Source organism: Leucobacter chromiiresistens (assembly GCF_900102345.1).
GTDB lineage: Bacteria > Actinomycetota > Actinomycetes > Actinomycetales > Microbacteriaceae > Leucobacter > Leucobacter chromiiresistens.
In genome coordinates this window covers 2,324,385-2,554,182 of sequence record NZ_FNKB01000001.1, presented here as the reverse complement: position 1 = coordinate 2,554,182, position 229,798 = coordinate 2,324,385, and the positions used below count along the sequence as shown (strand labels likewise).

Below are 229,798 nucleotides of genomic sequence, written 5' to 3'. Positions count from 1 at the left end.
CAGATGCATCGCGTGACGCGATCCGCGCTGGACGAGGCCGCAGCGGAGGCGGTGCGGCTCGAAGCCCTCATCCCGGAGGCCGAACTCGCGTGGCAGCGGGCCGGCGAGACGACGCGGGCGGCGCAGCGGGAGCTCGACGCGATCGACGACCACATCGCGGCGCAGAGCGCGCTCGTCTCGAAGCACGACCTGCAGCTCTCGCAGTTGCGCGGGCGCGCCGAGGCGGCGGAGCAGAAGCGCGCCACCGTAGCGCAGGAGGTGGATCGGCGCGAGCAGGCCGTTGCGCAGGCGGAATCGCGCGCCGAGGAGGCGCGTCTGGCGCTCGATGCGTTCACCGAGCGCGAGGAGCTCGGCGATGCGGGCGACGGCGAGGCCGGAGTGTCGGGCGAGGATCAGGATCAGGCGTACCGCGCCGCGCGCGAGCGGCAGGCCGCCGCCGAGCAGCGCCGCGACGAGGTGCGCGAGCGGGTGCACGAGCTCGCCCAGGAGCTGGCGGGCCTCGAAGCGCATGTCAGTGCGCTGACGCGGTCGCTGGATCAGCGGGACGCGTCGGCCGCGCTGCTCGCCGAGGCGCCTCCGGGCATCGACGGCCGGGTGGCCGACCACGTGCGCGTCGCAGAAGGATCGGAGGCCGCGATCGCGGCCGCACTCGGGGCGTTCGCCGATGCCCTGCTCGCGCAGGACGCCGGCGCTGCGGGCGCCACCGTCGAGCGGGCGCGCGCGGAGGATCTGGGCCGGCTGCGGGCGGTGATCGCCGGAGCCGCGGAGCGGGCGGCTGTCGCGGGCGCGCAGGCGGCTCCGCCGACGGCCGCCGGGGCGACCCGAGCGCTCGACGTCGTGCTCGAGGCCCCGCCCGGGGTGCGGGCGCTGCTCGAGCGCAGCTACATCGCGCCCGATCTCGACGCCGCCATCGCCGCCGCAGCCGAATTGGGCGAGCACTGGCCGAGCGAGAGCTTCACCGTGGTGACGCACGACGGCGACGTCGCGACGGCGCACACCCTCAGCGGCGGGTCGAGCCTCGCGCCCTCCCGCATCGAGCTGACGGCGGAGCTCGAGCAGGCCGAGCAGCGCCGCACCGAGGTCGCCGCCGCCGTCGCGGAGCACGAGGCGGAGCTCGCCGACCTGCGCACGGCGTCGGCCTCGGCGAAGGCGGAGGCCGAGCGCGCTCTCGCCGAGCTGCGCGCAGGGGACGCCCGGCTCGCCGAGGTCGCTCAAGAGCGCAACCGCCTGTCGACGCGCGCGGAGGCGGCGACGGCCGAGGCCGAGCGCGCGCGGCAGGCGTTGACCGCCGTCGCCGCATCGGCGGCGGAAGCGACGAGCGACGCGGAGCGCGCAGCCCAGGCGCTCGAGGAGGCGTCATCGCAGCCGCGCCCCATCCTCGACGCGAGCCAGCGCGACGGCCTCGCGAGCGAGGTGGAGCAGGCCCGGGCGGCCGAACTGGAGGCCCGCCTCGCGCTCGAGACCGCGCGCGAGCGCGCGCGAGCCGCGGCGGCCCACCGCACGATGCTCGGCGAGCAGTTCGAGGCCGAGCGCCGCGCCGCCGAGGAGGCGGCCCGGCGTGCCGTGCTGCGCGCGCGCCAGGTGGCGCAGGCAGAGCGCGTGGGGGGAATGCTCCCCGCGATCCTCGACGCCTGCGACCGTTCGCTCGTCGAGGCCCGACTCGCCCAGCAGCAGGCCGAGCGCGAGCGCGCCAAGCACAGTCAGGAGCTCACGCTGCTGCGCTCCGAGGAGTCGGCCCTGCGGCAGCAGCTGCAGACGCTCGCCGAGCGGGTGCACGGCGCCGAGCTCAAGAGCTACGAGCGCAAACTGCAGCTCTCGGCGCTGCTCGAGCGCTCGGGCAACGAGCTGGGGCTCGTCGAAGACGTGCTGATCGCCGAGTACGGGCCGCACGTGCCGATTCCCGAGGCCGGTACCGACGGCGCCGCAGCAGCACCGCGGGGGCGCCGGGTGCCCAGCGCGGCAGATGACTCGGCTGCCGAAGTCGGCGAGCCCGAGGCGCCGCAGTACGCGAACGACCTCGAAGCGCAGCTCGCGGCCGAGCTCGGGCTCGATGCGCGCGCGTCGGGTGCCGCCGGCGGCGCGGAGGCACCCGACGCCGATGCCGGCGCCCGCACCGAGGCCGCGGAGGCCACCGCCGCAGACGCCCCGGGGCGCCCCTTCGTGCGCGCCGAGCAGGAGCGTCGACTCGCGAAGGCCGAGCGGCGGCTCGCCGAGCTCGGGCGCATCAACCCGCTCGCCCTCGAGGAGTTCGCCGCACTCGAGCAGCGGCACGCCTTCCTCAGCGAGCAGCTGCAAGACCTCACCCGCACCCGAGCCGATCTCCTCTCGATCATCGAGGAGCTCGACCAGAAGATGCAGGGCATCTTCGCGGCCGCCTTCGCCGACACGCGGGCGGCGTTCGCCGAGGTCTTCCCGATCCTCTTCCCGGGCGGCTCGGGCGAGATCGCGCTGAGCGACCCCGACGACCTGCTGCGCACCGGCATCGACATCGCGGTGCGGCCCGCCGGCAAGAAGGTGGAGCGCATGTCGCTCCTCTCCGGCGGCGAGCGCTCGCTCGCGGCGGTCGCGTGGCTCATGGCGATCTTCCAGGCGCGCCCGAGCCCGTTCTACATCGTCGACGAGGTGGAGGCCGCCCTCGACGACGCCAACCTGGGGCGGCTGCTGCAGGTGTTCGAGCGTCTGCGCGAGAACTCGCAGCTCATCATCATCACCCACCAGAAGCGCACGATGGAGATCGCCGACGCGCTCTACGGCGTGTCGATGCGCCACGACGGCATCTCGGCGGTCGTCGGGCAGCGCGTCGGCCGAGAGGTGGCCTGAGCGCACCGCATCGCGGCATGATGGAGCGATGACGCCGGGAGAATTGCTGGAGGGGCCGCGCGGGCGGCGCCTGTGCCTCGAACTCGCACGCGCATCGATCGCGGCGCTCCCGGAGGGCCACCCCGACGGCGAGCGCTGGCAGTACGGCCTGTTCATGGCGCCGATGCGGCTCGCGGACGAAGCGAGCTCCTCGCGCGTCGTCTGGTACTCCTCGAATGCGGACGCGGCCTCGACCGCCCCGCCGCAACCGTACGGGCCGGGTCGACCCGGAGCCGTGTCCTCAGCGATCGACGCGTTCGAGCGGGTGCCCCTACCCGACCTCACTGCTGCGCTGCTGCTGGAGGCCCTCGTCGCCACCGTCGACGGCGCGCGGTACTGGCAGCCGCCCGAAGGCTACGATGCGCTCGCCTCGCTTCCGGAGGCCCGGCGGGGGATGCTGCGCTTCGCCGAAGTCGTCATTCGGTCGCCGCACGCGGCATGGTGGTCGCGCGACGATCCCGCCGCGGCGCAGTACGCGGTGATTCCGGATGTCGACCCCGAGGTCGACCCGAACGCGACGCGCGGCGACGCGGGCGCCGGCCCGCCCGAGTTGCAGCTGGAAGACGTGAGCTCGCGGTACGCGGGCGCCACGTTGGGGGCGTGGAGGGCCGATCGACGCATCATCGAACAGCGCAGCCTCCGCGATCTCGAGGAGTACCCGGAGGGCGGCTCGGGCGAATGGTGGTCGTTTCCGCCCCACGGCGTGCTCGCGACGACGGGCGCGATTCCGGGGTTCGGGCCCGTCGCACTGCACCTGGAGGAGGACGGGCGCGGCCCGGAGGGGGCGACCGTCGTGCCGATCGGAGCCGCAGCGCACGCGCGCACCTGCACCATCAGGGAAGCGTCGGACTGGGCGGCGCTCTGCGCAGCGCACCCGCTCGACGTCTCCGCGCAGATGCTGCACGACTGGGGCGAGACGACCGGGCGGTCGGGCGCGTGGGTGATGCCCGACTGGTCGCGGGTCGCGGAGCACTGGGACGGGGTGCACCTCGGTACGAGCGCGTACCTGCGGCTCGCAGGGCGGGCGATCGACTGCGGCCGCGATCGGGCCGGCGTGATCGCCGGGTGGTCTCCCGACACGACCTTCTGGCTCCGCGATGTGGTCGGACCCGTGGGCGCCGCCGAGCGCTGGGTCCGCTCCGAACCGAACACCCACGTCAACGTCCACGCGTGGAGCCGCGGTGTTACGAGTTGATGACGCCTCGGCGGCCCCCGTTCTCGCCCGGCGCACCGGCAGACTATGCTCGGAGCAACGCCCCAGCGTCGGGGCGTCATTTCTGCTTCAGAAAGGTGCACCAATGAAGGTTCACTCCAAGACATCAGTGGGCGTGCTCGCGCTGGTCGCCAGCGCCGCGCTCGTGCTCTCGGGCTGCTCGTCGAGCGGCGAGAGCGAGCCGACGGAGTCGGGCGGCGACGGCGGAGGGGGCAGCAGCGAGGCGCTGCAGATCGCGACGCTCCTCCCGCAGACCGGGTCGCTCGGCTTCCTCATGCCTCCCGTGCAGGCCGGCATCGCGCAGGCGCTCGCCGACATCAACGGGGCGGGAGGCGTGCTCGGGCAGGATGTCGAGGTCGTCGCCGAGGCGAACGAGGGCGACGCGAGCGATCTCACCGTCGTGGAATCCGGAGCCGACGACGTGATCGCGAGCGGTGCGTCGTTCGTGCTCGGCGCGATGGGCTCGGGCCGCAGCCAGCACGTGGTGGACCGGATCGCGGAGGCGGGCATCCTGATGGGATCCCCGTCGAACACGTCGGCCGACCTGAGCGGCATCAGCCCCAACTACTTCCGCACCGCGCCGCCCGACACGGTGCAGGGCGACGCGCTCGGCAACCAGATCGTCTCCGACGGCGTCACGAGCGTCGCGTTCCTCACGTTCAACGACCCGTACGGTCTCGGCCTCCGCGACGTGATCCAGGAGACCGTCGAGGCGGCGGGCGCCGAGGTGGTCTACGGCGGCAAGGGCGACGGCAACGAGTTCCCGGTCGAGCAGACCTCGTTCGCATCCGAGATCACGGCCGCGAAGGATTCGGGCGCCGAGGCGATCGTCGTCGTGACGTACGACCAGTTCAAGCAGATCGTGCCCGAGGCCGTGAACCAGGGCCTCGACCTCTCCACGTTCTACCTGGTCGACGGCAACGCCAACGGCTACGAGAGCGACTTCGAGGCCGGCACGCTGGAGGGCGCGCAGGCGTCCATCCCGGGCGCCCAGTCGAACGAGGAGTTCCAGCAGCAGCTGCAGGACATCTACGCGACCGAGTACGACGGCGAGCTGGAGAGCTTCACGTACGCCCCCGAGGCGTACGATCTCGTGACGCTGGTGGCGCTCGCCGCCGAGAAGGCCGAATCGACCGACTCCGCGGCGATCCAGGAGAACCTGGCGGCGGTCTCGGGAGCCGACGGCGGCGAGGAGTGCTCGACGTTCGAGGAGTGCGCGAAGCTCATCCAGGACGGCTCCGACATCCAGTACGTCGGCAAGGCCGGCACCGGGCCGTTGAACGAGAACAACGACCCCTCGTCGGCGTTCATCGGCATCTACCAGTACGACGACTCGAACAACCCGGTCTTCCAGAAGGCCGTGGAGGGGGAGACCGAGTAATCCCACCGGGGCGGATCGCACGACAGAGCCCCCGGCGCACGTTTCGGCGCCGGGGGCTCTGTCGTGCCTCGACTACTCGCGGCGGGCGGATTTCTGCTCCACATCGGCCGCGAGCGTGCCGAGGTAGAGCTCGATAACCTTGGGATCGTTCGCGAGCTCCCTGCCCGGGCCCTCGTAGGAGTTGCGCCCCTGGTCGAGCACGTAGGCGCGGTCGCAGATCTGGAGGCACCGGCGGGCGTTCTGCTCCACCATGATGATGGTGACGCCGGTCTTGTTGATCTGGCGCGTGCGGATGAACGTCTCGTCCTGGCGCACGGGGGAGAGCCCGGCGCTCGGCTCGTCGAGCAGCAGCACCTTCGGCTGCATCATGAGCGCCCGTGCCATGGCCACGGACTGCCGCTCGCCGCCCGACAGGGACCCCGCGCGCTGCTTGCGGCGATCCGCCAGCATCGGGAAGAGCTCCCACATCTCCGCGGCCCTCGCGGTGAACTCCCGGGGCTTGAGGAAGAGGCCCATCTGCAGGTTCTCCTCGATGCTCAGCGACGGGAAGACGTTGTTCGTCTGCGGTACGAAGCCGATGCCCTTGCGCACGAGGTGGTTCGTCGACGTCGTCGTGATGTCCTCTCCTTCGAGGGTGACGGCGCCCTCGCGGATGTTGACGAGGCCGAACAGGGCTTTGAGCAGCGTCGACTTGCCGGCGCCGTTCGGGCCGATGATGCCGATGAGTTCGCCGGCGTACGCCTCGAGCGTGCACCCGTTCAGGATGTTGATGCCGGGGAGGTACCCGGCGGTGAGGTTGTCGGCCTTGATCACCAGTGGAGGCTGCGCGTTCATCGGGTCTCCTTCTCGACCTCGGTGGCGATGGCCCGGATCACTCCGGTGGTGAGCACGTCGTCGTCGCCGAGGTCGCGATCGTGGTGCGCTCCGAGGTAGGCGTCGACGACGGCCTCGCTCGCCATGACGCGCTCGGGTTCCCCCTCGGCGATGATGGTGCCCTGCGCCATCACGACGACCCAGTCGGAGATGTGGCGCACCATGTGCATATCGTGCTCGACGAACAGCACGGTGGTGCCCTCATCGCGCAGGGCCTGGATGTGGTCGAGGAGGCTCTGGGTGAGCGCGGGATTGACGCCCGCCATCGGCTCGTCGAGCATGATCATCGCGGGGTTCGACATGAGCGCCCGCGCCATCTCGAGCAGCTTCTTCTGCCCGCCCGAGAGGTCGCCCGCCATGTCGTCGCGCTTGGCGTCGAGCTTGAACCGGGCGAGCAGCTCGTCGGCGCGGGCGATGTTCTCCCGCTCCCGCTTCGCCCACAGCGGGCCGATGAGCCCGACGAACAGGTTCTCGCCCGGCTGGTCGTTGGCGCCGATGAGCATGTTCTCGAGCACGGTCATGCGCGAGAGGGCCTTGGTGAGCTGGAAGGTGCGCACCATTCCGGATCGCGCCACCTGCGAGGCGCCGGTGCGGTTCAGCGCCTTCCCGTCGAACGTCCACCGCGCGTCGCCGCCGCCGAGGAGCCGCTTGCCGTTCGACGGGCGGTCGAAGCCGGTGATGAGGTTGAAGAACGTGGTCTTGCCGGCGCCGTTCGGGCCGATGAGCGCGGTGATGGCGCCGCGCTGCACTTCGAGGTGCTCGACGTTCACCGCCTGCAGCCCGCCGAACTGCCGTTCGATGCGGTCGACCGTCAGAATCGGGTCGGGCTTCGGCACGCCGGGGGTCTGGTCGAGGCCGGCGAGCGTCGCACGGAGCGCGGCGCGGTCGGTGGGGTAGCTCTGCGCGTCAGACATTGAACGACAGCTCCTTCTTGTTGCCGAGTATGCCCTGCGGTCGGAAGACCACCAGCAGGATGAGCGAGATGCCGATGAGGATCCAGGCGAGCTGCTCGGTCTGCTGGGCGCTGAGCACCGATGCGGGCACGAACTCGCCGGCGAGGCTGGTGAGCACGAGTCGGATGACGAAGAACAGGATGCTGCCGAGCAGCGGCCCGAAGATGGTGGCGGCCCCGCCGAGCAGCATGATCATCCAGAGGTTGAAGGTGGTGGGGCGGCCCATCGAGTCGGGCTGCATGGCGGCGGGGAGCGCCATCACGATGCCGCCGAACGCGCCCATGACGCCGCCGAGGATCAGGGCCTGCAGCTTGTACGAGAACGAGCTCTTGCCGAGGCTCCGCACCGCGTCCTCGTCCTCGCGGATCCCCTTGAGCACGCGGCCCCACGGGCTCCGCACCAGCGCCCAGGTGATGAGGATGAACACGGCGACGAGGCCCCAGGCGACGAGGCGCGTCCACCAGTCGTCGACGCCGGTGTTCGCGTAGGTCAAACCGAGGATCGTGGTCTTGCCCTCGGGGAGCGGGGAGAGCTCCGTGAAGACGTGGCGGTACTTCTGGCCGGGGATGCCGGTCGGTCCGCCGGTCACGTCTTGCAGCGCGGCGAGCTTCACGACCATTCGGATGATCTCGGCCGCGCTGATGGTGACGATCGCGAGATAGTCGCCGCGCAGTTTGAGGGTGGGGATGCCGAGGATCAGGGCGAAGAGCACCGCGGCGAGGATCGCGATCAGCATCGCCGTCCAGAAGCCCGCCCCGAGCACCACCGACACGCCGAAGCCGTAGGCGCCGACGAGCATGAAGCCCGCCTGCCCCATGTTCATGAGGCCGGTGAAGCCGAAGTGCACGTTCAGGCCGATCGCGGCGAGCACGAAGGCGGCGGTGGTGGGGGAGAGCGCGGTCTGCAGGATGCTCTGCAGGAGTCCAGTCCAGAATTCCATGATTGTTCCTAGCCGATCCGCTCTTTGCGTCCGAATATGCCCTGCGGTCGCACCAGCAGGATCAGGATGAGGAGGAGCAATGCGCTCGCATACTTGAGGTCGCCGGGGAGCCAGATGTTCGTGAGCTCGACGATCATGCCGATGATCATCGAGCCGACGAAGGCCCCGAAGGCGGTGCCGAGACCGCCGAGCGTGACCGCGGCGAAGAACATGAGCAGCATCGTGCCGCCCGTGAACCAGTTGAGGCCGTTGAAGATCAGCCCGAAGAACACTCCCGCGAGGCCCGCGAGCCCGCCGCCGACGATCCACACGATGTTGATGACGCGATCCACGTCGATGCCGGAGGCCCGGGCGAGGGCGGGGTTGTCGGAGATGGCCCGGGTCGCCCGGCCGAAGCGGGTGTACATGAGCCCGAGGCCCACCGCGATGATCGCGAGCAGCGAGACTCCCATGGCAATGTACGACTGCACCGTGAGCGTGACGCCCGCGATCGTGAGCGTCGCGGCGGTGCTCGTGTCGATGCGCACCACGCCGGAGCCGAAGAAGAACTGGAAGGTGTACTGCAGGGTGATCGACAGGCCGATCGAGACGATCATGAGCTGCATGAGGCTCAGCCGGCGTTTGCGCAGCGGCTTCCAGAGCACCTTGTCCTGCACCCATCCGAACCCGGCGCACGCGATCACGGCGCAGAGTCCCGCGAGCCACAGGTTGCCCGTCACCCCCATGAACGCCGCCGCGAGCAGCCCGCCCATCGTGACCATCTCGCCCTGCGCGAAGTTGCTGAGGCCGGTCGTGCCGAAGACGAGCGAGAGCCCGAGCGACGCCAGAGCGATGAGAAGGCCCATGCGGATGCCCGAGACGAACTGCTGCCAGAACCGCGGCCACGAGAACGAATCGCCGGAGGAGGCCGACGACGCCGGCTTCGTCTCGGTCGTGTCGCCGCCGGTCTCGGGGGTAGTGGTCGCCGCTTCGGGATCGTCGGTCAGCGGGAACAGCGCGCTCGCCGTGCTGTGCAGCTCGACGTCGACCTCGCGCTCGCCGGCGGACTTGAAGAACTGCCCGTCGGGCAGCGTCTCCTCGTCGACGGCCACGGTGTAGGCGCCGGCCTCCGTCGCGCTGAACACCCAGCGCCCGGCCTCGTCCGTCTCAGTCGTGCTCTCGGCCCCCGCGCCGCTGAGCGTCACGGCGATGCCCGGCGCGGGCTCCCCGCTGCTCAGCTTGATCACGCCCTGCACGCAGCCGGTCGACGGATCGGGCTCGCAGGCTTCCGCCGCGTGGGCCGGTGCTGCGGAGAACGCCGCGGCGAAGATCGCGAGCAGGGCGACGATCACCAGCATCAGGATCCCCCTGATGGGCACTCGTCTGCGGTGCAGAGTCGGGTTCACCGGACCTCCATTGGTCGTTGAACAGTCGAGACGTCGGGTGCGCCCAGACAACAGTGTCGCCCAAATATATACCGACAATCCGTCTTCGCGTGCGCATGGGGCGGCCGGAATGCGAATTCGCGCGAGCACCGCGCTCCGAGGAGGGGCCGCGGGCGGCGGTAGTCTGGGGGCATGGCAGAGCGATCCTGGTCTTTCTCGAAAGCATTCCGCAATCTCTTCAGCGGGCCCGAGCTCATCACCGAGGAGACCTGGGACGATCTCGAGACCGCGCTCATCACGGCCGATTTCGGCCCCGATGTGACCGAGTCGATCCTCGACGGGCTGCGCGCCGACGTCGAGCGCCACCGCGTCACGGAGGTCGCGGAGATGCGCCGCATGCTCCGCGACGCCATCGAGGAGCGACTCGCTGCGTACGATCCGACGCTCCGCCTCTCGGAGCGGCCGGCGGTCATCCTCGTGGTGGGGGTGAACGGCGTCGGCAAGACGACGACGATCGGCAAGTTCGCGAAGTACCTGACCGCGTTCGACAAGCGCGTGCTCGTCGGTGCGGCCGACACGTTCCGCGCGGCCGCGGTCGAGCAGCTCGCGACGTGGGCCGAGCGCGCGGGCGTCGACATCGTGAAGCCCCAGCAGGCCGGGCAGGACCCGGCATCCGTGGCGTTCCAGACGGTGCAGCGCGCCATCGACGCCGAGTACGAGATCGCCATCATCGACACCGCCGGCCGCCTGCAGACGAAGGGCGGCCTCATGGACGAGCTCGGCAAGGTGCGGCGCGTCATCGAGAAGCAGGCGCCGGTCTCCGAGGTGCTCCTCGTGCTCGACGCGACGACCGGCCAGAACGGGCTCGCGCAAGCCGAGGCGTTCATCCAGCACGCCGGCGTGACCGGGCTCGTGCTCACGAAGCTCGACGGATCGGCGAAGGGCGGGTTCGTGCTCTCCGTGCAGGAGAAGACCGGCCTTCCCGTCAAGCTCGTCGGGCAGGGCGAGGGCATCGGCGACCTCACCGGCTTCACGCCGCACGTGTTCGCCCAGCAGCTCATCGGCTGATCGCCGTGCGCGTAATCCGCAGCGGGATCGCGCGAGGAGGAGTAGACCGGTGATGGAGCGGACCTCACCCGGGCCCGCACATCGAGAAAGGGTCATCATGCAGCGTCTCACCGTACTCGGCACCGGAGTACTCGGCTCCCAGATCGCCTTCCAGGCGGCCTACTTCGGCAAGGACGTCGTCGCCTACGACATCGACGACGCGGCGATCGGCAAGCTCGCCGAGCGCTGGGCGTACCTGAAGCCGCTCTACCTGCGCGACCTGCCCGACGCGACCCCCGAGAAGCTCGACGCGGCGGTCGGCCGGATCCGCGCCACCACCGACCTGGGCGAGGCGCTCGCGCAGGCCGAGCTCGTGATCGAGGCCGTGCCCGAGAATCTCGAGATCAAGCGCGACACGTGGCGCCGCGTCGGCGAGCTCGCGCCCGCCGAGACGATCTTCGCCACGAACTCCTCCACGCTGCTGCCGAGCGACATCGCGCCCGCGTCGGGCCACCCCGAGCGGTTCCTCGCGCTGCACTTCGCGAACGAGGTGTGGAAGAACAACACCGGAGAAGTGATGGGGCACGCGGGCACCGACCCCCAGGCCTTCGAGGCCGTGGCCCGGTTCGCCGAGGAGATCGGGATGGTGCCGATCCGCGTGCTCAAGGAGCAGCCGGGCTACGTGCTGAACTCGCTCCTCGTGCCTCTGCTCGACGCGGCGAGCGGGCTGCTCATGGGCGGCGTCGCGACCCCCGAGGACATCGACCGCACGTGGCGCATCGGCACCGGGGCTCCGCTCGGCCCGTTCCAGATCTTCGACGTGATCGGCATGATGACTCCCTACATGCTGAACAAGGACAGCGAGAAGCCGGGCGCACGCGCCTTCGCCGAGTACCTGAAGCGCGAGTACATCGACAAGGGGTACCTCGGCAAGGGGAGCGGCCGCGGGTTCTACACCTACGAGTAGGCGGCTCCGGCCCCGCACGTCGCTCGGGTCGGCATGCGGCCCCGTGAGCCCCCTCCCGGAGGATCCGCTCACGAGGGCCGAGCCCCGGCCCGATGCGGGCTAGAATGAACCCGCTATGGCTACTTTCGGAAACCTCTCGGCGCGACTGACCGACACCCTCAAGAACCTCCGGTCGAAGGGCAAGCTCTCCGCGTCCGACGTCGACAGCACGGTCCGCGAGATCCGTCGCGCCCTGCTCGAGGCCGACGTCGCGCTCGACGTCGTCAAGGAGTTCACCGCGAAGGTGCGGGAGCGCGCGCTCGGCGACGAGGTGAATCAGGCGCTCAACCCGGCGCAGCAGGTCGTGCAGATCGTCAACGAGGAGCTCGTCGCCATTCTCGGCGGCGAGCAGCGGCGGCTGCAGTTCGCGAAGAACCCTCCCACCGTCATTATGCTGGCGGGCCTGCAGGGCGCCGGCAAGACGACGCTCGCCGGCAAGCTCGCGAAGTGGCTCCGCGACCAAGGGCACACCCCGCTGCTCGTCGCCTGCGACCTGCAGCGCCCGAATGCGGTGACGCAGCTCGGCGTCGTCGCCGAGCAGGCCGGAGCCGAGATCTTCGCGCCCGAGCCGGGCAACGGCGTCGGCGATCCGGTGCAGGTCGCGAAGCGCGGCGTCGCAGAGGCGCGCTCCAAGCACTACGACTTCGTCATCATCGACACCGCGGGCCGCCTCGGCGTCGACGCCGAGCTCATGCGTCAGGCATCCGACATCCGCAAGGCGACCGACCCCGACGAGGTGCTCTTCGTCATCGACGCGATGATCGGCCAGGACGCCGTCGCCACGGCCCAGGCCTTCCAGGAGGGCGTCGACTTCACCGGCGTCGTGCTCACGAAGCTCGACGGCGATGCGCGCGGCGGCGCCGCGCTCTCCATCCGCAGCGTCACCGGCCGGCCGATCCTCTTCGCCTCCACCGGCGAAGGGCTGAAGGACTTCGAGCCGTTCCACCCCGACCGCATGGCGAGCCGCATCCTCGACCTCGGCGACATCCTCACCCTCATCGAGCAGGCGCAGTCCGCGTTCGACGAGGAGGAGGCGCGCAAGGTCGCCGAGAAGATCGCGAAGGACGCGTTCACCCTCGACGACTTCCTCGGGCAGATGCAGCAGCTGCGCAAGGCTGGATCGCTGAAGAAGATGATGGGCATGCTGCCCGGCATGGGCAAGATGCAGTCGCAGCTCGACAACTTCGACGAGCGCGAGATCGTGCGCACCGAGGCGATCATCCAGTCGATGACGAAGGCCGAGCGCGAGAACCCGAAGCTGCTCAACGGTTCGCGACGGCTGCGCATCGCCAAGGGCTCGGGCATGACCGTCACCGACGTGAACCAGCTCGTGCAGCGCTTCGAGCAGGCGGCGAAGATGATGAAGACCGTGGCTCGCGGCGGCGTGCCGCAGATCCCCGGCATGGGCCCGGTGCCCGGAATGGGCGGCGGCCGCAAGAAGCAGCAGCCGGCGAAGGGCAAGGGCAAGCGGCAGTCGGGCAACCCGGCGAAGCGCGCGCAGGAGGCCGCGGGCATCGCCGCGAAGCCGGCCGGCGGCGGTCAGAGCGGCACCGGCTTCGGGCTCGGTGCGGGCGGCGCGGGGCAGCCGAGCGAAGAGGATCTCGCGAAGCTGCAGCAGATGCTCGGCAAGGGCATGCGATAAAAAGCCCGGTCGCAGCAAAAATTGCAATGCTGCCCCAGGTGTGGCAGTATTGACGGGTTCGCGCAATTCGCGCGCCCACGCTTCCGCGATCCGGCCAATCGGCACGAGACGCGGCGTCGTTCATCGATTCAAGGAGTCATCATGGCTGTCAAGATCCGTCTCAAGCGCCTCGGCAAGATCCGCGCGCCCTACTACCGCATCGTCGTCGCCGACTCGCGCACCAAGCGCGACGGCCGCGTCATCGAGGAGATCGGCAAGTACCACCCGACCGAGAACCCCTCGTTCATCGAGGTCGACTCCGACCGCGCGCAGTACTGGCTGAGCGTCGGCGCGCAGCCGACCGAGCAGGTCGCCGCCATCCTCAAGCTCTCGGGCGACTGGGGCAAGTTCACCGGCACCGGCGAGACCGAGTCGAAGATCCTCGCCCCCGAGGCGAAGGTTCCGTTCGAGGCCGACGCCGCGAAGAAGCCCGTGCTGCGCCCCAAGGCCGAGAAGGCCGCCCCTGCAGCAGATGAGGCCCCGGCCGCGGAATCCGCTGACGAGTCGACCGAGGCCTGACGCCTGTGACTCAGCAGGCTCTCGCGGAGGCGCTCGCGCACCTCGTTCGCGGCATCGTCGATCACCCTGAGCGGGTGCGCGTCGATGCCCGCGACGGGAGCCGCGGCGACGTGCTCGAGGTGCGCGTGCATCCGAGCGACCTCGGCCGCGTCATCGGTCGCGGCGGTCGCACGGCGTCGTCACTGCGCACGCTCGTGCTGTCGCTCGCCGACGGCGCGCGCGTCCGCGTCGACGTCGTCGACACGGACGGCGCCGAGGGTGCGGAGCCTGAAGCCTGATGGCAGAGCCGAATGGGCGCGTGCACGCTCCCCGTCCCGCGAGCGGGGCGGGGAGTTTGCGCGTCGGGCGCCTCACGAAACCGCACGGGCTGAAGGGCGGCCTCAAGGTCGAGCTCTTCACCGACAATCCCGAGCTCCGGTTCGTTCCCGGGGCCGAGTTCCACCTGCAGGTGCCAGAGGGCTCGCCCTGGTTCGGTCGCACGATCACGATGCGCGAACTCCGGTGGTTCAACGAGTCGCCCGTCGCGTTCTTCGCCGAGGTCGCCGATCGCACGGCTGCCGAGAGCATCGTGCGCGCGATCCTCTGGATCGACGAGCAGGCCGTCGCCGAGGGCGAGGAGGAGGACGCGTGGTACCACCACCAGCTCGTGGGGCTGGACGTGGTGCGCGACGCCGACGAACCCGGAGGGGCGCCCGTGAAGCTCGGGGTCGTCGCCGAGGTGCAGCACCTCCCGGCGCAGGATCTGCTGGTGGTCACGACCGACGCCGGCCCGGTGCTCGTGCCGTTCGTCACCGCCATCGTGCCGAGCGTCGATATCGAGGCGGGCGTCGTGCGCGTCACGCCGCCGGCGGGTCTCTTCGACGCGTCGGAGGCCGAATCCGACGGCACGGACGGCTCCGCGCGCGCTGATGGGGATCGCGGTTCGGAGCACGACGACACGGCCGAACCGGAGCCGGGCGGCGCGACGGGGCCGTCGGCATGAGGATCGACGTCGTCTCGATCTTCCCCGGCTACTTCGACGCACTCGAGCTCTCGCTGCTCGGCAAGGCGCGCCAGCGCCGACTCATCGACGTGCACGTGCACGACCTGCGCGACTCGGCGCACGACAAGCACCGCACCGTCGACGACACGCCCGCGGGCGGCGGAGCCGGCATGGTGATGAAGCCGGAGCCGTGGGGCGAGGCGCTCGACGGCATCCTGGGCGACGCCGAGGCGGGCGCCGAGCCGCTCATCATCTTCCCGTCGCCGGCCGGCGAGGTCTTCACGCAGGCGATGGCCCGCGAGCTCGCAGACGAGCGCCACCTCGTGTTCGGCTGCGGCCGTTACGAGGGCATCGACCAGCGCGTGTTCGACGAGTACGCGAGCCGGGGGCGCGTGCGGCTCGTCAGCATCGGCGACTACGTGCTCAACGGGGGAGAGGTCGCCGCGATCGCGATGATCGAGGCGATCGGAAGGCTCGTGCCCGGCGTGGTGGGCAACCCGGAGAGCCTCGTCGAGGAGTCTCACGAAGCGGATGGGCTGCTCGAGTACCCGAGCTTCACGAAGCCCGCCAACTGGCGCGAGCGCGCGATCCCCGACGTGCTGCTGAGCGGCAACCACGCGGCGATCGACGCGTGGCGCCGCGAGCAGCGCATCGAGCGGACGGGCCGCGTACGGCCAGAGCTGCTCACCCGGGAGCTCCGGGGCCGGCCTCCGGGGCGGCACGCCGCCGAGTGACGGGAGGCGGCTGCCCCGGCGTGCGCGTTCGGCGGCGCCGGGCGCTGCCTCTAGGCTGGACGCATGCGTGATGTGCTTTCGGCCGTCGTCGGCAAGACGGTGCGCCAGGTCGCCCGGCTCCGCGGCGGCGGCTCAGCCCTGCCCGGTCTCGTCATCGAGAAGCTCGACCCCGGGTTCCTCGGGCGCGTGCTGGGGCGGTTGCCCTACGGCGTGGTCGCCGTCAGCGGAACGAACGGCAAGACGACCACCACGAAGATGGTCGTCGAGCTGCTCGAGGCTCGGGGCCTGCGGGTCTTCACCAACCGCACCGGATCCAACTTCTCCCGCGGAGTCGTCGCCGCGGCGATCCAGGAGAGCGACGTGCGCGGCCGCCTCGACGCCGATATCGCCGTGCTCGAACTCGACGAGGCGCACGCGATGTACTTCATCGACCGCGTGCCGCCGCGCTTCACGCTGCTGCTGAACGTGCTCCGCGACCAGCTCGACCGCTTCGGCGAGATCGACACCACGGCGAAGCTGCTGCAGCGCATCGCCGACGCGACGACCGAGGGGCTCGTCGTGAACCGGGAGGACCGGCTGATCGCCGCGATCGGCGAGCTGACGCGCGCCCGCGCCGGCGACCGGGTCGACGTGCGGGAGTTCGGTCTGTCGAACGCCCTGCTCGCGACGTTCCCGAGCGACGACGACTTCCATCTCTCAGCCGAACCCGGCGTGACGGTGGAGGCCGGGGAGGAGCCGCGCGACGTGCGGCCCGCCGCCGATGTGATGCTGCTCGAGATCGGCGACCACGAGGCGCGGTTCGGCATCGACGGCGAGGAGCACCGCACCTCGTTGAAGCTCGAGGGGCTCTACAACACGTTCAACGCCGCCGCGGCGCTCGCGCTCGTGCGCCAGATCCTCGAGGCCGGTCCGCTCGCGGCGGACGGCGGCGCGGCGCGCGCGGCCGCGACGAACGCCGAGCTCATCGAGGCGCTCGCCGGCATCCGCCCAGCGTTCGGGCGGGGGGAGCAACTGGTGCTCGACGGCGAGCCGCTCGAACTCGTGCTGGTGAAGAACCCGGCCGGCTTCCGGCTCGGGCTCGCCTCGTTCACGGCCGACGGCGTCGCAGCCATGATCGCCATCAACGACCAGTACGCCGACGGGCGCGACATGTCGTGGCTCTGGGACGTCGATTTCACGTCGCTCTCCGCGGCGGGCGTCGACACCGTCGCGGGCACGCGCGCCTGGGACATGGCGCTCCGCCTCGAGCACGACGACGTCGCCGTCGGGCACGTCGAGGAGGACCTGCGGCGCGCGCTCACCGCGTTCCGCGAGCGGACCGTCGGCCGCCCGCGGCGCATCTACTGCACCTACACCGCGATGCTCGAGCTGAGGCGGGCGCTCGCGGACCTGACCGATGTGGAGGACGTCTGGTGAACGACATCGAGCGCGAACTCGTCATCGTCTCGCTCTACCCGCGAGACATGAACATCTACGGCGACCGCGGCAACGTGCTCTCCCTGGCCCGCCGTACGGCGGCGCACGGCTTCACGCCGCGCATCGTCGACGTGAACCCCGGCGACGCGCTGCCCGAGACCGTCGACATCGTGATCGGCGGCGGCGGGCAGGATTCGGGTCAGGGCCGCGTCGCGCTCGACCTCGCGCAGCGGGCCGACGGCATCCGCGCGCTCGCCGTGGACGGCGTGCCCATGCTGATGATCTGCGGGCTCTACCAGCTGTTCGGCCACCGCTTCGTCACGCACGCGGGCGACGAGCTCACCGGCATCGGGGTGCTCGACGTCGAGACGCTCGGCGGCACGGAGCGGATGATCGGCAATGTGGTGCTCGACACCGACGCGTTCGGCGAGGTGATCGGGTACGAGAACCACAGCGGCAGCACGCGCCTCGGGCCGGGGTCGGCGCCGCTCGGGCGGGTGGTGCAGGGCGCGGGCAACGCCCCCGACGCGGGAGTCGAGGGCGCGCGCACGGCGAACGTCATCGGCAGCTATCTGCACGGGTCGCTGCTTCCGAAGAATCCGGCGATCAGCGATTTCCTCATCGGGGAGGCGGCTCGGCGCCGATACGGCTCGTTCGATCCGGTCGCCGAGACGCATGAGGCGGTGCACCGCGCCCGCGAGAGTGCGAAGCGACGACCGCGCTAGGGGCGCCGAAAGTTTTTTCGCGGCCCGGGAATATTCGTTTGCATGTAATAGTTGTGCTCAGCAGACCCAGCACCGCTACACGAAAGGCACGATATGTCCATCACTGCAGAGCAGATCCCCGGGTACCGCGTCGGAACCTGGACCATCGACCCCACGCACTCCGAGGTCGGCTTCTCGGTTCGCCACCTGGCCATCAGCAAGGTCAAGGGCAAGTTCGAGAGCTTCGAAGCGACCTTCACGACGGCTGAGAACCCGCTCGAGTCGAGCGTCACGGCGAGCGCCGACGTCGCCTCGGTGAACACGAACGAGAAGAACCGCGACGGCCACCTCGCCACGGGCGACTTCTTCGCCGCCGACGAGTTCCCGAAGCTCACCTTCGTGTCGACCGGCGTGCGCGAGGAGAACGGCTCCTTCTTCGTCGACGGCGACCTCACGCTCCGCGGTGTCACGAAGCCCGTCACGTTCGACTTCGAGTTCGGCGGATTCGGCGAGGACGCCTACGGCAACTACAAGGCCGGCTTCACCGCGACGACGCAGGTCAAGCGCGAGGACTTCGGCCTGACGTGGAACGCTCCGCTCGAGAAGGGCGGCCTGCTGCTCGGCTCCGACGTGACGATCACGCTCGACGTGCAGGCAGCGCTGCAGCAGTAGCCCGCGCGCCGATCATGCGAAACCGCCGTCCCGCGTCCGCGGGGCGGCGGTTCGCCGTATCAGTCGAGCTCACCGGTGATGCGGCCGCGCACGCGGCGCAGATCCTCCATGAGCGACCCGATGAGCACCCAGTGCCGCTCGTTCGGCCGGGGAATGGTGAGGGGCGTGGTCAGCGCGAGCGGCTCCGGCGCCGCCTCGGCACCGGGATCGGCCGGCACGAGGAGTTCGAGATCGTGCGCCGCACGGCGCATCTCCTCGGCCATGCCGATCACGAACGGATCCTCGGTCAGCTCGGGGTCGTAGAGGTCCGCGAGCGCCCGCGCCATGCCGATGATCTGCGTGACGATGCGCTGCAGGCGCTGGAACTGCGCGTCGTCGTCGGCGAGCCCCTCGCGGTAGCGCCGGCTGCGCGGGTTGAAGCGGAGGCTCTCGCGGGCCTCGCGCAGCAGCGCATGCACCCGGGTGCGCTCGTCTTGCAGCCCCCGGGCGTCGGCGAGCATCTCCGCGAGCCACGGCCGATCGCGGGGCTCGTCGAGGGCGTCGGCGATGCGGCGCAGCACCTCCGCCGAGTGCTCGGTGAGGTCGACGATCGCGAGGTGCACCGAGGAGGTGCGCACCGGCGCCACGATCAGAGCATTCAGCAGCACACCGATGGCCGCGCCGATCGCGGTCTCGATGAGTCGCTCGGCCCCGTAGTGCAGTTGCAGACCTCCGAGCGCGATCATCAGGAGCGCGCTGATCGCGACCTGGTTCGCGGCCGACGGGGTCATGCGCAGCAGCCACCCCACGCCCATCGCGACGATGATGGCCGCGATGAAGAGCCAGGACTGCGGGCCGAAGAGCGCCCCGGCCCCGATCGCGACGCCCACGCCCACGAGCACGCCCACGACCCGCTCGATGCCGCGGGTGAGCGACTGGTCGACATTGTCCTGCATCACGATCAGCGCCGCGATCGCGCCGAAGATGGGCAGCTGCGCGGGGAAGATCGCGAGGCAGATGAACCACGTCAGGATCGCCGCGGCCGCTCCCTTGGCGAGCTGCCACCAGGCGGGGCGCACCGACACGGTGAAGCGGCCCGTGAGGTCGCGCTCGAACCGGCGCCACGGCCGGGTGACCGGACCGGTCACAGCAGTCCCAGCTTGCGCAGCTCCTCGCGCAGCGTGGCGCCGTCGGGGCCGTACACCCAGGGCACGCCGCTCGTGCTCCGGTGCAGGCGCGCCTTCGAGCGGCCGCCGGCCAGCACCGCCTCTCCGATGGAGAGCTGGCGGATGAGCACGGCGGCGACGTTCTCGGGGTGGACCGTCGCGAACTCGTGGTACAGCGCCTCGTCGTGCTGGCCGTCGTCGCCGATGAGGATCCAGCGGACCCCCGGGAACTCCTGCACGATGCGGCGCAGCTCGCGTCGCTTGTGATCCCGCCCGCTCCGGAACCACCGATCGTGGGTCGGGCCCCAGTCGGTGAGCAGCAGCGGCCCCATCGGGTAGAGGTTGCGGGCGAGGAAGCGGCTGAGGGCGGGGGCGGCGTTCCAGGCCCCCGTCGAGAGGTAGATCACGGGGGAGCCGGGGTGCTCCGCCATGAGGTGGTCGAGCATCACGGCCATGCCCGGGGTGGCGGAGCGCGCGTGCTCGTCGAGCACGAAGCTGTTCCAGGCCGCGACGAACGGCCGGGGGAGGGCGGTGAGCAGGATCGTGTCGTCGATGTCGGAGATGACGCCGAACTCCACCTCGGGGTCGACGATGTTCACGGGGGCGTCCGCCGCTTCGCTGTCGCCGGCCTGCAGCGTGACGGTGTGCCACCCCGGCTCGAGCTGCACGGGCACCATGGCGTCGATCACGCCGCCGCGATCCGCGGTCACCTCGGTGACCGGCTCGCCGTCGATGAGCACGCGCACGGTCTGATGGGGAACGGAGAGGCTGGTGAAGGTGCGCCACCCGCGCACGCGGGACACCTCGGCCACGTCGGGCCGGAACCGCGTGTGCTCGCGACTCTCGGGGCGCAGGTAGAGCACGCGGCCCAGCACCCGCATCCACTCGGTCGTGCCGTACCCGATGTAGGGGATGACGGAGGGCTTCTTGCCGTGCGCGATCGCCCGCCGCGCTCGGCGGCTGTGCAGCCAATCCTCCAGTCGAGCCGCGAAGCGGGGTCGGGGGTCTGGCTGAGGCGGCGAAGTCACCCGCCCAGTCTAGGGCGTCGGCGGGTGCGGATCCTCAGGCGATGCACTGGTTGCCGCCAGGTCGAGATGGCGCTGCTCGCGGCGCAGGAACCACTTCTTCGCCCCCCAGATCGAGAGCGCGACGAGCGCCGCGAACCCGGCGAACACGAACCCGGCGCCCTTCACGCGATCGGCCAGTCGATCGAACCCGGCGGCGGCGCCGAACCCGAGGGTGACGACGATCAGCGCCCACACCACGCTCGCCGATGCCGTCCAGCCGAGGAATCGCAGGTACCGCATGCCCGCCATCCCCGCGGTGAGCGGAACCAGCGAGTGCAGCACCGGCAGGAATCGGGAGAGGAACACCGCGATCCCGCCGCGCTCCCCGAGGTAGTGCTCGGCGATCCGCCAGTTGCGCTCTCCGAGCCGTCTCCCGGCGCGGCTCGCGCGGATGCGCGGGCCGGCCCAGCGGCCGAGGAGGAAGCCGAGGCTCTCGCCCGCGATGGCCCCGAGCACCAGGGCGATCACGAGCCAGACGAACTCGGTGGACGAGGTCACTCCGATCGCGGAGACGAGGGCGATGGTGTCGCCGGGCACGACGAGCCCGACGAAGATGGAGGTCTCGAGCATCATGCCGACGCCCGCGAGCAGGGTGCGCAGCACCGGGTCCAGGTCGCGGAGCCACTCGATCACTGCGCTCAGGAAGTCGGTCACGCTCCCGAGTGTAACGACGGCGGCGGGGCCGACCCTCAGCCGGGCCCGCCGGTCGACCGCTCGACGTCGAGAGATATTCCGTTCGGCGTCGAGTGAAATATGGCTCGAAGCCGAAGCGCATTCGCAGGAGATTCACAGAAACGCTAAAATTGAGCCAGTCGGCATCCAGCCGATGGCTCCGGCGAGAATGACATCTCGTGGCGGATCTCACTAAGGGAGTGCACCCTCGGTGGGGCGCGCGACCTTCGTTCGGGAGCAGTACATGAACGAGTTCTTCGATCCTCTGACGTTATCGCGGTGGCAGTTCGGCCTGACGACGCTGTACCACTTCATCTTCGTCCCGCTGACGATCGGCATGTGCCTGCTCGTCGCCATTCTGCAGACCGCATGGGTGAAGACCGGCAAGGTCAAGTACCTGCGGCTCACGCGCCTCTTCGGCAAGATCTTCCTCATCAACTTCGCCATGGGCGTCGTCACCGGCATCGTGCAGGAGTTCCAGTTCGGCATGAACTGGTCGAATTACTCCCGCTTCGTCGGCGACATCTTCGGCGCGCCGCTCGCGATGGAGGGCCTCATCGCGTTCTTCTTCGAGGCGACCTTCATCGGCCTGTGGATCTTCGGGTGGGACAAGCTGCCGAAGAAGATCCACCTGATGACCATCTGGTCCGTGTGGCTCGGCACCGTGGCCTCCGCCTACTTCATCCTCGCGGCGAACGCCTTCATGCAGAACCCCGACGGCTTCACCATCAACGAGGAGCGCGGTCGCGCCGAGCTCGAGAGCATCGGCGCGGTGCTCACGAACCCGGTCGCGGTGACGCAGTTCCCGCACACCATCTTCGCCGCGGTGATGTTCGCCGGGGTCGTCGTCGTCTCGACGGCCGCCTGGCACCTGCGCCGCGGTCAGTACCTCGACGAGATGCGCACGGGGCTGCGCTTCGGCGCATGGACCAATCTCATCGCCTTCATGGGCGTCGGCCTCACCGGGCACTCGCTCGGCATGGTGATGACCCAGACCCAGCCGATGAAGATGGCCGCCGCCGAGGCGCACTACGAGACGTCCTCCGGAGCCGACGCCTCCTTCTCCCTGTTCAGCCTCGGCACCCCCGACGGAGCGCACGAGATCTTCTCGATCCGCATCCCCTACCTCCTCTCGTTCCTCTCTAACGGCACGTTCGACGGGTCGGTCGAGGGCATCCGCGACCTGCAGGCGGAGTACACCGCGCAGTACTGCGGCGCCGACTCGCTGCTGACGTGCCCGACCGACGGGCAGTTCGCGCCCATCATCTGGGTCACCTACTGGGCCTTCCGCTGGATGATCGGGCTCGGCGCACTCGCGGCCCTCGTCTCCGCGGTCGGGCTCTGGATCACCCGCAAGAACATGGACCTGCCCGACTGGGCGTGGAAGGTCGCCATCTGGACCGCCCCGCTCCCGATGCTCGCGTCGCTCGTCGGCTGGGTCTTCACCGAGATGGGCCGGCAGCCCTGGATCGTGTTCGGGGTGATGACGACCGAGCAGGGCGTATCGCCGGGAGTGCCGGGCTGGGCGGTGCTGATCTCGATGCTCGTCTTCACCATCGTGTACGGGGCGCTTGCGGTCGTCGAGTTCAAGCTCATCACGAAAGCCGCGAAGGAGGGCCCGCCCGAGATCGCCCTTAGCACGGACGCCGACGGCAAGCCGGGCGATGCCGACCACCAGCAGCTCGCCACGGTCTACTAGGAGACGGACATGGAACTCACCACACTCTGGTTCTTCATCGTCGGGGCCATGCTCATCGGGTACTTCGTGCTCGACGGATTCGACTTCGGCGTCGGCATGTCACTGCCGTTCCTGGGCCGCGACAACACCGACCGCCGCCTCATCATCAACACCATCGGACCCGTCTGGGACTTGAACGAGACCTGGCTGATCGTCGCGGGCGCCTCGCTCTTCGCCGCCTTCCCCGAGTGGTACGCGACGATGTTCTCGGGCTTCTACCTCGCGCTCCTCGTGATCCTCGTCGCGCTCATCCTGCGCGGCGTCTCCTTCGAGTACCGGCACCAGGGCAAGGGGCGCGCCTGGACCCGCTGGTTCGACCAGTTCATCTTCTGGGGATCGGTCGTGCCGCCGCTGCTCTGGGGCGTCGCATTCGCGAACCTCGCCCAGGGGCTGCCGATCGAGCCCATGGAGAACGGCGGCTGGATCTACCAGGGCACGCTCCTCACCCTGCTCAACCCGTACGGACTGCTGGGCGGGATCACGATGCTGCTCATCACCTTCACGCACGGCCTCGTGTTCATCTCGCTGAAGACCGCAGGCGACATGCGCGATCGAGCTCGCGACCTCGCCAAGAAGGTCGGCGCTGCAGCCATCCTCGCGGGCGCCGTCTTTCTCGGATGGACGATCATGCAGCACACCAGCAGCCCCACGCTGTGGGTCGTGGTGCTCTGCTCCGCGGTGGCCGCCGTCGCTCTCATCGTCGCATGGGTGGCGAACGTGCTCGGGCGCGAGGGCTGGGCCTTCACCGGCAACGCGATCGCGATCGCGTTCGCACTGCTGGCGATCTTCATGTCGATGTTCCCGAACCTCATGGCGTCGAGCATCGACCCCGCCTACTCCATGTCGGTGGAGGGGGCTGCGAGCTCCGAGAAGACGCTCGAGCTCATGACGTGGGTCGCCGTCTTCACGCTGCCGCTCGTGCTCGCCTACCAGGCCTGGACGTACTGGGTGTTCCGGAGGCGACTCACGCGGGAGGCGATTCCGGCGGACGCGCACTAGGCCCGCACGCGGCCCGCTCCGCGAGGCCCGGGGTTTCATCTGATGTGAAGCCCCGGGCTCCCGTAGACTGCCTCGGGCGCAGGAGACGCCCGCCGCCCACCGACCCTCAGGAACCTCGTGAAACCCTTCGACCCGAGACTGCTCCGATACGCGCGCGCCGCGCGGGGAGTGCTGCTGATCGGCGCCGGTCTCGGACTGCTGCGCACCTGCGCGGTGCTCGCTTGGTCCTGGTGCCTCGCGAACGCCATCACGGCGCTCGCGCTCCCCGTGATGGACGGCATCCCCGGCGTGCGCGGACGCATCGACGAGGGCGCGTACGGCACGGCGCAGCTCACCTGGCTCCTGCTGGGCGCCCTCGCCGCCGTGCTCGTGCGCTCGCTCGCCGGCTGGGGAATGGACGTCGTCGCCGCCCGCGGCGCGGTGCGGGTGAAGGCGCAGCTGCGATCCGCCGCGCTCGACGCGCTCGACGCGCGCTCGCCGCAGCGCGACTCCGGCCCCGGAGACGCCGAGCTGGCCACGTCGCTCGGTCGCGGGCTCGACGCGCTCGACGGGTACTTCTCCGGCTACATCCCGCAGCTGCTGCTCACGGGCGTCGCGACGCCCATCCTCGTCCTCGCGGTGCTGCTCGCCGACCCCCTGAGCGGGCTCATCGTGATCGTGGTGTTCCCGATCATCCCCGTCTTCATGATCCTCATCGGTCTCGCCACGCAGGCGGTGCAGGATCGGCAGTGGAGCCAGCTGCAGCGCCTCTCGTCGTCGTTCCTCGACGTCGTGGCCGGACTCGCGACGCTCCGCATCTTCGGGCGGCAGGATCGGCAGATCGCCCGCATCTCGCGGGAGACCGAGGAATACCGCTCGCGCACGATGAGCGTGCTGCGCGTCACCTTCCTCTCGGGGTTCGTGCTCGATCTCGCCGGAACGTTCTCGATCGCGCTCGTCGCGGTCACCGTCGGCACGCGTCTCGTGAGCGGCGAGTTCCCCCTCGGGCTCGGCCTCTTCGTGCTGCTGCTGCTCCCCGAGACCTTCGTGCCGATCCGCCAGGTCGGCGCCGCGTTCCACGCGTCCACGGAGGGTCTCGCGGCGGCGGGCCGCGTCTTCGAGATCATCGAGTCGGCGGATGCGCCGCGCGGCGCCGCGGGCCACTCGCGGCGGACGGCATCGACGGACGGCGGGCCCGGAGTCGCGGAGGGTGCGGCGGTGGGTGCGGCGGCCGATGCGGCGCAGCCGGCTCTCGTCTTCGACGAGGTGAGCGTCGCCCGGAGCGGCCGCCGCGTCGTGGGCCCCACGTCGTTCGCGGTGGGGCGGGGCGAACTCGTCGCCATGGCCGGCCCGTCCGGGGCCGGGAAGTCCACGCTCGTCGCGGCGCTGCTCGGCTTCGTCGAGCCCATCCGCGGCCGCATCGTCGCGCCCGAACGCATCGCTTGGGCCGGCCAGCGTCCGGGGCTGCTGCACGGCAGCATCGCCGCGAACGTCGCACTCGGAGACCGGGCACCCGACGACGGGCTCGTGCGGCGCGCGCTCGACTCCGTCGGCCTCCAGCACCTCGACGGCGGCGCCGAACTGGGCGTCGCCGGCGCCGGAGTCTCGGGCGGGCAGGCGCAGCGCATCGCGGTGGCGCGCGCGCTCTACCGGGCGTGGAACCGCGACTGCGCAGTCCTGGTGCTCGACGAGCCGACCTCCGCGCTCGACCCCGAGAGCGAGGCCGTCGTCTGCGCAGCGCTCCGCCGAGAGGCCGATGGCGGGCGCGCGGTGCTCGTGGTGAGTCACCGCGAAGCCGTGCACCGCGCCGCCGACCGCGTGGTGCGCGTCGCCGCGGCGCGCCCCGAACCGCAGATCGCCGAGGTGGACGCATGACCCGCACGGAGACCGCTCTCGAGCAGCGGGCACGGCACCGGAGCTCGGTGCTCGCACGGGCCCTCCCGAGCCGGGCCCGCCGCTTCCCGGGCATCGCGCTCGGCGTGCTCGCCGATGCCAGCATCGTGGGCCTGCTCGGGTTGAGCATGTGGCTCATCGTTCGGGCCGGAGAGCAGCCGCCGATCCTGCACCTCACCTTCGCGATCGTGGGCGTGCGCGCCCTCGCGATCGGGCGCGCGGCCTTCCGCTACGCGGAGCGGCTCGCGAGCCACGACGCGGCGCTCGCCCAGCTCGCGGTGCTCCGCTCGCGCACCTTCGCCGCACTCGTGCCGCGCGTGCCCGGCGGGCTCGAATCGCATCGCCGCGGCGAGGTGCTCGCCGCATTCGTCGACGACGTCGACCAGCTGCAGGATGAGGCGCTCCGCGTGCGGCAGCCGCTGCTCGTGAGCGGCATCGTGACCGCCCTGAGCCTCGTCGTCGTCGCGCTGATCTCAGTGCCCGCCGCGCTCGTGCTGCTCGGTGCGCTGGCGCTCGGCGGCGGGGCGGCGATCGTGCTCTCCCGCCGCATCTCGGGCGCGCAGGACCGCGAGGTGAGCGCGGCGCGGGCGGCCGTGGTCGACGCGCTGCTCGAGCGGTTCGCCGCGGGCGAGGTGCTGACGGCCTTCGGCGCGATCGAGATGCAGCGCGAACGGATCGCCGCCGCCGAACGCCGACTCTCGGCACTGCAGCTGCGACGCGCGCGCTCGGCGGGTCTCACCGCCGCGGTGCTGGGCTGCGCCGCCGGAGCCGCCTCGCTGCTCGCGATCCTCGTCATGCTCCCGAGTCTCGGCGACGGGCTGTCGGCGCCGCTCTTCGCCGCGGCGGCGGTGGTGCCCGCGGCGGTCTTCGAGGTCTTCGCGCAGGTGCCCGCCGCGCTCGCGGCGAGGCGCGCGGTGGAGGCGAGCGCCGACCGCGTCGCCGAACTGACCGAGGGCGACCTGCCGGCCGAGCTGGTCGGGGAGGCGGGCCGCGACGGCGCACCGGCCCCCGCCATCGCCGCCGCCAGCGGCGGCGCCTCCGATCCCGTTCCAGGGGCGCCGCTGCTCGAGGTGCGCGGTCTCGCCGCCCGGTATCCCGGCGCGTCGCGCGACGCCATCAGCGGCGTCGACTTCGCCCTGGCTCCCGGCGACACCCTCGTCGTGCGGGGCGCGAGCGGGGCGGGCAAGAGCACCCTCGCGCTCGCCCTCGTCCGATTCCTCGAATCGCGCGGCGAGTACCGTTTGCGCGGTCTCGATGCGCGCGCGATGGACCCCGACGCCGTGCGCGAGATCGTGGGGCTGTGCGAGCAGCGGCCGTACCTCTTCGACTCCGACCTGCGCCAGAACCTGAGATTCGCCCGCGACAGCGAAGAGCGCGGCACGGCGAGCGACGACGACCTCTGGCAGGTGCTCGACCGCGTCGGCCTCGCCGATTGGGCGCTCGAACGCGGCGGACTCGACGCGCGCCTGGGGGCGGACGGCGCCTGGATCTCGGGCGGCCAGGCGCAGCGCATCGCGCTCGCCCGCGCGATCCTCGCCGACTTCCCGGTCGTCGTGCTCGACGAGCCGACCGCCGGAGTCGACCGCGAACTCGCCGATCGCCTCGTCCTCGACCTGCTCGGGGCGGTGCCCGACGACCGCGCCGTCGTGCTCATCACGCACACCGAGCTGCCCGAGGGGATCAGCGCACGGCTCGTGGAGCTGTGACCGTCTCCCAGCGGCGGTCGAGCATCTCGCGGAACCGGGCGAGCCGCTGAGCGTCGGGCGGCGCGCAGGGCATGTCGTCGATGCGGCTGACCCATCGGATGCCGTGCAGCGCGTTCACGGCCCACACCTCGCACTCCGCCAGCCGCTCGGCAGTCGCGAATCGGGGGTCGAGCTGGGCGCCCTCGCGCAGCAGCGCCTCCGTCACCGATGGCACGCGGTGGTGCAGCGCCGATACCGCGCCGCGGTGGGATGCCGGATCCCACCAGATCAGGCTCGTGGTCGCTCCCTCGAGAACGCGGCCCGAGGCGTCGAGCAGCAGCGGCTCCGCCGCGAGCTCCCGGCTCAACGCGCGATAGGCCTCGATGTTCGGCCCCTTCCGATGCGCCAGAGGCCGGTCGCCGCGGGGCGCCGAGCGCAGCTCGACCGACTCGCGGAGGGCGGGGAGCGGGCGAAGCGCGAGCTCGAGCTGCGGAGCCGGGGCGGCGCTCGGCTGATCCGTCGCCCACAGTTCGAGGCGGGGGAAGCCCTCGCCGCCCGATGCGAGGCGCTCGGGCACCTGTTCGAGGAACGCCGCGATGCGCCGGCCCGCGCTCACGGCGTGCGCGCCGACCTCGACGCCCTGCTGCAGGAGCCGTTCGTGCCAGGCCTCGCGGGCGGCTCGCGAGAACCGCTCGAGGTGCCGTGCGAAACCCCGCACGGCGATGCGGCCCGAATGCGCGCGCACTCGGAACGAGTCCGCCGCGAGCAGCGTGCGCGGCGCGCGGCCCGTCAACGCCTCAGCAACCGCCTGCGCCGTCTCCGCCTGCGCCGTCTCCGGCTCCGGGGTGAGCGCCCCGGCTGCCGCGTCGGCGTCGCCCGTCGCGTCGGCGTCACCCGTCGCGTCGGCGTCGCCCGTCGCGTTGGCCGCCCGCCCCGCGTCCGCCTGATGCATGCCGCGAGCGTATCACCGGCAGTACGCTGAGACGATGCCCGACCCGATGCCCGCGCAGGTGACGCGCCCCGTGCCGCCGCTCGGCCCCGGAGCCGAGGTGGTCGCAGCCGAACTCGCCCGCCGCTTCTCCGCTGACGGCGCCCCCTGGTTCTGGTGGGATGGCGGCGGGGCCGCAGCGGGGGAGGAACGGGTCTCGATCCTCGGAATCGCGAGCGAGGTGCGACGGGCCGCTCCCGGGGAGGAGCACGAGTTCCTGGAGCGCATGCGGCGCGAGTCGGGTGCGGTCGCTGCGGACGAGGCGCACGGCGGTGCGAGCGGCGCATTCCCGCAGCGGCGCGGCTTCGGTGGCGGATGGGCGATCGCGCTCGCCTACGAATTCGGGGCGGCCCTCCTCGGCATCGCGCCCGATCCCGCGCCCGGCTTCGCGCCCGGCCCCGTGCTCGGCGTCGCGCGCGACCCCGCGCCCGGCGTCGCGCCCGATCCCGAGCCGCATCCCGGCTTCGCGCCCGATGTCGCCTCGCCCGTCGCCGTTGCGCTGCGGTGCGAGGTGGTGGTCGCCGTCGATCATGACGCGAACGCGGTCGAGCTGCGCGGGCCGAGCCGCGAGGCGATCGACGCGTGGCTCGATCGGCACGGTCGGCACCTGCGCCCCGTCGCGGCCGAGGGAGTCGCCGAGCCGGAGTCGGCTCCGGCGCGCCGCCACGACCCCGGCGACGCGCCCCGCTGGCGCCGCAGCGACGCGGAGTACGCCGAAGCGGTCGAGCAGTGCCGGGCGGCGATCCGCGCGGGCGAGGCGTACGTGCTGTGTCTCACCGACACCGCCGAGGTGCCGGGCGCGTGCGATCCGGTCGAGATCTACGAGCGCCTGCGGGCGGCCGGGCCGCCGATGCGGGGCGGCATCCTCGACGCCGGTTCCCATGCGCTCGTGAGCGCGAGCCCCGAGCGCTTCCTCTCCGTGCGCGGCCGTCGCGTCGCGACGCATCCGATCAAGGGCACCCGCAGGCGGGGCGGCTCCGGCCGGGCGGACCGGGAGCTCGCCGCGCGGCTCGCCGCCGATCCGAAGGAGCGGGCGGAGAACCTCATGATCGTCGATCTGATGCGCAACGATCTCAGCCGGGTGTGCGAGCCCGGGTCGGTGCGCGTCGATCGTTTCCTCGATGTCGAGACGCACCCGCACGTGCTGCAGCTCGTCAGCACCGTCTCGGGCGCGCTCGCGCGCGGTGCAGGGGTCTGGGATGCGATCGCGGCGGCGTTCCCCGGGGGGTCGATGACTGGCGCGCCCAAGCGTCGTGCCGTGGAGCTGCTGCAGCGGATCGAGGGCGGGCCCCGCGGGTTCTACTCGGGGTGCTTCGGTTGGATCGATCGCGGGGGAGACGCCGAGCTGGCCATGACGATCCGCACGGTCGAGCTGCACCGCGGCGATCGCCCGGTGGCCCGGGCTGCGGCCGGCGGCGGCATCACGATCGACTCGGTCGCCGCGTCCGAGGTCTCGGAGAAGCACGTGAAGGCCGCGGCGCTGCTCGAAGCGCTGTGCTGCTCCGCGCGCTGAGCGGTCATCATCCTCCGCCCGCGAACCCGGTATTCTGGTCGGAAGTGTGCGCTCGCGAACGCGGGCGATTCGAACCGAGATCGAGGTATGTGTGACCGAGCAGCAGGGGCGCGACGCCGAGGGCTACGACTTCCAGGCGATTCAGGATCGCTGGCTCCCCGTCTGGGATGAGCTGAAGCCGTTCGAGGTCGACACCGAGGGGGCGGCCGCGCAGTCGGGCGAGCGCCCCAAGAAGTACGTGCTCGACATGTTCCCCTACCCGTCGGGCGACCTGCACATGGGCCACGCGGAGGCGTTCTGCTTCGGCGACGTGCTCGCTCGGTACTGGCGAGGCCAGGGGTACGACGTGCTGCACCCGATCGGGTGGGACTCGTTCGGGCTGCCCGCGGAGAACGCCGCGATCAAGCGCGGCGTCGACCCCCGCGAGTGGACGTATGCGAACATTGCGCAGCAGAAGGCGTCGTTCCGCATCTACGCGCCCTCGTTCGACTGGAGCCGTGTGCTCCACACGAGCGATCCCGAGTACTACCGGTGGAATCAGTGGCTGTTCCTCAAGATGTACGAGAAGGGCCTCGCTTACCGCAAGGCCAGCTGGGTCAACTGGGACCCGGTGGATCAGACGGTGCTCGCCAACGAGCAGGTGCTCGCCGACGGCACGTCCGAGCGATCGGGCGCCATGGTCGTCAAGAAGAAGCTGACGCAGTGGTACTTCCGCATTACCGACTACGCGGATCGCCTGCTCGACGACCTCGACGCCCTCGAAGGGCAGTGGCCAGCCAAGGTGCTCAACATGCAGCGCAACTGGATCGGGCGATCCCGCGGGGCCGAGGTCGAGTTCGAGATCGAGGGGCGCGAGCAGAAGGTGCCCGTCTTCACCACGCGACCCGACACGCTGCACGGTGCGACGTTTATGGTCGTCGCTCCCGATTCCGATCTCGCGGCCGAGCTCGCGGAGGGGGCTTCCGAGGAGTCGCGCGCCGCCTTCCGCGACTACCTGGCCGCCGCGCAGAAGCAGACCGAGATCGAGCGCCAGAGCGCCGATCGCGAGAAGACCGGCGTCTTCCTCGACCACTTCGCGGTGAACCCCGTGAACGGCGAGCGGATTCCGGTATGGGCCTCCGACTACGTGCTCGCCGACTACGGCCATGGCGCGATCATGGCCGTCCCGGCGCACGATCAGCGCGACCTCGACTTCGCGCTGAAGTTCGAGCTGCCGGTGCGCGTCGTCGTCGACGTGCGCGACGCCGACGGCGCCCCCCTGCCCGACCCCGCGGAGAGCGGCGTCGCGACGGCGGGCGAGGGCGTGCTCGTCAACTCGGGCGAGCTCGACGGATTGCCGAAGGCCGAGGCGATCGCCCGCGCCGTCGAAGTGCTCGAGGAGCGCGGCACCGGTCGGTCCGCCACCACCTACCGGCTGCGCGACTGGCTGATCTCGCGCCAGCGCTACTGGGGTACGCCGATCCCGATCCTGCACCACGAGAACGGGGAGATGCGGCCGGTCGACGCCGACGCGCTGCCCGTCGAGCTGCCGGCCTCCGAGGGCCTCGACCTCAAGCCGAAGGGCGCCTCGCCGCTGGGCGCAGCGACGGAGTGGGCGACCGTGGTCGACCCCGAGACGGGCGACACCTGGACGCGCGACCCCGACACGATGGACACGTTCGTCGACAGCTCCTGGTACTACCTGCGATTCCTGTCGTCGAACGATGCGACGCAGGCGTTCGATCCCGCGGCCGTCAACGCGTGGGGCCCGATCGACCAGTACGCGGGCGGCGTCGAGCACGCCATTCTGCACCTCCTCTACTCGCGGTTCATCACGAAGGTGCTGCACGACCTCGGCTACCTCGAGTTCGACGAGCCGTTCACCGCGCTCCTCAACCAGGGCATGGTGCTGCAGGACGGCGCGAAGATGTCGAAGTCGAAGGGCAATCTCGTCGAGTTCGCGAGCGAGCTGAAGGCGCACGGCGCCGATGCCCTGCGCGTGACCCTCGCGTTCGCCGGCCCGCCCGAGGACGACATCGACTGGGCCGACGTGTCGGTGCAGGGTTCCGCGAAGTTCCTCGCGCGGGCGTGGCGGATCGCCGACGACGTGCAGGGGTCGGGCGCCGCCCGCGGCGTCTCGTTCGCCGATGGCGACACCGCGCTGCGCCGCGCCACCCATCGCCTCCTCGCCGACGCGCCGGGGCTCGTCGAGGCGTACAAGTTCAACGTCGTCGTCGCGCGGCTCATGGAGCAGGTGAACGTGACCCGCAAGGCGATCGACTCGGGCGCCGGTGTCGCCGACCCCGCCGTGCGCGAGTCGGCGGAGGCGATCGCGGTCATCCTGTCGCTGTTCGCGCCGTACGCCGCGGAGGACATGTGGGCGAAGCTCGGGTACGAGCCCAGCGTCGCCCTCGTGGAGTGGCCGAAGGCCGATGAGTCGCTGCTGGTCGAGGACGAGGTGACGATGGTCGTGCAGGTCGACGGCAAGGTGCGGGATCGCCTCACCCTCCCGGCGTCCGTGTCGGAGGCGGATGCCGAGGCGGCCGCCCGCACGTCGGCCGCGGTGCAGCGGGCGATCGGCGATCGGCAGATCGTGAACGTGATCGTGCGCGTGCCGAAGATCGTCAGCATCGCCACGAAGCCCGCCGCCTAGCCCGGCGGCTGCGGCCGCCGGGCGTCGGCTGCGTCGCCGCCTCCTGCGCCTCCTGCGCGAGCGGGGTCACTTTCGGAGCGTGTCGCATGCCCGACACGCTCCGAAAACGACCCCGCTCGCTCGAGCGGCGGCGGGCGCCTCCGTGGTCCGCGCTCGCCGCTCACATCGGAGCGGCGAGCGCCGAGGATCTTCGGTTCTCCACAGTCGGTTCGAGACCGGCCGTGCGCGCCGATCAGCGCTCTACCGTGGGCGCATGCGCAAGCACGAAGCACCAGAGAGCGCCGCCGCGGGAGCCGTGAGCCCCGCGGGCGAAGAGACCCGCGCGGGCGTCGAGAGCCGCGCGGGTGAGGGCGACGGCGCGACCCGCACGCGGCCCATCCTCACCAGCGAGTCCGTTCTCTCGAGTGGGCACTGGCGCACGAGCGACCCTCCTGGTGGGCGCGGCGCCCCGTCGCTGGAGTGGGCGCCGCGCACGGGCATCGGGGAATGGCTTCGCCGCGGCATCGCGGCACCCGCGATGGCGGGGCTGCTCGTGTTCGCCGTGGCTGTTGCGATCGCGATCGGCATCACCCTGGCGCGCGGGCACGGCGTCGACGCAGCGGCAGCAGCCGACCCGGCGTCGGCGGCAGGGTCGGCTGTCGAACCCGGAGCAGACGCCGACGCGGCGGGGGAGACTGCTGCGACCGGCGCCGGGGCGACCGGCGGAGGGGCCTCGGCGGCCGCGGACCAGTCGGGCGCCGGCTCAGGCGACACCGGAGCTCTGGACTCGACGGTGCAAGTGCACGTCGTCGGGGAGGTGCGCGCCCCGGGCGTCGTGGAGCTCGAGGCGGGGGCGCGGGTCGCCGATGCGATCAAGGCCGCGGGAGGCGCGACCGAAGCCGCGGTGCTCGACGCCGTGAACCTGGCGCGAACGGCGACGGACGGCGAACAGGTGGTGGTGCCCGACGCGGCCCTCGCCGAAACCTGGCGGGCCGACCCCTCGCTCGCCGCGAACGGCGAGCACGCGGAGAATCGGTCGGGTGCGGCCAGCGCCGGTGGCGCTGCAGGCGCAGGCGCAGGTGCAGGTGGCAAGGTCGCACTGAACGCCGCGACGGTCGACGAACTCGACACGCTGCCGCGCATCGGGCCGGCGCTCGCGCAGCGGATCATCGACTGGCGCGACGCGAACGGCGGTTTCACGTCGGTGGATCAGCTGCTCGACGTTCCCGGTATCGGCGCCAAGACGCTCGACGGGCTCAGAGAACTCGTGACTCCGTGACCCGCGCATCGACATCTGCGCCCGGCAGCGGCCGTCTGCTCGCACCCGCGCTCCTCGCCTGGGGCCTCGTCGCTGCCGCCGTGGTGCACCCGGGAGCCGGGCGATGGCTCGGAATCACGGCTTTCGTCCTGGGAATCGTCGCCGTCGTCGCACGGCACTCCCGCTGCGGCGCGGTGCTGCTGCCGTACGCGGCGATCGCGTGCGCGATGATCGTACTGCTCGGGGCTCGAATCGACGGGCTCGAGGCGGTGCGAGCCGACGCCGGGTTCGCGGAGGTCGCATCGAGCGGGCAGCATACTGCGCTCGACGTCGAGCTGCGCGGCTTCCCGAAAGCGGCAGCGGCGAGCTCCGATGGCGGACCGTCGGCGTGGGTGCCCGCCGCGGCGCGCTCGGCGCGCGGCTCCCTGCCCGTCGTGCTCTGGTTCGACGATGACGCGCTGCCCGGCGACGAATCAGCACCCGGCCGTCAAGCGGGCCCACTTGAGACATGGGGCCCCGGCACCGCGCTCCGCGTGGAAGGCGCGCTCGCCGAACTCGATCACGGGTCGTCGGCGCAGTACGGCGTTCGGGTCACCGCATTCGCGGCGGGCGAGGAGCCGGAGTCGCCGGGACCGTGGCGCACGCTCCGGGCGGCGCTCACGGGGGTCGCTGCGCACATGCGCGCCGACCTGCGAGCGGCCGCGCAGTCGGTGCCGGGAGCAGAGCTCGTGCCGGGCCTCGCCGTGGGAGACACGTCGCTGCTGCCGGAGCGCCTCGAACAGCAGATGCAGGTCAGCTCGCTCACGCACCTCACCGCCGTCTCCGGGGCGAACTGCGCGCTCGTGATCGCCGCGATCACGACGCTCGCCGGGTGGCTGCGCATTCCTCGTCGAGCCCGACTGAGTGCCGCTGCGCTCGGACTGGCCGGCTTCGTGATCGTCGTGGGCCCCGATCCGAGCCTGCAGCGCGCCGCCGTAATGGCCGCGGTCGTGCTCGCCTCATCGTTCGGAGGGAAGCGGGCAGTCGCACTTCCCGGCCTCGGCATCGCGACCTTCGCGCTGCTCATGAGCGATCCGTGGCAGGCGCTGCAACCCGGTTTCGCGCTCTCCGTCGCCGCCACCGCCGGCATACTGCTCTGGACCCCGGGCATCGCCGCGGCCCTGGGGCGGATCGCACCGGGCCCTGCCTGGCTGAGAACACCGATCGCAGTCGCCATCGCAGCGCAATGCGCCTGCGGGCCGCTGCTGCTGCTCGTGCAGCCCGGGTTTCCCGCCGCCGGGCTCATCGCGAACGTGCTCGCGGCGCCGGCCGCACCCTGGGGCACGGGGCTGGGGCTGCTCGCCATGCTCGCGGCCCAGCTCGTTCCATCGGCAGGCACGGTGCTCGTCCATCTGTCCGGTCTTCCCGCCGGGTGGATCGCCGCCACCGCAGAGGTCACGTCATCCCTGCCCGGCGCGCGCTGGCAGTGGCCCGGCGGCTGGGGCGGGGCGCTGCTGCTCGCTCTCGTGGAGGGGGCGGTGCTCATCGCGTGGGGGCTGCTCGACCGGCGCTTCGGCGAGGGGCGTGATCGGGCCGAGGTGGATTGCCGGGGGCGGGTCGCAGGCGAGCACGACACGATTCCCCCCATCACGAGCGGGCGCGTGCCGTGGGGTCGCACGCGCCCCCGTCCGCGACCAGTGACGGTGTGGGTGGCGGCGCTGCTGTGCGGATCGGTCGGGGTCTTCCTCGGCCCGACGCTGATCGTGCCGACCACCATCCGTCTCACCGCCCCGCGCGACTGGAACGTCGTCGCGTGCGACGTCGGCCAGGGCGACGCGCTGCTGCTGCGCGATGCGAACGCCCCCGAGCGGGTCATGCTCGTCGACACCGGAGATGACCCCGAGCGGCTGACGTCGTGCCTCGAGCGTTTCGGCGTGCAGCGCATCGCGCTTCTCGTGCTCACCCATGACGACCGGGACCACGTGGGAGCACTGGGAGCAGTCGTGGACCGGGCGGAGCGCGCAATCGTCGCCCCGAGCAACCGCGAAGACGGCGACGCCCGACCGGTGCTCGAGCAACTCAGTGCAGCGGGCGTGCCCACTCGCATCGGTGCGTCGGGCACGCGCGAAGCGCTCGGCGATCTCGTCTGGGAAGTACTCGCCCCCGCGCCGGGCGCCGTGCCTGCAGATACCAACAGTGCGAGCCTCGTGCTGCGCGTGCAGGCCGGCGAGACTTCGGTGCTCATGCTCGCCGACACGGGCGAGGACGAGCAGCGGGCGCTGCAGCGCTCCGGCGCAGACCTCGACGTCGACGTGCTCAAGGTCGCGCACCACGGGTCCGCGGATCACGACCCGCTCCTGTTCACCCGCGCATCGGCCGAGGTCGCGCTCATCTCGGTCGGTGCCGAGAACTCGTACGGGCACCCCGCGCCGATGGTGACGAATGAGCTCGCGCGCCTCCAGACCACGGTGCTGCGCACGGACCTGATGGGGTCGGTCGCGGTCGGCGGCGCTCCCGGCGCACTCGACCTGTGGGTCGAACGCGACGCACCGGGTATGGCGCGCGGTATGGGGCGCCGCATGCCGGGCGCGCCCGAACCCCCGGCACCCCGCACGCAGCGCGCGTCGAGTGTCGCGACGCACGACGGGTAGTCTGGGGGAGTGGCACAGGCACGGAAGGCAGCTCCCCGCGCGGCGTCTGCGAAGACGAAGATTCCCCAGGTCGATTGGAGCGAGGCCCGCCCCGCCCCGGTCGTGCTCGTCTCGGGCCCCGAGAGCTTCCTCGCCGACCGAGCGGGCCAGGCGATCCGCACCGCGCTGAGCGAGACGAATGCCGACCTCGAGGTCCACGATGTCGATGCCGCCGCATACACGGCGGGCGAGCTGTTCACCATCGCGAGCCCATCGCTGTTCGCCGAGCCCCGGCTGATCCGCGTCGACGGGGTCGAGAAGTGCTCCGATGCGTTCCTCGAAGACACGAAGCGCTACGTCGCCGAGCCCGCCGACGGCACGACGCTCGTGCTGCGACACGCCGGCGGGCAGCGCGGCAAGGTACTGCTCGACCTCGTCCGCGGCGGAGCCGGCGGCGGCATCGAGGTCGTCTGCGCCGAAGTGAAGAAAGACCAGGATCGACTTGCGTTCGTGCAGGCCGAGTTCCGACGCCTGGGCGCTCAAGCGACGCCCGGAGCCGCGCGCCAGCTCGCCGCGGCCTACTCGGGCGGCATCGGCGAGCTCGCCGGGGCCATCGGTCAGCTCGTCTCCGATGTCGGCACCCGCATCTCCGAGGATCAGGTGTCGCGCGCGACCGAGGGTCGGGTCGAGACGAACGCGTTCCGGGTTGCAGACGCCGCGACGGCGGGGCGCGCGGCCGACGCGCTCGTGCTGCTGCGCCAGGCCTTCGCGACGGGCACCGACCCGATTCCGATGCTCGCGGCGCTCAACATGAAGGTGCGCGCGATGGCGCGCGTCTACGGCGCCGGCGGATCGGGCGGTCAGCTCGCGAAGGAGCTCGGCATGGCCCCCTGGCAGGTCGATCGGGCACTGCGAGAGGTGCGCGGGTGGCGGGAGGAGGATCTCGCGCGCGCGATCGACCTCGCAGCGGACACCGAGTGGATGCTGAAGGGCGGCAGCCGCGACCCCGAGTACGCGCTCGAGAAGTACCTGCTGTTCGTCGCCAAGCGCGGGCGGATCGCCTAACCCGTCGCGGCACCGGCGATCGGGCGCGACGCCCGACCCGCGGTCTGCAGCGAGGGCTCCGGGCGAGCGCACGCCGTCCCCGGGGAAACGAAAGAGGCCCCGCCGAAGCGGGGCCTCTTTCGTACGCGAGCGCGAGTTAGAGCGCTGCCGCCTGTGCGGCGAGCTTCGACTTGCGGTTCGCAGCCTGGTTCTTGTGGATGACGCCCTTCGAGGCGGCCTTGTCGAGCTTGCGGCCGGCGACCTTCAGCTTCGCCTCGGCAGCCGACTTGTCGCCCGAAGCGATCGCCTCGCGTGCCGCGCGCACCACGGTGCGGAGCTCGCTCTTGTACGCCTTGTTGCGCTCAGTCGCCTTGCGGTTGGTCTTGATGCGCTTGATCTGCGACTTGATGTTTGCCACGTTGAGATGTGTCCTTTAGATCCGGTTGACGGTTTGTTTCCGCACGGTGAGAGAGGGCACCTTACGGGTGGTGTGGTGAAAAACCACACGCAAGCCAAGACCCGAGTCTAGCAGAACCGACGTGCGGTTCCCAGTGCCCCCGCCTTGCGTGTGCGCCGGCGGGAGGGGGAGCGACGCTCACGTCGCCGCGTCCAGCAGCTCGACCGTGTCGCCGACGCCGATGTCGCCCCACGGCGCGCTTCCCTGCTCGGTGCCCGCGCGCACCGGCGCCGGCAGAGCGGCGGGCAGCAGCAGGGTGCCGAGGGTCGGCTCCGACTGTCCGACGCGCTGGGTGAGCGTGGTGAGCACCCGGGCATCGCGTTCGCCGGTCTCGGGGTTCGCATGCGTCGCGAGGCAGCGCACGATCGGCTCGGCGACGCGGAACTCGAGCTCGCCGATGCGCACACGTCCGCTCCAGTCGAGCTCCTCCCAGGCGTCGACGCCGTCGATCACGATGTTCGAGCGGAAGCGACGGTCGTCGAGCAGGGCCCCCGGGGCGAGGCCGTGGGTGGAGTCGGACGCGACCGCATCGACGCCGGCGGGCCGCTCGTCGCCGGCCGGCCGCTCGATGACTGCGCTGAGCGCGAGTACGCTCGCTCGGCCGTGCAGCGACACGTATCCCTGTTCGCGATCCTGGAAGCGCGCGTGCGCGCCGTCCCCGACGAGTTCGAGGGGGAGTCGCCCGGGGCGCTGCAGACGCCTGCCCTCGGGGGTGCCGAGCACGAACTCGGCGACGGCGTCGGCGAGGTGCCTCCGGCCCGCGTCGTCGAGCGCTTCCGACGCCCAGACGGCGCCGTCGCGGAAGATGGTGACGCGGTGCTCGGCCGCGTCGTATGCGAGGCGCAGCGCGGCGAGCGCCGGGAAATCCTGCAGCGCGAGGCCGCGCGCCTTCGGCCAGTAGTCGAGGCCGTCCCGCTGCTCGGGGAGCGCCGCATCGGCGAACCGGAATGCGAGCACGCGGTCGCCGACGATGCGGCCGTCGCGCTGCACCGTGATCCGGTCGCAGGGCTCGGGGGTGAATCCCTTGACGGGGTGGCGATACAGGGCGACGACGCGGGGCATCTGCTCATTCTCGCAGGAGCGCCGGCGCACGGGAACGGGTTTGCGTCGCCGTGCTGCTCGCAGGGGCGCGGCGGCGTGCGATAATTGCGGACAATGTCTCCACGCAGCCTGAACCCTCCAGTCCCGGCGTCGACCGACCCCGCGAAGATCCGCAACTTCTGCATCATCGCGCACATCGACCACGGCAAGTCGACCCTCGCCGACCGCATGCTTCAGGTGACGGGCACCGTGCCCGACCGCGAGATGCGCGCCCAGTACCTCGACCGCATGGACATCGAGCGCGAGCGCGGCATCACGATCAAGTCGCAGGCGGTGCGCATGCACTGGCAGGTCGCTGGTGGCGACTTCGCCCTCAACATGATCGACACCCCGGGCCACGTGGACTTCAGCTACGAGGTCTCCCGCTCCCTCGCGGCGTGCGAGGGAGCGATCCTGCTCGTCGACGCGGCGCAGGGCATCGAAGCCCAGACGCTCGCGAACCTCTACCTCGCGATGGAGAACGATCTCGAGATCATTCCCGTGCTCAACAAGATCGACCTGCCCGCGGCCGATCCCGAGCGCGTCTCGCGGGAGATCGCCGACCTGATCGGCGGCGATCCCGAGGACATCCTCAAGGTGTCGGGCAAGACGGGCGCGGGGGTCGAGGAGCTGCTCGATCGCGTGGTCGAGCGCATCCCGGCGCCGGTCGGCCTCGCCGACGCGCCGCCGCGGGCGATGATCTTCGACTCGGTCTACGACCCGTACCGCGGCGTGGTCACGTACGTACGCATGATCGACGGCAGGCTGTCGCCGCGCGAGAAGATCCAGATGATGTCGACCGGATCCGACCACGAGGCGCTCGAGGTCGGCGTGTCGGCGCCGGAGCCGCAGCCGACGCAGGGGCTCGCCGTGGGCGAGGTGGGCTACCTCATCACGGGCGTGAAGGACGTGCGCCTGTCGAAGGTCGGCGACACGGTGACCGCGAAGCGCAATCCGGCGACGGAGGCGCTGCCGGGCTACACCGATCCGAAGCCGATGGTGTTCTCCGGCCTGTACCCGCTCGACGGCTCCGACTACCCGGTGCTGCGCGAGGCGCTCGACAAGCTCAAGCTCGAGGACGCGGCGCTGCAGTACGAGCCCGAGACCTCGGTCGCGCTCGGATTCGGCTTCCGCTGCGGGTTCCTCGGGCTGCTGCACCTCGAGATCATCTCGGAGCGTCTGCGCCGCGAGTTCGACCTCGACCTCATCGCCACGGCGCCGAGCGTCGTCTACCAGGTCACCGCCGAGGACGGCCGCGAGATCACGGTCACGAACCCGTCGGAGTACCCCGACGGCAAGATCGCTTCGGTGCGCGAGCCGGTCGTCAAGACCGCGATTCTGGCGCCGAAGGACTACGTCGGCGCGATCATGGAGCTCTGCCAGAGCCGTCGCGGCAGGCTGCTGGGCATGGAGTACCTCGGCGAGCGCGTCGAGCTGCGGTACAGCATTCCGCTCGGCGAGATCGTCTTCGACTTCTTCGACCACCTGAAGAGCCGCACGCAGGGCTACGCGAGCCTCGACTACGAGCCGATGGGCGAGCAGGAGGCGGACCTCGTGAAGGTCGACATCCTGCTGCAGGGCGAGGCGGTCGACGCGTTCAGCGCGATCGTGCACCGCGACAACGCCTACTCGTACGGCACGATGATGACGGAGCGCCTGCGCAAGCTCATCCCGCGCCAGCAGTTCGAGGTGCCCATCCAGGCGGCGATCGGCGCCCGCGTGATCGCTCGCGAGAACATCCGCGCGATCCGCAAGGACGTGCTGGCGAAGTGCTACGGCGGAGACATCAGCCGCAAGCGCAAGCTGCTCGAGAAGCAGAAAGAGGGCAAGAAGCGCATGAAGATGGTCGGCCGCGTCGAAGTGCCGCAGGAGGCGTTCATCGCCGCACTCTCGGGTGATGTGGAGGGCAAGGAGGGCGGCAAGCGATGAGTCAGGATCAGCCGCCCCGGCGCAGCAGCCACGTCGAGATGCCGGTCGCGTACGCCGCGGTCGGCGCCTCGAAGGATCCCGACGTCGTGAAGTATCCGCCGGAGGGCACGACGCCCTATGAAGAGGAGCTGCGTCTCGGCAGCGGCCAGGACCGGTTCCTGATCGCGTCGAGCCTGCTCATGACCTGGGGCGCGCAGCGCGGTTCGGGTGTGCGCGTCACCGACATCGTGCGCGGCACCGGATCCGAGTACGTGGGCCCGAGCTTCGACGGCGACGGGAAGCCGGAGGCGGCGGGCGACGTCGAGGAGCAGTTCGGGCCCGACGGGGAGCCGTACATCGTGGCCGGCACCACCGCGGTGCTGCATGCGGAGGGCCAGGATCCCCGGAGCGTGCTCGTCGTCTACACGGTCGACGAGGAGCGGCGCGTGGGCTTCGCCTGGGGCACCGGTGACGAGGCGGGCGCCGTGGGGGAGCAGCTCTTCGTCATCGAGCACCGGGCCGACGACACCGTCTGGGCGGTCGCGCGCGGCTTCGTCGCGGCACCGAAGAACGGTCTGCTCGGCCTGCGCGGCCGGGCCGACGTGCGCACGGCACTCGATGCGGTGAAGCGCGGGATCGCGGCACTCGCACCGGGTGCGCAGCCCGCCCCCGACCTCGGGCCGAGCGCCGGCGAGCAACCGGTGGCGGTCGAGCCCGCGGCCGAGCCGGAGCCGGACCCCGCGGCAGCGCCGGCGCCGCAGCGCGAGCCAGCGCCCGACGAGGCCCCGGCTCCCGAGGCGGCGCCCGCAGGCGAGCCAGAGGCCGATTCCGGTGACGCGGCGACCGGCCCCACCCACCAGCGGCGGCCGAGCAAGCGCACGTGATCGTGCGACGACTCGCGACTCGCCGCGCTGCATCCGAGGGGGAGCTCCGTGCCGAGCGCGCTGCCTGACGGCGATCCCGCTCCCGAAGACGGCTCGCTGCCGGGCGGGGTGGAGATCGGGGCCGAGGGGCGCCGATTCGGCGTCTACGTGCACGTGCCCTACTGCCGCGTGCGCTGCGGGTACTGCGATTTCAACACGTACACCGCGAGCGAGCTCGGCGGCACCTCGCGCGGCGACTACGCGGCGCAGGTCGGGCGCGAGCTGGCGCTGGGCGGCCGGGTGCTGCGCGACGCGGGGCTCCCCGAGCGCCCTGCCTCGACGGTCTTCTTCGGCGGCGGCACCCCGACGCTGCTCCCGGCCTCCGACCTCGCCGCCATGCTCGGCCGCATCCGCGACGAGTGGGGGCTCGCGGGCGGCGCCGAGGTGACGACGGAGGCGAACCCCGACTCGGTCGACGCGGCGTACCTGCAGACGCTGGCCGATGCGGGGTTCACCCGGGTGAGCTTCGGCATGCAGTCGGCGGTGCCGCACGTGCTCGCGACGCTCGACCGCACGCACTCGCCCGAGCGCGTGCCGCTGGTCACGCGGTGGGCTCGCGATGCGGGCCTGCAGGTGAGCGTCGATCTCATCTACGGAACGCCGGGGGAGAGCCTGGGCGACTGGGAGCGGTCGATCGACGCGGCCCTGGCGTGCGAGCCCGACCACATCTCCGCGTATGCGCTCATCATCGAGCGCGGCACGAAGCTGGCCGCGCAGATCCGACGCGGCGAGGTCGCCGCGCCCGACGAGGATCTGCACGCGGAGATGTACGAGCTCGCCGATGCGCGCTTCGCGGAGGCGGGGTTCTCCTGGTACGAGATCAGCAACTGGTCGCGCTCGCCGGAGACGCGTTCGCGGCACAACCTGGCCTACTGGACGGGTGAGGACTGGTGGGCGGCGGGCCCCGGTGCGCACAGCCACGTGGGCGGCGTGCGCTGGTGGAACGTGAAGCATCCGGGCGCGTACGCGCAGCGCATCGAGCGGGGCGTGTCGCCGGCGCATTCGCGGGAGTCGCTCACCGACGAGTCGCGGCGCGAGGAGCGCATTCTGCTGGAGACGAGGATCGTCGACGGTCTGCCCGCCGACGTGCTGAGCGCCGGTGAGCGCCGCGCGATCCCGCAGTTGATCGCCGACGGGCTCATCGAGGGGCGGGCGGCGATCGCGGGCCGCGTCGTGCCGACCCTGCGGGGGCGCCTGCTCGCCGATACCGTCGTGCACCGGCTGCTCGGCGCCTGATGCGGGCGGGCGTCCGCGCCCTGCGGGCACGGGATGCCCGCGGCGTGTTCGCTGCGAGCGGGAACCGCCGGAGAGCGCGCGCCCTGCGCTAGACTTGGCACTCGGAGCAAGTGAGTGCCAGGGTCAGGAGGGGCGATGGTTTCGGAGCGCAGCCTCGCGGTGCTGCACGCGATCGTCGGCGATTACGTGTCGTCGAACGAACCCGTCGGGTCGAAGGCGATCGTCGAGCGCCACAGCTTCGGCGTCTCCGCCGCGACGATCCGCAACGACATGGCGCTGCTCGAGGAGGACGAGCTGATCGCGCAGCCGCACACCTCGTCGGGCCGGGTGCCGACCGACAAGGGCTATCGCCTGTACGTCGACACGCTCGCGCGCATCCGCCCGCTGACCTCGGCGCAGCGCTCCGCCATCGAGCGGTTCCTGGGCGAGTCCTCCGACCTCGACGACGTGATGGCGCGCACCGTGCGCCTGCTCTCTCAGCTCACCAATCAGGTCGCGGTCGCGCAGTATCCCTCGCTGCGCCGCACCGTCGTGCGCCACATCGATCTCGTGGCGCTCGGCGAGGATCGGGTGCTCAGCGTGCTCATTCTGGGAAGCGGCGTAGTCGAGCAGCAGGTGGCCCTGCTGCCGGCGTCGCGCGTGACGGAGGCGTGGGTGCACGGGCTGCGCCAGCGGATCGCCGAGGCGGCGGTCGGCAGCGACGTCGAGTCTGCGGCGCGGGCGGTGGCCCGGCTCGACGAGGATCTGCTGCAGTGGTCGCAGCCCGACGAGGCCGAACTCGTGAAGCGCGTGCTCGCGGTCGTGCTCGGGCAGCTGCAGGCGAACCGCAACGACCGGATCGCGGTGGCGGGTGCGGCGAACCTGTCGCGGCCGGGCGGCGAGTTCGCCGGTTCGCTCCCCGTCGTGCTCGAGGCGATCGAGGAGCAGGTGACGCTGCTCCGGCTCTTCGGCGAGCTGGCGCACGACGACCGCGAGGTCTCGGCGTCGATCGGACGCGAGAACGAGGCGTACGGCCTCTCCGAGACCTCGATCATCGCGTCGAAGTACGAGGACGGCGTTGCGATCTCGAAGCTCGGCGTGCTCGGCCCGCTGCGCATGGACTACGCGGGCAACATCGCCACGGTGCGTGCCGTCGCACGCTATCTCAATAGATTCCTGGGGGAGGAGCGGTAGCGTCCGCCCACCCCGCCCATCATTTTCATCCCCGACCCTGAGGAGCAGAACAGCGTGGCCGATCATTACGAGACTCTCGGTGTCTCCCGCGAAGCGAGCCCCGAAGAGATCAAGAAGGCCTACCGGCGACTCGCCCGGCAGCTGCACCCGGATGTGAATCCGAGCGAGGAGGCGGCTGATCAGTTCAAGAACGTGACGCACGCCTACGACGTGCTCAGCGATCCCGAGCAGCGCCAGCGGTACGACATGGGCGGCTCGCAGGGCGGCGCCGCCGGCTTCGGCGACATCTTCGAGACGTTCTTCGGCGGCGGGGGCTTCGGCGGCGCCGGCCAGCGCGGGCCGCGATCCCGCTCGGAGCGCGGGGACGACGCGATGATCCGCGTCGACGTCTCGCTCGAGGACGTCATCTTCGGCACGCAGCGTGAGATATCGGTGAACACTGCAGTGCTGTGCGAGGTGTGCCAGGGGAGCTGCACGCAGCCGGGCACGCACCCGGTCACGTGCGACGTGTGCGGCGGCCAGGGGCAGGTGCAGCGTCAGGTGCGCTCGCTGTTCGGCAACGTCGTCACGATGCATCCGTGCGGCAGCTGCCAGGGGTACGGCACGATCATCGAGCACCCCTGCGTGGAGTGCGCGGGCAAGGGCCGGGTGCGCGAGCGTCGCACCTTCCCGATCGAGGTGCCCTCGGGCATCGATACGGGCACGCGCCTGCAGATGCGCGGCGGCGGCGAGGTCGGGCCGGGCGGCGGGCCGAACGGCGACCTGTTCATCGAGTTCCGGGTGATGCACCACGACACCTTCAGCCGCGACGGCAACGATCTGCTCTGCACGATGCAGCTCTCCATGACCGACGCGATCCTCGGGGCGCAGGCGAAGCTCGCCGGTCTCGACGGCGAGGTCGAGGTGGCGGTCGAGCCCGGTGTGCAGTCGGGCGACATGCTCACGATCCGCGGCCGCGGCATCCAGGGGCTGCGCAGCACGACGCGCGGCGATCTGAAGATCGCGGTGCAGGTCACGACGCCCACGAAGCTGTCGAACCGCGAGAAGGATCTGGTGCGGCAGCTCGCCTCGCTGCGGAAGGACGACGCCCCGCATCTCGGCGAGTTCCATCAGGGGTTCTTCGGCAAGATCCGCGATCGCTTCTTCCGTCAGGGCTGAGGGTGGCGAACCTCTACTACCGCGAGGATCTCGACGACGCGGGCCTCGCTCCGGGGTCGCTCGTGGAGATCGGCGGTGAGGAGGGCCGCCACGCCGTGCGCGTGAGTCGGCTGCGCGTGGGGGAGCGCATCCTGATCGGCAACGGGGCGGGAGCGCTCGGCGAGGGAGTCGTCGATGCGGTCGAGAAGGATCGCTGCACGGTGCGCATCGATCGGGAGGTCTCCCGGCCCGCACCACCCGGCCCCCGAGTCGTGCTCGTGCAGGCCCTCGCGAAGGGGGATCGCGACGAGCGCGCCGTCGAGCAGGCCACGGAGTTCGGCGCCGACGCGATCGTGCCGTGGCAGGCCGCCCGCTCGGTCTCGCGTTGGGATGGCGCCGGGGGCGAGGAGAAGACCGCAAAGGGTCTCGCGAAGTGGCGGCGCATCGCCCGCGAGGCGTCGAAGCAGTCGCTCCGAGCCGCTGTTCCCGAGATTCGGGAGCCCACGACGCTCGATGCGCTGTGCGGCATCGCGGCGTGCGAGGATCGCGCGGTGATCGTGCTGCACCCGCGGGGTGCCGCCCGTCTGTCGGAGTGGGCGCGCACCGCGGCCGCGTCAACTGACGAGCTGCAGGAGGCGGTGCTCGTCGTCGGGCCGGAGGGCGGGTTCGCGGATGCGGAGCTCGACGCGTTGGAGGCGGCGGGGGCCGCGGTGCTGCTGCTGGGGGACACGGTGCTCCGCACCTCCTCCGCGGGCCCCGCGGCGATCGCGGTGCTCAATGCGGCGTTCGCCCGGTGGTGAGCTCGTTCGCCGCGTTCCCGTGAGCGTCGCCGCTCAGGGTCGATTCGTCGAACGGCACCTCGCCGCGCAGCACCCGTCGCACGCGTGCGATGTCGATCTGGCGCGTCCATGTACCGAGCAGGAGCGTCGCGACCGCGTTGCCGGTGAAGTTGGTGAGCGCGCGCCCCTCCGACATGAAGCGGTCGATCCCCACGATCACGCCGACCCCGTCGACGAGCTCCGGGCGGTAGGCCTGCAGTCCGCCGGCGAGAGTCGCGAGCCCGGCGCCTGTGACTCCGGCGGCCCCCTTCGAGGCGATGATCATGAAGACGAGCAGCCCGATCTGCTCGCCGATGCTCATCGGGTCGCCCATGCCGGCGGCGATGAAGAGCGAGGCCATCGTAAGGTAGATGGCGGTGCCGTCGAGGTTGAACGAGTACCCCGTGGGTACGGTGATGCCGACGACGGGTGTCGAGACGCCCGCGTGCTCCATCTTGGCGATCAGCCGCGGCAGTGCCGATTCGGAGGAGGAGGTGCCGACGATCAGCAGGTACTCGCGCCCGAGGTACTTCATGAGCGCGAAGATGTTGAGGCGGGTGACCGCGTAGAGCAGCGTGCCGAGCACGCCGACGATGAAGACGATGCAGGTGAGGTAGAACCCCGCCATGAGCACCCCGAGGCTCCAGATGGCTGAGGCTCCCGTCTTGCCGACGACCGCGGCGATCGCCCCGAATGCCCCGATCGGGGCGAGCCAGAGGATCATGCCGAGCACCCGGAAGACGAGCGTCTGCAGGTGCCGCACCGCGTGCATGACGGGGGCGGCGCGATCGCCGAGGCCCTGGAGCGCGAATCCGGTGAGCAGCGCGATGAAGAGCACCTGGAGCACGCTCTCGCCGGTGAGGGCCGAGAAGAACGTCGTCGGGATGATGCCGAGCACGAACTCCTGTGTACTGCTGCTCTCGCCCTCGACCGCGTACTCCGCTCCCTGCATGTCGAGCCCGGTGCCCGGGTGGAGCAGATTTCCCACCACGAGTCCGATCGCGAGGGCGAACGTCGACATGAGCATGAAGTACGCGAGGGCGAGCCCGCCGATCTTGCCGACGGTCGCGGCCTTCGCGATGGAGCCGACCCCGAGCACGATGGTGCAGAAGATGATGGGCGCGATCATCATCTTGATGAGCGCGACGAACGCCTTGCCGAGCGGTTCGAGCCGGACGGCGAGGTCGGGCAGCACGAGCCCGATGATCGCGCCGAGCGCGACGGCGGCGATGACCGCGACGTAGAGCCAGGTGTGCTTGTCCCAGGTCGTCCGGCGCCGTTTCCGCGTCGACGATCCGGTGTCGTGGGTGGTTGCCGTCGCCATGCTGCTCCTCCTGAGAACGCCGTTGTCGAGATGTCGCGCGGGCGCTGCGAGGCAGGGCCGCGGTGCGCTGATCACGTTAAGGCGCTCGCGCGCTCCGGGCGCTTTTCGGGCTTATCGGACCTCGAACGATGGGGATCGGTCGTCGCCGCGCGAGGCGACATGGCATGATATGACTCATGCGTCACCAGCGACGACGGAGCGCGACCTCCCGGGTATTCGTGGTGCTAATGTGCGGGGTGCTCGCCGTCAGCGTGATCGTCACCGCGCTCCTCCTGTGGGACAGTCGGCGCGCAGAGTACCGGCACTCCGAGCGCACGACGCGCGCTCTCGCCATCGCCCTGGCCTCGGCGCCGCATACCGCCCGCGCGTTGACCGAGCCGCCCGGATCCGCCGCCGCGATGGACGCGCAGGAGCGCGTCTCCCGACTCAGGCGGGATATCGGCGTCAGCTACATCACCGTGATGGATGCCTTCGGAACGCGCCTCACCCACCCCGACCCGACGCAGATCGGGAGGCACTACCGCGGTACGATCCCCGACGAAGCCGAGCCCTTCACGGAGCGGTGGACCGGTACGCTCGGCCCCTCCATCCGCACGATCGCTCCCGTCGCGGATGCCTCCGGTCGCACCATCGGGTGGGTCTCCGTCGGCATCACCGTCAGCTCGATCGCCCAGGAGATCTCGCGCGAGATCCCGCTCGTACTCGCGGTGAGCGGCGCGTTCGCGGCCGTGGGAGCGGTCGCCGCGCTCGCCGGGCGGAGGATCACACGGCGGATCACCGGCGATCTCTCAGCCGAAGCCGTGCGAGAGGCGCTGGTCTCGCACGACTCGTTGCGCACGCTCAGCGAGTCGCTGCGGGCGCAGACCCACGAGCACGCGAACCGTCTGCACGCGGCGATCGCCCTCCTCGAACTCGGCAGGCCGGACGAGGCAATCGAGATGCTCGCTGCCACCGCCTCTCGAAGCCAGGCGCTCGCCGATCTGGTCGACGCTCCCGAGGAGCTCGATCCCGTCGTTCGCGCCGTGATCGTGGGGAAGACCGCGCAGGCGTCCGAGCGCGGCGTCTCCGTAGCCGTCGACATCGCCCCGGCGCTCCCGCAGCTTCCGCTCGGCACGATGGAGCTCGTCTCCGTCGTCGGCAACCTCATGGACAACGCGATCGACGCCGCGGCTGCGAGCAGCGTCACGCCCCGCGCGGTCGATCTGCGCATGGCGGGTGGAGCGCCGGGCGAGGTGCTCATCGAAGTGTCGGATTCCGGCGACGGATTCGGCGCCGAAGCCCGGAGGTCGATGTTCGACTGGGGCGTCTCGACGAAGCGGGTCGCCCCGCACCGAGCGGGCGAGGGGCGGGGAGTCGGCCTCGCGCTCGTCGACCGCATCGTGCGCGAGGGCGGCGGATCGATCGCAGTCGGCGAAGCCCCGACGACCTTCTCGGTCCGGCTGCCGCTCCGCAGGCCCCGGGGCGGCGTTCCGACGGAGCCGTCGGCCGTCGAGCGTGCAGTGCCGTCGACGCGGTCGACGTCGGGGGCGCGGTGATCAGGCTTGCGCGCGCGGCGGACGATCCGATCCGCGTCATCACCGTCGACGACGATGCGCTCGCGCTCGAACTGCATCGCGCCCACCTGGCACGGATCGGAGGGTTCCGGGTGGTCGCCGAGTGCACCGGTGCGCATGCCGCGGTCGCCGCGCTCACCCGAACGGCGCACCGGGCCGATCTGGTGCTGCTCGACGTGACGATGCCGGACGGGACGGGCATCGACGTGCTGCGTCACGTGCGCGCTCGAGGGGTGTGCGCCGGCGTCATCGCAGTCAGCGGGGTGCGCGACATCGAGGTGGTGCGCGAGATGGTAACGCTCGGTGCCGTGCAGTATCTGATCAAGCCCTACACGTTCGCGACGTTCCGGGACCGCATCGAGGCGTTCAGGGAGTATCACCTCCGATCTCTCGCGGCCGCCGGAGCGGCGACGCAGCACGACGTCGACCGGATGTTCGCGTCGCTGCGCGCCATCCGCACCGCGGCGCTGCCGAAAGGGCTCGCCGCGCTCACCCTGGAGCGCGTCACGGCGATCCTGCGCGAGCGCGGGCCGAGCACCGCGAACGAGATCGCCCCGCGTCTCGGTATCTCGCGGGAGGTCAGTCGCCGCTACCTGGAGTACCTCGCCGACACCCGCCGTGCGGATCGGCGCGCCCGATACGGAGCACGGGGTCGTCCGCAGACCGAGTACGCCTGGAACGCGCGCAGCGGTCCGCTCTGACCGGCTCGCGCGCCACCGTCTAGACTGGACGCATGGCAGCAGACACCGTATTCGCGAAGATCGTGTCCGGCGAGATCCCCGTCGAGATCCTCGCGGAGACCGACCGGGTGCTCGCGTTCCCCGACATCAGCCCGCAGGCGCCGGTGCACATCCTCGTCATCCCGAAGTCGACGGCGTACGAGAACGTCGCGGAGCTCGCCGCCGCCGAGCCCGAGACCCTCGCCGAGATGGTCGCCGTCGCGAAGCGTCTCGCGGAGACCCACGCGAACGGCGATTACCGTCTCATCTTCAACAGCGGTGCCACGGCGGGGCAGACCGTGTTCCACGTGCACGCCCACGTGCTGGCGGGCGACCTCGAGGAGCGATCGCTCGGTGCCTCCTGAAGATTCGGCGAACGGCCCTCAGCTGCAGCGCACCATTCTGCTCTCGGGCGTCGACCTCGCCTCGTTCCTCGGGCATCGCGACCAGCTGCTCGCCGACCTCGAGGCGCAGCACCCGAGCGTAGCCTTCCACGCGCGCGACCAGGTGCTCACGCTCCGCGGGCCAGCGACGAGCGTGCGCGCGGCGGAGGAAGTGGTCAATGAGATCCTCGAACTCGCGAGGCGCAGCGGTGCGGTATCGCGACGAGATGTCCAGGAGGTGACGCGCATGGTGCACGACGGCCAGGGCCCGACGGCGGCGCAGATGCTGAGCGAACCGATCGTGAGCGTGCGCGGCCACGCGGTGCGCGCGCAGACGAGAGGGCAGCGCGCGTACGTCGACGCCATCGACGCGCACACGATCGTGTTCGGCATCGGCCCCGCCGGTACGGGCAAGACGTATCTCGCGATGGCCAAGGCGGTGCAGGCGCTGCAGCGCCGCGAGGTGGCGAAGATCATCCTCACGCGCCCCGCCGTCGAAGCGGGCGAGCGTCTCGGCTACCTTCCGGGCACGCTCGAAGACAAGATCGACCCCTACCTCCGGCCGCTCTTCGACGCCATCGGCTCCATGATGGATGCGGACGTCGTGCCGAAGCTGCTGGCGAGCGGCACGATCGAGGTGGCGCCGCTCGCGTACATGCGCGGGCGCACGCTCAACGAGTCGTTCGTCGTGCTCGACGAGGCGCAGAACACCACGCCCGAGCAGATGAAGATGTTCCTCACTCGTCTGGGCTACGGGTCGAAGATGGTCGTCACCGGCGACATCACGCAGGTCGACCTCCCGATCGCGACCAGCGGTCTCCGCGTGGTCAACCGGATTCTGCGCGACGTCGACGACATCCACTTCGCCGAGCTCGGGTCCGACGACATCGTGCGGCACAACCTGGTGAGCCGCATCGTCGACGCCTACAGCGCCTTCGACCAGACCGCGCAGCGGCAGAAGGGAGACGCCTCGTGAGCGTCGAGATCAACAACGAGTCGGGCATCGACGTCGAGGTGGGCCGCGTGCAGCGACTCGCCGCTTTCGTGCTCGAATCGCTCTTCGTGCACCCCGACACCGAGGTGGGCGTGATGTTCGTCGACGAGACGACCATCGAACGGCTCCACGTCCAGTGGATGGACGAGCCGGGGCCGACCGACGTGCTGAGCTTCCCCATGGACGAGCTGCGCCCGGGTCGCGTCGACGCCCAGACGCCCGCCGGCCTGCTCGGCGACATCGTGATCTGCCCGCAGGTCGCGGAGGTGCAGGCGGAGGCCGCCGGCCACGATCTGCAGCAGGAGATCTCCGTGCTGCTGACGCACGGCATGCTGCACGTGCTCGGGTACGACCACGCGACGCCGGAGGAGGAGGCCGAGATGTTCGGCCTGCAGCGCGACCTGCTGCTCTCCTTCGCCATGCGCGAGCGCTCTCGATGAGCCTGCCCCTCGCACTGCTCTTCCTCGCCGCAGCCGCGGTGCTGCTCGCCGTCGGCGGGCTGCTCGCCGCGGCCGATGCGGCGCTCGGCGTCCGGTCCCGAGCCGAACTCATGGCGCTCGCCGACGAGTCGCCGCGTTCCGGCCGCGCAATCCGGGCGATCGCCGAAGACGAGGGGCGGCATGCGAACGCGCTGGGCTTCGCGCGCGTGTTCGCCGAGACGCTCTCGGCCGTGCTCATCACGCTGGTGCTCGCCTACTCGCTCGAGACGCTCTGGCTCGAACTCGTGCTCGCGACGCTCGTGATGACGGCAGTGACGTTCGTGCTCGTCGGGTCGAGCCCGCGCACCGTCGGCTCGCACCACCCCGACGCCGTGATCCGGTTCGCCGCGCCGCTCCTGCGCGGGCTGCGCCTGCTGCTCGGGCCGCTCGCGTCGGGCCTGATGCGGTTCGGGGATCGCGTGACGCCGGGCCGCGGCGCGAACCGCCGCATCCGCGACGAGCAGCAGTTGCTGTCGATGGTCGATCAGGCCGCCGAGCAGGCGGTGCTCGAGAGCGACGACCGCGACTACATCCACTCGCTCGTGGAGTTCGGCGAGACGCTCGTGCGGGAGATCATGGTTCCGCGCATCGACATGGTGACGGTCGACGCCGAGCGCAGCGTGCGCGAGGCACTCGAGCAGCTGCTCGCGTCGCGCCACTCGCGGGTCCCCGTGGTGGGCGGCGACGTCGACGACGTCGTCGGCATCGCCTATCTGCGCGACGCGAGCGGATTCGCGCTGCGCCGGCCGGAGGAATCGGAGCAGGCTCCCGTCACGCGCATCGCGAAGCCCGCGATGTTCGTACCGGAGGTGCAGCGCGCCGACGATCTGCTGCGGCAGATGCAGCGGGAGTCGAACCATCTCGCGCTCGTGGTCGACGAGTACGGCGGCATCTCGGGCCTCGTCACCCTCGAGGATCTGATCGAGGAGCTGCTCGGAGACATCTCCGACGAGCACGATCGCGACGTGCCCGAGATGACCCTGCGCGAGGACGGCTCGTTCGTCGTCGGCGCTCGGCTCTCCGTGGGCGAGCTGGGCGAGCTCTTCGGCTTGGAGCTCGAGGACGAGGACGTGGATACGGTGGGAGGGCTCGTCGCGAAGTCGCTCGGGCGCCTGCCGGAGCCGGGCGACGCGGTGGTCGTGGCCGGCATCGAATTGACCGCGATCGACACCGAGCGCCGGCGTCAGCGCCTGCTCACGGTGGAGGCGCGCTGGATCGGGGAGACCGAGGGAGAGGACGGCGCATGAGCCAGGAGCAGCAGCGAGGGCCGGAGACGGGCGACGGGGGAGCGGAGCGCGACTATCGCGCGGGATTCGTCTCGTTCGTCGGGCGGCCGAACGTGGGCAAGTCGACGCTCACGAACGCGCTCGTGGGCGAGAAGATCGCCATCACCAGCCCGAAGCCGCAGACCACGCGCCGGGCGATACGCGGCATCGCCCATCGCGAGAGCGGTCAGCTGATCATCGTCGACACGCCGGGCCTGCACCGCCCGCGCACGCTGCTCGGCGAGCGGCTCAACGCGCTCGTGGAGGCGACGCTCGGCGACGTCGACGTGATCGGCTTCTGCATTCCCGCGAACGAGAAGCTCGGGCCGGGCGACCGCTTCATCAACGAGCGGCTGAACGACTTTCCGCGCGCCAAGAAGGTGGCGGTGCTCACGAAGGTCGACGAGGCCTCGAAGAGCGAGATCATCGATCAGTTGACGCGCCTCGGCGAGCTGCGGGAGTGGGACGCGGTGGTGCCGATCTCGTCGGTCACCCGCGAGCAGCTCGACGTGCTCGCCGACGTGCTGCTGGAGCTCATGCCGGTGTCGCCTCCGCTGTACGAGGCAGAGCAGACGACCGACGAGGGCGAGGACGATCGCATCGCCGAGCTCATCCGCGAGGCGGCCCTCGACGGTGTGCGCGACGAGCTGCCGCACTCGCTCGCGGCGACGGTCGAGGATCGCGAGGAGCGCGAAGACGGCCTGCTCGAGATCTACGCGAATCTGTACGTGGAGCGCGACAGCCAGAAGGGCATCGTCATCGGGCACCGCGGTTCGCGGCTCCGCGACGTGGGGGAGCGGGCCCGCAAGGAGATCGAGGCGCTCCTCGGGCGTCGCGTCTACCTCTCCCTGCGCGTCAAGGTGCTGAAGGAGTGGCAGCGCGACCCGAAGGCGCTCGGCAAGCTCGGCTTCAACTGACGCGGGCGCTCGACGCGGGCGCTCACCTGCCGCCCGAGAATCCGCCGCCCCCGCCGCCTCCGGCGAAGCCGCCGCCGGTCGATCCGCCCGAGCTGCTGGACGTGTAGCTCACCGACGAGCTCAGGGAGTCGGTGAACTGCGAGATGGTGTCGCCGAACGACGACATGCTCGAAGCCCCGAGGCCGGCGTACCAGAGCGGCACGTACCCGCCGTGCTGCTCGTAGGCGACCTGCAGCACGCGGGTCCACTCCTTCTCGAGCCCGAAGATCATCGCGTACGGCAGCAGGCTCTCGTACAGGTGCACGACGTCGACGCCGCCCGCGTCGCGGCGCTCGGCGCCGCTGCGCGACTGCAGCGCGCGCAGGCGATCCGCCTCGGCGACCTCGATGAACTCGCGCACGCCGAGGAGGTACTCGCGCGTCTCGGCGCCGAGCGGCGTGTACACCCGCTGCTTCACCACCGACGCGAACGCGGCGACCAGGGCCACGACGCCCATCACGAGGAAGATCGCGGGGAGCGCGTTCGCGCGCTGCGCCAGCGCCAGCCCGGTGAGTACCCCGAGCACCACGACGAGTCCGATCGCGATCCAGCCCCACAGGCGGGCGCGCGGGCTGTGCACTCGTTCGAGGTAGCCCCGCTCCGTCGCGGCAGCGGTGCCCGCCGCCTCGAGCTTCTGCATCCGCTCGGCGAACTCCTCGTCGCTCTCGGGAAGCTCGACGGCCGCGCCGGGCTCCGCGCCTGCGAACAGCGCGTGCAGGGCGCGCTCGTCGAGCGGGTCCGCGGCGCGGGTCGGATCGACGAGGCGCAGCATCGGTCGGGCGCTCTTCGGTCCGAACCACCCCTGCTCGGGCTCGCCGTCCTCGATGCGGATCGCACCGCGCACCGCGAGGTGCACGAGCTGCGCCGGCACCGTCTTCGCGGAGACCCCGGCGACCGGGCCGGCCACGAGCGGCGGCAGCGAATCGGGGACGTCGTACTGGGCGACCACCGTGCCGCGCGCGGTCTTGCGCCGGCTGCGGAGCCGGATCGCCGACCCGGCGGCGATGCCGGCCGCCCCGAGCGCGCCTCCGCCGACGATGAGCGGCAGCGTGTCGAGCGCGAAGTTCGGCAGCCGGCTGGGCGGCTGCACCACCGATCCCGCGTCCATCCCGATGGCGACGGTCACCCCCTGCTGCGGTCCGAGCGGGAGCCCCGCGACCGAGAACGTCGCGCCGTTCTCCGCCGCCGTGATCTCGCACTCGTCGGTCGACCCGGCGCCGCCGACGTAGCAGCGCGCGTTGCCGTTCACGCGATCCTCGAGGCCGGGGCCGAACGACACGGTGGCCCCGAAGCGGTCGATCGGCTGCTCGTGCTCGAAATCGACGAGATCCCAGTTGAACTCGTCGGCGGAGCCGTCATCCCGTGCGAGCACGACGTCCCGCAGCGTGTACGAGATCACGTAGGTCTGCACGCCGCGCACGTACCGGTCGTCGCCGGTGAGCACCGCGACGAAGCCGTCCTCCTCCTCGATCTCGAACGGAACGGCCGCCCCAGACTCGTCGGTCACCGAGAAGTTCGACGGCTCCGTCGAGCTCCCCTCGTACTCCTCCGGCAGGCCGCGCACGATGCCGCGGTTCTGGTCGAAGTCGGGGAACTCGGCGACGAGCGTCTCGGTCACCTCCGCGACCGCGCGGCCGTCGGCGTCGGTGCCGACCTCGTACGCCACGTCCCAGCTGCGATACGAGAAATCGGAGACGTCCGCGGCCGCGGGCGCGGGCGCCTGCAGGCCGGCCCATGCGGTCGCCGCGGCGATGATCGACAGCGCGACGGCGACGCCGCGGGTGCTGCGCATGCGTGTGGTCATATTCTCCAGGCTATGGCACGTGGGGCACTCAGGTGGGGAACGGTCGGAATCGGCGCGGGGCGACCGGTGCGGATGCTAGAGTGAGCGACATGCTGTTCGGCTCGCTTCTCCTTAGCCGCCGCGACGAGTCCTCGACTTCGAACTGAATCAGTCTCTGGCCTCCCTCGTCGCGGTGTTCGTGTTTGGCTGAGCAAGACCACGACGAGAAAGACGAGTCCATGCAGAACCTGCAGCAGCCTTCCGGGATGCCGACCCACCGGTACCGCCCCTTCCACGAGATCATCGACGTCGACCTCCCCGATCGCACCTGGCCCTCGCGGCGCATCACCGAGGCGCCGCGCTGGTGCGCGGTCGATCTGCGCGACGGCAACCAGGCGCTCATCGATCCGATGAGCCCCGAGCGCAAGCGGATCATGTTCGATCTGCTCGTCAAGATGGGGTACAAGGAGATCGAAGTCGGCTTCCCCTCGGCCAGCCAGACCGATTTCGACTTCGTGCGGCACCTCATCGAAGACGGCGCGATTCCCGACGACGTGACGATCCAGGTGCTGACGCAGGCGCGCGAGCACCTCATCACGCGCACCTACGAGTCGCTCATCGGCGCGAAGCGCGCGATCGTGCACCTCTACAACTCGACGAGCATTCTGCAGCGCGACGTGGTGTTCCGGTCGGATCGCGAGGGCATCAAGCAGATCGCGGTCTCGGGCGCGAAGCTGTGCCGGGCGAGCGAGCACATCTGCCCCGATACGGAGATCTTCTACGAGTACTCGCCGGAGTCGTTCACCGGAACCGAGCTCGAGTACGCGGTCGAGGTCTGCAACGACGTGCTCGAGGTGCTCGAGCCGACGCCCGAGCGCAAGGTGATCATCAACCTGCCGGCCACCGTCGAGATGGCGACGCCCAATGTCTACGCCGATTCGATCGAGTGGATGAGCCGCCATCTCGACCACCGCGAGAACGTGATCCTGTCGCTCCACCCGCACAACGACCGCGGAACCGCGGTCGCGGCGGCCGAGCTCGGCTACCAGGCGGGGGCGGATCGCATCGAGGGATGCCTCTTCGGCAACGGCGAGCGCACCGGCAACGTCGACCTCGTCGCGCTCGGCATCAACCTCTTCACCCAGGGCATCGACCCGCAGATCGACTTCTCGCGCCTCGACGAGGTGCGCCGCACGGCCGAGTACTGCAACCAGCTGCGCGTGCCCGAGCGCAGCCCGTGGGCGGGCGACCTGGTGTACACCGCGTTCTCGGGGTCGCATCAGGACGCCATCAAGAAGGGCTTCGAGCGGATGGCGCAGGACGCCGAGGCCGCGGGCACGAGCGTCGACGAGATCGAGTGGGCCGTGCCGTACCTGCCGGTCGACCCGAAGGACCTCGGCCGCTCCTACGAGGCCGTGATCCGCGTGAACTCGCAGTCGGGCAAGGGGGGCGTCGCCTACCTGCTGAAGACCGATCACCACCTCGATCTGCCGCGCCGCCTGCAGATCGAGTTCAGCTCGGTCGTGCAGGGCGTCACCGACTCGGAGGGCGGCGAGATGTCGAGCGACGAGATCTGGCGCATCTTCCAGGACGAGTACCTGCCCGCCCAGGTGGAGGACGCCGAGACGTGGGGCCGGTACAAGCTGTTCCGCACGTCGGCGACGAGCGCCGGCGACGGGATCACCGAACTGGCGGTCGACTGCCGCGTCGGCGCCGAGGATCAGCGGCTCACGGCGCGCGGCAACGGCCCGGTCGACGCCTTCCTCAACGCCCTCAACGAGACGGGCCACTCGGTGACGCTGTTCGACTACGTCGAGCACGCCATGAGCTCGGGCGGCGACGCCGTGGCGGCCGCCTACGTCGATCTCGAGGTCGACGGGCAGCGGCTCTGGGGCGTGGGCATCGACGCGGACACGAGCCGCGCGACGCTCGAGGCGATCGTGAGCTCCGTCAACCGGGCGGTGCGCAATCGCAGCCGCGAGGACGTCGCGGAGGCGGCCAACGCCTGACGCGCCTGCCGCCGCGCCGCGCGCGGGCCGGGCCGGCGCCCGGGGCTTTCGTAGATATGTTCGAGAACGCGGTGTGGCGGCGGGTGCGATCGCCGCGCTTCTTCTAGGGTGAACGTGTGATTGCTTCGATTCGCGGGCCCGTGCTCGCCGCCGGTGCCGGATGGGTCGTCGTCGAGCTGGGCGGACTCGGCATGCGCGTCGAGGTGCCGAGCGGGCGCGTCTCCGCCGCGCAGCCGGGCGAAGAGCTGCGCCTGCACACCTCGCTCGTGGTGCGCGAGGACTCGTTGACGCTGTTCGGCTTCGCCTCGGAGGCGGAGCTCGACGTCTTCGGCCACCTCATCGCCGTCTCGGGCGTGGGGCCGCGGAGTGCGCTGGGCGTGCTCTCGGCGCTGACGCCCGGCGAGATCGCGGCGGCAGTGGCGCTCGACGACGAGAAGCCGTTCCGCAAGGTCTCGGGGATCGGCCCGAAGACGGCGAAGCTCATCACCCTCTCGCTCGCGGGGAAGCTCGCGCATCTGTCGCTCGGCGCCGACGCCGAGCGCGAAGCCACCGCCGCTCCGCAGGATGCAGTGGCCGCCGGCGTGCGCGAGGGGCTCGTCGGGCTGGGCTGGAGCGAGGCCGAGGCGGGCCAGGCCGTGCAGGATGCGCGCGATGCGGGCGCCCCCGACGAGAGCGCCGGGCTGCTGCGCGCCGCGTTGGCGCTGCTGCAGGCGGGCCGCGGGGGAGCACGCGGATCGCGAGGCGCCCGGTGAGCGGTGAGCTCTCGGCCCAGGCGTCGGCCTCGGAGCAGGGCTACGAGGGGGCGCTCCGGCCGTCGAGCCTCGCGGAGTTCGTCGGCCAGTCGAAGGTGCGGCGGCAGCTCGGGCTGCTGCTCGACGCCGCCACGATGCGCCGCCACACCCCGGACCACATCCTGCTCGCCGGCCCTCCGGGGCTCGGCAAGACGACGCTGTCGATGATCGTCGCATCCGAACTCGACAAGCCGCTCCACCAGACGTCGGGCCCCGCCATCCAGCACGCGGGCGACCTCGCCGCCGTGCTGTCGGCGCTCACGCCCGGCGAGGTGCTCTTCATCGACGAGATCCACCGCATGGCGCGCAGCGCCGAGGAGATGCTGTATCTCGCGATGGAGGATTTCAAGGTCGACATCATGGTGGGCAAGGGCGCCGGCGCGACGTCGGTGCCGCTCGAGCTCTCGCCGTTCACGCTCGTGGGCGCGACTACGCGCGCGGGTCTGCTGCCCAATCCGCTGCGCGACCGCTTCGGCTTCACGGCGCACCTGGAGTTCTACTCCGACGACGAGCTCTCGCAGGTGGTGAGCCGCGCTTCGGGCCTCATCGAGTTCGCACTCTCGGAGAACGGCGTCGACGAGATCGCGCGTCGCTCGCGGGGCACGCCCCGAATCGCCAACCGGTTGCTGAGGCGGGTGCGCGACTACGGGCTGGTGCACGATCTCCCGGGCGATGCGTCGACCGTGCAGGCGGCGCTCGCGCTTTACGACGTCGACGACCACGGGCTGGATCGGCTCGACCGCGAGGTGCTGCGCGCCGTGGTCGAGCGCTTCAACGGCGGCCCGGTCGGGCTCTCGACGCTCGCGGTGTCGGTGGGAGAGGAATCGGAGACGATCGAGGCGGTCGTGGAGCCCTTCCTCGTGCGCACCGGTCTGCTCTCGCGCACGCCGCGCGGCCGCGTGGCGACCCGGCTCGGGTGGGAGCACGTGGGGCTGGAGCCGCCGACCGCTCCGTGAGAAGAGTAGGGGCGTTCACAGCGGCGACCGGCTAAACTGATGCAATCTGTGCCTCAGGAGAGGCATGGGTTCGTCTGCCGAAAGGACCGTTGTGCCTCTGGATCCGATCACCCTGGTGATGTTCGCGCTGATCGCGCTGTTGATCTTCTTCATGTTCCGGAACGGGAAGAAGCGCCAGGCCGCGCAGCTCGAACTGCAGAACAACCTCCGTCCGGGTGCAGAGGTCATGCTCCAGTCCGGCATCTTCGGCACGATCGACGCCGTCGATGAGGAGGAGAACAAGGTCACGCTGCACAGCGGCACCTCGACCTTCGTCGTGCACCGCAACGCGGTCGCCCAGGTCGTGGCGCCGGTCGACGCGGTCGTGGAGGAGGAGGGCTCCGCGCTCGCTCCCGACGACGATCCGGCGTTCGGCGAGCGGTTCGGCGCCACCGACGCGACGCCCGCAGGGGCGGCTCCGGTCGCGGATGACGCGCCGATCGCCCCCGAGACCGAGCCCCGTCGCGATCGCGACAACGACACCGACGTCGATGAGCAGGGGAACGGTTCGGCGCCGAAGGCCTGAACCGGTGGCCGCGGATTCTCCGCGGCCACCCCTGTCCACGTTTAGAGAAAGCAGTCTGCCTTGGCGTCATCACCCGCCGTTCGGAGGGCGCGTCGCTCCCTCGTTCTTCTCCTGGTATTCATCGTCGGCCTCACCGGCTTGATCGCATACGGCGTGTTCAACAGCAACGCCACCTGGACCCCGAAGCTCGCGCTCGACCTGCAGGGCGGCACCCAGGTGCTGCTCGCCGCGGAGCAGACGGGCGGCGAGGCGGTCGCCGGCGACCAGCTGCAGCAGGCCGTCTCGATCATCCGCCAGCGCGTCGACGCCGCGGGCGTCTCCGAGGCGGAGATCACGACCCAGGGCAACCAGCACATCTCCGTGTCCATCCCGGGCAAGGCGGATGAGGCGACGATGCAGCGCATCGAGGCGTCGGCGAACCTCGACTTCCGCCCGGTGCTGACGTACGGCATCGGAGCGGGCTCCGAGCAGGCCGGCGCGGAGGAGAGCGCCGAGGCCGGCGCCGCGACGGGCGAGGCGGAGACCGCCGATCCGGCGGCCGACGACACCGCCGCCGCGGAGGACGGCTCAGCCGAGGGCGAGGGCGCCGAGGGTGAGGAGGCCGAGGCCTACGACGAGACCCTCGATCCCGAGACGATTCCCGAGAGCGCCGGCGACACCGCCTGGATCACCCCGGCCCTGCAGGAGAAGTTCGACGCCTTCACCTGCGACTCCGACGCCGCGCTCGACGCGGGCAACGCTCCGGCCGACCGGCCGCTCATCACGTGCGACGACACCGGCGCCGTCAAGTACATCCTCGGCCCAGTCGAGCTCGACGGTTCGGTCATCACCGACGCGGTCGCGCAGGTCGGCACGACCTCCACGGGCGCCTCCACCGGCGAGTGGGTCGTGCAGATCACGATGGACAAGAAGGGCACCGAGGCCTTCGGCAAGATCAGCACGCGACTCTTCGGAGCTGCGGAGCCGCAGAACCAGTTCGCGTTCGTGCTCGACGGGCGCGTGCTCTCGGCTCCGACGATGCAGGCGCAGATCCTCGACGGCCGCCCCTCCATCAGCGGGCAGTTCACGCAGGAGTCCGCAGCCGCTCTGGCGGACCAGCTGAAGTTCGGCGCGCTCCCGATCGACTTCTCGGTGCAGAGCCAGGAGGACATCTCGGCGACGCTCGGCACGAGCCAGCTCGCCGCGGGTCTGCTCGCGGGGCTTATCGGCCTGCTGCTGGTCGTCGTCTACTCGGCGTTCCAGTACCGCGCGCTCGGGTCGCTCACCATCGCGTCGCTCGTCGTCGCCGGCATTCTGACCTACCTGCTGCTCACGTTCTTCTCGTGGCGGCAGGGGTACCGGTTGTCGCTCGCCGGCGTCGCGGGCATCATCGTCGCGGTCGGCTTCACCGCGGACTCCTTCATCGTGTACTTCGAACGCATCCGAGACGCGCTGCGCGACGGGTTCTCGATCGAGAGCGCTGTGGAGCACGGGTGGAAGCGGGCGTTCCGCACGGTGCTCGCCTCCGACGGCGTGAACTTCCTCGCCGCGGTCATCCTGTTCATCCTCGCCGTCGGCAATGTGAAGGGCTTCGCGTTCACGCTCGGCCTCACGACGCTCGTCGACGTGATCGTGATCGCATTCTTCACGCACCCGATCATGACGCTGCTCGCGCGCACGCGGTTCTACCAGGGCGGTCACCCGTTCTCGGGCCTCGATCCGCAGAAGCTGGGCGCGGTCTACCGGGGGCGCATGCAGTTCCGCGAACCCGTGGTCGTCTCGCAGGGCGGCAAGAAGAACGCCCGCAGTCAGGCGGAGGCCGCTCGACGACAGACCATCGCCGAACGCAAGGCCCTCATGGCCGATGCGTCAGCCGGAAAGGAGAGCTGACCATGGCTCGCTCATTCGCCGAGTTCGGCAACGCGCTCTACACGGGCGAGAAGTCGATCGACTTCGTCGGCCGTCGCAAGACGTGGTACGTGATCTCCATCGTGCTGATCATCATCTCCATCGCCGGTCCGCTGCTGCGCGGCGGCTTCACCTTCGGCATCGAGTTCACGGGCGGCAGCCAGTTCCAGGTGCACCTCTCGGAGTCGCAGGATCGCGATCCCGCGATCGCGGAGTCGGCGGTGCAGGAGGCGCTCCCGGGGAGCGCGCCCCGCGTGTCGCAGGTCGGCCCGACCGACATCCGCGTGCAGACCGAGGCGCTCTCCGACGCCGAGAACCGCGAAGTCGCGGAGGCGATCGCCGAGAGCTACGACGTGCCCGTCGCCGAGGTGACGACGTCGTACATCGGGCCGGCCTGGGGGCAGGACATCACGCGTCAGGCGATCATCGCGCTGATCGTGTTCATCCTCTTCGCCGCGCTCGTGATGGCGATCTACTTCAGAACCTGGAAGATGTCGCTGGCGGCGATCATCGCGCTGCTGCACGACCTCGTGATCACCGCGGGCATCTACGGCATCTCGGGCTTCGAGATCACCCCGGCGGCCATGATCGGCTTCCTGACCATCCTCGGCTACTCCCTCTACGACACCGTCGTGGTGTTCGACAAGATCCGCGAGAACACGGCGCCGGGCGAGCTGAACGACCGGCGCACCTTCGCGGAGTCCGTGAATCTGGGCGTCAACCAGACGCTGGTTCGGTCGATCAACACCTCGGTCGTGGCGCTGCTGCCGGTCGCGTCGATCCTCTTCATCGGAGCATTCGTGCTCGGCGCAGGCACGCTGCGTGACATCTCGCTGGCGCTCTTCATCGGCATCTTCGTCGGGGCGTACTCGACGATCTTCATCGCGTCGCCCGCGTACGCGCACCTGCGCGAGCGCGAGCCCGGCATCCGCAAGCACGACGCCAAGGTGCTCCGCACGCGTGAGCGCGGCGACGCTTCGGCGGCGGTATCGGAAGACGACGCGGCGGTCGACGGGGCCGACGCGGCGCGGCTCCGCTAGGGATCGAGAGCGCTGGTGAGCGGGCCGGGGGATGCAGTGGGCGGCGCAGTGCGCACGCCCGGGCGGCCTCCGGCCCGCTTCGCCGTTGCCGCCGGTGCCGCTCGCTTTGCTCCGAGCATCGCCGCGGGTGTAGCGTTCAATCATTCGAGGAGGTGATCCGTGGCAAGTCAAGATACGACGACCGGCGGAACGACTGCGCTTCGGCGCCTGGTGCCGCGTATCTTCTCCCGCGGAAGCGCCCCCGGCGCCGTTGATCAGCTGATCCGCACGGTGCGCGGCAACCACCCGCGCGCGGACCTCACGGTCATCGAGCGCGCGTACGCGGTGGCGGAGCGCGCGCACCGCGGCCAGAAGCGCCGCAGCGGTGAGCCGTACATCACCCACCCCATCGCGGTGGCGCAGATCCTCGCCGACCTCGGCATCGCTCCGGGCGTCATCGCGGCGGCGCTGCTGCACGACACGGTGGAGGACACGGAGTACACCCTCGATCAGCTGACGCAGGAGTTCGGCGAAGAGATCGCGATGCTCGTCGACGGGGTCACGAAGCTCGACAAGGTCAAGTACGGCGATTCGGCCCAGGCCGAGACCGTGCGCAAGATGGTCGTCGCGATGGCGAAAGACATCAGGGTGCTGGTGATCAAGCTCGCCGACCGGCTGCACAATGCGCGCACCTGGGGGTTCGTCTCGGGCGACTCCGCGAAGCGCAAGGCGCAGGAGACGATCGAGATCTACGCCCCGCTCGCGCATCGCCTGGGCATCCAGTCGATGAAGACGGAGCTCGAGGATCTCTCGTTCGCAGTGCTCAAGCCGAAGCTCTACGCCGAGATTCAGAACCTCGTCGAGCAGCGCAATCCGCAGCGCGACGAGCTCGTCGGCCGGGTGATCGGAGCGATCGAGGGCGACCTTCGGGAGTCGAAGATCCGCGGCGAGGTGACCGGCCGTCCGAAGGAGCTCTACTCGATCTATCAGAAGATGATCGTGCGCGGCCGGGAGTTCGACGACATCTACGATCTCGTCGGCATCCGCGTGCTCGTGAACTCGATCCGCGACTGCTACGCGGTTCTCGGCGCGGTGCACGCGCGATGGACGCCGATCCCGGGCCGCTTCAAGGACTACATCGCGACGCCGAAGTTCAACCTCTACCAGTCGCTCCACACCACGGTGATCGGGCCCGACGGCCGCGCCGTCGAGATCCAGATCCGCACGGTCGAGATGCACCAGCGCGCGGAGTACGGCGTCGCAGCGCACTGGAAGTACAAGCAGCGCCAGCAGAATCAGAGCCAGGCGTCGAACGACATGGCCTGGCTCGCGCACATCTCGGACTGGCAGGCGGAGACCGAGGATCCGAGCGAGTTCCTCGACGCGCTCCGATACGAGATCGGTGCGAAGGAGGTGTACGTCTTCACGCCGAAGGGTCGGGTGATCGGACTGCCCGACGGCGGCACAACGGTCGACTTCGCCTACGCCGTGCACACCGAGGTCGGCCACCGCACGATGGGCGCGCGCGTCAACGGCCGTCTGGTGCCGCTCGAAACCGCGCTGCAGAACGGCGACGTCGTCGAGGTGTTCACCTCGAAGGATCCGAACGCCGGCCCGAACCAGGACTGGCTCGGCTTCGTGCAGAGCAAGCGCGCCCAGAACAAGATCAAGCAGTGGTTCACGAAGGAGCGGCGCGAGGAGGCCGCCGAGACCGGCAAGATCGAGATCACGAAGGCGCTGCGCAAGCAGGGCCTGCCGCTGCACCGCGTCATGAACTCCTCGGCGCTGCAGCAGATCGCCCTCCAGCTCAGGTACCTGGATGTCACGACGCTCTACGCGGCGGTCGGCGAGGGGCACGTCTCCGCGCAGTCGGTCGTGGAGAAGGTGACGGCGCTCGTCTTCGACGAGCAGACGTCCACCGAGCCGGCGCTCGCGACGCTCCCGATCATCGAGGCGCCGCGCGCGCCGAAGACGACCGACTCGAGCGGCGTGGTGGTGGCCGGCGCCTCCGATGTCCTCGCCAAGCTCGCGAAGTGCTGCACCCCGGTGCCGGGCGACGAGATTCTCGGGTACGTGACGAAGGGGCAGGGCGTCTCCGTGCACCGCGTCGACTGCCACAACTTCATGACGCTGCGCGCTCAGGAGGATCGCGTGGTGGGCGTGGAATGGGCGCCCACGTCGAAGAGCGTCTTCCTCGTGCAGATCCAGGTGGAGGCGTTGGATCGAGCCGGCCTGCTCTCGGATGTGACGCGCACGCTCTCGGAGCACCACGTGAACATCCTCTCCGCGTCGGTGAACACGTCGAGCTCCCGTCTCGCGATCAGCAAGTTCGTGTTCGAGATGGCGAATGCGACGCACCTCGAGCATGTGCTGAACGCCGTGCGTCGCATCGACGGCGTCTACGACGTGTACCGCATCACCAACTAACCGCCTCGCGCCGCCACCCGCATCCCCGCCGCTGCCGGTCAGAGTGAGGCGAGGCGGGCCGTCGCGATGCGCCGGTGGCGAGACGAGCCGGCGTCGAGCGCGGCCTGCACCGTCCGTCTGCCGCCGGGCTCGCGCGCGAGCAGGATGCGGCAGGCGACGCGCGACTCGACGCCGAACGTGCCCGCCGAGCGGAGCAGGTCGCACAGCGTGCGCATCTGCGTGGTGACGGACTCCCGGCCGATGCGCACGAAGTCGGCTGCCGCGAGCGCGTGCTCGTGCACGGCGACGCCGGGCGCGCGCCGCGCGGGCGGCCGCTTCCGCCCGACGGTCGAGCACTGGAGGGGGTCGCCCGGGCTCCGCGCCGCCCCCCAGACCCACGCGGCGGTCAGGCCGATCGCGACGTACCGCTCCTCCAGCCACGGGGCGAGCGCCGAGAGGCGCACGCGGGGCGTCTCGGGCCAGGCCACGGGCCGCATTCCGGGTCCGCACGGAACGAGCGTGCCGCGCAGCCGCTCCGCAGAGCGCACGGCCGGCGGCCACTCGTGGATGCGCGGCACCTCGAGTCGCGGTCGGCGTCGCGTCGCCATCGGCAGCGAGTCGTGGACCGCGAAGGAACGCGACTCCGGCGCGCGTGCGTCGTGCGCCGGTTCTGCGGTATCGGCCGAGCGGGGGGCGTGCACGTGAGGAAGCGTCATCCCCTCATGGTGCAGCACCGGGCGGCTCGCACGCGGACTCCGAACCGAGGGCTGTGGAGAACTCGCGCGATCCGTGACGGCACCGAGGGGTGGGCGGAAGTCAGTCGCCGATGGCGGCGAGCCACGACTGCTGCGTGGCGAGCTTCTCCTCTGCGTCCTTCACCTTCCCCGCGTCGCCCGCTGCGCGGGCCGCTTCGAGTTCGGCGGTGAGATCGGCGATCGACGCCTCGAGCTGGCCTCGGAGGCCCTCGCTGCGCGCCTTCGTCTCGGGGTTCGTCTTGCTCCAGTGCTCGTCTTCCAGCTGCTTGACGTGATCCTCGATCTTCCGCAGACGGCCCTCGATGTCGCGCAGAGCTTCGCGCGGCACCCGGCCGAGCTCGTCCCAGCGCAGCTGGATCGCGGTGAGCTGCTTGCGCGCGGCCGCGTGATCGCGCACCTCCAGAATCGGCGACGCCTCGTCGAGGAGCGCCTGCTTCGCCGTCAGGTTCTCGGCGTACTCCTCGTTCGTCTGCGCGGCCTCCGCGGCCTTCGCCTCGTACAGCACGTCTCCCGCCGCCTTGAACCGGGCCCAGAGCTGATCGTCGAGCTTGCGGCTCGCCCGCCCGGCGGCCTTCCAGTCGTCGAGGAGGGCCCGGTACGCGGGAATGCCGTCGACGCCGCGAGGCGCCAGCGCTTCCGCTGCGGCGATGATGCGCTCCTTGCGCTGCTTCACGTCCTTGTTGGTCGCGTCCATCTGCGCGAAGTGCGCGCGCCGCGCCGAGTCGAACGACTGCCGGGCGGAGCGGAACCGCTTCCAGAGCGCATCCGCCTGCGACTTCGGAATCTGGGGGCCGCTGCGCTGGGCGGTCTGCCAGTCGGTGAAGAGTTGCTCGAAGGCCTGGCTCGTGTCCTTCCAGCGGATCGACGCCGCGGGCTGCCCTGCGAGGCGCTCGGCCTCGGCGGCGATGGCCTCGCGCTTCGCGACGGCCTCCGCGCGAGCGGCTTCGCGCTCGGCGTTCTGCTTCTCGCTCAGCTCGGCCGTCTTCGATGCGAGCTTCTCGACGCGCGCGCGCAGGCCGGCGATGTCGCCGACGGCGGCCGGCTCGACGAGCTGCTCGCGGAGCTTGGCGACGGTGTCGGCGGCCGAGGCGTCGGCGGTGCCGCGGGCAATGCGCGCCTCGAGCAGGGTCACCTGCCCCTCGAGGTCGGCGAACTTGCGGGTGAAGTACGAGAGCGCCTCCTCCGGGGTGCCGTCGGGGAATGAGCCGACGACGCGTTCGGCGTCGCCCTCGCGCACGTAGACGGTACGGTCTTCGTCGACTCGTCCCCAGGACGTCTCGTTGCTCGCTTCGCTCACGATTGTGCTCACCTGTCGTGTGTGGGGCCGGGCTACCGACCGGACGGAATAGTCACCACCACTATGCCACAGTGCCGGGCTGAGGTCTCGGGGTGCGCGGTCGATACGATGGAGGCGTGGATTCGAGACCTGTGCCCGCGCAGACGGCGCCGCTCGCGGTGCGGATGCGTCCGCGATCGCTCGACGAGGTCGTCGGCCAGCAGCACCTGCTGAAGCCGGGATCGCCGCTGCGCACGCTCGCGTCGGACGCGGCGGGCGGCGGGGGAGCCGTCTCCGTGATCCTCTGGGGCCCGCCCGGCACCGGGAAGACGACGCTCGCCCAGGCGATCGCGCACTCGAGCGGGCGGCGCTTCGTGGAGCTGTCGGCGGTGACGGCGGGGATCAAGGACGTGCGCACGGTGATGGAGCGGGCGCTCAACGATCGCGACCTCTACGACATCGCGACCGTGCTCTTCCTCGACGAGATCCACCGGTTCACGAAGGCGCAGCAGGATGCGCTCCTGCCGGGTGTCGAGAACGGCTGGGTGACCCTCGTGGCCGCGACGACCGAGAACCCGTCGTTCTCGGTGATCAGCCCGCTGCTCTCGCGCTCGCTGCTGCTCACGCTGGAGCCGCTGGCGGATCCCGACCTCAGAAACCTGCTGGAGCGCGCGGTCACCGATCCGCGCGGGCTGGCAGGCGCGGTCGAGGTGACCGACGAGGCGTTCGAGGCGCTCGTGCAGGTGGCCTCGGGCGACGCCCGTCGCGCGCTCACGGGCCTCGAGGCCGCCGGAGCGTCGGCGGTCGCGAGCGCCGAGGGCGACGGGACTCCGGTGGTCACGGGCGAGACCGTCGCCATCTCGATCGATCGCGCGCTGCTGCGCTACGACAAGAACGGCGATCAGCACTACGACGTCATCAGCGCCTTCATCAAGTCGCTGCGCGGATCGGATCCCGACGCGGCGATCCACTATCTCGCGCGCATGATCGAGGCGGGGGAGGATCCGCGGTTCATCGCCCGCAGGCTCATGGTGCACGCCGCCGAGGATGTCGGCATGGCGGATCCCCAGGCGCTCCCGATCGCCGTCGCCGCCGCGGAGGCGACGCAGTTGATCGGGCTCCCGGAGGCGCGCATCCCGCTCGCCGAGGCGACGATCTACATCGCGACCGCGCCCAAGTCGAATGCGGTCATCACCGCGATCGACGCCGCGATCGCCGACGTCAAAGCCGGTCGGTTCGGCCTGGTGCCGAAGCATCTGCGCGACGCCCACTACCCGGGAGCGAAGCGGATGGGGCACGGCAAGGGCTACCGCTACCCCCACAGCGACCCGCGCGGGGTGTCGCAGCAGCAGTATCTGCCCGACGAGCTGCGGGGCCGCGTGTACTACGAGCCGACGCAGCACGGCAACGAGCGCGGGGTGGGGGAGCGGCTCGAGAAGATCCGTCGGATCACCCGGGGGTCGAGCGACTCCTCCCCGTGAGGTCCGGGCGCGCGGAACCGGCAATCGCGGCGAGAAGGTGATAAGCTGGTCGACGGCCAACACCGCTCCCGTTGCAGGCTGCACTCGGGAAGCGGTCGGCAGTCGCCCTGTAGCCGGGTTTCTGCACTGGTCGTTCCCTCACCGAACAACGGTTCGCTGCGTCGCGTGCATCACCTGCTGATGCGGGCGCAGCCTGGCCGAGAGAACCTGAGCGATCCGCATCCGGATCGCCTGCATTCATCAGAAACCCGAAAGGATCCACGTGTCGACTACGTCGCGTACCCGTTCCCAGACCCGCCTGTCGCGCTCGCTCGGCATCGCGCTGACCCCGAAGGCCGCGCGCTACCTCGAGAAGCGCCCCTACGGCCCCGGCCAGCACGGCCGCACCAAGCGCAAGAGCGACAGCGACTACGCCGTCCGACTGCGCGAGAAGCAGCGTCTCCGCGCCCAGTACGGCATCCGCGAGAAGCAGCTCACCATCGCCTTCAAGGAGGCGCGTCGTCAGGACGGCCTGACCGGTGAGAACCTCGTCGAGCTGCTCGAGATGCGTCTCGACGCCCTCGTGCTGCGCGCGGGCTTCGCGCGCACCACGGCGCAGGCTCGCCAGATGGTCGTGCACCGTCACATCCTCGTCGACGGCAAGATCGTCGACCGCCCCTCGTTCCGCGTGAAGCCGGGTCAGCTCATCCACGTGAAGGCCCGCTCCGAGGCGATGGAGCCCTTCCAGGTCGCCGCTGCCGGCGGCCACGCCGAGGTGCTCCCGAACGTTCCGGGCTACCTCGAGGTCGAGCTCGACAAGCTCCAGGCCCGCCTGGTGCGCCGCCCCAAGCGCGTCGAGGTCCCCGTGACCTGCGAAGTGCAGCTCGTCGTCGAGTACTACTCGGGCCGCTAAGCACTCGCACCCGCGAATGGAACGGGGCGCCGGATCGAATCCGGCGCCCCGTTCGTCGTATCCGCCCCGCTCCGCCTGCTCGGGGCCACCCGCTAAGCTTGTCGAGTGCTCGAGCACGCGCGGCCGCGCGGTCGCGCACCGACGCCGACGGGAGGACCGAAACATGGGCAAGCTGTTCTGGCTGATCACCGGAGTCGCGCTGGGATTCGTGGGGGCGCACTTCGTGAACCAGACGACCGAGGGCCGGAGATTCTTCGCCCGCGTCAACCGCGGCATGGACGAGCTGGGACGTGCGTTCGCGTCGGGCTACCGCGAGGGCGACGCCGACGACGAGGATGCGGATGCCGAGGCGCTGAGCGCCGCCATCCGCGAGCGCGGCTGATCCGCAGACCTCCCGCTTCGCACGCAACCGACCGACTTCCACAGAAAGACCCCCGATGCAGACCGCCGAAATCCATCGCCGCTGGCTCGACTTCTTCGAGAAGAAGGGGCACACCGTGGTCCCGTCCGCGTCGCTCGTCAGCGACGACCCGAGCCTCATGTTCACGGTCGCCGGCATGGTGCCCTTCGTGCCCTACCTGAGCGGTCTCGTGCCGGCTCCCTTCGACCGCGCGACGAGCGTGCAGAAGTGCATCCGCACGAACGACATCGAGGAGGTCGGCAAGACCCCGCGTCATGGCACCTTCTTCCAGATGTGCGGCAACTTCTCGTTCGGCGACTACTTCAAAGAGGGCGCGATCCGCTTCGCCTGGGAGCTGCTGACGACGAGCGAGGCCGACGGCGGCCTCGGCTTCGCGCCGGAGGACCTCTGGGTGACGGTGTACGAGGAGGACGAGGAGGCGATCGCGCTGTGGCGCGAGCACTCGACCCTCCCCGACGAGCGCATCCAGCGGCTCGGCAAGGACACGAACTACTGGTCGACGGGCCAGCCGGGCCCCGCGGGCCCCTGCTCCGAGATCTTCTACGACCTCGGCCCGGAGTACGGCGTCGACGGCGGTCCGGCGACCGACGACGACCGCTACGTCGAGATCTGGAACCTGGTCTTCATGCAGTACGAGGTCGCCGACGTGCGGTCGAAGACCGACTTCACCATTCTGGGCGAGCTGCCCCGCAAGAACATCGACACGGGCATGGGCCTGGAGCGCGTCGCGTTCATCAAGCAGGGCGTGCAGAACATGTACGAGATCGATCAGGTGCGCCCGGTGCTCGATCGCGCGGCCGAGATCGCGGGCAAGACGTACGGCGCGGATCACGCCGACGACGTGCGGCTGAGAGTCATCGCCGATCACGTGCGCAGCGGCCTCATGCTCATCGCCGACGGCGTGACCCCGTCGAACGAGGGGCGCGGCTACATTCTGCGGCGCCTGCTTCGCCGCGTCACGCTGTCGATGCGCCTGCTCGGCGTGGAGGGGCCCTGCTTCGCCGAGCTCTTCCCCGTCTCGCGCGACGCCATGCGGGCGGCGTACCCGGCCGTCGCCGAGGACTTCGCATTCATCGAGCGCGCCGCGTACGCGGAGGAGAAGACCTTCCTGCGCACCCTCGCCTCCGGCATTCAGATCCTCGACTCGGCGGTCGACGCCGCGAAGTCGGCGAATGCTGCGGTGCCGGGCGACACCGCCTTCCTGCTGCACGACACCCACGGATTCCCGATCGAGCTCACGCTCGAGATCGCGGAGGAGGCCGGCGTGCCCGTCGACGCCGAGGTCTTCACATCGCTGATGCAGGAGCAGCGCGATCGTGCGAAGGCCGACGCGAAGGCGAAGAAGGGCCAGCGCGCCGATCTGTCGATCTACAAGGAGCTGCGCGGGCTGGGCGAGACCCTCTTCACCGGGTACGACGAGCTCGTGCACGAGGGCCGGGTGCTCGGGATCGTGGTCGACGGCGCCCCGGTTCGCGAGGCGCACGAGGGCGATATCGCCGAACTCGTGCTCTCCGAGACCTCGCTGTTCGCCGAGTCCGGGGGACAGGACGCCGATCAGGGGCGGATCATCGGCGACGGCTTCGAAGCCGAGGTGCTCGATGTGCAGAAGCCCGTCGCCGGGCTGATCGTGCACACCGTCCGCGTGGTCATCGGCACGATCGGCATCGATGCGCGGGCGGAGACCCGAGTCGATGCCGATTACCGGCGCGGTGCGACGCAGGCGCACTCGGGCACCCACATCGTGCACGCGGCGCTGCGCGACGTCATCGGCCAGAGCGCGCACCAGACCGGTTCGTACAACAAGGCCGGGTACCTGCGCCTCGACTTCGCGCACACCGAGGCCCTGTCGGCGGAGACGAAGAGCGAGATCGAGGAGATCTCGAACCTCGCGATCCGCTCCGATTACGATGTGGTGACCCGCGAGATGCCCCTCGACGAAGCCAAGGCGCTCGGGGCGATGGCGCTCTTCGGCGAGAAGTACGGCGACCGCGTGCGCGTGGTCGACATCGGAGGCCCCTGGTCGCGCGAGCTCTGCGCCGGAACGCACGTGACGAGTTCGGCCGAGATCGGCATGATCAACCTCATCTCCGAGAGTTCGGTCGGTTCCACCAACCGGCGCGTGGAGTCGCTGGTCGGCATCGAGGCGTTCCGCAACTTCGCCGCGGAGCGCGCGATCGTGCAGCAGCTCACCGGGGGCCTCAAGGTGCCCCGCGGAGAGCTCGTCACCAAGGTGCAGGATCTGGGCGCGCAGCTGCGCGCCGCCGAGAAGAAGATCGCGGCGCTCGAGGCGGAGAAGCTGCGCGAGCGAGTTCCGCAGCTGCTCGCGGGAGCGGAGCAGCTCGGCGGGGTGCGCGCGGTGCTCGCGTCGCTCGGCGCGGTGGGCTCGGCGGACGACATCCGCTCCCTCGCGCTCACCGTTCGCGAGCAGCTCGGCTCGCAGCCCGGCGTCGTGGTGCTCGCGGGTGAGGCGGGCGGCAAGCCCGTGGTCATCGCTGCGACCACGCCCGCGGGCCGCGAGGCCGGTGCCCGGGCCGGCGCCCTGGTGCGCACCGGGGCGCAGATCCTCGGCGGAGGCGGCGGCGGCAAGGACGACCTCGCGCAGGGCGGCGGAACCGACGCCGCGCAGATCGACGCGGCGCTCGCCGAGATCCGCCGTTCCCTGGGCGGCTGAGCGTGCGCACCGGTGTACGCATCGGCGTCGACGTGGGCAAGGCCCGAATCGGCGTGGCGCAGAGCGACCCGCACGGCATGCTCGCGACGCCCGTGGAGACGGTTCCCCGCGCCGCGAGCGGCGATGCCGACCTCGTGCGGATCGCCGCGATCGCAGCCGAGCTCGGCGCGTTCGAAGCGGTGGTCGGGCTGCCGCTCAACCTGCGCGGTGAGCGCACCCCGTCGACGGAGGATGCGGAGCGGTTCGCGCACGCGCTCGCCGCGCATCCCGCTGCAGCCGACATCGCGGTGCGCCTCGTCGACGAGCGGCTCTCGACCGTGTCGGCGCAGGGTCAGCTGCGGGCTGCGGGCAAGCGCACGAAGCAGAGCAGATCCATCATCGATCAGGCCGCGGCGGTCGTGATCCTGCAGCACGCCCTCGATATCGAGCGATCGACCGGTGCGGTGCCGGGTCACGCGGTAGAGGCGACAACGACGGTGACCGAGGAGGCCACGGAGTGAACGCACGCACGCGCGAGGATCGGCGACGGACGGGCAGGCGGATCCTCATCTCGCTGCTCGTCGCGGTACTGCTGCTCGGGGGTCTCGCCGGCGCCGGCGCCTATCTCTGGTCGCACTACGGCGACGGCATCTCGCAGGCGCTCGGCTGGACGTCGAACGACTACGAGGGCGAGGGCACGGGCGAGGTCGTCGTGGTCATCACCGAGGGCGAGATCGGCGAGGACATCGCCGCGTCGCTCGAAGAGGCCGGCGTGGTGAAGACCGCGGAGGCGTTCTACAGCCTGCTGCTCGAACAGCCCGAGGAGGTCGCCTTCCTGCCCGGCTCCTACCGCGTCAAGTCGCAGATGAGCGCCCAGGCGGCGCTCGACGCGCTGGAGAACCCCGAGAACCGCATGGCGTTCACCGCGATCATCCCGGAGGGCAACACCGTCGAGAAGACGCTCGAACTCGTCTCCGCCGGTGCGAGCATTCCGCTGGAGGAGCTCCAGGCGGCCGCAGCGGACGTGAGCGCCTACGGCCTGCCCGCCGGAGTCGACTCCCTCGAGGGGTGGCTGTTCCCCGCCACCTACGAATTCGAGGAGGACACGACGGGGGCCGAGGCGATCGCCAAGATGGTCGACACGCAGATCCAAGTGCTCGACGAGATGGGCGTCGCACCGGAGTCGCGCGAGGAGGTGCTCACGAAGGCGTCCATCGTGCAGCGCGAGGGCGGCCGCATCGAGGACTTCCCGAAGGTCGCGCGCGTGATCGAGAACCGGCTGGCGGAGGGAATGCTGCTGCAGATGGACTCGACGGCGCAGTACGGCTACGGTCAGCACGCCGACGGCAGCGTGTGGTCGACGGACGAGGCCCTCGCCGATGACAACCCCTGGAACACGTACGTCAACAAGGGGCTGCCGAAGGGTCCGATCGCGAACCCGGGCCGGGACGCCATCTCGGCGGTGCTGAACCCTCCGGCGGGCGACTGGGTCTACTTCGTCGCCGTGAACCTCGAGACGGGGGAGTCGGTCTTCTCGACGACGCAGGAGGAGCACGAGGCCGCTATCGGGCAGTTCCGCGAGTGGTGCGCCGCGAATCCCGATCAGGGCTGCTGAGTGACCGCGAGACTCGCGGTGCTCGGGTTCCCGATCGCCCACTCACGATCGCCGCGCATCCACGCGGCGGCCTACCGCGAGCTCGGGCTCGACTGGCACTACTCCGCGGTGCGATGCGGCGAGGAGGGTCTCGCCCCGTTCCTGCAGGGCCGCGGCGCCGAGTGGCGCGGCTTCTCGGTCACGATGCCGCTCAAGGTCGAGGCGCACCGGATCGCCGGCGAGCTCGACGCGGTCGCCGCTGAGAGCGGCGTCGTGAACACGCTGCTGCGCCGGGGCGACGGCGGTTGGTTCGGGGCGAACACCGACGTGCCCGGATTGTCCGCGGCGATCGCACGCGCCCGCCTCGACGTGCGGTGCACCGTGGTGCTCGGCTCCGGCGCCACGGCGGTGTCGGCGATCCTCGCGGCGCGCCGGCTCGGCGCGGAGCGCATCACCCTGCTCGCTCGCAACGCGGATGCCGGGCGGACGCTCGTCGATCGCTTCACGGGGACGCGAGCCGCGCCCGACGCCGCGCCGATGGAGCTCGTGTACGGCGGCGACGGGACGGAGCCCCCGAGCGAGCCCGACGCGCGCACGCTGGTGATCTCCGCCCTGCCCGGACCCGCGGCCGCCCGCGTCCCGCTCCCGCAGGGCCTCACCGGCACCCCGCTCTTCGACGTCGCCTACGATCCGTGGCCCTCGCCCCTCGCGGCGCGATGGCGCGAAGCCGGCGGTGAGGCGCACCCGGGCACGGAGATGCTCGTGGAGCAGGCCCTCGTGCAGGTGCGCATCTTCGTGCACGGCGATCCGACCCGACCGCTCGACGACGACGAGGCGGCGGTGCGCAGCGCAATGCGCCGCGCTGTCTGACGCAGGCGGCCGGGTGTGGGAGGATAGCGGGTATGCTGCGTTGGCTGACCGCCGGAGAATCTCACGGCCCCGAACTGATCGCTGTTCTCGAGGGGCTGCCTGCCGGCGTCCCGGTATCGCTCGACGGGATCCGCGCGGATCTCGCGCGCCGCAAGCTGGGGTACGGCCGCGGCTCGCGCATGAAGTTCGAGCAGGATGAGCTGAACCTCTCGGGGGGAGTGGTGCAGGGCGTGTCCATCGGCGGCCCCGTCGCGATCCGCATCGGCAACACGGAGTGGCCGAAGTGGACCGAGGTGATGTCGGCCGAGGCGACCGAACTCTCGGAGAAGTCCCGCGGACGCGGGGCGCCGCTCACCCGCCCGCGGCCCGGGCACGCCGATCTCGCCGGAATGCAGAAGTACGGCTTCGACGAGGCCCGCCCCGTGCTCGAACGGGCGAGCGCGCGCGAGACCGCCGCGCGCGTCGCGCTCGGCGCCGTCGCCCGCGCCTTCCTCGCAGAGCTCGGCATCAGGCTCGTCAGCCACACCATCTCGATGGGCGACGTGCAGGTTCCCGCAGGTTACGCCCTGCCCCGGCCCGACGACGTCGATGCGCTCGACGCGGACCCGCTGCGCTGCTTCGACGCCGAGACCAGCGCCCGCATGGTCGCCGAGGTCGACGACACGAAGAAGTCGGGCGACACGCTCGGCGGCATCGTCGAGGTGCTCGCGTACGGCCTCCCGCCCGGGCTCGGCTCCTACGTGCACTGGGATCGACGACTGGATTCGCGGCTCGCCGGAGCGCTCATGGGCATTCAGGCGATCAAGGGGGTCGAGGTCGGCGATGGATTCGAGACGACGCGACGCCGTGGATCGGCGGCGCACGACGAATTGCATCTCGACTCGGGCCGGATCGCGCGCGAGACGTCTCGCGCGGGAGGCATCGAGGGCGGGATGACGACGGGTCAGGTGCTCCGGGTGCGCGCGGGCATGAAGCCGATCGCGACCGTGCCGCACGCGCTGCCGACCGTCGACATCGCGACCGGCGAGGAGTCGAAGGCGCATCACCAGCGCAGCGACGTCTCGGCGGTGCCCGCCGCCGGCGTCGTGGCCGAAGCGATGACCGCGCTCGTGCTCGCAGACGCGGTCACCGAGAAGTTCGGCGGAGACAGCGTCTCCGAGACCCGTCGCAACCTCGAGGCGTACATCGCGGCGATTCCGGAGCGCCTGTCGACCGTCATCGAGTCGTGAGGCGGCGCAGACGATGAGCGGTCACCGCAGGGTGGCCCGGGATGCGGGGCCGCCGGAGCACAAGCCGAAGCCGTCGCCCCCGACCAGCCCGCTGCAGGTGATCCCGACCGTCGCGGAAGAGCCCCTCGAGTCTCCGTCGAAGGGCGCGAAGGCCGCACGGTCGAAGCGCAGACGGCGGCGCCGCCGGCCGGGCGCGCAGCTCCCCGATCGCGCCATCGTGTTCGTCGGGCCCATGGCCGCGGGGAAGACGAGCCTCGGCAAGCGGGTCGCCCGCGAGCTCGGCGTGCCGTTCGTCGACACCGACGCCGTCATCGTGCGCCGGCACGGGCCGATCAACGACTTCTTCGCGTCGCAGGGCGAAGCGGAGTTCCGACGGGTCGAGGCCGAGGTCATCGCCGAGGAGCTCGGCGCCGAGGGGTGCCGCATCGTCGCACTCGGCGGCGGCGCCGTGCTCACGGAGTCGACCCGCGCGCTCCTGGCCCGGCATCCGGTCGTGCTGCTCATGACGACGCAGGAGGCGGTGCTGCGCACGGCGAACCTCGCGCGTCGACCGCTGCTGCGCGACGACCCCCAGGCATGGGGCCGCATTCTGCAGGAGCGCAGGCCTCTGTACGAGGCCGTCGCAGACGTCACGTACCGCACCGACCGTGCGACCCAAGAACAGCTCGTCCGTCGCGTCGCCCAGTGGGCCCGCAACGGCGGACGCCATCAGCGCACCGCCCGTCGGGGCGAGAAGGAGCAGTCATGACCGATGCAGCGACGGAGATCGCGATCACGGGGGAGACCTCGTACACGGTGACCATCGGCCGCGGCGTGCTCGATCGCGTGCCGGAGGCGCTCGGCGATCGCGTGGCGAAGGTGCTGATCGTCCACACGCCCACGGTCGGCAAGTTCGCGAACGACCTGCGCGAGCAGTTGCAGGAGCGGTACACCCAGGTGCTGCTCGCCGAGGTGCCCGACGCCGAGTCCGCGAAGCGCGTCGAGGTCGCGGCGTTCTGCTGGCAGATCCTCGGCCAGTCGGATTTCACGCGCACCGACGCCGTGATCGGCCTCGGCGGCGGGGCGGTCACCGACCTCGCCGGGTTCGTCGCGGCGACCTGGCTCCGCGGCGTGCGACTCGTGCAGATCCCCACGACGGTGCTCGGCATGGTCGACGCTTCGGTCGGCGGCAAGACGGGAATCAACACGAGCGAGGGCAAGAACCTCGTCGGCAGCTTCTACGCCCCCGCCGCGGTCATCTGCGACCTCGACCTGCTCGAGACGCTGCCGCGCAACGAGATTCTCGCGGGCTTCGCCGAGGTCGCTAAGTGCGGATTCATCGCTGAGCCCGAGATCCTCGACATCCTCGAACGCGATGTGGATCGCGCCACCGATCCGACGACCCCCGAGTTCCAGCGCGTGGTCGAGCTGGCGGTCGGCGTGAAGGCGCGGGTCGTCTCCGAGGACTTCCGGGAGGGCGGAGTGCGCGAGATCCTGAACTACGGGCACACCCTGGGCCACGCCATCGAGCACGCCGAGCGCTACCAGTGGCGACACGGCGTCGCGATCTCGATCGGCATGATGTACGCGGCGGAGCTCGGCCGGCTCGCCGGCGCACTCTCGGATGAGGCCGTGGATCGGCACCGCCGGATCCTCACCTCGCTGACGCTCCCGCTCGCGTACCCGGCAGGGCGGTGGCCGGGGCTCCTCGCGACGATGCAGCGCGACAAGAAGGCGCGCGCCGGGATGCTGCGCTTCATCGTGCTCGACGAGATCGGCAAGCCCCGCGTGCTCGCGGGCGTCGACGAGTCGATGCTGCAGTTCGCCTATCAGGAGATCGCGAGCTAGGAGCCCGCTGGCCGGCGGATCGCGCGTGCGGCGGTACGCGCGGGCGTCGGTACAGCAGCCGGGCCGCCGCGGGGCACGCGACGGCCCGCGTCAGCGGATCCGGAACCCCTGGCCCTCCAGAATGAGCGCGAGCACGCGCCGGTCCTCGCGGTGCATCACACCCTCGACGAAGCGGGAGAACGCGCGATCGAGCCCGATCTCGCCGGCGCTCCCCGCGACCTTCTGCAGGATCGCTACGAGGGTGCGCGGTGCGATGACGGACTCCTCGAGGCCGGGCCGCCCGTCGATCTCCCGCTCCGCACTCACGTAATCCGAGAAGCCCGCCCCGTGCTCGCCCGCGAACACCTGCTGGCTGATGAACGCCGCGCGCGCCGCGCGGATCAGCGCGTCGGACGGCAGATGCTCGGGGAGCGCGCCGTGACGATCGGCCACCGCCGCGACCGCGAGCAGGCCGTTCTCCGCGGGGAACGCCGCGTAATCGCAGCCGGTGTCGGGGTAGTGCACCCGGTACGCGTTCGCCCCGAAGCGGTTCACCAGCTCGGCGCTCAGACGATCGAGCCCCCGGTAGCGGTGAGGGGTCTGCTCGTTGGCTGTGGCGAGGATCGCGAATCCGGCCGCGATGGTGACGGGCCGCCCCGCATCCTCCTGCACGTTCAGGGTGTCTCCCGGCCGCAACTGCAGAATGCGATTGAGGCGCTTCAAGAACTCGGGCGGCATCGCGTTCACCTCATCGAGGATCACCGGTCGGCCCTCGCGCATGGCGCGCAGCAGCGGCCCCGGCGTGAACACGCTCACCGTCGCGCCGTTCTCGGCGCGCAGCTCGTGAGTGCCGACGACCTGCGCGCTCGTGATGTCGCCGTACCCGGAGATCAGTTCGGGCTCCCGGCCGAGCACGACGCGGCCGAGGTGCTCGGCCAGCGCGGTCTTCGCCCCGCCGGTCTCGCCGACGAGCAGCACCGGGTCGCCCCGGCGCAGCGCCGGGCCAGCCTCCGCGATGATGCCCCGCATCTGCTCGGTCTGCAGCAGCCCCTCCCGCAACTCGCGTCGCGCGTCTCGGATACGCAGCGTGCCCAGCGCCTCGAGTACGGTGTCCCGGCGCTCGACGCTGTCGATCGCCGACTGCCAGGAGTCTTCGGGCCGTCGAGCCCGCAGCTCGCGCACCCGCTCCGATTCCGTTCCCGTCAGCTCGCGCCCGCCGCGCACCGCGCGCGCCACGATCGCATCCGCGACGGCGCGGTCGCGACGCGCTTCCGTCTCCGCACGGCGCGCGGCGATGGCGATGCGCAGGGACGCGGCGCGGGACTGCAGCGCCGCATCGATCACTCGGCGGTGCGCCGGGTCGTCGATCAAGGCGCCGAGGCGCTGCGAGACGCGAGCGAGGTCTCGGGCGTGCGATCGGGCGGCGCCGTCTGCGACGTCGGTGCCCGTATCAGCGCGGGCTTCGGCGCGGGTCTCCGCGCGGGCGTCGATCGCCATGGCGCGGCGGATGCGATGCGTCTCCGCGCGCAGCGCGGCGGCCTCTCCGAGCACGGGGTCTGAGTCGACGGGCAGCATGGCGTCACGCTACCACGCGGCACGAAAGGGCGCTGAGCGGCCCGGAGAGGCGCCGGGCGGCCCGGATAGGCGCCGGGCGGCCCGGATAGGGTGAGGGCATGACGGAGACGGGCGACGCGCGACGGGCGCAGCTGCGCGCACGCGTCGAGGCGACCGGCGCGATCCTCGGCATCCCCGTGCGCGTGACCGACGACGACGCATGGGAGCTCACGGAAGCCGGGCTGCGCGTGGGGCTCGGGTGGTACGGGGTGCGCGGGCACCCGGAGCCCGAGGCGATCGCGCTCGCGCTGCTGCATCTCTGGGAGGGGCCGCGCAACGCCCGCGTCGAGCGCGCACGTGCGCGTCGACGCGAGTCGTTCGCGCGGGTGCGCCCCGAGGCGGCGCCCCTCTTCGACGCCGTGTATCGCGTGCAGTCGACGCTCGAGCTGCTCAGCGCCATGCCGGGCCTCCGCCCGGCGCTCCGCGCCGCGCAGCAGCGCAGCATCCCGAGCGACGTGTCGGCCTGGCCGCGGCACCTGCAGTGGGTGGCTGTGATCGTGCACGCGGGTCTCGCCGGAGCCGCTGACGCCGGTTCGCCGCTCGTCGGCACCGTTCCCGAGGTGCACTCGGAGTGGCACGGACTGCTCGATCCGGTCTCGGACGAGGGAGCGGGCGGGCCCGATGCGGAGGCCGACGGATCGCTCGGTGTGTTCCGACGCGTTCTGGGTCCCGATCCGACTCGCGCGGCGGTGCGCCGGTACGAGCGCGCGGTCGCCTGGCTGCTTCCCGCCTACGACCGGTTGGCGGCGCGTGACGCGCTCGACCGCGGGCTCGACGCCGGCGGGGGCGGCGCCGACCCGGCGGGGGGCGACGCCGATGCATTCAGCGAGCTGGCGTCGAGTCGGGGCGCTTCGGGCGACTCCGATGCCGCCGGGGACGACGACTCGGGCGGCGAGGCTGAGACCTCCGATGGGGGCGACGCGAACGCCGAGTCGGATGACGAGCGCGCGCGGGCCGGAGACGGCCGCGAGACGGCCGAGGGCGCCGACCTCTTCGCCGCGCAGCAGGCGGGATTCATGGACCGCGTGCTCGCGACCCCGATGCCCGGCGGCGGACGCACCGATTCGAGCGCCCCGCTGCCCGAAGACGTCTCGGCGGGGTCCGAGGGGAACCCCCCGGACCCCGCCGAGGGTGCGGGCGGCGGTACCGGCGGCGGCGCCGCCCGCACCGATCTCGCCGACTACCTGAGACGCGCCGCGGAGCTCGCCGACGCGATCGAGCGCATGCGCGCGGTCTGGGCGCGCGTGATCGTCGAGCGCGCCGCACCGCGCCGGGTGGCGAGCGCGCGCCCGAGCGCTGCCGGCGACGACCTCGCCGCCGAATCGCTCGCGCAGGCCGTCGCGGAATCGCTGGCCGGCGTTCCGCGCCCGCGCGCCTTCCGCGACCGCGCCCTGCGCATGCGGCGCACCCGAAGATCGGGAAGCACCGACTACGTGCTGCTCGTCGACCGATCCGCCTCGATGCAGGGCGCGGCGGCCGAGGCGGCGGCCGATGCGATGCTCATCATGACCGAGGCGCTCGCCGGAGCGGCCCGCGACGTCGAGGCCGCCGAGCGGGCGAGCGGAGCGCCGCTCGAACTCGACATCCGCACCGCGCTCATCGTCTTCGACTCGGCGGTCGACGCGGTGAAGCCGCTCTCCGCGGGCCTCGACGACCAGGTGCGGCGCGCGGTGCACGGCGCGATCCGCTCCCCGCGGGGGTCTACGAACGACGGCGCGGCGCTCCGGGCGGCGGCGCTTGAGCTCGGCGTGATCGCCGCCGACGGAGCGTCGACCGTGCCACGGGCGGACGGCGGGCTCGCGCGCAGACGGGTGGTGATCCTCGTCAGCGACGGCGGCTCGAACGACCCCGTGGCGGCGGAGCATGCGCTGCGGCGACTGCGGCGGAGCGGCGTGGAGGTGCACGGCATCGGGATCGGGACGGCCGACCTCGCCGACCGATACGCGCCGCAGGGGCGCACCCTGCGCGACGCCCGCGCGCTGCCCGAGATGCTCCACGGTCTGCTGCTCGACGACGTCGAGCGGACGATCCGATAGCGTGAGGGTGGACGGTCGCAGGCGGCTCGGGCCGGCCGTCTCAGCGGTCGACAGCGGTCGGCGGCGGTCGGCGGCGATGACGAGGGCGGGGGAAGCGGTGTCGGGAGATCCGAGGTCGAGAGATGCGGCTGCCGGAGATGCAGCTGCGAGAGATGCGGTGTCGAGAGATGCGGTGGCGTGGGGTGGCGAAGCGTCGAGCCACGGGGCGTGGCGCGGCGATCGGGGGCGTGTGAGCGCGCGGCTCGAACTCATTCGCGCGCTGTTCCCCGATCTCGCGAGTGATCTCGACGCAGCTGCTGCGCGCCATGCGGCGCCCGGAGCTGCGGCGTCGCTGGACGACCGTCTCGACGCCGCGGCGGCGCGCCTGCTGCCGCAGGCCGCCTTCGCCGACATCGACGACCGGGGTGCCAGGAGCCGGGTGGAGCGCAGCTTCGCCGCTGCCCGCGCGGCGTGCGCCTGGATGTCCGTGGACCCGCCCGAGCCCGAGGCGTTCGCCGCCGCCGGCGTCGATTTCGCACGGCTCGGTGCGGAGCTGGCGTCAGACCCGTCGTTGACCGCAGTGCCGGCGCCCTTCGGGTGCGGCGCCGACGTTTGGCGAGCGGCCGTCGCCGCGGCGACCGATGCATCGCCGGACGCCGTGCGGGAGACGCACGGCGCATATGCTCTCGTGCTCGCATCCGAGGCCGAGCACGAATTCGGCGTGCTCGATGCGGCTCCGGCCGGGGCGCCCGTCGCGACCTCGTCGGGGGTCCCGTGGACCCTGCGGCTGATTCCCGCCGGAGTGCGCCCGCCGGTGCTGGGCCTCGGGTTCGCGCACGGGCCGCACGTCACGCTGCCCGAGATGCTCATGCTGCAGCTGATGCTGCTCGCGGAGGGGGAGCAGCCCGTCGACTCGGCGAGCTTCACCTGGCTCGCGGGTGCACTCGCCGACGGGCGTCTCGCGGCGCGCCACGTGTACGACGAGAGCGAGCGGACCATTCGGATCACCTGCCGGGAGATCGGCAACCAGGGCCCGCACCTCGGCGCGCGCACCCCGCGCGGCTGACTTGTTGCGGGCGAGCAGTTTTGGTGGCGGATCGCGTCAACTCGACGTGGTCGTGTGGGAGCCGGGATCCGGGCGTGGAGCAGCCGACGCGGCTCCCGGCGGGGCGAATGCTTCGGGCGGCGACACGAAGGGATCGGGCAGCGCGTACGACGCGAAGCCCGCGTCGCGCGCGGCCGCGTAGCCGTTCAGCGATCCCGCGAGCCACCCGTCTCGCATGCGCGCATCGACGGTGAGCAGTCCGGTCGCGTTGGCCGTGACGGCGACGGAGATGGCCGCGAGGAATGCCTGGACCACGGGGAACACGAGCACGAGCGTCCAATGCTCGAAGGGTCCGAACACTTCGAAGTAGACGGCCCCCATCACGGCAGCGGCGGCGAAGATGCACACGATGAGCGCGAGCAGCGAGACGATCATGTGCGCAGAGCCGAGCGCGAAGAACACGCCGAAGACGCGCCAGCCCCTTCCACGGGTCAACCTACAATACTCGCGAATCGCCGCTCCGAGGCGCATGCGGTCGAGCACGATGACTGCCGGGGTGAGGGCCACTCGGATCGAAAGCCAGACCACGGGGATGCAGATCAGCGCCAGCAGGATCACGAGGCCGGGCCACACCGCGGAGGGCGCGGAGGAGCTGGACGCGTCTCCGGAGAAGACCACCGTTGCGAGAAGGAACAGGAACACGAGCACAACCGCCACGATGGCGACCACCACTCCTGCGCCGGCGAGGATGAGCACCCAGAGGATCAAGCCGCCGCACACTTCGCGCAGCCCGGAGAAGATGGTGGAGTTCGACGCGCGATTGCCGAGCACGGCCTCTCGGAAGCTCATGAGTACGTAGGCCTGAGCGACCGTGGGGACGACCAGCGAGAGCACCAGCTCGACCATCGTTACGACGAACGAGAGGAGCAGGAGCGACAGGTGCTCGGGCCTGTACTCGGCGTGCTCTGCAGCGACCAGCGCGAGCTGCGAGGCGACGGCAGCCGTCCCGCTGATGAGGAATGGGATCAGCACGCCTGCGATCAGCACCCGTCGAGGATTGGAGGCGAGGAGGCCGAACGATCGGCCGATGATCTGCCACGCGCCCATCGGCGCGAAGCGAGCCGGCGCGGGAGGCGCGGCGTCCGCGATGGCCTGCGGCGTGGAGGAGGAGCTCCATTCCGCGCCCTCCGACATCGGGGGAGCGGAGTCGTCGTTTTGCTGCGCAGCGTGAAAGTCGGGGTCGGCCATCTCATACACCTTCTCGTTCGGCCACCCCCCGCGCACACCCTACACCAACTCGTACGCTCGGTTCATTCTTGCGGTCTCAACGTGCCGTTCCGGGTGAGCAGTTTCTGCGATCGGACGGGCGCCGCTCAGCAGATAGTGCTCACCCGCGGGGAAGGGGGGAGGGAGCCGGAGGGGTTCGGGAGGAGCGGGGGAGAGCGCGGCGAGCGGAGGGCTCGGAAGAACGCGGATCACTCCCACTCGCTGAACGCGTCGACGCGCGTCGAGGGGAGGCGCGTCGAGCGGCCCCACGCGAGCACGTCGTCGGGCACCACGAGCGCGCTCGGGTCGGCGCCGCTCTTCTCGATGATCTCGGCCACGGGAACGACGCCGCCCGATCGGCGCAGAATGCGGGCGCGCACGACGGCTCGGGCGTGCAGATCGGGTCGGCGCTGCCCGTCGGGGCGCACGAACCGCTGCTCCATGTAGACGGCCTGGTCGTCGAACCCGAGGATGCGCGACTCGATCCAGAACCGCTGCCAGGGGTTCAACGACTTGCGATACGAGATCGTCTGCCCGACGACGACCGGGTACCAGCGCTCGCGCGCGAAGAGCTCCCACACGCCGTTGCGCTGGATGAGGTCGAACCGCGCGACGTCCATGATCGACAGGTACTTGCCGTTGTTCATGTGCCGCAGAATGTCGAGGTCGGTGGGCCAGACGCGGAAGCGGGATCGGGAGACGCCCTCGAACCCCAGCTTCGGGCCCCGACGGCCGACGAACCACTGGTGCCAGAGCGTGCGGAAGAGCATGTGCATGGGGGAGAGCCTAGGGGGATCGCCGCATGCGGCGGCGGCCGTTGTGCCGAACCTGCAAAACACCCGCCGTGTATGCTGGTGCGGCGCGTATTCGGCGCCCGAACATTACAGAATCCTGGAGAACCACTGCATGGCCAGCACGAATGACATCAAGAACGGCACCGTCATCAAGGAGAACGGCCAGCTCTGGAGCGTGGTGGAGTTTCAGCACGTGAAGCCGGGCAAGGGCGGCGCCTTCGTCCGCACGAAGCAGAAGAACGTCGTCTCGGGCAAGATCATCGACAAGACCTACAACGCGGGCGCGAAGATCGAGACCGCCAACGTCGATCGTCGCGACTACCAGTACCTCTACCAGGACGGCGCGGACTTCGTCTTCATGGACCAGTCCGACTACGACCAGCTGACCGTCTCCGGCGCTGTGGTGGGCGACGCGGCGAAGTTCATGCTCGAGAACCTCCAGGTGCAGATCGCCCTCCACGAGGGCGAGCCGCTCTACCTGGAGCTCCCCGCATCGGTGGTGCTCGAGGTGACCTACACCGAGCCGGGCCTGCAGGGCGACCGCTCGACCGGCGGCACGAAGCCCGCCACCGTCGAGACCGGCGCCGAGATCCAGGTTCCGCTCTTCCTCGAGACCGGCACGAAGGTCAAGGTCGACACCCGCACGGGTGACTACCTCGGCCGCGTCAACGATTAATCCTCGGTGTCGGCACGAACCAAGGCGCGCAAGCGCGCCCTCGACATGCTGTACCAGGCGGATCTCCGCGAGGTCCCGATCGCGACGATCGTGAACTCCGAGGCGCAGCGCGCCTCGAGCGAACCCGACCGCGCCGCGTCCTGGCTGTACGCGCGGGAGATCGTCGACGGGGTCACGGATCACCGCGACCGCATCGACGAGCTCATCATGAGCTACGCGCAGGGCTGGACGCTCGAGCGCATGCCCCACGTGGATCGAGCGCTGCTGCGTCTCGCCTCCTGGGAGATCCTGTTCAACGAGGAGGTGCCCGCCGCCGTCGCGATCGACGAGGCGGTGGAGCTCGCCAAGGAGTACTCGACCGATGATTCGGGCCGCTTCGTCAACGGCGTGCTGGGCAAGATCGCGGATCACGCCAGCGCGTGACGTTCCCCGGGCGTCGCGGCGGGTCGGTGGGACCCGCCGCGCGCGCCGGGGCTCGCGCACGGCGCGAGCGCCGCATGCGATAGACTGGAGCGGTTGCAAGCTTTTCTTTTAATTCCGTCCCGTGAGGCGGGGAAGGGGGGCTCGGTTATGGGAACGCGAACAGTACTCGAACGTGCTGAGATCTCGCGCGCGCTGACCCGAATCTCGCACGAAATCATCGAAGCGAACAAGGGTGTCGACGGCCTCGTGCTCGTGGGCATTCCGACCCGAGGCAGTCTGCTGGCCCGTCGCATCGGCGACATCATCTCGCGCATCGAAGGCCGCGAGGTGCCCGTGGGCAGCCTCGACGTCACCATGTATCGCGACGACCTCGCCCAGCATCCGACGCGTGCGCCGCAGCCCACCGACATGCCCGCCTCGGGCATCGACGGCGCGACCGTGGTGCTCGTCGACGACGTGCTCTACTCGGGCCGCACGGTGCGAGCCGCGCTCGACGCGCTGAACGATCACGGCAGGCCGCAGGCGGTGCGCCTGGCCGCGCTCATCGATCGGGGCCACCGCGAGCTGCCCATCCGCGCCGACTACATCGGCAAGAATCTGCCGAGCGCGAAGCACGAGCGCATCGCGGTGCGTCTGGAGGAGCACGACGGCGCCGACGAGGTCACGATCACCTCGGAGCACGGCGACGCGGGCGACGGGCGACGGAGCACGTCCGCCCACGACGACGCGCACGCGAGCGCAGAGCCGGGCGCGAGCACGGAGCCCATCGCATGAGACACCTGCTCGACACGCGCAGCCTCTCGCGCGACGAGGCGATCCTCATCCTCGACACCGCCGAGGAGATGGCGGCGACGCAGCAGCGCGAGATCAAGAAGCTGCCGACCCTGCGCGGCAAGACGGTCGTCAATCTCTTCTTCGAGGACTCGACGCGCACCCGCATCTCGTTCGAGGCGGCGGCGAAGCGCCTGAGCGCCGACGTCATCAACTTCAGCGCCAAGGGATCCTCGGTGTCGAAGGGCGAGTCGCTGAAAGACACGGCGCAGACCCTGCAGGCGATCGGCGCAGATGGCGTCGTGATCCGGCACCCCGCGTCGGGCGCTCCGGCGAAGCTCGCCGCGAGCAACTGGATCGACGCGGGCGTGCTGAACGCGGGCGACGGCACCCACGAGCACCCCACGCAGGCGCTGCTCGACGCGTTCACGATGCGTCGCCGGCTCTTCGGCGGGTCGGGGAGCGCCGGGCAGAGCGGCGATGCGAGTCGCGGCCGCGACCTCGACGGCGTGTCGGTGGTCATCGTGGGGGACATCGCGCACTCGCGCGTCGCCCGCTCGAATCTCTGGCTGCTGAACGCGCTGGGCGCGCATGTGACCTTCGTCGCTCCCGAGACGCTGCTGCCGTACGGGGCGCGAACCTGGCCGGTGACGGTGCATCACTCGTTCGACGCCGCGCTCCGCGAGGAGCAGCCGGACGTCGTCATGATGCTCCGCATCCAGAGCGAGCGCATGCACGCCGCCTTCTTCCCGAACGAGCGCGAGTACGCGCGCGTCTGGGGTCTCGACGGGGCGCGACTGGCCGGCCTGGGGGATCGCGCGATCGTGATGCATCCCGGCCCGATGAACCGCGGGCTCGAGATCTCCTCGGGCGCTGCCGACTCCGATCGCTCGACCGTGCTCGAGCAGGTCGCGAACGGCGTCTCGGTGCGAATGTCGGCACTCTATCTTCTACTGTCGGGCGAGCGAACGGAGCAGGCATGACGAACACGACGACCACGAACGGGCTCCTCATCCGCGGGGCCCGGCTCGCCGCTGCGCTGACCGAGCGCGGCCAGCAGGTGGCGGACGCCGCGGCGGTCGACCTGCGCATCGCTTACGGCGTCGTCGTCGAGCGCGCGACGCAGGCGGCGGGCGGGTTGGAGCCGCGCGACGGGGAGCGGATCATCGAGGGCGACGGCCTCGTCGCGATGACCGGGCTCGTCGACCTGCACACGCACCTGCGCGAGCCGGGCTTCGAGCAGTCGGAGACGGTGCTCACCGGCACGCGGGCCGCCGCTGCTGGCGGGTTCACGAGCGTGTTCGCGATGGCGAACACGCTGCCCGTGCAGGATACGGCCGGTGTGGTGGAGCAGGTGCAGGCCCTCGGCGATGCCGCAGGCTACGCGACCGTGCGGCCCATCGGGGCGGTCACGGAGGATCTTGCGGGCGAGCGCCTCAGCGAGATCGGCGCGATGGCGGAGTCGCGGGCGGCGGTGCGCGTCTTCTCGGACGACGGCAAGTGCGTGCACGACGCCCTGCTCATGCGCCGGGCGCTCGAGTACGTGAAGACCTTCGACGGCGTCATCGCCCAGCACGCTCAGGATCCGCGGCTCACCGAGGGCGCGCAGATGAACGAGGGCGCACTGTCGAGCGAGCTCGGCCTGAAGGGCTGGCCCGCAGTGGCCGAGGAGTCGATCATCGCCCGCGACGTGCTCCTCGCCGAGCACGTCGGCGCCCGACTGCACATCTGCCACCTGTCGACCGCGGGCTCCGTCGAGGTGATCCGCTGGGCGAAGGCTCGCGGGGTGCAGGTGACGGCGGAGGTCACCCCGCACCACCTGATCCTCACCGAGGAGCTCGCGCGCACGTACGACCCGCGGTTCAAGGTGAACCCGCCGCTGCGCCGGGAGGACGATGTGCGCGCGCTGCGGGCCGCGGTCGCGGAGGGCGTCATCGACATCATCGCGACCGACCACGCGCCGCACCCGGTGGAGGCGAAGGACTGCGAGTGGGATGCGGCGGCGTTCGGCATGGTCGGTCTCGAATCGGCGCTGCCCATCGCGCTGCTCACCCTCGTGCAGGAGGGGCACGCCAGCTGGTCGGAGCTCGAGGCGCTGCTCTCGCAGCGCCCGGCCGAGATCGGCCGCCTCGCGGGGCACCCGACGGCGATCGAGGCCGGTCAGCCAGCCGATCTCGTGCTCGTCGATCCGACGGGCACGAGCACGTTCTCGACCGACCGGCTGCGCGGCCGCAGCGCGAACTCGCCGTTCCTCGGCATGGAGCTGCCGGGCCGCGTGGCGTACACCGTGCGACGCGGGTTCCTGACGGTGGACGACGGCGAGCTGGTCGCCCCCGAGACCGTCGCGGCGTCTGCGCGGAGCACGGGAGGCGAGCGATGACCCGCACCGCCTTCGCGCTCGTCATGGTCGCCATCGCCGCCGTCGTGCTGCTCGCGATGTGGATCGGCTGGCGCGGCCGGGCACGGCGCCACAGCGCCTTCGCGGAGCACGGCGACGCGCTCGTCGGCGCCGTGGTCGCCGCCTTCCCGCGCGTCGGCTACGTGTCGACGACGCGCATCGGCGCCCCCCTCGACCGCCTGTCGATCCCCGGCCTGCAGTTCAAGGGCTTCGCCGATGTCACGCTGCGCGCCGACGGCGCGACGATCGCCGTCACCGGCGAACCCGAGATCCACCTGCCCGTCGACCGGCTGCTCGGCACCGACGTCGCGAGCCGACGGGTGGGCAAGGCGGTCGAGCGCGACGGCCTCTCCGTGCTGCAGTGGCGGGCCGCCGACGGCTCGGCAGTCGAGTCGAGCTTCAGGTTCTCCCTCCCCGCCGATCAGCTGCGGTTCGCCGACGCGGTCGCGCAGATCATCCCCGCCGGAGCGGCGCACGCCCCCGGCCCCCAGACCCATTCCACTCCCCACACCACCCAGGAGGATGCGTGACTACGAACCCGACCGAAGAGACGGCGAACGACGCCGTGGCGCCGCAGGGCGTCACCGCGCCCCCGGCCTCCGCTGTGCCCGCGGGCCGTGCGGTGCTGGTGCTCGAAGACGGACGACGATACGTAGGGCGCGCATACGGGGCGACCGGCCGAACGCTCGGCGAGGTCGTCTTCTCGACGGGCATGACGGGCTACCAGGAGACCCTGACCGATCCGTCGTACGCCGGTCAGATCGTGCTCATGACCGCCCCGCACATCGGCAACACCGGTGCGAACGCCGACGACATGGAGTCGCGCAAGATCTGGGTGGCGGGCTTCATCGTGCGCGACCCCGCGCGCCGCGTATCGAACTTCCGCGCCCAGCGCTCCCTCGACGAGGACCTCGTGGAGGACGGCGTGGTCGGCATCTCCGGCGTCGACACGCGTGCGATCACCCGCCACATCCGCTCCGCCGGAGCGATGCGCGCCGGCGTGTTCTCGGGCGCCGACTTCGAGCTCTCCGACGAGGAGCAGCTCGCCCTCGTGCGCGCGCAGGAGCCGATGGCCGGGAAGAACCTGTCGGAACTCGTGACGACGCCGGAGCGCTACGACGTGCCGGCCGCCGAGGGCGTCGAGCGCGTCGGCTCGATCGCCGTGCTCGATCTGGGCATCAAGCGCGCGACGGTGCACTACCTGTCGGAGCACGGGTTCGACGTCATCGTGCTGCCCGCGTCGACCCCGCTCGACGAGATCCGCGCCATCGCCCCCGATGCGCTCTTCTACTCGAACGGCCCCGGCGATCCGGCGGCGAGCGACCTGCAGGTCGACGTGCTCCGCGAGCTGCTGCGCGACGGGGTGCCCTACTTCGGCATCTGCTTCGGCAACCAGCTGCTCGGCCGCGCGCTCGGCTTCGGCACCTACAAGCTGCCCTTCGGGCACCGCGGCATCAACCAGCCGGTGCTCGACAAGCGCACGGGCCGCGTCGAGATCACCGCGCAGAACCACGGCTTCGCCGTCGACGCGCCGATCGAGGGCGAGATCGACGCCCCCGAGGGGTTCGGCCGCGTGCAGGTGAGCCACTTCAGCCTGAACGACCAGGTGGTCGAAGGGCTTGAGTGCCTCGACATCCCGGCGTTCTCGGTGCAGTACCACCCGGAGGCGGCCGCAGGGCCGCACGACGCGTTCTATCTCTTCAACCGTTTCCGCGAGCTGGTCTCGAACCGCTCCACCCGTTCGACCGGCGCACACGCCCAGGAGGCCTGACCCGATGCCCAAGCGTTCAGACATCAATTCAGTACTCGTCATCGGCTCGGGTCCGATCGTCATTGGCCAGGCCGTCGAGTTCGACTACTCGGGAACCCAGGCGTGCCGCGTGCTCCGCGAGGAGGGCGTGCGCGTCATCCTCGTCAACTCGAACCCCGCCACGATCATGACCGACCCCGACTTCGCCGATGCGACGTACGTCGAGCCGATCACCCCCGAGGTCATCGAATCGATCATCGTTAAGGAGCGGCCCGACGCGATCCTCCCCACGCTGGGCGGTCAGACCGCGCTCAACGCGGCGATCGAGCTCCACGACCGCGGCATCCTCGAGAAGCACGGCGTCGAGCTCATCGGCGCGAAGGTCGAGGCGATCCAGCGCGGCGAGGATCGCCAGATCTTCAAGGATCTCGTGATCGAGTCGGGAGCGGACGTGGCGCGTTCGCACATCGCTCACACGCTCGAGGAGGCGAAGGAGTTCGCGAAGGATCTCGGCTATCCGCTGGTCGTGCGCCCCTCGTTCACGATGGGCGGCCTCGGCTCGGGCTTCGCGTACACGGAGGAGGAGCTGGTCCGGATCGCGGGCGACGGGCTGCACTACAGCCCGACCAGCGAGGTGCTGCTCGAGGAGTCGATCCTCGGGTGGAAGGAGTACGAGCTCGAGCTGATGCGCGACACCGCGGACAACACCGTGGTCGTCTGCTCCATCGAGAACGTCGACGCCGTCGGCGTGCACACCGGCGACTCCATCACCGTGGCGCCGGCCTTGACGCTCACCGACCGCGAGTACCAGAAGCTGCGCGACATCGGCATCGACATCATCCGCCGCGTGGGCGTCGACACCGGCGGCTGCAACATCCAGTACGCCGTCGATCCCGCGACGGGGCGCATCATCGTCATCGAGATGAACCCGCGCGTCTCGCGCTCGTCGGCGCTCGCCTCGAAGGCGACCGGCTTCCCGATCGCGAAGATCGCCGCGAAGCTCGCACTCGGGTACCGGCTCGACGAGATCCCGAACGACATCACGCAGAAGACGCCGGCGAGCTTCGAGCCGTCGATCGACTACATCGTCGTGAAGACTCCGCGATTCGCGTTCGAGAAGTTCCCGGCGGCCGACGACACGCTGACGACCACCATGAAGTCGGTGGGCGAGTCGATGGCGATCGGGCGCAACTTCACGACCGCGCTGCAGAAGTCGCTGCGCTCGCTGGAGAAGCAGGGCTCCTCCTTCCACTGGGGCGACGAGTCGCGCTCGGTCGAGCAGATCCTCGAGACCATCAAGCGCCCCACCGACGGGCGCATCGTCGACGTGCAGCAGGCACTGCGGCTCGGCGCGACCATCGAGCAGGTCTTCGAATCCACGTCGATCGACCCCTGGTTCCTCGATCAGATCCAGCTGATCAACGAGGTCGCCGAGACGGTGCAGCGCGCGGGTCAGCTCACGCTCGACGTGCTGCGCGAGGCGAAGGATCACGGGTTCTCCGACGTGCAGATCGCGGCGCTCCGCGGGGTGTCCGAATCGGAGATCCGCGGCCTGCGCCACGGGCTCGGCCTGCGCCCCGTGTACAAGACCGTCGACACGTGCGCCGGCGAATTCCCGGCGCTCACGCCCTACCACTACTCCTCGTACGACTCCGAGACGGAGGTCGCCGCGAGCGACCGCAAGAAGATCGTCATCCTCGGCTCCGGCCCGAACCGCATCGGTCAGGGCGTCGAGTTCGACTACTCCTGCGTCCACGCCTCGTTCGCGCTCTCCGACGCGGGGTACGAGACCATCATGATCAACTGCAACCCCGAGACGGTGTCGACGGACTACGACACGTCGGATCGCCTCTACTTCGAGCCGCTCACGCTCGAGGACGTGCTGGAGGTCATCCACGCCGAGCAGGCGTCGGGCGAGCTGCTCGGCGTCGTCGTGCAGCTCGGCGGCCAGACGGCGCTCGGCCTCGCCCAGCCGCTGAAGGACGCGGGCGTGCCGATCCTGGGCACCACTCCGGAGGCGATCGACCTCGCCGAGGAGCGCGGCGCATTCTCGCGCATCCTCGACCGCGCGGGCCTGCTCGCTCCGCGCAACGGCACGGCGATCGACGAGGAGGGTGCGATCCGCATCGCGGAGGAGATCGGCTACCCCGTGCTCGTGCGCCCCTCCTTCGTGCTCGGCGGGCGCGGCATGGAGATCGTGTACGACACCGAGTCGCTGCACGGCTACTTCGGCCGCATCGAGGGCCACGCCCTCGTCGGGCCGGGCCATCCGCTGCTCGTCGACCGCTTCCTCGACGACGCGATCGAGATCGACGTCGACGCGCTCTACGACGGCGAGCAGCTCTACGTCGGCGGCGTCATGGAGCACATCGAGGAGGCGGGCGTGCACTCGGGCGACTCGAGCTGCACGCTGCCCCCGGTCACCCTCGGGCACGATCAGATCGCCCGGGTGCGCGAGGCGACGCTCGGCATCGCCGAGGGCATCGGCGTCCGCGGCCTGCTGAACGTGCAGTTCGCGATCGGACAGGGCGTGCTCTATGTGCTCGAGGCGAATCCGCGCGCATCGCGCACGGTGCCCTTCGTGTCGAAGGCGCTCGGGATCCCGCTCGCGAAGGCGGCCTCGCGCATCATGGCGGGGGAGACGATCTCCGAGCTCATCGAGAGCGGGCTGCTGCCCGAGCGCGACGGCTCGCGGGCGCCCATCGACGCGCCGATCGCCGTCAAGGAGGCCGTGCTGCCGTTCAAGCGGTTCCGCACGCACGAGGGTTTCGTCGTGGATTCGCTGCTCGGACCCGAGATGCGCTCGACCGGCGAGGTGATGGGCATGGATCGCGACTTCCCGACCGCCTTCGCGAAGAGCCAGTCGGCGGCCGGCAGCGAGCTGCCGGAGAGCGGCACGGTGTTCCTCTCGGTCGCCGACCGCGACAAGCGGTCGATCGTTCTGCCCGCACTCCGCCTGCAGGAGCTGGGCTACCGCATCCTCGCGACGCAGGGCACGCAGGTGGTGCTCGGCCGCAACGGCATCGCGTCGGAGGTGGTGCGCAAGCACAGCGCCGGGGCCGAGGGAGACACGATCGTCGACCTCATCAACCGGGGCGACATCGACATGATCATCAACACGCCGTCGGGCAGCTCGGCGCGTGCGGACGGGTACGAGATCCGCGCCGCTGCCGTGGCCGCCGGCAAGCCGATCTTCACCACGGTGTCGGAGCTGTCGGCGGCGGTCGGGGCGATCTCGGCGCAGCGGAGCGGGTTCGACGTGAAGTCGCTCCAGGAGTACCAGGCCGACCGCGACGCGGCGCTGGCCGGGCGATGACCCGACCGGGGTTCGGAGACCGGCTCGCGGCGGAGTTCGCCGCGGGCCGGCACCTCTGCGCGGGCATCGACCCGCACGGGCCGCTGCTCGCCGGCTGGGGGGTCGCAGATGACGCCGACGGCGCCGAGCGGATGGGGCGCGACGTGGTTGCCGCCGCAGCGGGCGTCGCCGCCTGCGTCAAACCGCAGATCGCCTTCTTCGAGCGCTTCGGCGCCGCCGGGTTCGCCGCGCTCGAGCGGGTGCTCGCCGACGCGCGGGAGGCGGGGCTCCTCGTCGTCGCCGACGTGAAGCGCGGCGACATCGGCTCGAGCTTCGCGGCGTACGCCGACACCTGGCTGGCTCCGGGCTCCCCGCTCGAGGCGGACGCGATGACGGTCGTCGCGTATCAGGGCTTCGGCACGCTCGCCGGTGCGCTGGAGCGCGTGCAGCGCGACGGCAAGGGGCTGTTCGTGCTCGCCGCGACGTCGAATCCCGAGGCCGCCGAGGTGCAGCAGGCGCGCCGCGCCGACGGTCGCACCGTCGCCGCCGCGATGGTGGAGGACGCGGCGGCGTGGAACGCCGCGCACGCGAGCGCGCCGGTCGGCGGCGTCGGCGTCGTGCTTGGCGCGACGCTCGATCTGTCGGCGTTCGGCATCGACGTCGCCGTGCGGCCCGCCGGCCCCGCCCTGCCGGTGCTTGCACCGGGGTTCGGCCATCAGGGCGCCCGCATCGAGGATGCGGGCCGGGTGTTCGGCGGCATCGGTCACGCGCTGCTCGCGAACGAATCCCGCAGCATTCTGAACGGCGGGCCCGCGGGGCTGCGCGACCGGATTCGGGAGCGCGCAGCAGCGGTTCGCTTCGCGTTGAGCGGCGAACCGGCCTAGGCTATGACGCATTGCGCACAGCTCGCGCACGGAGACCATGAAGGAGTGACACGGTGACGACTGCTCGGACGATGCCTGAGGTGGATCGTGTGGCGGCGAACCGCGCCGCGATCGCGGCGCGACAGACGCGCGCGGATCTCAAGCGGCGTCTGCGATCGGGCGAGGTGTCGCCGTTCCGCGTGCTCGAGCAGTCGCGGCTGCCCGATACGCCGGCCGCGTCGCTGAGGATCACCGACTTCCTCCTGTCGTTCCCCGCAATCGGTGCGGTGAAGGCGGAGCGCGTGCGCGAAGACCTGGGCATCTCCGAGCGCAAGCGGCTCGGCGGCCTCGGCAAGCTGCAGCGCGACCGGCTCGAGGCCTTCGTGCGCGAGCGCACGGGCGGCGGCCGGGTCGGCCCCCGCCCGCCGCTGACGGTGCTCGCCGGCCCGACCGCGGTGGGCAAGGGGACGGTCGCGACGTACATCCGCGAGCACTACCCCGAGGTGCAGCTCTCCGTGTCGGCGACGACCCGCGCCCCGCGACCGGGGGAGGAGCACGGACGCCACTACTTCTTCGTCGACGACGAGGGCTTCGACCGCATGCTGGCGGCGGACGAGCTGCTGGAGTGGGCGACCGTGCACAACAAGTCGCGCTACGGCACGCCGCGTCGCCCGGTGCTGGAGGCCGCAGAGCGCGGGGCGCTCATGCTGCTCGAGATCGACCTCCAGGGGGCGCGCCAGGTGCGGGCGAGCATGCCCGAGGCGCGACTCGTGTTCCTCGCTCCGCCGAGCTGGGACGAACTCGTCGACCGCCTCGTGGGGCGCGGCACCGAGGACGAGGAGGAGCGCACGCGCCGCCTCGAGACCGCGAAGGTCGAACTCGCCGCCGCCGACGAATTCGACGAGGTGATCGTGAACGACGAGGTGCCCCGCGCTGCGGCGCGACTCGTCGAGCTCATGCGCGGCGACGACGCCTGAACGATCGGGGCGCGAGCGAGGCGGACGGGAGTTCGCCGGGGCGACGACCCCTCCACGCGCTAGGGTGGTGCTGTGCATGCGAGCCTGATTGACGCCGCCCGGCTCACGGGAGACCTCGGTCTCTCCGAAGCGGTCACCGAGATGACCGCGCTCGACCCGAAGCAGTTCATCGGCATTCCGCTCGCCCTGATCGGCGCCGCGCTGCTCGCGTTCGGCGCGCAGTACCAGTCGCGCGGCCTCAACAAGGTCGAGCGCATCACGGGCCAGAGCGCGGGCGCGGGCCTGTCGCTCCGTCACATCGCGAGTCTGCTGCGGCGTCCCTCCTGGGTGGTCGGCACCCTCTTCCTCGGCCTCGCCGTCGTGTTCCAGATCGGATCGCTCTCGCTCTCGCCGCTCATCATCGTGCAGCCGATCGGCGTGGTCGGGCTCGTGATCACCTCCATTCTCAACTCTCGCGTGAGCGGGGTGCGACTCGGCAAGCGTGTGCAATCATCGATCGGGCTCGCCGTGCTCGGCATCGTGGTGTTCGTGAGCGTGGCGGCGTTCACGGCCTCCGATCAGCCGGTCACCGATGCCAAGTTGATCGAGATCCTCATCACGTTCGGCGTCGTGTTCGCCGTCATCTCGGTGCTCACCCTCGTCTTCCGCCACCGCGGCGTCGCGCTCATCTACATCATCGGCGCCGGCGTGCTCTACGGCTTCGTCGCGACCTTCGCGAAGTCGGTGATCGGGCGACTGCAGCAGGGCGAGTTCGAATGGCTCACCTGGGCGTGCGTCGCGGCGCTCATCGCCGGCGCGCTGCTCGGCCTCGTCTTCGTGCAGAACGCCTACTCGTCGGGCCCGCCCGACCTCGTGGTGGCGGGTCTCACGGTGGTCGACCCGATCGTCGCGGTGCTCATCGGCATCACCGTGCTCGACGAGGCTGCGGGCGCACCCGCGTGGGCGATCCTCGCATTCGTCGCATCGGGAGCCGTGGCGATCATCGGCGTCGTCGGGCTGGCGAAGTTCCATCCGCAGACCGGTGCATCGGCCCTCGCCGTGGAGGACGCGCGCTAGCTGCGGCGCACGGGGCGCGGCGCGCCCCGGCCCGGCCGGAACGCGGACACCGACGGCTCGCCCGGGATCCAGAACCTCCACGGGAACTCGGGGCCGCCCGCGACGCCGGCGACGCCGACTCGGGGCCCGGAGGCGATCGTCGGCACCGCCCGATCGGGCAGCTGCAGGGAGAACGGCTCCGCGAAGAGGGAGCGCCCGTCGTGCGTCTCCCGACGGATGCCGAGGGCCTGCGCGACGTTGCCGGGCCCGCGGGCGAGATGGTCGGCCGGAACGTCGGTGCCCGCTCGCCGCGCGCTGCGGCGTTCGCGCGCCACGTCGGCGCCGGCGACGACCTCGCCGGCGCGCACGAGCACACCGGAGGCGGAGCCCTCGGGCGAGCACACGAGGTTCACGGCGAAGTGCATGCCGTAGCTGAAGTAGACGTAGGCGTGGCCCGGCGGGCCGAACATCGACGCGTTGCGCTCCGTGCGCCCGTTCCGGGCGTGCGAGCCGGCATCGCGCACGCCGGGCACACCGACTCCGTGATACGCCTCGACCTCGGTGATGCGGATGGTCACCCGGCCGCCGGGAGCGTCGACCGACAGGAGCGAGCCGAGCAGGTGCGGAGCCACCTCGAGGGCCGGGCGGAGGAAGTCGTCGCGTTGCATCGTCTCCATTGTGCCCGTGCCGATCGCTCCGGTGCGACGGGTTGCGCCGCTGGCGATCATGCCTCGGGTTGCCGGTGAGTTCGAAGGCGGGCGTCGTACAGTAGCTGCACGGCCGCCCGAACCGAGGCTCGGACGGTTCCGTGCGATCCGTCCGCCGAACCCGGAGGTCTCCGTGTCCCTGCCCCACATGCCCGTACCGATGCGCGGCGGCTCCGACGGGGCCGACCGTGCTCAGCCCGCGTTCCCGAAGGGCACGGTGATCGCGGTCGGCGCGATCGTCGCCGTGATCGGACTGGGCCTCGTCGTATGGCCGTTCTTCTCGGCGAGCTGGATCCTGGTGGTGCTGTTCGCCTCGGCCCTCATCGCGAACGGCGCGGTGCTGCTCGCTCGCGGCAGATCGATCGGCGGCATCCTGCTCGTCGTCGCAGGAGTCATCGCCCTCGCCTTCACTGGCGCCACTGCACGCGCGCTGGTGAGCTTCGCCGGGTTCGGGCTGATCGCGTTCGGCGCGCTCTGGCTCGCCGTCGGTCTGCGATTCGCCCGGCACCGGCCGAGCATCGGGATCGTGCCGGGAGCGGTGCTGCTCGCGGGCGGCATTCTCGCGCTCCTCTGGCCGGGGGTGGCGCTGTCGATCGCCGCGGTCGTCGCGGGCCTCGTGCTCACCGCCGTCGGCGTCGCGATCATCTGGGGGGCGACGCGCCCGCGCCGGGTCGACCCGGGCGCGACGACGATCATCCTCTGAACGCTAGGCGCTCGGCTCCGCGATGCGGTGCTCCGCGAGCGCACCCGACAGGTTCGCCCCGTTCAGGTCGAGGTACAGCTGGCCCTCGGTGCGCGAGACGGAGAGCGCGTTGCGCCGCTCGAGGGCGTCGGCCGCGCCCGCGACGAGGGCGGGATCGACCGCGAAGAGCGGTATCTGCGACGCGCGATGAATCGTCTTGCCCCGCCAGTTCGCCAGCACCTTCTCGGGGTCGCGGTGGGTGTACACGACGGCGCGCTCCGCCGACTTGCTCCCGGAGTGCAGACGGGCGGCGTCGGGTGCTCCGACCTCGATCCAGGCCGACAGCGAGCCGGTCAGGTCGCGCACCATCACCGCCGGTTCGTCGACGGTCGACACGCCACCGCCGAACGCGACGCCCTCGGTGTACTCGAGGCAGTAGGCGAGCACGCGCGTGATCATGAAGGGGGCCGTTTCAGAGGGGTGCCGGGCGACGCGCAGCGTGAACTGCTCGTACACCCCGCGATCCACGTCTGCCAGGTCCACTTCGAAGGTGTGCATCGTCGATCCCATTGCCATGATGCACGAGTCTACGGGCCGCCGAGGAACTCGGAGACATCCCGGTCGGGCCGCCACCCGCGCCACGCGGCGTGACGGAGCCGCCCCTCCGGCGTGCGCTCGCGGAACGTCACCTCGCCCACGCGGCGCGGTGCGACCCAGTGCGCCTCGCGCCGCGCCTCGCTCGGCACGTCGAAGGCGGGCTCGGCCCGCTCGTCCGCCGCGAGCACGCGCCGCACCTGTCGCCGCACCGACGCGCTGAACCCGCTCGCGACGCGGCCGGCGTACTGCAGCCCGCGCTCTCCGGGGATCGCGATGAGCAGCGACGCGAAGCCCGACGGGTCGGCGTCGCTCGCCCGCCACCCGATCACGACCGCCTCGGTCGTCTCGGCGAGCGGCACCTTCAGCCACTCGCTCGATCGCGTGCCGGCCCGATACGGGCTCGTGCGGCGCTTCGCGACGACGCCCTCCAGGCCCAGCTCGCGACTCGCGGCGAGCGCGGCCGCGGCATCGCCCGCGAACGCGGGCGGCACCGCCACCGCGCCCCGCCCGGCTGCGGCACCGCCGCCGCCTGCTTCGCCGCTCCCGCCGCCTGCTTCGCCGCGCCCGTCGTCGCCGTCGCTGTCGTCGCCGTCATCGAAGCTCTCGAGCAGCAGCTCGCGTCTCGCGTCGTACGGCAGCGCGCGGCAGTCGGTGCCGTTGAGTGCGAGCACGTCGAAGGCGAAGAAGCGCACCGGGGCCGATCGCCGAGCGCGCGCGACCTCGCGAGCACCGGTGAGGCCCATGCGATCCTGCAGCCGCGAGAAGCTGGGGGCGCCGCCGGGCCCGAGCGCCACGATCTCGCCGTCGAGCACCGCGGAGTCGGCGAGGACCGCCTGCGCCGTGTCGCGCAGCTCGGGGAAGCTCGCGGTGACGTCGCGCCCCGACCGGCTGGTGACCGTCACGCGGTCGCCGTCGAGCGCGACGATCGCGCGCATGCCGTCCCACTTCATCTCGAACGACCAGTCGCCGGCGTCGAGATGCTCGAGGGAGGCGGCTGAGGATCGCGTCGCGAGCATGGGCCGCGCGGCGTCGGGCAGCGGCTCGCCGGGCGATGGGCGCCCGGCGCGGGCTCCCGTCGACGCCGCGGGCTGCTCGGCCCGGTCTGCGCGGTCTGCCCGATCCGCCCGGTCTGCGCGGTCTGCCCGGCCTGCCCGGTCGGCCCGGTCTGCCTTGAGATGGATCATCCACTGCGGCGGATCCTCCTGCGTGCGGAAGAGCACGTAGGTGCGGGTGCCGCCGATGCCGCCGTCGACGGTGCCGGTGAGCGTCGCGATGACCTCGTCGTCGCGCCACTTCTCGAGCGCGAACGTGCCGGCGTCCCAGATGCGCACCGTGCCTGCTCCGTACTCGCCCTTCGGGATCTCGCCCTCGAAGGTGCGGTACTCCATCGGGTGATCCTCGGTGGGCACCGCCAGGTGATTGCGGCGGGGATCGGTGGGCACCCCCTTCGGGAGGGCCCAGCTGACGAGCACCCCGTCGTGCTCGAGCCGGAAGTCGTAGTGCAGGCGACGGGCCTCGTGCCGCTGGATGACGAAGACCGGGCCTTCCGCCGCGTCGCCCTCATGGGCGGCGACTGCACGCCCTCGGGCCGCCGCGGTCCGATTGCCGCCGGTGCGTCGGTGCGCTTCGGGCACGGGCTCGGGGGTGCGCTGCGCATCGCGCTTCGAGCGATACACCTCCAGTCGCTCCGACGTGCGCGCGGCCGCGCTCTCGCGGGTCAGCTCGGCCAGCGGATCGCCGCGTCGCTCGACGCGCTCCAGCACCTCGCGGAACTCGAGGTGGCGCAGGTGCGGGGAGGCGAGCTCGCGCCAGGTCCGCGGCGCCGCGACGGTCGGGCGTGCGCGACCGCGAAGCGAGTAGGGAGCGATCGTGGTCTTGCTGCCGTTGTTCTGGCTCCAGTCGATGAAGACCTTGCCGGCGCGCAGACTCCGCTGCATGCTGCTGATGATCTCACCGGGGTGATCCTTCTCCAATGCGCGGGCGAGCTCGCGCGCGACCGCGGAGACCTGCTCGGACGACTGCCCGCCGTCGAGCGGGGCGTAGACGTGGATGCCCGCACTGCCGCTCGTCACCGGTACGGAGTCGAGGCCCATGCCGTCGAGGAGGTCGCGGACGAGAAAGGCGACGCGCGCGCACTGCCGCAGGTCGACCCCGGGGCCCGGATCGAGGTCGAGCACGAGGCGATCCGGCGCCCGTCTCGGGTCTGCCGCCCCCTCGACCCCGCCGTGCTCGCCGGGCGGCTCGGCCGCCGCCCGATCGAACCGCCACTGCGGCACATGGATTTCGAGCGCCGCGAGTTGCGTGAGCCAGACGAGCGTCGACTCGTCGTTCACCATCGGGTACGCGTTGAGATGATCGCGGTGCGCGATGCGGCCGCGGGCGACCCATGACGGCGCATCATCTCCGATGTCCTTCTGGAAGAAGCTCGGGCCCTCGCCGCTCTCGCCCACGCCGTCGGGCCAGCGCTTGCGCGTGGCGGCGCGGTCGCGGCAGTAGGGGAGCATGGTCTCGGCGATGGCGCTCACGTAGCCGAGCACCTCGCCCTTCGTCGTCCCGGTTGCGGGGTACAGCACCTTGTCGAGGTTCGACAAACGGAGGGCGCGCCCGTCGATGCGCACCGCGTGCTGTGCACCGGCCATGGCTACAGCATGTTCGCGTCGGCGCACAAGGCGTAGCCCGTTGACACCCTATTCGGCTCTACTGTACGTATGAGAGCCATATGGACCGGGGCGATCACCTTCGGGCTCGTCAATGTGCCGGTGAAGCTGTTCAGCGCGACCGAGGATCACGACGTGGAGCTGCACCAGGTGCACGCGCGCGACGGCGGGCGCATCCGGTACCAGCGGCGCTGCGAGGTGTGCGGCGAAGCCGTGGAGTACGCCGACATCGATCGCGCGTACGTGGAGGACGACGAGACCGTCGTGCTCACGAAGGAGGAGCTCGAAGCCATTCCGCAGGAGCGCAACCGCGAGATCTCCGTGGTCGAGTTCGTTCCCACCGATCAGCTCGACCCGATCATGTTCGAGAAGAGCTACTTCCTGCGCCCCGCGGGCAAGTCGGCGAAGGCGTACGTGCTGCTGCGGCGCACGCTCGAGCAGACCGACCGCACGGCCATCGTGCAGTTCGCGCTGCGGCAGAAAACGCGGATCGCGGCCCTCCGCGTGCGCGACGACGTGCTCGTCGTGCAGAATCTGCTGTGGCCCGACGAGGTGCGCGAAGCGGAGTTCCCCGAACTCGACGAGCGGGTGCGCATCACGGCGAAGGAGCTGCAGCTCTCGGCGGCGCTCGTGAAGAGCTTCAGCGGCGACTTCGACGCGACCGACTTCCACGACGAATACCAGGAGGAGCTGCGCCAACTGGTGCGCGCCAAACTCGCAGCGGGTGACGCGCTCGATACGGAGGCCACGTTCGGCGACGCCGAGGAGGAGGACGGGTCGGACGCAGAGGTGATCGACCTCATGGCGGCGCTGAAGGAGAGCGTGCAGCGTTCTCGGGCGGCGAAGAAGGCCGGAGGCAGGCGTGGGGCCGGGGGCGCGTCCTCGGCGAAGGGCGCCGCCCGCTCGGGCTCCGCGGGGAAGCGGACTGCCGCGAAGAAATCCTCGGCGAAGAAGCCCGCGGCGAAGAAGGCCTCGGCGAAGAAGCCCGCGGCGAAGAAGGCTGAGCCGAAGAAGCCCGCGGCGAAACGGGCCTCCGCGAAGCGGAGCACGGCGAAGTCGGATCGCCGGGCCAGCTGACTGCGACGGCCGCTCCCGTATCCGCGATCCTCACCTATCGCTCAGGGTGTCGGCGTATATTGCCGACTATCGCTCACCAGTCGCTCGCGAGTCACGAAGGAAGCCATGCAACAGTCGTTCAATTCATTCGGGTTCGGTGCCGGCGCAGCCGGCGAGTCGCTGTGGGAGGCGATGGACCAGCTGCGCACCGGCTTCGAGAAGCGGGCCGGATCGCGGATGGCGCGCGGCGACGTGCGCGCCGCGGTGCTGGCGCTGCTCGCCGAGGAGCCCATGCACGGGTATCAGATCATCCGGGAGATCGAGCGCCGCAGCGGGGGCGAGTGGAAGCCGAGCGCGGGGTCGGTCTACCCGGCGCTCCAGATGCTCGCCGACGAGGGCTTGATCTCGGCGGAGGAGTCGAACGGGCGGAAGACCTACGCGCTCACCGACGCCGGTGGCGAGGCCGTGGCCGCCGGAGAGGCGAACGCTCCGTGGGAGGCGTCCGCCCAGCGGGCGCCGAAGCGGCACGGCGCACTCGCGCAGGCGGGCTTCGAACTGGCCCAGGCCGCGGCGCAGGTGGGCCGGACGGGGAGCGCGGAGCAGGTCGCGGAAGCGGTCGAGGTGCTGGAGGACGCCCGCCGTCGCCTGTACAGCATTCTCGCTCAGGGCTGAGCCGGGTGTCGCCTGACGTCGCGTCGAGCGGCGCCCTTCCGACCGAGATCGACCGCGCCAGGTACCGGCGCATCCTCCGGTTCGCATCGCGGCACCTCGCGCACGCCTGGTGGTTCGAGCTCGTGCTGCCGAGATTCGGGCTGCAGCGTATCACCGAGCGCACGCGCCCGCGGCGGATGCGGAAGTTCGCGCGGGCGTTCCACGGACTCGCCGTCGAGCTCGGCGGGCTCATGATCAAGGTGGGGCAGTTCATGTCGTCGCGCCTCGACGTGCTGCCGCCCGAGATCACCGCAGAACTCGAGGGCCTGCAGGACGAGGTGCCCCCGGAGCCGTTCGCCGACATCCGGCGCCTCGCGGAGGCGGAGCTCGGGGTGCCGCTCACGACCGTGTTCGCGCACGTGGAGCACGAGCCGCTCGCGGCCGCCTCGCTCGGTCAGGCCCACGCGGCGATCCTCGCCCCGTCGCTGGCGGAGGACGTCGGCTTCTCGAACGCCGTGCTGAAGGTGCAGCGGCCCGGCATCGACGGGATCGTGGCGGTCGATCTCGCCGCGCTGCGCAAGGTGGGTCGCTGGCTGAGCCACGTGCGCCTCGTATCGCGCCGCGTCGACATGCCGTCGCTCGTCGAGGAGTTCGCGGTGACGAGCCTCGAGGAGATCGACTACCTGCAGGAGGCGGCCAATGCGGAGCGCTTCCGCGAGAACTTCGCGGGAAGCGCGGGGGTCGCCGTGCCCGAGATCGTCTGGGAGCGCACCAGCCGCCGCGTGCTCACGCTGCAAGACGTCTCGGCGATCAAGGTGACCGACATCGACGCCCTGCGGGCCGCAGGAGTCGACCCGCACGACGTCGCGCTGCGGTTCGCGGCCGTCATGTTCGACCAGCTGTTCACGCACGCCTTCTTCCACGCCGACCCGCACCCCGGCAACGTCTTCGTCACCCCCGACGACGACGCTCCGGAGGGGTGGCGGCTCACCTTCATCGACTTCGGGATGATGGGGGAGGTGCCGGCGGGCACCCGTGGGGCACTCCGCTCCATGCTGATCGCCGCTGCGACGCGGGACGGCAGGGGCCTCGTCGCCGCGATGCGAGAGGTCGGCGTACTGCTGCCCACCGCCGACGCCACTGAGCTCGAGCGGGCGATGACGCAGCTCTTCGCGCGATTCGGGGGCATGGGGTTCGCCGACCTCCGGGAGGTCGACCCGCGCGAGTTCCGCGACTTCGGGCACGAGTTCAGCGACGTGATCCGCACCCTTCCGTTCCAGCTGCCCGAGAACTTCCTGCTCATCATCCGGGCGATCTCCCTCACCTCCGGGGTGTGCAGCTCCCTCGACCCGAAGTTCAACCTGTGGGATGCGATCGAGCCCTACGCGCAGCAGCTCATCCGGGAGGAGCGCGGCAACGTGGTGGGGGACGCGGCCCGTCGCGCTCTCGACGCGGCTCGGGCCTTCGCACTCCTGCCGGGGCGGATCGGATCGACGCTCGACCGCATCGACGGCGGTGAACTCGAAGTGCGCTCGCCGCAGCTCGAGCAGCGCGTGCGACGCGCCGAGGCGAGACGCCGGAATCAGACCCCGGCGATCCTCTTCGGATCGCTGCTCATCAGCGGTGCGCTGATCCGCGACGCCGACGCGGCGCTCAGCACCGCCTTCATGCTCGGCTCGCTCGCCCCGCTCGGAGCGGTCGTGGTCAACGCCCTGCGGGGCCGGTAGCGACGCTGCGAGATCGGAGGTCGTGGGCCGTCGGGCGACCGGAGTCGGGCTGCTGACGAGTGCGCGTCACGCCGCCGGCGCCTCCGCCCGACGTTCGACGCTCCGCCGCTCGGCCACGTAGGGCGCGAGGAGGATCGCGACCGCCATGAGCGCGAGCGGTGCGAGCAGGGCGGAGCGCAGCCCGGCGTGCTCGCCGATGAAGCCGAGGAGCGGCGGGCCGACGAGGAACGCGACGTAGCCGAGGGTAGCGACGATCGCCACGCGGGTGGCGGGGTCGGGCCCCGAAGCCCCCGCGACCGACAGTGCGACGGGGAGGCCCAGGGAGGCGCCGAGCCCCCAGAGGATCACCGCGGCACCGGCGGCGACCTGATGATCGACGAAGATGACGATGGCGAGCCCGACGACGCCCGATACGGCGCTCGCGCAGAGCACGGCGGGCCGGCCGAAGCGCTCGATGAACGGTCCGCCCGCGAACCGGCCGATCGTCATCGCAGCCGCGAACACCGCGTAGACCGCCGATCCGAGGGCCGGATCGAAGCCGTGCCCGTCGACCATGACGAGCGGCAGCCAGTCGTTCGCCGTTCCCTCGGCGAACGCCATCGCGAGCACGACGACGCCGATGATAATCAGGCGACCGTCGAGCACCGAGCGCAACCGGCCGCCCCTGCTCGGCTTCGCGGTATCGCGCGGCGCGATGCCGACGCCGGGCGCCACGTGCGGGATCGCGGCGATGAGCCCCGCGGTGGCGATCGCGCCGACGGCGCCGAGATGCCAGACCACCGGAACCGCGAGCGCGGTGAACCCGATGCCGGCCGTCGCGCCGACGACCGTTCCCAGGCTGAAGCAGCCGTGCAGGGCCGGCAGCACCGGCCGGCCGAAGCCGCGCTCGATGTCGGCCCCCTCCACGTTCATCGCGATCTCGCTTCCGCCCATGCCGAGACCGAAGACGAACAGTCCGGCGGTCACTGCGAGGGGTGCCCCGGTCGCCGAGCCCCAGCCGATCGTGGGCATGCTGAGAATCACTCCGAGGGTGCCGGCGAGGATGAGCGGGCGCGCACCGAGACGAGCCACGAGCGGGCCCGATGCGAGGATGCCGATCATGGAGCCCGCCGACAGGCCGAAGAGCACGAGCCCCATCTCCGCGGTCGAGAGCTGCAGCAGGTCCCGGATCGCCGGGGTGCGCGTGACCCATGACGCGATGGTGAGGCCGGGGATGAAGAACAGCGCGAACAGCGCGAGGCGGCGCCGGGGGAGAGTTGCGTGCACGGTGGCTCCTGAGTACGGGGATGCGGAGTGGCGCGCAGCGCAGGCGCCTCTCGGTGTGTACAAATGTACAAGACCGTCTCTCAATCTACCCGAGGAGCGCGATGGCCCGCGACACCCCCGACCGACGCGCGCAGATCGTGCACGCTGCGATCGACGACATCATCGAGCTCGGCGTGCACCGCGCCACGCACCGATCCATCGCCGCCCGCGCGGCGGTGCCGCCCGGTTCGCTGACCTACTACTTCGGAGGGCTGCACGAGATCTTCGAGGCGGCGTTCCGCGATATGTACACCGATATGTCGCGGGAGTACCGGGCGCGACTCGAGCGGGCGACGACCGTCGATGCGGCGATCGACGCCGTCGTCGATCTCATCGCGGGCGACTATGTGGACGATCGGCAGATGCGGGCGCTCTTCGAGATGTACTCCTTCGGCAGCGTCAACGCCACCGTGCGCGAGTACTGCCACGACTGGATGCGGCTCAGCCGATCCTCGCTCGCGATGCACTTCCCCGAGCGCACGGCCCGCGCTCTCGACGCGCTGATCGAGGGGTGGCCGATGCATCGGTACTTCGAGCGCCGCGACCTCGACCGGACGTACGTGCGCGATGTGGTGCAGGCCGTCGTGCGCCTCGGCTGAACGAGCGCGAGCGATCCTCGCAGACTCGCGTCACGCGCCCGATGCGCCATCGGTCGGCGGCGCGCCAGCGCCGCTTCTGAGCGCGGCATCGATCTCGCCCATCACCTGCGCGAGCCGCGTGCGCCCCTCCGGGGCGGGCGGATACCGGCGCAGGATCGCCGGCACGGACTGCCCGGCGAGGGCGATCAGGGCGCGCACCTCGCTCCCGGGCTCAGCTCCCGGCCGCGACTCGTGCACGATCGCGGCGCACGCCGCGGCGCGCAGGATGTGGCCGACCTGTGACGCCCGCGCGATCGGATGGAGATAGGCCGCGGCCGCGGCGTCTCCGCAGGCGAGCGCCGCCAGCCGAGCTCGCTCGTCCGGGGCCTCCCGAGCAGCGCGGTGCGCCGCGAACGCCGCAGTGCGCTGCCGATTCGAGCGGGGAGCGCCCTCCGCGAAGACGCGTGCCGCGTCGAGCGCCTCCCGCGGTCGCGAATCGTGCGGCGCGACGGCCTCGAAGTCGGGCAGCACGCGCGACGCGCACGAAGCGGCGAACCGGGCCACCGCGCGCAACTCCTCGGGAGCGAGCACGAAGTCGTCTGCAGCCATAGCGGTATTCTCGGCCACGGCTCGCGGTGAGCGCCAGCCGTACACCCCGGAGCGGGCCCGCCGCCACCCCGTGAGCCGGCCGCCCTGCGCCGCCTATGATGAAGGAACTTGGTCGAGAGGGCGGCGGAGGAGAATGCATGTTCACTGAGGAGCGACGACTTGCAGCGCTCGAAGAGATGGGGGTGCTCGACACGCCCCCCCCGACGAGCGCGTGGACCGGGTGGCACGGCTCGCGAAAGAGATGTTCGGCGTGCCGATGGTGAGCGTCTCGCTCGTCGACCGCGACCGCCAGTGGCGCAAATCCCAGATCGGTCTCGGCGCGACCGAGGCTCCGCGCGAGGATTCGTTCTGCGACTACACGGTGCGGCAGAACCGCATGGTCGTCGTCGAAGACGCGAGCGCGGCCGAGGAGTTCGCCGACAACCCGTTCGTCGCGGGCGATCCGCACCTCCGCTTCTACGCGGGGCATCCGCTCTACGCGCCGGGCGGAGAACCGGTCGGCACCCTCTGCGTGATCGACACGCAGCCGCGCGACTTCACCGAGAGCCAGAGCGCGCTGCTGCGCGACCTCGCCGGATGGGTGCAGGCGGAACTCACGCGAGACGACGAGCTCGACCACGCGGCGATCATTTAGCGCGCGCTCGAGCCCAAGCGGCTGCCCCGCGTGCCCGGACTCGAGATCGCCGCCGCCGCCGTCGCGCGAGGCCACCTGTCGGGCGACTTCTACGATCTCATGCCTCGGGAGGGCGCGCTGCGGTTGACCCTGGCCGACGCCATGGGCAAGGGCGCCGGCCCGGCGATCGTCGCCGCGGGCGTGCGCGCCGCTCTGCGCACGGCCCCCGAGCGCGGGATCGCCGCGGCCACGGCCGGCGCCGACCGCCTCGTCGAAGAGGATCTCGGCGATACCGGCATGTTCGTCACCGCCGTGCACGCCGACATCGACACCCGCACCGGGGCGATCGATCTCGTCGACGCCGGGCACGGGCTCGGCCTCTTGGTGCGCGCCGACGGCACCTGGGAGCACCTGCGCTCCGCCGGCCTGCCCCTCGGCATGGGCGCGGGCGAGGTGGCCGAGCGCGAACCGGTGCGCACGGTTCTCGGCCAGGGCGATTGCTTCGCCTGCAGCAGCGACGGCCTGCTCGACGTGCTCGACCCGGAGGCGCCGTTCGCGCAGTTCGCGCAGATCGTCGGCGAGCACGGACCCGAGGGCGCGGTGCGCGCCGTGGTCGGCCTCGCGCGCGACGCGAAGGCGTCGGACGACATCACGGTGCTCGTCGTCAGGCGCACGGCATGACCGCCCGCTTCGCTGCCATCCGCATCCTCGCCGTGCTGTCGGTGCTGCTCGGCACGAACTACGTGGTGTGGCGCTGGCTCGACTCGATCAACTGGGCGGCCTGGTGGATCGCCGTGCCGCTCGTCATCGCCGAGACCTACAGCCTCATCGACACCTGGTTCTTCTGCCTGACGATGTGGCGGGCGCGGGAGCGGCCGGGCCCGGCCTCGCCGCCGCAGGGAACGGTCGACGTGCTGATCACGACGTACAACGAGCCGATCGAGCTCGTGATGGAGACCGCGCTCGCCGCGCAGCGGATCGCCTATCCGCACGAGACCTGGATCCTCGACGACGGCGGGCGAGCCGACGTCGAGCGGGCGGCCCGCGAGGCGGGCATCGGCTACCTCACCCGCTCCGACGACTGGACGGGCAAGCCGCGACACGCGAAGGCGGGCAACCTCAACAACGCCCTCTTCCAGACCGACGGCGAGTTCCTGCTCATCCTCGACGCCGATCAGATTCCCGACCCGCTGATCCTCCACCGCACGCTCGGCTACTTCGCCGACGACCCCGAGGTCGCGCTCGTGCAGACGCCGCAGTGGTTCTCGAACGTGGACGAGGCGGATCCGCTCGGCAGCCAGGCGCCGCTGTTCTACGGACCGATCCAGCAGGGCAAGGACGGCTGGAACGCGGCCTTCTTCTGCGGATCGAACGCGGTGCTGCGGCGCGAGGCGCTCATGCAGCTCGGCATCGTCGGCTACGTGCGCGATATCGCCACGTCGACGAAGCGTGCGCTGCGCGTCGCCGAATCGCTCATCAGTCGCGAAGCCCGGCGTGCAGATGACGCGGCGCTCGCGGCCGAACTCGTCGGTCTGCGCACCGCGATACGCAGCGCACGAGACGACATCGCTGCCGGCTCGCCCATCGCCGACGCGACCTTCGCGGTGCGCGACGCGGTGGATCGGGCCGCGCGCTCGCTCGTCGCCGACGATGTCGCCGCCATGCGCTCCGACCTCGAGATCATCGCCTCGGTGCCGATCGAGCGCGACGCGGAGCTCGACGGGGTCGTCGTCGACGAGGTGCGCCTCGACCGCCTGGCGACCGCCGAGCTCTCGCCGCTCGGCGCCGTCGAAGCCGTGCGCGGGCTGCTCGACGCGCTCCGCATCGACCGCGGTCACGAGGCGCAGCCGCTGCAGCCGCTCGCGACGATCTCGGTGACCGAGGACATGGCGACGGCGATGCACCTTCACGCCCTCGGCTGGCGGAGCGTCTACCACCACGAGATTCTCGCGCGCGGCCTCGCCCCGGAGGATCTGCGGACCATGCTCACGCAGCGACTGCGCTGGGCGCAGGGCACGCTGCAGGTGATGCTGCGCGACAACCCGCTCGTCAAGCGCGGGCTGTCGGCAGGCCAGCGGCTGATGTACTTCGCCACCATGTGGAGCTACCTCTCCGGGTTCACGGCCGTCGTCTATCTGGCGGCGCCCGTCATCTACCTCGTCTTCGGCGTGATGCCGGTCACTGCGTGGAGCGTCGACTTCTTCGCCCGCTTCCTCCCGTACTTCCTCGTCAATCAGGCGCTCTTCCTCGTCGTCGCCCGCGGCATGCGCACGTGGCGCGGGCAGCAGTACTCGCTCGCGCTCTTCCCCGTCTGGATTCGTGCGTGCTGCACGGCGCTCGCGAACGTGTGGTTCGGCCGGTCGCTGAGCTTCGCCGTCACCCGCAAGGACGGGCGCGACCCCAGAGGGGTGCCGTGGCGGGAGATTTGGCCTCAGCTGACCGCCATGGCGGTGCTCGCGGTCGGGCTGATCCTCGGCCTCGTGCGACTCGGCATCGGCACGGCCGACGGCACCGGCACGCTCGTCAACACCGCCTGGGTGCTCTACGACCTCGTCGTGCTCAGCGTCATCATCCAAGCCGCGCGCTACCGCGGGCCGGCAGCCACACCCGTCGACACGACCCCTGAAGGAGCGGCATGAACCTCGCAACGACCGAACACGGCGACTACACGGTGATCTCGATCGCGGGGCGTCTCACCGCGACCGGAGCGCCGCTGCTGCGCAACGCGGTGAGCGATCTCGTCGATGCCGGAGCAGCCCGCATCGTGGTCGACCTCGCGCAGACCGAGTTCGTCGACTCGTCAGGGCTCGGCGCGCTCATCGGCGGCCTCAAGCGCGCGCGGGTCGCGGGCGGTGATCTGCGGATCGCCTCGGTTCCGGAGCAGGTGCACGCCGTGCTGCGGCTCACGAACCTCGATCGCGTGCTCAGCCTTCACCCGACGCCGGAGACGGCGTTCGATGGGCGCTGAGCAGGCGGATCGCGGTGGGCCCGGCCTCGACCTCCGAGGCCGTGCCGAGCTCGCGTACGTCGAACGCGCGCTCGACGAGCTCGACGCATTCTGGGAGGCGCTCGCCCACGCCGTCGAGCCGCTCGATCGGACCCTGTTCACGCTCGCGATCAGTGAAGTGCTGACGAACATCGTGCAGCACGGAGCGGCGGGCGCGGGCGCGGGCGCGGGCGCGGGTGCGGCGCCCGGGCCGGCGGAGATCCGTATGACGATCTCGGCGGGCCGCGATGAGCTGCGAGCCGTGATCGCCGACACCGCTCCGCCCGCCGCCATCGACTGGGAGGCGGTGGCGATGCCCGACGCCGACGCGGAATCGGGCCGGGGTCTCGCGCTCGCGCGTTCGTCGCTCGACGAGTTCGCGCACACGAGCGGAGACGACGGCAACACCTGGACGCTCCGCCGCCGCATCTCGACCGCCGATGCGGGGGAGTGACTCGCGACGCGCGCAGCTCGGCGCCGGCTAGCCGAGTACTCGCACCATCTGGATGCGCGGCCCGTACCGATCGAGGCCGAGCCGCCGCTCTGATTCGGCCAGCCGACGGTGGAACGGGGTCGCCGGGGCCTCCTCGACGAATCCGAGGCGCGCGTAGAGAGGCGCGTTCCAGGGCACCGCGGTGTAGGTGCGGAGGGTGAGGCGGTCGTACCCCCGCTGCGCCGCCTCGGCCGCCGCGGCTTCGACGAGCGCGGAGCCGACGCCGCGCCGGCCGTGCTCCGGCAGCACCGACAGCTGCTCGAGGTGTGCGACCCCGCCCGCTTCGCGCACGTGCACGAAGCCGATCACTCGGCGGGCGGCGCCGCGCGCGTGCGCTTCGGCGCTGGGTTCCACGGGGACCGCGTCACCCTCGGCGACGAGCACGAACCCGGCATCGGCGCGGCGCGCGTGCCCCGATGGTGCGGCCTCCCAGGTCGCGGGTTGGAGCTGCTCGACGAGAAGCCGGTCGGCGGCGTTCTCGATCGCCTCCAGAGCCTCCCACGCCGCATCGCACCCGGCATCGCCGTCTTGCCCGCGCAGGGCACGGATGTTCACGCTCATCCCTCGAGTCTACGAGCGACGCGTTCTGCTACATTCCTCACCATGACGCCCCGCCGCCGTGCGCTCCCGGCACCCTCGCCGTCCGCGCCTCCCATGCCGTCCACCCGGTCCTCGCCGTCCGGGCGAGCGCATCGCGGCCGCCGGTGGATGATCGGGGCCGGCGTCGCAGCCGTCGCGCTTATCGTCGTGTACCTGCTCGCCGTCTGGACGGTCGCGGGCCAGCTCCTCGAGAACGCGGCGCTGCGCGGCGCCGACCAGGTGCGAGCCGACGAACGGACCCAGGCCGATGAGGCCCTCGGAGCGATCACGATCTGGTCGCTCGGCATCGCCGCGATCCTCGTGGCCGCCATCGCACTGCTGCGCCGGCGCATCGATCTCGCGATCGCCGGCGTCGGGGTGATCGTGCTGGGCCAGGTCGTCACGCAGTCGCTCAAGCGATTCATCCTGCCGCGACCGCCCCTCGTCGAGGTCGTCGGCGACTACGCCGGCAACAGTTTTCCGAGCGGGCACACCACCATCGCGATGACCGTGCTCTTCGCCCTGCTCATCGTCGTGCCCTACCGGTGGCGCGGCCTCGCCATGTTCCTCGTGCTCAGCTGGGCGATCGGCATCGGCGCCTACACGGTCACGGCGAAGTGGCACCGCTTCAGCGACACGCTCGGCGCCGACGCGGTGGCGCTGCTGTGCGCGTGCCTCGCGACGTAGTGGCTCGCTCGGCGCGGCGCGATCACGCGCGTCGAGGGCCCGCCGCGTCGTCTGCGCGTCGTGCTCGTCGCCTTCTGGGCGCTGCTCGGCGCAGTGCTGCTCGCCGCGGGAGGCGTACTCTGGGGCATCCCGCTCCTTCGGGGAGTTGATCTCGCGCTGCGCGACCCCGTGCAGGACTTCACCGCGTACCTCGGCGCGCACGCGCTCGCGGGCGGGGCATCGGCAGCGGCGGCGCTCACCTTCTGGGGGCTCTGGCATCGCCGGGAGGTTCGGACGCCCGCGTCGGCGGCTCCCGCTCCGGGTTGAGGAAGTGGCGGGAAATCGCGGGCGCGGCGTCAGTCACCCCGGCCGAGAGCGGCGTCGACAACCACTGCACCGGCTCGTCGGTGGCCACGAGCGCTCGCTCCCAGGCGTAGCGGTGCACCGCTCCGGGGCGCGAGGGATCGGCCAGGTCGTTCACCACGATGGCGTCCGCGACGATCTCCGGGGAGCTCCCGTCGAACCCCCTCGCCAGGGAGGGGTAGTGGAAGCATCGGCCTAGAAGTCTTCCGCCGGCCTCCTCGCGGTAGACGACGATCGCGACGTCGCCATCGACGACCGCCGTCGCCTCCGCAAGGAACGGGAAGTGCTCCTGCATACGGGACAGACGCACGATCTCCGTCAGAAACCGCGCGATGTGCCGCGAATCGTCGCCCATCGTGCTCACTCCTCTCCGCGCTGCTCGTACTGAGGGCCAACCTACCGGGTGGTGCAATCCGTGCGGAAGCGGTGCGGTCGTGCGATGATTCCCGGAGAGACCGTATCGCTGCAGGGCCTCAGCGCATGGGCCTGGTTGCCGGCGGCGGGATTCGCCGTTCAGGCGTGCCTCGTGCTCGCCCATCACGTGCTCCCGCGCCTCCTCCCGATCGACGGCGGTGCGAGCGTCGTCTGGGACGCATTCTTCTCGGTCTCGGCCGCGGCGGCGGTGCTGCCCTCGGCGAGTATCGGCGCGCTCACGCTCGTCTACGCCGTCCGCATGCGCGGCGAGGCGTAGGGTCGCCGCCGAGAACGACGAGACCTCTTCCGGCGCGGGGTGGAAGCGGTGATCCAATCCGCCGAGAGCCGCGTGGCGTCGCGGTGACGTTGTTCGTGACGACGCGATCCCGGCATTCCCCCTGCGGCCGAGCCGGCGCAGGTGTAGCCCAGTTCGCTGCTGCGGTTTGGGGGCACAGGGGCGGAACTGGGCTACGCAGATGAGACGGGTGGCGGAGGGGATTCGTCACAAAAGACCCGTTGCGGCGGGAGCCCTCCAGCTCGCGAGCAGTGCGAGGCGCTCCTCGTGAGCGGTGCCCGGCTCGGCCGTGTACAGGGAGAGCTCGTGGCGCACGCGGCCGGGCGTGGGCAGCGCCATCGATTGATAGGTCAGCTCGCACTCGCCGACGACCGGGTGCTGCAGCCGTTTGATGCCGTCGTGACGAATGCGGATGTCGTGGGATGCCCAGAACGCGCTGAACTCCGCACTGGCCGTTGACAGCTCGCCGATCAGTTCGCACAGCGCCGTGTCTTGCGGCTCGCGACCGGCCTCCGCCCGCAGCAGTGCGACGGTCGTCGCAGCCCCTGCGTCCCAGTCGATGAAGAAGTCCTTCGACGTCTCGTCGAGGAAGTGATACCGGGCGAAGTTCGCCCGTCCGTGCTCGGTGGTGGGGCTGTCGAACATCGGAGCGTGCAACGCGCGGCCGAGCGAGTTCGATCCGATGACATCCAGTCGACCGTTGCGCGCGAACGCCGCGGACATCGAGATCGAGTCGAGCATCCACTGCACCTGGGGAGCGAGCGGCACCTCGCGCCCCCGGGCCCGCCTGCGGTGAGCGGGTTTCGCGGCGCGAGCGAGATCGTGCAGATAGGTCCGCTCGTCGTCGTCGAGCCGCAGGGCCTCGGCGACCGCGTCGAGCACCTCCGCCGAGACCTCGCCGATGTGGCCCTTCTCGAGCCGGGTGTACCACTCGGTGCTCACGCCCGCGAGCACGGCGACCTCCTCGCGACGCAGTCCGGGAACCCGCCGGCGACTGCTGGCCGGCAGGCCGACCATGCCGGGTGTGAGCTTCGCGCGACGGGTCGCGAGGAAGCCCTTGATGTCGTCCCGATTATCCATACCCCTACGATACGAGCGAGCTCCCGTCGCAGAGGGGTCGGAGCTCTCCCCCCGATAGACGCGACCTGTTGCGGCCGAGCCGGAGCGGGTGTGATGGTCTTCGAACCCATCAATCTCCGACTCCTCCGAGGTGCTCATGCAGAACGAAGCCTCCACGGCTTCCGATACCGGCCGGACGGCGCCGCACAGGCCCACCCGTGCTCGCCTTCCCCTCGTCGTGTACGTGCTCGCTCTGGGCACGTTCCTCATGCTCACGACCGAATTCGTCGTCGCAGGGATCCTCCCCGAGATTTCTCGGGACCTGCAGATCTCCCTCGCCCAGGCGGGTTCCCTGATCACCGTCTTCGCCATCGGCATGGTGATCGGCGCGCCCCTGCTGCCCCTGCTGACGATCCGCGTGTCGAAGCGGCGCACCCTGCTCATCGCCCTCGTCGTGTTCATCGGCGGCCACGTCGTCGTGGCGCTCAGCTCCGACTTCACCACCATCATGGCGGCGCGCTGGGTCACGGCCCTCGCCACCGGGGCCTTCTGGGCGGTGTCCGCAGTGGTCGCCGCGAACGTCGCCGGCGCCTCGATGCAGTCGGCGGCCGTAGGCGTCGTGGCCGCCGGGGGATCCCTCGCCACCGTGCTCGGCGTGCCGATCGGGGCGTTCATCGCGCAGCACCTCGGCTGGCGCGGCACGTTCTGGGCGCTCGCCGTCGCGGCCGTCGTCGCCGTCGTCTGCATCGCCCGGCTCGTGCCGCGCGATCCTCCCCGGCCTGCGAGCGCATCCATCCGCGCCGACCTCGCCGACCTCCGCTCAGTGCGGCTCTGGCTGGTGCTGGCCGCCTGCACGACGACCACCGGCGGCGTGCTCGCCGCGTACTCGTTCATCGCGCCGATTCTGACCGACCGGGCCGGGGTGCCCGCCGCTCTCGTGCCGGCGGTGCTCGCGGGGTTCGGCATCTGCTCCTTCGTCGGCACCCTCCTCGGCGGGCGTCTGGGCGACCGGCACGCGCACGCCGTGATCCTCATCGCGCCGGCGGCCTCCGCCCTCGTCCTGCTCGCGTTGGCGATGTTCTCCGGCTACGCCGGGGTCGCCGTCGCCCTCGTCGCGCTGCTTGGAGCGTTCGGTCTCAGTGCGAACAGCGTGCTGATCCACCTGGCCGTGAGGCACGCCGGCCGGGCCGCAACACTGGGCTCCGGGCTCGCGGTCGCCGCGTTCAACACCGGTACGGCGATCGGAACCACCAGTGCCGGGGCCGCCCTCACCAGCTCGCTCGGGCTCGCGGGCCCCGCGGCCGTCGGATCGGGGATCGCCGCGCTGACGCTGATTCCTGCCGCACTGCTCGCCGCGAGTCGTCTCCGCCGCTCGCCGCTCCCGACGTCGTCCCATTAGCCTCGATACACACACCACCAAGGAGAACCGCTCATGCGCGCAGCACTCATGTACCAGGCCGGCGACGTCCGGATCGAGAACGTTCCGGATTCGGCCCTCAAGCACCCCTCGGATGCGCTGGTGCGGATCACCGCCTCCTGCATCTGCGGGTCGGACCTGCACCCCTACCACCGGATGACCGGGGAGAACGGCCCGGCCCGCATGGGCCATGAGCTGATCGGCGTCGTGGAGGAGACCGGCGCGGAGGTGCAGACCCTCAAGGTCGGCGACCTCGTGGTGTCGCCGTTCGCGATCTCCGACAACACCTGCGACTTCTGCCGCGAGCAGCTGCACACCTCTTGCACTCACCGTGAGGCCGGGTTCTGGGACGGCATCGCCGACGAGGGCGGGCAGGCCGAAGCGATCCGCGTACCGCTCGCCGACGGAACGCTCGTGAAGCTGCCCGTGGCACCCGACTCGGCCCTCATCCCGTCGCTCCTGACGCTCGCCGACGTGCTCGGCACCGGCTACCACGCCGCGAAGACGGCAGGCGTGCGGCCCGGTCAGCGGGTCACCGTGATCGGTGACGGCGCTGTCGGACTCATGGCGGTGCTCTCCGCACGGCGCCTCGGGGCCGAGCAGATCATCCTCATGGGGCGTCACCAGCACCGCACCGATCTCGGGCGCGAGTTCGGTGCGACCGACGTCGTCGCCGAACGCGGCGAGGAGGGCATCGCCCGCGTGCGCGAACTCACCGGCGGGCACGGTACTCACGCCGTGCTCGAAGCGGTCGGGCACATGCCGGCCTACGAGCAGGCTGTGGGCGTCGTACGCCCAGGCGGCGTCATCAGTCGCGTGGGCGTGCCCCAGTACGAGAGCGCCCCGGTCGGCTTCGGCAGCCTGTTCCGCCACAATATCCGCCTCGCGGGTGGCCCCGCGCCCGTGCGCGCCTACATCGAGGAGCTCATGCCCGACATCCTCGACGGCACGATCGTACCCGGCAAGGTCTTCGACGCGTTCACGGACCTCGATGGCGTGCCCGCCGGCTACCGGGACATGGACGAGCGCCGCAGCCTCAAGGTGCTCGTCCGGCCGTAGCGGGTGCGGGCCCGGCCTTCGCGCGGAGCGGGGGCCGGGCCCAGCGGCACCGAGCCCGGCCCTGCCGCGAGGGCGCTCCACGCGGTATGGGATCCCGCGTCCGGACTCGCGAGGGAGCTGAGCGGTCTGACCTCGCTCATGATGGAACCGAGTGCCAGAATAGTGGCATGACTTCCTCGCGCGCCGGCATTGCGGTGCGCGGTGTCGCCGCAGCAGCGCTGGCGACATTCGTCGCGCTGCTCTCCCATGTGGCAGGCGGAGGCGATCCTCCCGGTATCATCGGCCTCGCGGCTCCGCTCATTCTGTCCGCCTTCGTGTGCGTGGGGCTCGCGGGGCGCAAGCTGTCTCTGCTGCGACTCGCGATCGGGGTCGCGATCAGTCAGTTCCTGTTCCACGCCCTCTTCGTTCTGGGGGCCCCGCATTCCCCGAACTCCGCTGCGCTCGCTCAGCCGCATCATGCGCACGCACTGGCGCCCGGCTGGGACACGCCGGGTGCGCAGAGCCTGCACCTCGCCCAGGCGAGCTCCGATATGTGGGGCGCCCACACGCTCGCCTGCGCGCTGACGGTGATCGCTCTGCACCGTGCAGAAACCGTGCTGGCCTCGCTGGCGAATCTCACGCAGTTGCTCCTCGCGCGAATCGTTCCCGCAACTCCGATCGCGGTCCTCTGCACGGCCCCGGCGACGGGCGCCACCGTTGTCCCTCGGATCGACGTGCCGACGCTTCCCATCGGTGTCTACGCCTCCGTCACCGCGCACCGGGGGCCGCCCGCCCCGGGCCCGCTCTCGTAACGTCTCCCGCCTCCGCGGAGCGCTCACGCCCGAGTGCGCTCAGTCGCGCGCATTCCGCCATCGGAGGAGGGAGCGCCGCGCCTGTCTGCCTCCCCGTTGCTCGGAACCCCCGATGCGCGCGGGGGAGACGTGCGCGCTCTCGCACCAGCGCCCGCGCACGGAGCACTCTGCGCCGAGCGAGCAGCGCTGATGCCTTCGATGATCCGGATTCTCTTGAGAGGCCAACATCATGGGGCGACCTCTGCCCACCCCTGCATCCGCACACCTATTTCGTCTCACCGCAGTCCTGATCGGGGCGAGCGCCCTCGTGCTGGGACCGGCACACCCTGCATTCGCGCACGATCAGCTGCTCTCGAGCGAGCCGGCGGCGTCTGCCGAGCTCTCCGCGTCACCGTCGGAGGTCTCGCTCGAGTTCTCCGACAAGGTGCTGACCGTCGGGGCCGTCATCCTGCTCGTCGACGAGAGCAACACCGAGTGGATCTCCGCCGAGCCCACGCTCGACGGGCCGGCGGTGACCGCGCCGACCGATGCCGAACTCCCGGACGGCTCGTACGAGGTGCGATGGCGAGTCGTGTCATCGGACGGACACCCGATCAGCGGGATCATTCCGTTCACCGTCGGCGATGCCGCCCCTGTCGGGGAGGCGTCAGCGGCGGGTGATGCGCCCGTGTCGGCGCAAGATCCAGGAGAGGCTGCCGAGACCGGCGCGATCGATGCCGCGCGCGGTGCGGAGCACGAAGCGGCCGGAGGTTCCGATCTCTGGAGAACGGTCGCGATCGGCGCTGCCGGGGCTTCGAGTGCGCTGCTGCTCTTCATCGCCTGGTCCTTCAGAAGGCGCAACCCGAAACAAGCGCCGAACTCATCGAAGTGAACCGATGCGAAACACCACACATTGTGAATTCTTGAAAGGCAACACCATGAACGTACGTACCACCGCAATTCCCTCCCCCGCCCTGACCGCTATCGCGGTGTTCGCGCTCGCAGGATGCAGCACGCCCGCATCCGGCCCGGAGGCCACCGCTGCACCCGCCGGCGACTCCGTCGAGATGGAGAACGGCTGGGTGAAGGCTGCAGAGAGCGGCATGTCAGCAGCCTTCGGCGAGCTCGAGAACTCGGGCTCGAACGAGATCTCCTTCGTCTCCGTCGAGACAGAGGCGTCGAGTGCACTCGAACTGCACGAAACCGTCGAGAACGAAGCCGGCGAGATGATGATGCGCGAGAAGACCGGAGGGTTCACGATTCCCGCGGGTGACAGCCTCGTGCTCGAGCCGGGGGGCAACCACATCATGCTCATGGACCTCACGAACCCGATCGCAGCGGGCGACGAGATCACCTTCACGCTGACCTTCTCCGACGACTCGACCTACGAGTTCACCGTACCGGCCAAGGACTACGCCGGAGCGAACGAGAACTACGCAGACGGTGACGGCATGCACATGAGCGAAGACATGGATATGGGCGGCCACTCGGAATGACCTCCGAGCAGACCTACCCAACGGGACGGTCTGGCGTCAGCCGGCGAGGGCTCCTCTTCGGGGGAGCCGTCGCCGGTCTCGGCGCGGCCGCCGCAGTCGGCGCAGACGTGCTCCTGAACCGTCCGCAACCCGGCACCGCGACCGCGCGGGGCGGCGAAGCGATGCCCGCGCTCCACGGATCCGACACCGTGCCCTTCTACGGCGCCCACCAGGCGGGGATCGCGACGACGCCGCAGGCGCATGCCACCTTCATCGCGCTCGATCTGCGCGCCGAGATCGATCGATCAGCACTGCGGCGAATGATGCAGATTCTCACCGAAGACGCCGCCAGGCTCACCCAGGGCGAGCCCGCGTTGGCGGATTCCGAGCCCGAACTCGGCACCGTGCCCGCGAGACTGACGGTGACGTTCGGTTTCGGGCCCGAACTCGTGATGCGTGCGGCCGGGCCGGGCGCCCTGCCCGACTGGCTCGGACCACTGCCCGCGTTCTCGATCGATCGACTCGATCCGGCTTGGAGCGACGGAGACCTGCTGCTCCAGATCGCCTCTGATGACGCGTTCACCGTCGCCCACGCAACCCGAATGCTCCTCAAAGACTCGCGGAGCTTCGCCACCGTGCGATGGACGCAGCACGGGTTCCGCCGCGCGCTGGGGTCGGAGAAGCCGGGCACGACGATGCGCAACCTCTTCGGGCAGGTCGACGGAACGACCAACCCCTCACCGAAGGAGGAGGACTTCGCGCGTGTGGTCTGGGCGGCCGACGGCTGGTTGGCGGGCGGAACGAGTTTCGTGCTGCGCCGCACCCGCATGGACCTCGACAAGTGGGATCGACTCGATCGGAGCGGGCGTGAGCAATCGGTCGGACGCACACTGGCGAACGGTGCCCCGCTGACCGGAGTGAACGAGCACGACGAACCCGACTTCGACGCGAAGACGAGCATCGGGTTCCCCGTGATTCCGGAGTTCTCGCACATTCGACGGGCCCGTTCGGAGAACACGGATGAACGCATCTACCGGCGCGCCTACAACTACGATCACGCCCCGTCCGGTGCAGAGATCTCCGACAGCGGGCTGCTGTTCGTGTCGTTCCAGGCCGACGTGCTGCAGCAGTTCGTGCCGATCCAGCGCCGCCTCGATGAACTCGACCTGCTCAACGAGTGGACGACGCCCATCGGTTCCGCGGTGTTCGCGATACCGCCGGGCTGCGTCGCAGGCGGCTACATCGGCGACACCCTTCTCGACTGACGCTCGGTCGCAGGGAGCGAGGGCACAGGCGTGCGATGGGAGCGCGGGGGAGCACCCGGTGCCTGACGGGGCGCTCTCCCGCGCGTCATCGGGTCACGAGCGGTTCAACGTTCCGATCTGGGTCTCCGAATCGTCGAAGATGGTCAGCGTGTCGGCCGACAGGGTCGCCTCGTCGAGTCGCCCCAGCCACGGCTCCATCCCGATGCACTCCTTCTGCGTGATCGCGACGTCGTCGAACTCGATCCTCGTGTCATCTGCTTCCCAGCGCCCCGTGAGCGTGTTGCATCCGTCTGAGCCCGTCAGAGCCCCGCCGCTCTCGAACGTGAGCTCTGCAGCGACGTCCCCGGCTTCCTCGGCCTTCCACGTGCCGACCACCTCTGACGCAATCGTCGTTTCGGCCGCGTCATCGCGAGCATCCTCCGCAGTGTCCATCGATACGCAACCGGAGAGCGCGGTGGCGATCGCCCCGGCGATCGCAAGCCCGATGGCGCCCCGACCGATCCTCCCGACTGTCCGCATGCTGCCCCCTCGCTCATGTGACACCTGGTCTCGCGATCAGCGTACGTGCAGCGTGGGGCCCACGCAATGGCGCACGAGCGCCCACTGGCGCACTCACGGGCGTTCGAGGTGTTCCGAGGGCCCCCTCCCGCGTCGCACGAGGATCAACCCGGCCCCGAGCCCGACGGCGATCATCGCGCCCCGTCCCGGTCGTCGCGTCGAGTGGGAGACTGTCGGGGAGCGTCCCTGCAGTGCCGTCATTCCCACCCGCGTACATAGGAAGCGCACAGTGCGGGTGTCGCGCACGGGCGGGAGGGCGGCGAGTTGACGAGGGCTCGCGAGCGCGGAGCGCTGCGCTCACACCCCCGTGAGGCGCAGACCCTCCGGGGCCGCGAGTTCGCCCGGTTCGATGAGCGCATCCATGGTGATCGCGCCGCGCAGGCCCCGATCGACGAGACGTTCTGCAGCGAGCGCTGCGATTCGACCGGTCGCCCGCGACTGCCCCCGTCCCGAGGCGGAGAGTGTGCGACCCGAACCGCGGTGGATTGCGGTCACGCTCCATGCGTCGGCACCGATGTGCGGTGCTCGGCTGAGTGCCGGAGCGAGAGCAGGCACGGCTCCCACGGCACGGAGTACCCACGTCGCTATTCGACTATCGAGAGCCAGCCAGCTGCGCACCGCTGCGCCGGTCGACCGACCGACGAGGAGGTCGTCTGGAAAGTCGGCGCGCAAGAACAGCCGGTCGGCTCCCGACTGGGAGGAGAAGCGCCGGACCGATCGAAGATTCATGACGGGCGAGCTTTCCGGGGCGCAGTGCACCGGAGTTCCGGCGAGACCCATGGTCCAGCGCACGGCCGCCGCGCCGTGGGCCTCGCCGGCTCCCAGCATGACGCCGATGTCGAACTCGTCGCCCGGCGCGGGGTCGAGGGCGCGCACGAGTACGGTGCTCACGCCGGGGGCGATTCCTGCTCCGAGCAGCACCGCGCCCCCGTGAGGGACGTTCATCGCGAGGTGCTCCAAGTGCGTGCTGCTGGCGGAGACGTCGACGAGTGGAGTGGTGCCGACGGCCCGCTGCACCTCAGCGCGTTCGAGCCCGCTCAGATCGAGGACCACGTCCGCCCAGCGGGATGCCTCGGCGAGGCGGGATAGTCCGGTCCTGGTCGCCGCGTCGAGCACGATTCCCTGAGCGCCGGCTCGTCTGCCGGCGACCAGCGCTTCGTGGCCGCGCTCACGGAGCGCCTCGACTGCAGCGGTTCCGACCGCTCCGGTGCCGCCGAGCACGAGTGTCTTCATCGCGACCCCCCGCGACCATCAGTGCCGCTGCGAGGAGTCGGGGGGTTCGCGGTGCACGTCTGGGGTGAGCCGTCGTGCGGGTTTCCGAGGCCGGGTGCCGGGCATGCGTCTGCGATCACCGTTGCCGGCGTGCCTCGCAACCGCTGGATGACGCGGACGAGTATCGGCACGGCTGCGAAGACGGCGACGGGCACCACGATGGTGATCACCAGAGCGGTGCGCACTGGGTCGGGCCATCCCGTGGTGAAGGGTTCGACCGCGGCCGAGGTGCCGAGTACGAGCGGAAGAATCGCCACCCAGGTGGCGAGTGCTTGCAATGGCCGGGGGAGTGGGCGCATCAAATCTCCAAACGTTTGGTTGGATTCTGAATATATCACTTTCCAACCGAAGGGTTGGAGTATGATCCTCCTGTGGCTTGGAACACGCGGGAGACGCGGCAGAAACTGCTCGCGGCGGCCTCGACGCACTTCGCGAGATCGGGTTTCGCCGGCGGGCGGGTCGAGGCAATCGCTCGCGAGGCGGGCATCAACAAAGAGCGCATCTATCAGTACTTCGGGAACAAAGAGGGCCTGTTCGCGGCGGTGCTCGAAAGCGAAGTCGAGCGGCTGCTCGACGGGATCGACATCACAGGCGCAGGAGCCGACGCTCTCGGTGCGCTCGCCGGCGATCTCTTCGATCGAGCCGCTCAGCACCCTCGCCTCGTGCGCCTCCTGCTCTGGGAGAGCCTGGAACTCGCCGAACCCGTATCGGCTTCCACTCGCGGGGCCGGCTGCGCCCGGATGGTCGCCGCACTGGAGCAGGCTGTGCCGCTCAGCGATGCCCGAAGGGGAGCGGATACGCTCCTCAGCGTCATCGGGATCGCTTTCGCCGACACCTGCCTGCCTCATCTGAGCCGGCTCATCTCGGGCAGCTCGCCCCAGGAAGACCGCCGGAAGGCAGTCGTGCAGCAGGCGCGTCGTCTTGCGTGAGCAGCCGGCTGGGCCCGGAGGCGTCTACCGCAATGGTCGGTTCGGGCGCCGGCGCTCCGGCCAGATCCCGGACTTGCCCGGGTTCAGAATGCCCATCGGGTCGAGCGCATCCTTGATGCGTTCCGCGAAGGTCCGCTGTATGCGGCCGTTGAAGCGGTATGTCTCGACGATCTGCTCAACGTGAGACGCCACTGACTCGTCGGCCTGAATCCCGCCGTCCCGTTCGCGCGGGCTCCGTCAAGGCGCGTGCCGTCGCGAGGGGGCGTGCGTCATGTTCATGTAGACGCCGCCCCGCGAGAGTTCGTCGATCATCTGCGCGATGCGACGCGAGCGGGTCTCGGCGCTCTTGGCGCGCGAGATCCAGCCGATATAGTCGTTGCGCTGGTATGCGGGCCTGGCATCGTAGTCGGAGGGTGTGTTCGAGGTGCGGAGGGCATTCTCGACATCGGCGGGCATGCTGTGGCGGGCGCGTTGAGCCATGCGCTGATGATAGTCGGCGACCGGATTCACTGCACGCATTGCTCACGGACGAGGGAGACGACCCGGTCGGTCGCTGCGGGTGCCACCCTCCGGGCACCCGCAGCGACAAGCGTCTGCACACGTCGGTCGAGCTGCGCCCAACGGATCAGGACGCGCGGCGACGCCGCAGCACGAGCAGCCCGCCGGCGGCGAAGAGCGCGCCCATGAGCGCGATCGTCACCGGCCACTGGAGGTCGGAGGCGCCGGTGTCGGCGAGCTCGCGCCTTCCTGCGGAGTCCGTACCGGCGGCACCCGCTGCACTGCCGTCGGCACCGGAGGCGGCCCCGGTCCCGTCATCTGCTCCGTCGTTGGGGCCGTCTGCCGGTTCGCCCGGTGCTCCGGGGACGCCCGGCTCGGCCGGAGCGCTGGGGTCGCCCGGGCCGCCCGGATCCCCCGGGCCACCCGGATCGCCCGGGCCGCCCGGATCGCCCGGGCTACCCGGATCGCCCGGCTCGCCCGGATCGATCGGGCTGGTCGCGTCGTCGGCGACGGTGATGGTGTGCTCGCGCACCACCCCGTTCACGGTCACGGTGAGTGTCGCCTCTCCGACCCCGGTGGCGGTCAGCGCTCCAGTCGACGGGTTGAAGCGGACCACGCTTTCACCGGCTGCCTCGCTCGCGCTCGCGCTCACGGCGCGGCCGCGCTGATCCGTCTCGACCGATCCGTCGTCGACGATCACTCCGTCGCCTCCCCAGACCGCGCTCATCGGCCACTGCACCGGCACGATGCGCCCGCCGTCCTGCGAAATGGTGGCGTCGACGGTGACGGCCTCACCGACGGTCATCGCCGCTGGCGCTGCTGCTGTCGCGCCGAGCGTGAGCTCGTCGACGCGGGGCTTCACCTCGGTGCGGAGCCAGTTCGTGCGGCTCGTCACGGGCGTCGGGTTGTGACCGACGACACCCGAGTTCGGGTTGATACCGAGCATCGCCCAGCCGGTGAACCCGCCCTGATCGGGCGCGCCCGACGGCCCCTTGCCGCTGTTGCCGCTGAGGAACGTCGATACGCCCTCATGGCTCGTCGCGTGGAATACCCCGGCGTGGCCGTTGATCGAGGCGATCGACTTGCCCGTGTCGGCGCGGAACTCCGCGAGCCGGTCCTGATACCGCTGCGCTTCGATGCGGTCGGAGAGTTGGCTGTCCTTGCTGCTCTTCGGATCGTCGACCGGATGGTGCGCGAACACCAGCACGCCCGTGATCGTCGAGTCCTGCTCAGCCTGGGCGAGCGCCTCCTCGAGGAAGCGCATCTGCTGCTTGTCGGAGCCGTTGAACGAGCCGTTCGCAGTGTTCAGCGTGACGAGAAGCGTGCCGCCCACTTGCTGCTTCGTCTTGGTCGGCCCGAACTCGGCGATGAAGTTCTCGATGGGGCCGCCCATCACCTCGTGGTTGCCCGGCACGTAGACCCACGGCAGCTGGTCGCCGATCTCCTCGTCGAGAATTCTCCGCGCGAGTGCGAAGTCCTCGGGGGCGGCCTCGTCGACGAAGTCGCCGGTGATCACGAACATGTCGGGCTTCGCGGCGAGGATCTCGCGCAGCGTCTGCCGCGCCCCTTGCACGTTCGGCCCCTCGGGGTTGCGTGCGACGAATTGCGCGTCGCTCATCACGGCGATGCGTTGCGCGCGCTGATCGACGGTCCCGTTCGTGATGACGAGCGGATCGTGCACGACGGGTGCCTGCGGCTGCGCCACGTCGGGCGCCACGACAGCGCGGATGCCGGCGAAGCTGGTCTCGCCCTGGTACTGCTTCGCCGCCGAGGTCTCCATCATGCGCACCCGCTCGAGCTGCAGCGGGAAGGCGGTGCCGACCGGCACGGGGAATGTGAGTTCCCGCCAGCCCGACCAGTTCGTGTGCGGGCCGTCGAGGTTGATCGTCGTGCCGGCGCCGGTCTTCATCTGGAGGCGGGGCCAGGTGCTCTTGCCGTCTCCGTGCATCCACATCGTGATCGCCTTCGGCTGCCCCGCGATCTCGATGGGTTCGGGTGCCACCGCGTACGCGCCGCGCGTGCCCGTGGACGAAGCGAAGTCGTAGGTGAGTTTCAGTCCCGCCTCGCCGTTCGGTCCAGTCGCCTCCGAGATGGCACCGGTCGCCCGGTCCGAGCGGAAGGTCCAGTCCTTCCCGTTCGCGAGGTCCGACACCGGAGTCTCCTCCAGGCCGATGGTCACCGCGACGTCGACGCGGCGGTCTCCGGCGGCGAACGACACGGTCGCCGCCCCGGATGCCGTGCGCGGGGTGATGGTGAAGGTGTTGCCGTCGAGCGATTCGACAGCGACATCCGCACCCGCGGAAACCGTGAGATCTGCGGCCTCGATGGGTGCTCCGAAACCGTCACGGTCGAGCCCCGTGATCGTCACCGTCTCGCTGCCGTTCTGGTCGACCAGCGCGATGACGCTTCGGCTGGCACGGAGCCTGTCGAGCTCGCCGAGCACGCGCATCTCGCTCGTCGCCGACTTGCCGGCAGCGGTGAACGTGACGGGTGCGGTGCCCGGGGTCGCTCCGGTGACCTTCGCGGTGTCTCCGTCGATCGCAGTCAACGTCGCGTGTCCTCCTGCCACGGAGAACTCGCCCGTCGTAGCGAGCGCTCCGCGGTTCGCATCGAGGCCGATGCCCGAGACGGTGCGCGAGAAGCCGGGGAACACCGCGTCGGCGTCGTCGAGCTTCGACTCGGGGCCGACGCTCACGTCGGTGACGCCGGCGTCCGGCGCGGTCGACGAGAACACGAGGCTGTTGGGTACGCTGCGCAGATGCCCGTCGGAGGGCGCATTGCCGACGCTCAGCTCGCTGGTGCCCGGCTCCCGCATGAGCAGGGTGCTGGATCCGCCGCCGTCGAGGTTGACCGCGTTGTGCGCGCCGAGTTCGACCATGAATTCCCCGAGCTCGTCGAGGGCCATGCCGCGCGAGTGGCTCTGCCGGCCGTCGAGGGAGACGACGATGACCTCGCTGCCGTCTTCGCTCACGCCGACGGCGGTGCGCGGCTCGCCCGGGGTAGGCTCACCGACGACCGCTCCATCGTCGACGAGGCGCTGGTTTCCGCTGATCGCGAGATCCACGTCGGCGCTCGCGGCAACCGTGACGGGCAGTCGATCGCCGGGCTCCACGTCCGCGAAGAGGTCGACGGCCGATCCGCGCGCCAGCACGACGCCCGTTCCCGCGTCGATCGCGGTCGGCCCCGTGATCTCGGCGAGGTCGGCCGAGGTGCGTGTCACGACTCCGTCGGCGACCTCCACTCGCAGGAACTCGGGATCGATGTTCGCAGGTCCGCCGATCGCGCGCGCCATCGGGTACTCGCCCCACATCGGAGTGAAGTACCCGATGCCGTCAAGCGGAATTCCGATGTTGTTGACGGTGCTCACCTGGTGCGCGGTACCCGAGATCTCGACGGTGGCGGCCGAGGTGAGCGCTTGGATGGCGGCGATGCCCTCGCTCATCGTGAAGCTCTCGACGGGCGACGCGCTCGTGGTCTTCACGCCCTCGCTCGACGAGACGTTGGTGCCCTGTGCGACACCCGAGTTGTTGATGTCGAAGAACGAGCCGTTGACCGCGGCGACGGCATGATCGCCGAGGGAGTGCTCGGTGACGGGAGCAGGCTTCGTCAGGCTGCCCGAGTCGCGCACGTCCATCGACAGCGTCGGGGTGGAGAGGTCTGCGACGAGCACGTCGCCCGTCACCCACCCCTCGCTCTGCAACCGGTCGAAGCTCGTAGCCTTCAGGCCCGGGGCGAGCTGCCGCGTCTCAGCGCGGAGCAGGCTCGAATCGCGGCCGCCGAGATCGAGGCCTCCGGTGTCGGGCGACGCGTAGCTCGCCGTCAGGGTGTGCTGGGGTACGAGAGCGATGCCGCTCACTGCGATGCCGAGGCCGAGCCCGGCTGCGAGCGCTGTTCTCAGGGGTGATCGTCGAGATGAAGACACGAGTTGCCGCAGACCTTTCTTGAGGTGGGAAGCGCGTGCGGCAGCTCGATCCGAAGTATCGGGCCGCCGGGCGCCCAGGTCAGCGTAGGGAAGTAAAGTAGCGCGAAGATTGCCCGCGGGTGGACGGGAGGATCGCCGGAGGCGCTGGCAGCGCATCGTCCGATTACGCACAGCGCGGGAACGTGGGTCTCGGCCGGCATGCGCCGGAGTGATCGCCCGGTTGTCGAGAGCGTATGCACGGCTTGTGCCGATCCTGATTCCAGAGGGCGGGGAACCTGGAGCTCATCGCCCGGAACCCGCCATAGTGACGCGATCAATCGTCTCCTCGTCCGGCGGGTCCAGCCGCGGTAGAGTGCAGGCAACAGGCCAGAGTGAAGCCCGCGGTCCTCGGCGCCGTGGACCGCAGAAGAGTGAGGAACGTCGCAGTGTCGAATGCACGATCACAGCGGACACGGTCAGCGCTGGCCGCCGGTGCAGCGATCGCTGCATCCCTGGTGTTGAGCGGATGCGGATTGCTCCCGAGTTTCACGACCGGCAACAGTGCTCCGGGCGCTCCGCCTGAATCCAGCGGCTCAGACGCGCGTGGTGACGCGGCAGCTCAGCAGCAGTTCTTCGACAATGTCATGCTGATGGCCCCGATGGTCGCAAGCTTCGATCCCTCGTCATCCTGGGCTTCCGTCGAGCCGACCGCGTGGGACGATGCCGATCCGACGATGCGGGAGACCGTCGTGGGCATGGGGCTCGACGCCTGCGAGCGGGCGGATGACGCGGCTGGCGCATCGGAACTCGAGGATCCGGGCATCACCTGGGTCGCCGCACGGTTCCTCTGCGAAGAGCACCGCGAGGTCGCCGACGAGTTCCTCTCCAACGACGCGAGCATCTCGCCCACGCACACCATGGCTGATCTCTTCGAGTTGGCGCTGGTGCACGAGGACGCTACGGTCAATGAGCTCCTCGATGCCAATACCGTCTGCATCGGTGCGCTTGCACTCGCGTGGGAAGTTCACGCGGGCTTCACTCCGGACGCAACGTGTTGGCTCATCCGCGTGCAGTCGGTCGAGGAGACCGGGGGCGACGCCGAGTACCTGTCGCTCTTCACCAACGCGGGCGATGCTGAGACGGCGACCGTTGATGCCCGCTTCGGCGAACTCGCGAAGGCATCCGGCGCGACGCCGAACGATCTCTCGAAGTTGCTCGAAGGTATGGAATAGCGTCGCTCGACCGGGCGGCCACGAATGCACCGCTTCAGCGCGCAACCCAGCTGCCGTAGCGTCTGAATCGCGCGCTCGTACTCCGCCAGGCTGATTACCGGAAGCAGTGAATGAAGATCATCGAAGTCCCCATGCTCCCGATCGTGATTCCGCTGGGGATCGTGACGTTCCTCGTGCTGCTCCGTGTCCTCCATTCTCGCGGTCGTGTCACCCTCGCGAGGGCGTCGGTCGCTGCCGCTCTCGCGATCTATGCGGGGGGAGTGCTCGCGAACACGGTGTTCCCGATCCTCCTCCGCGTTGGACCGGGATTGTATGACGGACCACGGCCAATACCTCTCTACCTCGTACCGTTCGTGGACTATGAGCTCCAGGACGCTCTCATCAACATCACAGTGTTCATTCCGCTCGGAGGGCTCATCCCTCTGCTGGCCGTGCGTGCGAGGTGGTGGAAGGTGCTGGCGATCGTCGCCGGCGCGAGCCTCGCTATCGAGCTGGCGCAGATGGTCACCGCCCGAATTGCGCTGGGCGGTCACCTTGCAGATGTCAACGACTGGTTGACGAACATCTTGGGCGGCATGATCGGCTTCGGATTGTTCGCCCTCCTCACCCGCTCGACGAGGGCCGCCGCGTTCGTCGACCGCTTCCGATGGCCGGCGCGGCAGGATCCGGCAGCCGCGGAGATCATGTCACGCCCGACTCCCATCCCGGCTTCTCAGAACCAACACCAGACCCATCCTGCGGGGCCGACGTATCGTGCTGCTTCGCGGAGCGCGCCACCCGCCCCTTGATGATGCTGATCGCGCTCGTCGCGATCGCGACGAGCGCGAGAATGAGCACGACTGTGAGATAGAAGGGGTGCACCGGGGCGCCGTGATACTGCGCGAGGATGACGACGCCTGCAGCACCGACCCCGGGCACCCAGATCCATCGGCGAGACCCCGACTGCCCGTACAGAAACGCCCCCGCGATGAGACACACCAGGGTCAGGATCGTGGCACCGCTGCATGGGCCGCCATAGGTGCCGGGCCCACACGTACTCTGAAAGTCGGGCGATGCGCCGGATCGGACCCCGACAACGATCAGGATCGCGCCCGAGGCCGCGCCGGGGAGACGAAGCACGCGCCGGAGGGAGCCTCGCGGGGAGTTCTGCGATGAGCTAAGCGTCGGCATCTTCGTTCAGTTCCTTTCTCTGACAACCAACGGCCCGCACCATCTGCGTGAGAGCCCTCTACGTAGACGCGGCACGGCCACTCTCCATCTTCCATCGTCCGCGAAAGCAGATGCTGTGCCCCTGGCGCACCGATCGTTTCCAGCCCCTGCTCGTTCAGGCGTTTCTCGACGCGTTCGCCCAGATACCGAGGCTGCAGGACATCGACTTGGGCCTCCCCGCGAATCCACCGGTGCTTACGCCCATCGCCGTCGCGCCGAGTCGGTTCGAACCCGATTTCGCGCAGCGCTTCAGTGAGCCGACGCGCAGCGCCGGGATCTGCGCGAAGGTCGATCACGAGGTCAGCATCGGTGCTGGGGCGGTCGGGTACTCTCCCACGGAGCGCTGTCTGCACGAACACTGCTTGGCCGCCTGCTAGTGACCAACCCTCGGCGCACACAGCAGCGAGATCGAGCACCCCCTCCCATGCGGCTTTCGATTCGTGAGCCAGGCCGGTCAGATCGAGGTGCTTCATCACTTCTCCTGGAGCAGCGCGCGAATGAGCCGGTCGGCCTCACGCATCTCCCGTGCACGGCCCCAGTCGGCCAGGTCGGCAGCCAGCGCAGCCTTTCCCGGAGAGTGGACGTCAGCGACGCGCAACCGGACATTCCCATCAGCCTGTTCGTGGAGCAGGTAGTCGCTCTTTACCTGCTCGATCACCGACGGATCGACGTACCCCTCGACCACGTCACCAGCCATCATTCCTGAGCCTGGAGCGCCCACTCCTGAGAGTGCGATCCGATCGTCGCGACGCAGGTCCCCTGCGTCTTCAGGGTGAGCGAAGAAGGCCCGCAGGTGAGCGCGAGCAGACACCTTCTGCGCGAGCAGCTGAGCCGGCGCCTCGGATTCACGCAGCCCTTGAACGTGGCCTTTCAGGCGAGAGCGTTCAGCATCGCGGACGCCGGCAGGGGCTTCGCCGTCGAGCATACGCAGCAGCAGCCACGCCATGCGAGATGACAGTGGGCGTGCTCGCCGCGGCTGCCATGCAAGGGCCGAGTCCTCGAGGATGATGCTGCCATCGCTCAACTCGCGCGCCGGAAGCGCACCGGAGCGGACCAGCCGGTACGCCCGCCCGCGGCTGATCCCTTTCGCTCTCGCAAACTCACTCACACGCTGCATAACACAAGCGTACACAGGTGCTACCAGAAGTGTTAGGGGCGTGACCGATGCGAACGGCGTTCAGAGCGCCGCTTATTCGCGCCGCAGGGGCGTTCGAGCCGGGAGGGGTTAGGTTGCAGGGGCTTCACCATGTTCTGCGGATGCTGCTTGAACGGGCGCGTGAGCCCTATGTGACGAAAGCGATGGAGTCTGCCGCTGACTTCGCTAAGGCCATCGGACGGAGACTTCAGAGGTCTCCAGTGATGGTCGACGATCGGACTAAGGCCTGTCGAGTTCTCTCGACGCGACGGCGAGATTCGAACTCGCTACTCGGCGGTATGAGCCGCTTACCGGAGCCATCCGGGTCGCCGCGATGCTTCCAGCCTACGAAGGCCCTTCATGTAGTGCGGTGGCATTACCCTTGATGTCCGTTCGTTACTTTGAGTGACCTCAATCGTTCTTCTTCGAGCTTTTAACGACTCTCCGTGACCGAAGCCATTGCCGTGATGATCGTCCTGCGTCTCGGAGTGCAGGAGTCAGAGCGGATCGAAGCACGCGAATCGTGCACTGCCTGTGCTGATGCGATGCTCGCCATGCGCTACTGGACGGTGATCTCCTTGCGTCCATCCGCTCCACGAATCAACGTATAAGTCGATTGACTGGCCGATGAGTGCTGCTGCGAAGACGATCAGTGAACTTGCCACCCCGCCGTTGCAGTATGCCGCCACATGGTGCGAGCCGATGGCGTTGTGTTCGAGCATCCAGCGACGTACGGCAGCAGGTCGAAGCAGAGCGCCTTCGCTGTCGAGAAGCTCGCTTGCCGGCGCTGATGCAGCGCCCGGCACATGTCCTGAACGTGGATCATCTGCGAAGCCGGCGTACTCGGCGGGCGGTCGGCCGTCGAGTAGCGTGCCGCGAGGTCCGACGTCAGCGAGCTCCTCTGCGGAAATGGCTCGGACGGGCCAGGGCGCACCGCGTTGGGCACCGAGCGAACGCGCATTCGCTTCCTCCTGTGCTTCGTCAGTCGGTGCATGCGAATCGCCGATAGGCCCGCCTGCTGCAATCCATCCGTCGAGGCCGCCGAGGAGCAGGCACACGTCGCTGAATCCCGCCCATGACAGCGTGAACCAGGCGCGCGTCGCGGACGCAGTATCGCGAGGATTTCGCGTGAACAGAACGAACGGAGAGCGTTCGCGACCTTCAAGCCAGGAAAATACGCGCCGACGCAGAGTTCGAGCATCCGGTAGGGGTAAATGCCCCTCGCCAGGCTGAGGCGTGCCGGCGAAGACTTCTCGGACCCCAGCACGGTGCGCGCCCGGTATGGTCGGCACGATGGTACTGGCAGGGTCGCCTGATCTCCACGGCACAACCTCGACAAACACAAGGTCGTGACGGGTTGCAATTGCGGTTTCAGCGCGCAGCAGGAGCTGCTGGGCAGGCGCTGTGGTCACCAATCGAAATCGTCTTTCGGGCCATGAATGACGAACTCAACGGGCAGATCATCCTTGAGGGCGTTGTATATGCGGCATCGACGCTTGTACTCGGAGACAAGGCGTTCCGGATCGACCGGCGCACTTTCGTCGGTATCGATGAAGCACTCCATCACGAGCGAGCCAAGGTGTTTGGCCCCTAAGCGGCGCTCAACACGAGCGAAGATCTCGACATTCCGATCTGCTTCACCGTACTTGAGAAGATCTTGACGGAATGCGTTGAGGGCGCATGAGACGAGAGATGCGACGAGCAAGTCGAGTGCGCTCGCCGCTTCGCCCGGGCCGCCGGTCAAGGGCGACCCGTCGGAGGTGATCTCGAACCCGTCTCCGGCGAGCGTGTACCGGCCGCGAGTGTCGGTAAATGTTCCATGCAGTCGGCTGGCTACGACGATGTCTTCCATGTAGTCTCCTGGTCGGATCGCGCGCATCTGCATTGCGGTCGCCGATCATGCCCTGCACAGTGGTGAATAGGCGCTCGCACACCTTAGCAAGCCGCAGGACCGCCTCGCGCGGGTGTTGAGAAGTCTTACGCGGGCGTGGTGGGACGCACCTGGTCGGCGAACATAGCGACGACTCTGGTGAGGCTTCGATTGTCTGCTTCGAGTACATCGACGCGCTGCTGAAGGACAGCGATTTGCGCGAGTAGCTCCTCGCGGCTCGGCTCGGTTTCGCCTGTCGTGCTCTCTTCGGAGCCCTCGAAATCGTAGCTGCCGTCGTCGAAGCGAGCGAGCCATTGGCGCAGTGACTGATAGCCGACGGAATACTCCTCGGCAACCTCTCGAATGATGGAGCGGTTACGAGGCTCAGCTCGTCGCCGTCTGAGGGCCTCCTCGACGGCTGCCGTGCGCACTTCATCGCTGTACTTGCGCTCAAATGCCATGACCCCTCCAAGGGCTACGAGCCGGCGTCCATCTGTATATAAGTTATACCGCAAGCGCCGTTCGCCGTTTGCTCCATTCCGACCACGAGCCGATGTACACCGGCGCTGAGATGCCCGCTTGCGCGAGTGCCAGAGCTTGCACGCTGGCAGAGATTCCGCTGCCGCACGAGACCACCAGCGGCTGCGCACCCGGATCGAGGTCGAGAATTTCGCGGTAGACGCGGTGCAGCTCATCAGTATCGGTGAGCGCTCCCGCTTCGAGCAAAGTCGCTGTGGGAAGGTTCACCGAACCCGCTATATGGGCGTCTGCGCCCCCGAATGCATCGGGTGAACGAGCATCGATCAACACCACGTCCTTTTCGCGCCGGGAAACCCCGGCGGCATCCGTGACCCCCGTATTGTTTTGCCTGAATGGCGTAGGGTTGTCGTCTACGCCGGACGCGGCCGCCCACGCGATGAGCGCCTCAAGCTGAGCTTCGAAGCCGATGCTCGGACTGTCAGCGAGCACGATGACGTTGCCGACTCCTGCCCACCGCAGTGTGACCCATCCTCTGGCGGCAATGCTGAATGCATCGGGCGTAGTCGGCGCGAGGACCAGCGTGGTGCCTGGACTGATACCGGCTGCTGCGAGCGTCGCGACGAGACTGGCGTGATCCGGGAGCGGGTGCCGACCCGTCGTCGGGCTCTCGGGGCCGGCGAAGTCTGCAAGGCTGAGGCGCAAGCTGCCAGCCGCTGACACTCCCGCGCGAGCGCCTCGCGCAAGCGGGGAGGGGAGTATCTCAGCGATGCGCGTTGGGCACCGCGCTGGAGCAGAGAGGAGATCGGCGATACGAAGCACGGGTGTGCTGGGGGTGTGCGAAGGCGCCGTCGAGAGGGCCTCTTCCTGCGAGAAGGCGTCGATCATGCGGTCACCACTTGACCGGGGCCGCCCGTGAGAGTGCCTGGCAGAATGTCCCGCAGCTCACGCTCTTCGTCGATTGAGGGTACCCATCGAGATGCCACGAGATTCTCATCGAGCTGCTGAGGAACAGTGACTCCGGCAACGACGCTCGAGACGGTTGGCTGCTTCAATAGCCAGCCGAGCGCTACGGCAGACGGTGTGATGTCGCGTTGGCGGGCGAACTGCTCGAAAGCTCCGAGCGCGTCCCATGGGGCTTCGCGCAACAAGTTCCGCTTCAGATTCGTGATCTTGGCGCCCTCGGGAGCGTGAGATGCAGAGTACTTTCCGGTGAGGAGCCCATTTTGCAGCGGAAAATAGGGGATGAAGCCGAGCCCGAATCGCTGCAGAGCGGGAATCAATTCTTCTTCCGGTCGGCGCCATAGCAGGTTGTATTCATCGGTGGTCGAGATGAATCGGGTGTGCCCCGCTGCCGCTGCAAGGTGCTGTGCATCTGCGATCTGCCACGCGGCGAAGTTGGACGCGCCCACATAGCGAACTTTTCCAGAGCGGACGAGATCAGTCAGCGCCGAGAGTGTCTCGTCGATTGGAGTGCAGGCGTCGGGAAAGTGTATCTGGTAGAGGTCGATGTAGTCGGTGTTGAGGCGTTTCAGGGATTCTTCGACCGACGCGAAGATGTACTTGCGCGACCCAGTGAGCGCGTATGCCGGCCCGCGTGACTCTTGCAGAGAGCGACCGAACTTCGTACCGATGACGACTTGCTCGCGCCGGCTGCCGAGGGCATCGCCGAACAGCTGCTCGCTGAGACCGATCTCATCGCCATACCCTTCTGCGAGATCGAAATAGGTGATGCCTAGGTCGAGAGCGCGATCTACGATCGCCTGCACCTGCTCGGCGCCCGCGGCACGCATGCCGGATCGGCCGAAGGTGCTTGCCCCGACACCAAGCTCAGAGACGACGAGGCCGGAATCACCGACCGTTCGGTGGCCGCTTGGCAATGCGACCTCTGGGGTGAGTGGCACGACTGTCTCCTTCTTCTTCGCGAGGTTTTATATAAGGCGTGAATAGAAAGATATAGCGCTAGCCTCGCGAATCGCACGGCGTAGAGCGCGCTTTTGAAATATGTCGTCACATTATCTAATTGGCTGTCTTATGGCAGCCATAATCATTTCTGCGGGAACGGAGTAGCCCCGCGGCCTGTTTCGATGCAGTACACGACCCCTGAAAGGACGCCCATGCCCCAAACAACGCTCGGTGAGCTCGAATACCGTGGCATGCCGTACCGCCGGGCAGGGCAGTCGGGCCTCCTGCTGCCGGTGTTCGCCCTCGGGATGTGGCACTCGTTTGGCGAGCACCAGGATAGGCGCACACAGGCAGCTCTCATCACCGGCGCATTCGAACGCGGCGTCACCCATTTCGACAACGCGAACCGATATGAACCCCGCACGGCCATGCCGAGACCGTGCTTGGCGATGTGCTGGCACGAGAGCTTCGTGCGTATCGCGACGAGGTCACCGTGAGCACGAAGGCCGGTAACCAGGTCGCGCCGCATCCATACGGGTCGGGCTCGTCCCGTCGGCATCTCTTCGCGGAGATCGACCGTAGTCTGACTCGTCTGGGCCTCGATCATGTCGACGTCTTCTACTCGCATCGTCACGACCCGGCGACTCCGCTCGACGAAACCGCTGAGGCTCTCGCCGATATCGTCCGTCAGGGAAAGGCACGCTACATAGGGCTCTCGAACTATGCTCCGAACGCATTGCACACCATCGCCGAGATGTTGGCCGAGCTCGGCACTCCAGTAGCGCTCGTGCAGCCGCGCTACTCCCTGCTCGACCGCGCAATCGAACGACCGGGCGATCTGCTCGATCTCTCGGATCGGCATCGATTCGGAATCGTGGTCTACTCGCCGCTGGCACAAGGACTTTTGACCGACAAGTATCTCGCGGGTGAGATTCCCGAGGATGCGCGCGCCGGTCGAAGCGAGTTCCTCGGCACCGACTTCTTGACCGAGGAATACAGAGAGAGCGCGCGCGCCCTCGCATCCGTCGCTGCATCGATCGGTTCCACCACTCCGCAGCTCGCACTGCGTTGGATCCTGCGCAAGCACGCCGTCACCAGCGTCCTGCTCGGCGTATCGAAGCCCGAACAGCTCGACGTCAACCTGGCATCTGCACAACTCCCCGAACTGTCGGCCGAGCTTCTCGCACGGCTTGACGAACTCTATTCCGACACCCGAAAGGACTAAACCATGTACAGCCCGAGAACCAGAAGGCACCGCGTTCGCCTCGCCCTCGCAGCCGTCGTTGCCGGCGCATTCGCACTGACTGCCTGTTCCACGGGCGGCGCCTCGAACGAAGATGCAGCTGCAGCAGTCAGCCCCGAGGACCGCTTCGGAGGAACCCTCACGATCGGCCTCGAGGCCGACCCGCAGGGCGTTGACGCAGCGGTTGTGAACCAGGTGTGGCGCCACGTCGCTCGCGAGCTCTCTGACTCGCTGGTGTTCCGAAACCCTGAAACCAACGAGATCGAGCCCTGGCTCGCCACAGAATGGACTGTCAGCTCGGACGCGCGCACGTACGAGTTCACGCTTCGCGACGACGTCACGTTCAACGACGGCACGAAGCTAACCGGCGACGTGGTGAAGGCCAACTTCGAGAGCTTGCAGCGAGAGGGCATCCACTCCAGTGCGAAGACGATCGTGCAGGGCATCTCATCGATCACCGTGCCCGCCGAGAATCAGGTGACCGTCGAATTCGCCGAACCGAACGCAGCATTCCTGCCAAGCCTTTCCCGCGCCCACGCCGGCATCGTCTCGGCTGCGACGGCGGCGTTGCCTGTCGAGGAGCGCCAGAAAACGGTCGATGGCAGCGGTCCGTTCCAGCTCCAGTCCTACACCGAGAACCAGGAGATCGTGCTCGAAGCCCGGGAAGACTACGACTGGGCCCCGACGTACTTCGAGCATGAGGGCCGCGCGTACCTCGACGAGGTCGTGTACAAGATCATCCCCGAGGATTCGGTGCGAAATGGCGCGATCAAGTCGGACGAGATTCAGTTCATCTACTGGGTCGATGGCAGCTACGTGCCGGAACTGGAGGCAGCCGGTCTTACGGTGACCTCCGATGTCGTAAACCCCGCTACGGGGGAGGAATGGCCGCTCAATACCTCCTCGAAGTTCTTGCGCGACGTGAAGGTCCGCCAGGCGCTTCAGCACGGTATCGACCGTGAAGCACTCGTCCAGTTCACCTCGAACGGATACGACGTACCGGCCCAGGGGCCGCTAAGCCCCGAGAACCCCTACTTCTCGGATCAGAGCGAACACCTGACCTATGATCCCGACCAATCGATTCAACTGCTCGAGGAGGCCGGCTGGGACACTGTGGGTGAAGACGGCATCCGCACCAACGCGGCTGGCGAACGGCTTTCACTGCGATTCCCCAGCGACCGGGCGGCGGCCAGCGCAGTTCAAGATCAGTGGAAGAAGATCGGCGTCGAGCTCGTCATCGATGTGCCGCTGGCGGCTGAGGCGAATGAGAAGTTGCTCTCCGGCGAGTACGACATCGCCTACTGGTATCACTCCTCACCGGACGCGGATGTGCTGCGCGCGAATTACGGTGTGGAGACCGGTTCCAACCGCTCCTTCATCGCGGCAGACGATGCGCGGGGTCAAGAGCTCGATGAGCTGCTGCAGTTGCAGAATACGATCCTCGACTCTGACGAACGTCAAGAAGTCGTCGATCAGGCTGCGCAGATCATCGATGAGGACGCGTACGTGCTCAATCTGTCGGTGGACACCGACATTTGGGTCGCCTCACCACGTCTTCATGACATCAAGCACAACGGTCTCGATCAGCTGCTCTTCGACGCGTGGCTCACGCCTGCCGAGTAGGGAACCCCGAGAAGCAAAATGGCAACTCTCACCATCCGGGGGCCGGGCGAAAGTCACGCCGGCCCCCGGACCCCAAAACGCTCGGCCGGTGCCTCCTTCGCGCTGTACCTCGGCAAGCGTCTCCTGTACGGAGTGATCGTGCTCTGGGGTGCGTTCACGGCCAGCTTCTTTCTGCTCTACATCCTGCCCGGTGACGCGGCAGGCGGGCTCACCTTCGGTGCGGAGGGCGAAGACATCGAGGCACTGCTGGCCGAGCAGCGAAGCCTGCTCGGCCTCGACCGACCGGTGCTCGTGCAGTACTTCGACGCCCTTTGGGGAGCGATACGAGGAGATTTCGGCGACAGCATCTATCAACGGCGCCCGGCCACTGAACTGTACTTCGAATCATTCGGTCATACCCTTGAACTGGCAGCGACGGGCCTCCTGCTCGCCGTCGTTATCGGAGTCGGCATCGCCGTGCTCATCGAGCTCGTCGACTGGAAGTGGGCTCGTGAGCTGCTTCTATCGCTCCCCGCAATCGCTGTCGCAGTGCCGCCGTTTTGGATCGGTCTGCTATTGCTGCAACTCTTCGCGTTCAAACTCGGCATCATCTCGTCGACGGGCAATGACAGCTTCGCTGGCCTATTGGTCGCGTCACTCGGACTCGCAATTCCTGGCGCCGGAGCCATCGGGCAACTGCTCACCGCGAATCTGCGCGGAGCCCTCACGTCGCCGTACATCGAGACAGTGAGAAATTGGGGTCTGGGTCGTCGAGCGGTGGTGCTGCGACATGCGCTGCGCAATTCGTTGCTCCCGGTAGTCACCTCATTCGGCACCACTGTCGGACTCATGTTCGGTGGCACCGTGCTGACGGAGACGGTGTTCTCACGTCTCGGGGTCGGCAGAGTGATCGTCGACGCGGTCGACGGGCGCGACACTCCGGTGGTGCTCGTGTGCGTTACCGTCAGCGCGGCGATCTTCGTCGTCGTGAACTTCGTCGTAGACGCGCTCTACCCGCTGATCGACACACGAATCGCACTGGAGGAGCGATGACCGATATCGCCACGCACACCCACTCGACCGCCGGGTCCGAGCCCGACCCGGGTTTTCCGGGCGACTCTCCGCGATCCAGCACCGGATCCCGCACGAGTGCCGAGCATACCTGGGCTCGCCGCCTCGCCAGAACGTTGTTCGGACAGCCCACGTTGACGGCCTCGTGGCTCTGGATCGTTCTCGTAGTGCTCGCCGCCGTCGCGCCCCAGGTTTTCACGGACTTCGACCCGCTTGCGCAGGACGCGTATTCTCGCTTTCTCCCGCCCAGCCTCGAGCACCTCTTCGGAACCGACGATTACGGCCGCGACCAGTTCGCACGTACCGTATATGGCACTGTCGAATCACTGCAGGCGGCAGTCGTCGCCGTGCTCATCGGGCTGCTCTTCGGATCACTCATCGGATTGATCGGCGGCGCACTGCGAGGCGTGGTCGACACCGTACTCATGCGCGTCATCGACGTCATGCTCGCCGTTCCCAGCCTCATCATCGCTCTCGCTATCGTCACGGCGCTCGGGCGCGGCACTCTCAACATCGCGATCGCAATCGGCATCACCAGCGTTGCGACCTTCGCGCGCCTCATGCGTTCCGAGGTGCTGCGTGTGCGCGGGCTGCCCTACGTCGAGGCGGCCGCATTCGCCGGGCACGGCGCCCTATATCGGCTCTTCCGCCATATTGTGCCGAACGCCTCGGGGTCCGTACTTGCTGCGGCGACGCTCGAAATCGGAACCGCGATCCTCGGTGTCGCGGCCCTCAGCTTCCTCGGTTTCGGTGCCCCGCCGCCCACGCCCGAATGGGGTGCGCTCGTCGCCGCCGGCCGCTCGTTCCTCACCGGCCAGTGGTGGCTGAGCACGCTGCCTGGTTTTGTCATCGTCGCGTCGGTGCTGGCGGTCTATCGAATCGGACGTTCCATGAACCAGGGGAGGACCAGCGTTGTCGCATGATTCTGACGCAAAGCGACCAGCGAACATCCTGGAGTTCTCGCGCCTTTCTCTCGAGTACCGGTCGCGCGCACGCCCTCCGGTCTCGGTGATCACCGACATCAGCTTCTCGCTGCGGCGCGGAGAAGTGCTCGCTCTTGTGGGCGAGTCCGGATCGGGCAAGAGCACCATCGCCCGCGCCGTCACCGGCACACTCGCGCCGAACGCGCGCATCACCCAGGGCTCTGTCGTCCTCGACAGTACCAATCTCGTCGACCTTCCAGCGAAGCAGTACGAACGTCTCCGGGGGCGCACCATCGGCTACGTGCCGCAAGACGCCCTGTTGGGATTGAACCCGCTGCTCACCGTCGGCAAGCAAGCTGCCGAGCCGCTTCGAGTGCACACTCGTCTCGATCGAGCCGCGCGGAAACGGCGCGTGCTCGAACTCTTCGAACGGGTCGGTCTGCGCCGCGTCGAGCAGGTCTACAACAGCTACCCCCACGAGCTCTCCGGCGGCATGTGCCAACGCGTGCTCATCGCCGCGGCCATCGCAGCAGAACCAGCGCTCATCGTCGCCGACGAGCCCACCACAGCACTCGACGTGACAGTGCAGAAGCGCATACTCGATCTGCTCGGCGACCTCACCCGAGACAATGGACTCAGCGTGTTGCTCGTCACCCACGACCTCGGTGTCGCAGCGGAGCGGGCGCAGCGCATCGCAGTGCTGCAGCACGGTCGCCTCGTCGAGACAGGTCCGTCGGAGCTCATCGTGTCGAAACCGATCGAAGCATACACGCGCCGTCTCATCGACGCCTCTCACCTCGCGCGGCCGACCGTCGCCATCGCGGAAGCCCGTGCTGCGCAGCGCGAGGATGCTCAGACCTCTTCACTCGGCACACGCGGCGGTGCGGTTCCCATGGTGCTCGCGAGCAGGATCAGCAAGACGTTCTCCAACCGAACAGGTGCACCGGTGGCCGCGCTCGACGACGTCTCCTTGAGCATTGCGCGCGGACGCACGCTGGGTATCGTCGGGGAGTCGGGGTCGGGGAAAACCACGCTCATGCGCACCCTTGCGGGTCTCACTCAGCCGGACGAGGGCGACGTCTGCATCGGAGGCCAGCCTTTAAGTCACGACCCTGTCGCCAAGCGCGCTCGCCGTGAGCTCTACCGCACACTGCAGATCGTCTACCAGAATCCGTACGCTGCGCTGAATCCGCGGCTTACGGCAGGGAGAATTCTGGAAGAGCCACTCACCGGCTTCGGCTTCGGCGGTCGAGCCGAGAGGCGCCGCCGCATCGCAGAGCTGCTCGACCTCACCGAGTTGCCGGCGAGCGTCGCGGGCCGGTACACAGCCGAACTATCCGGCGGACAGAGACAACGCATTGCGATTGCGCGAGCACTCGCAGTACGACCCGAGGTGCTGATCTGCGATGAGCCGGTCTCTGCGCTCGATGTGACCGTCCAGCGGCAGATCCTCGATCTCCTCGACGGCCTCCAGCGCGAGCTTGGCCTCACCTACCTCGTCATCTCCCACGATCTCGGCGTCATCAGTGAGATCTCAGACGAGATTCTCGTGCTGCAGCACGGTCAGGTCGTCGAGAGCGGCACCGCGCTCGACGTGCTCCGGGACGCCCGCACCGACTACGTACGGGAGCTCATAGCGGCCATCCCGCAATACCGAACGCCCTGGAATCAACGGCGCAATTGAATCACTCACACTCCACAGACACCACCTCGAAAGGCGAAAATGAGCGACACCGCGACTCGACACATCCATCTCGGCTACATGTACTGGGTCAACGGAACCCACTGGGGCGGCTGGCGACAGCCCGAAGCCCCAAAAGATGGGGCCTTCGACTACGAGTACGCCCTGCGCGCCGCCAAGACGGTCGAGCGGGCCAAATTCGACTTCTTCTTCCTCGGCGATACCCTGCCCGGAGACCTGGTGCAGGAGCAGTGGATCACCACGCACAACACCGGTCGTCTTGAACCGTTCACGCTCGGATCGCAGCTCGCGCTCGGCACGACCAAGATCGGCATCGTCGTCACCGCGCACCCGACGTACTACGATCCATACATTCTCGCCCGCATGTCCGCATCGCTGGACCACCTGAGCGGTGGGCGGTTCGCCTGGAATGTCGTGCTCGGGGCGAACGACGTAGCTGCGCGTAACTTCAGCCTTCCCGATCTCGGGGGTGAAACCCGGTATGAGCGGGCCGACGAGTTCATCGAGATCGTGAAGCGCCTGTGGGACAGCGTCGAAGAGGGGGCCTACATCCAAGACAAAGAAGCGGGAACCTTCATCGACAACAGCAAGTTCCACCGTCTCGGCTGGAAGGGCAAGCACTTCAGCGTCGACGGCACGTTGCCGCTTCTGCGACCTCCGCAGGGACACCCGCCCCTCCTCTACGCTGGCGCTAGCGAACTGTCGCGTCAGCTCACCTCGAAGTGGTGCGACGTGAATTTCACCGGCCCCAAGTCGATCAACGACTCGGCCGCCTTCAACGCAGATGTGCGGGCGCGTGCGGCAGCCCTCGGTCGCGATCCCGATGAGGTGCTCTTTTTGCCCGGCATCACTCCGATCGTCGCGGACTCCCGGGAAGCCGCAATTGGGATCTACGACCGGCTCAACGCTTCGTTGCCGCTCGATGAAGATCCGGTGACGGGAGGCCATGACCTCGACTACTGGCGGAACCTTGCGGCCAACCCGCGTTCGGGCGGTCCGCTGAAGTATGGAAGCCGTAACTTGGGAATCGTCTCCGCACGCATCGGCGCCGATCTGACTCCGCTCGGACTCGATGGTGAAGTCGGCGCGGCGTTTGCGGCGACTTTCAATTCGGAGGGGGAGCGACTCCTCGCGCAGATCGCACAGCGCACTGATCGCACGCCGGGCGGTACGCAGCCCCTGCGCGCACGGGACCTTCTCTACTCTGCGATCATCGACGGGTTCCCCATCATCAACGGCACGGCGGAGCAGGTCGCTGACTTCCTCGAGGAATGGTTCGAAAGCGGCGCAGCCGATGGTTTCAATATCCAGTCACCGTACCTCTGGTCTCAGCTCGATCGTTTCGTCGACGAGGTCGTCCCCATCTTGCAGAGGCGCGGGCTGCACCGCACCGAGTACGAGACCCGTACATTCCGCGAGCATCTTGGGCTGTCGAAGCCGAGAAGCTACTACGGACCCGGCGGCATCGACGAACAGCGCGCAGCGCTGGGATCGTCAGATGCACAGTAGCGTTCATCGATTTCTCCACAGGACGTCAAGAGAGATGAGGGTAAAAGCATGAGTGGATTTCCGGCGCGAAGAATCGCCGACAGCGTCGCCGATCTCGTTGGCGGCACCCCCCTCGTTCGCATCAACCGAGTGATCGCCCCCGGCGGCGCTCAGGTGCTGGGAAAGCTCGAGTCGGCTAATCCGGCTTTCAGCGTAAAAGACCGAACGGCCCTCTCGATCGTCGAAGCAGCCGAGAACGAGGGGCGATTGCGGGCGGGCGGAACGATCATCGAAGCGACGAGTGGCAACACCGGAATCGCCCTGGCATGGATAGGTGCGGTGAAAAGCTACCGAGTGATCATCGTCATGCCAGATGACGTCTCCGAAGAACGTCGTACCCTGTTGCGTGCTCTCGGAGCACAGCTCGTGTTGACGCCCGGCCAGGAGGCGATGGCTGGAGCGAACCAGGAGGCAGAACGCATCCTCGACCGAACCCCCGGTGCCTTCCTGTCGGGCCAGGGAGGCAACCATGCGAACCCCGCGGTGCACGAGCGCACAACTGGTCCCGAAATCTGGGCCGACACAGCTGGCGACATCGATGCATTCGTCGCCACGGTCGGCACCGGCGGTACCCTCACCGGCGCAGGGCGGTATCTCAAGGCGCAGAATCCTCATATCCGCGTGATCGCCGTTCAGCCCGCCGAAGCGCCGGTACTCTCGGGCGGTGAGTTCCAGCCCCACAAGATTCAGGGCATTATCGGCGGCAACGGTTTTCCACCGGTGCTGAACACAGAGATCGCCGACGAAATCATCAGCATCTCTGGTGACGAGGCGATTCGCACCGCGCGAGACGCACTTGCTCGAGAAGGGCTCTTGGTCGGAGTTTCCTCAGGTGCCGCACTCGCCGCTGCGCGCGAACTCGCGCTTCGGTCAGAGTACGAAGGGAAGACCATCGTCGCGCTACTCCCGGATACCGGGGAGCGCTATCTCTCCTCGGAACTTTTCGATCACGCAAGAGGCGCTTCCATGGCACCACCGAGCTTGCACCACGATGCGACCGCACTGTCCGTATGAACCCGACAACTACGCCAAGCCCCAAAACACGAACGCCGGGTTCGGTCGACACAACGGAATCTCACGGGCGTTCCGGTGGCGCGACCGTATGCCGCGCTATGAAGATTCCTTCCCGTCAACCACACCCCTTGGAGAATCATGAGCCATACAAAAGCCGATGCACTTCTGAATGATGGGCAGGCGTTAGCGCATGAGTTCGACGCTCGTCGATACCGAGACGTCATGGGGTCGTTCCCGTCTGGAGTCACGATCATCACCACCTTGGGCGTTGACGGACCGGTAGGTTTTACGTGTCAATCGTTCTACAGCGTTTCGATCGATCCGCCACTCGTGTCGTTCTCGATCGCGCGAACATCTCGAAGTCTGCACTCGGTGCGCTCGCACGAGCGCCTCGTCGTCAATTTCCTCAGTTCAAAACAGCGTTACCTCAGCTCGCAGTTCGCCCGCTCAGGCACGGACAAGTGGCGCGGTGTCGAGTGGAGCCCGGCCGGAGAGAATGGCGCGCCCGTACTCGCGGACGTTACCGGCTGGGTATCTGGAGTCGTTGAACGCGAGATAGAGGCCGGAGACCACCTGATCTTCCTGGTGCGCGTCACCGCAGTATATGCAGCCCCTGAAGTCGAACCCCTCGTGTTCCATCGCGGAAACTACCGAGAACTGGAGTACGTGATCTGACTCAACCGTTTGCGCTCTTCATTAGAACGCGAAAGCGGGGGTCGCGCCCGTAGGCGCGACCCCCGCTCGGAGACGTGGATTAGGAGACGGCGCGAGCAGCCTCCATCTGCTGCTGATGGTCGTGCTGTTGGCGTTGCTGTGCGCTGGGGCCCGTGTACCCATCCGGGCTGAACGCGCGAACGTACGCGCTGGACTCCGCCCAGGTCTCCGGCCGGCGACCCTCGGGAGTCTCCACCGCCGAAGACACGTACCGGTGCTCGACCGCGTTCATGAGGTGCGGGCCGCCGTAGTTCAGACGCGTCTTGAACTCGCGGAGGTCCGTGGAGTCCTGCGCCATGTCCTGCAGCTTCGACTCCGCCACGAGACTGATGCGCCACGATTCTCAACACGAGTGTCGGTTTTCTGATGGGGGAAACCGACGACGACCGTCGTCCAGTGCACCTTGAGAATGTACGAAAGGCTCCCGCCGCGAGTGCGGCGGGAACCGATGGAGTAGGGCGTGCGGGACTTGAACCCGCGACCGATGGATTACGAGTTTGGGACAACATTGTTCGCTTCCCGCTTAGTGCTGAGCGGGGCGGGATTTATGCTGCAAATGACACCGAGCGGTACCCAATTTGCGCTGATTTCAACGTAATTTCTTTGATTTCGCGAGCTCAGCGGTAAGCCGAGAACAAGCTTCACCCGTGTGAACAGTACAGAGCTTCTGGCGGAATACCGACTTCATCTTCTTCGGCTCGGGCGATCGCCCGGAACCTTGAAACAACGGCTCGGCGATCTCAGCCGATTGCATGCTCACGCCGGTCCGCTGGAAAACATCACCAAGACGGTCCTCGAGCAGCATCTCGACCTGCACTCGGCAGAGTGGTCGCCCGCTTACCGGAAGAAGGTATACGCCTCGTATCGATCCTTCTTCCAGTGGGCGCGAAAACGGAAGCTCATCGCTCAGAATCCGAGTAGAGGGCTGGAAACGGTACGAGTGCCACGGTACCTGCCGCGCCCAGCACCCGAAGACGTCGTACTCGACGCGTTCGACAAAGCGTCGACGGTCGAAGCAGCCATGCTGTGCCTCGGCGCAACTCAGGGTCTCAGGCGAAGCGAGATTGCCACTGCTCACCCTGCTCAGCGGGACGGTATGTCCCTCCGTGTGCTCGGCAAAGGATCGAAGGAGCGGGTGGTCCCGCTCGACTCTCTAACGCTGAGCCTTCTCGAGCAATTGGAGTCGGAGCAAGGGTGTGACGACTACTACTTCCGTGGGCGCTTCGGTGGCCATGTGCATCCGGCTACGGTGTACAAGTGGTTGAAGAAGCACCTTGGTACGGGGTGGAGTACGCATAACCTGAGGCATCGCGCGGCGTCGCACGGCCTGCGCGAAACGCACGACTTGCGAGGTGTGCAGGAACTGCTGGGCCATGCCTCTCTTGCAACCACTCAGATATACACCGAGGTGTCCACAGAACAGCTGGCATCGATCGTGACGGCGAACTCACTGCGCACCAAGGTAATTGAGCGTCGCTTGAGTCAAACGTTACTCAACACGAACGTGCCTGCCACAATCACCGATGCAGAAGTCCAGCAAGCGATGAGAGTCCTCGCGCACCACCTGAGCCTTGTCCAAAGTGGATGAGCGATTGGGGCGGTCACGCGCTTCGAGCAAGCCCTTTATCGGCTAGCAAATTCAAAAGTGCGTGCACGCAACGCGCGATTTTAGCTATAGCGAAACGTTAGACGCTTAAACGCAATGCCACAGGTATGTGGCGCCAACAAAGTGCAAGTCAGAAGGTGGGAGAACGCTCCTCGCATTTTTGATCGACTGTCCCCTAAGGGTGTATTAGCTAAAACAGGTGAAACGTGTTTAGCTAATGCTCATGAGAATGGGGGCGGAGATCGAACCAGCGGACGTGATGACGGCCTTCGGGTTTCGTGTGCACTCCACCGCGTCCAACCGTCTACACGCGGTCCGCGATGACCATCATTTCGACATGCGAATTTTTCGCATGAACCGCGTACCGAGCCCCTCGAAGATTCGTGCGCTTCGGGACACCGTAGACCCGGGGGAGATCGTCACCTTCGTGGTCCCCAAAGCCACTGCACGAGCCCAAGAGGTTGTCGCGGACATACCAGGAGTTGGACTCGTCTCCGGTGACGGCCTCATATTCCTTCCCGGCCTCACGCTCATCGACACGATCGAGCCCCTACCCAAGCCACGAGGTCGGGTTCCGTGGGGGACCTACGCAGTGATTCGAGCACTAATCCGCACCAAGCAGGGACGCTCTCAGTCAGCCCTCGCGCGGGAAACAGGGCTGACGCAGGGCGCGGTGTCCATGGCGTTGTCGAAGATCGCTGCAGAACACCACCGGGATGTCGACGGCTGGTCGACAATTTCCCCGAGTGAATTGTGGGACGAGTTCATGGAGACCTATCCGGGGCCGGGCGGGACACGAACCTTCTGGTATTCGATGGCGCCATTCAATGAGCAGGTACGTGTTCTGCGAAAGCGAGCGCTTCTCTCGGCAGATGGCGCGGCGGATCTCATCGCGCCTTGGCGCACGCCCGTAAAGATTGTCGCTTACGCTGCGGAAGGCGTTTCACTCGAGAAGCTCGGCTTTTCCCCGGCGACACGAGAAGAGTCAAACGTCGAATTCGTCATCCCGGCTGATCGCACTATCTTCGCCACTGCAGAATCTTGGGGACTTGGGTGCGCGGACCCTGTGCTCGCCGCCTGGGATGTACTGCAGATCGGTGGGAACGATGCCGAAGAAGCGCTCGAGATCATCAGAAGGACAGTTTTGAAACGGTGGGGCACTTGATCACTCGCGACTATGCGACATTTACGACCTCCGCCGCCGACGATAACGCCTATCTTGCTCTGAAAGACGTTGCAGAGGTGACGGCAGACCTCGAAGACACGCGGGTTGTCGGAGGGGTTATGGTGTCTCTGCTCTGTGAAGCCTTCCCAGTGCCGGGCAACATCTCTCGACGCACTGCTGACGTCGACACCGCGTTGTCGGTCAGGATCGCAGATAGTGGAGAGCTTCACTCTCGGCTTATCGCAGCGGGATACCAAGCCGAGAAAGCGAACCGGTATCGTGCAGGCCTTCGGGTGGTAGACCTGCTTGTTCCTTCGGGGAACGAGAAGTTTGAAACATCCGAGCACGCGGAACGCGTCTTTGACAGCGCGCCTGGACTTATGCTCGCCTTGGATGCAGCCCCGATCGAACATCACCTCGATGTCACGATGATTGACGGCAGTATAATCCGCCTCACCGTGCGGACCCCGTCGGTCGAGCATGCCGTGATCTTGAAGGCCTACGCGACGAAGTCGCGGACGGCGGGTAAAGACTATGTCGATCTCTACAATCTTCTGCTCATCGCCCATGCCTATGAGGCGCACGAAATAGGCGGATGGCGGCTCGATGAAGCAGAAGCGAAGGGGGCCCGCAAAGACGCCCGTCGAAATCTGCTCCAGCTCGCTGACAGCCATACCCTCAGAACTGTTCTTAACGGAACGGGGGTACCGGTCCCGCAATTCACACAGCTCATCCGAAGATATGTGGGCGAGTGACCTTGGAAGTTTGATATTCCGAGAATTGCGCATCACACCAAACCGCCATCGTCTAACATGTTGATGCTGCCTGGACGGGGGAGAATCCATCTTGGATCGATCGATCATCACCTCTGCCCAGGCAGCACTTTCATAGTGCTCGCATACAGAGGCCCCGACAATCGGCCCGGATGGGCGGGGCTTCTGCATTGAACTGGCGATGCTACTGGCTCACTGGTGCAGTGTGCCTCAAGGACCAGTCTGTGTAGTTTCCTGTTTAGGAGTCAGTTATTTACGTATCTTCTTCCTTTGCCACCAAGATTTGCGACGATCTCCTTCATCGCTTGAAGGACTCGGCAACGAGCTACTGAGGCGTGGCTGCTGAGTTTTTGGCTCTGCCCATTCCTCGGGCACAGAATCCTCATTCACCGCCATTAGTCCAGTGATTGTCCCGCCGAACATGGAGTGCCCCAGACGGAAGAGCTTGCGTACGAGATTCTGAAAATCAGGGGTTCCTGCAACGGTGCCCATCAACCAGGCTTCTCCATCCCGCTCGATGATGTCACACCATTCGGTGACTACTGCGCGTTGTTCAGCTCCGGGAATCACTCGCACATGCATAGGCTTATCTGTGAGTTCAGCTCTGGCATAGAGCTGAAATTCCACTCCGTACGGTTTCGGAGTTAGAAACAACTCGACAGTTTTGTATGCAGGGCTAACGTTCCCCTCCGCCTCGGCTGAAGGGAACGACAGTGTGAGCCCTTGTCCTTCTTTAACAATGTCGGCATTCAAGAACTCGCCTCTGACGGACAAATCAGGCTGGATCTCTAAGCGGAGTGCGTCGAAGTACCCGGTTGCTGCACTTTTTAGGCGGATCTTAAAACCACCGTCCCGATCGTAAGTCCAGGAGAGGCCGGCATCGTCGATTAAGCCTCGCAGTTGGTTGTGAGTGAGGTTAGTCAATTCCATAGTTTTTGTGCCTTCTTCTGGAAATTGGTTTCGAGGCCATGATTGCTGTTCAGCATGAGCTGCGCGCGAGAACCGGTGGAGCAGTCGTGGGCGGATATATCGCGTCTACCTACGCATATCCGAGAGCTTCTTCATGCCGATTGATAAAGCAGAACTGAGGTTGACGGACGTGGTAGTCAAAAGCCAGGAGCTCTGGGGTGGGCTACGGACGCGGTAACCAATCGATCAGACGCGTCGTTTCTGAAACGTAGAGCGGATGCTTTGGGTGTCCGGTCCCGTTGATCTTTAGCGCTTTCATGTTGGGGTGCATTGACCTAACGAAATTGGCTCGGGCAAAGTCTGCGTTGTTGCCCCAGCCGCCGACGATGGTTCCAGTTGCGGCTGCGAGGAATTGATCGTTCTCGGGCCCTATCGGGTCAGCTGCAGCTTTCATGACTTTGGGCTCAGTGGCTCGATACGCATATAAGTTGAGAATCAGCAGGCCTCCGAAGCCATTGAACTTCGATATTTTGACGCATTGCTTCAGAGTGTTGTCGAGCTTGGTCGCATCAGCAGTGCTGGGGTTCAACAGTATGTACGTCAGCTTGGGCAGGGTTTCGTCCCAAACCCGCGTAAGTGAGTAACGATAGTCGCCTCGAATGTCTGCTGTGGCTGTGATGAACTCCGTCAAGTCGCCTCCTTGAGAATCGTCGATACAGCCGCTTTAGCATCAACCTTTGAATACATCACACGTTGAATGGCTCGGGATAAGACTACCTACTCGAGCAATATGACTTCCGATACGCACTGATCCATCGGCGGAAAGCACCCGGCGTGCAGAGGAAAAACGATCGCGACGTAGCCAGCGGCAACCACCATGCCGACTGCGATCAGTAAGCGCGCGAACTTCTTCACATTCACCCCTCTCGGATCGGAGGGAGCCTGCCTTTTGCTGATTTGTTTCGGGCGTGTTCTCGCCTGAATGGAAACGCAGTACGGCCGATGGATTACGAGTTCCGGACAACATCGTGCGCTTCCCGCTCAGTGCTGAGTGAGGCGGAGTTCATGCTGCAAATGACGCCGAGCGGTACATAATTTGCGCTAGTCTCAACGTAATTTCTTTGATTTCGCGAGCTCAGCGGTAAGACGCCAACGAGCTTCACCCGTGTGAACAGTACAGAGCTTCTAGTGGAATACCGACTTCATTTTCTGCGGCTCGGGCGATCGCCTGGAACCTTGAAACAGAGGCTCGGCGATCTCAGCCGGTTGCATGCTCACGCCGGTCCGCTGGATGACATCACCAAGACGGTCCTCGAGCAGCATCTCGACCTGCACTCGGCAGAGTGGTCGCCCGCTTGCCGGAAGAAAGTACGCGCCTCGTATCGATCCTTCTTCCAGTGGGCGCGAAAACGGAAGCTCATAGCTCAGAATCCGAGCAGAGGGGCTGGAAACGGCACGAGTGCCACGGTACCTACCGACCTAGGGCTATCTGCTTGCGCGGGACTTCTCCCACGGGAGAACATCTGGAATCGCGCGGAGAATGCGCACGACATTGCAGTCATCATCGAGACATCGCACCGTGTCGGCGTAGCGGAACGCTGGGCCCCCACACGCGATGCACACGAACATGAAGCCACCGTAGGTCACCCGGATGTCTGGTCGCACGACTCGTCCCAAGCGGCGGGACGGCCTACGCTCGCGCTTCGCAGAGCTCTTCCCAGTGCGTCGTTGCGCGGCGCGAGAGCATTTCCCTCTTCATCGTCCACACCGGTGCTCCACGCAGGCCACCACGGCCGATGCCGATCGCGTGCGGGCCGAGCTTCTGCGTGATGCTGTCCAGCGTCTCTCCGATTCGGCGCCCCTCGTACTCCGGCTCGAACAGCGCGAGCGGTGCGACGCTCTGCTTCTTCCGCAGCCCGGACAGCACTACCCCGGCGCGCACGTAATCCGAGCCGGGTCGGATGCGGGGGAGCGCCGCGAACGCGGCCTTCGCGATCCCGATCGGATCATCCGTCTCAGTCGGCATCCCCACGGCGACGTGTGCGGTATGGAACTCGCCTTCCCGGAACCGGCTCGTCGACGCCCAGGTGGACACCACGCCCGCAACCAGGCCGTGCTCCCGGAGTCGCGTGCTCGCGCGCTGGGCATAGATCGAGAACACCTGCTGCATACCCTCCCGGGTCGACACCGGCTGGGAGAACGAGCGAGAGAAGATGAGCTGGTCCTTGTGCGGCGGCTGCTCCTCGAGCGGGATGCATGAGATGCCCCGCAGCTCGAACACGGTGCGCTCCATCACGACCGAGAACTTCTTGCGGATCCACTTCGTCTCCGCATCGCGGAGATCCTTCGCGGTGAAGATGCTCATCCCGGCGAGCCGCTTCCCGGTGCGCCCGGCGATGCCCCACAGGTCCGTCGTACTCGTGCCGGCGAGGATGCGATCCATCCAGTCGGGGGAGTAGGAGCCCAGGTGGCAGACGCCGCCGAGCGAGAGGTCGGCCTTCGCGCCCCGCGAGGCGAGCTTCGCCTGCGTCTTCGACGGAGCGATACCCACCCGGACGGGAATCCCGGTGCAGCGGAGCACCTCGGCGCGAATCTCGTGCCCGATCGCGGTGAGCTCGTCGACCGTGCCGTGCAGGCCGATGAAGGACTCGTCGATCGAGTACACCTCCTGCCAGGCGGAGTACCTGCCGATGATCTCTACTGGTAGGTCCGATTGTTGAAGAGTGCACTTTTCATGCACTGTTCGTCGATGATGCGGAGGTCACGCGCGAAGGGCGTTGGCAGCCCTGCCTGAGCACGGTAGGTGAACATCCGGTGACAAAGCCGGCATGGGCTCGCGAACTGATTCGATAGATGTCAATATAAAAGTATGTCGAATCAAGAAGTCGAACTGGTCATCGTCGGGTCCGGTCCCGCCGGATACACCGCGGCGGTCTACGCGGCCCGCGCGGGTCTTGCGCCGAACGTGATCGCGGGCTCGGTCACCGCGGGCGGTGCGCTGATGACGACGACCGAGGTGGAGAACTTCCCCGGCTTCGTCGATGGCGTGCAGGGGCCGGAGCTGATGGAGTCGATGCGGGCGCAGGCTGAGCGGTTCGGCGCTCGGATCGTCTACGACGACGCGATTCGCCTCGAGCTCGACGGCGACGTGAAGACCATCGAGACGGGTGCCGGGATGACGTACCGGGCGCGGGCGGTGATCCTGACGATGGGTTCCGCGTACCGCAAGCTCGGCCTCCCCGAGGAAGAGCGCCTGTCGGGGCACGGAGTGTCCTGGTGCGCGACCTGCGACGGGTTCTTCTTCCGCGACAAGGAGATCGCCGTGATCGGTGGCGGGGATTCCGCGATGGAGGAGGCGCTGTTCCTCACCCGGTTCGCATCGAAAGTCACCGTCGTGCACCGCCGGGACGAGTTCCGAGCGTCGAGAATCATGGCACAGCGCGTGCTGGACGATCCGAAGATCGAGGTCGCCTGGAACAGCGAGGTCGCCGCGATCCTCGGCGACGAGCAGGTCACCGGGCTCACGCTGCGCGACACGATCACCGGGGCCGAGCGGAGGCTCGACGCGACGGGGGTGTTCGTCGCGATCGGGCACGACCCGCGCTCCGAGCTCGTGACTGGGCAGGTCGACACCGACGCGGACGGGTACGTGCGGGTCGCGCACCCGTCGACGCGGACGAATCTGGCCGGGGTGTTCGCGGCCGGGGATCTCGTCGACCACACGTATCGGCAGGCGATCACCGCCGCGGGCACCGGCTGCGCGGCCGCGCAGGACGCCCAGCACTACCTGTCGCACCTCGCACCCGCCACCGTTTCCGAGCCTGTTCTGGAGGTCTCCGTATGAGCACCGTCACCCCCGTCACCGACGCCACCTTCCAGGCCGAGGTGCTCGAGTCCGAGCTGCCCGTCGTGGTCGACATCTGGGCGACCTGGTGCGGCCCGTGCAGGGCGATCGCCCCGATCCTGGACCAGCTCGCCGGCGAGTACGAGGGCCGGGTGAAGATCGTGAAGATCGACGCCGACCAGAACCCCGAGACCGTGACCGCGGCCGGCGTGACCTCGATCCCGACCCTCGGCTTCTACCGGAACGGGGAACGTGTCGACGTGCTGATCGGCGCGCACCCGAAACCCGTCTACGTCGCGAAGCTCGAGGAGCTGCTCGCATGACCGACGCCCTGACCCGCACCACCCCGAAACGGCTCTCCACCCTCGACAAGTGGCTGCCGCTCTGGATCGGCCTCGCGATGGTCGCCGGCCTCGTGCTCGGCCGGTTCGTGCCGGCGCTCTCCGACGCGCTGTCTGCGATGGAGGTCGGCGGGATCTCGGTCCCGATCGGGCTGGGCCTGCTGGTGATGATGTACCCCGTGCTCGCGAAGGTCCGCTACGACAAGGTCGCAGCCGTCACGGGTGACAAGAAGCTCCTGGTCTCCTCGCTCGTGCTGAACTGGCTCGTCGGGCCCGCGGTGATGTTCGCGCTCGCGTGGATCTTCCTGCCGGACCTGCCCGAGTACCGGACCGGGCTGATCATCGTCGGCCTCGCCCGATGCATCGCTATGGTCGTGATCTGGAACGACCTCGCCTGCGGCGACCGCGAGGCGACCGCGGTGCTCGTCGCGATCAACTCGGTCTTCCAGGTCGTGATGTTCTCGGTGCTGGGCTGGTTCTACCTGACTGTGCTGCCGGGCTGGCTGGGCCTGGACGCACAGGGACTGGAGATCTCGGTCTGGCAGATCGCGCTGAACGTGCTCGTGTTCCTCGGGATCCCGCTCATCGCGGGCTTCGCGTCCCGCTTCATCGGCGAGAAGCGCAAGGGGCGCGACTGGTACGAAGAGAAGTTCCTCCCGAGGATCGGGCCGTGGGCGCTCTACGGGCTGCTGTTCACGATCGTGCTGCTGTTCGCACTGCAGGGCAACGCGGTGCTGGCGAAGCCTCTCGACGTGGCGCGCATCGCGCTGCCGCTGCTGGTCTACTTCGGCCTGATGTGGTTCGCGGGGCTGCTGCTCGGCAAGGGCATCGGCCTCGGCTACGCGCGGTCGACGACGCTGGCGTTCACCGCGGCGGGCAACAACTTCGAGCTCGCGATCGCCGTCGCCATCGGGACCTTCGGGGCCGCCTCCGGCCAGGCGCTGGCCGGCGTCGTGGGTCCGCTCATCGAGGTCCCTGTGCTCGTCGGCCTCGTCTACGTCTCCCTCTGGGCCGCCAGAGCCTGGTTCCGCACGGATCCGTATACCGCTGAATCGAGGACGTCATGACCGACGCTGCCACCATCCCCGACGCCGAGGCATGCTCGCCGTCGACGACCCACGCAATCGGCGCGGAGGCGGCGAGCACGGTCGCCAGTGCGCTGAAGGCGCTGGCGGACCCGCTGCGGCTGCGGATGCTCTCCGCGATCGCGGCCGACCCGCGCGGCGAGTCCTGCGTGTGCGACCTCGCCGAGCTGGCAGAGGTCTCCCAGCCGACGGTCTCGCACCACCTGAAGGTGCTCAAGGAGACCGGGATGCTGGCCTCCGAGCGGCGCGGCACCTGGGTCTGGTACCGCATCGCGCCGGGCAAGCAGCGCGCCGTCGCGTCCCTCCTCGACGCGTTCGCTCCCGCCGCGGCCGTCACCGACGAACCCGAAGACGCCGCAGCACGGGCCGAGGCCCTGCAGCAGATGGACGCCCGCGTGACCCGCCTCGCCGAAGAGCTCGCGGACGAGCTCACCGGGCTGAACCGGGACCTCGTGATCGCGATCGTGCGCGAGTCCTACGCCGGCCTGGTGCGTTCAGCGAAGCTGACGGCGCACATGATCCCGCTGACCGAACGGTTCGCCCGGCAGCGCCTCGCCGACCTGGCCAGGGACCGCTCGGCCGGGGTGCCGCAGGTGCTGTTTGTGTGCGTGCAGAACGCGGGCCGCTCCCAGCTCGCCGCCGCGATCGTCAACCAGCTCGCAGGCGGTGCCGTGATCGCCCGCTCAGCAGGCTCCGCCCCTGCCTCGGACATGCACCCGCACGTGCGCTCCCTGCTCACGGAGATCGAGGGCGAGCAGGAAGCCGAGACGGCGTTCCCGAAGCCGCTCACCGACGACGCCGTGCGCGCGGCCGACGTGGTGGTCACCATGGGCTGCGGCGACGTCTGCCCGATCATCCCCGGCGTCCGCTACGAGGACTGGGCCGTGGGCGACCCGGCTCTCGCTTCCCCGGACGGGGTCGACGCGATCCGCCACGATATCGAGGGCCGCGTCCGCGAGCTCCTCGCCACGCTCACCGACTGAACGAAAGCGAACAACAATGACTGACCAGAAGCCTTCCGTCCTCTTCGTCTGCGTCCACAACGCCGGGCGCTCCCAGATGGCCGCCGGCTGGCTCCGCGAGCTCGCAGGCGACCGCGTCGAGGTCCGCTCCGCCGGATCCATACCCGCCGACCAGATCAACTCCGTCGCCGTCGAGGCGATGCGCGAAGTCGGCATCGACATCACCGCCGAACAGCCGAAAGTGCTCACCACCGAAGCGGTGCAGGACTCCGACGTGGTGATCACCATGGGCTGCGGCGACGCGTGCCCGTTCTTCCCCGGCAAGCGCTACGAGGACTGGAAGCTCGACGACCCGGCCGGACAGGGCATCGATGCCGTGCGCCCGATCCGGGACGAGATCAAAGGTCGCGTCGAAACGCTGCTGGCGGAACTGCTCGTCTGAGGGACTGCGAGGGACTGCGAGCACGGGAGGGGCAGCGGCCAATGGCCCTGCCTCTCCGCTGTGTTTCCGGGTTTCCTGGTCCCTGCGGCGAACACCGATGTGCCGTGAGGCGTGCGCCATCGATCGCGCTACAGCCCGTTCTTGCTCTACCGGGACGCGCCTCGCAGCGCTGCTTCGATCTGCTCCTGCGTAGGCGCTCCGGCGAACCCGTTCCTCGTCGCATAGACGCGGCACGCGAGCGAGCGGACCGGTGCTGTCGGGAACAGGTCGACGCCGTCGACGAGGATCGTGGGCGAGCCTCCGAACCGGGTGCTTACCGCCTCGGCCTCGGTCCGGATCGTGACCAGCTCGACAGGCACGGCCCTGAATCCAAGAGCGTCCAGTGCTGCGCGCGCGTTGGCTTCGGCCACGTCCGTGTTCGGGCAACCGACAATGTGCAGCAGCTCGACCTTCATGCGGCATCCTCGAATCGCGCGTCGTTCGACGCCCGGTCCGGGCCTGGCGGGAGAAGGATCAGGCAGAGCAGGCCGACACCGGCGACGACGAAGACATCGGCGACGTTCCCGACGAACAGGTCGCCGTAGGCGAGGAAGTCCGTGACCTGCCCCTGTCCGAAGGAGGGCGGGTTCAGGAGCCGGTCGACGAGGTTGCCGACCGCGCCGCCGAGGACCAGGCCCAACGCGGCACCCCACCGCGCGCCACGCAGCCGCACAGCGAACACAACTACCGCGATGGCGGCGAGGAGGCCGACGAGGGTGAAGATCCAGGTGGACCCGGAGCCGAGCGAGAACGCGGCTCCGGGGTTGTAGACCAGGGACAGGCCGAACAGGTCGCCGACCAGCGGAACCCGCTCGCCAGAAGTCAACTGCGCCACAGCGAGGGCCTTCGACCCCTGATCGAGGGCCACGGCGAGCACGGCGACCGCGAGGGCGACGCCGAGTGCCCTCCGACCTTTCGGGGAGGGCGGGCTCGTCCCCTCGGCGACGACGGTGCCCTGCGCGGTCACGCGATCGACTTCCTGGTGCGCGCGGCGCGCAGCCCGTTGAGGATCACGATCACCTCGGCGATCTCGTGCACCAGCACCACCGCGGCCAGCCCCAGCACGCCGAACAGGGCCAGCGGCAGCAGGGCGGTGATGATCAGCAGCGACAGGATGATGTTCTGATTGATAATGCGCCGTCCGCGACGGGCGTGGTCGAACGCCCGCGGGAGGAGCCGCAGGTCGTGGCCGGTGAAGGCGACGTCGGCGGACTCGATCGCGGCGTCGGAGCCGGTCGCGCCCATCGCGATGCCGATGTCCGCGGCGGAGAGGGCGGGGGCGTCGTTGATGCCGTCGCCGATCATCGCGACCGAGCCGTGCCTGCCCAGCTCGCCGATCGCGGCGGCCTTGTCCTCCGGGCGCAGCTCGGCGCGCACATCCTCGATCCCGGCCTGCGCGGCCAGCGCCCGGGCGGTGCGGGCGTTGTCGCCGGTGAGCATGGTCATCCCGACGCCCTGGGCGGCGAGGGTGCGGACCACCTCGGGGACTTCGGGTCGCAGCTCGTCGCGGACCCCGATCGCGGCGACCGGGACGCCGTCGCGGTGCACGATCACGACGGTCATGCCCTGCTCCTCCAGGCCCGCCACCTGGTCCTTGAGCGTCCCGGCGTCCAGCCATCGAGGGCTGCCGACGGTGACCCGGGCCCCGTCGAGGGTGCCCTCGATGCCGTGCCCGGCCTGCTCGGTCACGTCCAGGGCGGCGGGGGCTCCGGGCGAGGCGGCGGTGATCGCGGCGGCCAGCGGGTGGGTGCTGTGCTGCTCCAGGGATGCCGCCCAGGCCAGGGCCTGCGCCTCGGTCACGCCGTCGGCGGTGAGGATGGCGGTGACGGCGGGCTCGTTGCGGGTGAGGGTGCCGGTCTTGTCGACGGCGACGTGGCGGATCACGCCGAACCGTTCGAACACGGCACCGGACTTGATGATCACGCCGAACCTGCTCGCTGAGCCGATCGCGGCGACGACGGTCAGCGGGACGGAGATCGCCAGCGCGCACGGCGACGCGGCGACGAGCACCACGAGGGCGCGGGTGATCCACAGCTCCGGGTCGCCCAGCAGCGAGCCGATGACCGCGACGAGGGCGGCGAGGATCAGCACGCCGGGCACGAGCGGACGGGCGATGCGGTCGGCCAGGCGGGCGCGGTCGCCCTTCTCGGCCTGCGCCTGCTCCACCAGCTCCACGATCGTGGTCAGCGAGTTGTCGGTGCCCGCTGCGGTCGTCTCGACCTCCAGGGCACCGGCGGTGTTGATCGCCCCGGCCGACACCGCGTCGCCGGGCTCGACCTCCACCGGGATCGACTCCCCGGTGATCGCCGAGGTGTCCAGGCTCGACCGGCCCGTCCGGACGATCCCGTCGGTCGCGATCCGCTCACCCGGACGCACGAGCATCAGCTGACCAACGGCCAGATCCTTCGCGGCGACCTCCACGGGCGCGCCGTCCTGCCGGATGGTCGCGGTCTCCGGGACCAGCTTGAGCAGCGCCCGCAGCCCGCCGCGGGCGCGGTCCATGGCCTTGTCCTCCAGCGCTTCGGCGATGGAGTACAGGAACGCCAGCGCCGCGGCCTCCTCGACGTAGCCGAGGATGACCGCGCCGACCGCGCTGATCGTCATCAGCAGCCCGATGCCCAGCTTGCCCGTGAACAGCTTGCGGATCGCGCCGGGCGTGAACGTCGACGCACCCAGCAGCAGGCCGATCCAGAACGCCACCAGCGCCGGGATCTCCGCACCCGTCCATTCCAGGACCAGGCCCGTACCGAACGCTACGCCGGAGAGCACCGGGACCATGATCCCGCGGTCACGCCACCACGGACGCTCCCGCTCCTCCTCGGCCTCCTCGCCGACCCGGGTCTCCGGCTCGTCGCAGCCGCACGCCGCGCTCACGCGCCCGCTCCCGTCCCACAGCAGCCCGGCACCGTGCACTCGGCGTCCACGCACGGCGCGTGCTCGTCCACGGCCAGCGTCACGTCCACCAGCGCCGTGAGCGCCGCCGCGAGGTGCGGGTCGGCGATCTCGTAGCGCGTCTGCCGACCCTCGGGCTCGGCGACTACGATCCCGCAGTCGCGAAGACAGGTCAGGTGGTTCGACACGTTGGAGCGCGTCAGCTCCAGCTCGCGCGAGAGCACGGCCGGGTAGCTCGGCCCGTCCAACAGGGTCATCAGGATCCGGGAGCGCGTCGGGTCCGCCATGGCCCGGCCCAGCCGGTTCATGACGTCGAGGCGAGAAGCAATGGTCAGCATGCACTGAACTATACAGCAGGCACTGACCTGAAACCAATGGGTAGTGAACCTAGGATGCCGAACCCACGCCGAGTTGGATGAGCTGCGGGGCCGGCGCGCAGCACGATCCCGCGCTGGCGGACTCGTCCGGCGCATCGAAGAGCCCCGAGCCGCCGCACACGCCCGTGTCGGGCAGAACGAGGTCCACCCGTTCCGCGGCCTCGCGGTCCCCGGCGATCGCGGCGACGACGCTGCGCACCTGCTCGAACCCGGTCAGGGCGAGGAACGTCGGCGCACGGCCGTAGGACTTCGCTCCCACGATGTAGAACCCCGGCTCGGGCTGCTCGAGGTCGGCCGCGCCGGTGGCCCGGACGGAGCCGCAGGAGTGCACGTTCGGGTCGACCTCCGCAGCGATCTTCGACGGGGCCTGCAGGCGCATGTCGAGGTCGAGACGGATCTCGGAGAGGAAGGACAGGTCGGGACGGAAGCCGGTGGCGACGAAGACCCGAGCGGCAGGCGCGAGCCGGCGGCCGTCCTCTGCCACCAGCACCGCCTCGCCGGCGGCGAGGGCGACCTGCTCGGTGCGGAACCCGGTCACGAGGTCCACGAGGCCGTCCTCGACGGCCTTCTTCGCGCGCTGACCCAGCGCTCCGCGCTGCGGCAGTTCGTCGGCGCTGCCGCCGCCGAAGGTGTTGCCGACCGTGCCGCGGCGCAGCACCCAGGTGATCCGCGTCCCCGGCTCGCGCCTGGCCACCCGCGACAGGATCCCGATCGTGGTCGCGGCGGAATGGCCGTTGCCAACGACCACGACGTGCTGGCCAGCCAGGGCACTGGCGTCCTCGATCGCGGGCATGCGGTGCTCCAGGAGGCCTGCGTCTGTCGCTGCGCTCTCGCCGAGGGCAGGGAGCCCGTCAGCTCCGGCGGGGCTCGGTGTGCGCCAGGTGCCCGAGGCGTCGATCACGGCGCTCGCTTCGATCCGCTCCTCGGTGCCGTCCGCGCGCTCGACGTGGACGACGAAGGGCTGCTCGGCGCGGCCGTCGTCGACGGAGAGGTCGCGGCCCTTGCGGCCTACGCCGACGACCCCCGCTCCGTAGCGCACGCGGTCGCCGAGGGCCTCTGCGAGGGGTGCGAGGTACTGCTCGATCCACTGCGCGCCGGTCGGGTAGCCCTGCGTCGGGGCCGACCATCCGGTCGGCTCCAGTAGGTGTCGCGAGGCAGCATCAGTGAGCTCGGTCCACGGCGAGAACAGGCGCACGTGGCCCCACTCGACCACGGCCGAGGCGGTGGCGTCGCCGGACTCCAGGACGATTGTGTCGAGCCCGCGCTCGATCAGGTGGGCTGCGGCGGCCAGTCCCTGCGGACCGGCACCGATGACGACGACGGGATTCACTGCGACCTCCATGCATTGACGTTCTTCGATGTGAGACAGGAACGATCTTGAGGCTCATATCGACAGATGTCAATACGTCGGGCAGAATGGAGCCATGAACGCACTGCCCGTCACTATCGACACCAGCGCAGGCTCCTGCTGCGCCCCCGGCCAGGCGATGGACGACGGCACGGCTCACGACCTCGCGAAGGTCTTCAAAGCGCTCGGCGACCCGACGCGGGTGAAGCTGCTCTCCATGATCGTCGGCAGCAGTGCCGGCGAGATGTGCGTCTGCGACCTCACCGACCCAGTGGGCCTGTCGCAGCCGACGGTCTCCCACCACATGAAGCTGCTCGTCGAGGCGGGCCTGGTCACCCGCGAGCAGCGCGGGAAATGGGCCTACTACCAGCCCAGCACCGGGACGCTCGCCGACGCGGCGAAGGCGCTGCTGGGCTGAGCTTCGTTATCAATCGGACGCCGAGCGGATCTTTGGGTAGTCGGACCAGTCCCCACTGGCGAGGCGCGACCACGCGGCGGCCGACGCCGGTGTTATGCCGAGCAAGTCGGACACGATCCGCGGGTGCATCTGCCGGGTGAGTTCGATGAGGGCGGTTGTCCGTGCGCTTCCGGAGCGGAGCCCTTCGGCGCGGAGGCGGCGACTGATCGGCCCCGGGGTGAGGTGGAGTCCCGGGTTTCTGCCGGGGAATAGCCATCCTTCGGGATGGCGCATCGACGCGTCGACGAGGTCGATGATCGCGTCTCCGAGAACCTTGGGGAGCTCGATCGGTTCCGCCCCGATAGTGAGCTTCACGGGCTGGGATGTCGCGTCGACCTGATCGCGGGTGAGGGTGATGATGCGGGTGAGCTGGATGCCGTAGAGGAGCACGAGCAGGCCCGCAGCCCGGGTCTTGGAGTCCATGTCCGTGTCCGTGAGGAATCGGCGGGCCATCTGCCATCGGTGGTCGGACTCGTAGTGCCGGCCCTCGAGGCGACTCGGCCGGAACTCGACGCGGAGGGTGCTCAGATGGTGGCGTCGCAGCCAGCGGGTGAAGGGTGCCAACGCGTCTCGCTGGCTTGGAGAGTCCGTGAGAAACGCGTCGAGGCGACGCTGGGGGAAGGTGGCGAGCGTCTCGTGTTGCGATCTGATCTCGTGCAGGAGCGCGGCGCAGTGTTTGAGCGCTGCGCGTTGCCGCTGGAACCCAGCCGCAGGGTTCGATGGGCCGCGAGACACCGCCCGGAATGCGCGCGTCGAACGGAGCAACTCCCAGGTGCAGTACCGGCGCAGGACAAGCCGGTCTTCGGCGTGCCCAACCTCTGATAACCATTTCTCGAACCAGTGGTCGAAGCGCGCGGCCTCGACGTCAAGCTCCGGCAGTACGCCGGAGCGAACCAGCAGCGAGAGGAGGAATGCCACGGACTGCCCCGACTGGGCTCTGGTGATGATCGCATCGGCGGCGAGAGGCAGGGTTCCCTCGGCAAGTTCGCGGAGCACGGCGGCGCACTTGCTCTTGTGATGCCATCGCTCCAGAGAATTTGCTTTGCCATGGTGCGTGAGCAGGTAATCCGCAAGAGGCTGAAGTTCAGGGCGAATGTCGTCTGTCTCGTCGCAGAGAAGCCGCTGGATGGTGATCGGCCGCCGACACTCGGCGCAGAGGCGGTGTTTGCGCACTTCTTCGATCGAGCCGCAGCCGGGGCACGCCATCGTGATCGGCGCGCCGGCGCAGTCTGCGCAGACCTTCTGGGCGTTCATGAACCCGGTGAGGAACACCTTGCGACCGCATTCAGGGCAGGGCTGCGGGGTACGCATTGCGTAGTAGCAGCGGGCACAGACGCGCCGTCCATCGAGGTGGGATGCAACCCGGCCGGGTTCTCCGCAGAGCCCGCAGGTTTTGATCGGAGCGGTGTAGCAGGCCAGGCAGACGAGCCCGGGACGACGGACAACGATGGTCGCGCGCTGACCGCACCGTGAGCAGTGGTCGAAGGAACGCGGATCAGCACGCCAGCATTCACGGCAGTATCGCTTCCCATCGATGGTGCGCTGCACCGGCCTCACCCGGTCGCAGGTCGCGCATGCGACGGATCTGGCGTTCCGCTCGCAGCGGGAGCAGCGACGCCCGCCGCTCGGCGTCTTGTGCGGCATGCGGACGGCGCGACCGCACGACTCGCACGTCGGCAGGACGACCCGACTCGCGCCCTCAGCGACGAGCGCGTGCGCGAGGTCCTGGACTGTCACCGGCACATTCGAGTGACGTCCTTCGAGGACTCCGGGTTGCTTGAGGAGAGCGAGCTCGAGTAGGCGTTGCGTGAGCGGTACCGGAGCGACCGTGTTCACGATCTCAGCGAGACGTTCCGTCGGGATCTCGATCGCGACCCACTGGATGAGCATCACGACTTCTGCGACGCGCGGCTCCTGCGGCGGTTTGGCCACGATGGTCTACTTGGTGCGTGGACGACGGATGGTGGCGCGAACGGGCCTGAGATCGCCGATCGACCCGCGCGTCGCTTCTTCGCCCACGGCGATCGGGGCCGCGGCCTCGCGGCGGGTGATTGTCACAAGATCGTCGAGGGAGCACTCCAGCGAGTCGCAGAGCGCGGCGAGGACGTCGAGACGCACCCGTTGCGGCGGTTGCGTCACCAGCCGATAGACCTGCTCGCGGGAGAGGTCGATGCCGCGCTCCTCAAGCAGAGGTTTCAGCTTGGAGGTCTGGAAGATGCCGCGTGACGCCATCACGCTGCGCAGGTTCCATCCGGTCTCAAGTTCAACGGTCATCCGCTTCTCCTTCGATGAGGGCCTTCAACGCCTCTGCGAGCACCCGGTTCTTATAGTCCGAGCTGACGGAGGCGTAGATCGACGTCGTCGACGCGTGCATGTGCCCGACCTGCTCCTGCACGAATCGCTCGGCGTAGCCGAACTCGAGCAGGTGCGTGACGTAGGAATGACGGAGGCTATGCAGCGTCAGATCCTTCGACAGGCCGGCCTCGTCGCGCAGTTCCGCGAACCTCCGGTCGAGGTAGCCGGCGGACAGGCGGGTGCGTCGCTCGGTCACCCAGAGCGCGTCGAGGTCGTCACCGGGCGCAAACCGCTCCCGGGCCTGCTCGAGCCACTGCTGCATGCCCGGCACCCACCAGTCGAACTCCGGCACCAGCAGCACCGTGCGACGACGAGGAGCGCCGCCTCCCGCCGCCTTCGCCCAGCGCACGTGGATCGCACCGTAACGTCCCCATTGGCGCATCTTGGCGTTGTGGTGCAGGTCGACGGTGTCGAGCATCACAGCCTCAGTGCGGCGCAGCCCGAACGCGTAGACCGTCTTCAGCAGCTGCGCGTCCCGAAGCGCCCCGAGCGCGCCTTTTCGTCCCGAGCTCACGAGCAGCTCGACCCGGGCGTCAGCGGTGTCGAACAGGTCCTCCACCTCGTCGTAGGTGAACGGCCGGCGCTTTCCATCGCCCTCGAACTCAAACCGATGCGCGACCGTGTTCCACGGCAAGCACACCTGCGACGGGATCTCGCCGAACTCCCGATCGCAGATCTCCATCCAGTCGTACAACGGATTCGTCAGGTAGTCGCAGAACCCACGGATTGCGCCATGGTGGTGACGCAGGGTGGACAGCGTCAGAGTGCGATCGGTGGCTTCTCTCGTGAACTCGTCAACGTCCGCGACCGTCCACCTCCACGGCGGCTTGTCCACGAAATCCCGGAAGCGGGCCACCGTCGCCGTGCGGTTCTGGATGGTCTGCTCACGGAGCCCTCGCGACAGCTGCTGATTCCGCCAGCCGTCCATCATCGCGTCGAAGACCTGCTGCTCCGGGTTCGCCAAAGCGACGTTCGACGCCGAGGTGACCAGTCGAAGTGCAGCTGGAGCGCTCCCAAAATCTTGCATTAGATGCAACAAAGTATGGGACAGTGCATCACCGAGTCAAGTCGGATCTTGGGAGACGCGTGATCTCGCAGTTAGAGTCAGAGCGGACCAGCCCAACCGAGACCAATAGTCCTCGTTTGCGAGCGTCAACAGTTGCATCCGCTGCAACATTCGACGGTTCATCACTCGCGCAGAGAGCGAGCCGTAGAGCTCATAGTTACTCGAACGGGCGACGACGCCGGCACTGGCAGCCCAGTCCTTAATCTTGAACCACGGGGCACCCATCTCGACCTGCAGCGCCTTCGCCTCACGCGACATCGCCACGACGCAGCCGTCGTTGTTCGAGAGGACCACCACGGGCCGGCCGTACAAGGAGGGTTCGAAGACCCGCTCGCAGCTCGCATAGAAGGACTCGCAGTCCACGAGCGCGATCATCCGTCTACGCTCGGAGCACACGGTGCAGGCTCCTCGTGACGACACCCCAGATGTGCAGCTCCGATAGCTCGGCGACCTCGATGTCGGGATGCTGGCGGTTCTCGGCCGAGAGGATCACGCCGGCGCGCGTCACACGGAGCCGTTTCACCGTCATCTCGCCGTCGACAACGGCGACGACGACATGCCCGTCTTCTGGGCGGATCGAGCGGTCCACAATCAGCTCGTCGCCGTCGTAGATCCCAGCACGGGTCATGCTGTTGCCGCGCGCGCGAATCAGAAAGGTGGAGACCCGGTTCGGCATGAGGTGCTCGTTCAGGTCGATCTCGGTGGTCTCGTAGTCCTGTGCGGGGGAGGGGAAGCCGCACGCAGCCTCGACGTCCGCGAAGGGGACGGTGCCGGCGGGCGCGTCAGGATCGAGCGCCCGCACCTCTTCCACCCACATAACCGCCCCCGCAATCATCGAACATATGTTCGAGTGCCCATTATGCTTCGCGCTCCCGACAACGCGCCAATCTACTGGCGTGTCGAAGGACGCGACGTCGTAAAGCCGGCGGGGAGCTAGCGAGCATTGTCTGGTTACGGGGGGAAGCCGACGTGAGAAGCCGTCCTGCTCGGCTTCTCAAGCGACGGAGGCTGCGCCGTTCTCGAGCAGCCTCTGCTCACCGATCAGGAATCCTGCCAATCATTTGGCAGATCCAGCGTTGCTTCTTCAGGCAACGACGATTCCACAGAAAAAGGGAGCCAGTGGCGTTCTTGACGAGCTCGAAGGGATGAGCTAGCGCTATTCAGCTTCCGCAGCTTCTCAACATCTCTTCGCAGCTCGTCAAGCTCTGATTGAAGTGAGGCCCGCACCTTCGTAATTTCAAACAATCTATCTGCTTCACGACGGGTAAGGTTCTCGGAGGACGCGAGGTCTTGGAGCTCAGCGTCCAACATGCGGACCTTAGTTCTAAGTGTCTGTTCCCTCGTCAGCACTTCAAGTCGCTGATCTCGCAATCCCTTGCGTCGGCGGCCCTCTCTTGCAGCGGCCTGCTTTTGCGCCTCGTACTCGGATATCGATGCGATCTCGTTCACCGCGTCCGCCGCGGCGCTCCCGCCAACTCCGCTGCGAATCTCCTGCACAAACCGATCAGGAGTGTAAAAGTGCACGCGTTTACCGACCTCCCTGTCGAATTCGTGGACGAGCTCAGGTCGTGCGCTGACTTTCTTGGCCCCTTCGATAAGCCACCAGTCTTCCTTCGTGTCATCGGTGACGAATATCACATGTTTCGCGACATCTCTAGCCTTATCGAGTATTTGCTTCCAAATGATCAAATCGCCGTATCGTCGCGGCTCCGGTTTCTGAATATCCTTGTAGCCGGGCGGAATCTTGGCCTCGTATCGAGCTTCGCCTTCCTTGTAAAACGCATCCAGTTCCGACTGAGTCGGCTCGGGTCCGATTTTTCCCTGGTAAAGCGCAGCGATCGTCTCAGTTGTCTTTTCGTGAACCTTCGGTTCGATAACGGATTTCTTATACTCACCTTCGAGTCGAACCACTTCGTTTGTGAATCGCTTCAGGGAGCCTTTCACCGTGTCCTGCAGCTTGGCGCGATCGACCGCCGGGTGGTTTCGGAAGCGATTTATCTCACCGAGGATCTGCTTTTCTGCTGTTCCAACAGTGTCCTTAAGTGTGGTGAAGTGATCTTCGAGCGCCCTAATCTCTCCGCGTCGATTTCGGTGAAACTCTACGCCGACTTGAAAGGGCAACCAAAGCTGATCCTTCTTGCTGTCGAGTGCTGCGAAAAACTCTGCACGCGTATTCTTCGAGTACTTGAACAGATTGAGAAGAGCATTGGTATTAAGAACGATCAGGCCCTCTGACCACATTGCAGATCGTTCTTCGTCATTCGGGGGGTAATGCCCGGGGAATGCATCTCGCATACGTTCAACTCAATTCTCGACATTGGGATCGTTCTTCCATTGTGCATCCTCGCAAACGTCTTCCTCGGTACGGCGCACTCTGTATTCGCTCCCCAAAACACGTTCCCGTATGCAGTCGCGTACCGCGAAAGCGACTCCCGCCTAATCGCGGCATCACCGCTCGAGAACATCTGCAAAAACCACGGGGAGTGCTCCAGCGGTCCGACTGATTGCGGTTGAGCTATCTCACGCCCGGGTTCTCGCGAAGATATCGAGCCGCCTCCTCTTCGCCAACCGCGATCAGACCACGAGGTGAGTACGAGATCGCGTTCAGCGCGACGAGCCACGCCTTGCTGGTCTTCGGGTGACGGCTCCCGGAGTAGCGGAATCCGAGGTGAACGTGTGGCGATACCCAGATCGTCATCTCGTTGTCCGGGCGGCCGCTCGGGTGCCATGTGAAGAAGAAGTGCTCCTGCTTCGCGAGCTTCTGCTGGATGACGATCTGCAAATGCACGAGCAGACGATCCTCGAATTCGTACGATCTTCCGTCGTAAACCAAGTGACCCATCAGGGTGCTCTCTCCTCTCGAATCGGCTCACACACCCCTCTCGCGAGCGTATCGCAGCTCGTCGCTCGGACCGTAGCAGGTGGTAACATGCTCGACGCCGACGCCGCTGCAGGCCTCGGCACGTCGTGCGGCAGGCGCGACCGGATCGATCAGCGGCGGAGCGGGCGGAGAAATACAGAGCGGCTTCCGGTCGGGCCAGCCTGCCCGCTGCGCATGCATTCTGGCCGCGGGCGCAGAGCGCCCTTTGGAAAGGCTTGGTGACGGTGGATCGGCCTAACGTATTTCCGAAGGCGCTGGGAAACCGCCAGCTCGAAACCATTGCGGGGATGCCTTGCGCATAGCCAGAAACCGGGAGAGCAGGAACGAAGCATCATCGTGATAGAAACCCGGAACAGCGCGCCCCACCGCATCTAGGCGCGAGGAAGCGTCACGAGTGCCGACTTCAGCAACTCATCGAACCGTCACTTACGCTCCGTCGCGGGCGACTCTCCAACGAGGAACCATGAACAAGCGCACTGCCAACCGCATCACCAAGCTCGCCATCACACTCGCAGCCGCGGCGATCGCCGCCGTCATCGCCGCACAGAACATCGACATCGACACCCCTACCACGAGCCCTGAGCGCCCCGGGGACTCGACGACACAGCAGGTGACGGCCGTGGTCGACGGCGACACGATCAAGACCGTCGACGCCGCCGGCACCGTAAACCGCATCCGGGTCATCGGGATCGACACCCCCGAGATCGGGCGAGGCAAGACCCCAGACGAGTGCTGGGCCCAAGAAGCCCGCACCGCGCTCGTCGACCTCCTCGACGGGAAGGACGTCGAACTCGTCAGCGACCCGTCCCAAGGCGACGTGGACCGGTACGGGCGGCTGCTCCGCCACCTGTACACCGACACCGGAAACGTGGCCGAGCAGCTCCTGCAGCAAGGCGCCGGATACGAATACACCTACTCCAAGCCGTACGCGGGGCAGGCAGACTTCCGCAGCGCGGAGAACGCCGCGCGCGCTGCCGGCGCCGGGCTGTGGGGAGCTTGCGACCTCGCCAACTGAGGCGTCGCGGCGCCCTCGGATATGGCATGTGAACGTTGCGAGCTGTACTGAACCGCTCGAGGTGGACCTGGAACCGAAAGGTGCGCTGAGCCCTGCGTCTATACGGTGAGCCCCGAGATTCCGAACGGATCACGAACGGGGGAGTACCACCAGCAAGGAGACGCTGATGCCCACGAACCTGAATCCCTATGACACCGGAGGGCGGCTCGAGCCCAAACCCTGGCCGACCGACGCCGGCACCGACTCCGACGACTACGGCAAAGTCGATCTCACCGACGAATTCGGTGAGACGGTCTTCACCGGATGGATGCAGAAGACCGAGGCCGGCTACATCCTCCGCGTCGACGAGCACCAGGACGTCGAACTCGCCTTCGAAACCAGCAGCCAACGCCACGCGCGCGAAGCCGCGATGATGCAGCTCGATCAGGCGCTGCGCACTATCACCGCGCGGCATGACGAAGCCGTCTGGTGCTACGACGGCGATCCCGACGCGTTCGCACCCGGCCATTTCGTCATCGAGAACAACGCCGGGGGGCACCGCTTCGCCGTCACCGAGCAGTACGTCGGCACCGACTCTTCAGACGTCGACCGCGTTCCCAACTCGTGGGACATCGACATCGCCCGGCGCTCGCAGAACGGCTCATGGGAGTCCGCGGAGACCCGCAACTACGAGCCCGCGAAGATCAAAGAACTCATCGAGCTCGCGACCGACTGGGTGAACGCACGCGTCCGCGAACAGGCCACCCAGGAAGCGCTGCGAGCCCCCTCGGTCGCGCAGCATCACCACCAGGCGCCCACGGCGTCGCCGTCGTACTGAGCACAGCACTCGGTAGCCGCACAGCGCCCCGGCACGGTTCACACCGTGCCGGGGCGCTGTGGTCTATGGGCACGCATCTATCCTGAGCGTATGCGCGCTGCAGCTCTCATCTACCCGAATGCCACCAACATCCCCGGTGACCAACGCCATCTCCGCAAGGCCGGCGATCTCGTCAGCGAACTCATCAAGGGGGCCGAAGCATACACCTGGGATGCCGCGAAAATCGCCTGCCCGATACCGAAAGGCGCGATGATCCTGAGCTGGCAGCGCATCGACTAGCAGCCCCGGGACAACTCGAGAGCGCCCTGCCACGGTCACCACCGCGGCAGGACGCTCTGTCTCTCAGGATGAGGCTCAGCCCGCTAGAACGGGTTCTCCGTATCGATGTTCTGATCGCCGGGGTCTGTGAGGTCCAGGAGGAAGTCGTCGACCGACGACTCTTTGTGGTCGATCCAGAACTTCGCCCGGTTGATGCGGCGAGCTAGCGTGATGACCTGCTCGTCGTAGTCGTACTCCGTCATGCGCTCGGACTGCACGAGCTCCACGTACAGGTTCCGCAGCGCGTCGTAGCGAAGATCGGTACCCCACCCCACCTGCTTCTCCGAGCCCTGCAGCGGCGGCAGATCCAGCCGTCGAGCGTCCTCGAGCGCGGCCTGACGGTGCGCCGCGTGCTCGGCCTTCCGCTCCTTCGAGAGCGGCTTCGCCCGCTGCTTCGCCTTCCACGTCTCGGCGGCGCAGGCTTTACACTCCTGCGTCGACCACCACTCTGCCTTCTTAGCGCGTTGGGAAGCCGCGGTGTCGGAGAGGTCACGCGCGTGCGCGTGACCGCACTTGTGCATGACGATGGTGCCGGTCATCGTGCTCACCGTCACGCCGCCCCATCCTGGGCGGCGACAGCGCGCTTGCGGCGACCGAACGCGAACAGGCCCGCGCCCGCGGCCAGGGCCGCAGCCGCTCCCGCGCCGATGCCGAACGTGGTCTCTCCGCCGGCCGTCGCCAGAGCGCCCGGGCCGCCCACCTGCTGCACACCCTGACCCGGCAGGTATGGCGTCTCGGTCCAGGCCACCGGGTAGACGGTCTCGTCGGTGGTGACGCCCGGATCGAACGGCCCTGCTTCGACCTGGCCGCCGGGAGTCTCCGGGCCGACCGGCTCGACCGGCGCCGTCGGCTCCACCGGAGTAGTGGGATCGGTCGGTGTCACCGGATCGACCGGATCGGTCGGCGTCACCGGGTCGGTGGGAGTCACCGGGTCGACCGGATCGACGGGATCGGTGGGCGTCACCGGGTCGACGGGATCGGTGGGCTCGACCGGGTCGATGATCGCGTCCCTCGGGAGCCAGGGCGTCATCGACGGTTCGCAGTCTAGCGGGACGCTAACGGCCTCGGCGCTCACGACGCCGGGATCGGTGGCGGAGATCTCGGCCGCCGAATCGGCCGGCCCCGGCACCGGCTCGCAGTTCGACGGGATCGCCGTTGTCTCAGCCGCGACGTGGTCGGTCGCGGGGGAGGGAGCTTCGGGGGTGTCGTCCGCGATCGCCGCGGTCGGGACGAGGACGATTCCTGCAGCGCCTGCTGCGGTGATGAGGGTTCTGGTCTTCACAGTGTTCTTCTTCCGTAGGTGGGGTGGTTTGGTCGCAGGCCGCGTGGGAGGTCCACGAGCTCGGCCGCGCTTCACGAGAGAGATCACGACGTCTGCACTCCCGCGTTCTTGCTGTCCGGGCTGAGGGAGGCGATCGTGTCGCCGGTGTCGACGACGAGGTCGCCGTCGGGTGACATGGCCAGCAGGGTCACGGTGTCGCCTTCCAGCGGTGTCGCCCCTCCGGCCGGGTTGACGAGGGACAGCGGATCGTGGGTTACGAACCGCCCACCGACGGCGTCGTCGATGTCGCGGCTGGTCTCGATGAAGGCACCTGTCGTCGCATCGATCAGCAGACCGGCGTATGCGACATGAGCCCCGTCCCGGGTCGCTGTCGCTGCCGCATCTCGGTCTGCTGCGAGGGGGTGGCTGGATACGGCGTCGCCGGTGTCCAGCGCGTGGACGGCGACAGTGTCGGTGTCGCCGTCACTCCACACGACATAGACGTGCTTCGCGTCGCCGCTGATCCATCGCGACACGGTCGCCGTGTCGCTCGGCGCAGTGAGGGGGACGTCGCGCTTGTCGCTCCCGTCGCATCCGGTGAGGTAGGCGACACCCTTGTTCGTGCCCCAGGTGATCGTGTCGCCCGTCGCGGCGACCGGGACGGCGCCCGGGGTCGGGACGGCGACAGCGGTGCGTGTCGCGTCCGCGCCCATGATGTCGTACTTCGCGCCAACCTCCGCGACAGCGAAGATCGCGTCGCCCCGCACCGACAAGGTCGCGTCGCCGAGCTCCGCTGTCGCCCACGCAGTGTCGCTGTCGCCTGTCTCGGTTGTCGGGCCCCAGAGGTGCAGGGTGTCGCCGTCGACGACGAGCGCCGTGTCGTCGGCCCAGTACGTGAGCGGTGTCGCGTCGCCGGTGAGGTCGTGCGTCGCGATCGTGTCGCCGGTTTCCGTGTCCACGATGGTCGCCTGTGTCGTGGTGGCGATAAGGAGTGTCGCGCCGTCGGCGCGCTCGGCTGTCGCTTCGGCTGTCGCGTCGATCGACCAGTTGGGTGTCGCGTTCCAGCCTGCGAGGTTGATCGGTATCTCCTCCTGCTGCTGTGCTGCTGCCGGTGTCGCGACATTCGCGGGCGCGGAGAGCACGACCCATGTCGTGATGGTGGCGCCCAGGATCGCGACGCCAAACGCGCCGGCGATGACCCACGGGTGGATCGCCGCCCGCCGCTTCGGCGACTCCTTCGGCTTCGCTGTCGCGTCGTGATCGCGAAGGCGAGCGGACATAGCGGCCGCCGGCGCGGGCTCCGTCGTGCCCGCGGGTGCCGGTCGCTCCGCTGCTGCGTCGCCGAGTAATTCCTTGATCGGGTCGACGTCGGTACCGGCATCGTTCAGCGGTGCGACCGGCTCAGGGGCCGCGTCCTGGTCGGCCGTCTCGGCGCGATGTTCCGTCGACGCCAGGCGGGTGAGGTCGAGCCCGCAGTTCTTGCACAGCGCGTCCTGCTCGTCGGCGCCGAGGATGTTCGGGAAGTAGCAGAACGTGCACTGCACGATCGCGGCTCCTGCTGGGGTGTGGTGATCGCTCATGCCCCGTAGAAGGGGACGGGCGCGCACCTCGGAGGGGGAGAGCTACGCGCCGCAGCCGCCCCGATCCACGCTCGCCGTCACACCCCCTTCCTCCCTCGACCGTCGACATCGCCGTCACCTATGCGTCCCGCTCGTTCCCTGCCTGCCTGTCATCGCTCGCAGCGCCCGCGCTGCTCTGTCCGGCTCCATTGCATTTCGCCGCACTTTCTCCATACACCACTGGCATTCGAGGGGTAACGCGTCCCGCGTTCCGTGACACGAGCTGCGCGCGACCCCGCATCTTCTCCGTGAAAGCCACCCTGAAAACTGACGCGGAGGTCCCCCATGCCGTGCCCACTCACCCTGATTCATATCGAAGCTCGACCAGTCGAGTCCCCCGCCTGAGATGAAGACGAGGAGTCAGCGAGAGTTCGAATCGCGGGTCCGCCGCTCGCGCGGACTCGCGCATCCCGCCGCTCCGCAAGACGAGGGCAGCGGTTGGCGGACCCGGTGCGCGCGGCCTGGGTGCGAGAAGACGTTCATCACTCCGACCAAGCAGCGTAAGTTCTGCAGCGACCGATGCCGGCGGCTCGTCGCCGAAGCGCGCGAGCGCCGCGAAGTCACGCTCTCCGGGATGCTGCTGTACTCGTGCGCCGCGGCGAAGTGCAACAACGTGTTCCTGCCCGAACCGCGCAATCCACGCCACATGTACTGCTCCGCCCGATGCAGAAAACGGGCATACCGCGAGAACGGAGATCTCTCGTCATCGTTCTGCGCCTGGTGCGAGCACCCACTCTCACCGACCAAGACCAAACGCCGCACCTACTGCGATGCGACGTGTCGCAAGCGCGCGCAACGAGCAACCACGAGAAACGAGAACTGACCATGTTGACCGTCACCCTGATCGGTGCGAGCCGCGACGCGTGGGGCTACCTCCTGAACACTGTCGCCGACGAGCACACCATCGACCGCGCCGAAGGGAAGGCCGCGTACTACATGGCGAACGGCACTCCGCCCGGGACATGGGCGGGCGCCGGCCTCGCCGGCCTCGGCCTCAACCCCCGCAGCGAGGTCGGCGAGACGCACCTGGTCGCGCTCTTCGGCGACGGCGTGCACCCCATCACCGGGGGGCGACTCGGCCGCAAGTACAACACGCTCGCCCCGCTCGAGCAGCGCATCGCGGAGAAGATCAAGGAGGCGGCCGCCGCCCCGGAGAACCGCGACCTCACCCCGGCCGAGTTCGAAGAGCTCAGCGATCGCATCCGGCAAGAAGTCATCGAGACGCCCGAACGGCAGTCGGTTGCCGGCTTCGAGTTCGTGTTCGCCCCGCCAAAGAGCGTGTCGTCGTGGTGGGCGCTCGCGGACCCCGAGCTGAAGGACCAGATTCGGCAGGCCCATCACGCCGCGATCCAGGCGACGATCGAGAAGCTCGAAACCGACATCATCCGCACCCGAACCGGAACCGACGGCGTTGCTCAGGCGCACGTGCTCGGGATCTCCGCCGCGATGTTCGACCACTGGGACTCCCGGGAGGGAGACCCCCAGCTGCACACCCACATGCTCGTCTCCAACCGGGTCCAGGGCGAGGACGGGCGCTGGCGCACCATCGACTCCCGCTGGTCGCTCATGCCCGTCGTCGCGACCGCGAGCGCCTTCTACGACGGGGTGCTCATGGACGAGCTCTCCGCACGCTTCGGCGTCAGTTGGACGGTGGAGGACGTGCTGGAGCGGCCCGAGCAGTACCGGGAATGGCTCGCAGAGCGCGGACGGGCGGATACGCCGGCCGCACGCCACCAGTTCGCGATCGACAACGGCACCGGGACGGGGTCAGTGAAGTGGCAGATCGACGGCGTCCCCAAGACGCTCGTGGACGAATATTCGACCCGTTCGAAGCACATCAACGAGCACGTCGACCGCGAGATCGCGAAGTACGTCGAGAAGCACGGACGCCGCCCCTCGGACCGGACCATCGTGAAGATGCGGCAGCACTCTACGCTGCGCACCCGTGCCGCGAAGCGTGTCCGCTCGCTGCGCGACCTCACGCAGAACTGGCGGCACCGGGCGCGCCCGCACGTCGGCGACTCCTTCCTGTTCGCAGACCGTCTCGTTGACAGCGCCGCGGCGCAGAAGGCTGACTACCCGCTGTGGTCGTTTCGGCAGGACGACGTCGACGACGACGCAGCGCGTGACGCGGCAGAGTTCGTGCTGAACACCCTCGCCATCAAACGAGCGACGTGGGGGAGACGCAACGCCGAGACGGAGGCGCTGCGCGCGATCGACGGCTGGAGGTTCCGGTCACCGGCAGACCGGGACCAAGTCGCCAAGCGCGTCGTCGACCTCGTGATCTCGCAAGCCATTCCGCTCACCCCGAAGAACGAACTGCACACCCCGCACCGGTTCCGCACGGCCGACGGCGAGGACATGTTCCAGCCCGAAGCGCGCGACCTCTTCACCACCCGCGAGGTGTGGGACGCCGAAGACCGCCTCCTCGAGGCCGGCCGATCCCGCGGCGGGCCCTCGGTCGACCAGGTCGTCGTCGACGAGCACATCGGTCAGCCCACAGGGGGCGAGGGCCGCATCCTCTCCACCGACCAGGCGGCCGCGGTCGCGAACGTCGCCACGAGCGGTCGCCCGGTCGACCTGCTCGTCGGGCCCGCGGGAGCCGGCAAGACCACGAGCCTCGAAAAGCTCCTCGAGCTGTGGGAGCTCACGCACGGCGCCGGCACCGTGCGCGGACTCGCCCCCACCGCCCGGGCGGCAGAAGTGCTCGCGGAATCGCTCGGCATTCAGACCGAGAACACCGCGAAGTGGCTCCACGAAACCGCGCGCGGCACCGACACCAAAGACGGCATCGACTACCAGCTGCGTGCGGGCGAGCTGATGATCGTCGATGAAGCCTCCATCGGGGGCACGATCGCGCTCGACGCGATCCGCGCCCAGGTGCAGGCAGCCGGCGCGAAACTGCTGCTCGTGGGCGACTGGGCGCAGCTGGCGGCCATCGACGCCGGCGGCGCGTTCGGGCTCCTCGCCACCGACCGACAAGACGTCGCCGAGCTCGTGAACCTGCACCGCTTCGCCGCCGACTGGGAAGCAGACGCCTCCAAGCTGCTCCGGCTCGGGAAGACAGCCGGCCTCGACGCCTACATCGAGCACGACCGCGTCACCGCGGCCCTCGAAGAAACGATCATCAACCAGGCCGTTGACGCCTGGCAACGGGACGAGGCAATACTGAACGATGTCGGCGAACCGCTCGTGTCGCTCCTGATCGCCCCCACGAACGAGATGGTGGAGCGCCTCAACACCATCGCCCGCAATCTGCGCATCGAGCAGGGCTCCGTCGACGCGGCGCAGGCGGCCGTGATCGCATCCGGTGTCGCCTCCCCGGGGGATCGGATCGTGACACGACAGAACGCGAGAACCCTGCGCACCGACCACGACCGGTGGGTCAAGAACAACGACGAATGGGTCGTCGCCGGCATCAACCCCGACACGGGCGACATCGTCGCTGTCGCAGGCGACGAGTACGTCACGCTGCCCGCCGACTACTGCCGCGAGCACGTGCAGCTCGCCTACGCCACCACCGCGCACCGCTCTCAGGGCCGCACCGTCGACACCGCCCACACGATCGTGGATTCCAGCGCCTCCGGGGAGACGTTCTACGTCGCCATGACGCGCGGGAAGTGATCAAACAAGGCCTATGTCGTGGTCGACGAGAACGGCGGCGTGGGCGACCCCGGCGCGCTCGGGATGATGCGCACCTGGCGAGAGACCCTGGAGTACGTCGTCACCCGGAAGGGAGGCGACATCGCCGCCCACACCACGCTCCGGGAAGAGGCCGAACGCATCGGCTCGATCCGGCAGCTCGCGGCCGAGTACCAGACCCTCAGCGCGGACCAGCTCGAACGCGAATACCTTCCCATGCTCGCGCGGCTCGGCGTCGTCGATCCCGAGTCGCCGGACTCCCCGTATCTCGGGCCCGTGCTCGCGAGCATCGGCCGCCTCGACAGCCGCGGCCACGACGTCCCGAGCACGATCACCTCACTACTGGCCAGTCGCGAGGTCGACAGCGCCCGCGACGTGCTCGCCGTGCTGCACAACCGGCTCACCACCCACCTCGAAGACCTGCGCGAGCACGGCGCCTACGCCCGGTTCGCACCCCTCCTGAACACCTTCGGTATCGACACCGAAGCCACCCGGTCAGACCTGCGACTCGGGCGCATGCTCTCCGCGCTGGAAGGCGCGGCCGACACGTCGCTAGAAGAGGCGGTGCGCGGCGCCCTGGAGCGCATGGACCGGGGGAGCACCCGTGGCGTCACCGCCCGCCTCGCGCACCTGCTGCGCACCGAGTACGACATCGACCCCGACGCGCTCGACGCTCCCGAGCAGCTGCGCGGCGTCACCACGGCGCATCACATCGCGGGCCTCATCGAACCGGCCCCCGACTTCGGAGATCCCGACGTCGGGGAAGCGCTGAAGGACCGCGAGCTCGCGATCCAGCTCCGCGCTGAGCTGCTCGTCGACCGGGCGATCGCAGACAGCGAGCCGTGGCTGCAAGCGCTCGGTGAACAGCTGCCCGGCGCAGAAGCTGAATGGCGCAGACGCGCCGTCACCGTGGCGTGCTACCGCGACCTCTACAGGGTCGACACCGTCGAACCGCTCGGCCGCGAGCACGCGCATTCCCGGAACCGTCAGCGCGATCGCGAGCTCGCCGCAGCGGCACTCCGTACCGAACCTGCACTCTGCTCGCCCGAACGGCACATCACCGCTCAGCGTGGACCAGTCAGGACTACGACTACTCCATCCCTGGGTCTATAGACGTCAAAGGCTGGGGCCAGACCAGGGCCGCGGCGATTCCCATTCGGCGTGGCCTCTGCTCTCGTTCTGGGCATAGAACACCGGATTGCCGGGCGGCCAGCGCCGCGTTGACTCCGGAAGCGTCGTTGGCTGGCATCGCATGACCAAGTCTCTTTGCCACATGATCAACGTCGTTGCGAAACTAGAAGCTCAGTTTCTCCCGATGGCAGAGGGGCGAACCGGGTTGCCATCAGGTAGCCGCGAGAGCCTTGGAAACTTGTTCACCGCTGCTAGTCCGAACCGTTCAGCCCAAGACTCTACGAACTCATCGGGTGAACCGGGGTCGAGGCGCTTTACGCCCCAAGCAAGTTGGTAACTCGCCATCGTGGGAAGTAACGCCAACAACCCTTCCTTCGGAGGCAACTCGCGAGGTTCGCTGTCGAAATCCGCGTTGAACGTGTTCATAAAGCCGAGTTCGAACCACGCGTAACGGCCATGACTTTCGAAGTCAGCGAAGTATAGTGAGTGACTGCGGGACGGACTTCCAATCGCGACGCGAACACTCGATTGCGCAATCACGTCCCAGGGCTGATCGGCTTTACGCACAGGCCGGAGCGGAGCGAGCGTCAGTCGCGCATTATTTAGGGTGAGGTCGATCCCGCTTTTGCGCGTAACTTCGGTGTCTGGGGCAGAATCGGCGATGAACTCGACCAACTCCTGGCTGAGAGCCTCATAACCGGACTCTGCTGCTAGGAGAAGTAGCCCGCGTCGTTCCTCTTCACTTGCTTCTGCTTGGACGCGCGCTTCCTCGGTTGCGCGCGCTGAGATGAGAGCGCTTTGGGCCTGTTGGAGCGCCCTTGCCGCTTTAGATGTTGCTTCACTTTCTGCGCTGTCTAACCGAACGACGAGAGCCGCTGCTGTAGGTCTTGCCTGAGGCGCTTTTGCTAAACACTCTGAAATGGTCCAAGCGAGCTTGCGAGGCCCTTCGATTCCCGGGGGAACCCGTGTGAGATGGGCGTCCCTGAGCTCGTCGAGTGTGCCAGAAAAAGGGCGCTCGCCAGCGATAAGTTCATGCGCCAGAACGCCGAAAGCGTAAACGTCGGTTGCACCGGTTGCTCGCTCGTATCGCCATTGCTCGGGTGCAGCGTAGGGGGCACTGAGGGAACCTTTATGGGTTTCCAAAGAAGTGGTCGCTTCAGCGAATCGTGCAATCCCAAAGTCACACAGTGCCCAGGCACCGTTTACTAGAAGTACGTTCTCTGGCTTCAAATCGCGATGCACGATTGCGTCATCAAGTATTTCCAGAGCGCGAGCGATATCGCCGAGGATTTTGAGCGCTTCTGTCAGAGTAAGAGGCTCACTCATTCTTGCGCGCAGAGACGTAGTAGCTCTCGGCATGTACAACACGAAGGACCCCGGCGTCTCCTCCACGTGAAGTACCGGCACAATGTGGGGTGACTCGGGGAGCCCAGATACGACGAGTTGCTCGCGAGACGAGCCGCTAACTCTCTTCACCACTTTCGCTGCAAGGGGTTCGCCCTTAGGTCCTGTTGCGCCGTACACGGCGCCAAAGCCTCCGCTGCCCAAAAGGACACGTTCGTCGTAGCTCCAGGTGCTCATGATCGATATGTTAGCGAGAGGTGACGTGTGAAGACCGCCACGTCGTGACTATCGTTTCTGCACCTAGTAGTTATTGATTGAAGTCATCGAGTGAGACGTGGTGAAAGAATGTTAGCGCGAGCGTTGAATTGTCCGCGCGCTCGATTGGGGGCCGCGGCCGAAGGCGCGACCCCCGCTCGGAGACGTGGATCAGGAGACGGCGCGAGCAGCCTCCATCTGCTGCTGGTCCTGCTGCTGGCGTTGCTGAGCGCTGGGGGCCGTGTACCCATCCGTGCCGAACGCGCGAACGTACGCGCTGGACTCCGCCCAGGTCTCCGGCCGACGACCCTCGGGCGTCTCCACCGCCGACGACACGTACCGGTGCTCGACCGCGTCCATGAGGTGCGGGCCGCCGTAGTTCAGACGCGTCTTGAACTCGCGGAGGTCCGTGGAGTCCTGCGCCATGTCCTGCAGCTTCGACTCCGCCACGAGACTGATGCGCCCCGCCTCGCGCAGCTCGGCGACCCGCTTCCAGAACTCGAGATGCTCGAGCTCGGCGAACACGTCGACTTCCGGCGCCGGCGGCTCCACCTGCCGCGGATCGAGACGGGTAGCGATGAACTCCGCCCACGGCATCGCCGGAGCGCCGCCGAAGTGGGTGTCCGCCGCGTTCGAGACGTACTTCACCACTGCGTCGTGCGTGCCGAGATCGCGCAGAACGCGCGCCGACTCCGCCCCGATCTCGCTCACCTGGAGCTTCGGATCGTGCCAGACCGACCGCACGATCCTGGACGCATCGCTGCTCAGGAACACGTGCTCCTCGAGGTCGGACAGACGCTCCTGCAGGTCCGCGAGCGCGATCGGGAAGTGCTCTGCCTCCCACTCGATGTCTCGTCGCATGCTCGGCTCCGAAACGGTTGCTGGTGCTGCCATGTGCTTCTTTCCCTTCATCGGTTATTTCGTCCCCCGATGGGTAGAAGCGCTGTGGCGCGCACAAGCGATGCGGGATAGCTCCGCCCGCTTGGAGCGCCTTCAACGTTGCATCGCCTTGCCTGGTTCCCGAAGAAAGAAAGTGTGCTGGGCGGCGTCTGCCCAACCTCACCTTCGCGACAACACTCTGGTGTTCTCCTGCCAGTAAACGCGTATCTTGACGGCCCACGCGTTGCAAAGATGAACTCCCTTGCTTCGGCGTGCTCAGCACGCGGCGCATGTAAGTCGCGAAGACATCTACCGGACACCTCCGTTCCAGCTTGCGCGGCTCTTGGCCGCTTTTGCAGGCAGCACGGCTGCTATAAGTCAGCGCCGCCGTATGTTCTCATCCGCGGGGCACCGGGGGGGCCGACCCACAGCAGGGTTATGAACAGTACGGTGACGAGAACGATCAGCAGGACGATCGAGAGAAGCACATTCCGCAACACCCAGGCCTGGACGTGCTCGACGAAACCGTGAGGTGTCTCACCTCCGGGCGCGAGCCGCCAATCGCCGGCCAGCAGCCCTTTGCGATCAACGACAATTTCGAACGGCACCGTAGCGAACGGCACGATCGCCAGCAGCAGGCCCGTGATGCCAAGGCGAATACGCCATCGCTGGTTCACCCAGACAAAAATCGTGCTTGCTGAGTAGCAGAGGAAGACAAACCCGTGGATACCTCCCGCGATCGGAACGATGTTCGTGACTTCAAATGCCCGGAGAATGAGCGCGATGATGAGACCGGCCCAGGTGAACATTTCAGCGACGGCGAAGCCTCTGAAGAGCATTCGCGGACTGACGGGTCGGAGTTTTTCTGTCGTAGTCATGACGGTAGAACCTCTTCTGGTGCTGACGAGTTGATGTGAGTAGAAACCGATGCTTGGCGCAGCCGTAGGGCACCGATGAATCCGAGCGCGAGAAATACAGTCGCGATCAGGAGTGCCCAGCGGGTCGCATTGGCGATTCCGATCGTGAGGGCGTCGGCAGCCGTCACGGTTTGATCGTGGAGACTGCTACTGCGCGCCTGTTCGCGGAGCTGGATGATCGTGGTGCCTGCCGACTGGCGTGTAGCATCCGCGAGCGAGTCCGCCTCTGCGCCGGTGATCCCGGCATGGGTGAGGGCGGTGGGGAGGGTTAGCGCAAGGGAGATCGAGAGCGTCGCTCCGGCAAATGCGGTCCCGAGGGCGGAGCCGATCTGTCGGACGGTGCTCTGTGTGGCCGATCCTTGTCCGGAGACATTGACGGGAATGTCCCGGAGGACGGTGCCGGTGAGCTGTGCGGAGGCGAGCCCGAGGCCGAGGCCGTAGACGGTAAGTGGGATCGCGATGAGCCAACCCGGGGTCGCAGGCCCGAGGAGCAGTGCTAGAGCGAGAACGCCGGCGACTTCGAGGCCCAAGCCGATGAGCACGGTTCCGGGCGCGCCGAACTTCGTGGCGAGGTGCCGGGCTGCGGCGCCGGAGAGGAACGCGCCAACAGCCATCGCTGCGAGCACGAGCCCGGCGCCCATTACGTCGAGGCCGAGTGCGTTGATGAAGTAGAGCGGGAGGACGAAAATGGTCGCGAACTCGCCGACGGCGACCATCGCGGCAGTGAGGTTCCCCCAGGAGAACGTGGAGAACGAGAACAGCCCGAGATCGAGCAGGGCGGCGCGCTGCACCTTCTCGCGATGCCGCTCCCAGACCACGAACAAAACCAGAGCGATCGCGGCGATCCCGAAGGCGACGGGCACGGCAGATATTGCTGCATCTTTCGACCACACCCATCCGAAGACCGTGAGATTGTTCTTCGGGGTCCACCAGCCCAGATCAGGGCCTTCGATCACGGCGAACACGAGCGCGCCGAAGCCGATGGCGCTGAGCAGCGCGCCGTCGACATCGACACCGGGGCGCGTCTTTTTGCCGCGGGACTCGGGCACGGTAAAGATCGCTCCGACGAACACGAGGGCGCCGAGTGGGAGGTTCACCAGAAAGATCCAGTGCCACGAGGTCCACTGGGTGAGCGCGCCGCCGGCGAGTGGGCCGACGGCGGCTGCACCGGAAATCACCGCACCCCACACGCCGAACGCTGCAGCGCGGTACTTGCCCCGGAAGACAGCGTTGACGGTGGAGAGGGTGGAGGGCATGATGAATGCTGCCCCGACCGCCTGCACGGCGCGTGCACCGATCAGCATCGCCGTGGTCGACCCGGCGGCTGCGAGCAAGCTGCCTGCGACGAACACGATGAGGCCGACGAGAAATAGTCGCTTGCGCCCCCACCTGTCCGCGACATTTCCGGTGGAGAGCAGTAAAGCGGCGAGCAACACAGCGTAGAGACTGTTCACCCATTGCGCCTCGGTGAGGTCGAGATGCAAGTCAACGATGATTGTCGGCAGCGCGACGCCGACGATCGTGCCGTCGAGCACGATAAGGCCGAGCCCGATGGATAGGACTGCGAGGCCGAGCCAATCCCTTCGGGTCGGCGCGCTCTCCTGCACGGTCGGTGCGACAACCATCGTCAGGCCGTTGCGAACTCAGCAGGTGCGGGCGTGCGGCCAGTGACTGCGCGGCGGAGAGCGACGAAGAACACGATCATGCCCGCCGTGATCGCGATGTGCCCCAATCCCGCGATTCCCGCGATCATCGCGTTCGACTCCCGGCCGAGAACGGTGAGGCTGCCGTGCCAGATGAGCGTGGCAGAGGTGATGAACACACCGGCGTTGTAGAGCCAGAAGAACCAGGCGAACAGCTTCGGACTGCGGGAGATCGCGAAGACTCTCTCAACGACGAGCACGATCAGCAGCAACATGAACCCCAGGGTCAGCAGGTGCGTGTGAGCGAGACCGAGCTGGGTGAACTGCCCCTCGGGGAAGTCGTTGAGTTTCGTGAACTCACGATAGAACAGGCCCGAGGCGACGCCTACCAGCATATAAATGAAGGCGGCGTTGAGGAGCTTATTCAAGAGTGGTGATTCCTTTCGAACAGAGGATGAAACCTGCGGGCTTAGATGAGGCCGGTTTCCTGGGCGAGGTGGATTGCGCGGGAGCGGCTGTCGACGTTGAGCTTCGTGAAGATGTGCGCGATATGGCTCTTCACGGTCGCTTCAGTGACGAACAGGGCGCGGGCTATGTCCTTGTTCGCCGCGCCCGTCGACATGAGCCGCAACACCTCGAGCTCCCTTTCGGTGAGGCGCGGCAGCGGGTTCCGCATGCCCTGCAAGACACGGCACGCGATGCCGGGGGCGAGGAACATGTCTCCCTTGGCAGCGCGGTGGATACCCTCGATGATTACTTCGGGCGCGACATCTTTGAGGAGGTAGCCGGCGGCTCCGGCTTCGATCGCGCCAAGGACCTCGGCGTCGCGGTCGAAGGTGGTGAGGATGAGCACGGACGGGGCCGGGTCGAGAGCGCGAAGCGCCGCGGTGGTCTGGATTCCGTCCATGCCTGCACCGAGGCGCAAGTCACAAAGCACGACGTCGGGGTGCACGTGGGCGGCGAGGGTGAGAGCTTCTTCACCGGTGGCAGCTTCACCAACGATTTGCACCGTGACCGTGTCGAGGACAGCGCGGAGTCCGCTGCGGACGACCGGGTGGTCATCGACGAGCAGCACGGTCGTAGTCATAGCGTCTCCTCTGCGGTCGGCTCACTGGAAGCCTGTGTCGTGGTGATGGGGTGGAGCGGCAGGTGGACCGAGATCGCGGTTCCCACACCTGGCGTACTTTCGATGTCGAGGCCGCCACCGAGTTCCCGAAGCCGCGCTCGCATGAATCTGAGACCATAGCTCGACGTACCCGACCCAGATTCCATGGTCTGTTCCCATTTGTGGACGTTGAATCCGGAGCCGTCGTCGATGAGATCGAGCCGCACCGTGGACCCCGAATCGATCAGACTCATCACGACCCGGCTTGCCCCTGCGTGCAGGCGCACGTTCGCGAGCGCGGACTGTGCAGTGCGCAGCAGTGCGACCTCAACTTCGGTAGAGAGCGCGGGGAGAGCCTCATCGACGTGCAACTCCGTGCGGAGGCCTATTTCCTTCTCCGCGCGGTCAAGCATGCGGCGAAGCGCCACCGCGAGAGCGTTGTCCTCGAGCTCAGCGGGCGCGAGCGCGGCGACAATGCGCCGCACATCGGAGAGGCTGTCTCCCGCCAATGTCTCAACCTGTTCGAGGGTTCGCACAGCATCGGCGTCCTCTGAGCGGGCCGCACCGGCATGGGCGAGAAGCCGAATCGAGGAAAGCGCCTGAGCGATCGTGTCGTGGATATCGCGGGAGATGCGGGTGCGCTCGGCGACCGCACCCGATTCGCGCTGAACGAGTGCGAGCTCGTCCTGCAGATCGGCCATTTCCTGCTGCGCTCTCGTGAGCGAGGCCACCAGGCGCTCGCGTTCAGCCGCATCTCGCAGAAGCTGGAGATAACCGCGCGATATCCCATACGCGAAGATACCGCCGATGAGCGGCCCGAACACGTTCGCGTAGCTCGTCATGCCGTGATGCAATATTGGGGCGATGATCACCACCGTGAGTACCAGTCCGGAGAACAACACCCCCCACGGGACGGGCAGCAGATGGCCGGCGAGCAGCCATAGCAGGAATGCGATCCACACGAACTCGGGGGAGACCGCGACAGCTGCGATCCAGATCACTGCGAAGCTGACCAGCCACCACACAGCGATTCGCCCGGAGCGGGTCCGAGACGGCAGGATCGTGCCGGCCGTATGCCAGGCGAGGACCGCCAGTCCCGCGACTATCGCAGCCGGAATCGGGCTACCGTCGCCGATGGCGCGGATCACTCCGATCAGCGTGAGGATGGCTGCGATGAGGTACTGGCCGATTTCCATCGCCCGCACGGTGGCGCCGGCGGCTACCGGTCCCGCCTGGTCAGTGCGCATCAGCGGCGCATTCACGATGCTCATGCGTCAATTCTCCCCGGCCCGGTTTTCCTGGCCACCAAATGCGGTCGCCGACGAGTGTGAAGATCGCGGGAACGATCACCGTGCGCACCACCAGCGTGTCGACCACCACACCGACCCCGACGATTAAGCCGAGCTGTCCGAGTGTGACCAGTGGCAGCACGCCCAGCGCTGCGAACACCGCCGCGAGAACGATGCCGGCGCTCGTTATCACGCTGCCGGTATGGGCGACTGCTTCAACCATCCCTTCTCGCGTGCCACGGAGCGCGGCCTCGGCGCGGGCGCGGTGCACGAGGAAGATCGTGTAGTCGATGCCGAGGGCGATGAGGAACAGGAACGCCAGTAGCGGTACCTGTAGATCGAGCGCCTGCTGACCGAACAGTACCCGGCTCAGCCACGCACCGGCGCCGATCGCAGCGAGCGCGCTGGCGAGGTTCACCAGGAGCAGCAACACAGGGGCGACGATCGAGCGCAGTAGGATCAGGAGTACGAGGAAGCTCACCGCGAGTACGAGCGGTGCGACGCGCCAGACGTCCCGCTGGTTCCCGGTACGCGCGTCGAGATCGGTGGCTACCGCGCCGCCCACGACCGCATCCGCACGCGGCACCGCGTGCACTGCGTCGCGTAGCTCCGCGATCTGGGTGAGACTGTCCTCAGTGCTCGGTGCGTATTCGCTGGTCACCATGATTTTCGTGAGTGACCTGTCATCGGTCGTGCCGATCGGGTGGACGCGGACTACGCCTTCCACTTCGCTCGCAGTCGAGACCACGGTCTCGGCCTCTGCGCTGTCGGCGACGATGAAGATCGGTTGCGCCTCTCCAGGCGGGAAGTGACCCGACAGAACCTCCAGCCCGGCCGCGGACTCCGACTGGACACGGAACTTCTCGATCTGATCGAGCCCCACCGAGGTCCCGAACAGGCCGGTCGCCATCACCGCGAGCAGCGCGACGCCTGCGAGGAGACTCGCCACGGGACGCTTCACGACACTCCTCGCGATTTTCCGCCATGCGCCGCCGTGCTTGCGGGCGACGCCCGGCTTGGGTACGAACGGCCAGAACACTTTCCGCCCGCACACTGCCAGCAACGGCGGCAGCAGCAATAGAACAGCACCGAGCGCGATCAGCAGCCCGATCGCGGATGCGATCCCAAGTCCGTGCGTGCCGGGGATCACTGCGAGCACAAGTGTCAGCAGCGCGAGCACGACTGTCACGTTCGATGCGAGGATCGCGGGAAGGGTTTTCGCCCATGCCGTGCTGAGCGCATGGCGATGGTTCTCGTCCGACTGGAGCTGTTCCCGATAGCGCGAGATCAGCAGCAACGCGTAGTTGGTGCCTGCGCCGAACACGAGCACGCTGATGATGCCCGCGTCGAACTGCAGATCCCACGCCGCGCCTGCCGCGGCGGTCAGGCGGCCCGCGAGCCCGTCGGCGAGCCCGACCGCAATGATGGGGAGCAGCCACAGCACCGGCGACCGATACGTGACGATGAGAAGGACCGCGACGATCAGGATCGTCACCAGCAGCAGCGTGAAGTCTGCGCCTTCGAACGCAGCCGCGATATCCGCCCCGAACGCCGGGCCGCCGGTCAACAACAATGACATTTCGGTCGGAGTGTGTCCGGCGATGTCAGTGCGCAGTTCTTCAATCACCTCCGCCGTGTCCGTATTGGTCACACCGACCTTGATCGGTGCGATCAGGACCGCGGCCTTCCCGTCATCGCTCACCATTGGCCCGGTCGGCTCCGCATCGGCATCGGCGTGGGCGTCGAGCACGGGGAGGAGGTCCTCGAGACCTTCGACCTCGCCTTCGGAGAGCTTCGCGCCGTCATCGCGGGACGCGACGACGAGAACGGACTGACGGTCCGCGTTCGGGAACTTGGCCATCAGCTCGCTTGTGCGCGTTGACTCCGCACCCGCCGGCGCCTGATCGTTTCGCGCAGGCGCTTTCGCCGACCCGAATGCGCCGAATAAGGTGACCATGATCAACAAGACAAGGCCGAGCGAGATCCACGCGCCTCCGCGCGAAGTCAGCCGGTCGGAGAAAGCTCTACGAGCACGAGAATCTGCCATGCCATCAACTCCACCAGCAAGTTGCTCGTGCGGCATCGAGAACAATATTGAACTGAAGCTCAACCTTTTGGATGATGAAAAGCCGATCCTGTCTGATGCGACTCCTCTCAGCGGATAGTGGCTGCTACTTGCTGTTCGCCCGGGACGAGCAATAAGCGACCATCGTGCGTAAGCGATTCAACGTAGCCCGCAGCTCGTGCCCGGAAGGTGCAGATCCACCGCAGCCATAGGCATTGTGAATCTCCGATCTGTGGTCGTAGAGTGCTAAACCGTCCACCTAGCCGGGTAGATAGCGCCGCGAGCGCTGGGCAAGTCAGAGCGCGCGGATGCCCCAGACGCATATTCACCGGGTCAGAGGTACCTGCCCAAGGCGCGAGGCGACACTGCGGTGCCGCGGTGCGTGAGTACCGCGATCGCCTGCCGGTTCGCTTGCCGCTTCGGTAGCCTCCTCCAGGAGCGCGACGATTCGAGCAGGTCGTGCAGCTGCGTGTGACAGGTTCGGCACATCGCCCAGAGATCCTCATGCGCCTCATCTCCGAGGCTCCGGTAGTCGCAGTGATGCAGATCGTCACGGTCCACGCGCCACGGCTTCCCGCACCCGCCCCGGCACATGATCTGCGCCGGGGCGATGCGGGCCTCCTCGTCCTTCGCCCACTGCTCGCGCCTTCGATACCAGGCCGCGGACGTGATGTAGCCGGCGTAGAACGCGCGGTGCGCGTTCTGGCCCTGCGACTTCCGCGCCCACGGACTCAGTTCACGCATCAGGCAGCGCACGCTCCTTCAGATGCTCCGTGTACCGCGAATTCTCCCGGAACGACGCGTCGACCTGCTCGGCGTCCCGAATGCACTCGGCGAATCGGGGATGCTCGGAGAACGGCTTGGTGCGGATCACGACGGGGGAGAGGTTGCGGTAGAACACGAACGCGTAGTCGAGCTCCATCTCGCGGATCTCCTTCTTCGAGAACGCGGCCCGCTGCTCCGTGCTGTACTGAGCGGAGGGGTCGCCGCTTCCGAGGGTCTGCGACTGCCGCTCCACCCACACGTCACCGATCAGGTTCGAGATCTCCTCGAGCGCCTTCGTGTCACCACCGCCGGGGAGGATGATCTTCGTCGGCGCCGCATCCCAGAGCGTCGCCCCGACCTGGTTGTCGCCGAACTGCTCGAGCTGGTTCTTCGACTGGAACGCGGCCACGACCACGCGCCCGTACCCGCCGCCGGCGGTGATGATCTCGTACATGCCCTGGTACTCGATGTTGCCCGCCTCATCGAGCACGTACGTCACCGGAGGGTCGAGACGCGATCCCGGGGAAGCCGCGGCGAGCCCCTTGGTGATGTAGTCGAACTCGGCCAGCAGGCCGTCGTTCATCCGCGTGTACTCCGGCGCCGCCATCTTGTCGCCCACGATGAACACCGAGCCGCGGCGCAGAATGAAATCGACCAGGTCGACCGTCTCACCCTCCCCGGACTTCATCCACCAACGTGCAGCCCGCGAGCCCATGAACGCGAGCACCGTGGGGAGCACGCCCCAGCTCGTCGCGCGCTGCTCCGCCGGCATCCCGAGCACGTACTCGAGGTGGTCGGCGTGCTCCGGCATCCCCTCGGGGTGCTCCCGGATCATGCGGGCGGCCTCCTGCGCCTTCGTCGGGGACATCACCCACGACCAGATTTCGTCGACGCCGACACCGCCGCACGCGGCCGCATGGAACAGGTGGCCGGCGAGCTGCTTGCCGAGCGCATCCCAGTGTCCGCCGTTCGACGTCGACCCGCCGAACGCGCCGGCCGGGATCAGCGCGTTGATGCGCCGCACGAGCGTCTCTTCCTCGATGCACCCGTCCACGGGATCCCACTTCAGGGTGCGGCCGGTCTCCTTGCAGCCCTCCACACCAGGTGCCCAGATCAGGGTGGGGGAGCCGTCGCGTTCGCGGGCGCGCATCGTGATCTTCGCGTTGTCCAGGCGCACGCTCGTGGTGATGACCGCGCCGGGAGCATCCAGGATCATGCGCAGCAGGAACCGGAACCCCTTACCGGACCGGGACGGGCCGATGAGGATGATCGCGTCCTCGACCCGCGACCACACATCCATGCCCCGGAACTGGCCGAGCCAGTACCCCACCCACTCGGGCCGTATGAGCTTCCCCGCGAGCGACGGCCGCAGCTTCGGACCCCGCTTCTCGACGAGCTGCTTCGTGCCCAGCTCCCGGCGCACGTCTTTCTCCGTTGCGAGGCCGGCCCGAAGCTGCGGGTTCTTGCCCCGCTTCCACGACCACCACACGACCGCGCCGACGGCCGCACCGAACAGGGCCAGCAGCAGCCCGGAGACCACCCAGTGCAGCACGACGGCGCCCGGCATCCCGTACGCCTCTGCCGGGTTCGCGCGCCCCCACTGGGCGACGTACTGCAGCACGCCGAGCACCTGGAAGTCGCCGTAGCCGTTCACGGCGAGCACGATCGCCTGCGTGAGTGCCTGCACGGCTCCGAGCAGGATCGCGGGGAGCATCACGAACACGACGACGCGCTGCCAGACGCCCATCATGCGCACGACGCGGCCGAACTCGGACGCGGGAGCGACGCGATCAGGAGAATTCATCAGGGATACCTTTCGGTCAGTTCAGAGGGCAGGGACGGCTCGGGTGAGGCTGTCCCGGTAGACGCTTCCCGCGCGGACGGCGAGTTCGAGCACATCGAGCGCCGGCCGTGCTGGGCGGCCCGCGGTGCGGGTCAGGTAGGAGGCGTAGCCGGCGATGATGTGCGGCATTGCGAGCAGCAGCTGGCACACCTCGTCGCGGTGCGGGGAGTGCTCCACGAACCGGCCCGCAGCTCGCAGCGGCCGCAGCGCGATCGCGGGCACCCGGAACGGCGCCTCCCGCGTGACCTGGGAGACGCGCTCGAGCTGTCCTAGGTACAGCGCCACCTCGTCGGCCGCGCTGATCAGTCCGCCGAAGCGGCGCTCCATGAGCCGGGCCCCGGCCATCTGCACCAGGTCGACGAGCAGCGCCCACGCCTCCTCGAGGTAGGGGTCGGTGATCCCCGGATCGCATTCCGCGAACAATGTGAGGGACTCGTCGACGAGCGAATCCACCCCGTGAGCCGTGTTCATGCTGCAACCTCCTGCGCTTCGTGCTGCACCTCGCGGGCGCGCATCGCCCGGTCCGTGTCGAACAGCTCCCGCTCCCACGCCGTCGACGTCGCGCGGCCGTCGATCACGAACGACTGCTCGTCGGCCTGCAACAGGCACAAGCCCTGCTGCCCCGAGAAGCTCCCGAGCATCGCCGCCTCACCCGGGGTGAGGTTCCCGGACTCGACCGCGCGCCTGCGCGTGCGATCACCCTGATGGAACGTGAACGAGACGGCGTACTGGCGCAGCAGTTTCTGCGCGAGCTCGCGCTCTTTCGAGCCCTGCGTGCCGACCGAATCGAAGTCGCCGTCCTCGTGAACGGCCATCATCAGGGAGATGCCGTACTCGCGGGAGAGCTTCAACTGCATCTCGTGCGCTTCGAGGCCCTGCAGCGTCTTCATATCGCGCCACCCCTCCTCTCGGATGACCTGAATCATGCGGCCGGCCGACTTGTTGGAGACCACGTTCATCACCCACGAATTCGTGATCGTCTGCGTGAGGGCGAGTGCGAGATCTCCGCGCTTCTGCATCGCGTACGTGTCGAACACCGTGTACGGGGAATCCGGGTTGAAACGCACGGTGCCCTCGTCCTCGAACATGCCGGCGAGATTGCCGGTGAGCATCGGATCGAACAAGAACCGCAGCCGGCGTTCCTCACCGGGCTCGAACCGGTTCCCGCGGGCCGTGCGGAGCGCTTCTGCATCGTCGATCTTCTGCACGAGCTTCCTGATCGTCGGGTGGTCGTTCGTCTCTCGAACGACCTCTTCGAGCGCCCACGCCAGGATCGACTTCTCGATCGTGGTCAGCGGGTCTTCGTCCTCGAGGAGAAGCCCCGCGAGCTGCCGGGCGACCAACTGACGCGACGCATGAATGCGCTGCTCGTGCTCGATCGCGGTCTCCTTGAAGTGCCGCTCGCCCTTCTCAAACGGGTTCACCCGCACATCCGTGCCGAACGCGCCGACCCGATACCACTGGCCGCCGAGGGCCGCGGCGACGACCCCGTGCTCGCCCTTCACGTCGCTCGTGTTGATCGAATGCACGCCGAACAGCGTCCCGAGGGTGACCATGCGTTTCATGAAGTAGCTCTTGCCGCGCCCGATCCCACCCTTGAACAGGACGTTGGGCGACGTGATGATGTCGTTGTTGTACATGTGCCACGCCTGGAACGAGAACGGCTGCCCACCGGAGGTGAGCTCCAGCCCGATCACCGGCCCCTCGACCACGGGCACGTCGGAGAACGGGAACGGGTTCAGGCCCGCCCACTCCCATCCCGTGCCCGTGTGCCGGGGAAGCTTGAGGTCGGGGACGTGACCGCGCGCGAGACGCCCAAGCCGGGACATCGACGGTGCCTCCTCGACCTCCACAGCCTCTGTGGTGTCGTTCTCGGTGGGGGCGTGCAGCTCTTTGAGAAGGCGGCGTTCTTTGCGGGACAGCTTCGGTGGGATGAACGCGACTTGCTGGTGGTGAGTCATCACATGCCTGTTCCGGCCGGGTACGCCACAGTCATGAGCGCGGCGGCCTGCTGATAGGTGAGGGGAACGAGTTCGATCGAGGCCGTGCTGCCGGCGAGCTCCATCGACGTGCAGCTCTGCAGCAGGGCCTCGTGGCTCAGCGCGGACACCACCACGAACCCCGTCCAGGCGAGCTCGCCCTGACCGTTGATGAGGTCCTGCTCGCGGGCGTCGAGGTTCTGCCAGTCCGCGTTGTCCGCGATCGTCATGTCGTTGCCGCGGCGAGCCTTCAGCGCCGCGTTCTGCTTCCACGAGTCGCGCTGCTTACGGATGCCTCTCAGCGCCTGCTCGATCGGGACCGGTGTGCCCACGATCTGCAGCGTGTGCCGCACCGGGACGCCCGCTGAAGTCTCCGCGCTCGCGATCTCGCCCATGAACCCCGGCAGCGTCTCCAGGCGCGGGTACTCGGCGATCCAGTAGACGCGGTGGAACGCGGAATCCGTCTCAACGTAGTCCTTCTCGTCGATGCAGGACATGGGGCCGGCGAGCTCCGGGGCGATCCCTTCGAACGCGGTCCCGAGGCGGATGTCGATCTTGCCCTCCGCGACCGGGTCGACGATGCCGCGCCCCCACGCTCCCCACTCGCGCGGCGAGGTCCACATCACCCTCGTGAAGCCGGCCACGCGCAGCGACTCGGTCGTCGCGGCTATCTCCTGCTCGACCATGCCGAGGATCCCGGCCTTGCCGCCGCCGAGGTCTTTCGCGGCCGCGCGCCCCGCACCGCCGCCCGCGTCGATGGTGAGCGTGATCGACTGCGGGTGCAGCACGCTCTCGTCAGCGATGCGCATCAGGGCCTCCTGATACGACGCGGCCAGGTCGCCGGTCGCGCCGAGCTCGTCGAAGGTACGCTGCTCGCGGACGATCGTCCCCGGCCGGGTGCGTTCCTGCATCGAGACCCGCATGATCTGACGACGCCGCGTCCACGACCCGGCAACCTGCATGAGCGCACCCGTCAGCCGTTCCCGGTCGTGAGCGGTCATCACCTGCGTGCGGTGCCGGGCCATGCCCGGAGACGTCACCATGCACGTGATCGACGCCGTCTGGCGCGCCTTGTCCCACACCACGGCGACCCCGGACGGCGACTCCCAGATTTGGAAGCGGTCTTCGAGTCCGGGGAGCTGCAGCTCCCCGCGAATGATCGGCTCTGCGCGCTTCACGCGACGCTTGAACATGGTCCTCCCCATCATCTTTCTCAATCGAAAACGTGCCGCCCAGACGAGCCACTGCGTGAGCGCGATCCCGTGCCGCTTGATCAGCCCGGTGATCGCGAGCGGCGACATCAGAACCGCCACGGACAGCGCGGCGAATGGCCCCTGGGTGACGACGGTTGCCATCACCGGTGCGACAGCGATTCCCAGCGACCAGATGCCCGGCTTGTCGATTCCCATGACGACACCCTGGGAGGCGCGGCGCGAATAGCGCACCGTCGAATGGTCTTCGTACGTCACCGTCGATCACCACTTCGGGATCGAGGGCCGTCGGAACTTCGACTGCGGGCGCTGACCACCGTCGGGCTGGGGAGTGGGGGAGGGAGGCTGCCGTATCTCCGGGTTCGAGCCAACGCCACCACCCCGGTTTCCGCCCGGGCGACCTCCGCCGCTGCCGCCCTTCCCGCCGTTCTGGCCGCCGCCCTTGCCGGCGCCTTGGCCGCCACCGTTCTGGCCGCTGCTGCCCTTTCCGCCGCCCTTGCCTGAAGACTGGTCCTTCTTGTTGCCCGCGTCGTCCGGTTTCCCCTTCGAATCCTGCGGAGGGGTCGGTACCCGAGGGCCGGTCGACCCCGAACCCTTCGACTTGCCGAAGATCGAACCCGCGAACCCGGCGGCGCCGGCGCCGATCTTGCCGGTCACCATTCCGCCGATGCGCTGCATCGGGGCGGAAGCCTTCTGTCCGGCCTGGCCGGCCATTCCCTGTCCGGCCATGTTCTCGTTGTTCGACCCGAGGAACGCGAAGAATGAGTACGCCATCATCGGCATGAACGACACCACGAACAGGCCGGTAACTACCGTCAGCGTCTGAGACGAGAACAGCGCCATCCCCTCCGACGATTTCAACAGCATCGCGAGAATGCCGAACATCAATGGCTTGGAGAGCAGCAGCGCGATTCCGGCCATCGCCCACTTCTTCGCGATACCCCAGCCGCCGCGCATGGGGACTGCCATGAACGCGAGCGGTGAGAACGCGATGAGCACCATCAGGCCCAGATTGCGGAACGCGAGCGCGAACGACATCACCACGAGGCCCGCGAGGATCATGATCAGCATGAAGAGCAGACCGGGGGCCGAACTCAGCCCTGCCGCCGTGGACACCGCCCCGAATAAATCTGACCCGGTGCCGTTCTGCACGGCGGCGCGGAACAGGTTTTCGAACCCGTCCGCGCCGCCGATGCGTGTGAGCGCGAGGTCGCTGAGCTGATCGCTGATCTTTAGCAGCTCACCGCCGAGCATGAGCGAGAGGAACGTGGACGGGATCGCTGCGGCGATGCCCGCCAAGGATATCCACAGGCGGCGCCCCTTCATCGACAACATGCCGGTCGACACCCCGATGATGCCCGTGCAGAGCATCACGACGATCGCGATCGCGAACCAGTTCGAGGCTTCGCCGATCGCGCTGTCCCACAGCGTCGTCCCGGGCGCAAATTTCTGCGAACCCAGCACGATCTGCGCGAGCCAGCCGATGAAATCGCCAAAGCCACGCGCAGTCGATTCTGCGCTGACGCACAGGGGGTATTCGAGACCCGGCGTGCAGCCGAGTTCGAGCTTGTCTTCCAGCACGTACACGATGAATCCTGGCTCTTAAAACAGGTCGATGTTGCCGAAGAACGTCATCATCGCGACGATGGAGCCGAGCACTGCGGCGCCGACGCCGGCGACGCCCAGGGCCACCCAGGCGCGCGTCTTGTTGCGGCTGTCTAGGCCGGCGAACATGAGCAGGCACGCCGCGGCGATGAACGCGACGATGCCGATGATGGTTCCGATGCCGAGGATCTGGTTCACGAGCGTCATGCCCGCCTTCGCGGGTCCGGTGCTGAAGTCCGGTTTGATGTCGGGGACTTCGAGCATCTTGCGGGCAACCGCGTCGGCGATGGTCGAGATGGTCATGGATGTGTCCTTTCGAGAGGTGACTGGGTCGCCTGGTAGAAGGCGAACCCTGCGCACTCGACACACGCAAAAAGGTGGGGTGCTCCGATCTCGGAACACCCCACCTCTCAGACCCTCAGATCACATCGGGTACAGATCGCACCCGGTCGTGCATGGACCCATCGTGATTCCCTGCTCTCGCATGAACTTGTAGGCGGGTGTAAACGTGCCCCAGGCGGTCGGGTCGGGCCCCACACGAACCTCGAAGTGCAAGTGAGCACCGTCAACGCACGATCCCGAAGCGCCGGAGTATCCGATGAGCTGGCCCCCCTTCACGTGTTCCCCCGGGGCAACCGCGAACGAGGACATGTGCGCGAACGCCGTGGTGTACTGCACGTCGTGCTGCACCCCGATGACCTTGCCGCCGCAGCCTTCGGACAGGTCGAAGACCTTGCCCGCCGCCGGGGCGTACACGGGAGTGCCGACGTCGACGTGAACGTCCATCGCACCCCCGGCATGGTTCTCGTACGTCCCCCACGACTGCATCCCGATCGGGTTCGCCCAGCCACCCACCACCTTCGGAGGTGCGCCTCCGCCGGCGCCGCTCTCGCATCCGGTCGTGGTGTCGCCGAGCGCGGCGAGCACCGCGTCGGCGTCCGCCGCTCGCTCCTCGTAGCGGTCGGGAAACGCGCTGACCTGCACCGCTTGCGCGGCGGCACCCAACTTCATCGACTCCCACCCGGGAATGTCGAGCAGCCCGCGCGGGCTCCCGCCGTTCGGGCCGCTCGGGCCGCCGAAGAACGCGCGCGCGGCGAACTCCGGCTTCATCAGCTCTGACGGCGTTCCCCACCCCGCTGAGGGGCGCTGCTGCATGATGCCGACCGAATCGTGGTCTGACCCGGGCGTCCCCTGGTTGGGGGCCATGAGCGACTCCGGGACGCCCGTGTTCGCCAGGTTCGTCAGGTTTGACTCCACCAGAGCCACCATGATCGCGATCTTCACGCCTGAGGCTGGCACTTCCATGTCGGCTGCGACCGTCCGAATCGCCACTGCGTTTCCGAGCTGCTCGGCCGAGAATCCGCCGGCGGCCTCGCCGGTGGTGCAGGTCTCGACATTCTCGGTAGCTGCCGTAGTGAGCGCCATCGCCGCGCCCCCGATGAGGATCACCGGCAGCATCACGATCACGAGAACGAGCGCGAGCACACCCAGGATAATGCGGCGCCCAGTCTTGGACTGGGCGACCTGCACCGCTACTTTCGCGACGATCGGGGCAGCCATCAGTAGCTTGTTTTCCAGCCGTCCGGATAGCCCGTCATGAGCCCGGTCACGCCGCACACCCCGCCCTTAGCGGGTGGGTCGCAGTACACCGATAGTGCTACCGGGTAGCGCTGCGTGCTCGTGCCTTCACCGGCGTCGGTCTCGGTCTCCACGCGCACCCAGTAGAGCTCAAACGAGGCTTCAGGGTCGATGTCGACCGTGATCTGATCAGACGGCTCCGTCCAATACGCTCCCCCGGAGTAGACGTCCATCTCTTCCTGGTCGTACACCTCGATAGCTCGCGACGTCAGCTTCGCGCCGTAGGACGCGAACCCGCCGAAACTCTGATTCCCTCCCAGCAGCCACCAGTAACCATCGGGCGAATACTCCTCTGTGGCGAGCATCTGCGGGGCGCGGTCGATCAGCTCGTCACCGGAGAGTGTGTCGCCGCCGAACTCCTTCACCTGGAATCCGTCCCCGGGCCCGACGTAGTCGGGGCTCGGCCGCATGACCCTGGCGAGGGTCTCCTCACGGAAGTCCTCGACCCACTCGACCTTCGTCGTATCGACCGACATCAGCACCTGCGCTGCAGACGCCGCGGCCACGCGTGGGTCCGTGGTGACTTCCATCTCCACCATCCCGTCCTTTCCGAGCTTCGGCGCCGGAGCAAGCTCACCAGCAGGCTCAGCCTCCTTCTCTCGCTCCTCGGGCGACGTCCCGCCGTCGACGACGGCCGAATCCCCGTCCGCCTGCGGGGTCTCCTCCTGCTTGGCGGTCTCGCCGGGGCCGACGATGACGGCTACCAGCACCGCCACTACGGCGATCGCGAACCCTACGGCGCCGGCTGCGATCAGTCGCGGTTTCCACTTCTTCCAGATCGACTGCAATTTACTCATGACACTTCTCCGTTCCTCGGGACAGGTGATTCAGCCGCGTCGGATTCTTCAAACGCGACCAGCTCCAGAGTGAACTCCTCCAGGTCGACAGACCACAGCGCGAATTCAGTAGCGGATGGGTCCGCCCACCGTGGTCGGTGCTGCGAGAAATGCTGGCTAGCGGTGCAGCCAGCCTCACTCGTGAGCGTTCGCATTCTCTGACGCCACAGACCGAACTGGTAAAGAAAATCGATAGATGCAGTAGGCGGAGGGCCAAGTTCAGTATTGAACTGCTGCTGTTGTCGGTATTGGAACAGCGCTAACAGTTCGTGAATCATCGCGGGATGCCGAAACCAGCACCGCGGCACCACCTGCTCAGTCAAGCCGAACTCGCACACGACCTTCGGCACCCACACCCCGAGCACATCCCGCAGCGTTTCGCTCTGCTCCTCGGCATCGAACGCCATCCAGTCGATCGGGAGAGCCGGAACACCCCGCTCCGCTGGCAGCGGCGGGGGCCCGGTTGGCAGCTCCGGCCGTTCCCCCCGCTCACGCACCACTAAGGACCATCTGCACTACAAAATGAAGTTTGCTCATACCTGCAGATGTGCGGGGGAGCGCACCTCCAAAAGCGTGAACAGGGGTTCAGTCCGCCCCTGGCTCCGTAATGCACAGGTGGCCCTGGCCGGGAAGAACCCGGCCAGGGCCACCTGTGCATCTAGAGGTAGGTGATCAGCCGTTCAGCGCGGCATCACCTCCCTGTAGGGCTGCTGCGGCCTTGCGGCGACGCAGCTGGTAGATCGCCAGCGCCGCACCGCCCACGAGCAGCAGCGTGCCCGCAGCGGCCACGCCCGCCATGCCCATGCCACCGGTGAGCGCGAGGACCGACTTCGGGGTGATCTCAAAGTTCTCGGACTCCTCACCGCACTTACCGACATGCACCACGGTCTCCTCGCCGTCCTCAATGCGCACGAGCGTCTCGACGTAGCCGCCGAGACCGACGTGCTCTTCACGAGTGATGACCTTCTTCGATTCGTACGAGCCGGCCCCGGTCACCTGCACCCCGGTCGCGTCCTCGAAGTCAGCGAGCTCGGTGTCGGCCGAGCACACCATCTGCTCACCTTCCACACGCTCGTACGCCTTGAACGTGACCTTGTACTCGACCTTGGGACGATCCGACAGCGGGCCGTCGACGATCGCGGTATCGAACATCTCCTCACCGACGCTCACGGTGCCGGCGGACTCGGTGTGCACGGTCGGCTCCTCCACCACGGTGGTCTCGTTCGGGAGGCCGCACATACCGCGGTGCACGCTCTCCGGCGGCTCGTCACCGTCGATCACCTTGAGATCCTCCACCCAGTAGGTGGTGCCTGCGGAGTTCGCGATCACGGCCGGCGACTTCACCTTCCCGGCACCCTTCACCGCGACCGGCTTCGTATGGGCGACTGGCTGCGCGTCGCAGACCGCATCCGGGTTCTTCACCTCGGCCTCCGTCCACAGCACCGGGTTACCGGCCTTGTCGACGATCGGGTTCCAGTTCTCGTCGTACTTCGGCTGCCCGGCCTCGGGCTTGAGGTACAGCGTGAAATCGACTTCGTACTTTACCTCGGGGCGCTCGGAGAGCGGACCCTCGACCTTCGCGACATCGTGGATGTTGCCGCGCACGGCACCCTTCTCGATTGCCTGCGTGGTGACCTTGGGAGGCACGATCTCGGTGGTCTCGTTCGGCAGACCGCACTCGCCGGTATGCATCACGGTCTCATCCCCGCCGCCCTCCGGCGTCGCGGTGAGCTGCTCGACCCAGTACACGGTCCCCTCGGTTTCCGCCCTGATGCTGGGCGACTTCACGTCGCCGAGCTTCGTGACTGCGACCTTGTCGGTGCGGCCGACGGGCTGCGCATCGCAGACCGCCTTCGGGTCACTCACCTCGGCCTCGGTCCACAGCACCGGCTTGCCGGCCTCGTCGAGGATCGGCTTCCAGTTCTCGTCGTACTTCGGCTGCCCCGCTTCCGGCTTCAGGAACGCGGTGAAATCGACTGCGAGATCCCACTTCGAGGCGCTCGGCAGTCCGCCCGTGATGGTGGCGACGTCGTTGATGTCGCCCTTGACCGCGCCGGTCTCCTGCGCCTGCGTGGTGACCTCGGGGCGGATCACCTTCGCGGTCTCCGACGGCACACCGTAGTCGTCGCAGGTCTCCTCGAACTTGCCCTTGCTCGCTTCGGACTGATCCTCGTCGAACACGCACCACTGGACCGTGATGTAGTTCGCCTTCGTGTCGATCGGGAGCGACAGGACGTCGGAGGTGAGCTTCTGACCCGGAGTATCGGTAACCAGCTTCGTGGTCTGCAGCACCTCGGCGCCCTTCGGCGCGGTCTGCTGCTGCTTCGGCTTCGTGTCGGACGCGTACACGGTGCCGCGAACGGTCGCGGGGGTGCGCTTACCGTCCGTCTGGAGCCATCCGCCGCCGCCGGCGAGCTTCACCTCGAGGTCGTCGGTGTAGTCGTCACCGACGGTGATCTCGGACGCGGAAAGCTCGCTCTTGAACACGAGCTCGGTCGGCACCCACTGCGACTCCGTCGCCACACCGTAACCATCCGTGAAGTGATAGTTCTCGGGCAGAGACGATGCGGTCTTGCCGTTCACTGGCTTGGGCGCGATGATGCTAGGCAGCTGATCCCGGGCATCGATTTCCCACACCCAGGTGACGTAGCCGGTTTCCTGTGCGACTTCGTTCGAGTCGATTGCGTAGTCCTTGTTCGGACCTTCCTCCGTCGACGTCGTGACTTCCGCCGTCGCCGCGATCGGTGCGTTCTTCGGCACGATACCCGAAGGGTTATCGGCCGGGTCCTGCAGGAACGGGCCATACGCGGTGCCCTTAGCCTTGATCGGCGCATAAGAACTCTTGCCGCCAATGACCTGGTAACGCCAGATTCCAGAGCCGATGCTCGGGTCAGCAGCGAACGTGAGGACGTCCGAGTACTTCTGCCCCTTCTTCACCTTCTTCGTAACCGTCATCGAGGTCAGCGTGGGCGCCCAGATGGTGTCGGGGTCAACGTACTGCGCCTCGAACTCGCCCGAACGGGTCTCGGTCGTCGACGGGCGACCGATGCCGATCTTCTGGTTGAGACCACCCAGGTCAGAGACGACGAGCTCGCCCTCCTTCGACACGGTGTACTCGAACCGGCCGTTGAACGTCACCCGGTAGTAGCGGCCGAACTCGTACCCCTCCGGCGGTACGCCCTCCCACGCGATCGTGTGCGCGGCACCATCCGTGATCGTCGCCCGCTTCCCATCCGCCGACACCTCAACGCCCGGCTGCGCGATGAGCTTCGCGTTGTCGACCGTCAGGTACGTCGAACCCGCCTGCGTGGTGGCCGTGCCCCTGTATGCCCCCGTAGCCCGAATAACCGGGGCTCCGGGCTGCGTGACGGGACCGCCGTTGCCGGCGTCCGGTGCGGCCGCGTGAGCACGGCCCTGGGCGATCATCGACGCGGCCTGGTCAACGACGCCCTGCTGGCCCTTCGAGGCGAGGGCCTGCTTGATCTGATTGATGGTCGCGTTGTAGCCGGCGTCCCCGGAGGCGGAGCGCAGGTCCCACACCGCCAGCTGCACCGCGGCGGCCTGGATGTTGTTCGACGTCGTTCCCCAGTTCCCGAGGATGTACTTCAGCGCGCTCGTGTCCGCCGCGCTGAGCGCGCCGACCGAGCCGGACGCGCCGCTGAGGCCGAGGTAGCCGTTGAACCAGCCCTGGAAGCTGTACCCGTCGACGCCGGACACCGGCACGAGCGGCGCGTCGTTGCCTTCGGGAACGATCTTGCCCATCTCGAGGCAGTACACGATCGTCCCATCCGAATGCACGAGCGCACCAATGCCGACTCCGGCACCGTCGTAGAGCCCGGCGCCGGGAGTGGCTGCCTGCGCTTCCTGCGCAGGGATGAGCACCGTGCCAGCACTGATACCGCTCGCAGCGAGCAGCCCAGTGAGCATCAGCGCTCCCGCGCGACGAGAGGTACCCCGCCGCTTTCGGCGCTCACGTCGGGTGAGCGCCTCCTTACCAAGCGATGACATGAAAGGCCTTTCCTGTCTGAACACACAGACGGAATGCCGCCTGCACACACAAGAAGGGCAACCCCGCGCAGTAGAAACGCCGAAGGGGTGCAACGCTCGCGCGCTACACCCCCTCGGTCTTTCTAGGCTTACCCCCAGCCACCTTCCTCGCCGTCAGCGAAGCAGTGGACTCCGGTGATGTTGTCCCACGAACCGGACGGGTACGTTCCCGGAGGGCATGAAGTAGCCGGAGGCGTGACGCCGCCACCACCGCCCCCAGCAGGAGCACCACCCCCGCCGCCGCCACCACCGCCGACAGGAGCACCGCCACCGGATCCGCCACCAGCAGGAGCGCCACCCCCGGCGCCACCGGAACCGCCACCAGAAGACGAGCCTCCGCCCGCGGGAGCACTCCCGCCACCCGTGCCTTCACCGCCAGTCCAACCGCCATCGCCGGCCTCGACCGGCGCCCAGCCGCCACCCGCGTCGTAGCCGCCTTCGCCCGTGTACGTGCCGTCGTCCGCGATGTACTCGCCGCCGGCTGCGGCTTCCTCTGCTGCCGCTGCGGCCTTCTCCTCAGCAACGGTCTTCGCGTGCGCCTTCTGAGCGTTCTGCGCCGCAGCGACATACGCCGCGACCTCCGCACGCAGCCGCACCGCGGTCACCGTGTCGTCAGCCGCAGACGCCTGCGCGGTCTCCGCGGCCGCCGTCATCTTGCCCGCCGCGTTACCCGCCTTCGCAGCCGACTTCAGCACCGCCTTCGCCTGCGCGGGAGCCCCGTCCGCAGCCGCGACGAGCGCCGGCAACGTGTCAGCAACCGCCGCCGTGTACGTCGACGACAGCGCACCCTCGGCGTCGACCGCGCCCTGCACCTCCTTGAGCTCGGCTTTCGCCCACTTCAGCTCGGCACGAGCGGCCGCCACGACGTCGCCGTCCTTCGGCGCCCGCACGTCCGGCTCGGCATGAGCCGCGCCGGAATCCTCACCGATCATCCCGCGAACGTCCTCCACTGTCACGGCGAGGAACGACGCGGGCGCAGTCGCTTCAGGAACGTCCTCCTTGGCCTTCTCCGCGGCTGCCGCGGCGTCCGCGTCCGCAGCCTGCATCTCGGCCACCTTCGACTCCACCAGCGCCACCGCAGCCGACCGCTCCTCGGACTTCTCCGGCGCGTCACCGAGCGCTTCGCCCGCAGTCGCCGCGGCGTCCGCGAGACCCTTCGCCTGCGCCTTCGAGAGGATCGGCTCGGTGATCTTCCCCAACTCGCCCAGCTTCTGCACGAAACCCACGGCCTCGGCGTGGTGGAAGCTGCTCAGAGCGAGCGCCGCTTCACGGTCCGCGCTCGTCTCGTCGATTCGGCCGTACGTGTGCCCGATCTCTGCCTTGAGCTCCGCGAGCTCGCGATCGCGAATGCTCTGCAGGATCAACGGGGTAGCAACGGCCCCGCCGAGAACCAGGGCGCCGGCGACAGCGCCCGCGATCCACAGGTTGCGCTTCTTCTTCGACCGGGAGGTGGAACCCTCAACCGGTACCGAATTGGTCCTTCTGCGGGGCTTCATGTGTAGATCCTTTCCTCGGCCCCCCAGCCAATTTCTAACGTAGCGGACACCACGGACACTTGGTTCAGTCATCCCTACTCAACCTGCGAGGTAGGACGATATGACTCCGCCCAGTCTCAACTGATCCCCACGGGTTCGGGTTCTTCACGACCGATGGACCACCGATTTAGAACCGTGAGGTCAAATGTCATTTCGAATGCAAGGGGACGGGACCATTTCAGGGCGAATGGATGCGCCTATTGCGCGAAGGCTTGCCACTCCAGTTAGCCCGCGAAAGTCGATTGCGCTTGCAAAGACGTCAATGAGCAAGTTTGACCTTGCCTGACTTCCACCGTGGGTACGCTCGGCTAGAGTCTGGCACGGTGCTTACCCTTCAATGGCCTTGTACACGAAGTAGCCGATCAGCGTCGAGACGAGAAAGGTCAACAGTCCAGTTAGGAGAACATTTCTAGTAACACGTCTCGGATCCACGGCTCGCGCTGTGGACCAAAAACCGTAGGCAAAGAAGGACGCGGAGAGGCCTACAGTGAGCGAAGCAAGCAGCAGCCAAAAGACCTCGAACGCGGGGCTGCTGAAGTAGTGCGTAAACCCGAGAACACCACACACGAGCATCGTCACTACACCAACAAGCGCGCCACGATTGAATTTCGTTGTCGGCTCTCGATCTGATCCCATGTTCTCCTCCTTTCATGGTTAGCAATACAATCCAGCGATGCCGACGATGAGAGAAGTAGCTGCTCCGCCTATAGCTGGGGCGTGCCCTCCTGTGGGTATCGTAGCGAGAGCTGCAACGGACCAGAAAACACCGGAGGTTCAGCCCTAGGCGGGTGCGGGCGACGAGGCCGGTCTCGGAGATCAATTCTTGGGTCACCCTGCGGACTCTGCGAGGGTGCCGAAGTGGCCGGCCTCTTCCATCTTCTTCAGAAACCGTTGCCCGGTCTTCGGGGTCTTATCGCCCAACCATTCGCCCACGAGCTTCCCTGTTGGACGCTTCGACTCCGCTGACACGTACTCGAGCACGCGCGCTCGAACCTCCTTCTCAGCGACAGGGGCGTCCTCATCGGTCACGAGTCGAAGCGACGCGCCCGCTGAGCGGTCAGGAGCGGCCGACTCCTCCGAGTCTCGCGCCGGCACGGCAGGAGAAGCCGGAGCATGCGCCGCCTGACTGGCGCTCCGGGTCTCGGCCGCCACCGGCTTCTCCTGCACCCGCCGCTGCGGCGACGGCTCGCCGCGGTCGCGGATCGCCTGCAGCTTGGCGCGCTCCTTCTCGTCGGGGATGAGCATCATCACGAGATGCGTGATCGCGAGCAGCGCAGCGGGCGGCGTGGACGCCAGGATCGCAGCGGCCCACGGGCTTGTCAGCGAGAGGTCTGCCGCACGCCACGCATGCGTAGCGTTTGCCACGATCGACACCCCAGACAGCAGCACGAACGTGGTGTACGCGAGCCACCGGCCAGAAACCCCTCGCAGGCGGAACTGAGCGGCGGCGATCATCGTGGCCACGGTGCCGACGTCGACCAAGACCGGGAACAGCTCGGGCAGGGGCAGCCCGTTCACCCGCGCCACGTCGATGAGGGTCGCGTACGAGATCGCCATCGCCGACGCTCCCACGATCGCCAGCGGGATCCCGAGCGACGTCACCATCGCCCAGCTGCGGCTCGGCTTCTTCACCATCAGAGATTCCCTCCCTCGGTCGCCTGCTGGCGCTTCCTCAGTGAGGCGAGGCCGGCCGCGAGCGGGATCGCAGCCCAAACGACGACGATGCTCAGCAGCGAGCTCGTGAGTGCCCACATCAGGGCGGGGTATTCGAAGTAGTCGTTCATGTTCAGACCCAATCTGTGAGCATCCGAGAGCCGGCCTCGCCGGCCCGGAAGGCGTTCTTGAACGCCGTGAGCGCTCGGTAGTGCGATCCCGAATCCGAGATGCGAAACGACGCGTCGAGCAAGAACTGCCCCATGAGGCTCGTCGCCGTCGTGTTCGGTCGAGAACCGCGCGCGATCTTGATAACCGCGACGACCTGATCGATGGTCAGCGACGGGCAGTGACGGTGCGCTGCGACACGATCATCCGCGTCGTAGGAGAGCCGCTGCGGCGGGTTCGCAGCGATCCAGTACAGCAGCTCCCGGACGACGGCGTGATGGCGGGGATCGACGACCTGAGCGATGGACCCGAAGGTGAGATTCACGACGTCCTCCAGCGGCGTCAGATCGTGCTCGTCTCGGTCGGTGGCGCTGAGGTTCGTGTACTCCGCGTAGCCCACGTTCTCCAGCGGCGCCCCGCGGACACCCCACTCCTTCTGCAACCAGCCGATCGCGGTGGTGTGGAAGTAGGCCCAGGGCTCTGCTGCGGCCGCGATGTACCGGGCCGGGCAACTGTCGGGGTTCTTCCTGGTGGTCAGCAGGTTCGTGATGATGATCTGCACCACCTCCTCGGCACAGATGGCGTAGCCCCAACCGCGGGCGGCTTCCCGCAGTTGCCCCACCTGGTAGGCGTGCAACTGCTCGATGAACGCAGCACCCTCAGCACTTTCGAACACGTCAACGCCGTGGTCCGCGATCTCGGTGAAGATCGCTCGCGTACGCCAGTCGGAGAACTTCTCGACCTCAGCCACGACGGTCCTCCAATCCGAGCTGACGGAGCGTCTGCGACGAGAACAGATGCGTGACTTCGACACCGATCCGCTGCAAGCTCTGAGACACCTCACCGTCGACCGTGCACTCGACGACCACGACCGAGGAGAGCGCGTTCACGAGCGCCACACGCACCGCTCGCAACGATTCGCGATGCCACTCGCCCATCCGGCCGGCGAGCACCAGAACGTCCCGGAAATCGCTGCTCTCCAGCTTCTCCTGCAGGAGTGTCGTGCTGCGGACCACCTCGTCCAGACGTTGCTCTGCAGCGCGCTTCTTCACCATTTCGGGATCCTCCGACTGCCGGAGCACCGCATCGTGAGTCTTCTGGACCGCCTTGAAGATGGGATCCACCTTCGCCATGGAGGTCTTGAGCTTCTCGTAACCTCGCTGCGCGACCTCCCGCACCTCGTCCGGTACGTCCTCCGCCTGCGCAAGGTTCCGCACCGCAGCAACCTTCGCCAGGTACTCCGGCTCGTGACCGGTCTTCTCGATCGCCACCTCGCGCACGCTCACCGAGGGTTGCACCTCCCCGTTATTCCCGGCAGGAATAACGGGGATCGCCTGCCCTTGTCGAAGCCCCGACAGTTGCCGCTCTTTCGCCTGCAGCTGATAGAGCGGCAAGTCGAACGTCTCCCACGCTTCGAGGATCTCGGCGGGTGAGAGATCCTTGCGGGCACGATTCGTGACGAACTCGAGCACGCTCTCCTGATCCTCGGCGAGGTTCGTGTACACCTCCGCCCGAATCGTGGTTCGACCGTCCTGCTTCGCCGCTTCGAGACGGTGTGCCCCGTCGATGAGCACGAGCTTGCCGTCTGCGCGTTCAGAGACCGCAATCGGGACGATCTGTTTGCCGGTATCACGGATCGAGTTGCGCAGCAGCGTTACGTGGGCGGCGTCGACACCTCGTTGACGCTCGCGCACGATGATCGACGCGATGTCGAGCTCAGCCGGACGAATAGTGACGTTGTCGGGAAGGATTGCGGTGCTCATGACACGACCTCCAAGAAGGCGGATACTTCGATCGGGGTCTGATCTGCGTCCCAGATCAGTTCGGCGGCTTCCAGCGTGTGAACCACGCACAGATGCCGGCGAGACGGGTTCGTGCGGCAGGTGCAGTCGCGCGCCCGCTCGGCGTGCTCCGGGCAGTACGTCCGGAACTTGGGTGTGAGAACGATCGACCAGCCCTGCGCCACCAACTCCGTCAGCTGTGCGGCGTGATCGTGCCAGGTGGTCTCCTGAGGGATGGACGGGAACAGGGGGTCGGTCGCATCGCAGGAGCGGACCTCGCACTTGATCGCGATGACTTCGCGGCGCAATACCCGGCCCATCAATCTGCGCCCCCTATCGAGAGCATCTCCCGTTCGAGCTCGGCAAACACGGGATCCACGTTCCGACGCGGTTCTGCGCACTCGACGCAGTGTGACCGGTCGATTTCCGGGAGGCGTTCGCTGCCCCACCAGTGCTCACCTCGCAGGCACGCAGCGACGGACGATTCGCTGAAGGAAGCTTCCCGTGCCGGGGCAGGATCGAATGGCACTGGCGCATCCCCACCGATTGGCCACTTCTCCGGGTGACGGACGATTACCGCGGCGATGTAGCTTGCCGGCTTGTTCACCCGACTGCTGGCTCGCAGCAGGGTGTCGCGCGCCGCCTGAACCACGTCTACGCCCTCGAGGTCGACACGGCCCGACACCTCTCGTTCGATGGCGGCGAGCGTGAGGCCGCAACCTGGCGCGAGCGCTTCGAGCTCAGCGTCGATTCCGGCCTCGCGCGTGGGCAGGTTGGTCGGTTCGTTGAAATCCTGAGAACCAACCAACCAATCAGTTTTGGTTTTCTCTTCCTTAAAGGACTGCGGATTTTCCACCGTGTGCGGATTATCAGCACTGGGAGATGAAGCCAGTGCGGAAAATCCGCTGTCAGGCTGACCTGGAGTTCTTCCGGCCAATGCGGATAAACCGTACTGGTTGTTCTCGGCCGCAGCGAGATACTCCTCATAAGGCTCTTCGAGCTCGATAAGCGCCTCTGCGGCATCGGCCACGTAGTCCGGGTCGGGGTCCTGCATGAACAATCGAAAGCGGCGCTGACCGCCGCGCGGTCGTCCGGCAGCGTCCACGTAACCCCGTGGGTAGCGGTCCCTCACCTCAATGAGGAACCCGGCTTCGAGAAGCTTGCGCTTACCAGACTGCCAAGCTGCCGCGCCGAGCTGAAGGTCATCACGAGCCTGGGTTTGCGTTGGCATCCTCCGGGGGTCGTGCGACAACAGATAGAGCAAAATCGATAGAGGGTTGCCTGTTAGACGTGGATCGCGGGCCCACCAATTGCGATATTGGCCGAACTCACTCTCAAATGCGAGTCGCGGACGCACAATCTGGGGGGAAGTGATACTGCTTTTCTCCGTCGGACTACTCAAAATGCCGCCAGCTCGGTGAGAGTGCCGTACCCGACGTGCACGGTAGTGGCATGCGTAAAATCTCTAAACGAAAACTGCATACTGTGCCCCATCACGAGCTGCCAGTGGGTGCTCACTTGCTCGAAGTGCGCCGTCAGATGTATTCCGGCCCTAAAGGGGTGAGCGTGCGCGTCCGCTATCACCAAGGGAGCAGCCCGCTTAGCGCGATTTGGTACTCCTGGCAGGGAACGGAATACCCTGCGTTCGAGAAGGGGCAGTGGTTGCTGGCCTACGGACATGTTGGGCCCGGCCGTTATGGTGATCCGATCGTTCTCTTCGTCGACAACTTCGAGTGGTGGCAGCGAGACCCGATTCTCGAGTTTCTCTAGAGCGCAGATGATGCAAGTGTGAGAATTAACGTGCTCGCGCGCTGCGGGACGACTGCCAGGTTCTTCAACTGCGCGCGAGACCGTGTCGTTTTGGTGTGACACGAATTGATGTTCCTTTCTGGAAGGTCACCGAACCCCTGAGGCTGCAACCTCAGGGGTTCATCTATTTAAAGAGCATTTCCTTCGGCGCAACGGACTGAATGACTTTCAGCAGCAAGTTGTAGTCGTCGATCGTGAGCGGCACTTTGCCGGTCAGCTTCCTCGAGACCCACATTTCGCTCCGTCCGACCCGCCGAGCAATCCACGCCCGCGTCAAATCGCGTTCGTTTCGTAGGCGATCGAGGTCGCGGGCCGCTTGATCATTAGAGGTTGGCACGATTTGAAGTTAACGCATACCGTTGCAAATCGCAACGCCTGGTGATGGTGGGCGTTTGTTTATGCAATCGTTCCCGTAGAATCGCAAACATGCCGAAGAGTGAAGCGCAAGATCCGATTACTCCTGACGTTACGGGCGAGCGAATTGCGATGCTGCTGTGGCGTGCACATATGTCCGTCGCTTCTCTGGCACGTCAGATCGGTCGGGATCGGTCGGCGTTCAGTCTGAAATTGAATGGCCATCGACGCTGGTATCTCGATGAGCTGATCGAAATTGCGGCCGAACTGGATACATCCGTCGGTTTTCTTTTGGGGGAGACTGACGACGATCGTCGACCGGAACATCTCCAAAGCACGCAAAAGGCTCCCACCGCGAGTGCGGTGGGAGCCGATGGAGTAGGGCGTGCGGGACTTGAACCCGCGACCGATGGATTATGAGTCCAGTGCTCTAACCGACTGAGCTAACGCCCCTTGGGCGACTGTCTCATCTTAGCGACGGGGTGCGTCGATTTCGAGCTCGCCGGTTCCGGCGGCTTCGACCTCGTGCTCGTCTGCGGTCAGCGTTGCATCGGCGACGTCTTCGGCCCTGGTGCCAGACTCGGGCGCGGCCTCCGCGAACGCCTGCTCGATGGCGACGCCCGGATCGTATCCGGCGCCGATGAGGGATGCGGCCCGCTCGGTGTGCCGGCTGAAGTCGAGCATGTCGGTTCTCAGGCCGAGATCGCGGTCGACGTGCAGCGCCATGGAGTGCGCGGCGCTCCGCACGTCGCGCGCCTCGATGGCGCGCAGCACGGCCCCGTGGTCGAGGTGCATCGTCTCGAGCGTGGTGCCCAGGATGACGCGTCCCTGAGCGCGGGCGCGCTGCAGCACCGAGATCACGCCGAGGTAGAGGTCGAGCAGCAGCTTGCTGCCGCTCGCCTCGACGACGAGCAGGTGGAAGGAGCCGGGCGTCGTGCTCTGCTCGCAGGTGATGACTTCGTCACGGTCGGCCTGCTCGTCTCGCCGCACGGCGTCGCGCAGCGCCTCGAGCTGCGCCTCGCTGCGGTGCACGGCCGCGTGCTGCGCCGCCTCGTTCTCGAGCGAGCGCCGGTACACGAGCACCTCTTCGAGGTCGTGGTCGGCGAGGAACTCCGTGAGCAGCGTGCTCACCGGCGTGCGGGAGCGCACGAAGGTGCCGACGCCGGGCACGGTCTCCAGCATGCCGAAGGCAGCCAGCGAGCGCACCGCTTCGCGCACCGTCGACTTGCCGACGCCGATGAGCTCCATGAGCTCCGGCTCTTTCGGGATCAGGTCGCCGACCGCCCACGCGCTCGAAGAGATCTTCTCGCGCAGGTACTCGAGCGTGTCGCGCGCCTTCTGCGAACCCCGCAGGGGAGTGGACATAGCGAACCTCAGGGCCAGGGGAGTGGATGGTCCTCCCATGGTATCGGACGAGCGGCGGCGGATCTGAGGCCGCGTCGTCGGGGTGGGCGCGGTGCCCCGCGATCCCTGACGCCGTGGCACATCAGATGTACAGGCGGGGCAGTGGTAGCGTGCTGGTGCACCCGTTTTCGGGCCCGCAGGAGGCCCGCTGCTGCGCGTCACGATCGCGGTTCCGGGGTGCCGACCGAGAAAGGGAAGCTGCATGAACGAGGGAGAGCGGCCGCAGGTCGATCACCGGCATGTCGCCGAGCAGATCAACGCTGCAACGAACTTCACGATGTACGCCGTGTTCGCGGAGCGCCGCGGTGCCGAGAACGGGCGAGGCGCGAGCGGGCCCGGCGATGTCGCCGAGCTGCTTGCCGCACTCGAGCGCATCGAGGGCCTGCAGACCCGCGGGTGGTACGACATCTCGGGCTTCCGCGCCGACGCGGATCTGCTGGTGTGGTGGTTCGCGCCCACCACGGATGCGCTGCAGCGCGCCTACCGCACGCTCTGGGAGTGGGGCGGCGGTCGGCTCGCGCCGGTCTGGTCGAACATCGGCGTGCACCGCGCGGCCGAGTTCAATCGCGGCCACGTTCCCGCCTTCCTCGCAGGTGACGCGCCGAAGGAGTTCCTCTGCGTGTACCCGTTCGTGCGCGGGCGCGACTGGTACCTCCTCCCTGATGCGGAGCGCGGCAAGCTGCTGCGCGAGCACGGCATGGCGGCGCGCGATTACGGCGACGTGCTCGCCAACACCGTCGCATCGTTCGCGCTCGGCGATTACGAGTGGCTGCTCGCGTTCGAAGCCGACGACCTCGTGCGCATCGTCGACCTGATGCGCGAGCTGCGCGCCACCGAGGCCCGCCGCCATGTGATCGAGGAGACGCCGTTCTTCACCGGGCCCCGTCGCCCGGCCGAGGAGCTGCTGCAACGCATCGCCCGATAATATTCCTGCGCGTCATCTGGGAATTCTCGCGATTTATGCGAGCCTTGCCTTCCTTGCGCCCCGCTGAAATCGGCGTAGTGTGAAGGTACTCAGTCACACGAACGAAAGGGATCCACTCGATGTCTACCAAGCAGATCACTGTTCCCGCAGCTCAGGGCGACCTGCACCGCCCGTCCGGTGTGGCGCAGTACCTGACCCCCGTCGTACACGACCTCATCGCCCTCGCGGTGAATGGCAAGCAGGCGCACTGGCACGTGCGCGGTGAGAACTTCATCGGCGTCCACGAGTACCTCGACACCGTGGTGTCGAATGCGCAGAACGCGGCCGACACGGTCGCGGAGCGCATCGTCGCTCTGGGCCTGCCGATCGACGCCCGCATCGGCACTGTTGCGGCGCGCACCACGACTCCCGACCTGAGCGACGGCTTCCAGCAGTCCAAGGTGACGGTGCGCGAGGTCGTCGCGCAGATCGACGCCACCCTCGCGACCGTCTACGCGGCCGTGAAGGGGCTCGACGACATCGACCTCGTCAGCCAGGACGTCGTCATCGCAATCGCGCAGGAGCTCGACAAGGACCGCTGGTTCCTGTCGTCGCACTTCGCGGAGTAAGCGGAGTAATTCGCCGTCACCGCTCCGGCGGTCGATGAACGGGCGCGATCCTCAATGGGGATCGCGCCCGTTTCTCGTTGCTGCGCCGCGTGCGGGCCTGATCTCGTCGTCCGTGCAAGCCGTCAGATCGCGTGCGCGATCGGTTCGCTCGTCGGCCCCGCGCTGCGGTCGCCGCGGCGAGAATCCAGGTACTCCTCGACGAACCGCGCGAGCACCATGTGCGACGCGCGCACGTCCGCGGCTTCCGCCGTGGCGATGATCGAGTCGACCTGCGAGGGCTCGAAGTAGCCGTGGCCGGCGTACGAGCGCACGCGAGCGGTGAAGGCCGCGGTGTCGAGCTCGGGGTGGAACTGCGTCGCGTACACGTTCTCGCCGACGCGGAACGCCTGAACCGGGCACGTGGGGGAGCTGGCCAGCACGGTGATGCTCGGCGGCACATCGCTGATGGCCTCTTTGTGTCCGACGAAGGCGTCGAACGAGGCGGGGAGCTCGCGCAGCAGCGGATCGGAGGTGCCTGCTCGAGTCAGGCTGATGCGCACCGCCTGCGACGGCTCGCCGTAGGTGCGGTCGACGCGGGCCCCCTGGTGCGAGCCGATGGTGCCGACCCCGTAGCAGACGCCGAGGAACGGGAAGTCGCGGCGCACGACTTCGTCGAGCAGGCCGCTGAGCTCGCGTTCGACGCGCCGCTCCACGGCCGACTTGCGCTCGGGAGGCTCGCTCACGGTGAACGGGCTTCCGGCGAGGATGATTCCCGAATATCGCGCGAACGCGATGTCGCCGATCGTCGCCCGGTCGGCGCGGATCCATTCGAGTTCGTCGGGCAGCAGACCGGTCAGTCTGCAGTACGCCGCGTGCTCGTGCGCGGCGACGTCGTCCTCACCACGGGTGGTGATGAGCAGGAACGGCTTCATCCTTCTACCGTACCCCGGGCCACCGCACCCGCGGGCCCGCCGCGTCATCTTCGGTCACGCGCACGGGCCCGGCGTGTGAGGCGGGCTACTCGTACGAGCGAACCGCGAGCACGGCGTTGTGGCCGCCGAACCCGAACGAGTTCGAGATGGCGAGCTGCGGGGCGTCGCCCAGCGACTGCTGCTCGCTCGACACGGTCAACGGGATCTCGGGATCCTGCGACACGAGATTGATGGTCGGCGGCGCGATGCGCTGCTGCACCGCGAGCACCGTGAAGATGGCCTCGAGTGCTCCGGTGCCGCCGAGCAGGTGGCCGGTGGCGGCCTTGGTGGCCGAGACGGGGATCTCGGTCATCCGCTCGCCGAACACGTTGCGCAGAGCGGTGTACTCGGCGATGTCGCCGACGGGGGTGGACGTCGCGTGCGCGTTGATGTGCGTCACCTCGTCGGCCGTCGCCCCGGCCTGGGCGAGCGCCAGCTCGACGGCGCGGCTTGCGCCCTTGCCCTCGGGGTCGTTCGCCGTGATGTGGTACGAATCGGCGGTAACTCCGCCGCCCGCGATCTCGGCGTAGATCTTAGCGCCGCGCGCGAGCGCGTGCTCTTCGGTCTCGAGCACGAGCGCGCCCGCTCCTTCGCCCATGACGAATCCGTCGCGGTCGATGTTGTAGGGCCGCGAGGCCGTCTCGGGGGAGTCGTTGCGCTTCGACAGCGCCTGGGCGGAGTTGAACGACGCGAGGGTGATGGGGTGGATCGCGGCCTCCGCACCGCCCGCGATGACCACGTCGGCCAGCCCGAGCTGGAGATGCTCGAACGCGTTGGCGATCGACTCGGTACTGGAGGCGCATGCGGACGCGACCGTGCGCGCGAAGGCGCGGGCTTCCAGGTGCATCGATACGGCCGCTGCGGGCGCGTTCGGCATGAGCATCGGCACGGTCAGCGGCATGACGCGACGCGGGCCCTTCTCGCGCAGCGTGTCCCACGCATCGAGCAGCGTCCAGAGGCCGCCGATGCCGGTCGCCCAGTCGACGCCGAGCCGCTCGGGCGCGACCTCGGGGCTGCCCGCGTCGGCCCACGCCTCGAGGGCGGCGACCAGCGCGAAGCGGCTCGAGGGGTCCAGACGCTTCGCGACGGGCCGTTCGAGCACCTCGGCCGGGTCGACCTTGGCGGTGCCGGCGAAGCCGACGGCGAGGCCGTACTCCTCGACCCAGTCGTTCGCGAGCGTGCGAACACCGGATTCACCGGCGAGCAGCGCGCGCCAGCTCTCGGGGGCCGTTCCGCCGATGGGCGAGGAGGCTCCGATGCCGGTAACGACAATCTTCTTCGTCATGTTGTTCGTGCTCCGCGTTCTCAGAAGGGCTGCAGCCGAGGGAATGTCGGGGGGGGGGGGGAGTGAGCGAGCGCGGCGGGCCCGGACGGCCGATGCCGTCCGCGGCCGCCGCGCGTCGCTCAGCCGTGTGCTTAGGCCTGAGCCTTCACGATGAAGTCGACGGCGTCGCCGACGGTCTTGAGGTTCTTGACTTCCTCGTCGGGGATCTTGACGTCGAACTTCTCCTCCGCGTTGACGACGATGGTCATCATCGAGATGGAGTCGATGTCGAGGTCGTCCGTGAACGACTTGTCGAGAGCGACGACGTCTGCCGCGATGCCGGTCTCGTCGTTGACGAGCTCGGCAAGACCTGCGAGGACCTCTTCATTGCTGAATGCCATGGTGTGTTTCTCCTTGATCGGGGTTTCGGTCGGTGAAAAGTGTATGTCGCGCACTGGCGAGCGCCGGGCCGACGCGCGAGTGTCGCGCGGCGCGGGCGGTCAGGGGATCTCGATGACCTGCGCGCCGTACACGAGGCCGGCGCCGAAGCCGATGGTGAGCGCCAGCCCGCCCGAGAGCTCCGGCCGCTCCTCGAGCAGCGCATGCAGGGCGAGCGGGATCGACGCGGCCGAGGTGTTGCCCTGCATCTCGATGTCGCGGGCGATCGCGACGGTGTCGGGCAGCTTCAACTGCTTCGCGAACTCGTCGACGATGCGCATATTCGCCTGGTGCGGGATGAAGGCGGCCAGGTCGGACGCCTCGATGCCCGAGGCCTCGAGGGTCTCGCGGGCGACCTTCGCCATCTCCCAGACGGCCCAGCGGAAGACGGTCTGCCCGTCCTGACGCAGCGTCGGCCAGGCGACGGTGCCGGGGTTGTTGCGGTACTCCTCGAAGGTCGACGTCACGCGGATGGCGTCCCACTTCTCGCCGTCCGACCCCCACACGGTAGGGCCGATGCCAGTGTGATCGCTCGGGCCGACGACCACGGCGCCCGCGCCGTCGGCGAGCAGGAAGGAGATGCTGCGATCCGTCGGGTCGACGATGTCGGAGAGCTTCTCGGCGCCGATCACGACCACGTTGCGGCACACCCCGGCGCGCACGAGCGCGTCGGCCTGAGCGACCCCGTAGACGTAGCCGGCGCAGGCGGCGGAGATGTCGAAGGCGGCGGCGGGGGTGAGTCCGAGGCGGTGAGCGGCGAGCGACGCCATCGACGGGGTCACGGCGACGTTCGAGATGGTCGCGATGATCACGCCGTCGATGTCGGATCGCTCGAGGCCCGAGCGCACGATGGCCTGCTCGGCGGCTTCCACTGCGAGGTCGACCGCACCGATCGAGCGGCTCGCGCGGCGGCGCTGCACGATGCCGGTGCGCTGCCGGATCCATTCGTCTGAGGAGTCGATCGGTCCGACGAGGTCGTCGTTCGGCACGTCGAGGTCGCCGCGAGCGGCGCCGATCGAGAGGATGCGGGTGTGAGCAGGGCCCGAGGGCTGCACGAGAGCAGGCATGTGCACGGTTCCGTTTCGGTCAGGCAGCGGGGCCGGTGATCAGCGCCACGGCCGCGTCGAGGTCTTCTGGGGTCTTGATGGCGACGGCCGGCGTGCCCTTGAGCGCGCGCTTGGCGATGCCGGTGAGCGCGCCGGCGGGCGCCAGTTCGACGAGCCCGGTGATGCCCGCTTCGGTGAAGCCGGCCATGCAGGCGTCCCAGCGCACGGGGCTCGCGATCTGGGAGATGAGGAGCTCGACGAAGCGCGAACCGTCGGTGACGCGCGAGCCGTCTGCATTCGTCCACAGCGGGTGGCGGGGATCGTTCGGGGTGAGTCCGTCGGCGGCGTCGCGCAGGCGCGGGATCGCGGACCCCATCGCCTCGGTGTGGAACGCCCCGGCGACCTGCAGGGGCACGACGCGGGCACCGCGCGGTGCATCGCCCGCGAGCGCATCGAGCGCCGCGCGCTCGCCTGCTGCGACGATCTGCCCGCCGCCGTTGCGGTTCGCCGGGGTGAGTTCGTGCTCTGCGATCTTCGCGAGCACGTCGGCCTCGACGCCTCCCACGACCGCAGCCATGCCGGTGTCGACCGCGGCGGCGGCCTCCGCCATCGCGCGCCCGCGGACGGCGACGAGGCGGAGCGCCTCGGCCTCGGTGAGCACACCGGCCGCGGCGGCCGCGGCGAACTCGCCGACGGAGTGGCCGGCGATGCCCGCGTCCGCGATGGAGACGCGCGCCGAGAGCTCGCGCCAGGCGAGCAGGCTCGCGGCGACGATGAGCGGCTGGGCGATCGCGGTATCGCGGATCGCGTCGGCGTCGCTCTCCGTGCCGTGGGCGATCAGATCGACGCCCGCGTGCTCCGAGGCCTCTCCGAGGAAGTCGCGGGCGCCGGGCAGCTCGAGCCAGGGCGCGAGGAATCCGGGGGTTTGGGAGCCCTGTCCAGGGCAGGCGATGACAATCACGTGTTCCAGTTTCTCAGATCAGGGGCAGATGGCCTGCATATTTCCGACCACACTTTGCGTGTTTCTTTGTGGAACCCCTGCAGGGAGCGGGGGAGAGCCCGCTCCCCGCGGGGGTCAGCGGGCCGCGTCGCGCTTCGGCGCCGGCGGCCGACGACCGTGCTGCGCGATCGATCCCGCGATGAGGGCGGACTGCAGAATCAGCGCCTCCCGCGCTCCCGTCGCGTTCCAGCCGATCACATCGGAGACCTTCTTGAGCCGGTAGCGCACCGTGTTCGGGTGCACGAACAGCTCCCGCGCGGTCGCCTCCAGCGATCGCCCGTTGTCGAGATAGCACCAGAGCGTCTCGAGCAGCTCGCCCGAATGCGCGGCCAGTGGTTCGTAGATCTGCTCAATGAGGGTGCGCCGCGCGAGCCCGTCACCGGCGAGCGCGCGCTCCGGGAGCAGGTCGTCGGCCGGCACGGGTCTCGGGGCGTGCCGCCAGGAGCGCGCCACGGCGACACCCGCCAGCGCGGCCCGAGCGCTCCGCGACGCGTCGACGAGGTTGTCGACGGTGGGCCCCAGCACGAGCGGCCCGTCCGAGAACCCGTCGGCGAGGCGCTGGGCGATCTCGAGGAAGGAGAGCGGCTCGGACGCACCGGCCGCACCCGAGCCCGCCGCCCCCGAGCCCGCGGCGGGCTCCGGCTGCGACGCGTCGAGCCGGCCCAGCACGAGCACGAGGCGCGTGCCCTGCAGCCCGATCAGCACGTCCGCTCCGGCGTGGCGCGCGGATCGCCGCAGCTGATCGACGTCCACGAAGCGCTCGGCGGTGCCGACGAGCACCGCCGCCTCGCCGTCACCGTGCCAGCCGAGCGCCGCGATGCGGCTGGGCAGCTCGTCATCGCTCTCGCCGGTCAGGATCGAATCGACGACGAGCGCCTCGAGGCGGGCGTCCCACAACCCGCGCGCCTCTGCGGCTCGGGCGTAGACGTCGGCGGCGGCGAAGGCGACGTCGCGCGAGTAGTGCAGCACGGCCTCGCGCAGCGCCTCGCTCTTCGGCGCCACGCGATCCTCGACGACGGAGACGACGACGCGGATGAGCTGCAGCGTCTCCTGCAGGCTGATCGATCGCAGCAGCTCGCGCGGCGCGGCGCTGAAGACGTCGGACGCGATCCAGGGGGTCGAGGTCGGATCCTCATACCACTGGATGAACGAGCTGATACCCGTCTGCGCGACGAGACCGATCGCCGAGCGACGGCTCGGCGGCATGTTCCCGTACCAGGGGAGCGTGTCGTCGAGCCTCGTGATGGTGCGCGTCGACAGCTCCCCCGTGATCGTCCGGAGCCACGCGAGCTCCTGCGACTTCGTGCGATCCATGGGCGTGGATTCGGGCTGCATCGGGGTCTCCGTTCAGGACTCCCCGCCCGCGCCGCCGGTCGAACCCGCGTTCACGTCGTCGAGCCGGTACTGCTCCGCTGCGCGCCGCGGAATGTCGGCGTCGATCTCGCCCTGCAGGGCGAGCCGCTGCAGCACCTTCACCACGACCGACTCGCGGTCGATGCCGAAGTAGCGGCGGGCCGCAGCACGGGTATCCGAGAACCCGAAGCCGTCGGCGCCCAGCACCGAGTAGTCGCCCGGCACGAAGGCGCGGATCTGCTCGGGCACCTGCGTCGCCCAGTCGCTCACCGCCACCACGGGGCCCTCCGAGCCCTGCAGCTTCTCGGTGAGATACGGCACGCGGGGCTCGGCGCCGAAGTTGCGGAAGTTGTGATCCTCGGCCGCGACGCCGTCGCGTCCGAGCTCGGTCCAGCTCGTGACGCTCCAGACGTCGGCCGCGACGTCCCAGTCGCGCTCGAGGAGCTTCTGCGCCTGCAGCGCCCACGGCACCGCCACGCCCGATGCGAGGATCTGCGCGCGATGCGTGCCGCCCTCCGCCGGCCGCACCTTGTGGATGCCGCGGACGATGCCGTCGACGTCCACGTTCTCGGGCTCCGCCGGGTGCACGATCGGCTCGTTGTAGACCGTCAGGTAGTACATGACGTTGGGGTCCGGGTGCTCGCCGCCGTACATGCGCTCGATGCCGGATCGGACGATGTGCCCGAGCTCGTACCCGTACGCCGCGTCGTAGGCGACGACCGCCGGGTTCGTCGCGGCCAGGGCGATCGAGTGCCCGTCGGCGTGCTGCAGACCCTCGCCGGTCAGCGTCGTGCGACCCGCGGTGGCGCCGATCACGAAGCCGCGCGCCATCTGGTCGCCGGCGGCCCAGAAGGCGTCGCCCGTGCGCTGGAAGCCGAACATCGAGTAGAAGATGTAGACCGGAATGAGGGGCTCGCCCTGCGTCGAGTAGGAGGTGCCCACCGCGGTGAAGGCGGCAGCGGCGCCCGCCTCGTTGATGCCGACGTGCAGCAGCACGCCCTGCGGGCTCTCCTTGTAGGCGAGCAGCAGCTCGCGGTCGACCGAGACGTAGTTCTGCCCGTTGGGGTTGTAGATCTTCGAGGTCGGGAAGTACGAGTCCATGCCGAACGTGCGGGCCTCGTCAGGGATGATCGGCACGATGCGCGGGCCGAACGTCTTGTCGCGCATCAGGTCCTTGAGGAGGCGCACGAAGACCATCGTGGTCGCCGCCTCCTGCGTGCCCGAGCCCTTCGCGGCGATCGCGTAGGTCTTCTTCTCGGGGAGCGCGAGCTCGGCGTGCTTCGTGCGGCGCTCCGGCAGGTAGCCGCCGAGCGCGCGACGGCGCTCGTGGATGTACTGGATCGCCTCGTCGTCGTCGCCCGGGAAGTAGTAGGGCGGGCGGTACGGATCGGCTTCGAGCTGCGCGTCGGAGATCGGGATGCGCATCGTGTCGCGGAACGTCTTGATGTCGTCCAGCGTCATCTTCTTCATCTGGTGCGTTGCGTTGCGGCCCTCGAAGTGCGGGCCGAGACCGTAGCCCTTGACCGTCTTCGCGAGGATGACGGTCGGGCGGCCCTTGTGGGCGAGCGCGGCCGCGTACGCGGCGTACACCTTGCGGTAATCGTGGCCGCCGCGGCGCAGCTGCCAGATCTGGTCGTCGGTGTAGTCGTCGACGAGGTGCATCGCCCGCTCGTCCTTGCCGAAGAAGTGGTTGCGGATGTACGCGCCGTTCTCCGCCTTGTACGTCTGGTAGTCGCCGTCGGGCGTCGTGTTCATGATGTTGAGCAGGGCGCCGTCGACGTCGCGCTCGAGCAGGTCGTCCCACTCTCGGCCCCAGATGACCTTGATGACGTTCCAGCCCGCGCCGCGGAAGAAGCTCTCGAGCTCCTGGATGATCTTGCCGTTGCCGCGCACCGGTCCGTCGAGGCGCTGCAGGTTGCAGTTGATCACGAAGGTCAGGTTGTCGAGCCCCTCGTTGGCGGCGACCTGCAGCTGGCCGCGGCTCTCGACCTCGTCCATCTCGCCGTCGCCGAGGAACGCCCATACGTGCTGATCCGAGGCGTCCTTGATGCCGCGGTTCGTGAGGTACTTGTTGAGCTGCGCCTGGTAGATGGCGTTGATGGGGCCGAGGCCCATCGAGACGGTGGGGAACTGCCAGAACTCGGGCGCCAGGCGCGGGTGCGGGTAGCTCGGGAGGCCGCCACCGGCGTGCGACTTCTCCTGACGGAAGCCGTCGAGCTGGTCGGCGCTCAGGCGCCCCTCGAGGAAGGCGCGCGCGTACATGCCGGGGGAGGCGTGCCCCTGGGCGAAGATCTGGTCGCCGCCGCCGGGGTGATCCTGGCCGCGGAAGAAGTGGTTGAAGCCGACCTCGTAGAGCGACGCCGCCGAGGCGTACGACGAGATGTGGCCGCCCACGCCGATGCCGGGGGCCTGCGCGCGGTGCACCGTCATCGCGGCGTTCCAGCGGATCCACGAGCGGTACTTGCGCTCGAGCTCCTCGTTGCCGGGGAAGTCGGGCTCGTCGTTCGACGCGATCGTGTTCACGTAATCCGTGGTGGGCACCTGCGGCACGTTCAGGTGCAGCTGGCGCGAGCGGTCGAGCAGGCTCGTCATGATCTCGCGGCCGCGGCCGGCGCCGCGCTCCTCCACGACCGCATCGAGGGACTCGCGCCATTCGGCGGTCTCCTGCGGATCCTGATCTTCGTTCCCGCGTGCGTAGGGATCCTGCGTGTTGACAGCCAAGATTGTGCTCCATTCACCATGAGGCGTGCAGGAGCCGGGACCGCTGGTTGATGCGTCGGCGCACTGCACGAAAGGCGCCCGCTGGATTCGCGGGTGTGCCTCCACACTATCGAATTTGTACGAAGGATCACCCCGACGTCGCGCGTCGTGTGTCATTCAGGCACAATCGGCGCGGGTGGTGCGGCTTGGCTAGGGTGGATCGCGTCGCATCACGAGGGGGCCCTCCGGCCCGGAACAGGAGGTCGCATGGTGCTCGCCGCGGGAGCCGCAGCGCCCGATTTCGCGCTGTCGGATCAGTACGGATCGGAGACCGTGCTCTCCGACCTGTTGCAGGACGGCCCGGTGGCGCTGGTGTTCGTGCCGTTCGCCTTCTCGCGCATCTGCACGTCGGAGTTCGCCGAGCTCTCGGCGCACGCCGACCTGTTCGCCGAGCGCTCGGTGCAGCTCGTCGGCATCACGGTCGATTCGGTGTGGACCCTGCGCGCCTGGGCGGAGCAGGAGGGCTTCTCGTTCCCGATCCTCTCCGACTTCTGGCCGCACGGCGAGGTCGCCCGGGCGTGCGGCGCACTCGACGAGCGCATGGGGGCGGCCGCGCGGGCGACGGTGGTGGTCGGCCGGGACGGGCGCGTGGCCGCCTCGTTCTCGAGCGGCGCGGGTGAGGCCCGCCCGCTCGCCGCCTACCGGGAGGCCGTCTCGGCGCTGCCGCGCGCGTGAGCGGGGCCGATTTCTTCGCGCGACGGCGTTTCCTCTAAGCTATGGATGCCGCTCGGCGGCGTGGGGCCTGTAGCTCAGTTGGTTAGAGCATCTCGTTTACACCGAGAGGGTCGGGGGTTCGAGTCCCTCCGGGCCCACCCTCACCGTCGTCACTCCGGCAGCGCCGCTTCGATCGCCTCGATGACGGCGGGGTCGTCGGGCTCGACCGTCGGCCGGAAGCGCGACACCGAGCCGTCGGGCGCGACGAGGAACTTCTCGAAGTTCCACTTCACCCGCCCCGCCTTGCCGTCCGCGTCGGGCACCTCGCGCAGCTGCTCGTAGAGCGGATGCTTCTTGCGGCCGTTGACCTTGATCTTCTCCATGAGCGGGAAGGTGACGCCGTACGACGTCGAGCAGAACGTCTTGATCTCCTCGCCGTCGCCGGGCTCCTGACCCATGAACTGGTTGCACGGGAAGCCGAGCACCGTGAGACCCCGATCGCCGTAGGTGCGCTGCAGCGCCTCGAGCTTCTCGTACTGCGGCGTGAGACCGCACTTCGAGGCCACGTTCACGATGAGTACGGCCCGGTCGGCGTAATCGGCGAGCGAGGCCGGCTCGCCGTCGATCGTGGTGAAGGGGATGTCGCGAAGCTCCATGCCCACAGCCTAGGCCAGCGGGGCGTCGGAATGAACGCGCCGCACGATACGTTGGGGTCGATGTCGGGGCGCGTTCCGCGCTCCGCAGAGACGGAAGGGTACGGTGCGCATGAGTTCGGCTCCGGAGAGTGCAGCGGTGGGGTTCGACGCGAGCGGGGTGAGCGGCGCCGATGCGCTGAAGCAAGCGTTTCGGGAGCACCCCTCGGGGGTGGCGCTGATCACCGCGATGACGGACGAGGGGCCGGTCGGGCTGACGGCCTCCAGCGTCGCCTCGGTCGGCATCGACCCGCCCGCGCTCGCGTTCTCGGTGACGCGTGCGACCGGCAGTGCGGGCGGCGTGCTGGGCGCGGAGACGCACCTCGTACACCTCCTCGATTCGCGGCATGCCGACGTCGCGCAGGCCTTCGCGGTCTCGGGCGCGGAGCGCTTCACCCCCGAGCAGGGGTGGGCGTCGCTCGCGACGGGCGAGCCCTACCTCCCCGCCTCGCGCGTGGCGCTGCGCTGCCGCCCGCTGCACACGCTCGGCGTCGGCTCGTCGGTCGTCGTCGTCGCAGAAGTGCTCGGCGCCGTCTTCGGCGAGGCCGCGGAGCCGATGGTGTACGTGGATCGCCGTTTCCACACGCTGCCCGCAGCCGATCGGGCCTAGCATCGGAATCACGAGTCGACATCTCCGCGAGCGGAGATCCGCACGATCAGAGGAGACCGGATGACCGAATCGTCAGACACCGCGATGGGGAGCTACGTGACCGGGGGTGCGTTCGAGCGCGATACGCAGTACATCGAGGATCGCATCGTCGCCGATCCCGATGCGGTGCGCGCGCTGCCCGCGCCGCCGGCGTCGAAGATCGGCTCGCTCGGGTTCGGGCTCTCCGAGGGCGCCGAGGCGTGGCCGGTCGAGCCGGGGCGCTACCGGCTCGTCGCCGCTGCCGCCTGCCCCTGGGCGAACCGGACGCTGATCGTGCGGCGGCTGCTCGGCCTGGAAGACGTGATCTCGCTCGGCCAGCCCGGTCCGGTGCACGACGCGCGATCCTGGACCTTCGATCTCGACCCGGACGGCCGCGACCCCGTGCTCGGCACGGAGCGGCTGCAGGAGAACTACTTCGCCCGGTTCCCGGGGTACCCGCGCGGCATCACCGTGCCCGCGATCGTCGATGTTGCGAGCGGCGGGGTGGTCACGAACGACTACCCGCAGATCACGCTCGACTTCTCGACGCAGTGGCGGGAGTTCCATCGCGACGGCGCCCCCGACCTGCTGCCGAGCGACCAGGTGGACGAGATGTGGCCGATCATCGAGCGCATCTTCACGGAGGTCAACAACGGTGTCTACCGGTGCGGGTTCGCGGGGAGCCAGGAGGCGTACGACGCCGCCTACGAGCGGCTGTGGACGGCGATGGACTGGCTCGAGGAGCGGCTCGCGACGCGCCGCTTCGTGATGGGCGACACGATCACGGAGGCCGATGTGCGGCTCTTCACCACGCTCGCCCGATTCGACCCCGTCTACCACGGTCACTTCAAGGCGAACCGCAACAAGCTGAGCGAGATGGAGCACCTCTGGGGGTACGCTCGCGATCTCTACCAGACGCCCGGGTTCGGCGACACGATCGACTTCGCGCAGATCAAACAGCACTACTACGCCACCCACGCCGACATCAACCCGACGCGGATCGTGCCGCTCGGGCCGGACCTCGCGAACTGGCGCACGCCGCACGGCCGCGAGCGGCTGGGCGGAGCGCCCTTCGGCGACGGGACCCCGCCGCAGCCGAAGCGCTAACGCGGAACCGTGATGCCCACGGTGTCGCGGTTGCGCGCCTTGTCCCGGCGCTCGACCGCGATGCCGGAGAGCGCGAGGGCCATGCCGATGCAGCCGAGCACCACGCCGACCCAGCCGGGGGCGAGGTACCCGAACCCGCCGGCGATCGCGAGCCCGCCGAGCCAGGCGCCGAGGCTGTTGCCGACGTTGAACGCGGCGTGGTTCACGGCGGCGCCGAAGAGCGCGGCCTCGCCGGATACGCGGATCAGACGCGACTGGATGGAGGGCATCAGCACCGACGAGGTGACGCCGAGCAGGAACGTCGTGACGATGAGCCCCGCGGGGGTGCTGGCGAGCAGCGCGTAGGCGACCAGCACGGCGATGAACGAGGTGAAGCCGAAGACGATGGTGCGCGTCAGATCCTTGTCGCTCGCCCACCCTCCGGCGAGGTTGCCGATCGTCATGCCGAGGCCGAGCCCCGCGAGCACCCACGGCACCGCGGACTCGGGGAGCCCGGTCGACCGCGTCGTCACCTCGGCGATGTACGAGTAGACGGCGAAGAAGCCGCCGAACCCGATCGCGCCCACGCCGATCATGATCCAGAGGCGGTAGTTGCGGAGCGCTGAGAGCTCGAGCAGCGCACTGCGCTCGGGGTTGCCGGGATAGCGGGGGAGGAAGGCGAGGCAGAGGAGCAGCGTCGCGGTGAAGATGACGGCGACGAGCACGTAGGCCCAGCGCCAGCCGGCGACCTGGCCGATCCACGTCGCGATCGGCACTCCCACCACGTTCGCGACGGTGAGCCCCGAGAGCGCCAGGGCGATGCCCCGGCCCTGCATGCCCGGGCCCATGATGCGCGCGGCGAGCAGGGAGGCGACGCCGAAGTAGGCCCCGTGCGGCAGCGCTGCGACGAAACGGGCCACCGCGAGCGAACCGAAGGTCGGCATGCACACCGACGCGATGGTGCCGAGGATGAAGAGGCCGAGGAGCAGGAAGGCGAGCTTCGTCTGCGACATGCGCGCGGCGAGCACCGCGAACGTCGGGGCGCCCACGACGACCCCGAGCGCGTACGCCGTGATGAGCCAGCCGGCCTGGGCGATGACCGTGTCGGGTGACGCTGCGAAGCCGGGGAGCAGGTCGCTCGCGATCTCGGGCAGGAAGCCCATCGTCGCGAACTCCGTCACCCCGATGCCGAAGCCGCCGAGTGCGAGCGCGAAGAGCGCGAAGCCGCGCTGCACAGGAGTCAGGCGGGCGGTCACCAGCCGCGCGCGATCCACGCGTCGAGGTCGGGCTGCTCGGCGGCGATCGTCGTCCGCTCGCCGTGCCCGGTGAGGGCGGCGGTGTCGCCGGGCAGCGCGAAGAGCTGCGTGCGGATCGAGTCGATGATCTGCGGGAAGCTGGAGTACTCCCAGCGGGTCGCTCCGGGGCCGCCCTGGAACAGGGTGTCGCCGCTGAAGACCGCGCCGAGCGACGGCGCGGCGAAGCAGACGGACCCCGGAGTGTGGCCGGGCGTGTGCAAAGTCGTGAGATCGACTCCCGCCACCCAGAACGACGCCCCGTGCGCGAGCTCGATGTCGGGCACCGCATCGCCGTGCGTCTCGCGCCAGACGAAGAGGTCGTCGGGGTGCAGATGGATCAGCGCGTCGAGTCGACTCGCGAGCTCGACGGCGGCGTTCACATGATCGTTGTGCCCGTGCGTCAGCAGAATGCCGAGCGTCTCGCGATCGCCGACCGCCCGCTCGATCGCTGCCGCGTCGTGGCTCGCATCGATCACGACGACCTGCTCGTCGTCGCCGACGATCCAGACGTTGTTCTCGATCGGGATCTCCTCGAACCGGCCCGACGCGGGCTCGATCGGGAGCGCGCCTCGGGTGACGACGCGTTCGATGCGGGGTTCGCTCATTCGGGAGCTCCTGTTCGGGGGAGGCGGATCAGCCGCGCGTGACGACGACGGGGCACGGGAGGGCCTGCAGCACGCCGTGGCTGACGGAGCCGAGGAGCAGGCGGGAGATGCCGCCGCGCCCGCGGCTGCCGACGACCAGCAGTTCGGCGTGCTCGGCCGCCTGCACCAGGGCCGCGACGGGGGACGACTGCACGATCTCCCGGCGCACCTCCAGGTCGGGGTAGCGATGCGCGATGCCCGCGACGCCGATCGCAATCGCCTCCTCGGCGGCGGCGCGCTGCGACTCGACGAGCTCCTCGCTCCACAGGTACTCGAGCCCCGGGGTCAGCGGCGGCATCCAGGCGTAGACCGCGACGAGCGGCACCTCGCGCAGCGACGCCTGCTCGGCGGCGAACGCGATCGCGCGCTTCGACGCCTCGGATCCGTCGACGCCGACCACGACGGGCGCGTTGGGCCGCGCTTCGACCTGCGGGATCACTGCGACGGGGCAGTGGGCGGTCGCGGCGACCTTCACGGCGCGAGTGCCGAAGAAGGAGCCCGAGAACCGGCCGCCCTGATGGGCGCCGAGCACCACGAGATCGGCGTGCTTCGATGCGGTCTCGATCTCCGCGATGGGGTGGCCGACGACCGCGGTGCCCGTGATGGCGCCGGCGAAGCCGAGCTCCCGCGCGTACGCCGTCTCGACTTGCAGCATCTGCTCCGAGGCCAGCTGCGCCTCCGAGAGGAACGCGACGCTCTCGGAGAGGAACGAGTCGTCGGCGACATGGATGAGCTCGACGGAGGCGCCGCGCTCGGTGGCGCGCGCGAGGCCCCAGGCCAGGGCGACCCTGCTCGGCTCGGATCCATCTACTCCAATGAGGTACTTCTCAGACATGATCTGTCCTTTCTCTTCGGTGAGGTGTCGAGTGAGCAGGGCCGCCGGCGCCTCAGTTCGCGAGCGCCGGGAGGTGGACCGGGTGGCCGCCGGCGAGATGCTCGATGATGCGCACGACCTGGCAGCTGTAGCCGTACTCGTTGTCGTACCAGACGTACACGACGGCGCTGTCGCCGGTGACGATGGTGGCGAGTCCGTCGACGATGCCCGCGCGGTTCGAGCCGACGAAGTCGGTCGATACGATCTCATCCGATTCGACGTAGTCGATCTGCGTGCGGAGGGCGCCGGTCAGCGAGACCTCCTGCAGCACCGCGTTGACCTCGTCGCGCGTGGTCTCGCGTTCGAGCTGCAGGTTCAGCACGGCCATCGAGACGTCGGGCGTGGGAACGCGGATCGCGTTGCCCGTCAGCTTGCCCGCGAACTCGGGCAGCGCCTTCGCGACGGCCTTCGCCGCACCCGTCTCGGCGAGCACCATGTTCAGCGCCGCCGAGCGGCCGCGGCGCGCGCCCTTGTGGAAGTTGTCGGTGAGGTTCTGGTCGTTGGTGTACGAGTGCACGGTCTCGACGTGGCCCCGCTCGACGCCGAAGCGGTCGTTCAGCACCTTCAGCACCGGAGTGATCGCGTTCGTCGTGCACGAGGCGGCGCTGAGGATCTGCTGGTCGTCGGTGATGGCGTCGTGGTTCACGCCGTACACCACGTTGAGCAGGTCGCCCTTGCCGGGCGCGGTGAGCAGCACGCGGTCGATGCCCGGGTTCTCCAGGTGCTTCGCGAGGCCCTCGGCGTCGCGCCAGCGACCGGTGTTGTCGACGAGGATCGCGTGCTCGATGCCGTACTGCGCGTAGTCGACGCTCGCGGGGTCGTCGGAGTAGATGACCTGGATGCGCACGCCGTTGGCGAGGATCACGTTCTCGTCCTCGAGCACCTTGATGGTGCCGTTGAACGGGCCGTGCACGGAGTCGCGCTTCAGCAGGTTGGCGCGCTTCTCGAGGTCGTTGTCCGACCCGCGGCGCACGACGATCGCGCGCAGGTTCAGGCCGTTGCCGCTACCGGTGTGCTCGATGATGATGCGCGCGAGCAGGCGACCGATGCGGCCGAAGCCGTAGAGCACGACGTCGGTGCCCCGCCCGGGGGCCGCCGCGTCGGCTGCGGGGAGCGTCTCCCGCAGGTACGCGTCGAGGTCGTCGCTCCCCGAATCGCGGAACGCCTTCGCGAGCAGCGCGAGGTCGACGGACGCGGGACCGGGCTGGATGCGCGCGAGCGCGGAGACGATCGCCGACGTCTCGTCGAGCGGCAGCTCCACGTCATCGATCTTGCGGGCGAAGCTGTGGGCTCGGATGATGTCGATCGGCGAGCGGCCGACGAGACTGCGCCCGTGCACCGACATGACGACGTCGTGATCCCGGTAGAGCTGGCCGATGAGCGGGATCATGCGCTCCGCGAGCTCCTGCTTCGACTTCCACGCTTCGAGGTGATCGTCAGCACGCTGGTTCATGTGAACGGAGGGTTCCTTCCTGAGGTGTACACGAGGGATCGGCCTGCCCGCCGGAGACGCACGGCGTCTCGCTCCCAGTATCCCATGGGCGCGGCCGGAGCGCGCCCGGCGCGCGCACGAGCGCGCGCGCCGGGCGCATGACGCCGTGTGACAGCCGGATTTCGGCGAGCGGCGGCCGTCTTACATGCTGGTGGGCGACCCCGCGGGCGCCGAGCCCGCATCCCCAATCACGACATTGAGGAACACTATGACGTTCACGAAGCGCGGCATCCTCGCCGCCTCACTCACCGCCTGCGCGCTGGCCGCCGCGACGGTGCTCGCCGGCTGCTCGACCGACGCCGGCGGCGCCGAGGGCTCCGACGGCGGCTCCGAGACGGTCCGCATCGGCGTCGTCGGCGCGAGCGATGCGTACTGGCAGACGTTCACCGATGCCGCCGCCGATGAGGGCATCACCGTCGAGCTGGTCGACTTCACCGACTACAACCAGCCGAACCCGGCGCTCTCCGAGGGCGAGCTCGATCTCAACCAGTTCCAGCACATCCAGTACCTCGCCGACTACAACGTCTCGAACGACGACGACCTCGTGACGATCGGCGCGACGGCGATCTACCCGCTCGGCGTCTTCTCGACGAAGCACGACGCGCTCGAGGACATCCCCGAGGGCGGCACCGTCGCGGTTCCCTCGGACCCCAGCAATCGCGCGCGGGCGCTGAACGTGCTCCAGGCGGCGAAACTCATCGAGCTCACCGACGGCGGCACCCTGTTCTCGACCCCCGACGACGTCGACACGGCGAAGTCGAAGGTGCAGGTCACCGAGATGGACGCGTCGTTCACGGCGACCTCGCTCGCCGATGTCGACGCCGCCGTCGTCAACAACGACTTCGTCACCGACGCAGGGCTCGAGTTCTCGGAGGCCCTCTACCAGGACGATCCGAGCGATGAGGGCGCGAAGTACTTCATCAACATCTTCGCCGCGCGCGCCGACGACGCCGACGACGAGACGTACGCGAAGCTGGTCGAGATCTACCAGACCAACGAGGAGGTGCAGGCGGGCGTCGCCGAGAACTCCGGCGATTCCGCGATCCTGCTCGACACCCCCGCGGCCGAGCTCCAGGAGATCCAGGCCGACGCCGAGGCGCAGATCGCCGAGAGCAAGGGCTGATTCGACGCTGGTACCCCATAGGATCGGGGCGTTCGGTTTTCCGAGCGCCCCGTTGCTGTGAGACCCGAAAGGAGGCGCGATGACCCGCGTCCAGATGATCGGCGTGTCGAAGCGCTACCCGGGCCGGGGGAAGAGCGCGTCGCCCGTCGTCGCGGTCGATGACGTCACGATCGACGTGGCCTCCGGCGAGATCCACGCCATCATCGGGTACTCCGGCGCCGGCAAGAGCACGCTGCTGCGGCTCGTGAACGGTCTGGAGCACGCGAGCGACGGGCGGATCCTCGTCGGCGACGACGAGATCACCGCGCTCCCCGAATCCCAGCTGCGCCGGGTGCGCGGCCGGATCGGCATGATCTTCCAGCAGTTCAACCTCTTCCACGCGAAGAAGGTCGCGAAGAACGTCGAGTA

At 68.6% G+C, this 229,798-nt stretch carries 212 protein-coding genes, 2 tRNA genes and 1 pseudogene (2 of these 215 only partly in view); 119 read left to right on the top strand and 96 right to left on the bottom strand.

Annotation, left to right across the window (positions count from 1 at the left end; genetic code table 11):
- The 3 genes from BLT44_RS11655 to BLT44_RS11645 all read left to right on the top strand — a co-directional run.
- Positions 1-2,820, top strand: the 3' portion of a protein-coding gene (locus BLT44_RS11655; RefSeq protein WP_074690229.1) for a chromosome segregation SMC family protein. 960 nt of this gene lie to the left of the window's left edge; only the last 2,820 of its 3,780 coding nucleotides appear in the window; its start codon lies beyond the left edge, outside the window; its stop codon occupies positions 2,818-2,820.
- 28 nt (positions 2,821-2,848) lie between these two features.
- On the top strand, positions 2,849-4,054 hold the full coding sequence (locus tag BLT44_RS11650) for a hypothetical protein (RefSeq protein WP_010156888.1): 1,206 nt from the start codon (positions 2,849-2,851) through the stop codon (positions 4,052-4,054).
- 103 nt (positions 4,055-4,157) lie between these two features.
- Complete coding sequence (locus tag BLT44_RS11645) at positions 4,158-5,453, top strand: ABC transporter substrate-binding protein (protein WP_029608295.1); 1,296 nt, start codon at positions 4,158-4,160, stop codon at positions 5,451-5,453.
- A gap of 72 nt (positions 5,454-5,525) precedes the next feature.
- On the opposite strand, the gene BLT44_RS11640 is transcribed toward BLT44_RS11645, so the two are convergent.
- Genes BLT44_RS11640 through BLT44_RS11625 form a run of 4 tightly spaced genes read right to left on the bottom strand, consistent with a single transcriptional unit; the run spans position 5,526 to position 9,556 of the window.
- Complete coding sequence (locus tag BLT44_RS11640; protein WP_010156890.1) at positions 5,526-6,287, bottom strand: ABC transporter ATP-binding protein; 762 nt, start codon at positions 6,285-6,287, stop codon at positions 5,526-5,528.
- The gene (locus BLT44_RS11635) at positions 6,284-7,240 is read right to left on the bottom strand and encodes an ABC transporter ATP-binding protein (protein WP_010156891.1); all 957 of its coding nucleotides are present in this window, start codon (positions 7,238-7,240) and stop codon (positions 6,284-6,286) included. The genes BLT44_RS11640 and BLT44_RS11635 overlap by 4 nt, the downstream gene beginning before the upstream one ends.
- On the bottom strand, positions 7,233-8,219 hold the full coding sequence (locus BLT44_RS11630; RefSeq protein ID WP_010156892.1) for a branched-chain amino acid ABC transporter permease: 987 nt from the start codon (positions 8,217-8,219) through the stop codon (positions 7,233-7,235). Before BLT44_RS11630 ends, BLT44_RS11635 begins: the two co-directional genes overlap by 8 nt.
- 8 nt (positions 8,220-8,227) lie before the next feature.
- Positions 8,228-9,556, bottom strand: coding sequence for a branched-chain amino acid ABC transporter permease (locus BLT44_RS11625; protein ID WP_010156894.1), 1,329 nt, complete (start codon positions 9,554-9,556; stop codon positions 8,228-8,230).
- Positions 9,557-9,775: 219 nt separating this feature from the next.
- Between BLT44_RS11625 and ftsY the strand changes: the two genes are divergently transcribed.
- The 10 genes from ftsY (at position 9,776) to BLT44_RS11575 (ending at position 18,344) form a co-directional block, all read left to right on the top strand.
- Positions 9,776-10,651: a signal recognition particle-docking protein FtsY gene (ftsY, locus tag BLT44_RS11620; protein ID WP_010156895.1), complete on the top strand. Its 876-nt coding sequence runs from the start codon at positions 9,776-9,778 to the stop codon at positions 10,649-10,651.
- A gap of 97 nt (positions 10,652-10,748) precedes the next feature.
- Entirely contained in the window at positions 10,749-11,597 is an 849-nt protein-coding gene (locus BLT44_RS11615; protein WP_010156896.1) for a 3-hydroxyacyl-CoA dehydrogenase, read from the top strand.
- A gap of 115 nt (positions 11,598-11,712) precedes the next feature.
- Positions 11,713-13,278, top strand: coding sequence for a signal recognition particle protein (gene ffh / locus BLT44_RS11610; protein ID WP_010156897.1), 1,566 nt, complete (start codon positions 11,713-11,715; stop codon positions 13,276-13,278).
- Positions 13,279-13,419: 141 nt separating this feature from the next.
- Complete coding sequence (rpsP, locus tag BLT44_RS11605) at positions 13,420-13,836, top strand: 30S ribosomal protein S16 (protein WP_010156898.1); 417 nt, start codon at positions 13,420-13,422, stop codon at positions 13,834-13,836.
- A gap of 5 nt (positions 13,837-13,841) precedes the next feature.
- A complete protein-coding gene (locus BLT44_RS11600) occupies positions 13,842-14,114 on the top strand; it encodes an RNA-binding protein (protein ID WP_010156899.1) in 273 nt (90 codons plus the stop codon).
- Positions 14,114-14,818 (top strand): ribosome maturation factor RimM, encoded by a 705-nt coding sequence (rimM, locus tag BLT44_RS11595; protein ID WP_081473329.1) that lies wholly within the window; start codon positions 14,114-14,116, stop codon positions 14,816-14,818. Before BLT44_RS11600 ends, rimM begins: the two co-directional genes overlap by 1 nt.
- Positions 14,815-15,552 carry a tRNA (guanosine(37)-N1)-methyltransferase TrmD gene (trmD, locus tag BLT44_RS11590; protein ID WP_010156901.1) on the top strand — a complete coding sequence of 246 codons (738 nt, stop codon included), beginning with the start codon at positions 14,815-14,817 and terminating at the stop codon, positions 15,550-15,552. The genes rimM and trmD overlap by 4 nt, the downstream gene beginning before the upstream one ends.
- A 63-nt stretch (positions 15,553-15,615) precedes the next feature.
- Positions 15,616-16,968 (top strand): Mur ligase family protein, encoded by a 1,353-nt coding sequence (locus tag BLT44_RS11585; RefSeq protein WP_010156902.1) that lies wholly within the window; start codon positions 15,616-15,618, stop codon positions 16,966-16,968.
- Positions 16,965-17,693: a type 1 glutamine amidotransferase gene (locus BLT44_RS11580; RefSeq protein ID WP_010156903.1), complete on the top strand. Its 729-nt coding sequence runs from the start codon at positions 16,965-16,967 to the stop codon at positions 17,691-17,693. The genes BLT44_RS11585 and BLT44_RS11580 overlap by 4 nt, the downstream gene beginning before the upstream one ends.
- A gap of 93 nt (positions 17,694-17,786) precedes the next feature.
- Entirely contained in the window at positions 17,787-18,344 is a 558-nt protein-coding gene (locus tag BLT44_RS11575) for a YceI family protein (protein ID WP_010156904.1), read from the top strand.
- Between the two features lie 59 nt (positions 18,345-18,403).
- Here the strand turns inward: BLT44_RS11575 and BLT44_RS11570 are convergent, their stop codons facing one another.
- Genes BLT44_RS11570 through BLT44_RS11560 form a run of 3 tightly spaced genes read right to left on the bottom strand, consistent with a single transcriptional unit; the run spans position 18,404 to position 21,210 of the window.
- Positions 18,404-19,471 carry an FUSC family protein gene (locus BLT44_RS11570; RefSeq protein ID WP_010156905.1) on the bottom strand — a complete coding sequence of 356 codons (1,068 nt, stop codon included), beginning with the start codon at positions 19,469-19,471 and terminating at the stop codon, positions 18,404-18,406.
- Positions 19,468-20,517 (bottom strand): App1 family protein phosphatidate phosphatase, encoded by a 1,050-nt coding sequence (locus tag BLT44_RS11565; protein ID WP_010156906.1) that lies wholly within the window; start codon positions 20,515-20,517, stop codon positions 19,468-19,470. Before BLT44_RS11565 ends, BLT44_RS11570 begins: the two co-directional genes overlap by 4 nt.
- Before the next feature lie 9 nt (positions 20,518-20,526).
- Positions 20,527-21,210, bottom strand: coding sequence for a DedA family protein (locus BLT44_RS11560; protein WP_010156907.1), 684 nt, complete (start codon positions 21,208-21,210; stop codon positions 20,527-20,529).
- Positions 21,211-21,472: 262 nt separating this feature from the next.
- Here BLT44_RS11560 and BLT44_RS11555 point away from each other — a divergent pair, with 262 nt between their 5' ends.
- The 4 genes from BLT44_RS11555 (at position 21,473) to cydC (ending at position 27,543) form a co-directional block, all read left to right on the top strand.
- Positions 21,473-22,927, top strand: a complete 1,455-nt coding sequence (locus BLT44_RS11555) for a cytochrome ubiquinol oxidase subunit I (protein WP_029608298.1) — start codon at positions 21,473-21,475, stop codon at positions 22,925-22,927.
- Between the two features lie 9 nt (positions 22,928-22,936).
- Positions 22,937-23,965, top strand: coding sequence for a cytochrome d ubiquinol oxidase subunit II (gene cydB, locus BLT44_RS11550; protein ID WP_010156909.1), 1,029 nt, complete (start codon positions 22,937-22,939; stop codon positions 23,963-23,965).
- 117 nt (positions 23,966-24,082) lie between these two features.
- Positions 24,083-25,819, top strand: a complete 1,737-nt coding sequence (gene cydD, locus BLT44_RS11545) for a thiol reductant ABC exporter subunit CydD (protein ID WP_010156910.1) — start codon at positions 24,083-24,085, stop codon at positions 25,817-25,819.
- Positions 25,816-27,543 carry a thiol reductant ABC exporter subunit CydC gene (cydC, locus tag BLT44_RS11540; RefSeq protein WP_074690227.1) on the top strand — a complete coding sequence of 576 codons (1,728 nt, stop codon included), beginning with the start codon at positions 25,816-25,818 and terminating at the stop codon, positions 27,541-27,543. The genes cydD and cydC overlap by 4 nt, the downstream gene beginning before the upstream one ends.
- Here the strand turns inward: cydC and BLT44_RS11535 are convergent.
- Positions 27,518-28,474, bottom strand: coding sequence for an aminotransferase class IV (locus BLT44_RS11535; protein ID WP_010156914.1), 957 nt, complete (start codon positions 28,472-28,474; stop codon positions 27,518-27,520). The genes cydC and BLT44_RS11535 overlap by 26 nt on opposite strands.
- Before the next feature lie 34 nt (positions 28,475-28,508).
- Between BLT44_RS11535 and BLT44_RS11530 the strand changes: the two genes are divergently transcribed.
- From BLT44_RS11530 to holA, 5 genes are all read left to right on the top strand, one after another.
- Positions 28,509-30,023, top strand: a complete 1,515-nt coding sequence (locus BLT44_RS11530; RefSeq protein ID WP_244887478.1) for an anthranilate synthase component I family protein — start codon at positions 28,509-28,511, stop codon at positions 30,021-30,023.
- A 91-nt stretch (positions 30,024-30,114) separates the two neighbouring features.
- The gene (gene leuS / locus BLT44_RS11525) at positions 30,115-32,655 is read left to right on the top strand and encodes a leucine--tRNA ligase (protein WP_010156917.1); all 2,541 of its coding nucleotides are present in this window, start codon (positions 30,115-30,117) and stop codon (positions 32,653-32,655) included.
- A gap of 253 nt (positions 32,656-32,908) precedes the next feature.
- Complete coding sequence (locus BLT44_RS11520) at positions 32,909-33,913, top strand: ComEA family DNA-binding protein (RefSeq protein WP_010156918.1); 1,005 nt, start codon at positions 32,909-32,911, stop codon at positions 33,911-33,913.
- The gene (locus tag BLT44_RS11515) at positions 33,910-36,522 is read left to right on the top strand and encodes a ComEC/Rec2 family competence protein (RefSeq protein WP_010156919.1); all 2,613 of its coding nucleotides are present in this window, start codon (positions 33,910-33,912) and stop codon (positions 36,520-36,522) included. Before BLT44_RS11520 ends, BLT44_RS11515 begins: the two co-directional genes overlap by 4 nt.
- Positions 36,523-36,531: 9 nt before the next feature.
- Positions 36,532-37,566: a DNA polymerase III subunit delta gene (gene holA, locus BLT44_RS11510; protein ID WP_010156920.1), complete on the top strand. Its 1,035-nt coding sequence runs from the start codon at positions 36,532-36,534 to the stop codon at positions 37,564-37,566.
- 136 nt (positions 37,567-37,702) lie between these two features.
- On the opposite strand, the gene rpsT is transcribed toward holA, so the two are convergent.
- Together rpsT and BLT44_RS11500 are read right to left on the bottom strand one after the other, a co-directional pair.
- Positions 37,703-37,963, bottom strand: a complete 261-nt coding sequence (gene rpsT / locus BLT44_RS11505) for a 30S ribosomal protein S20 (RefSeq protein ID WP_010156921.1) — start codon at positions 37,961-37,963, stop codon at positions 37,703-37,705.
- Positions 37,964-38,140: 177 nt separating this feature from the next.
- Complete coding sequence (locus BLT44_RS11500; protein WP_010156922.1) at positions 38,141-39,064, bottom strand: MOSC domain-containing protein; 924 nt, start codon at positions 39,062-39,064, stop codon at positions 38,141-38,143.
- Positions 39,065-39,157: 93 nt separating this feature from the next.
- Between BLT44_RS11500 and lepA the strand changes: the two genes are divergently transcribed.
- The 6 genes from lepA (at position 39,158) to BLT44_RS11470 (ending at position 46,259) form a co-directional block, all read left to right on the top strand.
- Complete coding sequence (lepA, locus tag BLT44_RS11495) at positions 39,158-41,011, top strand: translation elongation factor 4 (protein WP_010156923.1); 1,854 nt, start codon at positions 39,158-39,160, stop codon at positions 41,009-41,011.
- On the top strand, positions 41,008-41,874 hold the full coding sequence (locus tag BLT44_RS11490) for a DUF1990 domain-containing protein (protein ID WP_083351992.1): 867 nt from the start codon (positions 41,008-41,010) through the stop codon (positions 41,872-41,874). Before lepA ends, BLT44_RS11490 begins: the two co-directional genes overlap by 4 nt.
- Before the next feature lie 48 nt (positions 41,875-41,922).
- Positions 41,923-43,149: a radical SAM family heme chaperone HemW gene (hemW, locus tag BLT44_RS11485; protein WP_010156925.1), complete on the top strand. Its 1,227-nt coding sequence runs from the start codon at positions 41,923-41,925 to the stop codon at positions 43,147-43,149.
- Between the two features lie 135 nt (positions 43,150-43,284).
- Positions 43,285-44,322, top strand: a complete 1,038-nt coding sequence (gene hrcA / locus BLT44_RS11480) for a heat-inducible transcriptional repressor HrcA (protein WP_010156926.1) — start codon at positions 43,285-43,287, stop codon at positions 44,320-44,322.
- A 54-nt stretch (positions 44,323-44,376) separates the two neighbouring features.
- On the top strand, positions 44,377-45,480 hold the full coding sequence (dnaJ, locus tag BLT44_RS11475) for a molecular chaperone DnaJ (RefSeq protein ID WP_010156927.1): 1,104 nt from the start codon (positions 44,377-44,379) through the stop codon (positions 45,478-45,480).
- 2 nt (positions 45,481-45,482) lie between these two features.
- Positions 45,483-46,259 (top strand): 16S rRNA (uracil(1498)-N(3))-methyltransferase, encoded by a 777-nt coding sequence (locus tag BLT44_RS11470; protein WP_010156928.1) that lies wholly within the window; start codon positions 45,483-45,485, stop codon positions 46,257-46,259.
- Here the strand turns inward: BLT44_RS11470 and BLT44_RS11465 are convergent.
- Complete coding sequence (locus BLT44_RS11465) at positions 46,234-47,601, bottom strand: C4-dicarboxylate transporter DctA (RefSeq protein WP_010156930.1); 1,368 nt, start codon at positions 47,599-47,601, stop codon at positions 46,234-46,236. The genes BLT44_RS11470 and BLT44_RS11465 overlap by 26 nt on opposite strands.
- Positions 47,602-47,777: 176 nt before the next feature.
- Here BLT44_RS11465 and BLT44_RS11460 point away from each other — a divergent pair, with 176 nt between their 5' ends.
- The 7 genes from BLT44_RS11460 to era are packed head-to-tail and all read left to right on the top strand — an operon-like array spanning position 47,778 to position 53,911.
- Positions 47,778-49,136 (top strand): ATP-binding protein, encoded by a 1,359-nt coding sequence (locus BLT44_RS11460; RefSeq protein WP_081473330.1) that lies wholly within the window; start codon positions 47,778-47,780, stop codon positions 49,134-49,136.
- Positions 49,133-49,855 (top strand): response regulator, encoded by a 723-nt coding sequence (locus BLT44_RS11455; RefSeq protein ID WP_010156933.1) that lies wholly within the window; start codon positions 49,133-49,135, stop codon positions 49,853-49,855. Before BLT44_RS11460 ends, BLT44_RS11455 begins: the two co-directional genes overlap by 4 nt.
- Before the next feature lie 32 nt (positions 49,856-49,887).
- Positions 49,888-50,238, top strand: a complete 351-nt coding sequence (locus BLT44_RS11450) for an HIT domain-containing protein (protein WP_010156934.1) — start codon at positions 49,888-49,890, stop codon at positions 50,236-50,238.
- Positions 50,228-51,232: a PhoH family protein gene (locus BLT44_RS11445; RefSeq protein ID WP_010156935.1), complete on the top strand. Its 1,005-nt coding sequence runs from the start codon at positions 50,228-50,230 to the stop codon at positions 51,230-51,232. Before BLT44_RS11450 ends, BLT44_RS11445 begins: the two co-directional genes overlap by 11 nt.
- On the top strand, positions 51,229-51,690 hold the full coding sequence (ybeY, locus tag BLT44_RS11440) for an rRNA maturation RNase YbeY (protein WP_010156936.1): 462 nt from the start codon (positions 51,229-51,231) through the stop codon (positions 51,688-51,690). The genes BLT44_RS11445 and ybeY overlap by 4 nt, the downstream gene beginning before the upstream one ends.
- On the top strand, positions 51,687-52,976 hold the full coding sequence (locus BLT44_RS11435; RefSeq protein ID WP_010156937.1) for a hemolysin family protein: 1,290 nt from the start codon (positions 51,687-51,689) through the stop codon (positions 52,974-52,976). The genes ybeY and BLT44_RS11435 overlap by 4 nt, the downstream gene beginning before the upstream one ends.
- On the top strand, positions 52,973-53,911 hold the full coding sequence (gene era / locus BLT44_RS11430) for a GTPase Era (protein WP_010156938.1): 939 nt from the start codon (positions 52,973-52,975) through the stop codon (positions 53,909-53,911). Before BLT44_RS11435 ends, era begins: the two co-directional genes overlap by 4 nt.
- 22 nt (positions 53,912-53,933) lie before the next feature.
- On the opposite strand, the gene BLT44_RS11425 is transcribed toward era, so the two are convergent.
- Positions 53,934-55,754 carry a DUF2207 domain-containing protein gene (locus BLT44_RS11425; protein WP_010156939.1) on the bottom strand — a complete coding sequence of 607 codons (1,821 nt, stop codon included), beginning with the start codon at positions 55,752-55,754 and terminating at the stop codon, positions 53,934-53,936.
- A gap of 218 nt (positions 55,755-55,972) precedes the next feature.
- Here BLT44_RS11425 and leuA point away from each other — a divergent pair, with 218 nt between their 5' ends.
- From leuA to BLT44_RS11390, 7 genes are all read left to right on the top strand, one after another.
- Complete coding sequence (gene leuA / locus BLT44_RS11420) at positions 55,973-57,742, top strand: 2-isopropylmalate synthase (protein WP_010156940.1); 1,770 nt, start codon at positions 55,973-55,975, stop codon at positions 57,740-57,742.
- Between the two features lie 116 nt (positions 57,743-57,858).
- Positions 57,859-58,494 carry a Holliday junction branch migration protein RuvA gene (ruvA, locus tag BLT44_RS11415; RefSeq protein WP_010156941.1) on the top strand — a complete coding sequence of 212 codons (636 nt, stop codon included), beginning with the start codon at positions 57,859-57,861 and terminating at the stop codon, positions 58,492-58,494.
- Positions 58,491-59,489: a Holliday junction branch migration DNA helicase RuvB gene (gene ruvB, locus BLT44_RS11410; protein ID WP_010156942.1), complete on the top strand. Its 999-nt coding sequence runs from the start codon at positions 58,491-58,493 to the stop codon at positions 59,487-59,489. Before ruvA ends, ruvB begins: the two co-directional genes overlap by 4 nt.
- A gap of 91 nt (positions 59,490-59,580) precedes the next feature.
- Positions 59,581-60,054, top strand: coding sequence for a preprotein translocase subunit YajC (yajC, locus tag BLT44_RS11405; protein WP_010156943.1), 474 nt, complete (start codon positions 59,581-59,583; stop codon positions 60,052-60,054).
- A gap of 60 nt (positions 60,055-60,114) precedes the next feature.
- On the top strand, positions 60,115-61,923 hold the full coding sequence (gene secD / locus BLT44_RS11400) for a protein translocase subunit SecD (RefSeq protein WP_029608300.1): 1,809 nt from the start codon (positions 60,115-60,117) through the stop codon (positions 61,921-61,923).
- 2 nt (positions 61,924-61,925) lie between these two features.
- Positions 61,926-62,981: a protein translocase subunit SecF gene (gene secF / locus BLT44_RS11395; protein ID WP_010156945.1), complete on the top strand. Its 1,056-nt coding sequence runs from the start codon at positions 61,926-61,928 to the stop codon at positions 62,979-62,981.
- 159 nt (positions 62,982-63,140) lie between these two features.
- Positions 63,141-65,387 (top strand): RelA/SpoT family protein, encoded by a 2,247-nt coding sequence (locus BLT44_RS11390; protein ID WP_029608301.1) that lies wholly within the window; start codon positions 63,141-63,143, stop codon positions 65,385-65,387.
- 38 nt (positions 65,388-65,425) lie between these two features.
- On the opposite strand, the gene BLT44_RS15370 is transcribed toward BLT44_RS11390, so the two are convergent.
- Both BLT44_RS15370 and BLT44_RS11380 read right to left on the bottom strand, forming a co-directional pair.
- Entirely contained in the window at positions 65,426-66,082 is a 657-nt protein-coding gene (locus BLT44_RS15370; RefSeq protein ID WP_010156947.1) for a hypothetical protein, read from the bottom strand.
- 100 nt (positions 66,083-66,182) lie between these two features.
- A complete protein-coding gene (locus BLT44_RS11380; RefSeq protein ID WP_231291608.1) occupies positions 66,183-67,421 on the bottom strand; it encodes a DUF349 domain-containing protein in 1,239 nt (412 codons plus the stop codon).
- A 161-nt stretch (positions 67,422-67,582) separates the two neighbouring features.
- Between BLT44_RS11380 and BLT44_RS11375 the strand changes: the two genes are divergently transcribed.
- The 10 genes from BLT44_RS11375 to aroB all read left to right on the top strand — a co-directional run bounded on the left by BLT44_RS11375 (position 67,583) and on the right by aroB (position 78,361).
- Positions 67,583-68,878, top strand: coding sequence for a replication-associated recombination protein A (locus tag BLT44_RS11375; protein WP_040505419.1), 1,296 nt, complete (start codon positions 67,583-67,585; stop codon positions 68,876-68,878).
- A gap of 262 nt (positions 68,879-69,140) precedes the next feature.
- On the top strand, positions 69,141-69,770 hold the full coding sequence (gene rpsD, locus BLT44_RS11370) for a 30S ribosomal protein S4 (protein ID WP_010156951.1): 630 nt from the start codon (positions 69,141-69,143) through the stop codon (positions 69,768-69,770).
- A gap of 163 nt (positions 69,771-69,933) precedes the next feature.
- The gene (locus BLT44_RS11365) at positions 69,934-70,152 is read left to right on the top strand and encodes a hypothetical protein (RefSeq protein WP_010156952.1); all 219 of its coding nucleotides are present in this window, start codon (positions 69,934-69,936) and stop codon (positions 70,150-70,152) included.
- A 55-nt stretch (positions 70,153-70,207) separates the two neighbouring features.
- The gene (gene alaS / locus BLT44_RS11360) at positions 70,208-72,862 is read left to right on the top strand and encodes an alanine--tRNA ligase (protein ID WP_074690225.1); all 2,655 of its coding nucleotides are present in this window, start codon (positions 70,208-70,210) and stop codon (positions 72,860-72,862) included.
- A gap of 2 nt (positions 72,863-72,864) precedes the next feature.
- Positions 72,865-73,362: a Holliday junction resolvase RuvX gene (gene ruvX, locus BLT44_RS11355; RefSeq protein WP_010156955.1), complete on the top strand. Its 498-nt coding sequence runs from the start codon at positions 72,865-72,867 to the stop codon at positions 73,360-73,362.
- Positions 73,359-74,456, top strand: coding sequence for an endolytic transglycosylase MltG (mltG, locus tag BLT44_RS11350; protein ID WP_010156956.1), 1,098 nt, complete (start codon positions 73,359-73,361; stop codon positions 74,454-74,456). Before ruvX ends, mltG begins: the two co-directional genes overlap by 4 nt.
- Entirely contained in the window at positions 74,457-75,305 is an 849-nt protein-coding gene (locus tag BLT44_RS11345; protein ID WP_010156957.1) for a shikimate dehydrogenase family protein, read from the top strand.
- Positions 75,306-75,337: 32 nt separating this feature from the next.
- A complete protein-coding gene (gene aroC, locus BLT44_RS11340; protein ID WP_010156958.1) occupies positions 75,338-76,534 on the top strand; it encodes a chorismate synthase in 1,197 nt (398 codons plus the stop codon).
- Between the two features lie 13 nt (positions 76,535-76,547).
- A complete protein-coding gene (locus tag BLT44_RS11335; RefSeq protein WP_040504975.1) occupies positions 76,548-77,282 on the top strand; it encodes a shikimate kinase in 735 nt (244 codons plus the stop codon).
- On the top strand, positions 77,279-78,361 hold the full coding sequence (gene aroB / locus BLT44_RS11330) for a 3-dehydroquinate synthase (RefSeq protein ID WP_010156960.1): 1,083 nt from the start codon (positions 77,279-77,281) through the stop codon (positions 78,359-78,361). The genes BLT44_RS11335 and aroB overlap by 4 nt, the downstream gene beginning before the upstream one ends.
- A gap of 90 nt (positions 78,362-78,451) precedes the next feature.
- Here aroB and BLT44_RS11325 read toward each other — a convergent pair whose 3' ends face one another.
- Positions 78,452-79,915, bottom strand: a complete 1,464-nt coding sequence (locus tag BLT44_RS11325; RefSeq protein WP_010156961.1) for an AAA family ATPase — start codon at positions 79,913-79,915, stop codon at positions 78,452-78,454.
- A gap of 98 nt (positions 79,916-80,013) precedes the next feature.
- On the opposite strand from BLT44_RS11325, the gene BLT44_RS11320 reads away from it, so the two are divergent.
- Both BLT44_RS11320 and BLT44_RS11315 read left to right on the top strand, forming a co-directional pair.
- Complete coding sequence (locus BLT44_RS11320) at positions 80,014-81,990, top strand: vWA domain-containing protein (protein ID WP_074690224.1); 1,977 nt, start codon at positions 80,014-80,016, stop codon at positions 81,988-81,990.
- 229 nt (positions 81,991-82,219) lie between these two features.
- The gene (locus BLT44_RS11315) at positions 82,220-83,035 is read left to right on the top strand and encodes a hypothetical protein (RefSeq protein ID WP_143026049.1); all 816 of its coding nucleotides are present in this window, start codon (positions 82,220-82,222) and stop codon (positions 83,033-83,035) included.
- 36 nt (positions 83,036-83,071) lie between these two features.
- On the opposite strand, the gene BLT44_RS11310 is transcribed toward BLT44_RS11315, so the two are convergent.
- The gene (locus BLT44_RS11310; protein ID WP_010156965.1) at positions 83,072-84,262 is read right to left on the bottom strand and encodes a glycerophosphoryl diester phosphodiesterase membrane domain-containing protein; all 1,191 of its coding nucleotides are present in this window, start codon (positions 84,260-84,262) and stop codon (positions 83,072-83,074) included.
- 227 nt (positions 84,263-84,489) lie between these two features.
- Positions 84,490-85,056 carry a thioesterase family protein gene (locus BLT44_RS11305; RefSeq protein ID WP_010156966.1) on the bottom strand — a complete coding sequence of 189 codons (567 nt, stop codon included), beginning with the start codon at positions 85,054-85,056 and terminating at the stop codon, positions 84,490-84,492.
- Positions 85,057-85,186: 130 nt separating this feature from the next.
- On the opposite strand from BLT44_RS11305, the gene efp reads away from it, so the two are divergent.
- From efp to BLT44_RS11250, 11 genes are all read left to right on the top strand, one after another.
- On the top strand, positions 85,187-85,750 hold the full coding sequence (gene efp, locus BLT44_RS11300) for an elongation factor P (protein ID WP_010156967.1): 564 nt from the start codon (positions 85,187-85,189) through the stop codon (positions 85,748-85,750).
- A gap of 6 nt (positions 85,751-85,756) precedes the next feature.
- The gene (nusB, locus tag BLT44_RS11295; RefSeq protein WP_010156968.1) at positions 85,757-86,173 is read left to right on the top strand and encodes a transcription antitermination factor NusB; all 417 of its coding nucleotides are present in this window, start codon (positions 85,757-85,759) and stop codon (positions 86,171-86,173) included.
- A 147-nt stretch (positions 86,174-86,320) separates the two neighbouring features.
- Complete coding sequence (gene pyrR / locus BLT44_RS11290; RefSeq protein WP_010156969.1) at positions 86,321-86,947, top strand: bifunctional pyr operon transcriptional regulator/uracil phosphoribosyltransferase PyrR; 627 nt, start codon at positions 86,321-86,323, stop codon at positions 86,945-86,947.
- Positions 86,944-87,927, top strand: a complete 984-nt coding sequence (locus BLT44_RS11285; RefSeq protein WP_010156970.1) for an aspartate carbamoyltransferase catalytic subunit — start codon at positions 86,944-86,946, stop codon at positions 87,925-87,927. Before pyrR ends, BLT44_RS11285 begins: the two co-directional genes overlap by 4 nt.
- The gene (locus tag BLT44_RS11280) at positions 87,924-89,324 is read left to right on the top strand and encodes a dihydroorotase (RefSeq protein ID WP_010156971.1); all 1,401 of its coding nucleotides are present in this window, start codon (positions 87,924-87,926) and stop codon (positions 89,322-89,324) included. The genes BLT44_RS11285 and BLT44_RS11280 overlap by 4 nt, the downstream gene beginning before the upstream one ends.
- Positions 89,321-89,872, top strand: a complete 552-nt coding sequence (locus BLT44_RS11275) for a PH-like domain-containing protein (RefSeq protein WP_010156972.1) — start codon at positions 89,321-89,323, stop codon at positions 89,870-89,872. The genes BLT44_RS11280 and BLT44_RS11275 overlap by 4 nt, the downstream gene beginning before the upstream one ends.
- Before the next feature lie 35 nt (positions 89,873-89,907).
- Positions 89,908-91,113, top strand: coding sequence for a glutamine-hydrolyzing carbamoyl-phosphate synthase small subunit (gene carA / locus BLT44_RS11270; RefSeq protein WP_176783304.1), 1,206 nt, complete (start codon positions 89,908-89,910; stop codon positions 91,111-91,113).
- 4 nt (positions 91,114-91,117) lie between these two features.
- The gene (gene carB / locus BLT44_RS11265; protein WP_010156974.1) at positions 91,118-94,408 is read left to right on the top strand and encodes a carbamoyl-phosphate synthase large subunit; all 3,291 of its coding nucleotides are present in this window, start codon (positions 91,118-91,120) and stop codon (positions 94,406-94,408) included.
- Positions 94,405-95,271 carry an orotidine-5'-phosphate decarboxylase gene (pyrF, locus tag BLT44_RS11260; protein WP_010156975.1) on the top strand — a complete coding sequence of 289 codons (867 nt, stop codon included), beginning with the start codon at positions 94,405-94,407 and terminating at the stop codon, positions 95,269-95,271. The genes carB and pyrF overlap by 4 nt, the downstream gene beginning before the upstream one ends.
- Positions 95,272-95,342: 71 nt before the next feature.
- Complete coding sequence (gene gmk, locus BLT44_RS11255) at positions 95,343-96,227, top strand: guanylate kinase (RefSeq protein WP_040504977.1); 885 nt, start codon at positions 95,343-95,345, stop codon at positions 96,225-96,227.
- Positions 96,228-96,299: 72 nt separating this feature from the next.
- Positions 96,300-97,283 (top strand): DMT family transporter, encoded by a 984-nt coding sequence (locus BLT44_RS11250; protein WP_010156977.1) that lies wholly within the window; start codon positions 96,300-96,302, stop codon positions 97,281-97,283.
- On the opposite strand, the gene BLT44_RS11245 is transcribed toward BLT44_RS11250, so the two are convergent.
- The gene (locus tag BLT44_RS11245) at positions 97,280-97,930 is read right to left on the bottom strand and encodes a DNA-3-methyladenine glycosylase (RefSeq protein ID WP_029608305.1); all 651 of its coding nucleotides are present in this window, start codon (positions 97,928-97,930) and stop codon (positions 97,280-97,282) included. The genes BLT44_RS11250 and BLT44_RS11245 overlap by 4 nt on opposite strands.
- 172 nt (positions 97,931-98,102) lie before the next feature.
- Here BLT44_RS11245 and BLT44_RS11240 point away from each other — a divergent pair, with 172 nt between their 5' ends.
- Positions 98,103-98,672, top strand: coding sequence for a DUF308 domain-containing protein (locus BLT44_RS11240; protein WP_231291551.1), 570 nt, complete (start codon positions 98,103-98,105; stop codon positions 98,670-98,672).
- A gap of 3 nt (positions 98,673-98,675) precedes the next feature.
- Here BLT44_RS11240 and BLT44_RS11235 read toward each other — a convergent pair whose 3' ends face one another.
- Together BLT44_RS11235 and ligD are read right to left on the bottom strand one after the other, a co-directional pair.
- Entirely contained in the window at positions 98,676-99,227 is a 552-nt protein-coding gene (locus BLT44_RS11235) for a YaeQ family protein (RefSeq protein ID WP_040504978.1), read from the bottom strand.
- An 11-nt stretch (positions 99,228-99,238) separates the two neighbouring features.
- Entirely contained in the window at positions 99,239-101,887 is a 2,649-nt protein-coding gene (gene ligD / locus BLT44_RS11230; RefSeq protein WP_074690223.1) for a non-homologous end-joining DNA ligase, read from the bottom strand.
- 69 nt (positions 101,888-101,956) lie between these two features.
- Between ligD and ku the strand changes: the two genes are divergently transcribed.
- The 3 genes from ku to BLT44_RS11215 all read left to right on the top strand — a co-directional run bounded on the left by ku (position 101,957) and on the right by BLT44_RS11215 (position 105,339).
- A complete protein-coding gene (gene ku, locus BLT44_RS11225; protein ID WP_074690221.1) occupies positions 101,957-102,982 on the top strand; it encodes a non-homologous end joining protein Ku in 1,026 nt (341 codons plus the stop codon).
- Between the two features lie 105 nt (positions 102,983-103,087).
- Complete coding sequence (locus BLT44_RS11220) at positions 103,088-103,633, top strand: PadR family transcriptional regulator (protein WP_010156985.1); 546 nt, start codon at positions 103,088-103,090, stop codon at positions 103,631-103,633.
- Between the two features lie 5 nt (positions 103,634-103,638).
- Positions 103,639-105,339, top strand: coding sequence for an ABC1 kinase family protein (locus tag BLT44_RS11215; protein ID WP_010156986.1), 1,701 nt, complete (start codon positions 103,639-103,641; stop codon positions 105,337-105,339).
- A gap of 66 nt (positions 105,340-105,405) precedes the next feature.
- On the opposite strand, the gene BLT44_RS11210 is transcribed toward BLT44_RS11215, so the two are convergent.
- Positions 105,406-106,605 carry an MFS transporter gene (locus BLT44_RS11210; protein ID WP_010156987.1) on the bottom strand — a complete coding sequence of 400 codons (1,200 nt, stop codon included), beginning with the start codon at positions 106,603-106,605 and terminating at the stop codon, positions 105,406-105,408.
- 101 nt (positions 106,606-106,706) lie between these two features.
- Between BLT44_RS11210 and BLT44_RS11205 the strand changes: the two genes are divergently transcribed.
- Positions 106,707-107,243, top strand: a complete 537-nt coding sequence (locus BLT44_RS11205; RefSeq protein WP_010156988.1) for a TetR/AcrR family transcriptional regulator — start codon at positions 106,707-106,709, stop codon at positions 107,241-107,243.
- Positions 107,244-107,273: 30 nt separating this feature from the next.
- On the opposite strand, the gene BLT44_RS11200 is transcribed toward BLT44_RS11205, so the two are convergent.
- Positions 107,274-107,831 (bottom strand): putative immunity protein, encoded by a 558-nt coding sequence (locus BLT44_RS11200; protein WP_010156990.1) that lies wholly within the window; start codon positions 107,829-107,831, stop codon positions 107,274-107,276.
- 211 nt (positions 107,832-108,042) lie between these two features.
- Between BLT44_RS11200 and BLT44_RS15950 the strand changes: the two genes are divergently transcribed.
- From BLT44_RS15950 to BLT44_RS11180, 5 genes are read left to right on the top strand one after another with little or no spacing between them, the layout of a single operon-like run.
- Positions 108,043-108,465: a GAF domain-containing protein gene (locus BLT44_RS15950; RefSeq protein WP_231291553.1), complete on the top strand. Its 423-nt coding sequence runs from the start codon at positions 108,043-108,045 to the stop codon at positions 108,463-108,465.
- Between the two features lie 30 nt (positions 108,466-108,495).
- Complete coding sequence (locus BLT44_RS15945; protein ID WP_231291555.1) at positions 108,496-109,125, top strand: PP2C family protein-serine/threonine phosphatase; 630 nt, start codon at positions 108,496-108,498, stop codon at positions 109,123-109,125.
- On the top strand, positions 109,122-111,083 hold the full coding sequence (locus BLT44_RS11190; RefSeq protein WP_010156991.1) for a glycosyltransferase family 2 protein: 1,962 nt from the start codon (positions 109,122-109,124) through the stop codon (positions 111,081-111,083). The genes BLT44_RS15945 and BLT44_RS11190 overlap by 4 nt, the downstream gene beginning before the upstream one ends.
- Positions 111,080-111,412 carry an STAS domain-containing protein gene (locus tag BLT44_RS11185; protein ID WP_010156992.1) on the top strand — a complete coding sequence of 111 codons (333 nt, stop codon included), beginning with the start codon at positions 111,080-111,082 and terminating at the stop codon, positions 111,410-111,412. The genes BLT44_RS11190 and BLT44_RS11185 overlap by 4 nt, the downstream gene beginning before the upstream one ends.
- The gene (locus tag BLT44_RS11180) at positions 111,402-111,884 is read left to right on the top strand and encodes an ATP-binding protein (protein WP_010156993.1); all 483 of its coding nucleotides are present in this window, start codon (positions 111,402-111,404) and stop codon (positions 111,882-111,884) included. Before BLT44_RS11185 ends, BLT44_RS11180 begins: the two co-directional genes overlap by 11 nt.
- A 27-nt stretch (positions 111,885-111,911) precedes the next feature.
- Here the strand turns inward: BLT44_RS11180 and BLT44_RS11175 are convergent, their stop codons facing one another.
- On the bottom strand, positions 111,912-112,484 hold the full coding sequence (locus BLT44_RS11175) for a GNAT family N-acetyltransferase (protein ID WP_010156994.1): 573 nt from the start codon (positions 112,482-112,484) through the stop codon (positions 111,912-111,914).
- Between the two features lie 93 nt (positions 112,485-112,577).
- Here BLT44_RS11175 and BLT44_RS11170 point away from each other — a divergent pair, with 93 nt between their 5' ends.
- Entirely contained in the window at positions 112,578-113,189 is a 612-nt protein-coding gene (locus BLT44_RS11170; RefSeq protein WP_218130076.1) for a phosphatase PAP2 family protein, read from the top strand.
- Between the two features lie 235 nt (positions 113,190-113,424).
- Here the strand turns inward: BLT44_RS11170 and BLT44_RS11165 are convergent, their stop codons facing one another.
- Positions 113,425-113,886 carry a hypothetical protein gene (locus BLT44_RS11165; RefSeq protein WP_010156996.1) on the bottom strand — a complete coding sequence of 154 codons (462 nt, stop codon included), beginning with the start codon at positions 113,884-113,886 and terminating at the stop codon, positions 113,425-113,427.
- An 84-nt stretch (positions 113,887-113,970) separates the two neighbouring features.
- Here BLT44_RS11165 and BLT44_RS11160 point away from each other — a divergent pair, with 84 nt between their 5' ends.
- The gene (locus BLT44_RS11160; protein WP_010156997.1) at positions 113,971-114,222 is read left to right on the top strand and encodes a hypothetical protein; all 252 of its coding nucleotides are present in this window, start codon (positions 113,971-113,973) and stop codon (positions 114,220-114,222) included.
- Between the two features lie 225 nt (positions 114,223-114,447).
- On the opposite strand, the gene BLT44_RS11155 is transcribed toward BLT44_RS11160, so the two are convergent.
- Positions 114,448-115,320 (bottom strand): helix-turn-helix transcriptional regulator, encoded by an 873-nt coding sequence (locus BLT44_RS11155; protein WP_010156999.1) that lies wholly within the window; start codon positions 115,318-115,320, stop codon positions 114,448-114,450.
- A 136-nt stretch (positions 115,321-115,456) separates the two neighbouring features.
- Here BLT44_RS11155 and BLT44_RS11150 point away from each other — a divergent pair, with 136 nt between their 5' ends.
- The 6 genes from BLT44_RS11150 to BLT44_RS11125 all read left to right on the top strand — a co-directional run bounded on the left by BLT44_RS11150 (position 115,457) and on the right by BLT44_RS11125 (position 121,285).
- Positions 115,457-116,698 carry an MFS transporter gene (locus BLT44_RS11150; RefSeq protein ID WP_010157000.1) on the top strand — a complete coding sequence of 414 codons (1,242 nt, stop codon included), beginning with the start codon at positions 115,457-115,459 and terminating at the stop codon, positions 116,696-116,698.
- Between the two features lie 33 nt (positions 116,699-116,731).
- On the top strand, positions 116,732-117,775 hold the full coding sequence (locus BLT44_RS11145; protein ID WP_010157001.1) for a zinc-binding dehydrogenase: 1,044 nt from the start codon (positions 116,732-116,734) through the stop codon (positions 117,773-117,775).
- 167 nt (positions 117,776-117,942) lie between these two features.
- A complete protein-coding gene (locus BLT44_RS11140) occupies positions 117,943-118,566 on the top strand; it encodes a hypothetical protein (protein ID WP_010157002.1) in 624 nt (207 codons plus the stop codon).
- A gap of 307 nt (positions 118,567-118,873) precedes the next feature.
- Positions 118,874-119,437, top strand: a complete 564-nt coding sequence (locus BLT44_RS11135; RefSeq protein WP_010157003.1) for a copper resistance CopC family protein — start codon at positions 118,874-118,876, stop codon at positions 119,435-119,437.
- Between the two features lie 46 nt (positions 119,438-119,483).
- Positions 119,484-120,041 (top strand): copper chaperone PCu(A)C, encoded by a 558-nt coding sequence (locus BLT44_RS11130; RefSeq protein WP_010157004.1) that lies wholly within the window; start codon positions 119,484-119,486, stop codon positions 120,039-120,041.
- Entirely contained in the window at positions 120,038-121,285 is a 1,248-nt protein-coding gene (locus BLT44_RS11125; RefSeq protein WP_010157005.1) for a Dyp-type peroxidase, read from the top strand. Before BLT44_RS11130 ends, BLT44_RS11125 begins: the two co-directional genes overlap by 4 nt.
- A gap of 93 nt (positions 121,286-121,378) precedes the next feature.
- On the opposite strand, the gene BLT44_RS11120 is transcribed toward BLT44_RS11125, so the two are convergent.
- Positions 121,379-121,804, bottom strand: a complete 426-nt coding sequence (locus BLT44_RS11120) for an META domain-containing protein (protein WP_010157006.1) — start codon at positions 121,802-121,804, stop codon at positions 121,379-121,381.
- A 336-nt stretch (positions 121,805-122,140) separates the two neighbouring features.
- The gene (locus tag BLT44_RS11115; RefSeq protein ID WP_010157007.1) at positions 122,141-123,076 is read right to left on the bottom strand and encodes a Rossmann-fold NAD(P)-binding domain-containing protein; all 936 of its coding nucleotides are present in this window, start codon (positions 123,074-123,076) and stop codon (positions 122,141-122,143) included.
- Positions 123,077-123,468: 392 nt separating this feature from the next.
- Between BLT44_RS11115 and BLT44_RS11110 the strand changes: the two genes are divergently transcribed.
- Positions 123,469-124,044 (top strand): TetR/AcrR family transcriptional regulator, encoded by a 576-nt coding sequence (locus tag BLT44_RS11110; protein WP_176783285.1) that lies wholly within the window; start codon positions 123,469-123,471, stop codon positions 124,042-124,044.
- 24 nt (positions 124,045-124,068) lie between these two features.
- On the opposite strand, the gene BLT44_RS16175 is transcribed toward BLT44_RS11110, so the two are convergent.
- The 3 genes from BLT44_RS16175 to BLT44_RS11100 form a co-directional block, all read right to left on the bottom strand.
- Positions 124,069-124,236: an FAD-linked oxidase C-terminal domain-containing protein gene (locus tag BLT44_RS16175; RefSeq protein ID WP_010157010.1), complete on the bottom strand. Its 168-nt coding sequence runs from the start codon at positions 124,234-124,236 to the stop codon at positions 124,069-124,071.
- A 45-nt stretch (positions 124,237-124,281) separates the two neighbouring features.
- Entirely contained in the window at positions 124,282-124,524 is a 243-nt protein-coding gene (locus BLT44_RS11105) for a YdeI/OmpD-associated family protein (protein ID WP_029608307.1), read from the bottom strand.
- 145 nt (positions 124,525-124,669) lie between these two features.
- Positions 124,670-128,398, bottom strand: coding sequence for a phosphodiester glycosidase family protein (locus BLT44_RS11100; protein WP_010157013.1), 3,729 nt, complete (start codon positions 128,396-128,398; stop codon positions 124,670-124,672).
- A 491-nt stretch (positions 128,399-128,889) separates the two neighbouring features.
- Between BLT44_RS11100 and BLT44_RS11095 the strand changes: the two genes are divergently transcribed.
- Positions 128,890-129,675, top strand: a complete 786-nt coding sequence (locus tag BLT44_RS11095) for a hypothetical protein (protein WP_231291557.1) — start codon at positions 128,890-128,892, stop codon at positions 129,673-129,675.
- A 110-nt stretch (positions 129,676-129,785) separates the two neighbouring features.
- A complete protein-coding gene (locus BLT44_RS11090) occupies positions 129,786-130,463 on the top strand; it encodes a VanZ family protein (RefSeq protein ID WP_010157015.1) in 678 nt (225 codons plus the stop codon).
- Positions 130,464-131,356: 893 nt separating this feature from the next.
- Here the strand turns inward: BLT44_RS11090 and BLT44_RS15665 are convergent.
- The 6 genes from BLT44_RS15665 to BLT44_RS11050 form a co-directional block, all read right to left on the bottom strand.
- The gene (locus BLT44_RS15665) at positions 131,357-132,001 is read right to left on the bottom strand and encodes a hypothetical protein (protein WP_176783284.1); all 645 of its coding nucleotides are present in this window, start codon (positions 131,999-132,001) and stop codon (positions 131,357-131,359) included.
- Positions 132,002-132,516: 515 nt separating this feature from the next.
- Positions 132,517-133,431, bottom strand: a complete 915-nt coding sequence (locus BLT44_RS15355) for a sulfurtransferase (RefSeq protein WP_176783283.1) — start codon at positions 133,429-133,431, stop codon at positions 132,517-132,519.
- Positions 133,428-133,871, bottom strand: a complete 444-nt coding sequence (locus BLT44_RS11065) for an OsmC family protein (RefSeq protein ID WP_010157019.1) — start codon at positions 133,869-133,871, stop codon at positions 133,428-133,430. Before BLT44_RS11065 ends, BLT44_RS15355 begins: the two co-directional genes overlap by 4 nt.
- 125 nt (positions 133,872-133,996) lie before the next feature.
- Complete coding sequence (locus tag BLT44_RS11060; protein ID WP_010157020.1) at positions 133,997-134,350, bottom strand: transposase; 354 nt, start codon at positions 134,348-134,350, stop codon at positions 133,997-133,999.
- A 43-nt stretch (positions 134,351-134,393) separates the two neighbouring features.
- Entirely contained in the window at positions 134,394-135,071 is a 678-nt protein-coding gene (locus tag BLT44_RS14995; RefSeq protein ID WP_176783282.1) for a sulfurtransferase, read from the bottom strand.
- A gap of 179 nt (positions 135,072-135,250) precedes the next feature.
- Positions 135,251-136,270, bottom strand: a complete 1,020-nt coding sequence (locus BLT44_RS11050; protein WP_010157021.1) for an aldo/keto reductase — start codon at positions 136,268-136,270, stop codon at positions 135,251-135,253.
- 440 nt (positions 136,271-136,710) lie between these two features.
- On the opposite strand from BLT44_RS11050, the gene BLT44_RS11045 reads away from it, so the two are divergent.
- The 8 genes from BLT44_RS11045 to BLT44_RS11010 all read left to right on the top strand — a co-directional run bounded on the left by BLT44_RS11045 (position 136,711) and on the right by BLT44_RS11010 (position 146,049).
- Entirely contained in the window at positions 136,711-137,496 is a 786-nt protein-coding gene (locus BLT44_RS11045) for an aldo/keto reductase (protein WP_342341526.1), read from the top strand.
- 3 nt (positions 137,497-137,499) lie between these two features.
- The gene (locus tag BLT44_RS11040; RefSeq protein WP_010157025.1) at positions 137,500-139,137 is read left to right on the top strand and encodes an ABC transporter substrate-binding protein; all 1,638 of its coding nucleotides are present in this window, start codon (positions 137,500-137,502) and stop codon (positions 139,135-139,137) included.
- Positions 139,138-139,155: 18 nt separating this feature from the next.
- Positions 139,156-140,169 (top strand): ABC transporter permease, encoded by a 1,014-nt coding sequence (locus BLT44_RS11035; protein ID WP_081473338.1) that lies wholly within the window; start codon positions 139,156-139,158, stop codon positions 140,167-140,169.
- A complete protein-coding gene (locus BLT44_RS11030) occupies positions 140,166-141,110 on the top strand; it encodes an ABC transporter permease (RefSeq protein ID WP_010157027.1) in 945 nt (314 codons plus the stop codon). The genes BLT44_RS11035 and BLT44_RS11030 overlap by 4 nt, the downstream gene beginning before the upstream one ends.
- Positions 141,100-142,794 carry a dipeptide ABC transporter ATP-binding protein gene (locus BLT44_RS11025; protein WP_074690210.1) on the top strand — a complete coding sequence of 565 codons (1,695 nt, stop codon included), beginning with the start codon at positions 141,100-141,102 and terminating at the stop codon, positions 142,792-142,794. The genes BLT44_RS11030 and BLT44_RS11025 overlap by 11 nt, the downstream gene beginning before the upstream one ends.
- Positions 142,795-142,833: 39 nt before the next feature.
- Positions 142,834-144,321, top strand: a complete 1,488-nt coding sequence (locus BLT44_RS11020; protein ID WP_010157029.1) for an NtaA/DmoA family FMN-dependent monooxygenase — start codon at positions 142,834-142,836, stop codon at positions 144,319-144,321.
- 48 nt (positions 144,322-144,369) lie between these two features.
- On the top strand, positions 144,370-145,374 hold the full coding sequence (gene cysK / locus BLT44_RS11015; RefSeq protein WP_074690208.1) for a cysteine synthase A: 1,005 nt from the start codon (positions 144,370-144,372) through the stop codon (positions 145,372-145,374).
- Positions 145,375-145,512: 138 nt separating this feature from the next.
- Positions 145,513-146,049, top strand: coding sequence for a flavin reductase family protein (locus tag BLT44_RS11010; protein ID WP_010157031.1), 537 nt, complete (start codon positions 145,513-145,515; stop codon positions 146,047-146,049).
- Positions 146,050-146,128: 79 nt separating this feature from the next.
- Here BLT44_RS11010 and BLT44_RS11005 read toward each other — a convergent pair whose 3' ends face one another.
- Complete coding sequence (locus BLT44_RS11005; protein WP_010157032.1) at positions 146,129-146,410, bottom strand: hypothetical protein; 282 nt, start codon at positions 146,408-146,410, stop codon at positions 146,129-146,131.
- Positions 146,411-146,737: 327 nt separating this feature from the next.
- Here BLT44_RS11005 and BLT44_RS15350 point away from each other — a divergent pair, with 327 nt between their 5' ends.
- The 3 genes from BLT44_RS15350 to BLT44_RS15340 all read left to right on the top strand — a co-directional run bounded on the left by BLT44_RS15350 (position 146,738) and on the right by BLT44_RS15340 (position 149,614).
- Positions 146,738-147,676, top strand: coding sequence for a tyrosine-type recombinase/integrase (locus BLT44_RS15350; RefSeq protein WP_143026047.1), 939 nt, complete (start codon positions 146,738-146,740; stop codon positions 147,674-147,676).
- Between the two features lie 247 nt (positions 147,677-147,923).
- Positions 147,924-148,859: a hypothetical protein gene (locus BLT44_RS15345; protein ID WP_143026046.1), complete on the top strand. Its 936-nt coding sequence runs from the start codon at positions 147,924-147,926 to the stop codon at positions 148,857-148,859.
- Positions 148,856-149,614, top strand: coding sequence for a hypothetical protein (locus BLT44_RS15340; protein ID WP_143026045.1), 759 nt, complete (start codon positions 148,856-148,858; stop codon positions 149,612-149,614). The genes BLT44_RS15345 and BLT44_RS15340 overlap by 4 nt, the downstream gene beginning before the upstream one ends.
- A 267-nt stretch (positions 149,615-149,881) precedes the next feature.
- Here BLT44_RS15340 and BLT44_RS15335 read toward each other — a convergent pair whose 3' ends face one another.
- The 3 genes from BLT44_RS15335 to BLT44_RS10985 form a co-directional block, all read right to left on the bottom strand.
- A complete protein-coding gene (locus BLT44_RS15335; RefSeq protein ID WP_143026044.1) occupies positions 149,882-150,562 on the bottom strand; it encodes a hypothetical protein in 681 nt (226 codons plus the stop codon).
- 202 nt (positions 150,563-150,764) lie between these two features.
- The gene (locus BLT44_RS10990) at positions 150,765-151,232 is read right to left on the bottom strand and encodes a DUF1643 domain-containing protein (RefSeq protein ID WP_010157036.1); all 468 of its coding nucleotides are present in this window, start codon (positions 151,230-151,232) and stop codon (positions 150,765-150,767) included.
- Positions 151,233-152,231: 999 nt separating this feature from the next.
- Positions 152,232-153,281: a DinB/UmuC family translesion DNA polymerase gene (locus tag BLT44_RS10985; protein WP_231291562.1), complete on the bottom strand. Its 1,050-nt coding sequence runs from the start codon at positions 153,279-153,281 to the stop codon at positions 152,232-152,234.
- 129 nt (positions 153,282-153,410) lie between these two features.
- Here BLT44_RS10985 and trxB point away from each other — a divergent pair, with 129 nt between their 5' ends.
- Genes trxB through BLT44_RS10960 form a run of 5 tightly spaced genes read left to right on the top strand, consistent with a single transcriptional unit; the run spans position 153,411 to position 157,215 of the window.
- Complete coding sequence (trxB, locus tag BLT44_RS10980; protein WP_010157038.1) at positions 153,411-154,385, top strand: thioredoxin-disulfide reductase; 975 nt, start codon at positions 153,411-153,413, stop codon at positions 154,383-154,385.
- Positions 154,382-154,708: a thioredoxin gene (gene trxA, locus BLT44_RS10975; RefSeq protein ID WP_010157039.1), complete on the top strand. Its 327-nt coding sequence runs from the start codon at positions 154,382-154,384 to the stop codon at positions 154,706-154,708. The genes trxB and trxA overlap by 4 nt, the downstream gene beginning before the upstream one ends.
- A complete protein-coding gene (gene arsB, locus BLT44_RS10970; RefSeq protein ID WP_010157040.1) occupies positions 154,705-155,793 on the top strand; it encodes an ACR3 family arsenite efflux transporter in 1,089 nt (362 codons plus the stop codon). Before trxA ends, arsB begins: the two co-directional genes overlap by 4 nt.
- The gene (locus BLT44_RS10965; RefSeq protein WP_010157041.1) at positions 155,790-156,794 is read left to right on the top strand and encodes a metalloregulator ArsR/SmtB family transcription factor; all 1,005 of its coding nucleotides are present in this window, start codon (positions 155,790-155,792) and stop codon (positions 156,792-156,794) included. Before arsB ends, BLT44_RS10965 begins: the two co-directional genes overlap by 4 nt.
- Positions 156,795-156,810: 16 nt before the next feature.
- A complete protein-coding gene (locus BLT44_RS10960) occupies positions 156,811-157,215 on the top strand; it encodes an arsenate reductase ArsC (protein WP_010157043.1) in 405 nt (134 codons plus the stop codon).
- Positions 157,216-157,361: 146 nt separating this feature from the next.
- On the opposite strand, the gene BLT44_RS10955 is transcribed toward BLT44_RS10960, so the two are convergent.
- From BLT44_RS10955 to BLT44_RS10935, 5 genes are read right to left on the bottom strand one after another with little or no spacing between them, the layout of a single operon-like run.
- Positions 157,362-157,670, bottom strand: a complete 309-nt coding sequence (locus BLT44_RS10955; RefSeq protein ID WP_010157044.1) for a hypothetical protein — start codon at positions 157,668-157,670, stop codon at positions 157,362-157,364.
- Positions 157,667-158,221 carry a signal peptidase II gene (gene lspA / locus BLT44_RS10950; RefSeq protein ID WP_010157045.1) on the bottom strand — a complete coding sequence of 185 codons (555 nt, stop codon included), beginning with the start codon at positions 158,219-158,221 and terminating at the stop codon, positions 157,667-157,669. The genes BLT44_RS10955 and lspA overlap by 4 nt, the downstream gene beginning before the upstream one ends.
- On the bottom strand, positions 158,218-160,128 hold the full coding sequence (locus BLT44_RS10945) for a heavy metal translocating P-type ATPase (protein ID WP_010157046.1): 1,911 nt from the start codon (positions 160,126-160,128) through the stop codon (positions 158,218-158,220). Before BLT44_RS10945 ends, lspA begins: the two co-directional genes overlap by 4 nt.
- Positions 160,125-160,484 (bottom strand): Cd(II)/Pb(II)-sensing metalloregulatory transcriptional regulator CmtR, encoded by a 360-nt coding sequence (gene cmtR, locus BLT44_RS10940; protein WP_007633539.1) that lies wholly within the window; start codon positions 160,482-160,484, stop codon positions 160,125-160,127. Before cmtR ends, BLT44_RS10945 begins: the two co-directional genes overlap by 4 nt.
- Positions 160,485-160,533: 49 nt before the next feature.
- Positions 160,534-161,865 (bottom strand): NAD(P)-binding domain-containing protein, encoded by a 1,332-nt coding sequence (locus BLT44_RS10935; protein WP_010157048.1) that lies wholly within the window; start codon positions 161,863-161,865, stop codon positions 160,534-160,536.
- Between the two features lie 82 nt (positions 161,866-161,947).
- On the opposite strand from BLT44_RS10935, the gene BLT44_RS10930 reads away from it, so the two are divergent.
- On the top strand, positions 161,948-162,289 hold the full coding sequence (locus BLT44_RS10930) for an ArsR/SmtB family transcription factor (RefSeq protein ID WP_010157049.1): 342 nt from the start codon (positions 161,948-161,950) through the stop codon (positions 162,287-162,289).
- A gap of 9 nt (positions 162,290-162,298) precedes the next feature.
- Here BLT44_RS10930 and BLT44_RS10925 read toward each other — a convergent pair whose 3' ends face one another.
- The 7 genes and pseudogenes from BLT44_RS10925 to BLT44_RS10895 all read right to left on the bottom strand — a co-directional run bounded on the left by BLT44_RS10925 (position 162,299) and on the right by BLT44_RS10895 (position 168,591).
- A complete protein-coding gene (locus tag BLT44_RS10925) occupies positions 162,299-164,260 on the bottom strand; it encodes a hypothetical protein (protein WP_231291564.1) in 1,962 nt (653 codons plus the stop codon).
- Between the two features lie 6 nt (positions 164,261-164,266).
- Entirely contained in the window at positions 164,267-164,602 is a 336-nt protein-coding gene (locus tag BLT44_RS10920; RefSeq protein ID WP_010157051.1) for a helix-turn-helix domain-containing protein, read from the bottom strand.
- Entirely contained in the window at positions 164,592-165,647 is a 1,056-nt protein-coding gene (locus tag BLT44_RS10915) for a tyrosine-type recombinase/integrase (RefSeq protein WP_010157052.1), read from the bottom strand. Before BLT44_RS10915 ends, BLT44_RS10920 begins: the two co-directional genes overlap by 11 nt.
- Positions 165,648-165,869: 222 nt before the next feature.
- Positions 165,870-166,124: pseudogene (locus BLT44_RS10910) on the bottom strand (Y-family DNA polymerase); the annotation flags it as partial.
- Positions 166,125-166,128: 4 nt separating this feature from the next.
- Complete coding sequence (locus BLT44_RS10905) at positions 166,129-166,566, bottom strand: LexA family protein (RefSeq protein WP_010157055.1); 438 nt, start codon at positions 166,564-166,566, stop codon at positions 166,129-166,131.
- Between the two features lie 224 nt (positions 166,567-166,790).
- Complete coding sequence (locus tag BLT44_RS15330) at positions 166,791-168,044, bottom strand: PIN-like domain-containing protein (RefSeq protein ID WP_010157056.1); 1,254 nt, start codon at positions 168,042-168,044, stop codon at positions 166,791-166,793.
- A 220-nt stretch (positions 168,045-168,264) separates the two neighbouring features.
- Positions 168,265-168,591 (bottom strand): DUF7882 family protein, encoded by a 327-nt coding sequence (locus BLT44_RS10895; protein WP_010157057.1) that lies wholly within the window; start codon positions 168,589-168,591, stop codon positions 168,265-168,267.
- Between the two features lie 502 nt (positions 168,592-169,093).
- Between BLT44_RS10895 and BLT44_RS10890 the strand changes: the two genes are divergently transcribed.
- The 3 genes from BLT44_RS10890 (at position 169,094) to BLT44_RS10880 (ending at position 170,741) form a co-directional block, all read left to right on the top strand.
- Entirely contained in the window at positions 169,094-169,645 is a 552-nt protein-coding gene (locus tag BLT44_RS10890) for a thermonuclease family protein (RefSeq protein WP_010157058.1), read from the top strand.
- A 166-nt stretch (positions 169,646-169,811) separates the two neighbouring features.
- A complete protein-coding gene (locus tag BLT44_RS10885) occupies positions 169,812-170,462 on the top strand; it encodes a hypothetical protein (RefSeq protein ID WP_010157059.1) in 651 nt (216 codons plus the stop codon).
- A 90-nt stretch (positions 170,463-170,552) separates the two neighbouring features.
- Positions 170,553-170,741, top strand: coding sequence for a hypothetical protein (locus tag BLT44_RS10880; protein WP_010157060.1), 189 nt, complete (start codon positions 170,553-170,555; stop codon positions 170,739-170,741).
- An 83-nt stretch (positions 170,742-170,824) separates the two neighbouring features.
- Here BLT44_RS10880 and BLT44_RS10875 read toward each other — a convergent pair whose 3' ends face one another.
- The 3 genes from BLT44_RS10875 to BLT44_RS10860 form a co-directional block, all read right to left on the bottom strand.
- Positions 170,825-171,334, bottom strand: coding sequence for a hypothetical protein (locus BLT44_RS10875; protein WP_010157062.1), 510 nt, complete (start codon positions 171,332-171,334; stop codon positions 170,825-170,827).
- Positions 171,331-172,062 carry a hypothetical protein gene (locus tag BLT44_RS15790; RefSeq protein ID WP_010157063.1) on the bottom strand — a complete coding sequence of 244 codons (732 nt, stop codon included), beginning with the start codon at positions 172,060-172,062 and terminating at the stop codon, positions 171,331-171,333. Before BLT44_RS15790 ends, BLT44_RS10875 begins: the two co-directional genes overlap by 4 nt.
- 83 nt (positions 172,063-172,145) lie before the next feature.
- A complete protein-coding gene (locus tag BLT44_RS10860) occupies positions 172,146-173,621 on the bottom strand; it encodes a hypothetical protein (RefSeq protein WP_029608314.1) in 1,476 nt (491 codons plus the stop codon).
- Positions 173,622-174,485: 864 nt separating this feature from the next.
- Here BLT44_RS10860 and mobF point away from each other — a divergent pair.
- Together mobF and BLT44_RS10850 are read left to right on the top strand one after the other, a co-directional pair.
- Positions 174,486-177,284, top strand: a complete 2,799-nt coding sequence (gene mobF / locus BLT44_RS10855; RefSeq protein WP_050803128.1) for a MobF family relaxase — start codon at positions 174,486-174,488, stop codon at positions 177,282-177,284.
- 18 nt (positions 177,285-177,302) lie between these two features.
- Entirely contained in the window at positions 177,303-178,415 is a 1,113-nt protein-coding gene (locus BLT44_RS10850) for a hypothetical protein (protein WP_050803129.1), read from the top strand.
- 189 nt (positions 178,416-178,604) lie between these two features.
- Here the strand turns inward: BLT44_RS10850 and BLT44_RS10845 are convergent, their stop codons facing one another.
- From BLT44_RS10845 to BLT44_RS10810, 8 genes are all read right to left on the bottom strand, one after another.
- The gene (locus BLT44_RS10845) at positions 178,605-180,014 is read right to left on the bottom strand and encodes a serine/threonine-protein kinase (RefSeq protein WP_074690199.1); all 1,410 of its coding nucleotides are present in this window, start codon (positions 180,012-180,014) and stop codon (positions 178,605-178,607) included.
- 189 nt (positions 180,015-180,203) lie between these two features.
- Complete coding sequence (locus tag BLT44_RS15940; RefSeq protein ID WP_244887477.1) at positions 180,204-180,926, bottom strand: hypothetical protein; 723 nt, start codon at positions 180,924-180,926, stop codon at positions 180,204-180,206.
- A gap of 356 nt (positions 180,927-181,282) precedes the next feature.
- Positions 181,283-181,789 (bottom strand): DUF3817 domain-containing protein, encoded by a 507-nt coding sequence (locus BLT44_RS10835; RefSeq protein WP_040504979.1) that lies wholly within the window; start codon positions 181,787-181,789, stop codon positions 181,283-181,285.
- The gene (locus tag BLT44_RS10830; RefSeq protein ID WP_010157068.1) at positions 181,786-183,453 is read right to left on the bottom strand and encodes a DHA2 family efflux MFS transporter permease subunit; all 1,668 of its coding nucleotides are present in this window, start codon (positions 183,451-183,453) and stop codon (positions 181,786-181,788) included. Before BLT44_RS10830 ends, BLT44_RS10835 begins: the two co-directional genes overlap by 4 nt.
- Before the next feature lie 2 nt (positions 183,454-183,455).
- Positions 183,456-183,899 (bottom strand): DUF2871 domain-containing protein, encoded by a 444-nt coding sequence (locus BLT44_RS10825; RefSeq protein ID WP_010157069.1) that lies wholly within the window; start codon positions 183,897-183,899, stop codon positions 183,456-183,458.
- Between the two features lie 41 nt (positions 183,900-183,940).
- A complete protein-coding gene (locus tag BLT44_RS10820; protein ID WP_010157070.1) occupies positions 183,941-184,558 on the bottom strand; it encodes a response regulator in 618 nt (205 codons plus the stop codon).
- Positions 184,555-185,847 carry a sensor histidine kinase gene (locus BLT44_RS10815; RefSeq protein WP_010157071.1) on the bottom strand — a complete coding sequence of 431 codons (1,293 nt, stop codon included), beginning with the start codon at positions 185,845-185,847 and terminating at the stop codon, positions 184,555-184,557. The genes BLT44_RS10820 and BLT44_RS10815 overlap by 4 nt, the downstream gene beginning before the upstream one ends.
- The gene (locus BLT44_RS10810) at positions 185,813-187,912 is read right to left on the bottom strand and encodes an MMPL family transporter (RefSeq protein ID WP_081473341.1); all 2,100 of its coding nucleotides are present in this window, start codon (positions 187,910-187,912) and stop codon (positions 185,813-185,815) included. The genes BLT44_RS10815 and BLT44_RS10810 overlap by 35 nt, the downstream gene beginning before the upstream one ends.
- Between BLT44_RS10810 and BLT44_RS15650 the strand changes: the two genes are divergently transcribed.
- Positions 187,821-188,030, top strand: coding sequence for a hypothetical protein (locus tag BLT44_RS15650; RefSeq protein WP_176783253.1), 210 nt, complete (start codon positions 187,821-187,823; stop codon positions 188,028-188,030). The two genes, BLT44_RS10810 and BLT44_RS15650, sit on opposite strands and share 92 nt — an antisense overlap.
- Before the next feature lie 233 nt (positions 188,031-188,263).
- Here BLT44_RS15650 and BLT44_RS10805 read toward each other — a convergent pair whose 3' ends face one another.
- The 18 genes from BLT44_RS10805 to BLT44_RS15315 form a co-directional block, all read right to left on the bottom strand.
- Complete coding sequence (locus BLT44_RS10805; RefSeq protein WP_010157074.1) at positions 188,264-188,674, bottom strand: hypothetical protein; 411 nt, start codon at positions 188,672-188,674, stop codon at positions 188,264-188,266.
- Positions 188,667-190,499 (bottom strand): TraM recognition domain-containing protein, encoded by a 1,833-nt coding sequence (locus BLT44_RS10800; protein ID WP_010157075.1) that lies wholly within the window; start codon positions 190,497-190,499, stop codon positions 188,667-188,669. Before BLT44_RS10800 ends, BLT44_RS10805 begins: the two co-directional genes overlap by 8 nt.
- Positions 190,500-190,520: 21 nt before the next feature.
- The gene (locus tag BLT44_RS10795) at positions 190,521-191,009 is read right to left on the bottom strand and encodes a hypothetical protein (protein WP_010157076.1); all 489 of its coding nucleotides are present in this window, start codon (positions 191,007-191,009) and stop codon (positions 190,521-190,523) included.
- Positions 191,006-192,367, bottom strand: a complete 1,362-nt coding sequence (locus BLT44_RS10790; RefSeq protein WP_244887476.1) for a hypothetical protein — start codon at positions 192,365-192,367, stop codon at positions 191,006-191,008. Before BLT44_RS10790 ends, BLT44_RS10795 begins: the two co-directional genes overlap by 4 nt.
- 131 nt (positions 192,368-192,498) lie before the next feature.
- Positions 192,499-193,962 carry an SCO6880 family protein gene (locus tag BLT44_RS10785; protein WP_342341528.1) on the bottom strand — a complete coding sequence of 488 codons (1,464 nt, stop codon included), beginning with the start codon at positions 193,960-193,962 and terminating at the stop codon, positions 192,499-192,501.
- Positions 193,963-193,992: 30 nt separating this feature from the next.
- Entirely contained in the window at positions 193,993-195,315 is a 1,323-nt protein-coding gene (locus BLT44_RS10780) for a hypothetical protein (RefSeq protein ID WP_010157079.1), read from the bottom strand.
- 15 nt (positions 195,316-195,330) lie between these two features.
- The gene (locus BLT44_RS10775) at positions 195,331-195,636 is read right to left on the bottom strand and encodes a hypothetical protein (protein WP_010157080.1); all 306 of its coding nucleotides are present in this window, start codon (positions 195,634-195,636) and stop codon (positions 195,331-195,333) included.
- 120 nt (positions 195,637-195,756) lie between these two features.
- Positions 195,757-196,893 (bottom strand): M23 family metallopeptidase, encoded by a 1,137-nt coding sequence (locus tag BLT44_RS10770; protein WP_010157081.1) that lies wholly within the window; start codon positions 196,891-196,893, stop codon positions 195,757-195,759.
- Positions 196,893-197,768 (bottom strand): hypothetical protein, encoded by an 876-nt coding sequence (locus BLT44_RS10765; RefSeq protein ID WP_010157082.1) that lies wholly within the window; start codon positions 197,766-197,768, stop codon positions 196,893-196,895. The genes BLT44_RS10770 and BLT44_RS10765 overlap by 1 nt, the downstream gene beginning before the upstream one ends.
- Complete coding sequence (locus BLT44_RS10760) at positions 197,765-198,214, bottom strand: hypothetical protein (RefSeq protein WP_010157083.1); 450 nt, start codon at positions 198,212-198,214, stop codon at positions 197,765-197,767. Before BLT44_RS10760 ends, BLT44_RS10765 begins: the two co-directional genes overlap by 4 nt.
- A gap of 265 nt (positions 198,215-198,479) precedes the next feature.
- Positions 198,480-201,734, bottom strand: a complete 3,255-nt coding sequence (locus BLT44_RS10755) for a hypothetical protein (RefSeq protein ID WP_010157084.1) — start codon at positions 201,732-201,734, stop codon at positions 198,480-198,482.
- Between the two features lie 209 nt (positions 201,735-201,943).
- Positions 201,944-203,350 carry a hypothetical protein gene (locus BLT44_RS15645; protein ID WP_010157085.1) on the bottom strand — a complete coding sequence of 469 codons (1,407 nt, stop codon included), beginning with the start codon at positions 203,348-203,350 and terminating at the stop codon, positions 201,944-201,946.
- A gap of 867 nt (positions 203,351-204,217) precedes the next feature.
- Positions 204,218-205,024 (bottom strand): hypothetical protein, encoded by an 807-nt coding sequence (locus tag BLT44_RS10740; protein ID WP_010157086.1) that lies wholly within the window; start codon positions 205,022-205,024, stop codon positions 204,218-204,220.
- Positions 205,024-205,173 (bottom strand): hypothetical protein, encoded by a 150-nt coding sequence (locus BLT44_RS15640; RefSeq protein WP_155819091.1) that lies wholly within the window; start codon positions 205,171-205,173, stop codon positions 205,024-205,026. The genes BLT44_RS10740 and BLT44_RS15640 overlap by 1 nt, the downstream gene beginning before the upstream one ends.
- 2 nt (positions 205,174-205,175) lie before the next feature.
- The gene (locus tag BLT44_RS10735; RefSeq protein WP_010157087.1) at positions 205,176-205,961 is read right to left on the bottom strand and encodes a hypothetical protein; all 786 of its coding nucleotides are present in this window, start codon (positions 205,959-205,961) and stop codon (positions 205,176-205,178) included.
- Entirely contained in the window at positions 205,954-206,973 is a 1,020-nt protein-coding gene (locus BLT44_RS10730; RefSeq protein WP_010157088.1) for a ParB N-terminal domain-containing protein, read from the bottom strand. Before BLT44_RS10730 ends, BLT44_RS10735 begins: the two co-directional genes overlap by 8 nt.
- Entirely contained in the window at positions 206,970-207,311 is a 342-nt protein-coding gene (locus BLT44_RS10725) for a hypothetical protein (RefSeq protein WP_010157090.1), read from the bottom strand. Before BLT44_RS10725 ends, BLT44_RS10730 begins: the two co-directional genes overlap by 4 nt.
- Entirely contained in the window at positions 207,311-208,222 is a 912-nt protein-coding gene (locus BLT44_RS15315; RefSeq protein ID WP_143026043.1) for a hypothetical protein, read from the bottom strand. The genes BLT44_RS10725 and BLT44_RS15315 overlap by 1 nt, the downstream gene beginning before the upstream one ends.
- A gap of 221 nt (positions 208,223-208,443) precedes the next feature.
- Here BLT44_RS15315 and BLT44_RS10715 point away from each other — a divergent pair, with 221 nt between their 5' ends.
- Positions 208,444-208,761: a hypothetical protein gene (locus BLT44_RS10715; protein ID WP_143026042.1), complete on the top strand. Its 318-nt coding sequence runs from the start codon at positions 208,444-208,446 to the stop codon at positions 208,759-208,761.
- A 163-nt stretch (positions 208,762-208,924) separates the two neighbouring features.
- On the opposite strand, the gene BLT44_RS10710 is transcribed toward BLT44_RS10715, so the two are convergent.
- Positions 208,925-209,137 carry a helix-turn-helix domain-containing protein gene (locus tag BLT44_RS10710; protein ID WP_074690195.1) on the bottom strand — a complete coding sequence of 71 codons (213 nt, stop codon included), beginning with the start codon at positions 209,135-209,137 and terminating at the stop codon, positions 208,925-208,927.
- Positions 209,138-209,181: 44 nt separating this feature from the next.
- Here BLT44_RS10710 and BLT44_RS16170 point away from each other — a divergent pair, with 44 nt between their 5' ends.
- Positions 209,182-209,574: a helix-turn-helix domain-containing protein gene (locus tag BLT44_RS16170; RefSeq protein ID WP_425311210.1), complete on the top strand. Its 393-nt coding sequence runs from the start codon at positions 209,182-209,184 to the stop codon at positions 209,572-209,574.
- Here BLT44_RS16170 and BLT44_RS10705 read toward each other — a convergent pair.
- Positions 209,534-209,607: transfer RNA gene (locus tag BLT44_RS10705), tRNA-Ile, on the bottom strand. The genes BLT44_RS16170 and BLT44_RS10705 overlap by 41 nt on opposite strands.
- 18 nt (positions 209,608-209,625) lie before the next feature.
- The gene (locus BLT44_RS10700; protein ID WP_010157093.1) at positions 209,626-210,519 is read right to left on the bottom strand and encodes a FadR/GntR family transcriptional regulator; all 894 of its coding nucleotides are present in this window, start codon (positions 210,517-210,519) and stop codon (positions 209,626-209,628) included.
- A 241-nt stretch (positions 210,520-210,760) separates the two neighbouring features.
- Between BLT44_RS10700 and hemQ the strand changes: the two genes are divergently transcribed.
- Both hemQ and BLT44_RS10690 read left to right on the top strand, forming a co-directional pair.
- The gene (hemQ, locus tag BLT44_RS10695; protein WP_010157094.1) at positions 210,761-211,483 is read left to right on the top strand and encodes a hydrogen peroxide-dependent heme synthase; all 723 of its coding nucleotides are present in this window, start codon (positions 210,761-210,763) and stop codon (positions 211,481-211,483) included.
- A 119-nt stretch (positions 211,484-211,602) separates the two neighbouring features.
- Positions 211,603-212,091, top strand: coding sequence for a Dps family protein (locus BLT44_RS10690; protein WP_010157095.1), 489 nt, complete (start codon positions 211,603-211,605; stop codon positions 212,089-212,091).
- A 122-nt stretch (positions 212,092-212,213) separates the two neighbouring features.
- On the opposite strand, the gene BLT44_RS10685 is transcribed toward BLT44_RS10690, so the two are convergent.
- The 7 genes from BLT44_RS10685 to aceE form a co-directional block, all read right to left on the bottom strand.
- Positions 212,214-213,002 (bottom strand): glutamine amidotransferase, encoded by a 789-nt coding sequence (locus tag BLT44_RS10685; RefSeq protein WP_010157096.1) that lies wholly within the window; start codon positions 213,000-213,002, stop codon positions 212,214-212,216.
- An 85-nt stretch (positions 213,003-213,087) separates the two neighbouring features.
- Entirely contained in the window at positions 213,088-214,326 is a 1,239-nt protein-coding gene (locus BLT44_RS10680) for a beta-ketoacyl-[acyl-carrier-protein] synthase family protein (protein WP_010157097.1), read from the bottom strand.
- A gap of 131 nt (positions 214,327-214,457) precedes the next feature.
- Positions 214,458-214,706: an acyl carrier protein gene (locus BLT44_RS10675; protein ID WP_010157098.1), complete on the bottom strand. Its 249-nt coding sequence runs from the start codon at positions 214,704-214,706 to the stop codon at positions 214,458-214,460.
- A 99-nt stretch (positions 214,707-214,805) separates the two neighbouring features.
- Positions 214,806-215,810 (bottom strand): beta-ketoacyl-ACP synthase III, encoded by a 1,005-nt coding sequence (locus BLT44_RS10670; protein WP_010157100.1) that lies wholly within the window; start codon positions 215,808-215,810, stop codon positions 214,806-214,808.
- A gap of 19 nt (positions 215,811-215,829) precedes the next feature.
- Entirely contained in the window at positions 215,830-216,750 is a 921-nt protein-coding gene (locus tag BLT44_RS10665; RefSeq protein ID WP_074690193.1) for an ACP S-malonyltransferase, read from the bottom strand.
- A gap of 114 nt (positions 216,751-216,864) precedes the next feature.
- Positions 216,865-218,103 (bottom strand): PucR family transcriptional regulator, encoded by a 1,239-nt coding sequence (locus BLT44_RS10660; protein ID WP_143026126.1) that lies wholly within the window; start codon positions 218,101-218,103, stop codon positions 216,865-216,867.
- Between the two features lie 33 nt (positions 218,104-218,136).
- Entirely contained in the window at positions 218,137-220,863 is a 2,727-nt protein-coding gene (aceE, locus tag BLT44_RS10655; protein ID WP_010157104.1) for a pyruvate dehydrogenase (acetyl-transferring), homodimeric type, read from the bottom strand.
- Positions 220,864-221,109: 246 nt separating this feature from the next.
- On the opposite strand from aceE, the gene BLT44_RS10650 reads away from it, so the two are divergent.
- Entirely contained in the window at positions 221,110-221,577 is a 468-nt protein-coding gene (locus BLT44_RS10650; RefSeq protein WP_010157105.1) for a redoxin domain-containing protein, read from the top strand.
- Between the two features lie 63 nt (positions 221,578-221,640).
- Positions 221,641-221,714, top strand: a tRNA-Val gene (locus BLT44_RS10645).
- 12 nt (positions 221,715-221,726) lie between these two features.
- Here the strand turns inward: BLT44_RS10645 and BLT44_RS10640 are convergent.
- Positions 221,727-222,212, bottom strand: a complete 486-nt coding sequence (locus tag BLT44_RS10640; protein ID WP_010157106.1) for a glutathione peroxidase — start codon at positions 222,210-222,212, stop codon at positions 221,727-221,729.
- Positions 222,213-222,321: 109 nt separating this feature from the next.
- Between BLT44_RS10640 and BLT44_RS10635 the strand changes: the two genes are divergently transcribed.
- Positions 222,322-222,858, top strand: a complete 537-nt coding sequence (locus BLT44_RS10635) for a flavin reductase family protein (protein ID WP_081473343.1) — start codon at positions 222,322-222,324, stop codon at positions 222,856-222,858.
- A 60-nt stretch (positions 222,859-222,918) separates the two neighbouring features.
- Complete coding sequence (locus BLT44_RS10630; protein ID WP_010157108.1) at positions 222,919-223,983, top strand: glutathione S-transferase family protein; 1,065 nt, start codon at positions 222,919-222,921, stop codon at positions 223,981-223,983.
- Here the strand turns inward: BLT44_RS10630 and BLT44_RS10625 are convergent.
- Genes BLT44_RS10625 through BLT44_RS10610 form a run of 4 tightly spaced genes read right to left on the bottom strand, consistent with a single transcriptional unit; the run spans position 223,980 to position 228,228 of the window.
- Entirely contained in the window at positions 223,980-225,218 is a 1,239-nt protein-coding gene (locus BLT44_RS10625; protein ID WP_231291571.1) for an MFS transporter, read from the bottom strand. The genes BLT44_RS10630 and BLT44_RS10625 overlap by 4 nt on opposite strands.
- Positions 225,215-225,862, bottom strand: coding sequence for an MBL fold metallo-hydrolase (locus BLT44_RS10620; RefSeq protein ID WP_010157110.1), 648 nt, complete (start codon positions 225,860-225,862; stop codon positions 225,215-225,217). Before BLT44_RS10620 ends, BLT44_RS10625 begins: the two co-directional genes overlap by 4 nt.
- 28 nt (positions 225,863-225,890) lie before the next feature.
- The gene (locus BLT44_RS10615; RefSeq protein WP_010157111.1) at positions 225,891-226,736 is read right to left on the bottom strand and encodes a universal stress protein; all 846 of its coding nucleotides are present in this window, start codon (positions 226,734-226,736) and stop codon (positions 225,891-225,893) included.
- Between the two features lie 52 nt (positions 226,737-226,788).
- A complete protein-coding gene (locus BLT44_RS10610) occupies positions 226,789-228,228 on the bottom strand; it encodes a glyceraldehyde-3-phosphate dehydrogenase (protein ID WP_010157112.1) in 1,440 nt (479 codons plus the stop codon).
- A 247-nt stretch (positions 228,229-228,475) separates the two neighbouring features.
- Here BLT44_RS10610 and BLT44_RS10605 point away from each other — a divergent pair, with 247 nt between their 5' ends.
- Positions 228,476-229,390: a MetQ/NlpA family ABC transporter substrate-binding protein gene (locus BLT44_RS10605; protein WP_010157113.1), complete on the top strand. Its 915-nt coding sequence runs from the start codon at positions 228,476-228,478 to the stop codon at positions 229,388-229,390.
- 79 nt (positions 229,391-229,469) lie between these two features.
- Positions 229,470-229,798, top strand: partial view of a methionine ABC transporter ATP-binding protein gene (locus BLT44_RS10600; RefSeq protein ID WP_010157114.1) — the beginning only. Its footprint extends 700 nt past the window's final position; 329 of the gene's 1,029 nt are visible here — the first part of the coding sequence; the start codon lies at positions 229,470-229,472; its stop codon lies beyond the right edge, outside the window.

Excerpts from the sequence above, each read along its gene's own strand:
- BLT44_RS11650 (WP_010156888.1), top strand. The coding sequence starts at position 2,849 with ATGACGCCGGGAGAATTGCTGGAGGGGCCGCGCGGGCGGCGCCTGTGC.
- BLT44_RS11645 (WP_029608295.1), top strand. The coding sequence starts at position 4,158 with ATGAAGGTTCACTCCAAGACATCAGTGGGCGTGCTCGCGCTGGTCGCC.
- BLT44_RS11640 (WP_010156890.1), bottom strand. The coding sequence starts at position 6,287 with ATGAACGCGCAGCCTCCACTGGTGATCAAGGCCGACAACCTCACCGCC.
- BLT44_RS11635 (WP_010156891.1), bottom strand. The coding sequence starts at position 7,240 with ATGTCTGACGCGCAGAGCTACCCCACCGACCGCGCCGCGCTCCGTGCG.
- BLT44_RS11630 (WP_010156892.1), bottom strand. The coding sequence starts at position 8,219 with ATGGAATTCTGGACTGGACTCCTGCAGAGCATCCTGCAGACCGCGCTC.
- BLT44_RS11625 (WP_010156894.1), bottom strand. The coding sequence starts at position 9,556 with ATGCTGGTGATCGTCGCCCTGCTCGCGATCTTCGCCGCGGCGTTCTCC.
- ftsY (WP_010156895.1), top strand. The coding sequence starts at position 9,776 with ATGGCAGAGCGATCCTGGTCTTTCTCGAAAGCATTCCGCAATCTCTTC.
- BLT44_RS11615 (WP_010156896.1), top strand. The coding sequence starts at position 10,749 with ATGCAGCGTCTCACCGTACTCGGCACCGGAGTACTCGGCTCCCAGATC.
- ffh (WP_010156897.1), top strand. The coding sequence starts at position 11,713 with ATGGCTACTTTCGGAAACCTCTCGGCGCGACTGACCGACACCCTCAAG.
- rpsP (WP_010156898.1), top strand. The coding sequence starts at position 13,420 with ATGGCTGTCAAGATCCGTCTCAAGCGCCTCGGCAAGATCCGCGCGCCC.
- rimM (WP_081473329.1), top strand. The coding sequence starts at position 14,114 with ATGGCAGAGCCGAATGGGCGCGTGCACGCTCCCCGTCCCGCGAGCGGG.
- trmD (WP_010156901.1), top strand. The coding sequence starts at position 14,815 with ATGAGGATCGACGTCGTCTCGATCTTCCCCGGCTACTTCGACGCACTC.
- BLT44_RS11585 (WP_010156902.1), top strand. The coding sequence starts at position 15,616 with ATGCGTGATGTGCTTTCGGCCGTCGTCGGCAAGACGGTGCGCCAGGTC.
- BLT44_RS11575 (WP_010156904.1), top strand. The coding sequence starts at position 17,787 with ATGTCCATCACTGCAGAGCAGATCCCCGGGTACCGCGTCGGAACCTGG.
- BLT44_RS11555 (WP_029608298.1), top strand. The coding sequence starts at position 21,473 with ATGAACGAGTTCTTCGATCCTCTGACGTTATCGCGGTGGCAGTTCGGC.
- cydB (WP_010156909.1), top strand. The coding sequence starts at position 22,937 with ATGGAACTCACCACACTCTGGTTCTTCATCGTCGGGGCCATGCTCATC.
- cydC (WP_074690227.1), top strand. The coding sequence starts at position 25,816 with ATGACCCGCACGGAGACCGCTCTCGAGCAGCGGGCACGGCACCGGAGC.
- BLT44_RS11535 (WP_010156914.1), bottom strand. The coding sequence starts at position 28,474 with ATGCATCAGGCGGACGCGGGGCGGGCGGCCAACGCGACGGGCGACGCC.
- BLT44_RS11530 (WP_244887478.1), top strand. The coding sequence starts at position 28,509 with ATGCCCGACCCGATGCCCGCGCAGGTGACGCGCCCCGTGCCGCCGCTC.
- BLT44_RS11520 (WP_010156918.1), top strand. The coding sequence starts at position 32,909 with ATGCGCAAGCACGAAGCACCAGAGAGCGCCGCCGCGGGAGCCGTGAGC.
- BLT44_RS11500 (WP_010156922.1), bottom strand. The coding sequence starts at position 39,064 with ATGCCCCGCGTCGTCGCCCTGTATCGCCACCCCGTCAAGGGATTCACC.
- lepA (WP_010156923.1), top strand. The coding sequence starts at position 39,158 with ATGTCTCCACGCAGCCTGAACCCTCCAGTCCCGGCGTCGACCGACCCC.
- BLT44_RS11490 (WP_083351992.1), top strand. The coding sequence starts at position 41,008 with ATGAGTCAGGATCAGCCGCCCCGGCGCAGCAGCCACGTCGAGATGCCG.
- hrcA (WP_010156926.1), top strand. The coding sequence starts at position 43,285 with ATGGTTTCGGAGCGCAGCCTCGCGGTGCTGCACGCGATCGTCGGCGAT.
- BLT44_RS11465 (WP_010156930.1), bottom strand. The coding sequence starts at position 47,601 with ATGGCGACGGCAACCACCCACGACACCGGATCGTCGACGCGGAAACGG.
- BLT44_RS11460 (WP_081473330.1), top strand. The coding sequence starts at position 47,778 with ATGCGTCACCAGCGACGACGGAGCGCGACCTCCCGGGTATTCGTGGTG.
- BLT44_RS11450 (WP_010156934.1), top strand. The coding sequence starts at position 49,888 with ATGGCAGCAGACACCGTATTCGCGAAGATCGTGTCCGGCGAGATCCCC.
- BLT44_RS11435 (WP_010156937.1), top strand. The coding sequence starts at position 51,687 with ATGAGCCTGCCCCTCGCACTGCTCTTCCTCGCCGCAGCCGCGGTGCTG.
- era (WP_010156938.1), top strand. The coding sequence starts at position 52,973 with ATGAGCCAGGAGCAGCAGCGAGGGCCGGAGACGGGCGACGGGGGAGCG.
- BLT44_RS11425 (WP_010156939.1), bottom strand. The coding sequence starts at position 55,754 with ATGACCACACGCATGCGCAGCACCCGCGGCGTCGCCGTCGCGCTGTCG.
- leuA (WP_010156940.1), top strand. The coding sequence starts at position 55,973 with ATGCAGAACCTGCAGCAGCCTTCCGGGATGCCGACCCACCGGTACCGC.
- secF (WP_010156945.1), top strand. The coding sequence starts at position 61,926 with ATGGCTCGCTCATTCGCCGAGTTCGGCAACGCGCTCTACACGGGCGAG.
- BLT44_RS15370 (WP_010156947.1), bottom strand. The coding sequence starts at position 66,082 with ATGACGCTTCCTCACGTGCACGCCCCCCGCTCGGCCGATACCGCAGAA.
- BLT44_RS11375 (WP_040505419.1), top strand. The coding sequence starts at position 67,583 with ATGCGTCCGCGATCGCTCGACGAGGTCGTCGGCCAGCAGCACCTGCTG.
- BLT44_RS11365 (WP_010156952.1), top strand. The coding sequence starts at position 69,934 with ATGGGCAAGCTGTTCTGGCTGATCACCGGAGTCGCGCTGGGATTCGTG.
- alaS (WP_074690225.1), top strand. The coding sequence starts at position 70,208 with ATGCAGACCGCCGAAATCCATCGCCGCTGGCTCGACTTCTTCGAGAAG.
- aroC (WP_010156958.1), top strand. The coding sequence starts at position 75,338 with ATGCTGCGTTGGCTGACCGCCGGAGAATCTCACGGCCCCGAACTGATC.
- BLT44_RS11335 (WP_040504975.1), top strand. The coding sequence starts at position 76,548 with ATGAGCGGTCACCGCAGGGTGGCCCGGGATGCGGGGCCGCCGGAGCAC.
- aroB (WP_010156960.1), top strand. The coding sequence starts at position 77,279 with ATGACCGATGCAGCGACGGAGATCGCGATCACGGGGGAGACCTCGTAC.
- BLT44_RS11325 (WP_010156961.1), bottom strand. The coding sequence starts at position 79,915 with ATGCTGCCCGTCGACTCAGACCCCGTGCTCGGAGAGGCCGCCGCGCTG.
- BLT44_RS11320 (WP_074690224.1), top strand. The coding sequence starts at position 80,014 with ATGACGGAGACGGGCGACGCGCGACGGGCGCAGCTGCGCGCACGCGTC.
- BLT44_RS11310 (WP_010156965.1), bottom strand. The coding sequence starts at position 84,262 with ATGGCCGACCCCGACTTTCACGCTGCGCAGCAAAACGACGACTCCGCT.
- BLT44_RS11305 (WP_010156966.1), bottom strand. The coding sequence starts at position 85,056 with ATGCACATGCTCTTCCGCACGCTCTGGCACCAGTGGTTCGTCGGCCGT.
- efp (WP_010156967.1), top strand. The coding sequence starts at position 85,187 with ATGGCCAGCACGAATGACATCAAGAACGGCACCGTCATCAAGGAGAAC.
- pyrR (WP_010156969.1), top strand. The coding sequence starts at position 86,321 with ATGGGAACGCGAACAGTACTCGAACGTGCTGAGATCTCGCGCGCGCTG.
- BLT44_RS11285 (WP_010156970.1), top strand. The coding sequence starts at position 86,944 with ATGAGACACCTGCTCGACACGCGCAGCCTCTCGCGCGACGAGGCGATC.
- BLT44_RS11280 (WP_010156971.1), top strand. The coding sequence starts at position 87,924 with ATGACGAACACGACGACCACGAACGGGCTCCTCATCCGCGGGGCCCGG.
- BLT44_RS11275 (WP_010156972.1), top strand. The coding sequence starts at position 89,321 with ATGACCCGCACCGCCTTCGCGCTCGTCATGGTCGCCATCGCCGCCGTC.
- carB (WP_010156974.1), top strand. The coding sequence starts at position 91,118 with ATGCCCAAGCGTTCAGACATCAATTCAGTACTCGTCATCGGCTCGGGT.
- pyrF (WP_010156975.1), top strand. The coding sequence starts at position 94,405 with ATGACCCGACCGGGGTTCGGAGACCGGCTCGCGGCGGAGTTCGCCGCG.
- gmk (WP_040504977.1), top strand. The coding sequence starts at position 95,343 with ATGCCTGAGGTGGATCGTGTGGCGGCGAACCGCGCCGCGATCGCGGCG.
- BLT44_RS11245 (WP_029608305.1), bottom strand. The coding sequence starts at position 97,930 with ATGCAACGCGACGACTTCCTCCGCCCGGCCCTCGAGGTGGCTCCGCAC.
- BLT44_RS11235 (WP_040504978.1), bottom strand. The coding sequence starts at position 99,227 with ATGGCAATGGGATCGACGATGCACACCTTCGAAGTGGACCTGGCAGAC.
- ligD (WP_074690223.1), bottom strand. The coding sequence starts at position 101,887 with ATGGCCGGTGCACAGCACGCGGTGCGCATCGACGGGCGCGCCCTCCGT.
- ku (WP_074690221.1), top strand. The coding sequence starts at position 101,957 with ATGAGAGCCATATGGACCGGGGCGATCACCTTCGGGCTCGTCAATGTG.
- BLT44_RS11220 (WP_010156985.1), top strand. The coding sequence starts at position 103,088 with ATGCAACAGTCGTTCAATTCATTCGGGTTCGGTGCCGGCGCAGCCGGC.
- BLT44_RS11205 (WP_010156988.1), top strand. The coding sequence starts at position 106,707 with ATGGCCCGCGACACCCCCGACCGACGCGCGCAGATCGTGCACGCTGCG.
- BLT44_RS11200 (WP_010156990.1), bottom strand. The coding sequence starts at position 107,831 with ATGGCTGCAGACGACTTCGTGCTCGCTCCCGAGGAGTTGCGCGCGGTG.
- BLT44_RS11190 (WP_010156991.1), top strand. The coding sequence starts at position 109,122 with ATGACCGCCCGCTTCGCTGCCATCCGCATCCTCGCCGTGCTGTCGGTG.
- BLT44_RS11185 (WP_010156992.1), top strand. The coding sequence starts at position 111,080 with ATGAACCTCGCAACGACCGAACACGGCGACTACACGGTGATCTCGATC.
- BLT44_RS11180 (WP_010156993.1), top strand. The coding sequence starts at position 111,402 with ATGGGCGCTGAGCAGGCGGATCGCGGTGGGCCCGGCCTCGACCTCCGA.
- BLT44_RS11175 (WP_010156994.1), bottom strand. The coding sequence starts at position 112,484 with ATGAGCGTGAACATCCGTGCCCTGCGCGGGCAAGACGGCGATGCCGGG.
- BLT44_RS11170 (WP_218130076.1), top strand. The coding sequence starts at position 112,578 with ATGCCGTCCACCCGGTCCTCGCCGTCCGGGCGAGCGCATCGCGGCCGC.
- BLT44_RS11165 (WP_010156996.1), bottom strand. The coding sequence starts at position 113,886 with ATGGGCGACGATTCGCGGCACATCGCGCGGTTTCTGACGGAGATCGTG.
- BLT44_RS11160 (WP_010156997.1), top strand. The coding sequence starts at position 113,971 with ATGATTCCCGGAGAGACCGTATCGCTGCAGGGCCTCAGCGCATGGGCC.
- BLT44_RS11155 (WP_010156999.1), bottom strand. The coding sequence starts at position 115,320 with ATGGATAATCGGGACGACATCAAGGGCTTCCTCGCGACCCGTCGCGCG.
- BLT44_RS11150 (WP_010157000.1), top strand. The coding sequence starts at position 115,457 with ATGCAGAACGAAGCCTCCACGGCTTCCGATACCGGCCGGACGGCGCCG.
- BLT44_RS11145 (WP_010157001.1), top strand. The coding sequence starts at position 116,732 with ATGCGCGCAGCACTCATGTACCAGGCCGGCGACGTCCGGATCGAGAAC.
- BLT44_RS11140 (WP_010157002.1), top strand. The coding sequence starts at position 117,943 with ATGACTTCCTCGCGCGCCGGCATTGCGGTGCGCGGTGTCGCCGCAGCA.
- BLT44_RS11130 (WP_010157004.1), top strand. The coding sequence starts at position 119,484 with ATGAACGTACGTACCACCGCAATTCCCTCCCCCGCCCTGACCGCTATC.
- BLT44_RS11125 (WP_010157005.1), top strand. The coding sequence starts at position 120,038 with ATGACCTCCGAGCAGACCTACCCAACGGGACGGTCTGGCGTCAGCCGG.
- BLT44_RS11120 (WP_010157006.1), bottom strand. The coding sequence starts at position 121,804 with ATGCGGACAGTCGGGAGGATCGGTCGGGGCGCCATCGGGCTTGCGATC.
- BLT44_RS11115 (WP_010157007.1), bottom strand. The coding sequence starts at position 123,076 with ATGAAGACACTCGTGCTCGGCGGCACCGGAGCGGTCGGAACCGCTGCA.
- BLT44_RS11105 (WP_029608307.1), bottom strand. The coding sequence starts at position 124,524 with ATGGCTCAACGCGCCCGCCACAGCATGCCCGCCGATGTCGAGAATGCC.
- BLT44_RS11090 (WP_010157015.1), top strand. The coding sequence starts at position 129,786 with ATGAAGATCATCGAAGTCCCCATGCTCCCGATCGTGATTCCGCTGGGG.
- BLT44_RS15665 (WP_176783284.1), bottom strand. The coding sequence starts at position 132,001 with ATGCAGCGTGTGAGTGAGTTTGCGAGAGCGAAAGGGATCAGCCGCGGG.
- BLT44_RS11065 (WP_010157019.1), bottom strand. The coding sequence starts at position 133,871 with ATGGAAGACATCGTCGTAGCCAGCCGACTGCATGGAACATTTACCGAC.
- BLT44_RS11060 (WP_010157020.1), bottom strand. The coding sequence starts at position 134,350 with ATGGCATTTGAGCGCAAGTACAGCGATGAAGTGCGCACGGCAGCCGTC.
- BLT44_RS11040 (WP_010157025.1), top strand. The coding sequence starts at position 137,500 with ATGTACAGCCCGAGAACCAGAAGGCACCGCGTTCGCCTCGCCCTCGCA.
- BLT44_RS11035 (WP_081473338.1), top strand. The coding sequence starts at position 139,156 with ATGGCAACTCTCACCATCCGGGGGCCGGGCGAAAGTCACGCCGGCCCC.
- BLT44_RS11030 (WP_010157027.1), top strand. The coding sequence starts at position 140,166 with ATGACCGATATCGCCACGCACACCCACTCGACCGCCGGGTCCGAGCCC.
- BLT44_RS11020 (WP_010157029.1), top strand. The coding sequence starts at position 142,834 with ATGAGCGACACCGCGACTCGACACATCCATCTCGGCTACATGTACTGG.
- cysK (WP_074690208.1), top strand. The coding sequence starts at position 144,370 with ATGAGTGGATTTCCGGCGCGAAGAATCGCCGACAGCGTCGCCGATCTC.
- BLT44_RS11010 (WP_010157031.1), top strand. The coding sequence starts at position 145,513 with ATGAGCCATACAAAAGCCGATGCACTTCTGAATGATGGGCAGGCGTTA.
- BLT44_RS15345 (WP_143026046.1), top strand. The coding sequence starts at position 147,924 with ATGGGGGCGGAGATCGAACCAGCGGACGTGATGACGGCCTTCGGGTTT.
- BLT44_RS15335 (WP_143026044.1), bottom strand. The coding sequence starts at position 150,562 with ATGGAATTGACTAACCTCACTCACAACCAACTGCGAGGCTTAATCGAC.
- trxB (WP_010157038.1), top strand. The coding sequence starts at position 153,411 with ATGTCGAATCAAGAAGTCGAACTGGTCATCGTCGGGTCCGGTCCCGCC.
- trxA (WP_010157039.1), top strand. The coding sequence starts at position 154,382 with ATGAGCACCGTCACCCCCGTCACCGACGCCACCTTCCAGGCCGAGGTG.
- arsB (WP_010157040.1), top strand. The coding sequence starts at position 154,705 with ATGACCGACGCCCTGACCCGCACCACCCCGAAACGGCTCTCCACCCTC.
- BLT44_RS10965 (WP_010157041.1), top strand. The coding sequence starts at position 155,790 with ATGACCGACGCTGCCACCATCCCCGACGCCGAGGCATGCTCGCCGTCG.
- BLT44_RS10960 (WP_010157043.1), top strand. The coding sequence starts at position 156,811 with ATGACTGACCAGAAGCCTTCCGTCCTCTTCGTCTGCGTCCACAACGCC.
- BLT44_RS10955 (WP_010157044.1), bottom strand. The coding sequence starts at position 157,670 with ATGAAGGTCGAGCTGCTGCACATTGTCGGTTGCCCGAACACGGACGTG.
- cmtR (WP_007633539.1), bottom strand. The coding sequence starts at position 160,484 with ATGCTGACCATTGCTTCTCGCCTCGACGTCATGAACCGGCTGGGCCGG.
- BLT44_RS10935 (WP_010157048.1), bottom strand. The coding sequence starts at position 161,865 with ATGGAGGTCGCAGTGAATCCCGTCGTCGTCATCGGTGCCGGTCCGCAG.
- BLT44_RS10930 (WP_010157049.1), top strand. The coding sequence starts at position 161,948 with ATGAACGCACTGCCCGTCACTATCGACACCAGCGCAGGCTCCTGCTGC.
- BLT44_RS10920 (WP_010157051.1), bottom strand. The coding sequence starts at position 164,602 with ATGACCGTTGAACTTGAGACCGGATGGAACCTGCGCAGCGTGATGGCG.
- BLT44_RS10905 (WP_010157055.1), bottom strand. The coding sequence starts at position 166,566 with ATGTGGGTGGAAGAGGTGCGGGCGCTCGATCCTGACGCGCCCGCCGGC.
- BLT44_RS15330 (WP_010157056.1), bottom strand. The coding sequence starts at position 168,044 with ATGCGAGATGCATTCCCCGGGCATTACCCCCCGAATGACGAAGAACGA.
- BLT44_RS10895 (WP_010157057.1), bottom strand. The coding sequence starts at position 168,591 with ATGGGTCACTTGGTTTACGACGGAAGATCGTACGAATTCGAGGATCGT.
- BLT44_RS10890 (WP_010157058.1), top strand. The coding sequence starts at position 169,094 with ATGAACAAGCGCACTGCCAACCGCATCACCAAGCTCGCCATCACACTC.
- BLT44_RS10885 (WP_010157059.1), top strand. The coding sequence starts at position 169,812 with ATGCCCACGAACCTGAATCCCTATGACACCGGAGGGCGGCTCGAGCCC.
- BLT44_RS10880 (WP_010157060.1), top strand. The coding sequence starts at position 170,553 with ATGCGCGCTGCAGCTCTCATCTACCCGAATGCCACCAACATCCCCGGT.
- BLT44_RS10860 (WP_029608314.1), bottom strand. The coding sequence starts at position 173,621 with ATGAGCGATCACCACACCCCAGCAGGAGCCGCGATCGTGCAGTGCACG.
- mobF (WP_050803128.1), top strand. The coding sequence starts at position 174,486 with ATGTTGACCGTCACCCTGATCGGTGCGAGCCGCGACGCGTGGGGCTAC.
- BLT44_RS10845 (WP_074690199.1), bottom strand. The coding sequence starts at position 180,014 with ATGAGCACCTGGAGCTACGACGAACGTGTCCTTTTGGGCAGCGGAGGC.
- BLT44_RS15940 (WP_244887477.1), bottom strand. The coding sequence starts at position 180,926 with ATGGCAGCACCAGCAACCGTTTCGGAGCCGAGCATGCGACGAGACATC.
- BLT44_RS10835 (WP_040504979.1), bottom strand. The coding sequence starts at position 181,789 with ATGACTACGACAGAAAAACTCCGACCCGTCAGTCCGCGAATGCTCTTC.
- BLT44_RS10830 (WP_010157068.1), bottom strand. The coding sequence starts at position 183,453 with ATGGTTGTCGCACCGACCGTGCAGGAGAGCGCGCCGACCCGAAGGGAT.
- BLT44_RS10820 (WP_010157070.1), bottom strand. The coding sequence starts at position 184,558 with ATGACTACGACCGTGCTGCTCGTCGATGACCACCCGGTCGTCCGCAGC.
- BLT44_RS10815 (WP_010157071.1), bottom strand. The coding sequence starts at position 185,847 with ATGAGCATCGTGAATGCGCCGCTGATGCGCACTGACCAGGCGGGACCG.
- BLT44_RS15650 (WP_176783253.1), top strand. The coding sequence starts at position 187,821 with ATGATCAACAAGACAAGGCCGAGCGAGATCCACGCGCCTCCGCGCGAA.
- BLT44_RS10810 (WP_081473341.1), bottom strand. The coding sequence starts at position 187,912 with ATGGCAGATTCTCGTGCTCGTAGAGCTTTCTCCGACCGGCTGACTTCG.
- BLT44_RS10805 (WP_010157074.1), bottom strand. The coding sequence starts at position 188,674 with ATGCGTGAACTGAGTCCGTGGGCGCGGAAGTCGCAGGGCCAGAACGCG.
- BLT44_RS10800 (WP_010157075.1), bottom strand. The coding sequence starts at position 190,499 with ATGAATTCTCCTGATCGCGTCGCTCCCGCGTCCGAGTTCGGCCGCGTC.
- BLT44_RS10795 (WP_010157076.1), bottom strand. The coding sequence starts at position 191,009 with ATGAACACGGCTCACGGGGTGGATTCGCTCGTCGACGAGTCCCTCACA.
- BLT44_RS10790 (WP_244887476.1), bottom strand. The coding sequence starts at position 192,367 with ATGTCCCGGCTTGGGCGTCTCGCGCGCGGTCACGTCCCCGACCTCAAG.
- BLT44_RS10775 (WP_010157080.1), bottom strand. The coding sequence starts at position 195,636 with ATGACCATCTCGACCATCGCCGACGCGGTTGCCCGCAAGATGCTCGAA.
- BLT44_RS10770 (WP_010157081.1), bottom strand. The coding sequence starts at position 196,893 with ATGGCTGCCCCGATCGTCGCGAAAGTAGCGGTGCAGGTCGCCCAGTCC.
- BLT44_RS10765 (WP_010157082.1), bottom strand. The coding sequence starts at position 197,768 with ATGAGTAAATTGCAGTCGATCTGGAAGAAGTGGAAACCGCGACTGATC.
- BLT44_RS10760 (WP_010157083.1), bottom strand. The coding sequence starts at position 198,214 with ATGGCGTTCGATGCCGAGGAGCAGAGCGAAACGCTGCGGGATGTGCTC.
- BLT44_RS10755 (WP_010157084.1), bottom strand. The coding sequence starts at position 201,734 with ATGCTCACTGGGCTGCTCGCTGCGAGCGGTATCAGTGCTGGCACGGTG.
- BLT44_RS15645 (WP_010157085.1), bottom strand. The coding sequence starts at position 203,350 with ATGAAGCCCCGCAGAAGGACCAATTCGGTACCGGTTGAGGGTTCCACC.
- BLT44_RS10740 (WP_010157086.1), bottom strand. The coding sequence starts at position 205,024 with ATGGTGAAGAAGCCGAGCCGCAGCTGGGCGATGGTGACGTCGCTCGGG.
- BLT44_RS15640 (WP_155819091.1), bottom strand. The coding sequence starts at position 205,173 with ATGAACGACTACTTCGAATACCCCGCCCTGATGTGGGCACTCACGAGC.
- BLT44_RS10730 (WP_010157088.1), bottom strand. The coding sequence starts at position 206,973 with ATGAGCACCGCAATCCTTCCCGACAACGTCACTATTCGTCCGGCTGAG.
- BLT44_RS10725 (WP_010157090.1), bottom strand. The coding sequence starts at position 207,311 with ATGGGCCGGGTATTGCGCCGCGAAGTCATCGCGATCAAGTGCGAGGTC.
- BLT44_RS15315 (WP_143026043.1), bottom strand. The coding sequence starts at position 208,222 with ATGCCAACGCAAACCCAGGCTCGTGATGACCTTCAGCTCGGCGCGGCA.
- BLT44_RS10715 (WP_143026042.1), top strand. The coding sequence starts at position 208,444 with ATGCGTAAAATCTCTAAACGAAAACTGCATACTGTGCCCCATCACGAG.
- BLT44_RS16170 (WP_425311210.1), top strand. The coding sequence starts at position 209,182 with ATGGTGGGCGTTTGTTTATGCAATCGTTCCCGTAGAATCGCAAACATG.
- BLT44_RS10700 (WP_010157093.1), bottom strand. The coding sequence starts at position 210,519 with ATGTCCACTCCCCTGCGGGGTTCGCAGAAGGCGCGCGACACGCTCGAG.
- hemQ (WP_010157094.1), top strand. The coding sequence starts at position 210,761 with ATGAACGAGGGAGAGCGGCCGCAGGTCGATCACCGGCATGTCGCCGAG.
- BLT44_RS10690 (WP_010157095.1), top strand. The coding sequence starts at position 211,603 with ATGTCTACCAAGCAGATCACTGTTCCCGCAGCTCAGGGCGACCTGCAC.
- BLT44_RS10685 (WP_010157096.1), bottom strand. The coding sequence starts at position 213,002 with ATGAAGCCGTTCCTGCTCATCACCACCCGTGGTGAGGACGACGTCGCC.
- BLT44_RS10680 (WP_010157097.1), bottom strand. The coding sequence starts at position 214,326 with ATGACGAAGAAGATTGTCGTTACCGGCATCGGAGCCTCCTCGCCCATC.
- BLT44_RS10675 (WP_010157098.1), bottom strand. The coding sequence starts at position 214,706 with ATGGCATTCAGCAATGAAGAGGTCCTCGCAGGTCTTGCCGAGCTCGTC.
- BLT44_RS10670 (WP_010157100.1), bottom strand. The coding sequence starts at position 215,810 with ATGCCTGCTCTCGTGCAGCCCTCGGGCCCTGCTCACACCCGCATCCTC.
- BLT44_RS10660 (WP_143026126.1), bottom strand. The coding sequence starts at position 218,103 with ATGGATCGCACGAAGTCGCAGGAGCTCGCGTGGCTCCGGACGATCACG.
- BLT44_RS10650 (WP_010157105.1), top strand. The coding sequence starts at position 221,110 with ATGGTGCTCGCCGCGGGAGCCGCAGCGCCCGATTTCGCGCTGTCGGAT.
- BLT44_RS10640 (WP_010157106.1), bottom strand. The coding sequence starts at position 222,212 with ATGGAGCTTCGCGACATCCCCTTCACCACGATCGACGGCGAGCCGGCC.
- BLT44_RS10635 (WP_081473343.1), top strand. The coding sequence starts at position 222,322 with ATGAGTTCGGCTCCGGAGAGTGCAGCGGTGGGGTTCGACGCGAGCGGG.
- BLT44_RS10630 (WP_010157108.1), top strand. The coding sequence starts at position 222,919 with ATGACCGAATCGTCAGACACCGCGATGGGGAGCTACGTGACCGGGGGT.
- BLT44_RS10620 (WP_010157110.1), bottom strand. The coding sequence starts at position 225,862 with ATGAGCGAACCCCGCATCGAACGCGTCGTCACCCGAGGCGCGCTCCCG.
- BLT44_RS10615 (WP_010157111.1), bottom strand. The coding sequence starts at position 226,736 with ATGTCTGAGAAGTACCTCATTGGAGTAGATGGATCCGAGCCGAGCAGG.
- BLT44_RS10610 (WP_010157112.1), bottom strand. The coding sequence starts at position 228,228 with ATGAACCAGCGTGCTGACGATCACCTCGAAGCGTGGAAGTCGAAGCAG.
- BLT44_RS10605 (WP_010157113.1), top strand. The coding sequence starts at position 228,476 with ATGACGTTCACGAAGCGCGGCATCCTCGCCGCCTCACTCACCGCCTGC.